Genomic DNA, 230,686 nt, shown 5'->3' with positions numbered 1-230,686 from the left:
GCGCAGGCGGATGTCTTTCACAAGCCGCCGACCACGCTGGCGACCTTGGTGGCAAAACGCAGCTGGCTGGGCCAGATTTATCTGGACTGGTCGCAGTTCCCGATCGTAAACGAGACGGTTACAGGTCCTGACGGCCTTACGGCGGTGACGTTTCGGGATCTCCGCTTCATCTACGACCCTCCGGTGCTGGGACGAGACCAGATTCCACTGTCGGCCGTGGTGATGGTCAATGACGACCGCCGGGTAGACAGGATGGAGATGGATGGACACGTTCAACGCTAGGTTTTACATTCTTCAGGGAAAAATTCAGCTAAAATTGGCAGACTGAGGTTCCTTATGGCCGCCTATTTTGCACTTATCGTCGCTGTTCTAAGCCGCATCCTGCCGCATACGTTTGGGACCACCAGTGTTGGTTTCACGGCCGTTGGTGGCGGGCTGCTTTACTTCGGTGCGCGTCGTGGGCGCTGGCAGGGCATCTTCGCTGTCCTCGCGTTGATGGCGACGGACTTTTATCTGACGACCTACGTCTACAACTACCCCTTCCACGTGAGCGCTTATGTCGTGACCTGGCTCTGGTATGCGGGGGTATGCCTCTTCGGCCATCAGGTGCTCGCCAGCAAGCCTTCCGCTCTGCGCGTCGCGGGAGCCGTGCTCGCAACGTCCACCTCGTTCTTCGTTCTGAGCAACCTGGTTGTGTGGGCGGGAAGCTCGATGTATCCGCATACGGCTCCTGGCCTGGCAGCCTGCTACGTCGCGGCGATTCCGTTCTATGCCAATGACGTTATGTCGACCGCGATCACGGCGGGTGCGTTCTTCGGGCTTCCGGCCCTGGCTCGCAATATTGCTGCCAGCGTACGCGACGGCCTGCACAGCCAGCGTCCCGCGTAAATTGCGGCTCACGCAGAAAATAGAAGGGCTGCGAGATCTCGCAGCCCTTCTATTTTTTGTCCTCCAACCCAAAATGGCTTTAAGGCGCAGGAAGATGGAGTCTGCCTGTGCTCCGTAAACTCTGCCCGACGAAGATGGTGCTTCATGAGCCTTTCGTAGCAGAGACGAAAAGGCCGGGAATTCGTTCTTCCGGATTCGTTCCAGGTCGAGGTTGAGACAGCGGTCACGACCTACTCAGACGTGCTCCCAGCCTCGTCTTCTACGGGAAGGCTCTCTCCCTTGCGTCGGTCAAAGATCATTCGGGTGACCCAGATTGCAAGGAGGACAATGAGTGCGAAAGCGATGGCGAGCACATATCCCAGGTGCTCTTTGATGGCGACGCTAAGGGTGGCGACGATCGTCGGGCCGTAGAGAATGGTAATGACGGCCCAGGTCATAAATCGGATGAACTTGCCCAGCAGGATTGCTCCGAAGAAGGAGATGGTCCGCATCTCGAAGACCCCAGCGGCGAATTCGAACAGCTTCACCGGCATCGGAGGCGGCATCATTGCGGGAATCATGATGGCCAGAAACTCCTGACGCTCGAAGCGGTCGCGAAGCTGCTCGTACCGCTTGCGGTTGATGCGCTTCAGCAGAAACAGCTCTCCGCCGGCGCGCCCCAGGTAAAACGGCAGCAGGCTGCCGATGGCCGAGCCAAGGGCAGCCATGAAGCAATAGAGCACGAACCGGGAATGGTCGTGCACGACGAATTCGATGACCATGGCATCGATGGGGACGGGGATCGCCGCCGAATCCATGATCGCGAGCGCGCCGATGCCCCAGGCGCCATAAGGGAGCAGCGCGGCCATCATGGCAGCGTTCCATTTATGAATGAGAGAAGCAGGAGAGATCTTCACGAGATTCCCCTATTTTACCTTTGGCGTATTCCGAGGGTCTGTGTCGTGCTCGGTACGTCCGCGCAGCAGCTCAAGCGCATGAGGAAGCAGGGGCAGGATGGCCTGGAGCGAGTTCTCTGCGCCTCCCGGATTTCCGGGGAGATTGATGATCAGGGCGCCTTTCAAGGTACCGCAGACGGCGCGGCTCAGCGCGGCGAAGGGGGTTTGCCTGGCCCCTTCCGACCGCATCCGTTCCGCCAGCCCTTCCACGAGGCGTTCGCAGACCATCCTGGTTGCTTCCGGGGTGACGTCGCGGGCTGCAAGTCCTGTTCCTCCAGTCGTAACAACGAGGTCTGCTGTCTCAACCCCGCGCCGCAGGGCCTCCGCGATGACCTCTACTTCATCCGGGACGATCTGCCGGGCGACAGTCGCTAACCCTACCTGGTTCAGCAGATGGGCGATGGCAGGGCCCGAGAGGTCGTTCTTTTTGCCGAGGAAACAGCTGTCGCTCACGGTCAAGACCAGCCCCCGCAGGCTCGGTGCGAATCCAGTACTCATCTGGCCAGTCTACGATTGTTGACGGGATGTGGGCGCAATGGAATCGCTCAGAGAGATGGAAAGGATGAGAAAATAAAAAGGGCGACGCTGTTCCCTGCCTGCCGAATGCGGGTTAAGCATCTGTTTAGTAACAGCAACTTTAGTGCTCGTCAGCCGTCTGACCTAGATATCCGATGCCTTCTCTAGAGACCCCACCCAGCTCCGCACCGCCCACGCCCCCGAACAGGTTGCGGACGAATCGCTATGGCGATCTCGAAGAGCATGAGCTGATTCATCTGCTCGACGCGCTGGACGACGAGCGGGCGCGGGCCCGCTTTCGCGAGGCGGTCTACATCTCGATCATCATCTGGCTGGCGATCGGATGGTTTGTGCTCTACGGGCCGCAGGTGATCTTCCATCAGCCTCGGCTGATCAATCCCTCCGACGTTCTGCGCGACCGCGACAAGGAGTTGACCTATCTCGATATGCCGAAGGATATCGGCAAAGAGCTTCCGAAGAAGCCAAGCAAGGTAATGAGCGACAAGGATCGTGTGCAGCAGACGGCGAAGCCGACGATCGATCGCAAGACTCTTGAGCAGCTGCAGGCAATGCGCAAGGCGGGAGCTCCCGGGGCTATGACAGCGCCTCCTGCACCGCAGCCACAGGCTGCTGCGCCCCAGCCTCAGCAGCAGCCGCCGGCTCCTCAGCCGTTGCCGCAGCATCCTCCGCAGCAGCAGGCAATCGTGGAGGCGCCGCGTCCGGCTCCTACAAAGCCGAACTTCGGAAACCAGAATCTGTCTGCCGGCGATGCGATTCGCCAAGCCGCGGAACAGGCGGCGCAGAACCGTGGCCAGGGCGGGGATTACGGAGCGAATGTTCCTGTCGAGCACCAGGGCATGAATACCGGTGTCGATATTCTGTCGGATACGATGGGGGTGGACTTCAACCCCTACCTCCGCAAGATCCTGCGCGAGATCTACAACACGTGGCTCCCGCTGATTCCGGAGGAGGCGCGCCCGCCGCTGAATAAGCAGGGTGAGACGCTGATTCGCTTTTCCATTCTTTCTGACGGACGAATCGGCGCGATGCACCTGGATGGCTCGACGCAGGATCAGGCGCTGGACCGCGCGGCCTGGGGCTCGATTACCGGGGTAGGGCAGTTTCCTCCGCTCCCGAAAGAGTTCCACGGGCCTAATCTCGAGCTGCGAATCCACTATCTCGTCAACAAGAGGCCGGAGTAACTTCGGCCGATGGCGGTATCTCTTCCTGAACGGCTTCGCCGGGAACGTCGACGTCAGCTTCGTGGGCTGATGTTGCTTGTGTTCGCGGTACTGTTCTTCAGCGTTCTGCGCGCCGGGGTGAGTCACGTCTTTTCAGCGGGATGGTGGAGACTGTGGTGAGCACCGGCAACTGGCCGATGATTGTGCTCGCTGGGCCGACGGCGAGTGGAAAGACCGCACTGGCGATCCGGCTGGCGGAATGTTTCGGCGGCGAGATCGTCTCCTGCGATTCCGTCGCGGTCTATCGCGAGATGGAGATTGGAACGGCCAAGCCGACGGTCGAGGAACGGGCGATGGTTCCTCATCACATGATCGACGTCGCATGGCCGGACGAGCAAGTCACCGCAGGTGACTACAGCAGGATGGCGCGCGAGTCACTGCGTGGTATCCGGGAACGCGGAGCGGTACCGATCGTCGCAGGCGGGACAGGACTCTACCTGCGCGCTCTGATCGACGGGCTGTTTCCCGCGCCGCCTGCCAGGCCGGAGCTGCGCGATCGCTTGCGCGAACGCGCAGAAGCGCGGGGCACCGGGCATCTTCATCGTGTTCTCACGCGGCTCGATGCCACGGCTGCGAGAGCGATCCATCCCAACGATGTTCCCAAGATGATCCGCGCCATTGAGGTTTCGCTGGCGTCGGGAGTCGCGGGCAGAGGGGAGCGAGGGCCGATGACGGAACAGTGGAAGCAGGGGCGCGACCGTCTGACGGGTTATCGCATCCTTCGACTGGGGCTAAATCCGCCGCGCGACAGGCTGTATGAACGTATTAACAAACGCGCGGCAGCGATGTTCGATCGCGGGCTTATCGAGGAGACTTCGAAACTGATTGAGCGTTATGGTCGCGAGTGCAGGGCGCTCGGCTCTCTGGGCTACGCGCAGGCTGCAGCGGTGCTTGCCGGAGAGATCACGCGCGAAGAGGCGGTGGCGCAGGCGCAGCAGGGGCATCGCAACTATGCCAAGCGGCAGCTTACCTGGTTTCGGCGCGATGAGGAGATGCAGTGGCTCGCGGGCCTTGGAGGGGAGCAGGATGTGATGGACGAGACTATCCGTCTTAGCGAACGCTTTCTGAAGAGCGAAGAGGCTAGCCTTCTACAATAAAAGCCATGACTTACTTTGAGGTATTCGAACTTCCTGAAAAGCTTGTAATGGATACAGCGGCACTCGAGAAGCAGTTCTACACACTCAGCCGGAAGCTTCATCCAGACCGCTTCGCCTCACGACCCGCAGCGGAGCAGGAGCAGGCTCTCACGCAGTCCTCGCTGTTGAACGATGCTTATCGGACCTTGAAGGATCCAATCCTGCGAACACAGTATCTGCTGAAGCTCCAGGGGGTGGAGCTCGAAGAACAATCCAAGGCGGCGACCGATGCTGCGCGGGAGACTGGAGGACAGAAGAAGCAGATTGTTCCTCCTGAGCTGCTGGAAGAGGTGTTCGAGTTGAATATGCAGCTGCAGGAGATGCGGATGGCAAAGCAGATGGGCGAGGACGAGCCCGAGCTGCGGCGCGATCTGATGACGGCGAAAGACACCTTTGACGCGAGGATGGTGGAGACGCAGGCGGAGCTTGAAGGGCTATGGGCCCGATGGGATCACGCGGTGAATACTGGGGATGATTCGGGGAAGGCCTCTGTGCGCGATGCGATGGTGACGTTGCTCAACAAGAGAAGCTACCTGCGAAACCTAGTTCGGGACGTGAACGAGGCGCTCGAGTAAGCGGATGGAAAAGTCTTCCTGCTTGATGGAGCTTTCTCTTCGCGAAGAAGAAGCAGCTGTTCGCTTAGTGCATCAGAGGCTACCAATCTTGCTGTTCAAGGGCTCTGTTCCGCCCCTTTAGACTCGAGGTGCTATGGTCGTACCGGATGACCCCGTGGAATGTATGTTGCCAGCCTCATCGCGTTCGCGTTGCTGTCGCTGACAGGAAGCGCGGCTACTGGTGACGGTCGTCAATGCAGGTACGCCGGGAGATAGCGCAATCGTCCGCCGAGAGAACGTGTGCGCGCGGTGAATGCTGTTCTCGGGAACATCTCTCGATGCGACCATCTACCCATCGCGGATTTTCACTCTGCTTTGGGCGATAAGCCGACACTTACTCGCTTTGCCTTAGGAGGCAGGACAGACCTTTGGCTGTGTTACTCTTATTTTTGTATGTGCCTCATCCATATCCACCTAACGCTTTGTTGTTGTTGACCATCTCTGTGGTCCGGCAAGAACTGTGCGCGATTTAATTCTTCTCTCATTCATCTAGATAAATAGCTCGTGTGTAGCGCTGCTGCGCCCGTACACGTTGCGCGCAGGGATGTTACTGCGTCCTTGCGACACGTGCCGTTAGAGAGGCTTTATGTTTTCCAGGCTATCCATTCTGTTTGCGAATCTTTTTCTGTCTTCTTTACTTACTGTTTCTGCAATTGCCCAGAGCTCCGGAAGTGGAACCCTCAGCGGAACCGTCACGGATACTTCGGGTGCTGTGATTTCTAATGCAGATGTCACGGTTCTGCAGAGTGCGACGGGCCTTGAGCGTTCCACCAAGACAAACTCGAATGGTTTTTACTCGCTGCCCGCACTCCGTGCAGGAGACTATGTCGTCCGAGCGCAGGCACCAGGCTTCGGGCGCGTGGAGCAGCTGGGCGTTGTTCTGCAATCGGACACGACACGCACGATCAACCTTCAGCTTGTAGTAGGCGGGGCTTCAGATACGACGACCGTAACGGCCGATGCTCCTGCGATCGAAACCTCGGAAGGATCTCTGAACACGATCATTACGGGAACACAGCTTCGTGAGCTAGCGACGAATGGCCGCAATTTCACACAGTTTCTTTCTTTGGGTACTGGTGTCAGCAGTTCACAGACCGGTCAGCGCATGGGAGTGGGACAGGAAGGCAACCCGCTCACGTCAGTGAACGGTGGCCGCATCAACTCGAATGCGTTCACTTATGACGGCATTTTAGCTATGGATACGGGCGGCAATCGCGGCCTCAATCTATTTCCTCCTATGGAAGCAATTCAGGAGATCCAGGTTCACAAGAGTAACTACACGGCGGACATTGGATCTTTTGGCTATAGCCAGGTGAATATCGTGACGCGCTCCGGCGGGGAGAAGTATCACGGCGATCTGTACGAGGTGTTTTCGAATGACGCACTTAATGCTCGCAACTACTTCAACACTGTGAAGCCGCCGCTTCACGACAACAACTTTGGGTATGACTTTGGCGGTCATCTGCTCCCTGGTGCGAAGGGAAGCTTTGCGCGCAACCTCTTCTTCTTCTGGTCACAGGCTTTTGATCGTCGCTCCGGCCCGGAACTTACTAGCTTCACCTCAGCACCACAGAGCACTTTCACTGCAACGACACCTACTGCTGCGCAGAGAGCCGGAAACTTCGCTGGCTCCGCGCCGATTACCAATCCTGATACCGGACTACCTTATGCGGGCAACCAGATTACAAATATTGATCCAAATGCGACACTTCTGTTGAACGCATACTTTCCATTGCCCAACAGCAACAGCTCCTCGAACTACGTCATAAGTCCTAAGAGCCAGACGAGCTGGCGCGAAGAGTTGATTCGTATCGACGCTACGCTTTCGCCTAGCGATACGGTTACTCTGCGCTATGCACACGATGCATGGAGTCAGCAACAAGCAATCCTGAAACCTTCGAACCAATCTTTCGCGACTATCGGTGGTTCCTTCTCGAAGCCGGGACAAAACGGTGTAGCGCAGTGGACACACATCTTCTCGCCGACACTGCTGAACCAGGCGACGATTGGCTATTCGCGCAATCAGATTACGCAGTCACCAGATAGCAATGGCCAGCGTCCCGCCGGACTAGCAATTCCAAGCTTGTATAACGCGAATATCTATAATTTGATTCCTACGATTACGATAAGCGGATTCTCGTCTATCGGTGCGCAGGGTCTGACAAATAACACTAACAATGTTTACACCTGGCGCGATGATGTAACGAAGCAATTACATAATCACTCCCTCAAGACAGGTTTCAACATTCTTCGCATTCAGAAGTTCGACAGCTTTCCCTATGGCGGGCAAGCTGGATCGTTTAGTTTCACAGGTTCGGCCACTGGCAATGCGCTGGCAGACTTTCTTACTGGTCATGCCTTCAGCTACGTGGAGCAGAGCAATGTGCCCAACGTCTATCTCTTCTCGAATATGTTCGAAGCTTATGTGCAGGACGATTGGAAGGTCACTCGCAATCTCACACTGAATCTTGGCGTACGTGACACCATCTTCCAAGGTGCGCCCAATGGCTACGACAAATACGACCGCATCTCGGATTTTGTGCCAAGCCTGTACTCTGCTGCAAACGCGCCTACAGTAACTTCGACGGGAGCACTCGTAGCCGGGACGGGCGATCCACTCAACGGCATCATCACGCCGGCCAATCAGAAAGGTCTTGATCTTCCTCGTTCTCTCACAGGTGCGCGGAATAACATTGGACCGCGCCTTGGTTTTGCGTGGTCGCCCTTCGGTTCCTCGACTACATCGATTCGCGGCGGTTACGGACTCTTCTATCACTGGGATAATGACAACCACGAGAGTCTGAGCGCCAATCCTCCGTTTGCCCAATCCGCAACTATCTACAACACAACCCTTACAGGCTTTGCCTCTGGATCCCAGACACTCTTTCCTCCGACGCTCGCTGCCTTCGATACGCGCAAGCTCTATCCGATGGTCACGCAGTATTCACTCACAATGGAGAAGCAACTTCCGGGTTCCACCGTTCTCTCGGTGAGCTATGTAGGCAACAGCGCCCGCCATCTGGACCAGACACCGAACATCAATCAGCCACAACCTAACGCTGCAGTCGCAGCAGGGACGGTGAACGCGAATACGGTTCGACCCTATAAAGGCTATGCCGCAATCAACTACGACGTGCGATCTGCTTCTGCGAGCTATAACTCGCTGCAGATCGATGCACGCCGTCGATTCAAGAACGGGTTTCTCTTCGAAGCGGCTTATACCTACTCACGTTCGCTTGGATCGCAGGTAGGACAGAACCAATTTGTGAATGAAAAGGGGCCAACGGCTTACGATCGTCCGCAGAGCTTCACCCTCAACTATGTCTATGATCTGCCGTTCTTCCGTGGCCGCCGAGATCTTACAGCGTACGCGCTTGGCGGTTGGGAGGTAAGCGGAGTTTCCACCTTCCAGGGGGGCACGCCTGTGACCGTAACCATCGCCGCGGATCGCGCGGGTGTTGGCAATACCGGACAGCGTCCCAACGCAACGGGTCCCGTGACGTATCAGCACGGGAACATCAACAGCTACTTCTCAACGGGGAACTTTACTCAACCAGCATTAGGAACCTTCGGCAACCTTGGACTTAATACCATCCGCCAGCCGGGCCTGAACAGCACGCAGTTCAACCTCTCCAAAAAGGCAACGTTCCGGCTCGTTGGGGATACGCCGATTACAGCGAAGTTTGAAGGCGAGTTCTTCAATCTCTTCAATCATCCCGCCTTCAATGGGTTGGGCACAACCGTTGGTACGGCAACGTTCGGCAAGATCACTTCTGCTCTTGACCCGCGCAATGTCGTCTTCAGGTTGAAGTTCTCTTTCTAAGCAACGTATTACTCGATGAAAGGATTTTATGTCGGACGTGAATGAGCTGAATAACAAAGTATCGGTTGCGGGACGAGGTGAGGTGAGCAGGCGCGACTTCCTGCAAGGGTCTCTCGCCGTCGCGGGCGCAGCGGCAGTCTCCGCCGTAGTGGCACCTCCGTACGCAGAAGCGCAAACGAAGCAAAAGCGTCCAAACCTCGTCTTCTTCCTGGGCGAAGGACAGCGGGCCGATGCACTCTCGATTGCGGGGCATCCGCTCCTTAAGACACCAAATCATGATCGTATCGGTCGCGAAGGCGTTCGTTTTACAAATGCGTTCTGCACGAATGCACTTTGCGCTCCCGCGCGAGCAACAGCTCTTACTGGAATGTACTCGCGTTCGACAGGAGCACTCGATAATAAGAACGGCAATATCCCGCTTGCTTCTGACATCCCGCTCTTCACCGAGATTCTTCAGAAGGAGGGCTACGAAGTCGCAGTACTTGGTAAGGTGCACACACGCAATGGTGTCGAAGAGCGCAACTGGGACTACTATTTCGGTCACAACAATCCAGGCAATGATTACGCGAACCCTCTCTTTAAAGAAGGACGTAAAGGAAAAGTTGGACCACAAAAACGCTACGAAGGCGTCTATCCAGATGATCTCACCACGGATCGCGCGATCTCATGGATCGACGAAGACCGCGGCGATAAGCCCTTCTGCGTTCTGATCTGGTTCGTTGCGCCACATGAGCCGTTCTTCCGCGCACGTCGTCATGCCGATCTATACAACGGAACACCAATCGCCAAGCCAGCCACCTTTGATGACGATCTCAAAGGGTATCCCGGGAAACCGAAGAGCTTTGTTGACGCCGAAAACAAGCTCGGCACCACGTCGACTCATGTCGCATGTGGATCGCTGGAAGGTGTTGCTAAGGATTACTACGCAGGCCTGGTTGCGGTGGATGAGAACATCGGTCGCGTTTTGAACCATCTTGAGAGTAAGAAGATTCTCGATGACACGGCCATCCTTCACACCTCTGACCACGGATACTTCCTGGGCGAATGGCGACTTTTTGATAAACGTCTTATGCACGAGCCTTCTATCCGTGTGCCTTTCCAGGTGCGGTATCCCAAGCGAATTCCGTCCGCCACGGTTCGAGAAGAGATGATTCTGGATACCGATATTGCGCCTACACTTCTAGACCTCGCAGGGGTACCCGTTCCGGAACACATGCAGGGCAAGAGTATTTTGCCCCTTGCAAAGAAGAACAACCCAGACTTCCGCAAGGAATGGTATTACGAATATTACGAGTGGCCTAATCCGGAAAAAGTAGCGCCGCATCGTGGCATTCGTACAGAGCAGTACAAGCTGATTCAATACGTTCTCGATCCGTCTGAGGGCGAGTTGTATGACCTGAAGGCGGATCCCGGTGAGCGAAACAATCTCTACGGAAAGCCTGAACAGGCTGTGTTGCAATCGCATCTTACCGAACGACTCAATGTTCTACGTGCAAAAGTTCCTGAACGGAAGGAAGCAGGCCAAGTGTAAGCGTACTCTGTCCCTGCAGCTGGTCGTTTTGGTGACGACCAGCTGCAGGACTAGTCAGTTCGTCGTGGCTCTTGCACTAGTAGGTGAAGGCTGCAACTGTGGTTTCTTCCAGGTGCCGCTGAGCACGGTGTCTCCGGGCAGGTAGACGCGGAAGACGCAGTAGAACGGGCCGTCTGGCGCGGGCAGCCAGTTCGGCTGCTTTGCGGGGCCCGGATTGTCGTGCGAGATGGAAAGCGTCAGCGAGCCGTCGGGGCCATACTTGTACGACTTCAACATGGTGGAGTTGAGCAGGTAGCGTTTCAGCGGGTTTGCTACGAGGAGCTGCGTCTTGCCGTCGTACATGGTCAGCGACCAGAAGGCCTTGGTCGGTGGCAGATCGCCCTTCGGGAAATGGAGCTCGTAGTTCGACTTCGATGCATCGAGCGGCTGATGGTTGGCGTCGACGAAGTAGCCGAAGTAAAGAGCATCCTGCCTGGAGTTACCGTAGAGTCCGAGCTTGGCACCGGCGTAGCGATAGAGGTAGTTGTCTCTGAGGAAGTCGCGGGCTCCGAACATCTCCCCGCTCGAGATCTCATCGGTGTTGATCTTCTTCATCACCCCGGTAAGGTCGGCATCCGAATCCTTGATGCCGTCGTTAATGGCCTGTTGGATCTCCGGCGAAAACTTGTTTATGTCGAAGGTCTGCCCGGGGCCGATGTTGATCTTCGCGAATCGTGCGAGCAGTGCTGTCTCAGAAGGACTCGGCGGGCAGAACTGGAATAGGAAGTTGACGATGGGGAAGATGCCGGATGAGGGCGTGGAGTAAAGTTGCTGAGAGGCTCAGCGTGATATCCGGCCTGGATCTTATTCACCTTCGGCAAATCGGCCACGTTGAAGAGTTGCGTGCGGAAGATGATGTACGCGAACTGAGTCTCGGAGCGGATGACTGCCTTCACCCCGGCGGGGGTTGCGCCGTTCCATCCCGGGCCAGCGATCAGGAACGTGCCGCCGTCGTTGCCGAACGCGCGCGTGCCAAGGTAGGCGAAGTTGTAAGTGTACAGGTCGACCATCTGCCCGGTGTAGTAGCGGTTGGGCTCGATCTTTGGCACGGTGACGACGAGTGTGAGATCGCTGACGACATCCCATTTCCCGTTACCGATGGGTGGTGGCCATGAACCATGGAAATGCCCAAAAGTAGCCAGGTAAAATCGTGCCTCTTCCGCCCTAGACTTCGAGGCCTAACACTTCATACAGGCCGACAGTTGGCACAGTAATGGTGACAATATTTCCATTCTGCGTGAACTTTGCAGACTCGCCCTTGTAAAGCAGGGAAGCTTTGCGGATTCTCGCTCCGTTGGGCAACACCACACGAACCTGCTGTTCCGTCAGCGTTGCGGGTTTGCGCATGTGACCGCGATAGGCGTTCGCGCCGGTGTAGTTCAACATGTGGACGGCGAACCCCGACTCCGTCTCCCACGCAATGACTTCTATCAAGCCGTCTCCGCTGACATCGACGGCGTTGCTGTCCTTGAGAATCCAGCGAACAGCATTTGCGATCTGGCGTCCCAGGTCTGGGTGATCCAGCCTCCAGAATGAGCTGTCCATATCGCCTGCCATGTACACCAGCCGCGAGCTACCAGCCTCCCGCGCAACGATCGACGGCAGATCACTTGGCACCTCACGCTGGTAGACAGCCTCCGGCGGATACACCGGATAGGGCTTGATGAAAGTCATGTCGGCATCCGCAGAAGGAGCAATCGGTTGCCTCCACACAGGACCGGCAATCCATGTGGTCTCTTCAAATCCCTCGCTCAATGGCCCGCGCTTGCGAATGGATTGCAGATGAATCGCCCCGATGGGATCGGTCTTTTGCGAGGAGGATCGGACAGGCTCTCCTGCCTTCTGGATTCCGAAGAGCTTGCCAAGTGCAAAATCGGAGCGTGGCGTGCCGTGCTCATCAAAGAGTCCGGTTTGAAAGGTTGCGAGCAACGATCCGCCCGTTTGCACGTATTGTTCCAGCGCTTGCGTCTGAGCATCTGACAGCAACGCGACGTTGGGAAGGATCAAGGCTGAATAACCTGCAAGGCGCTTAGCATTCAGGTCCTCATCATGCACGAAGTCGAACGGGATGCGCGCTTCGACGAGCGCGGCGTACATGCCTTCCAGATGGTCGGTGCGGTCTTCGGGGTAAGGCGCTTTGTACGCCGTGACGGAACGAGAGGACGCAACGATTGCGACCTTCGAAAGCGAGCGCTTGTTATGAAAGTGTGCGTCGTTCTTTGCGTGCCAGGAGAGAAAGTCGCGCCCTGGCGCCTGCCAGCGTCGATCTTCCTGAAAGCCCTGTTCGAGCCCCAGCCAGTGGTACCAGACGATGCCACCCGCGGCGGCCGTCTGAGCCATGCGGCAGGTTGGCTCTGCGGTCGTATCTGTCACCTGACGCCACATGATCTGTCCGGCGCGACCATAACTCGCCGTGACCGCCGCAACCGGGCGGTCGCCCATGAGCGCGCGCGCAAACTTGACCTGCTGAGCGTCCTGCCAAATCGGCGCGACGACGCCTGAACGGGATTGATTGTCTGCCGTGTACCAGAGAGCGTCGCGCGTCAGACGCCACTGTTCCAGGCCGGACTCCTTCAAACCTCCGCCCAGATTGCAGGAGTAGAAGTTATCTGGGCTCTTCTCCAGAACGGTAGCCTTGTACAGGTTGATCAGTTCCTCCACTCGGTTCATGAGCATTGCTCTGTAGGCCGCGGAGTGTGGATCGCCGATCTCCTTGCAGTTGTCGCAGTAGCAAACCTGGATCGTCGGCCAGCCGTTCATGTACACGCCATCGATATCGTAGTTCGCATTGAGTTCGTGGATGATCGCCGGCTGCTGCTTTGAATAATGCTCACTCATGGTGCAGGTAAAAGCGATGTTCGGAGCCGACGACTGCAAACTGCCGTCCTGGTTGTGGCGGAACCACAGAGGATGTGTCTCCAGCAGTTGGGGATCGGTCCACTGAATGTCGGGGCTCATTCGTGCGTAGACACGAATCCCGCGCTTCTTCGCTGCGTGGACGCACTCACCAAAAAGATCACGACCTTCCAGATATGGACTGTGATGGAAGAAGGGAACCTTTGAGGGATAGAATGCAACGGGGCCAGAGACAGACAATGCTACGGCCTGCACTCTTGCAGATGCCCAGTAGTCAGCCCAGACGTCGACCTTATTCGACTTCGCATCCATCTCATTGAAGTTTGTTTGACCAATTCGCTTGATGGTCCGGTACCAGGGTTGAGAGGAGCCATGCGCTTGCTGCGCATCTGCCGAGCGGGCTTCAGGGATCGTTCTTGCAAGCGGTTGTGCCTCTGCCGTGGTTGCCATCCAGATCCCCGCTCCTAATCGTGCAAAGTCCCGTCGGGTCATGCTCATGCTCAAAGCTCCTTTAGGCCCATACTGGCCGCTCCGAAATCGACAGATCAGATTGGAAGAGTTATGGAAGGTCGGCTTAGCAGTTCTATACGACCCAATTGGATCAGCTTGTTATCCAACACCTCATACTATGCGATGAAGTAAATGACTGCCTAGGAAGGGTGTAAAGGGTGCAGAGGAGAGCGGGTTCGATCTCTGACGCGAGGCAAAATCAAATGCCTTTTTCTACCATCTGGAGGAGACGTTGCGAGATTGCCTGAACCTCCTTGTCAGACGCGCTGCCGAGCGGACCTTCGATGATAAGAAAAGCCAGACCATGGACCGAGGACCAAGCAAGGTATTCCGCTCCGGGTCTACGCTCACGTGGAAGGATGCCTGCCTCTGTCAACAGGTCCAGAGCTGAAGTGAGTAATTGAAATGGGTTGAGGCCACTCTTGCCTGTCTTGGCGGCGTCGAGATCGTCCTCTACCTTGTCCGGGACTGAGAACGCCGTTCGAAAGAGTCCCGTCTCAGTGAGGGCGAATCTCAAGTAGCCGGTTCCCACGGCGCGCAGCGTGGCCCGGGCCACATCTCCCTTGTTCTTTGTGGGTCGTATCTCGGCGATCTCGTTTTCGATGGCCATGGCGAGTGATGACAGTGCGCTTGCCCTCACTGCCTGCAAGAGATCACTATGACTGGAGAAATGGCGATAGGCCGCATTAGGGGCAACCCCCGCGCGCCGCGTTGCCTCTCGGAGCACGACCGCATTTGGGCCGCCGTCACGTGCCAATGCGACACCTGCTTCCAGCAGGGCTCTTCTTAAATCACCATGACGAAACGTCTTCCGAACTGGAGGACGAGTTGTTTTTTTCGATTTCATGTCGGGTTGTGGACAGTGTACATTTTCCTCTGATATCTTGTCGTGAACGGTGCACGCAAAGATCGAAACCGGCTGGTTCCGGTGGAGGTAACACGAAGATGAGCACAACAGCCCAACAAGAATTGACAACCCAAGCACGCGCCAAGAGCGGCGATTTCGTTTGGCACGAACTTAGAACGACGGACGCAAAAGCAGCTGCAGCCTTTTACTCTCACGTCATCGGATGGCAGACGAAAAGTTCCGGTGATCCGGGGGGCATGCCCTACACGCTTTTTTCAGCCGGGGATATGGACGTTGCGGGTCTTATGGAACTCACACCTGAGATGCTTCGAGGCGGCATGAAACCAACATGGGCGGGCTTTGTGGGCGTCGATGACGTGGATTCTTACGCTCAGCGTGTGGAGCAGGCTGGGGGCAAACTTCATTTTCCACCCCAGGATATTCCTGGAATTGGCCGCTTTGCTTCAGTGGAGGATCCGCAGGGCGCGGCATTTCTTCTTTTCAAAGGGTCGCTCGAATATGCTCCGCCACGTCCTCCTGCAGGATCCGTTGAAACTGTTGGCTGGAACGAGCTTTCTGCGAACAACGGTGATACAGCATGGTCTTTTTATTCGAGCCTTTTTGGCTGGACAGAAGATAGCACTATGGACATGGGACCCATGGGGACATACAGGATCTTCAACAACGGCGGCGCGCGAATTGGTGGCATGATGACCCGTGATCCGAGTAAGGCTCCGCTGCCTTTCTGGCTCTTCTACTTCACTGTGGGCGATATTGATGCCGCCACTGCACGAATTAGAGAAAAGAATGGCCAAGTGCTCATGGAGCCGCAGGAGGTTCCAGGGCCGATGTGGATCGTGTTGGCCACGGATCCGCAAGGTGTCCTATTCGCTGTTGTCGGTACCAGAAATTAGTAATGCTTTCATAGGGAGTGCTGCGTACACTCTTGAGGGTGCGCAGCACTCGTTTGGTTCTAGCTTCTCTGGAGGGCAAAGACATGAGCCGGGTAAGATTGCTTGTCGGAACTCGCAAAGGCGCATTCATCCTTACGTCGGACGGGACGCGCAAAGACTGGTCAGTCTCAGGTCCACACTTCGCCGGATGGGAAATTTACCATCTAAAGGGATCGCCCGCTGACCCCGATCGCATCTACGCCTCGCAGACCTCCGGTTGGTTCGGTCAGGTGGTGCAGCGCTCCGACGATGGTGGCCTTACCTGGAACGCTGTGGGCAACAAATTTCTCTATGAAGGCGAAGCTGGGACGCACCAGTGGTACGACGGTACGCCACATCCCTGGGAGTTCAAACGTGTCTGGCACTTCGAGCCTTCGCTTACCTGCCCAGACACTCTCTACGCCGGGGCAGAAGATGCGGCATTGTTCCATTCCAAAGATGGAGGAAATTCGTGGTTGGAGTTGTCCGGGCTTCGCAAGCACGGCACGGGCCCTGCATGGCAACCTGGCGCCGGTGGCATGTGCCTCCACAGCATTCTTCTCGACCCGACGAATCCCCAGCGAATCTTCATCGCTATCTCTGCGGCCGGAGCTTTTCGAACAGACGATGGAGGTCAGACATGGAAGCCAATCAACCGCGGCCTTCGTTCGGAACACATTCCCGATCCGACGGCGGAGGTCGGTCATTGTGTTCATCACATCGCCATGCATCCATCTCGTCCGGACAGGCTTTTTATGCAGAAGCATTGGGACGTGATGCGCTCGGATGATGCTGGCGATTCCTGGAGAGAGATCAGCGGCAACCTGCCGACAGACTTTGGTTTTGCGATCGATGTTCACGCGCACGAGCCTGAAACTCTCTACGTCGTTCCTATCAAAAGTGACTCTGAACATTTCCCGGTTGATGGTCAGCTCCGGGTATATAGGAGCCGGTCGGGCGGAGACGAGTGGGAGCCTCTGACCAAGGGACTTCCACAGAGCAACTGTTACGTAAATGTGCTGCGGGACGCGATGGCAGTCGACTCGCTTGATTCCTGTGGTGTCTACTTCGGCACGACAGGCGGACAGGTTTACGCCTCAAACGATTCGGGGAACAACTGGCAGGCCATTGTTCACGATCTCCCTGCGGTTCTCTCGGTCGAGGTTCAGACACTTTCGTGAAAGCAACCATTCGTATCGAACTGCCTGCCCACCTCTCTAAGCTGGCCGGAGCGTCACGTGAGGTGCAGGTTTCGGTTGAGGGCCCGGTGACGCAGAGATCAGTCCTCGACGCGCTTGAGATTGCTTATCCGATGCTTGAGGGGACGATTCGAGACCACACAAGCAAGCTTCGCCGTCCTTTCATTCGTTTTTTCGCTTGCGAAGAAGACTTGTCCCACATCGCTTCTGATGAGCCGTTGCCTGACGTGGTAGTCAAGGGGGTAGAACCACTCCTCATCGTCGGTGCCATCGCCGGCGGTTGATGGCTTCTGGCGGTACACGCAATCTGGTTATGGCTATTTTGGCGGTTGTATAGCTTGCTGAGCGGTTATGTGCAGCCACGACTCAGAGTATCCCCACTTGATATAGAGCTCAGTTTTATTGTCGGGGTATTCTCGAAATCGATTACGAGTTGTTCAATCGGGCCATCGGTGTCATTGGTGTTTAGGAGCGTACGACCCAAGTCTTGACTCTGATCGTATTCAGCACCCGATTGGCCCGTTTGCTTGTTGATGATGAGCTGATAGCCCTTCTTCGTGACAATGCTATACATCGAATAGGTTCCTGCCGGAACATATAAGTCCCTAATCTTGAGGTCGATTGGCGTCGTGAGTGTTGTGGCTGCGTTATCCCCGGTGCGCCAGACTGTTCCTACCGGAATTAACTCCCCGAGGATTTTTCTGCCACGAAGTGAAGGGGCACTGTAGTCGACCGTTACCTTCTGGCCGTTGAGCATGGCGCTACTCTCTAGCAGGGGGCTTGATGTCTCACTGATGGGTGAAAACGTCGTTTGAGCTCCTGCGGTGAGCGATGCGTACAAAAACACTCCCACCGCCCATGTGTTTGCCTTGCTGAGCATATTTCCTCCGGTGTCTATGCTTCCTTGAATACAGCCGGATCGCTGATGCTGGGCTTTCCGTTTTCAACGTGTCCGGCAAAGCATGGCGCCAAATCCTGGGTGATCGAAATATCGAACCAGCCGGAACTGGACGCAAGCATCCAACGATCTTCAATGACCTTGCCTGGAGCGATCGTGTGATGTCGCACATCTTTGGCATCGTAGGAGTTGGTGACCTTCAAGGTGCATGATGTCGAGCTGCTGTTGTGAGCTGACGAACGGACTCTTCAGTTAAAAGAAAGGACGATCACCTCCGTGTTTGTGGCGGAAAACCAGACATGCTAAGAGGCAGGCGTCTTGGCTATTCTTCTGGGTGCGATCTCCATAGCCTGCGAGAGGAGGAAGGAACGAAAGGTAGCCATGATCCCTGTAGGCGCCGGACCGGCTGCATATGCCATCGAGAATCGCCTCGATAGCTTCAGTCCTTGTATTCTTGCTACCTTCAAGGTTCCAAGTGAGAGCTGATTCCGAACGGCCCACCGCGATACGAAGGTCACTCCAAGCCCTGCCTCAACGGCGCTCAATAGACCTTCGGTCGAGTCGAGTTCCATACTGAGGATGAGGTCCTTTGTCTTTATCCCTGCCTTCGAGAGGGCCTGTTCGACGACCCGCCTGGAACCCGACCCAAATTCTCGTACCAGCAAAGGTTCGCTCTTCAGGTCTTCCAGACTGACTTCATGATTGGCCCAGCCGTGAGTTGCCGGAACGACAAGCACCATGTGATCTTCCATGAAGGGTTCGATGTGGACGTCTTTGCGCCGTTCCGGCCCTTCGATGAGCGCCAGGTGGATCTGTCTTGCAAGGAGAGCTTCGATCATCTCGTCCGTATTCCCGCTTCGAGCCGTCACCTTGATCTTCGGGTTTGTTCTCCGAAACCCAGCAACGAACGTCGGTAAGAGATACTGGCCGATGGTTTGAGAGGCGCCCAAAGAGAGTTCGCCTGCCTGTTGCCCAAACGCCTCTGCGACCGCGCCAATTGCTTCATCAGAAAGGTTCTTTATCCTCTCGGCAAAAGGGAGGAGTGCCTTTCCGCCGACGGTTAGCGTGATATGGCCGCCGCCTCGATCGAACAGGGGGACACCGAACTCATCTTCAAGCGCCTTGATCTGCTGCGTGACGGCTGGTTGGGTGAGCAGTAACTCTTCCGCTGCACGGCTGAAGTTCAGATGGTGTGCAACGGCTCTGAACACTCGAATCCGGAAGTTCTCGATCATGACTCGATCTGTCTCCTTTTTGTTGCATTCTAAACGGGCTGCAACTGCTGGATGAGCTTTCGTCCCCTTTCATTGCGTAGGCTCGGGGCTGGCTATGGCATATAAGGATTCATCCGAGAGAGCGCGGGCGATCCACGAAGTAACCAGACTACATGGCAGAATGATCGGCAAAAGATGCCACTGCCCGGTCAGCTCTACTGCCATCATAGCCCGCCATGAAAGGAGCACATGTCACAGCCGCCATGAGTTGACCCGTGCCGTATATGGCGAGCACAACCGGATGCTGAGTGTGCAGCAGGTGACCTGCCACGAAGCCGAAGGAAGCGCCGGTGAAGAGTGTCGGTGTAAACACCCCGCCAACAGTGCCGTCCCCACGCAAATGCTAGTGGCGATCAGACGACAAAGAAGCACGATAGCGACTTTGTCTCCTGAGCTGCACCTTCTGCTGGCTCATCTTTCTGCTTCAGGCGACGGGCGAGCGTTGCCGCTAGTTGCACAGCCTGTTGACGAATGTCAGGAACGGCGATGGATTCAAGAAGATCGCCAAGCCGTCCTGGGCCAAGGTTGAAGATGATCTCCGAAGCCTTACCGTTCTCGTCGATGACGGCGCCGTCACGCGAACAGTGGAATCCAGTTCCTAAAGGCCCTGACGTGACAAGCCCTCTCTTGAACAGGTTCTGGAGAAGAACTGAAGGAATGCGGCGATAGGTCATGTTCGGGCCGGTGCAATTGATGACGCGATCAACGGAGAAACTATCGTCTCCATCATGTGTCCGAATAGTTATAAAAGCGCCCGCATCGGTGGCATCGACCGCCTTCAGATGACCTTCGCGGATCTCCAAGGTGCCAATTCGTATCTCAGACGCGATGATGTCTGCAACAGATGGTGCCATGCGATGGCGTACGACCTCCCATCTCCGTTGCAGGTGCCGACGAAAGCGGCGCTGCTCTTCTACAGGGAGACGGAGCCATAGTTTGTTCGTAGTCTGGCGGAGACTATCTATTGCAGCTCTCCACTCCGCTCCCGCTCGTATTGTAGAGCGCAGGGCACGAAGATACGCGAGAGAGGTAGCTGGTGCGTCTGGAGGAATTGCGCTGAAGCTCAAGGGAGTGTAGTCGTCATGCCGATTTGGAAAGATGCCATGACGTGACACGGCGATGATCTTGCCGCGATGACCAAGTTCACGCAATCTCAGCACGACATCGACAGAGGTCAAACCCGTCCCGATCAGAGTAACCGGGGCATCGTGATCCAGTCCTTCGTAGGCTGCTGGCGACCATGCGTCGTGTTGATACAGCCCCGAATCGGTGGCGGCTTTCGTGATGCCCGGAAGAGGAGCAGGATCGAAGTTTCCGGTTGCCAGAACGATCTGGTTAGCCGGGAGCTCTCGCCCGTCATGGAAGGTCAGTATTGCTCCGGAACCGTGCAAGCGGATGTCTACGACCGTTGCGATCTCCTGCTGAAGCCCATTCGTCGATGCCAACAGAGATTGGATGTAGCGGCCAAATACCGCACGCGGAGCGAAAGTCTTTGCTGTCGCGGCCGGATCATGGTGCCTGCGAAGCCAGTCGAGAAAGTGATCCGGTTGATCGGGCAGCGCGCTGATGCTTCCAGCGGGAACATTCAGGAGGTGGCGAAGACTGGGCGTGGAATACGCCAGGCCAAGTCCAAAGTCCGGACGATGGTCGATGAGGATCACACGCGTAGCTGTTCTCTCCCGAACGAGATGAAATGCTGTGAGGGTTCCGCTTACCCCTCCTCCGATGATCGCCATTGTCTGGACCACTTCGTTGGGTGTCGTCATGCTTCGACATTAGCCGGAAGCATCCGTCTACGGAATTCGTAAATTCTTATGCGGTATAAGTGACTTTCTGATCGATCACCAGGACAACGGCGAAGCCGAAGGCGTCAGTGCCGGTGGTCCGCTCCGACTACCTCAAGCGAATGGAGCGCGAGATAGAACTCAGCCGCGGCAGCTTCAATCTCGCGACCGAGGCGTCGGCTGCGGATGAACTCCCGACCGCGTTCGTGTCCGAAGTCGAAGGCCGCGGAGAGCGTCAGAGTCTGCATGGTCGCCAGGTCTGCGGAGACCTGTTGCCGGAGTGTGCCGAGAGACGCCAGGGTTGAGGCTGCAAATACGGCGTCACGACTGGTGGCAATACGATCGCGGATCTGTCGAAGTGCCTGCGATGGACGGAGAGGCCAAAGCTGATCGAAGACAAGCCACATGGCAGCGATGCCGAGGGCGACGCCTATCACACGGTCCCGTGCAGGAGCTATCGTGGCCGAGGCGGAGAAGCCTGTGAGCGAGGTCAGAAAGAATGCAAAAGTAATCTGCACGCCAACGGAGCCGATGGAGGGGCTGCGCGAGACCCACGCTGAAAGCAGTGCTACAGCGCCAGCGAGAAGAACAAGCGACGTGATGGAGTCCATGTTCGGGAAGAAGACAGACTCGGAAAAGAGGGCGATTGCCCCGCCGATGCATGTACCACTCAAGCGAAAGATCTGCCTCTGCTTCATGGCTCCGGTCGTCGACAGTCCGGTGAACAACACGGTTACAACGCAAGTCAGAATGCCTGGCCAGGCAATGGCGTTATAGAGGGTGTAACAGATCATAGCGCTGAGCGTGAGTTTGAGCGCGTACATGCTAGCCGCGGTGTTGCGAAAGGCGTCGGGGCGAAAAAGAGCGAAGGACGTTGCCGGTTCGACCCTCGCCTGCGGAGCTGGTGCGGTTACCTGAGCACCCGTTGCGTATTGGCTGAGCCTGAGATAGAGCGACCGCGCGGCAATGGAAGCGTGCGGCGGCAATGGAAGCGGCTTGGCCGAACCTCCGAGAAGCGTCTCGCAGATACTGGCGAGTGCTGCTGCTGATGGGGCATCGTGTTCCTCAAAAGGAAGCACCGCTGCAGTATTCATCGACCGGGCCAAGAGACCGATCCGGAAGTGCAGACCTGGTTCGAGTTCGGCCCCATAAGACTTCGCCTCTTCGTAAAGCTGGTTCAGCGGAGCGTCCCCGGCCGCGGCGAGTTGCAGCAGCTTGTGGTGCAGCGCAGAGAAGGCCTGGCGGTGTGATGTTGCCGATGCGAGCGCTTGGAAGACCTCGCATAGAAGCTGCAACCGTTTGTGCAGTTCCTCATGGAGAGCCTCGGCCGGATGGCGGTTTGCGAAGAAGAAGTTGACCACTACGGCCGTGCCCAGAGCGAGGCAGAGCGAAGCGAGTTGGTAGAGCGAAGTCGTAACAATAGCGCTCGCGGAGCGATGAGTATCCCACGACGAGAGAAAAACGAAGCCGTAGAAGCCGAACATGGTGCAGACGAGCGGGAAACGAGAGGCCGCCATTCCGAAGCCGGCGGTAAAGACGAGAAGCGCGACGCCGAGGAAGCGCATGACCTCAACGCCATCAGTAGCCTGCACCCATAGGAGCACGCCGGCAAGTCCCAGAGCCGCTCCTCCAGCGATTTCCAGAGCGGTGCGAAAGGTCACGCCGGCGCTCTCGCGCTGCAGAAGGAGGATGAGCGCGAGTGCGAGGGAGATTCCGGGCAACTGCAGCACCATGGCTGCAATCATCGCCAACACGATGGCGAGCGCATCGCGAAATGTACCGAGAGTACGGCCAGGGTACGGTTTCAGTTCGTCGTGGATGGCAGTAATGAGGCGGTTCCAGCGGGTGGGCACGGGCTTCTCCTACCGCACTACGGTGATGGCGGTTGCGCCGATGCGGAACGCCTCTGCATCCGGGTTTGTTATGCGGATGCGCACCGGGAAGCGTGCCGAAAGGTGCACCCAGTTCAACGTGCGATCAACCTGCGGCAGCCCGGCGGCGACGGCACCATCTTCAGGAAAGACACCGCGCCCGACACTGTCCACTACGCCGTCAAAGCGACGGTGCGGGTTGTCCATTAGATAGACATCCACATGCGAGCCAGGGCGAATGTGTTTCAGTTTGGATTCGCGATAACTGGCAAGCACCCACCAACGACTTGTGTCGATAAGGGTGAACATGGGCGTGCCCACGTGAGCATACGCGCCCTGCGAGATGTTCATGTCGGTGACGAAGCCGTTGAAGGGCGCACGCACGGATGTCCATGCCAGATTGAGCTTAGCCTGCAGAACCTTCGCATCTTTCGAAGGGCGCTGCGCCATGAGTGTCTCAAGTGTGTCGACGGTGTGTTCTGCCTCATTGAGTTTGGATTGCGACGCCAGCAGATTGGCGTTTGCAGCCTGCTGCGCTGCAAACGCCATACGCTCCTGCGCCTGTGACTGTAGCAGTTGCGACGTTGCAGCGTGCGCGGCTTCCTCGGCTACATGAAGCGAAGTAGCCGTCTGATCTACCTGCTGCACGGTGACGAAGTGTTTCTTGAGTAGCGGCTCAATACGGTTATAGTCGTTCTGCGCGAAGCGGAGCTGTGCCTCTGCGGATATTTGCGCAGCACGAGCGCGCTCGACCGCAGCCTGCGCAGCAAGGTGGGCTCCCTCCGATGCGCTGATGTTGCTCTGCGATCCGGAGACACCAGCCGTGGCTGCACCGACGGCGGAGCGTTCTGCCGCGATGCGACGGCGTTCGTCCTCGATTTGACCTTCGAGGGTGGCACGTTCCGCCCGTGCCTGCTGCAATGCGTACTCGTACGGCCGGGGATCAATCTGGAAGAGCAGGTCTCCTTTGTGAATCGGTTGATTGTCCTGTACGTAGAGGTGCTCGAGCCGGCCTTCCACCTCTGGAGCAAACGCGATGGTGTTAGCGCGGACGGTCGCGTCGTCGGTGCGTGGTTGGCGATCGACCAGAAGGGCCGAGGCGGTGAGCACGAGGATGGCGAGGGCAACGATTACGTATCCAAGCTGGCGATAGGAGATGGGTCCTCGAGATGTCATAAGAGGAGTCCTTTCAGGCGAAGAGGCAGAGCCACAGAATGCAGGTGAAGAGAACGAGCATCGCGGGATAGATCAATGCGGGATGGCCGATGGCGTGATGCGCATGGCGGCGGCGAAGCAGGGTGTGCGCGACCGCGGTCAGGGCGACGCCCAGTACGAGACAGATCATCCAGCCGGGAAAGTAGCTGCCGAGGATCTCGAGATTCGGATTGCGGGAGCAGCCGGCGAGGCAAAGAGCGAGTGGCAGAAGAACGAAGCGTCGAGCGATCATGATTGCGTTCATGGTTGAACTCCAGCACCGGTAGCGAAGGTAAGCGCAGCGGCGCTTAGAGAGAGTTGCGCTTCCGCGTCAACTGAGGCGAGTCGGGCCTGTGCGAGCTGTCGTTCGGCCTGTACGACGTCGACAAGCGAGCGAACGCCATACTGATAGGCCTCAAGGGATGAGTCATACGAGGTCTGTGTCGAATCAAGAAAGGCCTTCGCGGCGCGCTGCTGCTCAAACGCTGTTTGTAGATCGACGTACGCCTGCCAGACCTCGCGTGTGACACGGTCCTGTTGGGCGCGCTGTTCTTCAGAGGCAGAGCGTGCTTCCGCACGAGCGGCAGCAACTTCATGGCTTCGCGCACCGTTGAATATCTCCCAGCGGAGGTTCACCGCGGCGGACCACGTGGAGACATTCGCGTAGCCGAGCTGACCCCAATCGGCCGAAGGCCAGGTGGCAGTCTGTCCTCCAGTGGCGGCGAGCTTGACGGCAGGAAGATAGGCGGCGTGTGCTGACTCGATATTCGCCTGTGCACTTTTCAGATCGTCGGCCCTTGCAAGCAGATCGGGTCGCTGCTTCCATGCGGCATGAATTAGATCATCAACCTTAGGTGCAAGCTCGTCCTCAGGTGTGAACTGATGCTGCGCAGCGAGAAGAATGTCCGTAGTCGGTTCCACACCGAGCGCCTCAGTGAGTGCAAGGCGGGATTTCTTTGCCGAGCCCTCGGCGCTGACCAGGGCGAAGCGGGCTTCGGCTACGCCCGCCTGCGCGTTTTGCAGATCGGGCAGTGTGGTGCGTCCATTGTCGAATTGGGACTGCGCATTCTCGGCGAGCGTCTCCGCGGTATGGAGGATTGTCTTTGCGGCCTCCAGGCGGCCGTTCTCAAGCTGGGCCTTCGCAAAGAGCGTCGCAGTGTTATACGCGACTTGCTGGTGCGTGCGTCCGAGACGAAGAGTCGAGGCAAGGGCGGCGTCCCGACTAGCGTCAAACCTAGCTCCGCGACGAAAGTCGAGAAGCGCGTATTCCAATTCCAGTTGCGCCTTTGCGATCGGCTGTTCCACCGTGACATAGCCGCGCGGAGCAATGGGTTGCGGGAATGGAACGATGGCGCGCACGTCACTGCCCTGTGCGGCGAAGGCCAGTACCGGCAGATAGGCGGCGCGTTCCACACCGGCGCGCTCAAGTTGCGCACGCGCCGCCGCCCAGGCAATCCGCGTCTCAGGGTTGGCATTCTCGGCTAGATCGATCAGCTCAGGCAATGAGTAGACATGATCCGGCAGCAGCTCCGGTGTCTTATCCGGTATGGACGCCGTGCATCGCTGTGCGTCACGCATCGTGAGGATACGGGTGCAGGTCGTCTGCTGGGCTGCAGCAAATGAGGAAAGCATCAGTAGGATTGGAAGGCCGGACTTCACGTTTACACCGTATACATAAGATGATGCGAAATTCTGTTAGATTCAGTTTACACTGTAAACAGCTTCGCTGTAAGGTGAGGGAGTGAAGAAGAATATGCTATCCGAAGAGATAAGCGTAAAGCAGCGGCTGGTGACAGCGACGGCACGCATCTTTGCGGAGGAGGGCTACGAGGCGGTGTCGATGCGTCGCGTCGCCGCCGAGGCTGGATACTCGCAAATGGCAGCGTATCGCCATTTCGAAAGCAAGGAAGCCTTGATTCAGCATGTCTGCGCAGACCTTTATCAACAGTTCGCCACGCGCATGATGGCAGAGATGGCGAAGACGGATGATCCATGGAAGAAGATCCATCTGTTCGCTGCGGCCCTGCTTCGATTTGCCCTGCAATATCCGGATCATTACAGCTTGATCTTCCTGGTCCGCCATCCCGACCCCAAGGTGATCGAGACTCGGGAGAGCTTGGCGCGGGGATTTTTGGCAGGCGTGCGGGAGACAGTAAGCGTGCTGCTACCGCCAGAGACGCGACCGGCTGACGTCGACGCGGCGCTGCGGCGCATGATGGCCAGTGCACATGGCACGATGGCGCTGCTTTTGGCACACCCTCAGCCCTATGCGCTCAACCGAACTAACGCACTTCGAGACTTGGAGACAACGTTTGGCCTCCTACTCGGTCGAGGGCAGGCCGGCTCGCGGAGCTAAGGCTTTCTATGTCACGGTTGCCCTTGCAATGAAGCTCTATAACCTTGGTGTTATGGAAGGTCAAAGCGGCAAGACGCTAAAAATGAATCACATCCCCCGAAAATCGTTCTTCCGGCGCATCCGTGAAGCTGACCCATGAACTATTGCGGCATTCTTCGCCGGTAATGACTCTGGGGCGTATGCAAAATCCAGTAACGGCAGACAAGCAACAGGCGCAAAATGCAACCGTTGCCAATGTTTGTTGAAGAGACAGGGACCAGATCAGCGGCCAGGTATAGCGAAAAAAATCGCTATTGTTTCTTTCCGTTCCTTGAGTTCTTCCCAACTCTCTTTGTCCATCACTAAATGATTGAAGGTAAATGGTCGCCCAGAGAGACGATTTTCTAACTACCGCTTGTGAGGCTTGTGATGCCCTTGGGTGATCCTTCGCGGCGCGTATTTGCGCCGACGTCTTACCTGATGGTTGATCCCGGAGCCCGATTCTATAGTTAGTCCGCAGGTCACCGCCGTATTATCACAGGATCATGGCGGATCTGGACCGTCGAATCGCGGTGAGTACCGCGCCAGCGAACATGAGGCGGGGGGAGTACTGGTAGCGAGCACCGAAGCCTTCGCATTCGGCCATGATCCTATTGAGAAGTGACGCGGTCCGAGAGCCGGAGTGATCAGGATGTTGGTTGGTGTGAAGCATGACGCACCTCCGTCGATCTCGAATTTCGAGGTAGTTAATTCCACAGGGGAGAGGCAGCCGGCCGATGGGAGAACCCATGGCCGGCTGTCAGGGTTAGCGTAGCGGCTCGTTCAAAGCGAGCTCTGTCGTCGTAGGTGCGGGGGTATTTGCCGCGCGAATTGCTTCCTTCTCCGCATGGCCCTTCGGAAGCTCGAAACCGTCCGACTGACCTGGCGACCACACCTGGTAGAGGAAGTACTTGCTTCCGTAGCGGTGGAATACCAGCTTGCCGCGGTCGGACGGCTTGAGCGTTAGAGTACCTCTGGCGATCAGGAGCTGCGACCTGTTCTGGGTTGTTCCGCGCAGGACCAGAACATGGCTGGACAACGCCTTGATTTCGTACTTCCCGGCGGGCATCATCTCGGAGCCGCTACGAAAGTCGAACGGGATATCGGCCACGACGTGGAGGGTGGTCTGAGCGCTGGCACGGGATGCTGGTGCAAACAAGCCGAGCGTGAGAGCACAGGCGAGGACTGAGGGGGTGAGCACGGATTTGAGAGAGATGAAGTTCATGATCGTGTCTCCTTTAGGACAGTGGTTGTGACTCCATCTGTCTACTCGTTAATGCGAAGGCCAGAAGAAATCGCGCCACGGGCACAGAGAGTTTCTTATTCCAGCGCAGACGAATGAGCAGCCAGTCTGAAAGTGCGGAAGGAGTACACTCTTTCCAAACTTGAAAGATTGGACCTCCGCCGATGCCCATGAGCAGAGATGTCCCTGAACATGATGTGACGGTGCTTTTGCAGCGGATGAGGGTAGGGGATTCCGACGCCGCGTCTGATCTCGTGCCACTCATCTACAAGGAACTCCACGCTATCGCTGCGAAACACATGCGGCATGAGCGGCCGAATCACACGCTTCAGTCCACTGTTTTGGTGCATGAGGCGTTTCTTCAACTGGCAGGCACGAGCAAGGTGGACTGGCAGAGCCGTGCGCATTTTTTTGCACTGGCATCGCGGGTGATGCGCAGGGTGCTTGTCGATCACGCCAGGGCTGCGAACGCGGATAAGCGTCCCGGCGCTCACCAGCAAGTTGAGCTTGAGTCCGGACTTGGAACTCCTGAGAAGGTAGTCGATCTCCTGGCGCTGAACGAGGCACTGGAGCGGCTTGCGACCTGGGACCAGCGTCAGTGCCAGATTGTAGAGATGCGTTTCTTTGCGGGACTCGACTTTGAGGAGATCGCCGAGGTGATGGGAATCTCCGAGCGGACGGCGAAGCGGGACTGGACGATGGCGCGGGCGTGGCTTCATACAGAGCTTACGAAGGATCCGCATGGTGCCCCATGAATGCCGAACGGTGGCGCGAGATCAAAAGTATTTTTGACGCCGCGGCGGATCTGCAGGCACAGGAGCAGGCAGCCTTTGTGCACAGTTCGGCAGGTGAAGATAGGGAACTTGAAGCCGAAGTGCTGCGACTTCTGCGAGCGAACGCCAGCACGGACGGATTCATGGAGAAGCCCGCCGCCGATTTACATACCTATATCGAACCTGTTCGCGATGAGCCTGTTCTAGAGACAGGAAGCATCTATGCGAGACGATTTGAGATCCTGAGATTCCTTAGCCGTGGCGGAATGGGCGAGGTCTACGAGGCGTGGGATACAGAGTTAGACGAGGCGGTCGCGCTTAAAACGATCCGCCTGCAGATCGCTTCGAACGTCGAGGTGATTGAGCGCTTCAAGCAAGAGGTAAAACAGGCGCGGGAGGTCTCTCACCCGAATATCTGTCGCGTACACGAGTTGTTCAGTCATTCCCTGGAAGATGGACAGCTGGTCTGGTTTCTCAGTATGGAACTGTTGCGGGGAGAGACTGTTCTGGAATGGATTCGGACCCGTGGCCCTCTTCGCCCCGCCCTTGCGCTGAGCGTGTGCCGGCAGATGGTCGATGGACTCGGCGCGGCTCATGCGGCCGGCCTTGTGCACCGCGACTTCAAGAGCAGCAATGTCATCCTCATTCCGGGAGTCACCGGGAAGATGCGGGCGGTGATCACCGATTTTGGGCTGTCCTTGAAGATGCTGAGAGCGGCCGGCGGACTGGCCGAACCGGGAGGAATCGGAACGCGCGGCTATATGGCTCCCGAGCAGGAGGAGAACGGGGAGGTGGGACCGCTCGCAGACCAGTATTCGTTGGGCGTCGTCATGTGCGAGATGGTGACGGGTTCGCTTCCTGAGTGGTCCACGCCCAAACCTCAGTCGGAAAAGGAAACCCTGAAGCTGCCGGAGAAAGAGTTTCCGGCTCGATGGGAAGGTGTGATCCGAAGATGTCTGCAGCGAGAGTCCAAGGATCGCTATCCCGCGATCGAGAATGTGGCCGCTGCATTGGCTCCGCCCGGGATCTTTGGCACTCCACGGCGCATCGTCGCGGCAGTGCTGTTGATGGGGGTCATGGCCGGTGGAGGCGTTCTCTGGTTGAGAGCCAGGAACAAGTGCCGGATCTGTGAGATTGTCCAATTGACTCCGGACACCGATGAATCGGAAAGTCCCAGCCTGTCGAGAGATGGCCACGTGATCGTCTATTCGTCCGATCGCTCCGATACCGGAAATCTGGACATCTTTCTCCAACAACTTCCGGGTGGGCGACCCTCTCGGTTAACGAGCGTCTCTGCGCGAGATGTCAGCCCGAGCATATCGCCAGACGGAAGTGCAGTAGCCTTTCGTTCCGAGCGGGACGGAGGGGGGATCTATCTGAAAGACGTTCACGCGGGAAAGGAAGTCCTGCTCGTTCCACGCGGCCGAAATCCCCTGATCTCGCCCGACGGTAAGAGCCTGGTGTACTGGACCGGCGATCCCGACCCAAGCGTTGCATCCGGTAAGGCCTTCCTGCTCCCTTTGCGAGGAGGCCAGCCTGTCCAGATTGCGAAGAGCTTTCAGGATTCGCGTCTTCCAGTCTGGAGCCCCGATGGACAAAGAATTATGTTCTCGGGATGCGAGAAAGCAGACAAGGCCTTGTCAGGATGCTCGGAGTGGTGGATTACAAGTCGGGATGGACGCAGGATCGTGAATACCCACGTCATGAGACGTCTCCGGAGTGATGGCCTCATCATGTCGCAACCTGCCGAAATATTCTGGGGTAACAGTGGGCTTGTGTTCGGCTGTGGGCCCAGTGGATTACAGGTCAACCTCTGGACGATCAAGCTGGATCCGCAGACATGGACGTCTGTAGGTGCGCCCAGGCAGCTCCTCAAGGAAAACGCCAGGGACCTCAATCCCTCCATCGCGAACAACGGAGCGATCGCGTTCACGCGCAAGTCAGGCGCACTTCATATATGGCGAATCGATCGGGCACCGCATCCGGGTGAGGTCACCCTGTCGAAGATTACGGAGGATGCGCAGATCGACAGCTCTCCCTTCGTTTCAGAGGGGGGAAGATGGCTCGTCTTCACGAGAGGAAGGGGGAGCAGGCGAAGCATCTGGATCAGGGATAACCTCGAGGTCTCCGAATCTCTGCTGGTAAATCCCGGCATGCCCACGCGATCGCCGATCGTCGATAAGACAGGCCAACTGCTGGCCTATGAACAGACCGATTTAACGAACGAAGTCACCTCCATCAACATCAGGGTGGGAGAGGGTCCGGTGCGGCGCCTCTGTCGCGGATGTGGAGCGCCGACGGCATGGTTCGATACTGATCGTGCTTTCTTCTATCGAGAGGGCATGCCTTCCGTGATCAAGATGGCGGATCCGCGCACGGGCCATTCATGGGTTGTACTGCAGGAGGATGGCGCTGATCTGAGCGATTCCAGTTGGTCCCCCGCAAACGAGATGATGCTCTTTACCGAGACAAAAGGTGATCGTAAGCAAATTTTTGCAGTGCATCTTCCCCGATCTACCGCGAAGGTAGAAGGAAAGTGGATCCCGATTCCGGATACAGGTGTTTCGCCGGAACATCCACGTTGGTCTGGCGATGGTCACACCATCTTTTACTTCTCAAACAAGGATGGCTTTTCCTGTATCTACGGGCAGGCATTTTCCCCTGAGATAGCTGAATCGGCAGGCACTTCGTTTGCTGTAGCTCATTTTCACAACCAGCGGGCATCGATCGACAACGTGTTGACGACAGCACGGAATCTTTCCGTCGACGGGGATTCGATTTACTTCAACCTGGGGGAGCAGAGTTCGACGATCTGGCTTGGATCGCTTGTGAACCGATAAAAAAAATCATGATAGTGCAGCACGCGAATCTTTCCTGGACTAGAATAGCCAAACCCTGGGGATCCAAAAAATTCTACTTCTGGAGTGGAATGATGGCGGATTACACAAAGGAACCGTTCCTATTGATCAAAGTGCCCGTGGATAAAGCAACACCAGAAGATGTTGGCGCCGCAGTGACAGCTGCGCTGAAATTAGAAGTTAATCCGTTTTTTTGGTACAACGACCCTCCCTCTGGCAGCAATGGCAATGATATACATGCGCTATCGTCGGGGTCGGGGCCGATTCCTTCTGGCAAGGGCCTGACGGTGATATTTAAAACAGAAGGCTAGTAGAGATCTGAGTACACGGGCTCCGTCGTCGACGAGGGCGAGCCATGCATTGTTGTCTGATTACTGCTCCGACTGTCACGGAGTTTCGAAGCCAAGGAGAGCTGCTAAGCGAGGCGGTGCAGTTAGCCGCTTCGCTGCCGCAGCTTGGCATTTTGAGCGTCGCCGCAGTCCTCGAGAGCTGCGGAGACATCCCTCACCTTATCGACGCAAATACAGCCTATCTGGAGTATGCCGCGATGCCGGGCGGGCTACACGCCGACACGTTTGCGGAGTATCTTGCGGAGATCGCCGTTCGCTCAAACGCCGATCTGTACGGGTTCAGTTCCATCTGCAGCACCTATCCCTTAAGCATCCGCGTGGCCCGCGCGGTGAAGAACCTCCGCCCCTACGCGATGATTTTGTTTGGCGGACCGCAGGCTTCTGTTGTGGATGCTGCCACCCTCGCTGCCTTTCCTTGTGTGGACTTCATCCTCCGCGGCGAGGTGGAGCAGACCCTGCCCTCCCTGTTCCAGGAACTTCACCGGGATTATAACTTCTCGCAAGTCCGCGGACTTACCTACCGCGACGGAACCGGGGTAAGACGGAATCCCAATGCGCCGGTGATCGAGGACCTCGATGATCTTCCACCGCCGGCATATCACCTGTCGAAGTATCTTGCCAAGTCCACGTCAGCTTCCATCGAACTCGGCAGAGGATGCCCGTTCTCCTGCACTTTTTGCTCCACCAACGATTTCTTCAGGCGGAAGTTCCGGCTTCGATCTCCTGCAAGGGTGCTAAAGGAGATGAGAGAGATTGCAGAAGTCTACGGTATCCACCACTTCAAACTGGTACACGATATGTTTACGGTCGACAGAAAGCGTGTCGTCGCATTCTGCGAGGCGATGCTCGCCTGCGATGAGGGGTTTACATGGGAGTGCAGCGCCCGTACGGATTGCGTCGACAGGGAACTGCTGGAACTCATGGCTCGAAGCGGTTGCCGGAGCATCTTTTTTGGAATCGAGACAGGCTCCCAGAAGATGCAACGGGTGATCGATAAAGATCTCGATCTGGAGCGTGCAAGGGAGATGCTCGACATAGCCGAGCAGGTTGGGATGAAGACAACGGCGGCGCTCATCACCGGCTTTCCCGAGGAGGATTGGGAGGATCTTCGCGGCACGCTGCGAATCTTCACGTATGCGGCGCGACATGCGCGGTCGCATCCTCAGTTGAACATACTGGCTCCTCTGGCAGGAACGCCGATTCACGCGGACCACAAAAACGAGATGGTGCTGGAAGAGTTGTGTTCCGATATGTCGCATCAGGGACTTACCCAGAGCCGGCAGGACCTTGCCTTGATTCGGAGTTACCCTGATATCTTTCCGAACTTCTACATGATCCCGGTGAAGGGATTAGATCGCGATGTGCTCTTCGAGTTGCGCGAGTTCCTCAGCATGACGGTCGAGTGCTTCCGCTGGCTGCTGTGTTCGATCGACCAGGCGACAGATCTGCTTTGCTTTCACGAAGAGTGGCGCACCTGGCGGGTGAAACTTCGTGGGGACCTGATCGGGTCTGATCTCCGTCGATACTATGTCGGAAGCCTCTTTCGCGGGGACTTCCTGCGCTTCCTGAGCGAGCATCGCCTCCTGGAGAATCCTGCCGTCCGTGCTTTGGTACGCGCGGAAGAAATGCTAACCGCTGCTGGAGAAGCACAGGAGAATGCTTGTGCCGAGCATGTTGCCATTGCTGTAGGCGAGCCGCTGCAGCCGGCGGACGTTCCCCGTGCCAGAGGCACGACTCGAACATTGAAGCTTGAATACAAGTTGGAGGAGATCGTCACTTCGATTGCGGCCCGAACGGAACCTGAGCAGCGGGGGGAAGTCTTCTATGCCACGCGGGTCGATGACAAGGGCACCCTTCGGTTAGTTGAGATCTCGACTTCACTGGCTGCTGTTATCAAGGTGTGCGACGGCAGCCAGACAGTTGCCAAGGTCCTCGATAGACTAGCGGACGATCTTCCGCAGTTGGAGGAAGAGGCGAGGAGCTATGTATCCAGAAGACTACTAAGCGGGGCACACGCGGCTGGCTTCGTGGATATATACCGGACTCCTGGAGGTATCCCCACATAGTTCGGCAAAAAAGTCCAATTGGATAAATGGTCGGGGTCTGCGGACAATCTTCGAACTTTCGGCCAAACAGGAATACGAGAGACTGGCCATTTCGAAACAGGGACTGGGACAAGCGGCATCAGCTCCAGTCACTAACTTCATTTGTGAAACGTGTTTAGGTGGTCCCAAACCTAGCCCGTGGAGCCACTTTTTTAGGTAGATACTCCGACTGCTTAGGCTTAGCAACCTTAGAAGTAGACGAGACGACAAGATGGAAGCCATTGAACTTCCTCCGGGCTGCCAACTCCGTCGGTCAACTCCTCTCCATTCTTGTAAGGGCGTGTAGAAAATTCCGCAAGTCCTCCATGTGCTCAACTTCGGTAGCAGGTTTGCAATTGTTGCGGTGCGGGGCGTATATTTCGACGCCGAGTGACGGCTTTCTTCGTTTGAAGTGTGAGCGTAGCTGTGAAAATTTGTCTTTCTTGCCGCAAGCGCCGCGTCCCAGTTCCCGACACGCAGCTACTGGGGTACGGCGTCTAGCTTGTCTCTTCTCTAAAGCGCCTTGAGACTTGAATCGTGTAAGGAGCTAGCCATGAGAGTGCTTGATCCCGTGTCTTTCGTTTTACGCAAGAAGGGTTGTGACATATGGTTCGTACCCTCCGATGCGACAGTCTATTCCGCCATGCAGATGATGGCCGATAAGGATGTGGGTGCGCTGTTGGTGATCGATCAAGGCCAACTCGTGGGTCTCGTTTCGGAGAGAGACTACGCCCGAAAGGTCATCCTTCTGGGACGAGGCTCGAAAGATACTCCGGTGAGCGAGATCATGGTTGAGTCGCCGATTACCATTGCGCCAGAGTGTTCCGTTGACGAAGCCATGCGGCTGATCACAACCAACCGGATTCGCCATCTTCCTGTGGTTTGCGACGGGAAGATTCTGGGAATGATCTCCATCGGAGACCTTGTGAACTGGATCGCTTTCGCCCAGGATCACACGATCGAACAGCTAGAGCACTATATCGAGGGAAAATACCCTTGTTAGGCCGGGTTATAGATCATCCGAGATCGCGGGTGACAGCCAGGATGACATCCCAAAGTGGTGCCGGGTAGACGCCCAGCAGCAATATGAGAGCGGTAAGAGCTGTGAGCGCCAGGGTAGCTGGGAGAGACAGTTGCTGTGTGGATGACTCTCCCTCGAGGCCAGGGCCTCCCGGTTGGGAGTACATAGCGACGATGATGCGCAAATAGTAGAACAGACCGATGGTGCTGCTGACGACCAGGGTGAAGAGAAGTAGCCATCGGGATTGTGAAGCGCCGGCCGCAATGACGTAGAACTTACCGAGGAATCCCGCAGTGAGTGGAATCCCTGCAAGTGAAAGAAGCGTTGTGGTGAAGGCACCTGCAAGAAGCGGTCTCTTCCAGAAGAGTCCACGGTAGTCGTCGATAGAGGCGGCTTCGCATCGCGTCCCGGACACCACGGTCATCAGGCCGAAGGTGCCGAGAATCGTCGCTGCATAGGCGATCAGGTAGTAGGTGGCTGCCGGGGCACCGAGTGGTCCTCCAGCGAGCAACGCGACCAGCAGATAACCCATATGAGCAATCGATGAAAATGCAAGAATCCTCTTGACGTTGGTCTGCAAAAGCGCAAGAAGGTTTCCCGCCAGCATGGAAGCGATCGCAATGATCGTGAGGACGAGGCCCAGCGCTCCCGATAACCCCCCATCATGCACATGGAACCAACGCAATAGAAACGCAAACATTCCAGCCTTCGATACGGTGGCAATGAACGCCGTAACCGGCAAGGGCGCGCCTTCGTAGACATCCGGCGTCCAGAGTTGAAATGGAACGACCGCCAGCTTGAACCCGACGCCTGTTAGAACAAGCATCAGGCCCGTCATAAGAGAAACGGTGTTTGCAGACCCTGTAGGGCGGATCATCGCCGCAGCGAACTGAGAGAGATCCATCGACCCCGAATCCGCATAAATCAGCGCGAGACCAAACAGCAGGATGGATGATGATGACGCAGCAAGAACCAGATACTTGATTCCTGCTTCGATAGACGCGCTCTCGGTTCGTACGTATGCGATCAGGCTGTAAAGTGCTACGCTCAGCAGCTCCAATCCAAGGAAGAACGACACAAAATTGAGGCTGACGACAAGCACCATTGCGCCTGTCGTTGCCAGCAGTACAAGCAGATAAAACTCCTCCGGACGTTCCTGGCGGCGCTTCAGGTAGTCATAGCCGAACAGGAATACAAATGCTGCCGCACCAAGAAGAATCGCCATGTAGAGACGTGAATAGGAATCGAGAACTAAAAGGCTGGTGATCTGCCGCGGTTCTGCGGATGCAGTGAGCGAAAGGCTCGCCGCGGCCACCGCCACGCCGATCAGCGAAATTATGACGGCAACTTTGTGATTGCGCCGGATTGCGATCGCGATCATCAAAACGACTGCGGTCGCCGAAATCGTAAGTAGCGGCAGCAACGCAATAAAATCAGCGGCATTCATTTCTTATCTCCTAGCGAGCTCTTGCGGGAACGCACTTTGCTGCACGGCAGCCAGGCTGGGACGCAGTGTGTTCAAGATTGGTTGCGGGTAGAGGCCGATCCAAAGGAGGCAAAGGATCATTGAACCCAGGATCGTCGATTCGCGAAGGCGCATGTCCGGCAGACTCCAATGATGCAGGTTCGGGCCATGGAACGCGCCCTGAGCGAACCTCAACCCATAGAGCGTGGCCGCGAGAAGGCCCAGGGTCGCTACAACCGTGAGACTGATGTTGGCTCGATACGCCCCAAGCAGAACGAGAAATTCACCTACGAAATCGCCGAGTCCTGGAAGTCCGAGCGAGGCCATGGCAAACAGGAGCCCCGCCCCGCTGAGCGCAGGCATGGTCTCCCAAAGGCCACCCATCTGTGATATCTCGCGGGTGTGCATCCTCTCCTGAAGCAGGCCGGCAAGAACGAACAACGCGCCCGTACTGATTCCATGGCTAATCATCTGGATCACGGCTCCTTCGAGCGCAATTTCATTTCCCGCGAAGATTCCGAGGAGCACGAATCCCATGTGGCTGACGCTGGTGTAGGCTACGAGCCGTTTAAGATCGGTTTGACCGACCGCAAGTACTGCTCCGTAAAGAATTCCGATCACGCCGACTGTCATCATGAGGGGAGCCAATTCGCGCGACGGGCCTGGAAAGAGAGGCAGCACGAAACGGATCAGCCCATACGCGCCCGTCTTCAGTAGAAGTCCAGCCAGGATGACGCTACCGGCGGTGGGAGCTTCGGTATGTGCATCCGGGAGCCAGGTGTGAAAGGGAAATGCGGGTAGTTTCACCGCAAACGCGACAAAGAACCCGAGCATCAAAAGACGTGCTGAACGGGGAGACAACGTTGTATTGAGCAACTGTTCATAGTCGAAGGTGAAAACGCCGGTTGCGTGCTGGTGGAGAACAGCCAGCGAAATGATCGCGATCAGCATCAACAGACCGCTCAGTTGCGTGAAAAGAAAGAACTTCGTTGCTGCATAGATCCGCCGTTCGTGGCCCCATATGCCGATCAGAAAGTACATTGGCACGAGCATCAACTCCCAGAACAGGTAGAAGACGAACAGGTCCGCAGCCAGGAACACACCGGTTATGCCTGCCAGTACCCAAAGCAGGTTGAAGTGAAAGAAACCAACTCGCTGCCGGATCTCCGTCCAAGAGGAAAGAATGGCCACGATGCCTAGAAAGTAGGTCAGGAGCAGCAACGCCAGGCTAAGGCCATCGAGTGCCAGATGGAAACGGATACCAAACTGCGAAATCCAATTGAAATTGCATTCTTCCAACCAGCGTTGCGTCGCGGGCTGCGACCGTCCAGTGTTGGCAATCCATACACCGATGGTGACCGCCAGATCCGCTCCCACGCTTGCGACAGCAATCCAACGTGCCACTGTTACGTGCCAACGAGCGACGATCCACGATGAGATACCACCGACGAGAAGAATCAGAATCAGGCTGAGCAGGATCATCACAATACCTCATCGGGCAAAGAATGCGATCGCAAGGATCGCGGCAGTTCCCATAGCAAGTCCCATTGCGTACCAACGCACATGTCCGGTCTGTATCCGCCGCAAAGTCCGATACCCAAGCACCGTAATCTCGCCCAACCCACGGATCGGCACGTCCACAATGTCGCTCTTGCTCTTTCGTGTCAGCCATTGGAACGGGCGAACGAACAGCTGGTCATATATCCGGTCGAAGCCCCAGCCTGAGAGCCAGAGCCTCGGCAGGAAACCCTGGGCGGGCAGCCGCGAACGGTGTGGTCCATAGAGAAGGTACGCCAGCACGAGGCCGAGTCCGAACGACAGACTGGCACAGAGGGCCGTGATGGTTTCAGTAATCGGACCTACGTGAACCTCTTCGAGCGGAGGCAAAGCGCTGCTTAGAAAGTTTGAGAGTGCGGGGACGCCGCCAAAGTGTGGAGGAGTATCCACATACCCACCCAGTAGCGACAAAACACAAAGTGCGACCAGCGCGATGCGAACAGAGAGGCCGCTTTCTGCTTTCACGTGTGCCTGCTGTGGGCCGTAGAAGGTCAGAGAGATCAGTCTGAAGGTGTAGAGCGAGGTAAGCATGGCTCCCGTCATGCCCGCGATCCAGAACAATACATTTCCATTCGGACCTGCCCAGGATTGCCATAGGATGAGGTCCTTACTGAAAAAACCAGCGGTTATCAGTGGCAGGCCGGCCAGTGCCGATCCGCCGATCACGAACGACCAGAATGCGAGTCGCAGTTCGAAGCGGAGCCCGCCCATGCGGTAGAGGTCCTGCTCATGTACGGCATGAATGACGACTCCCGCAGCCAGAAAGAGCAGCGCCTTAAAGAAAGCGTGCGTCATAAGGTGAAACAGGGCAGCCGACCAGGCACCCAGTCCGAGCGCGAGGAACATGTAACCGATCTGACTGATGGTGGAGTACGCCAGCACTCGTTTCATATCACGCTGGGCAAGTGCGCTGAAGGCGGCCAAAAGCATCGTGGCGGTGCCAATGATCGCTACGGCAAGCTGGACAGGAGGAGCCAATGTGAAGAGCACGTGCGTGCGTGCAATCAGATAAACTCCCGCGGTGACCATGGTCGCCGCGTGAATGAGTGCGCTGGTGGGCGTGGGGCCGGCCATCGCGTCCGGCAACCAGGTCTGGAGCGGCAGTTGCGCGGATTTACCAACTGCCCCGCCGAGTAAAAGCGCTGCTGCCGCCACAGCGACCCCACTGCCCGAACTCCACTGCGCTGAGGCGCGATGCATCAACTCCTGGATGTCCAGCGTCCCCAGCCGCGTAAACAGGAGGAATAACCCTACGGCGAAAGCGGTATCGCCCACCCGGGTCACGATAAAGGCTTTGCTCGCTGCGCGAACGGTCGCTGGATCCCGATACCAGAAACCGATCAGCAGAAAGCTGCAGAGCCCGACACCTTCCCACCCCAGGTACAGCAAGAGCAGATTGTTCGCTAGCACAAGCGTGATCATCGACGCTGCAAAAAGGTTCATATAGGCGAAGAATCGCGCGTACCCTTCATCGTCACGCATGTACTCAACGGAATAGAGATGAATCAGGAAGCCGACAAACGTGACGACCAGAAGCATGAGAAGCGCAACAGAATCGAGATAGAGTGCGACCTCGGGTCTAAATCCACCGCTATTCATCCACGTCCACAGGTGCTGCACATAAGCGTTGCCGGCAGGTGGCGATGTTACGAACTCTGCGCCAATCAACAAAGTAAGTGCCGCGGAGAACCCGATGGAGCCGGCACCCGAGATCGCGATGATTTTGCGGGGCAACCGGGAACCGAACAGCGCAAGTACTGCAGCACTTGCAAGCGGAACAGCCGCAACAAGCCACAATAGTTGGAACATGTTCAACCTCTCAACCTGCTGGCGGCGTCCACATCCAATGCGGCTTGTCGCTTGTGGAACAGGAGTACGAAGCCCAGCCCGACAGAAACTTCGGCGGCTGCCACGGCGAGAATAAACAGAAACATTACCTGACCGTCCGGTTGCCCCCAGCGGGAACCAGCCGCGACAAAGGCCAGGCCGCTCGCATTGAGCATGATCTCAATGCACATGAGCGTGAAGATCAGGTTCCGCCTCGTCAGAAGCCCGGCGAGACCCAGCGCGAACAAAATCGCCGCCAGAATCAGCGCGTGTTGTATCGGCACCTGTTGCATGTCGTTCCTCCTCTCTTGTGATTGCACGGTGTCCCAGATGACATGCTCCGACTAACCCCGCCATCAACAACAGAGACACTAGTTCGACTCCGATCCAGTAAATCCTGAATAACGCCACGCCGACTTGCTTTGGACTTACTGCGTTAGCCAGCGAAGGCGTGCTGCCGAATGTAAAAGCGCAGTAGGCCAGCTCTGCCAATAGGATCAGAGCGAGAACGGAAGGCCCATACCAGTTTCGAGGTCTCAGCCACTCGCGCTCCACTTCCATAGCGTGCTCGGCGACGTTGAGCATCATCACGACGAACACAAAGAGCACCATGATGGCACCCGCATAAATCATGACTTCAAGCGCTGCCACAAAAGCCGCCCCCAAAGCATAGAAATCCACGGCGATGGCGAGCAGCGACACGACCAGATAGAGCAGTGCGTGGACCGCGTGGCGTCGGGTGATGGCGAGCAGCGTAGCAATGACGGCAACAATACCCGCGAGATAGAAAAGTGTGGTCATGGCTCATCCTCAAGGCATCAGGCTGTGAGTGTCGACGGGTGCAGTTTCGTTCTCAGCTTCTCCTTTGTCTTTGCCACCAATTGCGACTCCGGCCACGCGCCAGAAGTTGTAATCTGGATACTTTCCCGGGCCTTCAATTTGCAGGTCAGCTTTCTCGTAGACGAGATTCTGCCGTTTGTACTCACCCATCTCGAAATCTGGTGTTAGCTGAATCGCATACGTGGGACACGCTTCTTCGCAATAGCCGCAGAAAATGCAGCGGGAAAAATTGATCCGGAAGAACTCCGGGTATCTCCGACCGTGCTCATCCTCCGTTGCCTGCAGAGAGATGCAATCCACCGGACAGGCGACGGCGCAGAGATTGCAGGCGACGCAGCGTTCTCCTCCGTCGGGGTCCTTCGTAAGGACAATGCGACCCCGATACCGAGGCGCGAGATAGGGCTTTTCCTCCGGGTATTGAACGGTCACGCGCCGCGCAAAAGTGTGCAGGAAAACCTCCCACAAAGAGCGCACGAGGCTGAGCACGAAGGGCCTCCTTTATGTCCGGGCCAGCACAACAGCCCCGGTTACCAACAAATTCACTAGTGCCAGGGGCAGCATCACCTTCCAGCCCCAGGACATCATCTGATCAAATCGCGGCCTGGGAAGCGCCGCGCGAAACAGGATGAATAGACAGATGAAGAACATCGTCTTCGCTGCAAACCAGACCGGGCCCGGCAACACGGGCCCTAACCAGCCACCGAAGAATAACAACGCAATGGTCGCCGAGATCAGGATTACGCCGATGTATTCCCCAACGAAGAACATGCCGAACTTCATTCCGGAATACTCTGAGTGAAAGCCCGCTATCAGTTCGCTCTCCGCTTCCGCAAGATCGAATGGCAGCCGACGCGTCTCCGCCACGCCCGCGATCAGGAACAGAACGAAGCCGAGGAATTGAGGCACCACGAACCACAGCCCGCGCTGCGCTTCGACAATATGCGAGATCCGGAATGAGCCAGCCAGGATGACCACGCCCAACAGGGACAGACCCATGAAGACCTCGTAACTGAGCATCTGTGCGGCAGCGCGGATGCCACCGAGCAGCGAGTACTTGTTGTTCGACGCCCAGCCTGCCAGAACAACGCTATAAACGCCCAGGGACGACATCGCCAGGAGAAACAGGACCCCAATGTCGAGATCGGCAACGACAAATCCCGAAGCAAAAGGCACGACCGCAAATGAGAGCAGCGCGGTAACAACAATAATGGCAGGCGCGAGGACAAAAACCGGTTTGTCCGCAAAGGGTGGAACCCAGTCTTCTTTGGTGAACATCTTCACCGAGTCGGCTACCACCTGTCCTAACCCAAATGGGCCGACACGGTTGGGGCCATACCGGTCTTGCCACAAGGCAAGCAGACGGCGCTCCACCCAAATCAATCCGGCTGATAGATTGAGCACCACAAACAGAACCACCGCGATGATGACGAGGGGAAAGAGGTTCCACGTCATAAAGCACCTGTGGATGGCTCAGCCAGGATTGGTGCAAGCCTGCAAAAAGCTGGCAGAAGTATACCCCCGGCTGGCGACAGTCCGGCGGGCAAGCCGGCTACACCGCGAGGCAGGTCGGCTCGCAACATGACCTCTAGTTCGAATAGAGACCCCTCAATTGACACCTTGATCCGCTCGCCGGCGTTCACCCCACTCTGCGAAGCCTCCGCTGGGTTCAATGCCACATAGGGAAGGGGGACCAGTTGAGCGATGCCTTGCGCGTGGCGGCTGAGTTCCTCTGACCCGAAGATGTGAAATATCGAGACGACCACCCACACGTCCGGCTGCTGTTGAAATGCTGCGGGAACCGTAGAGCAATACTGCCAGCCCGGCTCCAGTGACGGCTCAATCAGACGGACTCCGGGATCACCGCCGCGTAATGGGCCGCCCACCTCGCTTTGAAATTTATTGGCCGCTTGAATGGAGTTCCAACCGGGTGCCCAGAAAAAAGGAATCAACGAAGGCGGAGCCGATTCGGGACCGGACTCCATCGAGAACGCGAGGGCAGAATCGGGATCGTCAGGCGGTTTGGGCTCATGCACGCTGATATTGGCTAGCATCGCAGTGCGACCGCTGTATCGGTTCGGTTCGCGTGCGATCTTCCCACCAGCTTTCCGCGGAGGAGCAACTTGCGGAATCGATTCAAATGCAGCCATTTCTGCGGCCATGGCCGTCGTGAGATCGTCGAGGCTCTGCCACTGCGCCTCGTTCTCAGAATCCGCCGCAATCGCCCCTTCGCGTAACCATCGCCAGCTTTCCTGCACATCGGTACTGGGATCAAAAACCTGGAAGAATCGCTGGGCGCGCCCTTCGTTGTTCACGATCGTTCCATCAGATTCGGCATAGGTGCCTGCGGGCAATACAAGTTCGGCTGCGTCTGTTGTGGCGTTATCCAGATGATCGAGAACGACAAGGTGGCGGGCACCTTTCAGCAAGGATGACACTGCGTCTGCAGGACCACGGCGAAACAGATCATTCTCAAGAACAATCAGCGTGTTTGTTGGTTCGCTCTTGATCGCAGAGACGACTTCAGAGAGTGGACGAGGTTCCATCAACGCAAGACCAAGACTGTTACACTCCGGCACCGTGAAGCTGAGAGCCGCATGGCGTCCCACCTTGCACAGAGCCCATGCAACCTGCGCCGCCGCTTCTATGACACTTTGGCTACCACAGCCTGTACCGGAAACAACCAATGGATGCTGCCCGCCAAGCAACGCAAAAGCTATGTCCGCCGCCATCTTCTCCAGGTCCGGCACAAGCCCCGTCACAACGGGAGCACCGGGATCGATCGCGTGGGCGACAGCGAAACCCAGCCGTGCCAGATCATCTGGCGCGGCGTAATAGGTGGCCGTCGCGATGTCATCCAGCTTCGTCGCGTAAGGAGAAGCAATGTAGAGGGGACCCTTCTCATCCTGCACAGCCTCGCGCACCGAATGGTCGAGCCACTCCGGGATGTGCAGTTTCTCCGCGATCCGCATGGGGGCCTGACGCACAGCTTGACGTAGTCGCAAAGCCATGATCGGCGCGACATTCGTGACATCCTCCCCAAGCACGAACACTGCATCCGAGTGCTCCATCTCATGAAGGGAAGGTGATCGCGCCGGGCCTTCGCGCAGGATGCGGAGCATGGTCGAAAGGAGCTGCAACTCATGGTCGGAAATTCCAGCGAAGAAACGATCGGGACCAACCAGTGTGCGTAGTGCGAAGTTGCCCTCCAGGGAGGCCCGTGGTGACCCGATGCCGAACACCTTGCCATCGCGCAAGATGGCGCCGAATCGTTCCAATGCCTCAATTTTCGTTGCTGCTTTGCCGTTCAGCAGTGGATGGCGAATTCTCTGATTGCTCTCCACAAACTCATAGCCAAACCGTCCACGATCGCAAAGAAAGTACCCGTTCACCTCGTGGTTATAACGGTTCACGATGCGGCGCAGTGTGCCATACCGTTCGCCAACAGTGGTATTGCAACCCAGCCCGCAATGAGCGCAGATCGACGGCGCCATCTGTAGGTCCCACTTGCGCGCGTAGTGGCGCTTGAGTGTTGCATCGGTAAATACACCCGTCGGGCAGATTTCAACCAGGTTGCCGCTGAACTCGTTTTCCAGAACGCCGTCTTCGTGTCGCCCAAAGTAGATCGTGTCGCGCAGATGAAACGCGTTCAGGTCGTCACCACCTGCGTATTCGCGATAAAAGCGCACACATCGCTGACATTGAATGCAGCGGTTCATCTCATGATTCACCAGCGGACCGAGATACTGATTGCGAAACGTTCTTTTGCCAAAACTGTAAACGCGTGACCGGTGTCCGGTCATGACCGTCATGTCCTGGAGGTGACATTCGCCGCCTTCGTCGCATACAGGACAATCGTGCGGATGGTTCTGCATCAAGCCCTGGATAACAGCGGCGCGAAAGGCCACGGCTTCAGGATCGACGATGGAGATGCGTGTGCCGTCGGCAGCTGGTGTCATGCAGGACATGATGAGCTTGCCTGAAGTGTCTTGCTCGTCGCGGAATTGCTTAACTGCGCACTGGCGACATGCGCCCACCGAGCCCAATGCCGGATGCCAGCAGAAATACGGAAGATCATAACCCAGTGAAAGACAGGCGTGTAGCAGATTCTGCTTCGGATTCGCCTGTCTGGGCTTGTCGTCGATGTAAATGGTCGCCACGGTCATCTCCAGGGACACCGTTGTTCGTCGATGTGCCGACGAAAATCTCCAGCGAAATATTTCAACGCACTCTGCAGTGGCTCGACTGCCCCAGGCGCAAAGGCACAGAAGGTGTTGCCCGGAGCAAGAAACTTGGTCTGGAACATCAGCGTATCGAGATCTCGAGCGGTTCCTCTGCCTTGCTCCATTGCGAACAGAATCTTTTCCGTCCACGCCAGTCCGCTCCAGCACGGTGTGCACCAGCCGCACGATTCCTGTGCAAAGAAGTGTTCGAGATTCCAGACCATGCCGACAGGGCAAGTCTGATCGTCAAGCACCACCATAGTTCCCGTGCCCAGTCGGCTTCCCGCTTTCTGTACATTTCCGTAGTCCATAGGCGTGTCCAGATGTTCCTCAACCAGGAAGTCTGTCGACGCTCCGCCAGGCAGCAATCCGCGAAAATGCAAGCCATCGCGCATTCCTCCGGCATGTTCCTCGAGGATTTCACGCAGAGGCGTGCCCATCGGAAGTTCCCATAGTCCCGGCCTCCGGACTTTGCCACTGACCCCAAACAGCTTTGTGCCTCCGTCTTCAGTTCGGCTCAGGCCTCGGAACCAATCAGGCCCCTTGTCTACGATGTGATGCACATTGCAAAGTGTTTCCACATTCTGAACGATCGTCGGTTTTCCCCAGAGCCCGCAAACCTGGGGGAAGGGTGGCTTCGCTCTCGGGTGCGCTCGCTTTCCTTCAAGTGCATTGAGCAGAGCCGTCTCTTCGCCACAGATGTAACGGCCAGCGCTGGCGTGAAGATGAATTTCTAGACTGTAGCCCGATCCGAGAATGTTGCGGCCGAGATAGTTGCTTGCTTTTGCTTCGGCGATCGCTCTGGAAAGGCGCTGGTTGGAGCACTCGTACTCGCCTCGCAAAAATATGTAACCGATATCGGCCTCAATCGCGTATGCGGATACGATCAATCCTTCAATCAACTGGTGCGGGTCCCTCTCCATCAATGCGCGGTCCTTGAATGTTCCCGGCTCCATCTCGTCGGCGTTCGCAACGAGGTACTTCGGATGCGGAGCTTCCTTTCCCATGGGCACGAAACTCCACTTCGTGCCGGTCGGAAAACCCGCCCCTCCCCGTCCGCGAAGATTCGATCTCTTTATCAATTCCGTGACTTCAGCCGGCTCCATAGCGAGTGCCTTGCGAAGCCCTTGGTATCCACCGGCACGCTCGTACTCCGGAAGGCTCACCGCAGTTTTGTCAGGTCGAAAATTGCCTGTAAGAGGTTTTTCCATAGAGAATGCCTATGTGTACTGCGCCAATATCTCCTCGATCTTCCGTTCGTTTAGATCCTCATGTAACGTGCCGTCAATCATCATGGCTGGAGCGTGATCACACGCTCCCAGGCAAACGATGGGCAACAAAGTAAACTGCCCGTCGGAAGTTGTGCCGCCTACCGATGTACCCAGCCTGTCGCAGAGGCGATCCCGCATCCGTTCAGAGCCCATGATCCAACACGAGACGCTGTCGCAAATAAGTGCGACGTGCCGTCCCACCGGCCTCCGGCGGATCAGGTTGTAAAACGTCGCTACGCCGTCCAGGTTGGCAACGGAAAGCCGCAGGAGGTCTGAGAGATCGTGCAGTTTTTCATCCGATACCCATCCCTGGTGCCGTTGAACGATCAGCATCGCTTCGATAGCGACGGCCTGGGTGTTCGGATAGTCGGCAAGTTTCGATTCGATCTCCTCACGTTCCTCCGCAGTCAGCATCGCTTCCTCCTCCTCATGCTTTCTTCACCGGTCTATGTCCGCGAGCACATAATCAAGACTTCCCAGAATCGCCAGGAGGTCCGGGATCATCAATCCCCGGCACAGCAGCGGCAGCATCTGCATGTGTGCAAACGATGGGGCGCGAATACGAGTCCGATAGGAACCAGTGCCTCCATCGCTTATCAGGTAGTAGCCGTTGTTGCCCTTGGTTCCTTCGATTGCCGCCATGGCTTCGCCGGCCGGAATCACGGGACCCCAGCTCACGCCAAGGAAATGATGGATGAGCGTTTCGATATCGTGCATGGTTCGCGGCTTTGGCGGCGGGGTGGCCAGCGGATGGTCCGCGTTGCATGGGCCGCCCGGCATTTCATCGACGCATTGCTGGATAATCCTGAGGCTTTGGCGAATCTCCTCGACGTGTACGGTCGCGCGATCGTAACAATCTCCCGAGCGGCCAACAGGTATATCGAATTTGAGCTGGTCGTAGCAGGCATAGGGTTGTTTCTTGCGAAAATCCCAATCGAGACCGCACGCGCGCAGGTTCGGACCTGTCATTCCCCACTCAATTGCTTCCTCTACCGTGCAGCTTCCAATACCCTGCGTGCGCGCCTTGAACAGACGGTTGCGCATGACAGTGCGATCGTATTCGTCGAGCCTGGCCGGCAGGTAGTTCAGGAAGTCTCGGAACAGGCGGTCCCATCCGTTTGGCAGGTCCTGAGCCACACCACCAATGCGGAACCAGTTGGGGTGCATGCGGGCACCGCAGACCGCTTCGACGATGCCGAACGCTCGTTCGCGGTCGTTGAACATATAAAACACGGGTGACATCTGGCCAAGATCCTGTGCGAATGTGCCGTACCACACCAGATGGCTGATGATACGGAAGAGCTCCGCCATCATGACCCGAATCATATTTCCGCGCGGAGGCACGGTGATGCCCGCCAATTTCTCGACCGCTATCAGGTACGCAAAGTTGTTCATCACCCCGCCCAGATAATCCACGCGGTCGGTGTACGGGATATAGGTATGCCATGTCTGGCGCTCGCCCATCTTCTCGGCGCCGCGGTGATGAAAGCCTATGTCGGGGATAGCATCGACAATCTCCTCGCCATCTAACTGCAGAATGATGCGCAGAACGCCGTGCGTGCCGGGGTGCTGCGGACCAACATTCAGAAAAATGAAATCGGAATCCTCGTCTTGTCGCGACATGCCCCATTCTTCTGGGCGGAACTGCAATGCTTCCTGCTCGGCGTCCTGCTTTTCGTCAGGCAGAGTAAAGGGGCCCATCTCCGTGGCTCGTGCCGGATGGTCCTTACGCAAGGGATGTCCCGACCACGTCCTTGGCATGAGAATGCGCGTCAGATGCGGATGTTGGTCGAAGACGATACCAAACATGTCCCACACCTCCCGCTCATACCAGTTGGCCGCAGGACAGATGTCAGTGATCGTGGGGAGTGAGAGTTGATTCTGGTTGAGCGCGACCTTCAACCGAACATACTCGTTCCGTTCAAGAGAGTAGAGGTGGTAAACGACGGTGAAGTCACTCGGCGGCTGGCCGTCGCGGTGCGTGCGGCCGCGTTCGTCAATTGCCGTAACGTCATAAAACATTCTGTACGGTTCTGGAATACTCGAATGGAGCGAGCGAATGGCCTCATGGATGTCGGTCTTCGAAACCCAGAACGTCGGAACTGCGTCGCAGACAGGCTGGGGTGCAGCCGTAGGACCGAGTTCATTCCGTAGTTCCTGATCGACGAGAAGGCTGCACATCATTCACACCGCCGGTACGGCTAAACGTTATCGGGGGGCCGGAGCACAGTAAGCGATTGCCGCTGTGCCCATTTCGTATCACGCATCGAAGGCATATCAGGCCGCTGCACTCCTTGCGGCCCGATGACCCAACTGAGGGGCCGCTTCTCTTTTCCTATCGCATCGCGCAATAACAGAACGCCTTCGAGAAACGCGTCGGGCCGAGGCGGACATCCGGGGACATAGACATCTACCGGGAGGATTTTATCTACGCCCTGCACCACGCTGTAGATGTCGTACATGCCGCCGGAATTAGCGCATGACCCCATGGAAATGACCCAACGCGGCTCCATCATCTGTTCATAGAGGCGCTTGATGACCGGTGCCATCTTGATAAATGGCGTACCCGCGATCACCATAAGATCCGCTTCCCGTGGCGTACCACGGATCACTTCAGCACCGAACCGGGAGATGTCATATTTGCTTGTGATGCTTGTGGCCATCTCCACGAAACAGCAGGAGAGGCCGAAGTTGAACGGCCAGACAGAGTTCTTGCGGCTCCACGCCACAAGATCGTCCACTCGGGACAGAACGAGAGTGCGGCGGATCGCCTCCTCAAGGTTCCCATCGGCCTTCTCAGCCTGCAGAGCATCAGCAGGCCGACTGATCGACCAGCGCATGGCACACCGCCTGTTGCTAACTCACCATCCGTCTGCTTCCTTGTCTCCAATCAAGAGCGCCGACGCGCCACAAATAGAGGAGCGTCGCGAGCAGTACCGTGATGAACAGCAGTGCCTCGGCGTAACCAGCCCATCCGGTTTCTCGGACAGCGATCGCCCAGGCAAATAAAAACACCGCTTCAAGATCGAAAATAACGAAGAACATCGCGATCAGATAGAACTTTGCCGAGAACCGCACTCGCGCAGAACCTTCTGAGAGGATGCCAGATTCATACGGGGAACCGGTGGCCCGATCATGGTGCCGTTGACCCAGGACAAAGGACAGGCTCAACATGGCCATAACAAGCATGCCGACGATGACGACGTAGACTGCCAGTGGCCAAAAGTTCATGGTCCTGCCTCGATGCAACCCGCCTGCGCTGCACTGACGCGCGAGTATAGATTAGACGAGGGGAGGGTGGCAAGATGTGTCGACGTATGTCGTAAACGCACCGGTTGTCCGACGCAATCGCCGATGATCTTCAGGGCGGACTCCTTGCCAGTTCGCACGGCTACTGAATATATTTCGCGTGACCAGGTCTATTTCCGACGCGAAGGGCACCCCCATATGGGATCTTCTGCAAGCAACTCAACCGACCATTCAGACGATTAAGGAACGACGCGACTTGCTAAATAAATAGCAATCCATCGCAAATCAGAGGTTTGCAAGCCGGATTTCCGCGGTTAATCCTTGATAACAATCGAAATAAAGAGGATTGGCTGGCCAACGTCCGCAGCCCAAATGACGGGACGTCTTTCAGTTTTCAAGTTCCGACGATCGCTCTGGTGTGTTTCTTTTCCATTCCGAGTGTGGCTGTTATCGCGTCATGCGAGGAGCGCCGTTGCATCGTACCGGCGGCCCGCATCCTTTGAGTGGATCTAGTTAGAAATGACTTTCGAAGGTTGTCTGCATAGCAGATTTGCATCTGGGCTATCCACGCGTAGCGCCTTTCCTCCCCAAATGGGGCGCTGATTGCAAGAGGTGCAGGAAAATATGTCCGCAGCAGAGTGAAACACGGAAGTAGATACAAAGGTTCTTAACGACCTAGGGCACTCCGGATTCTCGAATGTTCTGAGGTCCGGGAGCTTTCCGTTTTGGATCGTGTTTACTTTCTCTCTGAGATATGCGGAGTCATTCTTTGCCAAGGATTTCCTTGCCGAAATAGAGGCCACTGAGGACGGCGACCATGCCAGCCCATCCCTTGCCAGCTAGTTCTTGAGCATACTTGAACGACTCAAAGCAGGCAGGTTTGCCAAAGTGCCTATAGAGGAAAATGTACTCGATAAAAAACCATGCAGGTGGGAGCAAAACCCATAAACCGAGAAGCCAGTTTTTCGCTGTACGTCTGTCAGGTGCCTCTTTTTGGTCACGTTTGCAATCCGCTTCCTCGCGGAGCCATTCAAATCCCTTGGACAAAGAGTAAATGGCACCTACCAGGCCTACACCTGTGACAGCAAGTGCCATCCATCCATGAGAGTTGAATGTGCCCACCATGCATTCGGCAGGAACGCCCTCAGCCAGCAAAGCAATCATCGCCGTTCCTCATGGGAGACATTCTACAGAGCGCGACGGGAGAAACGATAAAGCGCTGTTGATCGGCATCACCGATTTCTGAATCAGATTGAAAATCACAAACACGGCTTTTGGATGGCTCGGGATATTTATAGTTGGAATTGTGTTGGCTTCCTCGAATCGAGACAAGCCACCGTTGCCACCCACTATCTTGCCCTCTGACAGTGAATCATCTGAGAAAAACTTTCTCAATATGGCTGCACAGATTCAGCGAGTGAGGTGTCCAATTTCTCATACGGGATCGCTTCGGACCTTTCGCTGCTGCGTTCCTTGAGCCCTTAGACGCGCCGTGTTCCGCTGGTAACTCTATTGCAATAACCCGGGATTTCTGTGAGGACGACGCAGGAACTCATGCGTTACGCCTCACCCAGGCGTAACTCTGAGCTAAAACCCGGGCGTTTCAAGCACAGACATTTCTAGTACCCGGCTGTCTTCCTCAACCTGCTTCCATGTGCTGTCAATTTGATCTTGTCCGATGCCTCCCACGATCTCGCTGGATTGCGGGCCAAGATCCTTTTCTTGGATGACACCATCCTGGGTGACGACAAAGGTCATGACGCCGCTGGAGCGATACTGGGCCCGGGTAAGCGAGAAACGCAAACCCTCCCGGGTTCTTGAGCATGCGGTAGTAATAGCCATGGTAAGGAGTTTTGTTTCCGGAGGTATCGTAGCCTTCTCGGCTTGCCTGGGCGAGCATGGCTCCGGCCGGACTTGTCGGTTCGCCCGACTTCGTCTCCCAGTAGAGACCATTCTGCTTCCCTGCATCACTGACAACGCGCTCCGCATAAATCCCTGCCGAATGTCCGTCGTGTGAGGATGCGGCATAGTCGCGTTGAACGGCAACGACTCCCTTGCAAACTTCGATCGCGGATAATTCGTTACTGCCGATCCTGCGGTAAACGATCTCCTGCTGACCAGCCGCACCGTCGAAGTACCATTTGCCCGCATTGTCAACGAGTGGAATCGGCAGCGGCCAATCGTCAGCTCCAACATTGAGTGTGAACTGATGCGATCCGGATTCTACGAGAGCGTGCTTAGCGTCATATTTGGCAAGAAAACGGTCACGCGCCGCCTCATCTGCGACGCTGTCCGGACGAGATAATGGCATCGCTTCCAGCGCCCAGCGGAGAGCACTACGTACGCCTGTCCAGGACTCAGGTTTCGCGGGTGGCATGAAGCGATTAACGGCCCGAAGTGGGAGCCCCATAAGGAATACCTTTGAAGACCTAAATACCCTTATGCTCAAAACCACGCACTTTACCAGCGCTTGTCTCCGCCACTGTTGAGCTATCGGACGCCGTCACAGGCCGCAATCTCTTCGATACCGGCGCCTCCTGTGCTGGACATGCCAGCGACGTAGCAAATCCCGCGGTGGCGCCTGCAAGGCCTCCGATGAAGGCACGCCTTCCCGGCAAAAAATTCTCTGAGTTGGCGAATCCGTCGTCTCGCGAGTTCATCGTTCAAAATCTCCTATCGACGCAATGGTTTCGAAATTGAACCGCGGCTATTTCTTTCGCTGAGCCGTTGCGACATGCCGTGGAGTTCCCCAGTAAATAAAGCTTCCGAATCGCGTAGACGTCACAATATCGATTGCACCATCGTGATTGAGATCGACTGCCAGCACATCCGATCCGACACCGCTATGTGTATCGATCAGCTGTGGAATGAGCTCCGCTCCACCCGGTTCCTGACGGTTTCGAACCGTCTTATACCAATAGAGAACGGGTGCGCCTCGTGGGTCCGGGTCGAGATTCGTGTCGAGATGAGAGAAATAACGTTTGCCGACAATAAAGTCCGGGATCCCATCACCATCGACATCGGCAAAGCCTGTGCCATGAAGCTCTGAGAATGTGACGCCGCCGGCGTTCTTTGTTGAGAAGTCATCCATTACCATATGTTCGACAAAGGTAATCTTGCCCTGCGGATCCCGCTTTTGCTCATACCAGGCGAGCCCCCAGCCGTGTGCGTTAAGCGAGGTGACAACGTCATTGAGCCCGTCTCCGTTCACGTCGTAGACAGCCATAACACTGCCCCCCATCATCCCTCGTCCGAAATGGGCAAAGGCAGCTGGATGATAGGTCCACGTTCCTGAATCAGCTCCTACTGCTGGCTGTTCCCACCATCCATATGGATTGACAATATCCATGCGGCCGTCGCCGTTTACATCGCCAACGCCTATACCGTGACTCGCTCCATAGCCGTTTTCCGAGATGTTGTGTACTGTCCACTTATCTGTAGGATTGGAGGCATCGGGTTTGGCATATCGCACGCGCCCATCTCCGGAATAAACCAATTCCGGCCTTCCATCGCCATCGATGTCCCGCAGAACCGCAATCTCGCTCTGAACGCCAGTGCCCACTTCAAACTTTTGCCAGCGCCGATTCTCACCCTTTGGATTGATGTAGAGCTGCACTCCGGGGCCACCGCCAAACATAACTGTGATTACATCAGGCCATCCATCTCCATTGAAATCTGCCGCGAACTCCATCGTGGAGTTGGTTGCAAATTCAGTTGTCGGGTTGGAACTGAGGGCGTAATAAATCTCACGGGACTTTCGGTAATCAGGGCCGTAATAGATGTATGGCCCGGAAATAACATCGAGCACGCCGTCGTGGTTGAAATCGGCAGCCGCCGTACCCCACGAATAATAGAAGTCGTTGAGTCGCTGCTTCCGAAAGCCTGACCCGAGCTTCTCTTCATCGCGCACTTTCAGCGACATGTCCATGTAAGCAGTCCCGCGAAAATGCACTGCACCTTTGCCGCCCGCATATAGCGCAATAGGTCCATAGCCGCCGTCTTCGGCGATTGCGCCTTGCTGATGTCCATTATTGAGAAACGACCTGACTGTATTGGCGTCGAAGAATATCTCTACACTGTTCCATTCGTGGGGACGAAGCGAGGTGTCTGCAGCTTTTAGCGGAAGATCGACATTCGATGTCGGTGGCCTTGGCCTGTTATCACCCTGCGATTGCGAGGGCGGGGGCGTCACGCGAGCCAGCAGACCGCCGCGCGCCAGTTTGTCGCGCTTTTCGATCTCTCCGCCAGGCCCGATCGTTACAGAGTATGTAGTCAACGACGAATCGCTCAGTGAGACATAGAAGCCTTTCATGCCTCCATCCGGCGTCTTTTCAGCACGCAAAAGAACGCCCGCCTCGCAGCCTTCCTCACAGCGGAACTCCGTGTAAAGGCTGATGTCCTGGTAGGACTTGTCGAGCACCAGCCATCCGCTGCCACCATCGCTCGGTGTTCCCGTGATAGTTCCTGCATCGGCACTCCACGTCGCATGGCCAAGCGTATGCCAGCCTTTGGTCGTGGACCCGGTAAATTTGACATCAGGCATGAAGGAAGGGCCGGATGAAAAAGCGACGGCCGTTGCGAACAATACTGTGAGCAAAGGCAACAGATTCTTCTTCATGAATATTCCTCACACTCATTACATCTCAGAATCCAAAAACACCGTAGGAACGCTTTCGCGGTTTATCGGGCCACTTTTGGATTAATTAAATATTGCGTATGGTGCACGATATGATGCTTATTGTGCGACGGCAAGTATAAGACGGAGCTAGGGATATGGTCAAACGCAATTGAAATGTCTGTTCTTCGACGGAACTATATGACTAGTGCGTTCCAGCAAAGCGTTTTGTGGAGTACACAGTGAGAATCGCCAGGATTGTCGAAATCTGATTCGCCGTATTGACAGTTTCAAGATCGCCATTCTCGGCGCTGCCCTGTTGGTTGGGCACCTACACGCGCAGGTAGAGTACGTTGATCCGACCATTGGCAATGCAGGTATCCTCCTTGTTTCAACTCGCCCGGCAGTTTTATTTTGCGAACAGAATGGTGAGGATGTATCCCAGACGGACCGATGGAGTGGACGATCAAATTCGCTCGGGTTCACGAAGCAGCTGATGTCGTAGTAAGCCGTCAGCGTCCTTTGATCGCCGGGCTTATTGCCGTTGCAGATGCGGTTAGGCCGAAGGAATGTGCCGGTGTTGAGCGAGGCGTTGGAGGCCATAGAGACGGAGAACGGAGCACCACTCTGCAGTGTCACGATGCCAGTCAGGTCCCAGCCGCCGATCAGACCGTCGACAAACCCATTCACGCTTCCACCATATTGCCGTCCGCGGCCGAATGGAAGTTGGTAGACAGGACTGAGGGTAAAACGGTGGCGATGGTCGAAGTCCGACAGACCATAGTCAGCGGCCAGGTTGCGAGGGTTCTGGATGTTGATGCGCGATTCACTGGACGATGAATTGCCACCAGAGCCCTGATCGATGCTGCGGCTCCAGGTATATGCGGCGAGGTACTGCAGCCCATGCCATGCGCGTTGCTCAGCAGAGAGCTGGAGAGCGTTGTAGCTGGAAACGCCACGATTTTCCCAGGACTGGATCGTCGAGTAAGCAGGATAGGGCGAATTGGTCTGGACGTTTCCAGGTCCGGGGATCGGCACATTCTCATTAATAGCTATGCCGAGGTGAGTTCCCTTCGAACCGACGTACGAACCGCGTACAACAAGAGAGTTCGTAACCTGATGCTCGAGGGTGAGGTTCCACTGATTGACGTAAGGAGTTGGGTTTTGCAGTGGAAAGTAGACGACGACCGGCACGTTGCTCGCTGAAGGCGACAGCGGAATGCCGGTGGATGTGCTGAGGCAGGTAACGGTCGATGAGCAGGTTGTGCTAAACGTCTGGGCGAACGGATAGTTCAAGAAGAGACGTGCGGAAGATCCGGTTCCCTGTTCGTCGAAGAAGTAAGCGCCAAAGGCACTGCGTAGAACTGTTTTGGTCCCGAGTTTGTACGCGAGGCTGACGCGCGGGGTGAAGTTAAGCTTGCGCGTCTGAATGATCGCGCGGCTGTATCCTCCCTGGTCGGCAAGCACCACCTTTCCCGTGCCGCCAGCAACCTGCGAGATCGTGCCTCCGTCAGGCACAAAGTTCGAGATGCGATTCTTGCGATCGATGGGAGAGGTGAAGAGATCGTAGCGCAGGCCGAGCACCAACGTGAGGCGTTGTGTGAGGCGCCATGTGTCCTGACCATACGCGCCGAAGTCGGTATAGCTGACATAAGGCATGCCCTGCGGGAGGATTGACTTGGTCGAACTCACAGGAACGCCGAGAAGAAAGTCGGCAAAGCCCGAGCCACCTGCAGAGGAACCATTATTTGTATAGGCTCCACTAAAGCTCAAAGCACCAGAGGGGGCCGAGAGCTGATTGAATCCGAAGTTGTTATGCACTCCGCTGAAACCGAAACGGAAGGTATGAGCCCCGTAGTTGAGCATGACATTGTCGGAGATCTGGATCGTATTCTGAGGAACAATTTCGGGTTGAAAGCTCGCGCTGTAGCCAGTGAAACCAGAGATGGTCAGGCTCGACATGCCGGAGCCGTCCGTGTTCGAAGCTGTATTGGCGCCCTGGAGACCGAGTGCCTGTGCCGTGTTGTATCCCTGGTCCAGCGGGTTTACGCGCAGATCGAACCGTGTATATCCCACGGCCAGTTCATTCACCAGCGCTGAGGAGAATACATGTGTCTCCTGCAATGTCGCCTGCAGGCTTGGCGCATGGTTAATGCGGTTCGCCCCGACCCCAGCGCCGGAGGCAAAGGCCAGCGGATTGAAGACACCGTTAATCTTCACCGGAGTTTTGGGAAAGGTCACGTCGGCGGTCCCGCTCGTAAACTGAGCAAACATGCTGTCCTTCGGCGAGATTACGTAGTCAACACGGACGTCATATTGGTTCTGCTTATTGACCAGCAGGTTATTGAAGCGGAAGTTGTTCGCATTGCCCGGCAGATTTGGCAGAGGCAATATCTGCAGTAGGTTCACCGCGACCGGATCGAATCGTGATGGATTGATCTGGTTGTTCGCAAACTGTGTGCGGGTCTTGGTTGTCGCGTTATACGTCGCGGGGTCGTAGATCGTTGCAAAGCCCTGGAAGTTTCCCGATCGCATTGCCGTGGTGGGCACACTGGCAATGCCAGTTGGCGCGGTGTGGGTGATCAGTCCTTGATAGTCGCCGAAGAAGAAGAGCTTGTCGCGCTTGATTGGACCGCCGAGCGACCCGCCAAACTGATTCTGCTGAAAGATTGGCTTGGCGGCATCGAAATAGCCACGTGCATCGAGCGCGGAGTTGCGAAAGAACTCAAATGCAGATCCATGGAATTTGTTCTCTCCGGAGCGGGTGATGATATTGACAACCGCTCCGCCTGCGGCAAACTGTGCGTCGGAGTTGCCGATCTGCACTTTGAACTCCTGAATGTCTTCTAGGTTTGGAAAGACCTTCGCGGTACCGACGGATTGATCGACGTTCTGGATGCCGTTGATCATGTAGAGATTGAAGCTGCCGCGTGCACCGTTGGCGGTGATCGAGGTTCCGGCACGCTGGGTCTCGTTGCCGCCTCCAGAGGCGCGGACGCCACCGACTGAACCCGAGTTAACGCCGGGGACCAGGAGGGCGAGCTGAGAGAAGTTGCGGCCGTTGAGCGGCAGCTGAATCACGGGCTCGTGAGAGATGACGTTGCCAAGTTCGCCGGATTCGGTATTGAGAAGAGGAGCACCGGTTGAGACGTTGACGGTTTCGGTGACCTGACCTACCTTGAGCGTAAAGTCCTGGTTTAGCACCTGGCCTACCTGCAGGGTTAGACCGCTGCTAAGCGCACTATCAAAGCCGGTGGCGCTGATCTTGATGGAGTAGGTGCCCGGCTTGAGGAAGCCGGCGGAGTAGAAGCCCGAGTTGCTAGTCGTGAGCTTCGTTTCAACGTTGGTCAGCTGCTCCACAATGGAGACCGCTGCGCCGTTGAGGACATCTCCTTGCGAATCGGTGACGCGGCCTGAGATAGTTCCAGTGGAATTAACCTGAGCCGAGACGAGGACGGTGCTGATGACGATGAGCGCCAGCGTGTAGACCGCCTTGCAGCAGACTTTCCAGTTGAATTCACGTAGGTTGGAGACCTTATCTAGCGTTGTCGCACCGACTCGTAGATTATTCATAGACGTTCCCTCTTGCATCGCTGCGGCCGCGTCAGCTCTGAAATTTACCGCCCACGCGGACACGGAGTTGTTTCGCACGAAACTATACGCATCTGCATATTTCTTGTCTACATATCGGATACAAAATATGCGATCGCCTCTCAGGTTTTTGATAGAGAGTGGTAAAGCAATAGTATTTTCGGTCAGTATCCATCCTTTATAAATAACTGTAACTTATTGCTACAAGTGTACTTAGTTGCGTATCTCGCTAGGCAGGTCGAAGATTAAATACTTGCAGAATATCTGCTCATAGCGGTGTAGACATATTGCATACACAATGCAGCTTGGAGAGGTTGAAGGGTGATTGAAAATTCTGTGTATGCTGCTCGTGTACAGGAAAGTCGATATTCTGGAACTTCATGAGAACCAAGACGAAGGCTAGACCGAGCAAATCGAATTACACCATTCGCGAGAAGGCATATCAGTACATTCAAAGCCGCATTGCCTCAGGTGATCTTCCGTCGGGCGGCGCTATCTCGGAGCTTTTGCTTGCCAAAGAGCTTGGGAGCAGCCGTACCCCGGTCCGCGAGGCGATTAGTCAGCTCGTATCTGAAGGCTTACTAGAGCAGGCGCCGAACCGCGGCACGGTAGTGGTGCGGTTAACGCGCGAGGACATCGTGGACCTGTACGAGCTGCGCGAGGCGTTGGAAGTCTACGTAATTGCGAAGGTCACGCGCGAGCAGCTTCCTGGTGAAGATATCAAGCGACTTGAGCAGCTGTCGGACGGCATCCTGTCGCTTGTGGATGAGCTCGAGGCCACAGGTGAGCCCTATCTCAATACGGAGCAGATGCAGCGTTTCGTTGCGGCAGACCGCGGATTTCATACCCTCCTGATGGCGTTTTCGTTCAACCCGCGCATACGCAAGATTGTGGACGAGACCAGGCTGCTGATTCGCATCTTTGCAATGCGGCGTTTGGGTTATGGCGCGGAGAAGCTACGTAAGATTCACGGGCAGCACGCGGCGATTATTGAGGCGATTGTGAGCAAAGACCCGGAGCTGGCGATGCATCGTCTTGCAGAGCATATTCAGATATCGCGGCAGGAGAGGCTGGATGAGTTCGACCGCAATCGGCGGGCAAGCGCGATCGAGCGAAGCTATTCGGACCTAAATCTCTGAGGTGTCAGCTGCGGGCCATAGAGGCGTCACTGTATCTATAGGGTCGCGCGTACCACGGAGTCGTCGTGAGGCGACCAGCGTGAGCAGGCCAATAACGAGATAGATCGCGGCAGTGGCACTGATACACGCGCTCATGCCAACCTTTGCCGATCCGAGGGCGATGATAATGGGTGCGAGGCCACCGCCGAGCCATCCGAGCGAGTTGGCAATACCTGCAGCAGTGCCACGATTTTGAATGGCAACAATGTCGTAGATGCCGGCGATAATGTTGGCGTCGTAGAGGCCCTTGAAGTAACCAAAGCCAATCATGGCAAGAACAAGCACGGGGATGGAAAGCGTCCATCCGGTAAGGAAAAGAAACGGAGCGCCAAGTAAAAGACCGATGGCCTGAGTAAGCTGCCTGCCTCCGCCGTGATGGCGCGAGAAGCGGTCGGCCAGGTAGCCGCCGCAGAGCACACCGAGAAACGACGCGGCCTGCAGGTAAAGGCTGGCGTTGAGGCCTGCCATTGAGAGGCTCATGTGGAATTTTTTGTAGAGGAAGGTGGGCAGCCAGGTGAGGAAGACGACCGCCACAAAGTTCGCTCCCATAAAGATGCCGATGAGTAGCAGCACCATACGATTGCCAAGGATCTCGCGAAGGGCCTGCGCGGTGGATGTCTTGAGTGGCTGGCGATCAGCGGCAAGTTCGGACTGTCCGCGCCGGGGTTCGCGCAGTAAGAACATGAGGATAATGCCCAGCGCAATGCCGCAGCCGCCAAAGAAGATGAAGCTCGAGCGCCAGCCGCTGTATTGGCCGACGAGTGCGGAGATGGAACCCCCAGCGATGCTGCCGGCATAAACGGCGGTCTGATGCAGCGACATCGCGCGCGAACGCGTGGAAGGGCCGTGGTAATCGCTGATCATGGACATGGCGGCTGGGAAGTAGAAGGCCTCGCCGAGACCGCCGAGTGCGCGGCACCAGACCATGCTTTGATATGTGTGTGCAATGGCGGTCGCTCCAGTCACGGCCGACCAAAAGATAAGGCTGCCGAGGATCAGCCATTTGCGCGAGAACCGGTCGGTTATCCATCCGGTGAAAGGACCGCACAGAGCGTACATCCACATAAAGCAGGAGCCGAGGATGCCGAGCTGGACATCAGTGAGATGCATCTCCGTCTTGATTAGGGGGAAGACGGAGAAGATAGCCTGCCGATCAGCGTAGTTGAACAGGAAGACGAACCATAGAAGTCCGATAGTGATCCACTTAGTGCGCGTGTTGGACGACGCTGATTTCGGCACGGCTTCTCCTGTAATTGTGGCCCTGGCTGTACGGCTCCGGAGGTTCGGCAAGCACAATCGTTATAGACGATCGAATGCTTTTATGTCGACATTTATCAGGATTATCCCTTATTGACGATTAGCGCCATCGACGTAATCGAGCTACCGAGAGTAGAACCTACACATGTAAGTTATTGCAAAATAACGGTATATTTCTGATTGCGGAATAGTTCGCGTGACGAACACAGGCTAAAATTCTGTATTCGCGCTGTCGACATAGTGGTTGATTTATGTGTATAGTTACATCTGCTGGGCAGCGGAAAGCGCTGTCTGAGATGATTTGCACTAGTTAGAGTCTTCGGTTGATGCGCTCAGGTTCGGCCTGTCCTGCTGTTTTGTGTAAGGTGAATCCTTTGACTTCTTTTCGTGGTGTGTACGCTGCTTTACTCTCTCCGCGAGCCAGCGATGGCGAGCTCGACACGACCTCGTTTCGGCAGCAGGTCATCGAACTGAACAGGTTTAGCCTTCGCGGTTATGCGATCAACGGAGCGACGGGCGAGTTTACGATCGTCTCGGATGCGGATGTCGATGAGCTGGTGCGCGTGGCCCGGCAGGAGGCGCAGGATGCGGAGATACTGTGCGGTATCGGCGCTGGCGATCTGCGTCTTACAGTGAGACGCGCACGCGTTGCGCAGCTTGCAGGTGCGCATGCCACGTTGCTTCCCATGCCAAACTTCTTTCCTTACCGCGAAGATGATCTGGCGGCGTACATCTCGGCGGTAGCGTCTTCAGTTGAGTTACCGATTCTGCTGTACAACCTTCCGCAATTCACCTCAGGCCTGCATGTCGACACAGTTCTTTCGCTCTTCGCGAAACACTCCAACATTGTGGGCATTAAGGACTCTTCGGGTTCATTGGATATCGTGCGCGCCATGACTGCGGCTGGCCTGACGCATGCGCGTTTGATTGGCAACGACTCTGCGCTGTCGGCAGCGCTTGTGGAGAGTGTTTGCGATGGCGTGGTCTCGGGAGTGGCCTGCACACTGCCGGAGCTGATGTCTTCGCTGTTTGCAACGGGTGGACATGGCAATGCGTTTGAGACAAAGAGCCATCTGCTGAACGAGTTCATTGATCATCTGGGGCCGTTGCCTACTCCGTGGGGACTTAAGGTGACTTCGGCGGTACGTCACTTTACACGCGAGAGCTACCCGTTTCCGCTAAGCACAACGCGTGAGGTTGAGGTGACTGAGCTTCGCGAATGGTTCAGAGGATGGTACAAACAAACTCACACGTAAATCTGTGTCTGAGCAGCTGCGGTGAGTGATACAGGTGCTCAGACAGATCATCTCATCAGGCAGGCGAGACGCCGCAGAGCGAGACCTCCATGCCCATGGCACGGAAGCACTCTGCTTTCGCCATCATGGCCTCGTCAGCGGTGGCTGCATCGTTAGCGTATGCAACGTGGATGTGGTTTGCCTTGTGCTGCGCCATCATCTGGTTGCGTGAGACGCCGTGCAGCACGGCACTCATCATCGGCCACTGCCGCGTGGTGATGGACCAGCGTCGCTCGGTCTCCTGCTCAGGTAAACGGACGACGGTCCCGCGACCGAGATCGGCCTTCAGCCTGTCGTTTTCGATAAAAACGCGACTCCATACGATCTCGCCGGGATGGCTGTTGCCCGTAAGAGTTCCGCCGCCAAGACGGAAGTACATGGGCGGTTGGCGTTCGCTGCTTGCGTCGGCATATCCATTGGCGAAGTGCGCCGCAGGCACGGCTCCCGAGATCTCAAGCACCCAGACGAAACTACCGTCGAAGTCTTCTCCAAAGCGGAGGTCGTGCAGTGTGTTCTCGGGCGGAAGACCAAGCGTGTTCCATATTCTGTGCGTGACGAGAGCGTCGATGCCTGCACATTCGTCGACCTCGTTGAAGTGAGGAAGCGCTGTGCCGGCAAAGAGCTCACGCTTTCCATCAGCGGAGAAGACAGGTGGACGCTCCGTGTTGTTGAGCAGGCCTTCGGCGAGATCAGAGGCGGGAAGCACATCTTTCAATCCCTGCTGATACTGAATGCCTATGGCGGCGCAGCCGAAGTTATCGGCGATGCGTACGGCGGCGATGTACATCTTGAGCTGCAGCAGCACCTGGGAGCGTGTGAGCTCGGTTGCTTCGTCGGTGCCAAAGGCGAAGCGCATGCCGCGATGCTGGAGCCATTGGAAGGTGGCCTCTACCTCGACATCGCTTACCTGCGTGGCGGCGTAGGCGAGCGAGCTCTGGCTGAGCCGCTCCTTGAAGATGCCTGTCCGGTGCAGTAGATGGTCTGGCACAATGGCGTTGAACATTCCCATGCAGCCTTCGTCAAAAACGCCGATGATGGCCTTCTCTTTTTTGAGACGAGCGGCTTCTGCTTCTCCAATCTGTGATGCGCGGCCAGTTGCCCCCTGAAAGGCATGGACGTGCGAGCGATCGTGCGTGACGGTTCCTGTGCGCATCCACTCCTGGAGTCCGTTCAGGAAAAACTCGTCGGCAAAGTCGACGCTCCAGAGGGAAGAGTAGGCGATGCCTGCCTTGGTGAGCGACCCATTGAGGTTGAGCAGACCGACGAGGCCGGGCCACTGTCCACTCCAGTTGGCGACAGTGAGGATAGGGCCTGTATGCGTGGTCAGGCCTGGAAGCACATGATGGCTATACTGCCAGACGGCCTCCGCCACAATGAGAGGAGCGTCTTCGGGGATGCTCTTAAAGACGTCCATTCCATAACGTTGCGAATCGAGAAATCCGTGCTTCTTGTCTGGCACGTAGGGGTGAGCACGAACAACCTTTCCGCTGAGACGTTCTACGGATTGAGCCAGGGCTTGTTCCATTGCCGCCTGCGCGGGCCAACAGACTTGGTTGGCGTCGAGGCGAAGGTCGCCGCTGGCTACCAGGTAAATGATCCTATCGTCTTTCATTTGGGAGTTCGACTACCTTTCTATCAACGCGACGGGGTCATCATACGGCATGGGCGCTTCCATTCACTTGAACAACAGTCCCTGGGATGAAACCCGATCCTGTAACGGAAATGGTGACTGGCGCAGCCCCTACAAGAAAACTGGTCGGTGAAAAACCTGCAATGACAGGAACTGGATTATCGACTTCAAGGCTGATCGTTGAGCTGCACTGGCGCTACTGCTGGATCCATTGAGTACAGCCACCTGGAGCATAGCTCCGGTAGCGAGGGAACTTGCGGGTACCACCGCAGTCAACTGTGTCGCTCTGACATAGGTTGTTGGGACGGACACACCATTTATCTGAACAGCACTCGTACTCTGAAACCCACTACCGTTCACCGCGAGCGTCTGGGCTGCAGCTCCCGCCGGAACAGATGTCGGCGAAATTGAAGTAACGGCGAGAGGAAGCGTCGCTGGCGACTGCGGGGTTCCACCATTTGAAACAGCAGGATTCGAGCTGCCGCAACCAGCGATTGCGATGGCTATCGAGAGACATGCCATGGCAGAAAAAAGAGTGCAAAATGAACAGGATTTCATGGTCGAGAGCAAGTATATCCACAACCCCTTGGGTTGCATGTTTTCGCAACTGATTGAAGGAAGAATTGTCCCTAAGATAAGAAGGAAAGCTATATAAGGACATCAGGCTTTTGCCCTCAGCCTAACCGAGGCGATGAGCAATCTCAAGTTCGAATCTACCAACGGTTGCCGCTCGTAAGCTTATAAATAGAAAAGCTAAAATAATGGTCGGCCCTAGTAGACGATTTTCGAACTTTCAGGGGCCAACAATAAATTCTGGAGCCCGCGTTATGCCGTTGGGAATCCGAAGTATGACCTTCCATGCCATTCAATACAACATCAACAGAATGATCGACATGCAGGTGAATCAAGCGGACCGATAAGGCACGTTGGGAGCACTTCTGACATCTCTGTACCAATCGGCTCCCCGATGAGTAACTCGGCCAAGTATGCGTTCATCGAGACCCCAAGGGCCCAAGATTGCTCTGGATTAGCCATCGCGCTCACGAGCCTCTTCATGTGTGATCACCGTTATGCTTGCGAGTGCCATCCTGAGCTGCTCGTTCTTGAGAACAAGCTCACAGATCAGCGCTTGTAGATTCCGAAATCTCTCTTGCCACTCCACTTCGAAGCGTTCGGCTGGGCGGTTGAAATAGTTCACCGTGAACCTCCTTTTGGACCTTAGCTGATTGTTGATCAACCGAACGTAAAGTCGAAAGCCTCCAATGCCGCGGAACAATCGGACGAAGGTATGGAGTTGGCGATACCTTCGTATTGGTTTAAGGCTGTTGCGGGGCCGCAATTCCCTCGGCTGCAAACCGGCCGAATAAGACAGATCAGTTGCCATGCAGTCGCTTCCATTAGGCCGGAGGCGAGAGGACGAGTCTACCGGACGAACGTATCGATCAATACCAAAGTATGGGTTGGACACCAGGCCCAAAGGTGATGCATTCTTACCCAAGCTGCGAAAGCCGTGGACGGTTGGATTTCTATGAGAAATCCCTTCTTGAGAATTAGAGGTTGCGATCGGGACTTAACTGGCGGAGGACTCTGCCTGACGCTAGCTCTGGTTTTGGCTTGTTGTCTTGCGCTCAACGGGTGTCACACCCAGAGAACCGACGCCACCCCAACGATCGAATTTACGAAAATTCCGCCAGCAGCTGAGGGCGGGCGCGAACGAATGGGCACCATTGCGGGACGCATCTCAGGAGCACGGCCTGGACAACAGATTGTCCTCTACGTGCGAAGCGGACCTTGGTGGGTCCAGCCTCGCGTCGAAACTCCGTTTACCCCGATTCAGCATGACTCAACATGGAGCGCGGAAATCCATCTGGGATACGAATACGCTGCACTACTCGTCGACCCGGATTACCACCCGCCGGCTACCATGGATGTGTATCCCGCCTCGGGCGGATCTGTCATCGCGGTCAAAACAGTGAAGGGTGAGGGATCCCTCCCGCCCCTACCCACCAAAACGCTACATTTCAGTGGATACGACTGGAATGTCCGGATGACCTCCGCAGCCCGCGGCGGAGTGGACAATTTGTATGACGCGGACAACGCATGGGTCGACTCGCACGGAGCCTTGCATTTACGTGTTACTAAGAAAGATGGCAAGTGGACGTGCGCCTTTGTCGCGCAAACCCGCAGTCTCGGCTATGGAACCTACGTGTTCACTGTGCACGATGTTTCGCAGCTTGAGCCCGCAGTGGTTCTGAGCGCTCACACGTACGATCTATCGGGAGGAGAGCAGCACTACCGCGAACTAGACGTTGAAATGGGCCGCTGGGGCAATGCTGGAAATCCAGCCAATCTTCGTTATACCATCGTGCCACTGTACGTTCCCGGAAACACGGTGAGTTTTTCTGAGCCTCCGGGCGTGTTTACGCACTCGATGCTCTGGGAGCCGGGTCGGGTCACCTTTAAGACTTTCCGGGGCTCTTCGGCTGGGCGTTCGGTGGCTCGTCCATTCCGCGAACATGTTTTCACATCCGGAGTGCCGTCCCCTGGACAAGAATTATTCACTTTCATGTTCTACGTGGTACCCAGCGACAAGAGCCCTGTTACTAGAGACAATGAACTGGTCGTCGATAAGTTCGCCTATCTGCCCTGAGGTGGCGCAGAAAAGCCATTGGCCATTGGTGTGCATTGCACTTGCACTTTTCGCAGTACTAGGTCCAGTCTCATCAGGGCAACGCCTAAACCCTAACCACGCCGTGTCGCAATACGCGCGGGAGACCTGGGGAGAGAAGCAAGGATTCCCTGACGACGAGGTCACGGCGTTCGCGCAAACTTCAGATGGCTATCTCTGGATTGGTACAAAGAAAGCCTTGATTCGTTTCGACGGGTTGGACTTTAAGGTTTTCCGACAAGCAGTTCCAGGAACCCTTCAAATCGGTGCAGTCCAAGCATTGAAGACAGATTCACGCGGAGACTTGTGGATACTGCTGGAAAGCTCGCAGATATTGCGGCTACACAATGGCAGATTCGAGTTGGGCCGTGAGGGGGCGCAATTTGCGGTTTCGGCGATAGGGACCCGAAGAGACGGCACCACACTTTTCGCCTCACTCACTGGGCTCGGCATTCTTACCTTCGACGGAGAAAAGTACGAAGTTCTGGCTTCGCAAGCGAACAACCTTCCGACGCGAAACTCGATGATCGCTGTGCAAGGCGATGACGACCTTTTTGCACGGTTCAATTGGGCCACCGGTGTGGCCCAGGACCGAGTGGCCGACTCGGCCGTTGTCGCAATCGCAGAAGCCAGCGACAGAAAGATCTGGATGGCCACCCCAGATCACGGCTTCTCGTATTTGTTTGATGGTCGCCTTTCAAGAGTAGCAAAAGGAACAATCGGCGGTAAGACGACCTCTTTGCTTCCCCTCGACAACGGTGAGATGTGGATAGGAACGGACAAAGGTGTTCTGCGATGGGACGGCGCCAAACTCACGCAGATGGGTATTCCGGCCAGCCTGCGTCGAGCCGATGTTCATGCCCTTCTTCGCGGCCACGACTCAAGCATCTGGGTGGGCACCGCCAAAGGACTGATTCACGCGAACCGAGATGAGATTTTGTTTGATGCGAAACTCCCGGGAGATTCCGGGCCAGTTACAGCGCTCTTTGAAGATCGTGAAGGCAATCTTTGGGTCGGAAGGTCAAACGGTATCGAGCGGTTGCGCAGTAGTCTTTTCGCCACCTATCCGGTCGAGGACGGTCGGTCTGAGAGCGGCGGACCTGTTTACGTTGACGAAGATGGACGGGCTTGGTTCGCGCCACTGCAGGGCAGCCTGCACTGGCTCAAAGGGGCAGAGACGGGCACAATCGAGAACAATTCGCTATCCCAAGATGTGGTCTACTCGATTGCCGGAAAGAAGAATGAAGTATGGATTGGAAGGCAGCATGGGGGCCTGACGCGTTTGGCCTTCGGTCCGAAGGAGATAAGTACGCGGGCCTACACTGTGACCGATGGACTTGCGCAAAACAGCGTCTATGCAGTTTATGTCAGTCAGGATGGCGCGGTGTGGTCCGGTACGCTGAATAGCGGTGTCAGTAAACTCAAAGACGATCACTTTACCAACTACACCAAAAACGACGGTCTCATCTCCGATACCGTCTCCTCAATTGCCGAGGGTACGGACGGAAGCATGTGGTTTGGCACCCCAGAGGGTCTTAGCCAGCTCTCAAAGAACGGCTGGCGAAACTATGCTGTCCGCGACGGCCTGACTTCCCCCGATGTCACCTGCCTCCTAGAGGATTCCACCGGTGTTTTGTGGATAGGCACGAGCGGAGGTCTCTCCTTTCTTCGAGAGGGTAGTATTCAAACTCCTCGAGGCACGCAAGAGTGGCTGCGCGAACCAGTTTTCGGAATGGCGCAGGATAGCAATGGGGGGCTTTGGATAGCAACCAGAAACAGGGTGCTGCGAGCGATGCTAAACCGTTTGACAAGTGGGCAGGCGCTCAATGACTCTGCTTTTCGGTTCTATGGGCAGGACGATGGCTTGCGAGGAACAGAGGGAGTGAAGCGCTTTCGTTCTGTCGTGAAAGACGCTGAGGGAAATGTGTGGTTTTCTACAAGCCGTGGCCTCTCAGTTGTGAATCCATATCGAAGCGCCGCCAGTCCTCTACCGGCGTTGCTGCACATCGAAGCGGCTCGGATTGACGGCAGGGAAGTCAATCTGGGACAGTCGATCCGGGTTACACCTGACGAGCGGAGAATCGTGTTTGATTACGTGGGATTGAGTCTCGCGAGTCCCGAAAGAATCCGTTATCGCTATCGGCTCGAGGGATTCGATCGTGGATGGAGTGAAACGGTCAGCACTCGGGAAGCCACCTTCGACAATCTGAGCCCCGGTACGTATCGATTCCGAGTCATATGCAGCAACAGCGATGGTATTTGGAATAGCGAAGACGCTTCGATTGAATTCTCAGTCCTGCCGGCGTTTTATCAGACGAATTGGTTCCGTCTGGCGTGCATCGCCGGATTTCTGGCGCTGCTGTGGGGCGTTTATCAAATGCGGGTTCACCACTTGCAGGAGCAGGAGAGGAAATTCCGCGACACAGTAGAAACCATGCCGGCCCTGGCTTTCGTTGTCGACCGCAGGGGCAATCGCACGTTCTTCAACAGGGGATGGCTTGAATACACCGGCTTGAGCTCGGAACAGGCCTCAGGTTCAGGATGGGAGGTGGCGGTTCACCCCGACGATCTCAAGCGCGTCACCGAACGATGGCGCGAGTCGCAGATGACTGGCGAACCGCTGGATTATGAAGCGCGGCTTCGGGGCGGATCGGACGGAGTCTATCGCTGGTTCCAGACACGCGCCCGGCCTCTGCGCGATAACCGAGGCAAGATCGTGAAGTGGTGTGCAGTGGCGAACGACATTGAAGATCGCAGACATGCGGAAGAGCTACAGGCAGAACTTGCACACACCAATCGGGTCAGCACACTCGGAGAACTGGCGGCCTCAATCTCTCACGAGTTAAAGCAACCGATTTGCGCGGCCGTGACCTATGCGCAGACCAGCTTGCGATGGCTGAACCGCGACCAGCCGGACCTGGACGAGGCGCGCCGGGCAACAGCAGAGAGCGTGAAGGACGGGGTGCGTGCAGCCAACATCATCGATCGTTTGGGGTCGTTGTTTAAGAAGACTCCTCCACAGCGAGAATCGGTCGACGTGGACGAAATCATCGGCGAAATAGTCCTGCTGCTGCGGGGCGAAGCCAACCGGTATGACGTTTCGATTCGTACGGACCTTGCCGCCGATCTTCCCAAAATCACGGCGGACCGGGTGCAACTGCAGCAGGTACTGATGAACCTCATGCTCAATGGTATCCAGGCAATGAAGGAGACCGGCGGAGTGCTCACGGTCAAGACGGGACCAGGCGAGGGCGGTCAAGTGCTGATCTCAGTCAGCGACACCGGAGTAGGATTGCCGGCCGGAAGAGCGGACGAGATCTTCAATGCCTTCTTCACCACTAAAACTCAAGGCACCGGCATGGGGCTGGCGATCAGCCGTTCAATCGTGGAATCGCATGGTGGCCGTTTGTGGGCCACATCCCACGACGGACGAGGCGCAACGTTTCATTTCACTCTGCCAACCGCAGTCGTGGAAGTGTCTGCGGCAATATGATTCCGAGTATCGGGGTAAGCGCTTGGTCCGGGCGGTTGTTGTGAGTGTGTTGGTGGAGGAGAGTGTCTCAAATAGGTGTCCACCTAATTTAGGTGGACACCTATTTATGCTTGAGTCGTGATCGTAGGCGTGTTGATGGTGACGTTCCATGGCAACAACTCAGCGATCCGTGTGATGGGATGGTCGGCGAGGAGACCGACAATCCGCCCGCAAGCACTGCTTCAGCCATGAACACATCATCGCGGAGCCAATCGACGATGTACACCCGGCCAACACCCCACGCTTACCATAAAGGGGTGTGGAGAGAACGTCTGAGAGCGCGAACCGGGCTCTTTTGGCAATGACGATTCATCCTTCTTTAACCTCTGCGTTCAGAACCGACCTTCCGAGATCCAGCGGCCCACTTCATCAGCCACCGAGAAGGGCCGAGAGTGATTCCTCCCGTACAGTTCGCCAAGTGCGTAGGCGTTTCGCTCTAGGGGTATCTCGAAGTAGCCGCCTCCGCTTAAGAAGCCCCGGAGATAAAGATCGGCAAACTTAGGGATTCCCAATTGACGGTATTGCTCCACGTGCACAAGTTCATGAAAGAGCAACTCGTCTGTGCAATATCCATGAGAGACCACACAGTCGGCGAATGTCACCGCCGCCATTGTCGCTTGGTCGGGCAGATTGTCGAAACCCATGCGTTGCAACATCGGATAGAAATCAGGATTGTCTACTCGCTCTTCATTGAGTACAAGCAGTCGCGTTTCATCCAGAAGCTGCGACGAGAAGAACCCTGCCATCGCAGTTCTCTGGTTGATAGACAGGGGAAGGGCGACATGGATGTATCTATTGCGTTGAGTCGTAATGTAGGCAGCTACCAGTCCGGAAACATGAGAGATTAGGTCATCGGAAAGAATCGGTATCGTCATTGGGGGCGCTTATCCAGAGGTAAGCAAATCTTAGGAGGATCCAACGAACTTCAAGCGTGTCGAGTGATCAGTGTAACGGCAGATTAGATAGCCATCAATTCACATGCTTCCGGTTCCGACGCAAGGATTTGCAGGTCACGCAGGTCGCTGTCGGCTGCACAATTCAAGTGCACCGTTGCTAAGAAGCTCCTCGCTGAGGAGCTTCTTAGCGGTCATCTACCTATTCACCTTGCGGATCATCTTGTAATCCGAGTTCACGTAGAGCGCCTTTGATTTCTTCCAAATTCTGGGTTGAAACTCCCCCTTGAGGTGCGATCTCGACACTCAGGCCAATCTTCAGGCCGGGCAGTTTCTGGTTCGGCCAGCTCCACAGAGTGCTTTGCGGCTCACGGTTGACCATACCGTTCCGTTTCGTCTTGCAGACGCTGGAACCGAGCTTGAAAGGAAATCTCTTGGCAAGTTATCAAAGTCTACCCCAGCAGCTTGACTATGGCGTCCCCTGTAGGAGCAGCGGTTGCGTCACACCGCGAGACAGGAATGTCCAGTTCGTCCAGAGCACGAGTCAAGAATCAACTCAGCACCCCACTTACTTCCGCTGTCAAGCCCAGAAGCGCCGGTGGAAACCTCACTTGAAATTGATGAAGCCGGTAACCTCCGTGAGGAGGTCAAGAAGGGGATGCGTGAGAAGGCATCGCAGGGTATCTACCCCGAGCGTTGCTGGCGAAGCGCTCGAGTCCCATTACTTATTAGCGACATATGCGATGACGATAGACCACCGGGAAGGAAAAGATCTCCTGGTAGATCTGATCGTCGGTGGCGTTAGGGTCTGTGACATCCAACGCGAATGTCTCGACGTCGTGGCCTTTAGCAAACCACTGTCGAGCGACCCGGTCGTAAGTTACCTCTACGACTAAGTCGGGGAAGTAGTGAACTTCGGTGCATCCATCATCGCGGTGCACTATGAGGTAGGTGTCGTCGCGGTGATCTTCATATTCCGTAGGAGTCGCAGAGCGACCGTCCTGCCACAGCACGGAATGTGGTTCATCAACAGTTGCATCATGATTTCTGGTCCAATGGGCGGTAAGGTTCATCGTCGTTCTCATTCCTCTTGCCTCAGCCCTTGTGAGCCGAGTGCAGTAATCTGATATCAGAGATAGAGTTTATAGCTCTATACAGATAATATATCCATACAGAGATTCAATGTCAATTGAAAACCCGCCCGAACTGTTCATTGCCGATTGGAAGTCTGTTGGCCGGAGGATCCGGGAACTGAGGGGCTTCGACACCAATCAGTCGGAACTCGCTCAGGCCATCGGAGTCGCTCAGAGTCATATCTCCGCTGCAGAACGCGGGCAGAAGGAGATTGGCGTAGTGTCGCTCTTCCGGATCGCGAGACTCTACGGAAAGTCAGTCGAGTGGCTGCTGACTGGTAGCGATCGTAAAGCCAAATGAACGATCACCGATCGCGGCTCCTCTATATGAGGAGCGGTGTCCAATCCAATAGGTTGCGGTAGTCATTTCCTTCTTCGGATTGATCGTGGGTGCCCGACGTGCCAGAAGCCCGGCTGATAGGGGCATGGATATTCGAGCCATGATTAGTGTCTTCGAACTGTTGCAAAATTGGGAGAGTTCGCGCTGACAATCACTTCGAATCTAAATTGTCTGTCGATCTAAATGAAGATGCCCACATTCAAACTGGAGAAACAGAAACAATGACAGAAGCTGTTCTTTACACCCGCGTGTCTAGCCGTGAGCAGCAGCAAGAAGGGTTTTCTTTAGGTGCGCAATCCAAGTTCTTGCACGAGTATTCCGATCGCCAAGGTTTCCAGATCGTCAAAGCGTTCGAGGATGTCGAAACGGCAAAGACATCGGGGAGAAAGCAGTTCTCCGAGATGGTGACTTGGTTCAAGCGGCATAGATCATGCCGCGTCCTTATCGTCGAAAAGACAGACCGCCTTTACCGCAACTTTCGTGATGCTGTCACTCTCGAGGACTTGGACATCGAGATCCACTTTGTAAAGGAAGGCTCGGCAGTCTCGAAAGAATCCAAATCTCAGACCCGGTTGATCCAGGGAATTCACCTCGTAATGGCGCGTAACTACTCGGAGAATCTTCGCGAAGAAGTAAAGAAGGGAATGCGCGAAAAGGCGGCTCAGGGTACCTTCCCTGGCCTCGCACCCTTTGGTTACCGGAACAACAAGGCCGAACGCTCGATCGAGGTCGATCCAGTTGATTCAATCACGGTGAAGCGGATGTTCGAACTTTACGCCAGGGGCTCTCATTCACTGACTACACTTGCCAAGACAATACACGTCGAGACTGGCAAGAAGATCAGCCGGGGCAACGTTTATTTGATACTAAAGAACCGGTTCTACGTGGGCACTTTCGAATGGGGTGGGCAAACTTATCAGGGTACCCATCCTCGCTTCCTGGACCCCGTGCTGTTCGAGGAAGTGCAGTCGGCCCTCGCCGGACACAACCGGCCCAAGTACTCGAAACGAGAGATTGCCTTCCGTGGCCTAATGAACTGCGCCTACGACGGCTGCACTCTCACTGGGGACGTCCAGAAACAAAAGTACGTCTACTATCGGTGCACTGGTCATCGTGGCAAGTGTGAACTTCCCCGTTTCAGGGAAGAAGACCTTGCCAGTCGGTTGGGGGAGCCGCTCAAGGGACTGCAGGTTCCGGAGGAGGTTGTGTCGCAGATCGTCACGACACTACGTAAGGATCAACAGCACGCGGAGAGCAAAGTCGATGCTGAGCGTTCGCGTCTAGAGGCCCGGCTCGCGGGCATCCATAACCGGATGGACGGGGCATACACAGACAAGCTGGACGGCAAAATCCCTGAGGACTTCTGGGAGCGCAAGATGAACGCCTGGAGGACTGAAGAGCAGCAGATCAAAGTGGCCATCCAAGGGCTCAATAACGGTGGAGCAGGAGACAAGGCCCTAGACGCGCAAAAAATCTTCGAACTCGCGAATAAGGCCTATTCACTGTATGTTTCGCAGAATCCAGTCGAAAAGGCCAAACTGCTCAAAATGCTATTTTCGAACTGCTCTGTGGACGACGTAAGTGTAACGCCGACATACAGAAAGCCCTTTGACATGATCTTCAAAAGGGCTCATTTGGAAGAATGGTCGGGACGACTAGATTCGAACTAGCGACCTCACCCACCCCAAGGGTGCGCTCTACCAGGCTGAGCCACGTCCCGACTTATTGCCTGCCGTCCAGGAGGATAGCAGCGGGGTTATTGAATTAAGTGTACACGAGTGGAATTACTTGGTGGGAGCAACGTATTCCTTGGGAAGCTCTCCGCCTTCGCCAAAGAAGAACTCGTTCATCTGCTCTACCAGGAACTCCTGGGCTTCTCGGGTCCAGGGCTGCAGCCGGTATTCATTCAACAGCATCTTCTGCCGTTCAACCCATTCTCCCCAAGCCTTCTTCGACACGTTCTTATAGATCTTCTGACCGAAGTCGGAATCGAATGGGGGCTCGTCCAGCCCTTCCATCTCCGCCTTGAATTTTGTGCAAAACACCATGTGAGCCATGCGTTTTCCTAAACTCCTTTTGCTCTTTCATTCTACGATGCTCCGGCCTGTTGCGCTGAGCCACGACCCTCTAACGTCAGGGTTTGTATTTATCGGCGAGGCTTGCCCTTCGCCTTCCGATTGCGCTGCCGTTTCGCTGCCTTCGTCCTGGGTTTCGGCTTCCCGGATCGATTGGGGCTAAGATTTTCCTCGTTCGAAGATCGTGTTTTGGGACGTCGTAAAGAGCGCGGCGCACTCTCCTCTTCCGAAGGTATCAGCGCGAACTGCAGCCGTCGCTGCTGACGATCGATCCGGTCCAGCAGCACATGAACATGCTGGCCGATCTTGAACACGCGTCCATTGCGTGCTCCTACGATGGTCCGATCGGTATCCCGAAAGAAATACCGGTCGTCCTGAAGGCTGGCGAGCGGGACGATGCCCTCGATGAAGAGTTCGTCGAGCTCGACGAAGAAACCGTACTTCGTGCAGGAAAGAATGATGCCGGAGAAGTCTTCGCCCACGCGGTCCTGCATAAAGCGGATCTTCTTCCACTCAATCAGCTCGCGTTCGGCGTCGTCCGCACGTCGTTCGGCCTGGCTCGATTCAGCAGCCATCGCGTTCAGCTCGTCTTCCGGAAGCGGACCTTCCTGTTGCCGTGTTTTCTTCTGTGAGGGCTTACCTTTGGAGTCCTGTTTTTCTCCCCATGGCTGCGGCTCATTGCTCAGAATCGGAAAGCCGTTTGGGCTGGCTCCGCTCTGAAGAAGGTAACGAAGCAGGCGGTGAACGATCAAATCCGGGTAACGACGAATGGGCGACGTGAAATGCGTATAGCTGGGTGAGGCGAGTGCAAAGTGGCCTGCGTTTTTCTCACTGTAGCGGGCCTGTTTCAAGGAGCGCAGCATCAGGTAGGAGAGGATGCGCTCCTCCGGCTTACCCTGAATCTTTGCAGTCAGGCGCTGGTACATCTGCGGCGTGACCGGAATCGCATCGGGAATCTCGTGGGTCTGTGCGCTGCGTCCGGAGCCTCGTGCATCGCGGCGATCTCCTCGGGTCTGCACCCGCTTTACCGGCAGATTGCTGAAACCGAGCGTATAGCCGAACTGCGCGGCAGTGTCTTCAAACTCCACGATGCGCTTCGGATCGGGAGTTTCATGGATGCGGTAGATTCCGGGGATTCCGGTGGCCTCGATCCAGTGGGCGACGCACTCGTTGGCCGCGAGCATGAACTCCTCGATCAGGCGATGCGACCAGCCGCGCTCCGAGCGAACGATAGCCTGCATGTTCCCATCCGGATCAAACTGCACGACAGGCTCCGGCAGATCGAAGTCGATGGATCCGCGCCGCTTGCGTTTGCCATTGAGGCGAAGGGCGAGCTGATGCATCTGCTCGAACTCCGGGACAAGGTCGGTGAACTCGAGACGCACGACGGAATCGCCGTCGAGGATCGCCTGCACCTGGGTATAGGTCATGCGGCGCGCGCTGCGGATGATGCCTTCGCAGACTTCGAAGTGGACCACTTCACCCTTCGCGTCGATCTCCATCAGGCAGCTCTGGACCAGCCGATCTTCATCCGGGCGCAGGCTGCACATTCCGCTCGAGAGATCGTTCGGCAACATCGGAATGGCGCGGTCGGGAAAGTAGACCGAGGTTCCACGCAGACGTGCCTCGAGATCGAGCGAGGTGCCGGGCCGGACGTAGTGGCTGACGTCGGCGATGTGAACCTGCAGCTGCCAGTTGCCATTCGCAAGCGGTTTTACATGGACGGCATCGTCAAAGTCCCTTGCGGTCTCGCCGTCGATGGTGACGATCGGGAGCCCGCGGAAGTCGCGCCGTCCTGCAAGCTCGTCAGGGGCGAGCATATCGACGGTCTGTGTCGCCGAGGCTGAGGCTTCGGCAAGTACGTTGGCCGGAAAGATCCGGGGCAGATGGTGCTTGCGGATGACGATCTCGACGTCGACTCCGAAGGCGTCTGGCGGGCCGAGTACTTCAATCACGCGTCCCCGCGCCGGTCTGCCGGGGGTAGGGAAGCCTGTGATCTCCACGTCGACTGCCAGCCCTTCCAGAGGAGTGAGCGGATTCTCCGCCGCGGTCCAGAGGCGTCTCTGCTCCTGCGCCTCTTCGCCCAGCACTCGATGCGGGGCGGCAGAAGATTCACTGACGATCTCATCGCCTTCGAGGATGAGGATCGGTTGCGTCATGCGTTCGTCGAAGGGAGTTACATAGTTTCCCTTCGCCAGCGGCAGGTCCTCCCATGGGCTGCGGCGCTGAGATCGCGCATAGTGGAAGATTCCTACGACGGTTGGGTTTCGGCGCGTGAGAACGCGGGCTACGCGTCCGGAGCGGCGGCCCTCTCGATCTCGAGGCGCCTCGTCGACGAGGACCTCGTCGCCCTGCATGGCTCCGTTGAGCTCGTTCGGCGGGATGAACAGGTCGTCTTCGCGATTCGAGCTTCCATTGGGACGCACGAAGGCATATCCATCGCGGTGCAGGTCGATGCGTCCGGCGACGAGGCGTTCGCGAGTCGGGTGCGGCTCGAGGGGTGCGTTGCCGGCCCTGGAGGCTCGTGCGGTCTTGGCCGGAACCGCAGAGGGGGGGCTCCAATGATCCTCGTCGATCTTAACCAACGCTCCACGGGCAGTGATGCGGGCGAGCTGCTCGAGGAGAAGGCGGCGTTCCCGCCCGCCTCCGATACCGAGCTCGCGGACCAGCTGCTTGTAGCCGGCGCGCTGCCCGGCCGAGCGTTCGATGCGGTTGATCAGTTCGCGGTCGGTGTACTTATAAGGATGGCCGGACATTTTCCAAGGATAGCCTGCAGAGCCGGTTGCGCGAGCCGCGGTACGAATCAGCGCCTGGCTGAGAGCGAAGCCGGTTCACTGTGAAGGAGACTGGCCGCCTGCTCGAGAGTGATGGCGGGCGGCGAGGGGCGGAAATCGGTTTTGACCTCATCCTCCTGCTCGTTGATGGTCTTGAAGAGCAGAATGTGGCCCTGGATGTGGACGTGCGACTCGGTGATCTGCCAGACCTTCGGCGCGAGGGCGCGGCGCTCGACGTGGAAGGTTCCACCCTGTTGCATGCGTCCGAAGAGACCAAAACCGAAGGTCACATCGCGGATCAGCTTGCCCGAGATGCGCTGGATGCGGTGTTCGGGCTTCGAGACGAGAATCTCTCCGGCCATGGCTGCGAAGACGCGCGCCTCCATGGAGGATGGATTGAAGCCGGGGGCGGGCACGAAGGAGAAGGTCGTTCCTTCAGGAGCATCGGACCTGAGGGTCCAGAGAAAGGCATCGGGAAGCAGGCGGAGCATGTCCTCGGCCCGCTTGTCGTCCTGCTGGCTGTCCTTTTGTTTTTTGGCCTGCTGCGAGGGATCGTGAACGAAGGAGTCAATGCGTTGATTCTCCTTCTCCAGCTCGGCAGGATTGAGGAACTGGCCATTCTTCTGGATCAACTTCTTTACCGAACCATGAGTTGTCTCCACGACCTCATAGACAAACTCGCCGTCGGCCCGGCGAACAGTCGACCTGTATCTCCAACGGGACTGATCGGCGCGGTCCGCTGCGAGCTCGGTGTCGACAGCGACTTTGACGAGCTGCTGTGCGTTCGGGGCCAGATGTGCCTGGGCCGAAGAGTTTGAGGCCAGCAGACCTGCCGAGAGAACCGAGACAGCAAACGTGAAACCAAGCGAGCAGGATTTCATTCCCTTTAGGACCCTCTTCCTTCAATCTTGGATGCCGATTGAGGCTTTCCTGTCGTCACCAAGGTACCCCCAAAGGGACTGTTTTTGCGCAAAATATTCATTCAAAACGAGATAACCTTGAACCTCCATGGCAAGTTCTTCAACAGAAATGACTTACGGGGCAAATTCATGATTCCAAATCAATAGCCCGGCTTATCTGCCGGGCTAATCGGTAAGCCTTGTTCGAATCATTAAAGTATAGCGATTCTCATGAATCTAATCGGCATCGTTTATCTTCACTGTTTTCAGTGGATTACGGAGTTTACGCGCTTGACAGACTTCCTGGCGTCCCCAGGGAAGATCGGGCGCGATCATGCGGTTACGGTTTCATGCGTTCTGGCCGGCTGGTAATTTCCAGGGACAGTGCGGCTGGAGATGGCTAGCCGGTTCCAGGCGTTGATGGTGATGACGGCGAAGGTGAGATCGGAGATCTCTTTCTCGCTGAGATTGGCGCTGACCTCGGCGTAGGCTTCGTCGGATGCATGGCCCTGAGTGATGAGGGTGAGAGCTTCAGCCCAGGCCAGTGCCGAACGCTCGCGGTCGGTGTAGTAGGGGCACTCGCGCCAGGCGTCGAGGGAGTAGAGGCGCTGTTCGCCTTCGCCGATGGCGCGTAGATCTTTCCAGTGCATGTCGAGGCAGAAGGCGCAGCCGTTGATCTGAGAGACGCGCAGCTTGACCAGGTGGAGCAGGCCCTCCTCGAGGCCGCACTGGGTGAGGTATTTCTCAAGACCAAGCATGGCGTGATACGCGCCGGGGGAGAGTTTGGCGTAGTTGAAGCGTGGTTGCATTTTAGTTCTCCTTCTTGTCTGTGGGTTGGTTCGCCGGTGGAGCAGACAGGCCGGTCGAAATGTTTGCGGGGTTCAGGCGAAATACTGCGATTCTTCGCTGCGCTCAGAATGACGAGCTGACTTTGGAAGAGATGACGGGCTGAAGTTGGAAGGACAGCCAGGAGAAGAGCACAGGTTGAGGCGATGGGGATCGGGTTCATGAGCGTGGTTTTTCCTGGGCAGCAGGAACAGTGAGCGGCGTCGCGTGGTCGCAGATAAAGGTGGCGAGAAAGGTTGTGGGCTCGGTCTGGCTGGCGTTGGCGGAGATGAGGTGCTTCCCGTTGGGAGCCTCATAGAAGCTGTCGCCGGCGTGATACACCGTCACCGGACCCGGCTGGGCAGAGGCGGGATCGTGGACCTGCATGCGCACCGTACCCTCGAGAACGTAGCCGATGACGGGGCAGGGGTGGCTGTGGGGCTGAGACGATTCGCCCGGACCGTAGTGGACCTGAACGACCTGGAAATTGAGGTTGTCGCCTTTGAGCGGGGGAAGGCGCTGCGAGATGACGGTGCGGGTACGCGCGGCAGGCTCGTGCTGCGTGGCAGGAGCCTGCTGCGGAGGGGATGTGGATGGCAGCGGTGCGTAGCAGATGACGGCGAGTACGTAGGCCCAGCGTTCGATGAGGCTCATGTCTGAACTCTCGTTTCCTCCCGCTCGTACGGTGGAGCGGAAATCTGTTGCTGAGATGAGACTAAGGAAAAGAAGACCAGTAAAACAGAGCCATTTACGGTAGTCTTGCTGTACCAATTTCGAGGAAACAGATGCCGAGGCGATCGGGATTGACGGAGATTCTGCTGGGCGAGCGTGGAGAGGGTGAATCTGCCTATCGGTGGCTGTACGCCGCGTTGCGGCGGGAGATCCTCGAAGGCCGTCTGCGGCCCGGAACACGGCTTCCGGCGACGAGGGATCTGGCCGCGGAGTACGGGCTTTCTCGCGGAACTATCGTGACCGCATTCGAGGAGCTGAAAGCCGAGGGATACATTGAAGGCAGCGTGGGCTCGGGCACGTACGTGAGCAAGGTTCTGCCGGAGGAGCTGCTGGAGGTGAGGCGGAACGGCGCCCGGAAAGAGCCGCCGGCGAAGCCGCAACGGAAGCTGGCGAAGTACGGCGAAGGTGTTCGGTTGTTTCCAAACTTTTCGAGCAGGGCCTCGCGCGCGTTTCGTCCAAACCTGCCGGCGCTCGATGAGTTTCCCGTAACGCTATGGGCGCAGATTGCGAATCGAAAGCTCAGGCGCGCCTCCATGTCGATGCTGACGGGATGCGAGCCGGTGGGCTATGGCCCGTTGCGCGAGGCGATCGCGGCCTACGTGTCACGGTCGCGCGGAGTAGTGTGTACGGCGGCGCAGGTAGTGGTGGTTTCGGGGGTGCAGGAGGCGCTGGACATCACGGCCCGGCTCTTTGTCGATGCGGGGGACAGAGTCCTCGTGGAGGACCCTGGGTATATCGGTGCGGCGCGAGTGTTCGAGGCCATGGGCGCGAAGATGATCTCGTTGGGGATCGATGGGCAGGGCGCGAAGCTGCCGGGGGCCCGGCAGACGGCAAAGCTGGTGTACATAACGCCAGCACATCAAGCTCCGCTGGGCGTAACGATGAGCCTGGCGAGAAGGCTGGAGATGCTGGAGTGGGCGAGGCGTGCCGGGGCGCTGATATTCGAGGACGACTATGACGGGGAGTACCGCTACTCGGGCCGGCCGGTTCCGGCGCTACAGGGCCTGGACCGCAACGGCCTGGTGCTGTTCGCGGGGAGCTTCAGCAAGGTGCTGTTTCCGGCGCTGAGGCTGGGGTACCTGATCGTGCCGGAAGACCTGGTGGACAAGTTTGCGGCGGCGAAGTCGATCCTGAACCGGCACGCTCCGCTGCTGGAGCAGACGGTGCTGTGTGAGTTCATCGAGGCGGGTCACTTTGGGAGACATCTGCGCAGGATGCGGGAGGTGTACTCGGAACGGCTGGGAGTGCTGCTGGAGGAGGGCAGAAAGCAGCTGAAGGGTGTGGTGGAGATCTCGGAGATTGAGGCGGGACTGCAGACAGTGGGCTGGCTGGCGCCGGGGATTGACGCGAGGGCAGTGGCGAAGGCGGGCTCGGCGCGCGGGGTAGATACGATTCCGCTGGCGGGTTTCTATCGCAGTGCGCAGGAGCTGGAGCAGAGGGAGCGCGACGGGCTGCAGATGGGATTCGCCACGGTGGCACCGAGGGAGATACGGCGAGGCGTGGAGGAGTTGGCGCGCGCGCTGGAGGGAGTGGTGCGGAGCGCGGGATAGCGCAGGTGGATGAGGGTCAGGCCTTCGTGTCGACGGCTGCGGTGGAGTCGAGAGTGGCTTCGATGCCGGAGTTGACCTCGGCATGGGCGAACTCTGCGGCGACACGGATGCCGTTCATGATGGCCTTCTCGTTGGAGGAGCCGTGGCCCACGATGCAGACCCCGCGTACACCCAGCAGTGGCGCTCCACCATACTCGGAGTAGTCGAGACGCTTTTTGAAGTCGTCGAAGGCCCGGCGAGAGAGCAGGGCTCCGACCTGTGAGGTGACGGTGGACTTGAGGGACTCGCGGAGAGAGGTGGTAACCAGCTTGACGATCCCTTCGGAGGTCTTGAGGGCGACGTTGCCGACGAAGCCGTCACAGACCGTCACATCACAGTTGCCGTTGAATAGGTCGCGGCCTTCGACGTTGCCGATGAAGTTGATTCCTGGAAGGGCACGGAGCAGGGGAAGGGTGTCGCGGGTGAGGGCGTTGCCCTTGGAGTCCTCTTCGCCGATGGAGAGCAGGCCGACACGCGGGTTCGAGATCTTGAGCACGTTCTGGGCGTAGATGTGGCCCATGACGGCGAACTGCACGAGATTGTCGGGGTCGGAGTCGACGTTGGCTCCGACATCGAGCAGAAGCGAGGGGGTTCCGCGGGTGGTGGGAACGATGGTGGCGAGAGCGGGCCGGTCGACTCCCGAGAGCATGCCAAGAACCATCTTGGCCGTGGCCATGGCGGCTCCGGTGTTTCCAGCGGTGAAGAAGCCGGCGGCTTTTCCGGGCCCTGAGGCGGAATGAGGGTGGCCAGCCTGCGAGGAGGCGCGAGAGGCGAGGCCTTCGCGGACCATCTTAAGGCCGACGCGCATGGTGGAGTCGCGCTTGGTGCGGACGGCCTGCGCGGCCTTGTCGCCCATGGTGATCCACTCGGAGGCCGGTGTGATGAAGACGGGAAGGTGCTTCTGATGGCGGACGTGCTGGCGCAGGATAGGGCGCAGGATATCTTCGGGCCCGACCAGGTGGACGCGGACGTCGTAATGACGTGCAGCAAGGACGGCCCCGCGGATCTCAGGATCGGGGGCCTTGTCGGAGCCCATTGCGTCAACCACGATGTCAATCGGCATCAGGAAACGATATCAGGGTTTCTATTGCAGGAAAGATACTTAGCTTGCTTCTTTGACCGTAAGGACGTCGCGGCCCTTGTAAGTTCCGCACTTGCGGCAGGCACGGTGCGGCAGCTTGCGCTCGTGGCAGTTGGGGCACTCGGAGAGTCCGGCGGGGGTGAGGAAGTCATGGCTGCGGCGCTTGGCGGTGCGCTGCTTGGAGTGGCGCCGTTTTGGATTAGGCATTGCAGTATCCCTTTCGATCGCCCGGAGCCGGCACGAGTGCGGGCGACGAGGCAGAAACTTTGATTAGTGCTTAACCTCGATTTTGTCAGCCAGACCCGCCAGCGCATTCCAACGCGGATCAGACGGAGTCTGTTCGCAGGAGCAGATTGCGTGGTTCTGGTTCTGACCGCAACGAGGGCAGAGGCCCTTGCAGTCCGGCTTGCAGAGGGTTCGGGGTGGCAGGGATAGTAACACCTGCTCGCGCACGACATCCTCGAGCAAAAGACCGCTCTCCTCATAATACCCGATTTCGGTCTCGTCGGGGGTAATTGCGTGCTCGCCCATCTCGGCGTCGGCCTCGGCGGGACGGAAGATGAGGTCAAACTCACCGGAGAGGGTCTGGGGAACGGGGTCGACGCAGCGGGCGCAGAGGATCTCGAAGTCGCCCTCGTAGGAGGCGCGGAGGCGGATGTCGTTTACCTGGGAGCGAGAGCCGCGCTCTTCGCTGCGGTGCTCGACGAGGAGATCGGCCTGGCCCTTTACGGGCAGAGGAGCGACCTGTCGGATGTCAGGGCCGTATTCGAGTGCATCGGGGGCGATGATTTCGTCGATCTCGAGGGGTTCGTCGAAGAGTTGGACCGGGGTAATGAGCACGTATTTAAGCGTAGGACTTTGGTGGGGCGGGGTCAATGGGCCTTAGGTGTCGCCCTGGGAACTTAAGCCGAGGCAGGCAAACTACTGGGATTCTTCCTTTCAGTCAGAATGACGATTGTGACCACCAAAAGCAAAGGAGAAAATATTTCTCATTTGGTACAGACAGGCATGGGGTGGGTGCTTTAATGTGGTGCGAATGAAATCGACACACCCTGTGTGCATGTGCGGTTAGGGACTTGTTGAGGTGGGGAAGAATGCTTAAGCGAAGTTTCGTCGCAGCCATCGCGGTGATTGGACTCAGCGCCGGTCTGCAAGCGAAGGCAGAGACGCTGCTGGCGAATGACTTTGGCGCGAAGGGCGATGGCGCTGCCGTGGACACGGCTGCGATTCAGCGTGCTTTGGATAAAGGCGCGGGAAAACATGCGACGATTACGTTCCGCCCCGGTACGTATCGCATCGGCTCGATCTTCGTGAAGAGCGGAGAGACGCTGGAGATCCCCAAAGGCGTCAAGCTGCTCGGCATTCAGGAGCTGTCGGCGTATCCGCTGATGCCGACGCGCGTGGCCGGGATCGAGATGACCTGGCCGGCGGCGCTGGTGAACGTCTACAAGCAGACCGATGTGAAGATCACGGGTGAAGGAACGATCGACGGCGACGGTTCTTATTGGTGGAAGAGCTACTGGGATCTGAGGAAAGAGTATGAGCCGAAGGGGCTGCGCTGGGCCTCGGACTATGACGCCAAGCGACCGCGGCTGATCCAGATCTTCGATTCGTCGCAGGTGACGCTGGATGGGCCCCAGCTCGAGCGGTCGGGCTTCTGGACGGTGCATATCTGTTACTCGCACGACGTGACAGTGGATCACGTGACGATTCGCAACAACATCGGCGGACACGGCCCTTCGACCGATGGCATCGATATCGACAGCTCGCGAAAGATTCTGGTGCAGCATGCGGACATCGAAGTGAACGACGATGCGTTGTGCCTGAAGGCCGGGCGCGATGCCGACGGTCTGCGCGTGAATCGGCCTACGGAAGACGTGGTGATTCGCGACAGTGTGATTCGGCATGGGGCCGCTGCGGTGACCTTCGGCAGCGAGACCTCGGGAGGCTTCCGCAACATCGAGGCCTACAACCTGACCGCATATGAGGGAGTTGGCAGCGGTGTGTTGTTGAAGAGTGCGAAGGTGCGCGGAGGTGGAGGCGAGAATCTCCGTATCCATGATCTGCACCTGACAAACGTTCGTACGCCGATCCAGGTGAACCTGAACTGGAACCCAAGCTACAGCTATGCGGAGATGCCGAAGGACGTAAAGAATCCTCCGGCCTACTGGAAGGTTCTGACTGAGAAGGTTCCTGAAGAGAAGGGGCTGCCTCACTTTCGCGATGTTCATATCTGGAATATCGAGGCGACGGGAGCGAAGACGGCGATTGCGATTGCGGCGTATCCGAATGCAAAGCTCGAGAACTTCCGCATCGATCACGTGAAGATCGCAGCCGCAGATGCGGGCAGCATCGCCGATACTGACCATCTTGTGCTGGATGACGTCAGCCTGACCGTTCCTCAGGGAAGCCGGTTGAAGGCAGACGGCAATGTGGATTTGAAGGGTTTGGATGAAGTGAAGTACCGGTGAATGCAGGTATAGGGAAAGACAGAGTGATGAAGGAGCGCATGATGAGGTTTCTGATGAAGTCGGGAATCGCTGGTGTCTTGCTGGCCGGATGCCTTGGGGCTATTGCACAGACGGCGATGCCTCCGAAGACGTGGGTGGATCGCGATACGGGGCACCGTATCTTTCGCGTGACGGACGAGCCGGGATCTTCGGGCTTCTACTTCAATGTGAATGCCTATTCGCCTGACGGAGGCATCATGGTCTACACGGCTCCGGATGGAATCCACACGATGGAGCTGTCCAGCCGTAAGACGCGGTTGCTGATTCCGAATCCGGCGGCTGCATTAAGAGTCTCGGAGCAGGACCGCATGGGTTCCGGCAATCGTGCGATTGTCGTGGGCCGAAAGACGAACAGCATCTTCTTTTCGAGAATGGATGCGACGACACACCTGCAGACGATCTTCAAGGCGGATCTGGTCTCCGGCAAGGTTACGCAGCTGGCGACTCTGCCGGCCCGCGCAACGATCTCGACGGTGAATGCCGATGAGACTCTTGGGGCAGGCGTGTATACGGAGACGGAGGCTGGAGCGGCCCAGGAGTATGGAAGGAATTCGCCGAGGTCCGGCCCGCTGGTGCAGCCCGAGGGGAAGGGCGCAATGATGGAGCGTCGCCTCGCCGCTCGTATCCCGGTGGTGCTGTTTACGGTCGACCTGAATACGGGAAAGGTGAAGGAGCTTCTGCACTCGACCGACTGGATTGGGCACCTGCTCTTTTCTCCGATCGATCCTACGCTATTGATGTACTGCCACGAAGGCCCATGGCACAAGGTCGACCGCATCTGGACCATTCGCATCGACGGAACCCAGAACGAGCTGCGGCACAAGCGAACGATGCTGATGGAGATCGCCGGGCACGAGTTCTGGGGCCAGGACGGTCAGACGGTCTGGTATGACTGGCAACCTCCCAAGGGTGAAGACTTCTGGTTGGCGGCGTTCGATGTCTCGACCAACAAGCGGGTGGCGTATCACCTGCAACGCGATGAGTGGTCGATTCACTTCAACGTGAACAAGGGCGCTACGTTGTTCTGCGGCGATGGCGGCGACCCGGGGCAGGTGGCGCACTCGCAGGTGGGGGAATGGATCAATCTCTTCCATCCCGAGTGGCGGAAGAACGACGACAGTCTGGTCGAACCGACGTTCTGGAAGCCCGGTGTCTTCGAGCGTGAGAAGCTGGTGAACATGGCTCACCACAACTACAGGCTGGAGCCGAACGTCCGGTTTTCTCCGGACAGCAAGCTGATCTTTTTCACATCGAATATGTTTGGGCCGAGCTACGTCTTCGCCGTGGAAGTGGCGAAGGCACAGTCCGGCGCGAGCGATCTTCAATCCACGCCTGAGCTGGCTGCGAAGTTTGCGCCGACTCCTTCAGCAACCCCAGCCGATAAGTAGGAGTGAGAGATTCATGCGTCGATACGCACAGGTAATTCAGTTACGACCCGAGTTCAAGGACGAGTACATTCGCTACCACGAGAAGGTGTGGCCAGGCGTGCTGGCCACGATTGAGGCGTGCAATATCCGCAACTACTCGATTTTTCTGCATGGGTCGCTGCTGGTGGCATATCTGGAGTACCACGGCGAGGACTTTGAGGCAGATATGAGGCGCATGGCAGCCGATCCCGAGACGCAGCGGTGGTGGTCGATCATGGATCCGATGCAGGAACCCGTGGCGGAAGCTCCAGCGGGAACGCGATGGCTGGAGCTCCCGGAGGTCTTTCACTTCGATGGCGCGCCGATCGGGTCCGATTCGTAGTGCCGGATCTCCGATTCGTAGTGCCGGATCTCCGATTCGTAGTGCCGGATCTCCGATTCGTAGTGCTGAATCTCCGATCGATGGATAACCTGTAGGGGTGAAATCCATGAGACAGCTTTTCGCCGGCGTGGCCGTAACGGTTACGCTGGCGGCGGGGGCGATGGCGCAGCGCGGAGGCGTGGCGAGGCCGGACCTGAACGGCGTGTGGCGGTTGAATGCTGCCGAGAGCGACTTCGGCCAGGTTCCGCCTCCGGTAAAGCAGAGCGAGGAGATCACGCAGGCCGGTGAGGAGATGGCGATCGCGGTCTCGATCGAGCGGCCGGAGACGAAGCAGAATTACACGCTGCGTCTTCGGGTTGGCGGTGGCGAGACTCCCATGGAAATGCTGTTTCCTGCCGGCACTCCCTTCCGGATCCTGAGCGTAAGAGGAGAGTGGAAGGGCGCGGTCCTGGTGGTGACCGAGCGGGTCGAGTTTCAGGGAACCGCGGGGACTCTCGAAGCGAGATATCAACTGGCGGCGGCCGGAAAGAAGCTGAAGAAGACGACGCATGTGGCGATGCCGGACGGGACGCTGGATACGATGACGGTGTACGACAGGGAGTAGAGTTGTCCTTTCGAATGACGATTTCCGATGGAGGATTGAAAAATGAGCGTGAAGCTGAAGGATCTGTTTCTGGAGACGTTGAATCGCGAAGAGGCAGGGACCCGGAAGGCGCTGGAGCGGGTTCCAGAGGGCGAAAACGACTGGGCTCCCCATGAGAAGTCGATGAAGCTGGGTTACCTGGCATCGCTCGTCGCATCGATGCCGAAGTGGATCGACCTGATGATCAACCAGGACGAGCTGGACTTCGCTCCTGTGGGCGAAAACAAGAACAAACCGTTCGAGTGGACGAATACCCCTGAGCTGTTGGCGATCCTCGACGAGAGCATGAAGAAGGCTCGCGCAGCTTTGGAGTCGACCACTGACGAGCATCTGTTGACGACCTGGAAGCTGAAGGCGGCGGGACACCTGATTACCGAGGATCCGCGCTATGTCAATATTCAGCAGGGAGTGCTGATGCATTGGGCCCATCATCGTGGCCAGCTGACGGTGTACTTGCGCTTAAAGGAGGCTGCGGTTCCGGCGATCTATGGGCCTTCGGCGGATGAGAGGTTCTAGACTGGAGACCCTCCCCCCTCTAACGCGGGTAAAATCACTATTTTCAATGGTTTAGCTGACGGCTATCGCTGCAAAATATTGATTCCAGGCGATTTTATCGCTAAAATATTGCAAAATAAGGTTTTAGGTGGAAAAGAGAATGGCCTCGGAGATATTCCGGGGCCATTCTCTGTCTCTGGTTCTATTTTAGCGATGCGGGGGAACTGACGGCCACTTTCGGGGCATTTATTTTCCGGCATAACTGGTTGTTTTTGTTCGGTTTGCGAGAATCATCGCTGGAGCCGGGGCTTGACAGGGTTTTTCGCGCTCCGGATCAGTGGGGGTTCTCGAGCCGCTGGATGTTGGCGAGGGTGTCGGGGTCGTTGGGATGAAGCTCGAGGACCTTGCGGTAGAGCGCGAGCGCTTGGTCGGGGTGGCCGGACTCCTGGTAGAGGATCGCCAGGTTGAAGTACGGCGTCGGGTCGGTGGAGTTGCGGTCGATGGCGCTCTGGAACATGCGCGCGGCCTCGTTGGCGTGTCCCTGCTCGTAGAGAAGGACGCCGAGGTCGGTGTAGGCGTCGGAGTTGTTGGGAGCGAGCGCGATGGCATGGCGGAACTCGCGTTCGGCCTCGACGTTATGTCCGGACTGATGGAGGACAACGGCGAGGTTGAGGGTGGTTCCGGCGTCGGCGGGATTGAGGGAGAGGGCCTGCTGGAAGGCCTCGCGGGCCTCTTCCAGGCGCCCCATGCGGGTGTAGGTTTCGCCCAGGCTTGCGTAAGCACGCTGGTATCGCGGGCTGAGCCGAATGGCGTTCTGGTAGGCGGTGACGGCCTCGGAGAGATTGCCCGCTTCGCGGAGGGTGAAGCCGAGATTGAAGAGCAGCGCCGAGCTGTTCGGGGTCGCCTCCAGGGAGTCGCGGTAGAGCTTGACGGGGGAGCCCCAGTCGGAGAGACGGGTCTCCAGTCGATAGATTCCCCACATGGCCCAGAGCACGACGGCTCCCAGGACGAAGGGGCGTAGCCGTGACCGGACGACGGAGCAGAGAGAGACGATGGCGATGGCTACGCCGATGGAGGCGATGTAGGCGAAGCGTTCCGCCATGCCCTGATACAGAAAGACAAGGCCGCAGAAGGGGGCCAGGGCGAGGAGCAGCCAGGTGAGGCCGAAGGCGGCCGGGGGGATTCGTCGCCACAGGTACGCGGTGAGGGCGATGAGGGCCAGCAACGCTGCCCAGGCGAGTGCAGCGGCAACGGAGAGCGTGTTGGGCGGTGTGGAGGTCGAGCGCTCGACGCTCATGTGGATGGGAAGAAAGACCCAGCCAAGGTATCTCCAGAGAGTGATGGCGAAGGCTGTAAAGGCCGCAGGACCGTCGGCGCCGTGTACGCCGACGGCAACGCGGAGAGCGAAGAAGACGCCGAATGCGGCAAGGTCTGCCGCCAGAAGAGTAAGCGCCGGCCGGGTCTTGAGGGATTGAAAGTTGTCGCGAGAGGAGAGCGCGATGACGAGGGCTGCGAATGGAAGGATGAGGACGCCGGATTCGTGAGAGAGAAGTGCGGCGACCGCAGCCGTGAACGCGCCCACGAGGTTGATCGGCCCGAGACCTTCAAGATAACGGACGGTTGCGAGGAGGCTGAGGAGAAGGAAGAAGAGGCAGAGCAGGTAGGCGCGGGCGCTGATCCAGGCTACGGCCTCGGAGTTGATGGGGAGGCTCAGCCAGAGGAGAGCGGCGGCGGTCGCGACAAAGGTGGCGAGGCGAAGGCGCCGGAGGAGAGAGAAGAGCAGGACTCCGTTGAAGAGATGAAGGAGGAGGTTGGTGAGATGAAAGCCGACGGGACGGAGTTCCCAGAGCTGCCGGTCGAGCGCGAGCGAAAGCCAGAAGAGAGGACGGTAGGAGGCGCCACTGCTGCCGCCGGTGGAGCGGAACTCGGAGGCGAAGGCGACGGGGGCAGTCAGAAAACGGGTGAAGACGGAGTGCCAGGAGGCGAGGTTGGGATTGCGGACGATCTGATCGAGGTCGTCGTAGACGAAGGGTGCCTGAAGCACGCGGCTGTAGAGCAGGATGGACCACGAGGCGATGACGAGAATCCAGACCCAGGTGGGGAGAGTTTCGATCCAATTAGGCGGATTGTAGCGGCGCTTCGAGGCTCTGGGCTGGGCCATGTGTCGATGATAGTGCGTCGATGAGAGTGCGACGGGTTAACGCTTCTGCGCGAATGCCCTTATGCGGTCGCATACGAAGGGACGCCGCGGCCGACTTGGATGGCCCAGCCGGACTGCCGCGTTACCTTTCCTGAGTTCCCCGGTCCCAATTTATTTCGAAGGCAATTCTCCTGAAGGCGGCTCCATGATTTCCTTTATGATGCGGAGGCATATGCGATCAATCGCTTGGGCCGCGCTGACTTTTGTCGCCGCAGGAATTATGCAAGGGGAGCAAGGCAACTCACCACCGGATCTTTACATTAGTAAGGGTGCATGCCCGTTTGAGTGTTGTACCTATCGCGAGTGGATTGCCAATCGAGATCTGACCGTAATGGATAAACCAAACGGAAAACCGATAGCTCAGTTGCGAAATCACGAGCACGTGTCTGCCATTACAGGAGAGATCGAAACTCATCCACTGCGCTTTCAAATAAGACAAAAGGGCCCGGACAAGGACGCTGTCTCCATTCCCGTGGGTTCGCCTGTTTACCTTTTGCATCCCGTAGGTGAAGGGTTTTGGTTGGTCTGGTTCCGAGGCAAGGTGATTCAGATGGACCCTCAATACGTCGGGCCTGGTCCCCGATACCAGTGGTGGGCAAGAATAAAGATCCATTCTGGTCAAGTTGGCTGGGTTCGCATGAACGTCAATGACCTCCCGTTCGATCAAGTTGACAGCTGCGCTTGACGCTAATTCCTCAGAAGTGCCGCTTGCCAGGATCGAGCCGAGCTCAAACCCCTGATCTCTCTTAAGTCAGCGCTTATGGGGCCGCGCCCCTGGTCTTTCTTAGCGGGGCGGGCGCTGTGCCTTGGGATGACGGCGGCGTGGCATGCCTTTGCCGGGTTCCTGGCGCGGTATGTGGCTCCTTACGTCTGAGGTGGGGAGTCGGTTCGGGCGGTGACACTCGCTGGAGACGGATCTCTGTGCCGCTTCGGGCAAACTACCGGGATTCTTCGCCTACGGCTCAGAATGACGGAGAGTTATTTGTGGAAGAGGCGGATTCCAGCGATGCCTTTGGCTCCGGCGGCGAGGCACTGCGGAGCGTTCTCTTCGGTGATGCCGCCGAGGGCGTAGACGGGAATGGGGTCGGCGGCGAGGCAGGCTTCGTGCAGGGCTTCGAGGCCGGCGGCGGGCGTGACGAGCTGGCCGGAGATGGATTTTCCGAAGACAGGGGCGAAGAGGACGGCATCGGCGCGGTTGCGGCGGGCGATCTGAATTTCAGCGAGGGTGTGGCAGGAGACGGTGACGATGGGGGCCGGAAGTCCGAGGCTCGCATAGCGGCGGCGCACGTGGCCGGGGAGCAGGGGAGAGTGGGCGGGAAGGTGGACGCCGTGAGCCCGACTCTCAACGGCGGCCTGGAGACTGCGGTTGATGAGCAGGCGAGTGGGAGAGGACTCGGCGGCAATGGCGGCGAGGATGCCGTTGGCGAGATCGGCAAGATCAGCGGCGAGGAGATCTTTTTCGCGGAGCTGGATAAGGTCGATGCCTCGCCGCGCCCACAGGGTGGCCTGTTGGACGAGGGCCGCGTGTCTTTGGGACTCGTCGCCGGGAAACAGGGTGCGGTCGGTGATGGCGCAGCGGAACACGTCGATAAGTTTAGTAGCAGGAGCGAGATGATGGGGCTCGGAGGGGGAGAGACGGGGAGCGGCGGGGGGCCGCGGAGGGGCCGTGTGGTAGTTTTTAGGCAGCGAGTGTGTTCTGAAGGGTCGCCGGAAGGCCGGTAACTCTGAGCATGGAGAGGCACATAGGAAGGGACGGGTCCTCGGGCGGCAGTGTTTGCGCCCATCGCTGCAGAGCGGGCGAAGAGGGGCTAATCGCTAACTGAACCGGCGACGACAGACGTCGCAAAGAGTTTGGAGTATATGGGTAGTGTGTACGATCTGATCGTTATCGGGTCCGGCCCGGCTGGGCAGCGCGCAGCGATTTATGCGGCCAAGCTAGGCAAGAAGGTTGCGCTCGTCGAGATGCGCGAGGTGGTCGGCGGCGTCTCCATCAACACCGGGACCATTCCTTCGAAGACGATGCGCGAGGCTGTGCTGCATCTGTCGGGCTACAACTACAAGTCGATCTATGGCATGAACTACCGGGTGAAGGAGCGGATAACGATGGCCGACCTGGCCTTCCGGGTTCAGCACGTCATCAAGACCGAGATCGATGTAACCGAGGCCCAGCTTTCGCGAAATAATGTGGAGATGTTGTCGGGGGTTGCGAGCTTTGTGGATCCGACCCATGTGCAGGTGACGAACTCGCGCGGACCGACGGTGTATGAGACCAAGAGCACGCTGATTGGGACGGGGACGAAGCCGGCGAGCTCGGTGCTGGTTCCGATCAACGGCAACACCATCATCAACAGCGACCAGGTGCTGGAGCTGACGAACCTGCCGAAGACGATGATTGTGGTGGGCGGCGGCGTGATCGGGGTGGAGTACACCTGTATGTTCGCCGCGCTCGGTGTGCGGGTGACGCTGATCGAGCGGCGGCCAAGGCTGCTGGAGTTTGCCGACCAGGAGATCGTGGAGGCCCTGAGCTATCACCTTCGGGATGCGCGTGTGACGATGCGGCTGAACGAAGAGGTGGAGTCGGTCGAAGAGATGCCGGACGGTGGCGTGGTCGCCAACCTCGAGAGCAAGAAGAAGGTTCAGGGCGATGCTCTGCTGTACGCGGTCGGACGCCAGGGCAATGTCGATGAGCTGAACCTGGCGGCGGTGGGCGTCGAAGCCGACAAGCGCGGCCGTATCCCGGTGGACAAAGACTTCAGGACGAAGTGCCAGAACATCTTTGCGGTAGGGGACGTCATCGGGTTTCCGTCGCTGGCATCGGTGTCGATGGAGCAGGGACGGATTGGGGCGGCAAGGGCGTTTGGGGACGAGTCGATCGTCTCGAATCCGAGTTTTTACCCGTATGGAATTTATACGATTCCCGAGATCAGCTTTATCGGCAAGACCGAGGAGCAGCTGACCGAGGAGGATGTGCCGTACGAGGTGGGCGTGGCGTACTATCGCGAGATCGCGCGCGGCCAGATTCGCGGCGATACGACGGGAAGGCTGAAGCTGATCTTTCACCGCGAGAGCCACTCGATCCTGGGCGTGCACATTATCGGTGAGGGCGCCAGCGAGCTGCTGCACATCGGGCAGGCGGTAATGGCGCTGGGTGGAACGATCGAATATTTCGTGGACACGGTCTTCAACTATCCAACTCTCGCGGAATGTTATAAAGTGGCGGCTTTCAACGGATTGAATCGCGTGAGTAAGTTCGACTAAGGAACGCGGGTCCGTACGAGAGTCTTGCACGAGGTAGAGGAAGCAATGGCGAAGTCGGTTGGTGTGACGTTATCGGAACAGATCTTCACGGGACTGGTGGTGGACCATGCGCTGGTGGGCGATCTGCGGCGCTTCCCGGAGGATGAGAGCGAGTACGGTGCGCTGATAGAGATGCCGACCGAGGCGCTGGTCGACACCATCTGCAAGCAGGTGCTTGCGGTTGCCGGGGAAGGCGCGAAGCTGGATGCCGTGGGGGTCGCAGTGCCGGGGCTGGTGAAGAACGGGGTGGTGGAAGAGGCTCCGAACCTGCCACAACTCAAGGGCGCACGTCTGCGCGATCAGATTGGCGCAAAGCTCAAGCAGCATGGTATCGAGACCCCGGTGACGATTCTGAATGACGCCGATGGTGTGGCGGCGGGACTGGCGGCGGGACACGGCAAGCTGGACAGCATGATCCGTGTATGGACGCTGGGGATGGGAATCGGGTTTGGGCGTTATCCGTTTGCGGCGGGCGTGTGGGAGGGCGGCCACACCATCGTGACGCTGGACGACAAGGAGAGCTACTGCGGCTGCGGGGGCAGGGGGCATCTCGAAGGTGTGATGGGCCACCGTGCGATGCGGCTGCGGTTTCTCGACATGGAGCCGGAGGAGGTCTTCGAAGCGGCGAAGAAGGGCGATGCGCGGTGCGTGGAGTTCAAGAGGCTCTATCACAAGGCCCTGGCGGCGGCGACGGCCAGCTCGGTTCACATGGCTGGTCCGGGAAAGTTCTTTCTGACAGGGACTTATGTGAGCTTTGTGGATCTGCCCATGTTGAAGGACTACACGCACCAGATGGTGAAGATGAGTCCGCTGCAGGGGTACTCGCTGGAGATCGTGCAGGAAAGCGCCGAGAGCAGGATCATCGGGTCTGCAGTAAGTGCGGAACAGGCTGCCGGTATTTTAGCGCGCCAGAGCCCGCTCGAAGAGGATTTGCGGCAGTAGGTAGTGGACCAGGTTGAATTGCGGGGCAATCAAAGTTACCTATAATCCCGGGCGGTCTCAACCGGTCGATGCAACACTGGCTTGAAGTTTACTCGCCGGGGTTTCAAAGGCCAAGGTCTTCGGGGGCGTTGATTTAGGCGCAGAGCTACCTTGTTGAGATCGGCTTGAGAGTAACCGGATAAGTCGGTTTTCTTAGGGAAGTATTGTCTCAGTAGGCCGTTGGTATTTTCATTGGTGCCGCGCTGCCAGGGGCTCTGCGGATCACAGAAGTAGACTTTCACATTCGTGTCCACCGTGAAGCTCTTGTGTTTTGCCATCTCGTGCCCCCGGTCCCAGGTCAAGGAGCGCCGCAGGGACGCGGGCAGTTTACGCACGTGCTTGCTCAGCGCGGCGACGACCGTCGCTGTATCTTTGCTGGGAACTTTGACCAGCATGGTAAAACGCGAATGTCGTTCCACCAGGGTTGCGACATGACTATTGCTGCTGCCGCTAAGCAGGTCGCCTCCCAATGACCGGGAATAGCGCGGTCTTCAACCTCCGCAGGCCTTTCCCGAATAGAGATGGCATCGACGATCTGACCTCGAGACTGTCCGTCAGCCCGCGAGTGCCGTGAGCGACGTATCAGCCGCTTGGACCTGAGGTGCTGAATCAGCTCTTTTTTCAGCACTCCCCGGGCCTGGATGAATAAGCTGCGGTAGATGGTTTCGTGGGACACGCGCATGCTCTCGTTGCTGGGATAGTGGACCTTAAGCCATTTCGAAACCTGTTCCGGCGACCAGTCCTGGATCAGTTTACTGGCCACGATCGTCCGCAGCTTCTCGTCGATGGCAAGAAGGCACACCTTGGGCCGCAGAGCCGACTCCCAGGCCTGATGATCTGCTTCATTGGCTCGATAGAGTGGACCCCGCCATGACGCGCCACCTCCCGGCTCACTGTCGACACAGCCCGTTGCAACCCGTTGGCTATCTCACGAATCGACAAACCGGAAGCAATTCCTCGTGAGATTTCTTCCCGCTCGGCCAGCGTCAGCGTTCCCAGCGAGCGTCGACGAGCATCAGGAACTATCCCGCCGCGCTGCGTCAACAAGAACCGAATAGAACCATGGCCTTTACCGAAGGCGCGGCCAATCTCATGCAACGACTCGCCCGACTTCCAACGGCGCCACATGTCGATCCGCTGCTCGGTGGAAAGCCTGTCCCGTTTTCCTTGTGCCATAAACACCACCTTTAGAATATGAATTCATATCAGATGGTGTTGCATCGACCGGTTGAGACCGCCCGTTTTTTCAATCACGACGGCCCCGGAGTTGAGATTGCTGCGGCGGGTAATGTCCGGATGGCCGACAATCCACCCGGTGCTTGCAATACGACCTCCATCTCGGCTGGATGAGCGCATTGCCCTATAAGCCTTCCAACGCAGTGACAACTGATCGGAACCAACCTCACGCCCCTAACGGTGCCACATTATACGCACGTGCCAGATCGTTGATGTTGTTCCGAAGGGTTGCCCACAGTTTAGCCACGTCGCTCCCGTACTTCCCTCTGGCGACAACTTGGTTGATCCTGCGACCGTCGTCGACCACACGTTCGACCTGAGCCTTCGTTTCTATCCATTTCTCGGTGGCGTCGAACTTGCGTCGTAGCCTGTTTGTGGAACTGTTCAGATCGCCTAGGGCATCGTCCAGCTCGTCCTTGCCAGCTTGAGCCGTGGCCGTTCTTGCTTCGGTATTTGCCGTACCTCTGCGACCAGACGCACGGCCGCTCTGTTGGGCTGTCGAGGATGCATTTCTCGCGTTGTCACCACGACGTTCCAGGTACTTCCTGAACTCGTCCACGCCGTCCTCCACCCGTCGGATCTTTTCCGCGACAACCGCCTTGGTCATCGTCTGCGCGGCGATGGGGATCGAAACCGCAAAGATTGCACAACAACACAGCGCAGTTACGCCGATTTTCCTGAGGTTCATATTCGGCTCCATGTTGATTCGAATTTCCATGTCATCTTACCTCGGTATTGCCGGCTCAGCGCCTAGTCTTTTTCGTCCGCGACATCGACGTCAAAGTGCTTCAGTGGAAGGTTTTTTCGTTGCCTGCCGAACGGCTTGCTTAGACGGTGGTTCCGGTGCGTATCTTCGTTTGATTAACCGTGTGGTCGCAAGGGTTACCGAGGCTCGAGGGTAATTTCCGGATAACGGGCAAACCGGAAGTAACCCACATGGACGTAAACTAGCTTCTCGGGGGTGACACCTAACCTCCGGCAAAGTGACGTTTTCGGAACTTCAGTCATTTACCCCAAACTGACCCACTAACCGGTAGTAAATTCCTTTTGAGCCTTCTGGAGTTTCGATTGTCCTCTCTTTCGTGGATCGCACAGGTTGCTGTCTTCGCGTCGCTGACCATGGGCGCCGCCCTTGCGCAGGATGCGACACCCAAACAAGCCACTGCTCTTCCTGCGCCGCTTGCCCCTCCTGCAGGAAAACCAAAGGTCTATGAAGTCCATCGCACACCGTCGGCGATCCATCTTGATGGAAGGCTGGACGACAAGGCGTGGGCGAATGCCGCATGGACAGAGGACTTCGTGGATATCGAAGGCTCGATTAAGCCCAGGCCTCGCTTTCGTACGCGGGCGAAGATGCTGTGGGATGACCAGTTTCTCTACATTGCCGCTGAGCTCGAAGAGCCCGACGTCAAGGCGTCCATTACAAAGCACGATGCCGTCATCTTTCACGACAATGACTTTGAAGTCTTCCTGAAACCTCTTGCCGATCAGGAAGGCTACTTCGAGTTTGAGATGAACGCGCTGAATACCGGGTGGGATCTCTATCTGAACAAGCCTTATCGCATGGGAGGCAAGGCGGATAACAGCTGGGAGATGGAAGGGCTGAAGACCGCCGTCGCTATCGACGGTACGCTCAACAACCCGGCGGACAAAGATCAGGGCTGGACGCTGGAGATTGCGATTCCGTGGACGGCCTTCCGCTCCCGCCAGCCGGTGCCCAAACCTGTGGTCGGTACGGAGTGGCGAATCAACTTCAGCCGCGTGGAGTGGAAGGCCGGCCAGCCCAAGGAAGACAACTGGGTCTGGTCGCCTCAGGGAGTAATCAACATGCACGTGCCCGAGCGTTGGGGTTATGTATATTTCAAGAAGTAGGTCGTTATACCCTATGCGAAAGCTTATTGCTCTGATCTGCCCGATCGTTCTCACTCTTGCTCCACTCGCCCATGCGCAGGCGCCGATCACGGCAGCCGATGCAATTCAAAAGATTCAGCGACGCTACGCTCCCGCGCCTCCTGCGAAGACGGTCGACACGATCAAGGCCGGCGATCCAGGGACACCCGTTACGGGAATCGCCACTACCTTTCTCGACACGATGGATGTTCTTCGTGAGGCAGCGCGGCGCAACGAGAACCTGATCATCACGCACGAGCCGACCTTCTACAACCATCTCGATGACACGTCGTTCTTCAAAGACGACCCCGTCTACAAGGAGAAGCTGGCGTTCATCGGACAACACCACATGGTGGTCTTTCGTCTTCACGATGAGATTCACATGGCTCGTCCCGACCCGTTCGGCATGGCGCTGGTGGAGGCTTTGGGGGCTACAGAGTATCTCGACGATCCGAGTAATCCCGGCCTTCTCACCATTCCGACGATGTCGCTTCGGGAGGTGGTCAGCGAGATTCAATCGCGACTGCATGCGCAGACGATGCGCATCGTCGGCGATCCTGAGATGCCGGTGACGCACATCGCTCTTCGGCCCGGAGCTTCGGGACTGCAAGCCCAGGTGAGTGCGCTTCGCCAGGCGAATGTCGACGTTCTGATTGCGGGAGAGGCCTCTGAGTGGGAGACGGTCGAATACGCGAGGGATGCAACGGCTCAGGGGCGTAAGAAGGCGCTCGTCCTGATAGGTCACGAGCCTTCGGAAGAGCCCGGCATGGAGCAGGCCGCAAAAGATATCCGCGCGCTGTTTCCGGGTGTGAAGGTGGATCACATTCTCGCGAACCAATCGATGTGGAGCCCCGGCCACGCGCCCGCAAAGTGATGGGAACAGCACTGAGTCCGCATGGCGAGCGGAAGCGAATTCTATTTCACGCGGTTTCAACCGGCAGGCTCGCAGCCTCCCAGGCGGAGATGCCACCGGCCAGCTCGATGAGATTCGTGATGCCACGCTGATCCAGGACGCTGGCTGCGATGGACGATCGATATCCCCCGGCGCAGTGGAGAGCGACTCTGCGGCCGTGGGGAACCTCTTCGAGGCGTTGCTGCAGTTGGCTGAGCGGAATGTTGACGCTGCCCGGGATGTGATTCGCGCTCCACTCGCTGGGTGTGCGGACGTCAACGATCCAAGGCGGATTGGAAGACTGTAGCTCTTCTGCGAGCATGGGAGCGCTTACGCGCTCGGTGGTCTGGACAAGATCCTGCCGCTTTGCCAGTGCGGCCATTCCATCTTTCAGATAGCCGTGAACGCGATCGAAGCCGATTCTTCCCAGGCGCATGGCGGCCTCCTGTTCGCGTCCCGGCTCGGCGAGGATGACGATGGGGCGTGCGGTGTCGAGGAAAGTCCCGGCCCAGGTGGCGTACTGTCCCGCGAGACCGATGTTGATACTGCCAGCCATATGCCCCTTGGCGTAGTCCGCAGCGTCACGCACATCGAGCAGCTGGACCTCAGCGGGGTTCAAGGCGAGGACATCGTCGAGACTCAGCGGACGGAGCGCGTGTTTGAGGGAGTCTTCGAGCGTGGATCTCTCGCGGGTGTTCAGGATGGCGTCGTAGGTGAAGTAGGCGGGAGCGTCGGGCTGATCGGCGGTGACCAGCTTGATGAACTCGTCCTTGGCCATGGGCTTGAGGGCGTAGTTGAACTGTCGCTGCTGGCCGAGGGTGGAGACGGTGTCCGACGAGAGATTCTTTCCGCAGAGGGAACCCGCGCCATGAGCGGGGTAGACAAGGGTTTCGTCAGGTAGCTTCATCAGCTTGTCGTGCAGGGAGTCGTAGAGATGGCTGCCGAGCTCCTGCGCGGTCCAGCCGAGCGAGGCGCGAAGGTCGGGACGGCCGACATCGCCGATGAAGAGCGTATCTCCGGTCAATACGGCGTGGGGTATATCAGGATTCTTCGTTCGATCGAAGACGAGAATCGAGATCGATTCGATGGTGTGGCCAGGGGTTTCGAGGATCTGAAGGCGCAGGCCGGGAAGATCGAGGGTGTCGCCGTCCTCCATGGGGACGAAGCTGTACTCCGCTTCCGCACGTGCGCCAAGGCGGATCTCGGCACCGCAGCGGTCGCGCAGCTCGAGATGTCCGGCGAGGAAGTCGGCATGAAAATGCGTGAGGAAGACGTAGCGAATCTTTACGCCGAGCTCTTCTGCGTCATCGAGATATTGCTGGATGTCCCGCTGCGGATCGATCACGATGGCCGTGGCGCTTGCCTCGTCGGCGATGAGGTAAGAGGCGTGGGCCAGGCAGCCGAGATAGTACTGCTTGAGGAACATGTGCCATTAGAGCACCGCAGCATCATCTCTGGCAGGTGGGGCAGAAGTGGGTACTGCGGCCACCGACGACGATGCGCTCGATGGGAGTGGAGCAGGTGCGGCAGGGCTGGCCGGTGCGGGAGTAGACGCGGTGGTGGAGCTGGAAGAAGCCGGCGACTCCTTCAGCGTCCACGTAGTCGGAGACCGAGGAGCCGCCTAGCTTGATGGCGTGCTTCAGCACCTTGATGAGCGCGGCGCGGAGACGCGTGAGCTCGTCGCGGGTGAGCCGGCCTGCCTGGCGGCGGGGACGGATTCCGGCGTGGAACAGCGCCTCATCGGCGTAGATGTTGCCGACGCCGTGAAGAAGCGACTGGTTTAAAAGCGCTGCTTTGATGGCTGTCTTGCGGTTGCGGAAGAGCGCGATGAAGTCTTCAGGCGAGATGGTGAGGGGCTCGCGTCCGGGACCGGTGTAGGAGCTAGCCGACACGGAGAGACGACCGAAGCGACGCGCGTCGACGAAGCGGAGCTCTTTGCCTCCGCTCAGCGTGAGGATGGCGTGAGTATGGGGCGGGACCTCGGTCTCAGGGGAGGAGACAAGGAGGCGCCCGGTCATTCCGAGATGGATCAGGAACTGTGCGGGCATCTCTGCCGCAGTCGATTTTTTTCGAGAGGCGCGAGTGACGTCCGCGACGATCGTCTTGCCGACTCGGTGAACGCGGTCGATGCGGGAGCCGGTGAGGACGTCTGCGATCTCGGTTGGCGAAGATTTGAAGGTCTGGGGCTTGTTGCTGGTCCAGACCGAGAGGATGGTCTGGCCGTGGACGCGTTGGTGGACGCCGTTGGCGATGGTTTCGACTTCAGGAAGCTCGGGCATGGACTGATTCAAGTATAGGGCGGTGAATTGTGTTTTTTGGCGTAGCGAAATTTTTCGGCTGACGGGGCTGCTTGCCTCTCTCTATACTTGCGAGCGCTATGAAAAGACAGAATGTTTGGGGCTTTCTCGTGTGCGGCGCGGCTATCTGCGCGTCGACTGTGGCTGCGCGGTCGGAGACACTGCTGGTGGCGAACCAGAAGGACGCCAATCTGGCGCTAATCGATACGGGTTCGGCCAAGGTGGTGGCAACGATCCCCGTGGGCGGTGTTACGGGCCATGAGCTTGCCGTCTCGCCGGATGGAAAGACGGCCTACGTTCCGATCTACGGGAACGCCGGTGTAGGACGCGCGGGGACGGATGGCAGCGAGATGTCCGTGATCGATCTCGGCAGCCGTAAGATCGTGGGCAAGGTGGACTTCGGCCATGGTGTGCGCCCGCACTGCGCAATCTACGACAGGAACAGCGGGATGCTGTTCGTCACGACGGAGCTCGACAAGAGCGTCAGCATCATCGATCCGAAGACGCTGAAGATTGTCGGCTCGGTTCCGACCGGGCAGGAGCAGTCGCACATGCTGGTGCTTTCAAAGGACGGCAAGCGCGGTTATACGGCGAACGTAGGGCCGGGTACGGTCTCGGTGCTGGACATGGTGGGCCGCAAGACGCTGGCGGTGATTCCGATCTCGGGGAACACGCAGCGCATCTCGATCTCGCGCGACGGCAGCATGGTCTTTACGGCGGACCAGAAGAAGCCGCAGCTTGCGGTGATCGACACGGCGACGAACAAGGTAAAGACCTGGGTGGAGCTGCCGGCCGTAGGCTATGGGACGGCGACTACTCCGGACGGACGATGGCTGCTGGTGGCGATGAGGGGAGCCAAGCAGGTGGCGGTGGTCGATCTGAAGACCTTGAAGACGGAGCGGACAATCGATGTGGGCGATGGCCCCTCGGAGATTCTGGTGAGTCCGGACGGAAAGCACGCGTACGTGGCGTGTAATATGTCGAACCAGGTTTCCGTGATCGATTTAGGCCACGATGCTGGCCAGTGGAAGGTTGCTCAGACGATCGATGCCGGCAAGTACGCCGATGGTATGGCGATGGTGAAGTAGCGCAGGGATCGCTTGTTTTGCTCAGTGGCCTCCTGTCTGAAGGATGGGCAGGAGGCTCGAGTAATCGTCGGTCCAGAGGCGCAGGTGGGGCTTGACGTAGATCTGGTCGGCGAGTGTTGCGATCTCGGGCTGGGCGAAGAAGGTGGGGTCTGCGGTCATAAGGACCCATTCGGCGCGGAACTCTGCGCGAGCTTCGTTGGACCCGGTAATCACGTTCCGTACCTGCAGGTGAGAGGCTTCGGCGAGCAGCGCGAGTTCGGGAGGGAGATCAAGGTACTGGTTGGAGACGTGAAAGACGAGAATGCCGTTTGGCGTCATGTGCCTGAGATAGAGCTGGATGGCCTGGGTGGTGAGCAGGTGCAGCGGAATGGCGTCGCCGGAGAAGGCATCGATGGCCAGGATGTCGAAGTGCTGTGGCGGCTCTGAGGTGAGCGAGGTCCGGGCGTCGCCGGGGACAACGGTGATGGCGGCCGGTGAGTCGCGAAGATACGTGAAGAGATTGCGCGTTATGGGCTCGACCTGGGGATTGATCTCGTAGAAGCGGATGCGATCGCCGGGCTGGCCGTATGCGGCGACAGTCCCGGTTCCCAGGCCAATGACGCCGATGTTGCGTGGATGCGCGGCGTCGTGATTGCGGCCGCTGCAGCAGAAGCGCAGGGCAAGGCCAATGCCGGAGTCGGCTGCGTAGTAGGTGGTGGGGCGGTGGCTGAACTCCGGGGAGAAGATCTGGGTGCCGTGCTGAATGACGCCGTGAAGAAGTGTGCGGAGGGGCGCCTGTTGTATGGCGGCGTAGGTTTGGGTGACCCGGAGGCTGCCGTAGAAGTTTCGCATCGAGGCGAGTGAGTTATTGGAGTAGCTCACATGAAGAGCGAGGGTGAGGGCAAAGAGTAATGCGCTTGCGGTGGCCCAGAGCAGGCGCTGGGGCCAGCCGTCGCGCCAGGTTGCGGCCAGGGCGAGCAGCGCGGTGGCGAAGAAGGCGAGCGCGAGATCGTAGTTGGCGGAGAAGAGGAGCGGGAAGGCGATTCCGACGAGGAAGGTTCCTGTGGCTCCGCCCCCGGCGATGAGGAGGTAGAAGAGGGTGGCCTCGGAGGCTCGGCGCGGTCGCAGGGCATACGTTTCGCCGTGGCAGAAGAGGCAGGCGATGAAGCATTCGATGAGGAAGAAGAGGATGGTGAGGGTGATGGGAAGGGAGAAGTCCGTCTTCGAGAGCGCGTAGCCGAGGCTGGCGAGCATCACGACGAGCACACGCACGACCAGGGGACGCCGGTAGAGCGCGGGCCGGTCGAAGGCCAGGATGAAGGTAATGAGGTAGACGGCGAGCGGAAGCACCCAGAGCAGAGGGATCGCGGCGATGTTGCTGGTCAGGTGAGCGGTAACGGAGCTGAGCTGCATCGCCGCGGCCATGGGAAGCAGGAACCAGAGCCAACGATGGGTCAGTGGAGCGGTCGGGGCTTCGTCATCCGAATTGAGTGGGGTTGAAAGGGATGAGAGGCTCAGCTGCGAAGTGAGCGCGAAGGCGAGAATCGCAAAGAGCAGGAAACCTGCCGACCAGAAGGTGCGCTGCGCGCGCAGGGTGAGGTTCGGCTCGAAGAGCGTGGGATAGGCAAGGAGTGCCAGAAGCGAACCCGTGTTGGAGAGCGCGAAGAGTCGGAACCAGACGGCTGCCGGCTTGCCATTGTGGTCGGCTTCGCGCTGGGAGAGCCACGACTGCAGCAAAGGGCTGGTGGAGGCGAGCAGGAGGAAGGGAAGCCCGATAGTGCGGGTGAGGGTCCAGAAGACGGTCTCGACCGGATGGGCAGTGCTGCTGAACGATGGGGGAAGAAACCAGCTGAGAGTAAGAGAGAGGAGAGCCGCGACGACGGCGGCGATGTGGATTCGGCGCTGACGGGTTGTGTCGGAAAGGCCGCTCAGCCAATGGGCGTACAGGTAGCCGAGAAGGAGCGTGGTCTGGAAGAAGACCAGGCAGGTGAGCCAGACCGCGGAGGAGCCTCCGAGAAGAGGGAGGATCTGTTTCGCGGCAAGGGGCTCAATGAGAAAGAGGAGAAAGGCCGAGAGGAAGGCGGTGGTTCCGTAGAGAAGGCGCGTGGATGGCATGAGTTGAGTGCAGCAAGGATACCCGAGGCTGGGTGGAGCGTCGCCGGGCTCGTCCAGATACAGGAGCGCCCCCGGCGTTTACTCCCCGCAGCACTGCCAGCTGGTGATGAAGGAGTCAGGTTCTTGGCGCATTTTGCGCGGCTTCGGCGAACCTCACATCAGAAGGTGTTGATGTCGGCGATCTCGAGGACGGGCTTCGGGTACCCGCTGCGGGCGACTGCGATCATGGCGCGGCCCACCTGCTCGGTGGTGTTCATGTAGTTCTTCAGGGGCTTCTTCAGGAGGGGCATCAGCGGGCCTAAGAGATCGTAGACGAGCTGGTACAGGCGGGTCTTGGAGCGGATGCCGTGAAGCGGCTGGATGAAGCCCGGTCGGAACATGTAGGCGGCTTTGAAGCCGAGATGGAGCAGGGTATTTTCGGTGCGGCCTTTGACTCGCGCCCACATCGTACGGCCCTTTTCCGTCGAATCGGTTCCCGCTCCCGAGACGTAGACGAAGGTCATCGCGGTGTTCAGGGGAAGCAGGGTCCGGGCGAAGGAGACGGTGAGGTCGCAGGTCACCTGCGTGTACTGCTCTTCCGACATGCCGACCGAGGAGACCCCGGCACAGAAGAAGCAGGCGTCGAATCCCGAGAGCTGCGCTTCATGGCCGGAGAGATTGGCAAGATCGGGAACGATCAGCTCGCGGAGCTTCGGGCTGTTCGGATGGACGGAGCTTCGGCCGATGGCGAGGATCTCGGTAACACCGGGATCGAGCAGGCATTCGCGAAGAACGCCCTGGCCGACCATCCCGGTTGCTCCGGTAAGGATGACGCGCATGGGGCGATCTTACAGGGACACGATATGATGGGTGAGGCGCGTCTCGTCCCGATCCCATCCGGGTACTGTGCGTACATTCGAAAACTACCCTTCGGGGCCGGCCAGAAATGGCCATTCTTTTGGAGAAGATATCCATCGTGAGTCAACCGAGATCTGCGGTCATTTTGGGTGCCCAGTGGGGCGATGAGGGCAAGGGCAAGATTGTGGACGTGCTGTCGGAGAGGTTCTCCGTGGTGGCGCGTTACGCGGGCGGGCATAACGCCGGACACACGGTCATCATCAAGGGGAAGAAGTTTGTCCTGCAGCTGATTCCCTGCGGCGTTCTACGTCCTGAGTGCAAGGGCGTGATCGGCAACGGCGTGGTGCTGGACCCGATGGCCTTTCTGAACGAGGTGAAGAAGCTTCGGGACGCCGGTCTGCCAGTCGATAAGCAGTTGTTTGTCTCCAACCGGGCGCAGGTCATCCTTCCCTATCACCGGATGATCGAGCTGGCGGCGGAGAATGCTCCGGGACGGACGAAGATCGGAACCACGAGCCGCGGCATTGGCCCGGCCTACGAGGACAAGATGCACCGCAGCGGTCTGCGGGTGATCGATCTGCTCAATCCTGCGCTGCTGCGTACGCACATCGAGAACGCTTGCCACGAGAAGAACACGATCGCGCACGCGCTGTTCGGAACCGAGCCGCTGGACCCGAAGACGATGTATGAGGAGTATTCGCGGGCGGCCGAGCAGGTGGCTCCCTTTGTGACGGACACGGCTGTTCTGCTGAACGAGGAGTTGGATCGCGGCGGCAACGTGATGTTCGAAGGAGCGCAGGGCGCGCTGCTGGATATCGATCACGGGACGTATCCGTTTGTTACGTCCTCATCGGCAACGGCGGGCGGAGCGGTGACAGGTACTGGAGTGGGTCCGACGAGAATCAATACGGTCATCGGAGTGACCAAGGCATACGTTACGCGTGTGGGCGAAGGTCCATTCCCGACCGAGATCCACGACGACACCGCAGACCTGCTGCGGGCGCGGGGACAGGAGTACGGTGCTGTGACCGGGCGTCCGCGCCGGTGTGGCTGGCTCGATCTGCCGCTGCTGCGTTACAGCAACATGATCAACAGCACGGAGTGGCTGGTGGTAACCAAGCTCGATGTGATGGATGCCTGCGAAGAGATTCCGGTGTGCACCGGCTACAAGATCGACGGCAAGGTGACCGATGTGATTCCGGCGGATATGCGCGGATTCGATTCGATCCAGCCGATCTATACGACGCTGAAGGGCTGGAACGAATCCACCGAAGGAATTACGGAGTGGGAGAAGCTGCCGCAGCTGGCGCAGGACTATCTGCGCTTCCTCGAAAAAGAGTCGAAGGCCAAGATCGGAATGGTTTCAACCGGGCCCGATCGCGATCAGACCATTACGCTGCCTGAATTTGACGCGGCACTGAAGGGGTAGAGGAGCCGAGAATGGTGAGTTTTACAGTACGGATGCGTTTTGAGCCAGGCGATCACGACGAGATAGCCGGAATCCTCCGCAAGCTGACGGAAGCATCGCGTCAGGAGCCCGGATGCGTGAGTTATATTCCTCACTTTGTGGAGGGGGAACCGGCGACGGTGGTCATCTACGAGCAGTATGCCGATGACGCGGCGCTCGACTTCCACCGCAATACACCCCACTTTCAACAGTATGCCGTGGGTGGACTGTTCCAGAAGATGCTGGAGCGGCAGTTGGAGAATTTAACCGCAGTCTGCTGAAGAACCGCCGGCGGGATGAAACGCATCCCGCTGGCTCTCGACCTGACTGCGTTAGTGGAGTATTTTTTTGACTCCGGGCTGTATCTCGGTCTACTATCCGGTACGCTCATGGTCCGCCCGGCCCCATTTCGCAAAGGCTCAACATCTTCCACGGTGCTGATGGCGTTGGTTTTGCTCTCCTGTTTTATCGCATGTGCACATGCTCAACAGGAGCAGAAACACCATAAGAAGCATGACGCCAGGAAGCAGGTGGAGGCCCTGGAGGAGAAGTGGCGCACCGCTCAGCTGGCTGGCGACGTAGCGACCATGGATCGCATGCTCTCCGACGACTTTATTGGCATCTCGATGTCGGGCCAGGTAAATACGAAGGCCCAGCAACTGGATCGGATCCGGAATCACCAGCTGGTCCTTACAAGGGTCGAGCTGGATGATATGAAGGTGAAATTGCTTGACTCTGTTGCGATTGTGACCAGCCGGGCCGAGGTAGAGGGAACGAGCGAAGGAACCGCGGTGAAGGGAACGTACCGCTATACCCGCGTCTATCGACAGCTGCCTTCGGGAGAATGGAAGATCACAAGCTTTGAAGCGACTCGAATCCAGCCGTCGAAGTCAGCGCGGGAGAAGCCTGGACAGCCTGGGCCCGCGGCTCACGCCGTGATTCTCGAGCCAAGATTCGGTTGAACTTCTGAAAGCGGAAGGGATCAGGCATAAAGAAAGGGACGCTGCTGAGCAGGGTCCCTTTAATTTGATAGGTCGAATGGCTTGGGCCACGTGTGGGCCTCAGGCGATCTTTCCCATTCGGGATGGAATGATTTTGGCCGAAACCGCTCCGCTCGCAGCGACCGGAAGGTTGAGCGCCAGCAGCCTGCGGAAGAGGGAGCGCGTCTCACCAGTCAGGCGAGCGTCTTCGGATTCATGGGGAAAAAGGGGAAGAATCGGCTTGGCAGGGTATCTGTTTCCGGTGCCAACGAAATAAGGGCGAGACTCGGCAGAACGCGCCCCCATGCTGGGAGGCATTCGGGAACCGGGCCGAACGGAGGAGGGAGGGATTTTCGAGAGTGGATTCATGTGAAGCCCTCGACGAGACAGAAATTCCCGAAACCTTACAGGGGACTATGTTCCTTTCGATGTATTCCCGGGTTAAGGAGTTGCACTGTTCTTCAACGCATCCCGCAGTCTTTTCCAGGTAGTGTCGAGGGCTTCGGGAAGAACGCGAGTCTCAGCGGTAACGGTCATGAAATTGGTATCACCAATCCAGCGGGGAAGCACATGCATGTGGATGTGACCGGCCACTCCTGCGCCGGCAGCATCCCCCAGATTCATGCCGAGATTGATGCCATCGGGCCGGTAGGTTGAGCGGAGGGCCCTCTCCGTGCGCTGCGCGAGCTCGATCATCTCGTGTACCGCATCCGGTGGCGCAGCAGCCAGGGAGTCGGTATGGAGATAGGGCAGAATCAGCACATGTCCTGTTGCATAGGGGTATGCATTCAGGCAAAGGAAACAGTATTGTCCGCGATAAATGATGTGCGAGGCTCGTTCGGCGATCTCCAGCGGCATTCCGTGGGCAATGGCGTAGTCGGTGGCAGCGATCATGTTGCAGAAGACGCAGTGCTTGTCTTCGGCTGCCGGCCAGTCTGCTAATTCAGGTGCAACGCCGGTACGGGCCTGGGGATCGCTGCGGGTGATGTAGGCATACCGCCAGGGGGTCCATAAGTGGTCCATATGATTGCCGAGTATAGCGGCTGGGGATGACAGAATCTCCGGTTCTGGCGGGGGGGCGCGCTTCGGAAGTAATAAAGGTGTAAAAAGCGCAGACTCTGGCTGCCCGGTTCGGTTGACGTATGGATGGTGAGGTTCTATCGTTAAGTACGAGCCTCTGCGTGTGGGACCCAAGTGCAGCCGCTCCTTCTAGCAAGATGAAAAATTCGTTCCTGCCTGCGCGCTCGATCAGGAATGGAAGTTCAGTCCCTCAAAGTTGGCTGAACGTTCCCGAGAGAAAGTCGCCCGCGATGGAACGGACGCTTGGGTCCCGGAGTCCGCAATCATCATGGTAGATAACCATCATTCCGATCGAACCGAGAGCAAACCCCTGACCACCGAACTGGAAGTCCTAGCGCCCGAAGCGACAGCCGGGAACACCGACCTGTCTTCCGAATCCACCCCTAACCAGCAGCATGAGACCGCCCAGAGCGAGCCCGTGGAGCACCCAGTAGCCGTTGCGACCGAGATTGAGGCCGCTGGGGGACCTGAGCCCGACTACGACTCCGCCGACTTTGCAGAGGCGTTGGCGAACTTCGACCGCGAACAAGCGGCGGATGCCGCAGCCGCGCAGAGCCTGACCACCGAAGAGGTGATCGTCACCGGCACTGTCGTCAAGATTACGGACAAGCATGTTGTTGTCGACATCGGGCTCAAGTCTGAAGGTCTCATTCCGCTGGAGCAGGTGCTGGATATCAACGGCACTCCCAAGTTCCAGGCTGGCGACCAGGTTGAAGTGGTCGTCGAGCGCGAAGAGTCCGAGGGCGGCTATCTGGTCAGCTACGAGAAGGCCCTGCGCCATAAGGTGTGGGACAAGCTCGAGGCTGCGGCCAACGAAAAGACTCCGGTCAAGGGTATGGTCCTCAGCCGGGTGAAGGGTGGCCTGACCGTCGATATCGGCATCAAGGCATTCCTTCCCGGATCGCAGGTTGAGATTCGCCCGGTGCGCAATCTTGACGGCTATATCGGTACGGAGATCGAAGTCCGCGTCATCAAGCTGAACAAGAAGCGCGGAAACGTAGTCATCAGCCGCAAGGAACTGCTGGAAGAAGAGCAGAATTCAAAGAAGTCGGTGACGCTGGCTACCCTTGAAGAAGGCACCATTCTTACGGGAACTGTGAAGAACCTCACCGACTACGGCGCGTTCGTCGATCTGGGCGGCCTCGATGGCCTGCTCCACATTACCGATATGAGCTGGGGTCGCCTCACGCATCCCCGTGATCTGGTCAATGTTGGTGACGAGATCCAGGTGAAGGTGCTGAAGTTCGACAAGGACAAGCAGCGCGTTTCGCTGGGCTTCAAGCAGCTGACGCCTGATCCGTGGCTGGATGCGACGGAACGCTACCCGATCGGTGCACAGGTTCGCGGCCGCGTTCTCTCCGTCACCGACTACGGCGCGTTCGTCGAGCTCGAGCAGGGCATCGAGGGTCTGGTTCACGTCTCGGAGATGACCTGGTCCAAGCGCATGAAGCACCCTTCGAAGCTGGTGAAGCCGGGCGATGAGGTGGACACGATCATTCTGAGCGTCAATCCGAATGACCGCCGCATCTCGCTGGGAATGAAGCAGCTCCAGGAGAATCCGTGGGAGCAGCTTGAGGACAAGTACCCCACCGGTGCCGTGATCGAGGGCCGGGTACGCAACCTGACCGACTTCGGAGCCTTCATCGAGATTGAAGACGGCATCGACGGTCTCGTTCACGTCTCGAACCTGAGCTGGACGAAGCGCATCAAGCATCCTTCCGAGGTCCTGAAGAAGGGCGAAAAGGTCAAGGCTGTGGTTCTGGGCGTCGAGCCTGAGAATCGCCGGTTGTCCCTTGGCGTCAAGCAGCTTCAGCCCGATGTTTGGGATACGTTCTTTGCTCAGCACCGTGTTGGCGACGTCATCAAGGGCAAGACTCTGCGCACAGCGCAGTTCGGAGCCTTTGTTGAGATCGCTGAAGGCGTTGAGGGTCTCTGCCATGTCTCTGAGGCAGTCGACGAGCACAACGTTCCGGTCAAGCTCGAAGTTGGCGACGAGCACGAGTTCCGGATCGTGAAGATGAACCAGGAGGAGAAGAAGGTTGGCCTGAGCATCCGCGCAGTGGGTGAAGAGGCAAGCCGCGCAGAAGTCGAGAGCTACAAGGAGCGCGATCACAAGGGATCCTCCTCCTCCTCGTCCTCGAGCAGCGGTACAACTCTTGGCGATCTGATCAACTGGAAGCGTTCTGAGTTTGGCGAGTAAGCCTTCTCACAATTCGTAAAACTAGAAGGGCCGCCCGAGGGCGGCCCTTCCTATTGCCTGTATTTCTCAATCGTTCAGCGTATCCGCAAGGCCAGCTGAAAGCTTAGGCCGGAATGGAGCGCATGATTGCGGATCCTGAGGCCGGAGCAGAAACGGAATCGACCAGCTCTGGCACCATCTTGGCCGAAGCACGCCGCATCACCTCAAGCTCTGCAGGAGCGAAAAGCTCGGGCGGAATGCCGCCGACCGCCACATAACCCGGATTGTCGCCTAGAGCCATAGAGATCTGGTTCCAGCGAAGGAAGGGCGATGTCGTCGGAAGAACGATGAGACGGCGCTTTGGTTCAGGGAACGCAAAGTACGCAGACCATACAAGCAGGGTCAGGCAGATCGTGAGCCCGCTGATGGTATTCACCGTTGAGTACATCTTCGTGCTGTGAGACAACCATGCGGAACGTACAAGTTCTGTAGTCGCGAGAAAGCCAAGTCCGAAGCTGACACCGAAGATCCTGCTGCGATGCGAGAGTCCCATCGGCACGATGGCGAAGCAGACGAAGAGTAAAAGGCACAGCGTAAGGATGCTGGACGTCTGCTGAAGCTGAGTGACCATCGCGACCATAAACTTGAGGCCGGTCAGGTGAGGTGTGAATGCAACCCCAATTGACACAGCGATAGATATAGCCGCGACCCAACGGAAGACGAGCATACCCAAGGTTTGCAAACCCTTCAGGGGAGCCATCGCAAGCTTGAAGATGCTGTAAATCACGAGAAGCGAGAGGATGGCCTCAAGCGCATAGCTCGTCCAGTAAACGTAAAAATAAATTTGATAGGCCATATGCTTCTCTATCGCGTGCTGCGGAGCGAAGTAAAGCACAGGCAGGCAGATAGCAGAAGATATGATCTTCACGCTGAGTAGGCCGACCAGGAAGATAAAGTTTCTAGCTTCTTTGCTGCGCAACAAAAGAGTTAAAACCATTGCGCACAAAATCGGCTCGAGATAGGAAAGCAGACCAACGAACGCGTCTTGAGTCATCATACGTCCCCTAAAGACTTTATCAGCCTAGCTCAAGACGGGGACGGACACAATAATCTTTATTCGGTAAACTGCATTTTTTTGCAGCATCTACTTCGCGATTCCACAAGCATTTCGGGTCATCAGGAGCACATGAGTTAGCGTCCGCGAGTGATTCCACAGGCATCCGGGTCATCAGGAGCGCACATGGGGGTCGGGAGGGCGCTGTTGCGGGCGACGCTAACCTTTGCAGCGGTGGAGGCGGAGGAGATCTGGGTAGAGGCAAAAGCCCCGGTGAAGACGAGAACGGCGACGGCGGTACGGACAGCAAGTTTCATGGCAGACATGTCCCTTATTTTCAGAGTTTTAGAAGTTTTTGTTGGATTGAGTTAGCGTCCGCGAGTGATTCCACAGGCATTCGGGTCATCAGGAGCGCACATGGGGGTCGGGAGGGCGCTGTTGCGGGCGACGCTAACCTTTGCAGCGGTGGAGGCGGAGGAGATCTGGGTAGAGGCAAAAGCCCCGGTGAAGACGAGAACGGCGACGGCGGTACGGACAGCAAGTTTCATGGCAGATATGTCCCTTATTTTCAGAGTTTTAGAAGTTTTTGTTGGATTGAGTTAGCGTCCGCGAGTGATTCCACAGGCATCCGGGTCATCAGGAGCGCACATGGGGGTCGGGAGGGCGCTGTTGCGGGCGACGCTAACCTTTGCAGCGGTGGAGGCGGAGGAGATCTGGGTAGAGGCAAAAGCCCCGGTGAAGACGAGAACGGCGACGGCGGTACGGACAGCAAGTTTCATGGCAGATATGTCCCTTATTTTCAGAGTTTTAGAAGTTTTTGTTGGATTGAGTTAGCGTCCGCGAGTGATTCCACAGGCATCCGGGTCATCAGGAGCGCACATGGGGGTCGGGAGGGCGCTGTTGCGGGCGACGCTAACCTTTGCAGCGGTGGAGGCGGAGGAGATCTGGGTAGAGGCAAAAGCCCCGGTGAAGACGAGAACGGCGACGGCGGTACGGACAGCAAGTTTCATGGCAGACATGTCCCTTATTTTCAGAGTTTTAGAAGTTTTTGTTGGATTGAGTTAGCGTCCGCGAGTGATTCCACAGGCATTCGGGTCATCAGGAGCGCACATGGGGGTCGGGAGGGCGCTGTTGCGGGCGACGCTAACCTTTGCAGCGGTGGAGGCCGATGAGATCTGGGTGGAGGCACAAGCACCGGTGATGACGAGGGCGGCGACGGCAGTACGAACGATAAGCTTCATGTTGATTACCTCAAGAGATTTACTAACCTTGCAAAATTTTTCGCTGGACAGATCAGCTGAGGTAAACATATGATGGGTTCGTATATAAGTCCAATGTTATGAGGTATATATAACAATATTTATGGGCTCGAGTTACTGACGTAACAGAACGAAAAACGCCTAATAACAACTTCTGAGTGTATGTTTTGGCGAGGTTTGGAATGTAAATTGCCTATTCAGTCCCGCGAGCACAGGACTCCCTGCGCTATACCCCTAATGCTCCGGGATTTAGCGGGAAAGGATCAGCCGGCGAAGTCAGCATTAGCTGTTGCGGCACAGCCGCAGGAACGCCATCTCATGACGTGGAGGCAGCCACGCGGGATTCAAGAGAGAATCGATTTTAACTGATTTTGGGGAATTGGGAGGAGCGTAGCCTCGGAATTGAGGCTACGCTCTTGAAATCAGGCCTGTGCGCCGGTGTTTGCGGCAGACGGCTCGGTTTTCACTGGTGCCGTGGTGGGTTTTTTGAGAACCGGTTCGCTCTTTTTGGAAGGTGCCAGGATCGCATGGAGGGTCGTACCTTCCATACGAGGCATAAACTCAACGATGCCGGCGTCTCCGATATCCATAATGAGGCGGTTGATGATCTTGTAACCAAGGTCCCGATGAGCCATCTGCCGGCCTTTGAAGCGCAGCGAGGCTTTCACCTTATCCCCTTCGTTCAAAAACCTGGTGGTCTGATTCTTCTTCGTCTGGTAATCATGTTCGTCCACGGTGACGGAGAACTTGACCTCCTTGACAACGATGACCTTCTGCTTTTTGCGTGCAGCCCGATCGCTCTTGTCCTTCTCATAGAGGAACTTACCGTAATCCTGAATCTTGCAGACGGGAGGAACGGCGTTGGGAGAGATCTCAACCAGGTCTAAAGAGCGCTCGCGGGCCATCTTCAGCGCCTCAAAGGGAGGCATTACCCCGAGCTGCTCGCCGTTCTCGTCGATGACGCGGACTTCGCGGGCGCGGATTCGTTCGTTCGTGCGGATGAAAGACTTGGCGGAGCGTTTATCGATAGGTGGAATAGGTCGCCTCCACAGCAGGCCACCAGGCTTGCCATGCGTATCTGAAATGGATTTGCGGGCGTATCAAAGCAACGCCGCACACTGAAGTATAACACCCTCTTAGGATGCATATTCGGGGTCAGATGATGTGCGAAGCGGCCAACGGGAATCTCGCCGTCCGGCATCGTACGCAGGGTTCGGTTCAGTTTTGTCCGTGCGTCCCCTCTCTGCAATGGGATTGGTTTGTGTATTGTGTAGAGACGGAAAACATCCCGGGCTGAATTCCTTGTACCGATTGAAGACCTCAATCGGAAAGAAGCGAGGAGAGAAAGAGAAAGATGAAGAAGCGGATTTTGCTGGTGGATGATGAGGTTGCGGTACTGCTCACGCTCAAGGCCGTGCTCGAGATCAATGGCTTCGAAGTGGATACTGCGGCTTCGGGGCGCGAGGGAAAGCTGAAGCTGCGTTCGAACGAGTACCACATGGTGATCAGCGATATGCGCATGGAGAGCGACCAGGCTGGCGCGGCCGTGATTGCAGCAGCACGATCAGCGCCCTATGAACCCGTGGTGGCCCTTCTGACCGCTTACCCGCTCGCCGAGGAAGACTGGCAGGAGATGGGAGCCGACAGGATGCTGGTAAAACCGATGCACACCCGGCTTCTGCTGGAGCAGATCGATCGACTGATGCAGGCCCATGCTGCTCGTCGCACCGGCAACGGGACTGCGTTGGCTGCGGCAAAGGCCCCGGGTTCCGTGAAGAAAGCCACCAGGCCACCTGCAGCAAAGAAGAAGGTCGCTTCTAAAAAGACTGCTTCTAAAAAGAGTGTTTCTAAGAAGGCTGTTTCGAAAAAGACTGCCGCGAAGAAAGCCATTGCAAAGAAGCCGGTAAAGCTTGCGGCGAAGAAGGCCGTGAAGCGAGCTGCCCGCCCGGCTTGATTTGTTGTCTCGATGAAGGCCCAATCCTCTGGGCGATCTATGGCTGCGTGTGAGACTTGATGTAGTCGCGCAACGACAGATTGATATCCATTGCTTTGTGGACTCCGTTATCCATCATGCGCAGCCATTCCGAGCCAGGCTCCTTCAGGCCCACCGTCCCGAGCAGATAGCTGGTCTGAACGATAATCTCAAGCGCATTGCTGAGTTCGTGAGCCAGCTTGCGGATCTCGACGGCAAGGTCGGCAGGAATGGTCTCTGAGGCATTGAGATCAGGCTGGGACGGCTTCTTTTGCGGTTGTTCCATGACGTTGTGAGAGGCTCCTCGCAGGATCAGTCTAGACCATCGGTTGAATTGACACGTGAGCCGGGCTTTGCGACACTAAAGACTCGCGGTTGCGGTGTTCGGCCTCCCACAGGCAGGGCGTATACGACCGTTGCCGTAGTGGCGGAATTGGCAGACGCGCATGGTTCAGGTCCATGTACTCGCAAGGGTGTGGGGGTTCGAGTCCCCCCTTCGGCACCAGGATTCACCTCACAGGCAATGAGAGAAAAAAGAGAAGCGCAATGCGCTTCTCTTTTCATTTAAGCCGAGCGATCTGCTGCTTTCTACTAACTCGTAAAATAGAAGCTATGCCAACACGACTCGACGACATTCTTGCCAACACGTCCTCGGAGGTCAGCGAGCGGAAGGCCTCTGCAGACCTCGGATCGATTGAGCGAAGAGCTTCGATGCACACTCCGCGAGGATTTGCAGCGCGACTGCGTACCGTAAGCCTCGAGCGCCCTGCCATCATCTCCGAGATCAAGAAGGCATCGCCCTCGAAAGGGTTAATCCGCGAGGACTTCGATCCACCGGTTCTCGCAAAAGGATTCGAGGCTGGCGGAGCGGCAGCTCTCTCCATCCTTACCGACGAAAAATTCTTTCAGGGATCGCTCGATTTTCTTGAGGCGGCTTCGCGGGTCGTCAACATTCCATGTCTGCGCAAGGACTTCATTGTTGACCCGTTTCAGATCGTAGAGGCGCGTGCCGCGGGTGCGGATGCCATTCTGCTGATTGTCGCAGCCCACGCGGATCAAGAGCTGAATCACCTTCGCAACGAGGCTCGCAGCCTTGCGCTCGATGTGTTGTGCGAGGTCCATTCGGCAGAAGAGCTGAAGCGCGCGATCGCGCTGGGATTCGATGTCATCGGCGTCAACAGCCGCGACCTTCGCACCTTCGAGATGCATCCGGAGCTCTTGTTCGAGCTCGTTTCATCGATGCCGGCCGATACGGTCAAGGTGGCCGAGAGCGGCCTGCGAAACGCCGGAGATATCTCCCGCTTGCGGGATGTGGGATACGACGCCTTCCTGATGGGAGAGACGCTGATGCGTCAGTCCGATCCTGGAGCGGCGTTGGCCTCGCTCCTCGATCACCAGTATTCAGAACGAGTGCTGCGATGACATGGGTCAAGATCTGCGGCAACACCAGCCTTGAAGATGCGCAGCTCGCCGTAGAGCTGGGCGCCGATGCTCTGGGGTTCGTCTTCGCGGAGAGCAAGCGTCGCGTATCCTCCGCGCAGGTTGCCGCCATTACGCCGCATCTTCCAAAGCACGTAGAGTGCGTCGGAGTGGTGTACAGCCGCGATGCCGCGGAGATCGCCGCAATCGTTCACGAAGCCGGCCTCACCGCGGTGCAGCTTCATGGAGGCGTTGACCTGCCCCTCCTTCATCGGCTGCGGGAGCGTCTCGGCGATACCATCGGCATCATCCAGACACTGCACTGGGTGGTAGGCACCGACAGCCGTGAGCGTCTGAGTGCGGAGTTGCGAGAGATCGGCGAGCTGGCCAAAGTAAATCGTGTTCTGGTGGATTCGCGAGTGGGCAATGCAGGAGGCGGAACGGGAGTCTCGTTTGACTGGAAGGCTGCTCGCTCCGTCTTTCAGGATGCCGCGAAGACTCTACAGATCATCGTCGCGGGAGGTCTGCGTCCGGAGAATGTCGGCGAGGCGATCCGCGAGCTCGATCCCTGGGGCGTTGACGTAGCCAGTGGAGTAGAAGCGTCGCCCGGCCGCAAGGACCCCGCAAAACTGGCAGCGTTTCTGCGCATCGCCAAAGCCGCGCAATGAAGACGAAAGGCCCCCGGCAGCCGGGAGCCTTCAATACAACAACCAGAGAGGACCTACAGAATCGTTAGCGCTGATGTGGCCGCGAGTCGCGTACCCGTACCCTCGGCGTGCGATCGCGAACCGTCTGTGTCCGCGTGCGTACCGTTATAGGTTTTGGCTGCGCCACTGCGAAAGCGGGGCAGAGCGCCAACGATAGCAGGATCAAACCCTTTATCTTTGTCATCATCATTCCACTCCGAATATTCGACGTTGCCGGGTGGGGTGACGATGCAAAAATGGTTTGTGGTTCGCGCTATGCTGCACGATTCGCGCAACATAGCGCATGAGACGGAATCAGGCGTGCGACTGTATCTCAAGCTGCTGTGACAGAAACGTAAACTGATCCACGATCAATTCCACGCGCTTGGTTAGAGGCATACCTCCGCCATGTCCGGCACGCGTCTCCACGCGGATGAGAATGGGATTCGGACCGGCCTGCGCGGCCTGCATCGCTGCGGCGAATTTGAAGCTGTGTGCCGGAAACACACGGTCGTCGTGGTCCGCCGTCGTGATCAGCGTCGGCGGATAGGCCGTACCCGGCTTGAGATTGTGCAGCGGCGAATATCGAAAGATCGTCTGGAACTCGGCCTCATCCTCGCTGGGAGAACCGTAGTCCGTCTTCCACGCCCAGCCGATCGTGAACTTGTCGAAGCGCAGCATATCCATCACTCCCACTGCGGCCATCGCTGCGCCGAACAGCTCCGGGCGCTGCATCTCGCACACGGCCACCAGCAGGCCGCCATTGCTTCCGCCGGAGATCGCCAGTTTGGGCGCTGACGTGTACTTGCTCGCAATCAGCCATTCCGCCGCCGCGATGAAGTCGTCGAAGACGTTCTGCTTGGTAAGCTTTGTGCCAGCCTGATGCCATGCCTCGCCGTATTCGCCGCCGCCGCGAAGACTCGGCTGCGCGTAGACGCCGCCCATCTCCATCCACAGAAGATTGGCGGACGAAAACTCGGGGCGCAGGGAGATGTTGAAGCCGCCATAGCCGTAAAGCAACGTCGGGTTCGTTCCATCCAACTCCAGCCCCTTCCTGTGACTCACGAACATGGGAATGCGCGTGCCATCTTTGCTGGTGTAGAAGATCTGTTGCGTCTCGTACTGTGCTGGATCGAACTTCAACTTTGGCTGGCGATAGATGGTCGAGCGCCGCGTCTTCATGTCGAGCCGGTAGATCGTCGCCGGCGTGGTGAAGTTCGTGAACTGGTAGAAGGTCTCCGTCTCGCTCCGTTTGCCCACAAAGCCCGCGGCCGTACCGATGGCCGGAAGTTGCAGCCGCTCGATCAGATCGCCCTCGCGCGTATGCAGCTCAATCATGCTCTGCGCATCGGCGAGATAGTTTGCGATCAGCGTATCGTCGATCATGCTGACGCTGTCCAGATGATTCGCGCTCTCGGAGAGAATCGTCTTCCAGTGCTCGCGATCCGGATGTTCGAGGTCGACCTCGACGACGCAGCCGTTCGGTGCATTGAAGGTGGTATGAATCCAGAATCGCGTGCCGTCGTTGTCGATGGGGGAGTAGACCGCATCGGCTGCATCGGCGATCTTCACCGCGGGAGCATCCGGTCGTTCAAGATCTTTGATCGAGAGCTGGTTGTTGGGGCTCGATCCCTTCGTCTCGAAGATAATCAGGTAGCGGCCATCGTCCGTCACCGCGGCGCCGACGTTCATCTCCCTGTCGTCGGGCCGATCGAAGACCAGCCGATCCTCGCTCTGCGGCGTTCCTAATTTGTGGAAGTAGATTTTGTGGAAGTAGTTTGCCTCCTTGAGCGCCTCGCCCTGCGGAGGATCGTAGCCTTCGTAGAAGAAGCCGGAGCCGTCCTTGAGCCACGACGCGGAGCTGAACTTCGACCACGCCACTGCATCGGGAAGATCCTCTCCCGTGGCGACCTCGCGAACATGCCACCTCTCCCAATCCGAGCCGGCATCGGCGATCGAGTAGGCTGCAAGCAGGCCATCGTCCGAGATGCTGAGTCCGCTGATGGCAACCGTGCCATCAGCCGACAACGTGTTGGGATCGAGCAGGACCTTCGGTTCGCCCTCCAGCCCCTCCGTCCAGTAGAGGACGTTCTGATTCTGCAAGCCCGTATTGTGCCAGTAGAAGTAGCGCGTTCCTCGGCGTACAGGAGCCGTGTAACGCTCGAAGTTGATCAGGTCCATCAGCCGCTGCTGCATGGCTTCGCGCCCCGGAACGTTGTCGAGGATGCTGCGGGTCAGGCGATTCTCCCGCTCGATCCAGTCCGTCACCTCGGGGGAGTCGACGTCTTCCATCCATCGATAGGGATCGCTGACCCGGGTGCCGAAGTAGTCGTCTACCTGGTCGACGGCGTGGGCCGTCGGGTAGGAGATCGTACGAGAGACAGGCTCGGAGGACAGGGCAACATCGGCAAGCTTCATCGGCGCTCATTCTTGCGAGGGCCCCGCGGTGCGAGGCGCGCAGGTTAGTCTGGAACCGATATTTCTTACTGGACCGGTATCAACGATCCTTCGGCTCTGAAACAATTCTATTTGGAAAGGGAAGCGGCCAAGGAAGATACGCTTCCACATATCTCTCTTCGGAGTCTCATGGCAACTCGACCTGGTCTAAAGTTATGGGCTCTTACTCGCATGCGATCCTCCGCATATGCCGTCCTCGTCTGGCTCGTCCTCTTCTCCACGGCCACGGCCCAGCAACCCGGCAACACGCCGCCGCCCCAGCAGCCACCGGCACAGACACCGGCACAGCCAGACAGCGCATACACCCTCAAAACTCAGGCCAATGTCGTCCTGGTCCCTGCCACCGTGCGGACCAAGCAGGGCGAGATCATCTATGCGCTTCGTGCCGATCAGTTCGTGGTCGAAGACAACGGTGTGGCCCAGGCCATCCACCTCGATGAGGACACCGATTCGCTCGGCCTGACGCTCGTCGTGCTGATGCAGTGCAGCCGGGCTGCCGTGATGGAGTACGCGAAGCTCTCCGGTCTGGCAACCATGCTCGATGACCTCGCAGGAGGAGCGCCAAGGCAGATCGCGATTGCGAGCTACGGCAAGGAGCCCACGTTGCTCGGAGACTTCTCGCCCGACCCGAAGGCCACCTTCGACGCACTGGGGCAATTGCAGCCCTGCGATGACGCCGAGGCAGCAACCTTCGATGCCGTAGCCTGGGCCAGCAGCCTGCTCGACGAGCACAAGGATCGCAACCGTCACGCCATCCTGCTGATCAGCGAGACCCGTGACCACGGCAGCCACAAGAAGCCCGCCGACGTCATCGCATCGCTCGGCCAGACCAACACTGTCGTCGATTCCGTCTCCTTCTCGCCCGGGAAGACCGAGGTCCTCAACGATCTGAGATTCGGTGGCGGGTCCGGTCCCTTTGGCCTACTCGTGATGGCGGTGAATGCCGCGAAAAAGAACGCGCCCCGCACACTTGCCGAGCTCTCCGGCGGAGAGTACATCAACTTCACCACCCAGAAGGGCTTCGACAACGGGCTGCACCAGCTCTCGAACCGGATACACAACTACTATCTGCTAAGTTTTCAGCCGCAGGCTGGACCCAACGGCTCTCCCGCAGAGGGGCTTCACAGCATCCGTGTGCGTGTTCCGGACTATCCGGACGCAAAGATCGGTTCGCGCGAAAGCTACTTCAGCGGATCGCTCGACAGCCTTCCAGCCGATCTTCGCTAACGCGCGGAGAAGTGAAAGTGAAGTGAAAGGAAAAGGCCCGGCACAATCGCCGGGCCTCTCCTCCATTCCCTTTTGACGCCACAGTTCTATTTGTCATGTTTGTCATGTCCGTAGGCGTGTCCATTGCCATGGTGGCCGTGTCCTTGCCAGCCGCCTTCGCGATAACGCCAGCCCTGGCCCTGGTGCTCCCATCGTGGGCTGTTCCATGCTGCTCCCCGGTATGGGGGGCGCGACCACCGGCCGGAATACCACTCATAGCGTCCGTGTACGGGAGCCCAATATCCCGGCGCCCATACGTAACCGGGTTGTGGCATCGGAGGAGCGACCTCATAACGTATCGGCGGCGGAGGAGTTCCAATCATGATGGAGACCTGTCCAAATGCCGGCGCCGCCAGAACTGAGGCTGCGAGGATACCACCGAGATACCATTTCACGTTCATGTTGCTCCTTCTCTGTTCGGTCCCGGGCGTTGGCGCAGACGCATGTGCCCCCGGGGACGTTATTTTGGGCCCGCGATGTGGGAAAGAAATTCCAGGTGAGATACCCAAACTTTCCTTCTTCCGCGACGCAAAGCGCCAAATGCACGTCTGCACCCAATCAAGGTGCAAGTCATTGGCCAACACCAGTTACCGGAACCAAAAAGGAAAAGCCGCGAAACCGTCCAGGACGGTCGCGGCTCCTCGCTTCGTTCTTTGGTTTAGTTCAAAGCTTTTGTTCTTTGGTTTAGTTCAGGACCGGAACATTAATCTGCTGCCCTGCCTGGATGCGGTCGGGGTTCTCGATCCCGTTCGCCTTGGCGATCTCCGTGTACTTGTTGGGCGAACCGTAGAAGAGCTTGCTGATCTTCGACAGGTTGTCGCCGGATTTAATCGTGTACGGCTGGCTGTCTCCACCCGCGGTGCCGATCTCATGCTTCAGGTCGGAGTAACTCGGATCGACCAGCTTGATTGCATCCCACACACGGTTCGCCACCACCTTCGAAGGGACCGTTGCCTTGATGTGCAACTGCTCGCCGGCCAGGTCGACCGCCTCTACCTTCGCGCCAAATTCGGCGAAGCTGTTGATCGCCAAGATCACGGGATTATATTTCTGTCTCAACTGCTCAAGATTGGCCATGCTGTCTCTCCTTGTCGCCGGAATTCACCGGCGTTTGTTGCTCTGCGCCTCGCAGATCGAGTTCAAAAATCTGTTAAGCGCAAAAACCCTGTTTCCTTCGCTCGTCGCGGAACTCAGGCTTCAGGTACGAGGTCTTCCATCGTACTTAGAAAAGTTTGCCGAGCACCTGCTGCGCAAGCCCGCTGAGGGAGCCCGTTTCCTCCGATTGCCCCTCCGATTGCCCCTTGGTAGCAAAGTGCTGGATCACCATCGGAAGCACGATCGCCAGAGCAGAAGTCACCACGGACGAAGATACGCCCGCGCTCTCCGCCGTCTTTTCGATCAGCCCGGTGGAGCCGAGGCCCTGCTCAATCTGCTCGGGAGTCGCGGTCTGTGCCTGCCCCGTGGCCCACGCTCCAACGTGATCGGCCATACCGTTAGCCTTCAGGCTGTTCAGCACGCCCGCAATGCCCTCGGGGTGCGCTGCCAGCGCTTCGATAAAACCGCCTGCAATCTTGGCCTGATCGCCCTGAGCAGCCGCACCTGCCTGCCCTGCCAACTGCTGAATGGAATCGAGAATTCCCATGCTTGTCTCCGTTTTTTAGTTTTTAGCGAAATCATGGCCCGCCGGAATCATAGTCCTGCGCAAAGGGCCCGGAGGTGAGAGGAGATGAAATTTTCCGCAGGGACGCGACGCCATCTCATGAGAGAGAGCGCAGGGCAATTGGGTTGGCCGCAAACACTTGCACAGGCGCGGGTTGTGGCGTGTCTGCGCGGCGGAAGGATAAACTGGCCTTCTATGAGCGAAAAGAAGATTGCCCTGTCTACCTCCGCCGCCCCCGCAGCCATCGGCCCCTATTCCCAGGCAGTCCGTGTAGGCGATACCCTCTACGCCTCCGGACAGGTCGGCCTCGACCCGGCGACCGGGCAGCTTGTAGAAGGTGGTGTGGCCGAGCAGACCGTCCGTGTACTGGAAAACATCAAGGCAGTGCTGGCCGAGGCGGGTCTCACCTTTGCCCATGTGGTCAAGACCACGGTCTTTCTCAAGAGCATGGGCGACTTCGCCGCCATGAACGCAATCTACGAGCGCTATCTCGCCCCTGAAGGCGTTGTTCCGCCAGCACGCTCCACCGTCGCTGTCGCCGCGCTGCCCAAGGATGCGCTGGTGGAGATCGAGGTCCTCGCCCGAGGTCTTTAGCCGCCCGCCGTGTGACGGACCCACGTCGGAAGCATCCAAATAGAGAAGAAAGGAATACTGCGATGCCTGAGTCTGTGAAGCAGGAAAAAGTTCGTAAGACCGAGGCCGAGTGGCGCGAGCTGCTCACCCCGGAGCAGTTTCACGTCATGCGCGAGAAGGGAACCGAACGGCCCTTCACCGGCGCGCTGCTGAGCAATCATGAGACCGGAGTCTACCAATGCGGAGCCTGCAATGCCCCGCTCTTTATGTCGGACAAAAAATTCGAGTCGGGAAGCGGATGGCCCAGCTTCTGGCTGCCCGTCTCCCCCAACGCCATCGACGCCCACGAGGACGACTCCCACGGAATGCGGCGGATCGAGGTGACCTGCGCCAACTGCGGAGCTCACCTCGGACACCTCTTTCCCGATGGTCCAAAGCCTACGGGAATGCGGTACTGCATCAACAGCGCCTCATTGAACTTCGAAAAGCAGTAAAGAAAAATAAGCCAAAAACCAGTGTCGGACTTTCAGATGAATCCAGGCACAGGAAAAACAGGAAAAGCCCCAGCCCGCGAATCATGCGGCTGGGGCGTTTCTTTTTATCGATCCGATCAGAAGGCCCAGAGTATTCAGAAGGTCCAGACCGACTGCGGCCGGTTAGCCCTTTACGATCTTGCCCGTCTTGATGCAGCTGGTGCACGCACGAATGCGCTTGCTGGTGCCCTCGACAACTGCCTTCACGGACTGCAGATTCACGTTCCAGCGACGCCGGGTGGTGTTGTGGGCGTGAGAGATATTGTTGCCGAACTGCGGGCCCTTCCCGCAGAGATCACATTTTTGCGCCATAACTTACTCCAATCTCTAAGTCGCAGATCCTTCCACGCAGGCCATTCGTCTCCCGGTCGGGGGCGAATCCTTCCTGTATTCCGGGCGTTTCTCGCGTTCCGGCTGCGGAGGTGATCGACTCGAACGGATAAAAAGCCGTTGGCCGACCGTCAATCTGCTTATCGAACAAATTCAGGTGCTTCCAGGAAGCCGACGGCTCCCGAAGACGCTGCTCCTGATTATAGCAAAGAACCGCGAACCGGAACCTCCGCCAGGATTGGAAAACTCTCCACGCGCCTTCCCCGCCTCGGCGCAGGGAGCCCTGGATTGCATCCTACGGCTATGGAGGTGCACCGATGAGAGGTCTTCCGTGGCTATTGGCAGGAACGGCAATCGGCGCCGGGGTAGCAATGCTGGTCTTGAACGAATGGGAGCAGGAGTACGACACCGGCTATGACTCTGTGGATAGAGCAGCAAGAAAGACATTTGGGTGGGGAACCCGGCAGCGGGCCGAAGGCAAGATCGGCTCCGTCATCGGGAGCGTGAAGGAAGGAGTGGGCCGGTTTACCGGCGACCCCGACCTGGCCGCCGAAGGTACGTTGGACAAGGTTGCCGGCAGGGCGAAGGATACGGCTGGGGAGTTCGGCCAGGCCGCCGCACAGACCATCCACGACCTGAACCGGTAATCACTGTTTCCAGTGCGTGAACGCACAAAAAAGCGAGGCCGGACCCCGTGCGGTCCGGCCTCGCTCTGTCTTGCATCCAGTCAGATCAATAGGAACGCGATGCCGGTAAAGGCGCACCCGTGTACTGATTGAACTGCGTCCCATGTCCCGGTACTCGCAGGAGCATCGGCATGGGTTGTCCCTTCGGACCAACCGCCTGCCACCATAATTTGAGCGACTTGAAGGAGAAGACCTCGTCGAAGTCCATCGCGATCGAGCCGGCATCCATCGGCTGGGTACCCGGGCGATTCTGGAACCACTTCATCCACGCGGTCGATCCAGGCGCCGGCGAGCAGATGTTGGATCCGTTCGGATCCGGTTTGCCGTTGTCTCCGCACAATTGGAATCCCGGAGGATTCGCCGTCGCAAACGACGGCAGAAGGAAGGAATTCATCTTGTGCTGCTGTACATTCCACTCCGCCGTGCTGTGACAGCTCATGCAGCTCGAGTCCGGTTCGTTGACCAGCACCTTGCCGTTGACCGCGATGTTATTGCGTCCTCCATCGTTTGGTCCCGAAAGCCTTCCGCCCCAGCCCAGTGTCTGGGTGGAGTAGAGAGGCGCCTTGGGATTGTTCCAGTTCTCCACCAGCGGCTGTCCCGCCGCCGTCGCCTGCGGGTCGTTGCCCCACTGCGCTCCCAGCGGAACCATCTTGTCCCAGAAATCCCCGGGCGCGGATTTGTCGTAGACCAGGGTCATGAAGACCCATCCCGTCTTCGGCGACGACTGCGTATCCTTCACGATGATGTCGAACTGCGCCACATAGCCGGACCACACCTGGGGCGGAGGTGGAGGATCCTGCGAGAGAGGCCCGACACCGACATAGAGCGGCCACACCTGCGCGCCGTTCATCGCATCCCACCAGTTCAGCTGCTTCGATTTGTCCTCCGAAGCGAACACCGCAGCCTTCACCACCACTGAGCCCTCATCGAACTGGCTGTTCGGTGTCTGAATCCTCGGCGACAGCGCCGAGGTGCCCCAGAACTTGTAGAGAGAATAAGCCGCGCGTTCGTCGTAGTAGGTCAGCACATGCGTGTTGAACGTTGCGCGCAGACCCGTGCCCGGAAAGATCCCCGGTCCGAACTCTCCTGCCGCATAGGTTCCGTGAATGGCCTCGCGCTGGCTGCCCAGCCATGGCTCCGTATACCAGTGCGCATTGCCCGCATTCCATGCCGGATAGTTCATGAGCAGGGTGCGCGCATTCCTGCTGACGTAGGCCTTCAGAGCGGCGGCGTATGCCGGAGCGTTCTGAACCGTAATCTTGCCGTTGTGGATCGCAGCCTGCCAAGGAGCATTTTTGAGCGGCGGAAGCGGCTTCTCCGGCCAGGCATGGCTGGTCGTGAACAGCGGACCGGAGTACTGGTTGGGCGGCGGAATACTCCCGTTATTGTTCTGGAAAGGCGTGGCCGTCTCAAGGCTCTTCGCATCGACCGCAATCTTCGGCCGATGAGTTGTCTGGGACCACGCATCAGGGGTTTTCAGCAGAGAAGCAGGCAGAATCAGAACCACTGCAATAAGAGATCGTTTGAAGCTCAACATGGTATCTCCTTGAAGGTGAAAACTACAGGTTGTCAATGAACGACGGATCGTCTGAACTTCACAGACGCCCACCGTGCCCCGGTCATCCGGGTGTCTTTACGGATCGCTCCTCGTCACTGCAGCAGGACGCGCTGCAGTCGAAGATTTGTTTGTTCACGAGTTCTGAACAGACGGCACTGCCGGCTGAAAACCGATCGCATGCCGCACTCGATTCACCCGATGAGGGCAAACCCATGTAGCGCGATCCCTGGGGAAGTGAATAAGTTACAAGGATTTCAGCGCAGGACGTCCTGAAAAGAGGAACATACGCCAAACCTCCTCGTCAATGGAAACAAAGGCTTCGAAGAGAGTCAGTTCCATTTCCGGAAATCGGCTGGATCGTTATCGGCTGTTCCGATAAGGCAGAGCCAGCAGCTCCTGTACCAGGGACGAGAGCTTTTTGAGATCACCCGATGCCTGCTCTACTAGCGCCCGGGCGCCCAGCTCTTCGGGGCGCTCCTGCGCCAGATACAGCACGTTGGTAAGGCTCTGCAGCGGATTGTTGATCTTGTGCGCCAGATCGTTCGCCATCGCGGCTGCGGCTGCGGCGCTCGCCTGCTCCGTCAGCCTCTTTTGCAGTCCTTGCTGCCTGATGCCCATCGCGGCGAAGTCGGCAAGGACCTCCATCATCCGGCAGTCGTTTTTATCGAAGGCCTCGTCTCGTCCATGGGCCATGATGAAGATGGTTCCGCGGGTCTCGTCTGCCTGCCACGGCAAAAGAATTCCGTCGGTGATCAGCGGCGCTGTAACGCCCAGCAGGTCGAAGAACCGCTGTCCCACGCGGAACAGCTGAGGCCTGCCACGCTCAAGGCATACGCCGCATGCGCTGGGATAGCGCGGCAGCACTGCGTCCAGAAAGCCCGAATACTCGCCCGCGGTCGCAACCCAATGGTAGAAATCCTGGTCGGGGTGGTCCGGACGCTCGATGCTTATGCCTGCGCTATCGGCCTGGCAAAGCTCCACCGCGGCATTGACCAACTCCTGAAGTACAGTCTCCGGACGCTCGACGAAGGCATGAGCGATCCGGCGCATCCCCTCCATCTGTGTCGCCATATCGCGGACATGGATCCGTCGTGCGGTGTATTCAGAACTGTCCTTGATATCGATGACTTCGAGGCCGGTCTCCCCACAGGTCGGATCGAGTGTCTTCATAACTTCCTTCTGCAGCTGCCAAACCGCTTTGTTGAATCCGAGAGCTCGGCGATCTACCGCTCTTCATCGCCGAAGAATGGGGTCTAATTCTAAAGCTCCCGTACCCCTCACTCTAAGACTTTAAATGATATTTTCGCAGGATCTTCAAAGGCCTTGTCGCTGGAAGCAAACGGAAGCTCGGAGCAGGCTGTAAAATTCGCGCAGGAGAAATGACTGAGTGAGCCGTACGACAGCTGGCAGAAACCTTAAGAGATATTCCTTTGCGACCTCCCTTCTTATTTCAACCGTCCTCGGCGCAGGGCCGCTGGCCGTCGCCCAGGCCGGCTCTCCGCAGGCGAAGCTGTCGGTCCACTGGGAAGAGCTGACCGGCCCCGACTTCGTCAAAGCCATCAAGGCAGCCCAGGGAACCTGCTTGCTGCCCATCGGGATTCTGGAGAAGCATGGACCCCACCTGCCGCTCGGCTCTGATCTTCTGAACGCCCGTTATGTGGCGGAGCACGCCGCGCAGCAGCAATACACCGTCGTCTTTCCCGCCTACTACTTCGGGCAGATCGCCGAGGCGCGCCAGGAGCCCGGTACCGTCTCCTACAGCCGCGAGATGCAGCTTGCCATGCTGCAGGCGACCACCGACGAGATGGGGCGCAATGGCTGCAAAAAGATCCTGATCATCAACGGCCACGGCGGAAACAATCACCTCCTGCCCTACTTCGCGCAGACCCAGTTGGATAAGCCCCACGACTACGTCGTCTACGTCTTCGATCGGCGCACCCCCACCTCCGGAGGCCCGCAGAAGAAGACCACCAACGACCAGCATGCCGGCGAAAGCGAAACCTCAAAGCTGCTGATCGTACGTCCCGACCTCGTTCACCTGGATCGCGCAAACGAGGAATCAGGTGGCGACCAGCATCACCAGAGCCTGCCGGAGGGCGTCTACACCGGCATCTGGTGGTACGCCAGCTTTCCCGACCACTACGCCGGCGACGGCTCGGCCGCCACTCACGAGTTAGGCGAATACCAGATCAACTGGTGGGTCGACTCCGTCAGCAAGGTCCTCGCCGCCATCAAGGCCGACAACGTCAGCCTGAAGCTGCAGCAGGAGTTCTTCGACAAGACCACACACCCCATCGATACCCCACAGTAGCGGTGTGTAGCCGGATGCCCGGCAAACGTCCTAGCGGCTGGCGACAAGTATCGTAACGTCGCCAGCCGGCGTACGGGGAATCGCCGCCGCCACCCGGGCCTCCATGCCTAAGGAGATCGCGCTCTTCGGAATCGGGGTCGGGGGAGGCTTCGGCTGGGGCGGGGGATCGCAGCCCAGGCATGCGGCCAGGGAAGCCGAAGCGATAAAGCTCACTCGCAGGCTGTTCAAAGGACTAGATCCCCTTTCTTTTGATAGTCGTAGCGGCCATCTCCTCTCCCTGCCGCGACCCGGTGCCGGACTCGTCCGCGATACCTCCCGGAGTCGCGATAGGAGAGGCAGACACCCACGAAACCCTCTATAATAGAGGGTAGAAACCATGGCAGACGATCAGAATCCCCAGCTCCCGCTCGGTCCCAATTCAGACAACCCAAACGGCTCAGACAGCACCATCAAGGGCCCCGGTGCGGCGCTGCTTCTCCCCATCAATATTGAAGATGAGATGCGCCGGTCGTATCTCGACTACTCGATGTCCGTGATCATCGGCCGCGCCCTGCCCGACGTTCGCGACGGCCTCAAGCCCGTGCATCGCCGCATCCTCTACGGAATGCAGGAGATGGGCCTCCAGTACAACAAAAAGTACACCAAGTCGGCCAAGGTCGTCGGTCACGTCATGGGTAACTACCATCCCCACGGCGACTCCGCCATCTACGACACCATGGTCCGCCTCGCGCAGCCCTTCTCGCTCCGCTACATCCTCGTAGACGGCCAGGGCAACTTCGGCTCCATCGACGGCGACCCACCCGCCGCCATGCGTTACACCGAATCCCGCCTCACCCGCATCGCCGGTGAGATGCTCGCCGACATCGACTCCGACACCGTCGACTTCGCCCCCAACTACGACGAGTCCACCCTCGAGCCCACCGTCCTCCCGGCGCGCGTCCCCAACCTCATCGTGAACGGTGGCGGCGGTATCGCCGTCGGCATGGCGACCAACATCCCGCCGCACAACCTCACCGAGGTCGTGAACGCCTGCATCGCGCTCCTCAATAAGGAGAAGGGCGACAACCGCCCCGACATCGCCATCGCTCTCGAGCATGTCAAAGGACCCGACTTCCCCACCGGCGGCTATCTCTACGGCCGCGACGGCATCGCCCAGACCTACAACACCGGCCGCGGACGCTTCATCATGCGCTCCAAGGTCGCCACCGAGAACATCACCGGCGGCCGCCAGGCGATCATCGTCACCGAGATCCCCTACCAGGTCAACAAGTCCAACCTCATCAAGCGCATCGCCCAGCTCGCCAACGAAAAGATCATCGACGACATCTCCGACGTCCGCGACGAGTCCGACCGCGACGGCATGCGCATCGTCATCGAGCTCAAGCGCGGCGCCGAGCACCAGATCGTCCTCAACCAGCTCTTCAAGCACACCCCCATGCAGGAGAGCTTCTCCATGATCTTCCTCGCCGTCCACAACGGCCAGCCGAAGGTCCTCCCGCTCGACCACGCCATCCGCTACTTCCTCGAGCACCGCATCGAGGTCGTACGCCGCCGCACCGCCTTCCTCCTCAACAAGGCCCGCGACCGCGAACACCTTCTGCTCGGATTCCAGATCGCGCTCGACCACCTCGACAACGTCATCAAGATCATCCGCCAGTCGGGCTCCCGTGCCGAGGCCCGCGAGAACCTCTTCGCCTACTTCTCCAACAAACGCATCAACCTGCGCGGCACCGAGCTCGCCGGAGTCTCCCTCGACGCTGCCAAATATGGCGTCGATCTGACCTTCTCGACCACCGGCACCCTCATCCTCAGCTACCGCCAGGTCGACGCTATCCTCGAGCTGCAGCTCTACCGCCTCACCCAGCTCTCCATCGACGAGACGCTCAAAGAGCTCGCCCAGGTCCGCGACACCATCGCCGAGCTCGAGTCCATCCTCGCCTCCGAGAAGAAGCTCCGCCGCGTCATCGTCAAGGAGCTCGAAGAGGTCCGCGACAGGTACGGCGACGCCCGCCGCACCCAGATCGTCGACGAGACCACCGAGATCCAGCTCGAAGACCTCATCGCCGACGAACAGGTCGCCGTCACCATCTCCAACACCGGCTACCTCAAGCGCACGCCTATCTCCACTTACCGCCAGCAGCGCCGCGGTGGGACCGGACGCCTCGGCATGAAGACCCGCGAAGAGGACTTCGTCGCCCAGCTCATCGTCGACTCCACCCACGCCTTCCTGCTCTGCTTCACCAACACCGGCCGCGTCTTCTGGCTCAAGATCTACGAGATCCCAGACGTCGGAGCCGCAGGCAAGGGCAAGGCCATGGCCTCGCTCCTCGCCCTCCAGCCCGGCGAAAAGGTCGTCACCATCCTCGGCATCCGCGACCTCACCGAAGAGGGCAAGTTCATCTTCTTCGCCACCCGCAACGGCACCGTCAAGAAGACTCCGCTGCCCGACTTCTCGAACGTCATGGCGCGCGGCATCATCGCCATCTCCATCGACAAGGACGACGAGCTCATCGCCGCCCGCACCACCACCGGCGACGACGTCATCTTCCTCGCCACCCACGAAGGCATGGCCATCCGCTTCTCCGAGGCCTACGACGCCGACAAGGGAATCACCGGCGGCCTGCGTCCCATGGGACGCAGCGCCGGCGGAAACAAGGGAATCTCCCTCAAGAAGAACGACTACGTCATCGGCGTCGCCGTCACCCCCTCCGCCGAGTACCGCGCCAAGCGCCAGGTCGAGCTCCAGGCCGAAGGCAAGGACATCACCCCCTGCCTCATCCTGTCTGTCTCCGAGAACGGCTTCGGCAAGCGTACCGATGTCGAGGAGTACCGCCTCCAGACCCGCGGCGGCTCCGGAGTCATCAACATGAAGACCACGCCCAAGATCGGCAAGGTCTCCAGCATCCAGCTCGTCGACGAGACCAGCGAGTTGATGGTCATCAGCCAGTTCGGAAAGATCATCCGCATCGACACCAAGGGCATCCGCGCCGCCGGCCGCTCCACCAGCGGAGTCAAACTCCTCGACCTCGACACCGACGACAAGGTAGGCGCAGCAGTAGTCATCCCACCGGATGAATCCAAATCAGAACCAGAGACCGGGACGTTGTTGCAATAACGCTAAAGTGATTTGGGGGCGATACCGATAGACTTGCTATCATCTTGATCTCACGTGCAATATCAGTATTGCCGTGGAGAATTTATCCCGCTCCAATAAAGATACCTCTAGCTGGCCGGTTGAAGGATCTGCGTCAGGGTGTCTTCCATGATCGCGTATCCCAGGGTATTGGGGTGGAGACCATCCTTCAGGTAGGTGGCGTCTTTCCCCGCCATCGGAGTGTAGTAATCGACCAGAATAAGGTGCTGGCTAGTCGCGTAGTCCTTTATCATGGCATTCAACGTCCGGACCTGAGTGTCGCAGCACGTGATGGGTGTAAGCTCGCAAAGGATCACGTCTATGCCTGCCGCCCTTCCCTGCGCCACCATCTTCTCGATGTTCGCTATAATCCCTGAGTAATCGGGACTGGGAACCCGGACGTCATTGGCTCCGGTGAGGATGATGACCTGAGGCAATCCACTCTGGACGACGGCCGTCTGGAATCTTGCCTCGTTCTGCGCAGTCCTCTGTCCAGGAATACCTAAGTTGTGCTTAGGCAGCTTCCAAAAGTAGGTGATTGAGTCCCCTATGAACACTGTCTTATCGTTGATTGATGCGGGCAATGGTGCAGCTGCCCCTTGCCCACATCCCACCCCTACCAACAGGAACAAGAGACACGCGAGCACCTTGTAGAACTTAGTTCCGCATCCTCCCCACTCGAAGAAAACGAGTTTGAACCAGCTGATCATCTCTCCCGCCGAACATTGCGATGTCTATACGCTTGCTGACTGCAATGCAAATACTTCGCGACGGTAACGGAGGATGGGTTTCTCATAATAGAACCAGCTTAGCGTGGAGTACGACAGCACGGCAATGATCGCCAGGGGCCTGCTCGGGATCAGGCTAAGAGCCAGCAGGTGCATCAGATAAATCGAATAGCTGATGGTCCCGACGTACCGTAAGGGAGCCCATGCCAGCACTTTCGAAGATGCCCCCAGCGCATAAGCGAACAGCCCAAAGGCTATCAGCAGAGTGCACTCATAGACGAGCGTGTTTCCCGGGCGAGTGTTTGCGTAGGTGGTCACATGGAAGTAGGAGAGAGCCATGAGTCCGCCTATGCCCACAGCGACTGCCCAAGCGTAAAGCTTTCTTGGAACCTGCGTCCCTAAGATTGCGATCAGCGCTCCCGCCGCCAGTGTATCCATGCGGAAAGGGAGCAGCATGTAGATAGCCCAATGCGCCTTGAAGAGAGGGGTGCAGAGGAAGCGCAGGATGGGAGCCAGAACTAACAGCCCGCTCGCCAGCCATGTAAGGTGCTTCCTCCCCATCCAAAAGACCACTAGGGGCCAGATCAAGTAGAATTGCTCTTCGACGGCCAAAGACCAGAGAGGGAGTACGTCCGACTGGTGGATTCCCAGCGGCTGCATGAAGTTCATCGCACCGATGTAATAGGGCCAGAAGTGCGTCCAGCCATTCCTTACGACCACTCCTACAATTAGAAGAGCCATTAGGTAGGCGGGGAGAATACGGCGGACACGGTGAGCATAGAAGTTCCCGATGTACTTACCAAGAGGCTTCGCCTTCTCCTTCAGAAGAATCGAGGTGATCAGGAATCCCGACAGCACAAAGAAGACATCGACACCCATCCACAGCAGCTTGACGTGATAGGCGTGGTGGACCAACACCAGGAGAATCGCTAGGCCCCGAAGGCCATCTAGCTGCGGAACGCGCGTGGATGAGCTCATTATTTGCACACACTCTCAAATCTAGGCATTATCCTGGGTGCCCCATTCATCGCAGATGAGTGGGTAATTTTCGCGAAAGCGAAGATCCAATCTCTTGCGCCATCTATCTCTACGACACAGGCAAGAGAGAAATATCTTCCGAGACGTAGGCATGCAATGATTGTCCCTGCTTGATCTCCACGTTCTTGCCATGTTTGATCAGACCGATCGGCCCAAAGAGCACTGTAAGAACCACCGCGCCTGTAACGCCGCTCTCGCCCTCTTTGCCTTTGGTGCCGCGCAGCCTGATCTTCTCCTCCCTCACCTTCAGGTAGTTCAGTCGAATACTCAGCTCACCGGCCTTGCCCATCATTCCGGACTTTTCAGCCTTGCTCACCTCTCCGAGAGCCTTGCTTCCTGCCTTCGCCACCACAATGCCATTTACCTTGAGGTCGTCCACGAGCGTCAGAGCGACAGGGTCGCCCTCCGCAGCGGTCTTTGAGGATAGGTCCTGTGCGAATTGCAGACTTACATCCTCCCCTTCGAGCAGCTTGTACTTCCCGGTAGCGTCGGGTCCGGATGGTACAGGTGCAGTCGTCGTAGCCGGAGCAACCAAAGCAGCGACAGCTGGGGCGGGAGTAGCGGGTGTCTGTTGAGCGGGGAGTGATTCGGAGAAGGCGAGAAGACAAACCAACGTGCAGGCAGTAAACGGACGAATGATCACAGCATCCTTTTGCAATATTCAGATAGGGGAGCGTCTGAACTTTATGCTCTGCCATCTCCTTTCGCAATAACCATTTAGTGGAATAACGGCTGGCTGACAGCAAGTGAGTTGTGGCGTCGCCATTCACCTCTCATCCCGATGAACGTGCACACGCAGAACCCCAGCAAAACCGCGCCCCGGAGCCCCTTTTCCACACCCAAAACCTTGACACCCTCTGCTAGCCTTAAATCAGAGACACCACTCAAGCCCGGCCACCCGCCGGGCTTTCGACTTTAACCAGCCTGAGTCCACGAGGTCCGGACTCAGGTCTTTTGTTTTGAAGATTTTGCGCAAAAACAATACCCGGGGGAGGGAACCCATGATCACCGAACTGACCGACACCATCCATATACCCGAGCAGCCCACACCTGCCTCCCGCCGCTGCCGTCACCTCGGCTCCGAAGACCGCCGCTGCGGCAGCCCCGCCATGCGTGGCGAGCGCTTCTGCTACCACCACCACGAGACCAGCCCGCCCGTCGCCAACCTCCGCCAGCGCCGCGCCCGCCAGGCCTCCTTCTCCATTCCCGTCCCCAACTCCCGCGCCGAGATCCAGCACGCCATCGGAGACATCATGCTCCGTATCGCCAACAACGACATCGACCTCCGCCGCGCCGGCCTCCTCCTCTACGCCCTCCAGACCGCCAACTCCAACCTCACCGAGCACCAGCGCCAGAACGCCCAACCCAAACCCAGCCAAGCCGAACCCACCCAGGAGACGAAGTGTCATCCTGAGCGGAGCGAAGCGAAGTCGAAGGACCTGCGGTCCGCTCAGGACACCGAACCCACCGAACCCAATCCGCCTTACACCTACGGCTCCGGTCCCACACCCGACCTGCCCCGCCCCGGTGCCGAAACCCCCACACCATCAACTCCCGCAGACTTCACCCCTCCTCCCCCGCAGTGGCGCCGCCTCTCCAGACCAACCGCAGCAGCACTGCTCGAAGCCCTCGGCCGCCACTATGGAGCGGAACCCCTGCCCGGCTCCCCCGAAGACCGCGGCGACCTCAATCTTCCCGTCAGCAACGACCCCGACACAGTAGAATCATCCGCACCACCGCTGGGCCTCAAGCAAGACCAACACGAAGGCAACGCCCCATCGCCCGAGAACAGGGAGGCTTCCCATGACCAGCAAGAATCCATCCGCACCTGGTTTCAAGCAGAGGGCCAAGAATGAACTGAAAGACTTCGCCATCATCACCATCTACCTGGCCGTCCTCTTCTGCGCCATCGTCGCCTACACCGACCTCGTCTCGAGGAGATATGGCGCCGATCCCATGAACTACACCTTCGCCATCATCAATGCCCTGGTCATCGCAAAGGTCATCCTCATCGGACAGATGGTCCGCATCGGTCGCCACACGGAAACCAGACCGCTCTACCAGTCCGTCCTCCTGAAGTCCCTCATCTTCGGAATGCTGGTCTTCCTCTTCCACCTCCTTGAGGAGTTCGTGAAACGCCTCTATCACCACCTACCCGCCGGAACCGTCCTGCGCGAAATGGACTATGAAGTCCTCCTCGCCCGCTCGATCATCGTCCTCTGCGCCTTCATCCCCCTCTTCGCCTTCCGAGAACTCCGCCGCGTCCTCGGCGAGGAGAAACTCCACACCCTCTTCTTCACCCGAGCCCACGTGGACGATCCCATCCCCTCGACCCAAATCAAGAACCCTGTCTCTTAGCCTCCGCAACCCGCAGACAGTCCTCCACAACCTTGCCCGCGCGCTTCTCCCGCGCCTCAGGACTCTGGTAATAAAAGACGCCGAGAAGATGGCCGCGACGCTGCACCTCCGTCAAAGCCTCCCAACCCCTCCGCGCCGAAGGATGCCTCCGAAACGCCACGTCAAGAATGGGCGGCAGCACCTTCTCCCCCTCCATAGCGAGGAGCATCCGCTCAGCCATCTGCTCGACGCGCCGCTGGCGAGCCTCCGAACTCTTCACCTCCGCAATCGTCCTCGCAATATCCCGCCTGATCGCATCGCTGAGCTTCGAGTACCACTTCGCCAGCGCCTTCTCCTTCTTGAAAAGCTTCTCGAGCTCCGCAGGAGCCTCTATCTCGCGCTCCTCAAGATCAGGCTCGACAGCAAGGTCGATCATTCCACCCAGCCGAACGCCGGCCGCCTTCTGCATCTTCTTATTCACCAGAACGAAGTGACCACCGTGCGTGGAATCCGAGAAGAGCGAGGTGCGAAAGATCTCGCCGCCGACCTCGACCTTGACGCGCAGTCGCACCATCTTCTTCCACGCCTTCGCGACATCGAACGGAATCCGCGCTATGATCCATCCCAATCCACCCGGTAACGGCTCGAGCACCGCGCGAAACCGCTTTACTTGTCCTGCCATGCAAGCACCTCCAGAAAAATCTACACTGGACCCATTGCGACTACGTCCAACCCGACGCTGTTTCTTTCCGCTGGTGAGGCTTCAGGCGACCACTATGGCGCGCAGATCATCGCCGAGCTGACACGGCGCCATCCTTCCGCGACCTTCTTCGGCCTTGGCGGCCGCGAGATGGAGGCAGCCGGGCAGAAACGCATCGTCCGCGCCGAAGACGTTGCTCACATGGGCATCACGGAGGTGCTTCGTCACGCTCCCAAGGTCTACGGCTCATACCGAAAACTTGTCGCATCTATTAAAGAGCGCAAGCCGCAAGCTGCTGTGCTTATCGATTTTCCCGACGTTAACTTCCGGCTGGCGCGGGAGTTGAGGGCGCTCAGTATCGCGGTGGTCTATTTCGTCAGTCCCCAGCTCTGGGCGTGGAAGCGGAGACGGCTGCGCTGGGTGCAGGAGCGTGTGGACCGGATGATGGTCATCTTTCCCTTCGAGGAGTCCTTTTATCGCAACCGCGGAGTCAACGCCACGTTCACCGGTCATCCGCTGGCAGAACTTCCAGTGCCTGCGGGTTCGCGAGACGCCTATGCGGAGCGCAACGGACTCGATCCGGCAAAACAATGGATAGCCCTGCTGCCGGGTTCCCGATCCAGGGAGGTAAAGCTGAATCTCCCCACGATGCTCGGGGCCGTTGCGAGGTTCGGAGATGAGTATGAATACATCCTGCCGATCGCCTCGACTCTCGATCGGTCATGGGTAAAGCAGCAGGCCGAATCCTCAGGCGTCGCAGGAGGAGTTGTCGCAGGTCTCCGCCTTGTCTCCGATGCCCGCGAGGCTCTCTTTCACGCTCGAGCTTCGGTAGTGGCCAGCGGGACTGCGACGGTGCAGGCCGCCGTCATCGGCAATCCTTTCGTCGTCGTCTACAGGGTCTCGCCTCTCACGTTCAAACTTGCAAAACGCCTGGTCAGGTATCCTCCCGAGGTCTGGCCTTCCGGGGCCACGGATCGCCACGGCAACCTGCCCATCGCCATGGTGAACCTGATCGCCGGGCGGACGATCGTTCCGGAGCTGATCCAGGAACAGTTCACCCCGGCGAACGTTGCTGTCTCTCTTCGTCGGCTGCTGGACGACACTTCGGAACGAGCCAGGATGATCGTTGACCTCGCGAAGGTTCGGTCCAGGCTTCTCCCGGCTGCAGGGGCTGGTTCCATCAGCCAGGTGGCGAATGCGGTCGATTCTCTCCTCGATCCTTCTTTCGTTGAACGGGGCCGAATCCCGGCCGCGAGCGTCTAAGACAAAGACGCCTGCCCCCGGCAGGTAGAACGGCAGTACCATGTTGTTGAGGAATTTCCCCTTCATGCGTGCTTTTGCTCGAAAATTTCGCTCTTCGCCTGCCTTCCTGATCCCTTTCCTCTTTATCGCGAGCGCCGCATGGGCGGCTCCAGCGCGGCCGCAGCTCGATGTCACCGGTTACGTGATTAATGCAGATCTTTTCCCTGCGGACAACAAGATTGCAGCCACTGCGGTAGTCACTTTTACCGCGCTGGAGGATTTGACCGCGCCCGTCTTCGAGTTGAACAACGGTCTCCAGCTCACAAAGGTTACGGATGCCGCTCAAAAGCCTCTCGACGCTGAGCGTGTCACGACCAACTCCACGGTCCGGTTCAACCTGGCGACCCCGATTCCCAAGGGGACCTCGACCACCTGGACCTTCGAGTATGGGGGCGTCCTCCGGGGTTCGGAGACCAGTCCGGTCGAAGGGATCAACTTCGCATCGGTGCAGGACCCCATCAGCATTCTGCTCTACCCGGGTCGCTGGTTTCCGATGGCCGGCCTTTATACCGATCGCTTCACCGCAGAGATGCATATACGGGTTCCTGGCGATGAGCGCGTGATCGGCTCCGGATCTGGCGTGGCCGCTCCGAAGAGCCTTCCTGGCAACCGCACCGAGTACACCTTCAAGTGGACCAGACCGGGTTTTCCCGGAACCATTATCGCGGGGAAGTTCCTCGAGCCCATTACGGCGCCGGGTATCAATAATATCCATGTCTATGTGACCGAGCCCCGCAAGGCTGTCGCCGTTCCCTTTGCGCAGGATGCCGCCAAGCAGTTCGAGTTCATGTCGACGACCTTCGGTCGGCCGGAGAGTGGACAGATCAATCTTGTTGAGATGCCCGACGACGCGGTGTCCGCTACGTGGGCTCCTGAGATTGCTGCGATCTCAGGGGCGCGTGTTGCTGGAAAGACTTATTCTCGCCTGCTGGCCAACACTCTCGCTCACCAGTGGTGGGGCTCGGAGATCTCGCCGGCCACCCTCAACGATGCGTGGATTACCAACGGGATGTCGCGCTATGGAGAGCTGATGTATGTCGAGGACTCCGCCGGCAAGAGTGCCTTCGAGTCTGCGGTGACTGACGTTCAGGCCGGCGCGCTGGCCTACGACACGGAACCGCTCTCCAGTGTGGGACGCCTTGACCCGTTTTCGCCGCAGTTCCAGTCCATGACGCTCGAGAAAGGCGCCATGGTCTTCCATATGCTTCGGTGGGAGATGGGAGACGAGGCCTTTCTGAAGTTCCTGCGAGGGCTGCTCTCTCAATACACGGACAAGTCTGTTCGGTCTTCGAACGTCCAGACCGTGGCCGAGGCCCAGTCGCAGTTGCAGCTCACATCCTTCTTTGCGCAATGGTGCGATGGGACGGGAGCTCCTACCTTTACCAATAAGTACACGGTCTTTCGCCTGGGAAGTAACAAGGGATTTCGAACGGTTGGCTCGATCGCCCAGGACCTGGACCTGTTCAACATGCCTGTAGAGCTGCGGATCGAGACGGACGGCAAAACGGAGGTTCGCCGGGTCGACGTCTCGGGCACGGAGAGTAACTTTTCGGTGGAGACCTTCGGCCGTCCGCGACGGATCTCGATCGATCCCCAGAACTGGGTGCTCAAGAGCACCCCCGACCTTGCAGTTCGTGTAGCTGTTCTCCGTGGTCAGCAGCAGGTGGCGCAGGGTGATCTGACGGCCGGGCTGATCGAATACCAGAAGGCCCTGGATGCGAACCGCAACAGCTCCCTGGCAAACTATCGCATCGGCGAGGTGTTCTTTATGCAGCGCAATTATCAGTCTGCCGCCAATTCCTTTCGGGATGCGTTGCGTGGGGATGGGGAGCCAAAGTGGGTGGAGGTTTGGAGTCACATCGAGCTTGGCCGCATCTTCGATGTGACCGGACAGCGCGATCGCGCTGTCAACGAGTATCGCCTCGCTGTACAGACCAACGACAATACGCAGGGCGCGATCAACGAGGCTCGGGCCCTAATGCAGAAGCCGTATAAACGTGAGAGTGCGAGCAATTAGGTAGTTCTGCCCTGTGCGATTCTGTCTGGTAACGCTTTGATCTGCGACTTTGTATCGCCACGAATAAACTGTTCGATATTCAGAACTTAGGCAAGATAGATGGCTTTTAAGCCAAATTGTGGAGTACGGTGATTTGGCGATGAATATGGTTTTCTGTATTCGTTAGTCAATTTGATGATAAGAAAACATAAACGTATCAATCTAATGATACAATGGCGCATTCTCTAAGAGTGTGAAACACAAGACCTTGGATCAATTGTGACGGGTTGCCAGAAATGGCCCGTGAAATGCCTTATAGCTCCACGAACAGCCTTCCAGCACTCATGCGTTTACCTGCTATGACAGGGGTAAGGAGCGATCGGTGACTGTGCAGGCGTACGAGGAGTTTTAATGAAAAAAATATTTGGACTTTTGCTGGTGCTGATCTCGATGTCGGCTCTGGGTTTCGGGCAGGTCATTTCACAGACGGGTGGAGCCATTCAAGGCTCGATCACGGATTCGAGCGGCGCTGTAGTGCCAAACGCGGCTGTAACGATTAAGGGCACCGACACAGGATTCACCCGCTCGCTTAGGACGGACGCCGCTGGTTTTTACAGCGTGGGTCCACTGACTCCGGGCAACTATCAGGTGACGATTGTAGCCTCGGGTTTTCAAACCCTGTCGGTCAATACGGTGGTTCGTACTGGAACGGCAACCAGCGGTAACTTCAAGCTGTCGATCGGTGAATCGAATGTTACCGTCGAGGTGAACGCGGGCGCTCTGCAGATTAATACGGAGCAGGCCGGTGTCAGTGACGTTATCACCAAGGCGCAGATCGATTCGCTGCCGGTGAATGGACGCAACTTCCTCGATCTGGCTCAGATTGAGCCGGGGGTCATTTTGCAGAGTGGTGAGTCCTTCGACCCTACCAAGGCAGGTTATTCAGCGCTCTCGATTAGTGGCGTCTCGGGCCGTACCACCCGGATTCTTCTTGACGGCCAGGACATCACGGACGAGACCGTCGGAACGACCATCTTTAACGTCTCCCAGGGCTCGATCGGTGATTTCCAGCTCAACCGCTCCACACAGGACGTCTCAGGCGATGTGACGTCGACCGGTCAGGTTCTGGTCTCAACCGCCTCTGGTACGAATTCCTTCCACGGGCAGGCCTTCTACAACTTCCAGGACTATCGCGCTCTCTTCGCGAGAACCGCCGGCGGTATCCAGACACCGTTCCAGCGCAATCAGTTTGGTGGAAGCATCGGCGGTCCAATCATCAAGGACAAGCTGTTCTTCTTTGCGAACTCCGAGCGCATCAAGCAGGAGTCGCCCGTTTCGATCACGATGTCCCCGACCTTTGGAGCGATTCAGTCAGCCTTCCCGTCGATTCCTTCTCCTTATCGGGAGACGTATTCGACGGCTCGCCTGGACTATAACGGCTGGCTTGGTGGACATTACTTCGTTCGCGGAAACTATAACGTCAACAGCTCAAGCTCGAATTTTGGCGCTGGCTATTCCATTTATAACAACCGGGACAACACGCCGGGAATCGCCGGCGGTGCCGATTTTTCCTTTGGACACTTCACTCACTCTTTCCGTGGCAGCTATGAGAAGTTTCATAATCTACTGGTCGACGGGACAAGCGGGAATGACAATGTCTACAATGGATTTCCTGGGCTGAACTTCCGACTTACGACGGCGGGTCTTTTCTCGGGGCCGAACGTCAACTCTCCGCAGAATACCTACCAGTCGGACAAGCAGGCTCGGTATGACGGCAGCTGGACGAAGGGCACCCACAACATCCGTTACGGCTACAGCCTGAACCACATTCTGGGCGGAGGCTTCGCGAGCTTCTTCGGCCTGGCGCCACGAGCCAATCTCGCTGCGTCAACGTTGTTGGCAAATTGCGGCGGCGTTCCCGGTGCGGCTCCTTGCCCCTCTGATCCGCTGAATGGCTATTTCGCTAACCAGGTACGTTTCGGTAACGGGCAGGGATATTTCACTGAAATTCCTCAATTTAAACTGCCCGGCGGCGGAACCTGGGATTGGCGCCAAGGTGCTTATGTCTCGGACAACTGGAAAGTAACCCCAAGCTTCACTTTGACTGCTGGCGTTCGTTGGAGTGTGGATACGGGCCGTGCGAATCAGGATCTTGCCACGCCACTGTGCTCTGACGTAAACACAGCCCTGGTGGCTGCTCCGTGCACAGGTAGCGCACCCCTTCTCGATCAATTCGCGCCAGGCTACGGCCAGAAGGTCCATCAGCCATATTCCAACTTCGGTCCTCAGATCGGTTTCGCCTACAGCCCCGGCGATCACAAGACTGTCATTCGCGCTGGTTTCGGTATCTTCTACGAGAGCGTCGTGTTCAATAACACGACGAATGCTCGTTCGTTCCTGCTCAAAACGGGTCTGTTCAACGATAACAGTCAACTCATCTGTGGAGGTTCGAACACACTGGCTTTGCCAAATGGCACAGTCCTCACAGGCGATGGAGGCGTTTCGATCGCCACTCTCTGCTCTCAGCCCTTGAGCCAGGCTGGTCAGCACTTTATCAATCTTCAGAATCAGTATCAGGCGGCAACGCAAGCTGTAGGACCGGCGGGTAATGGAACCTATGTTGGTAATACTCTGACTGTAGGAGGAGCCTATGCTGCTCCTTATCGCACTCCCTATTCTGAACAGTGGAATGCCGGAATTCAGCGCGAGATCTTTAGGGGATCCATTCTCACGGTCGATTACGTGCATAACTCGACCTTGAAGATTTCTCAACAGGTCGATGTAAACCATGTAGGCGCGGCGCGCACTTTGAATAGAGCCAATGCTGCGGCTGCAATCTCGGCTACAGCAGATTCCTATACCCCGTGCGCTGGAAGGGCGGGATCGGATGCAATCAACTGTGTCATTGACAACGGCGGAACGATTACAGATTTTGCATCGAACGGACTGGACTCTGGACAGGCCTTCCTTGGTGGCTTCCCTGCGTCTCGTCAGCATTTGCCGGGAGCGGCGTTCCCTGGAGTCAATCCTGCACTTGGCCAGGGTCTCTTCCTACTGCCAGTTGGCCGTTCCGGTTATGATGCGTTACAGGTGGTCTTCAAACAGCAGGCGGCACACCCTCTCCCGGGAGTTATGAGTTCGAATCTGCAGATTTCGTACTCGCTTTCAAAGATTGTCAGCACCGCAAATCCAGCCAACAACGTCGGCAATACAGGCGTAGGTGACCAGTTCTTCGCTTCGCCTTCGTATGACTATGACAATCCCACCCAGTACATGGGACGGAACGGTCTGGATCACACGCATCAGATAAATATTGGTGGCTCAGCAACCCTGAAGTATGGTCCGCAGATTAGCCTTATCGGCCACTTCTACTCAGCGGCCGCCAATGATCTCAATCTCGACATCGGTGGAATCAGTGGAAGTGAAACCGGGGCCATCTTCTCGTCGGATGTTACCGGTGACGGAACCGTGGGAGACATAGTTCCTGGAACCAACCCTGGTTACTTCATGCACGAGTACAAGGGCAAAAACCTCAACAAGCTGATCGATCAGTACAACGCTACTCGTGCGGGGCAGTTGACACCGGCAGGTCAGGCGCTGGTTTCGTCAGGTCTCTTTACTCAAGGGCAGTTGAGCGCTCTGCAGGCCACCCAGCAGCCGATTGCCCGGCTCCAGGAAGCTCACGGACCTGACAATGCCTTTTACCGGAACATCGATATGAGCTTCGGATATCCTATCCGGCTCAACCGCCTGCGGGAGGGGATGTCCCTGGTTCCGGTGATTGCGTTCTATAACATCGGGAACTTCTCCAACTTCAAAAACTACATCAACGGTACTCTGGCGAACACGACCACTGCGGCTGGTGGACCTTCTGCGATAAGCGGCCTTCTGAATGGTCCGAATAGCTTTGCGGACCACGATATCAACCGTTATCAGCGTGGTTCGGGAACATCGAACATTGGTGGGGCTCGCAGCACGGAGTTCCAGTTGAAGCTCAACTTCTAACCTGTATTCCTCTCAATGGAGGAACGGCGGAGAGCATAATGCTCTCCGCCGCTTTGTTTTGCGCACCGGTGTTGATTTGCCGATCGCTGCGTTGGTTACGCTACTCCGTCTGCGCGTGTTCCAGCTCGCGACTTCTTCACCGGCTTCGCGTCCCTCGAGCGAGCGGTACATGGCGTGCTCGAGCATCGGTTCCCACTGCGGTGCATGACGCGCCGCGGCGAGAAACGGAAGGGAAGTGGGTTTCTATCCCTGCCGTTCGGGCAGAAGAAGGAAGTTTTACTGAGGGAATTGCGAGAACAGTGCGGCTCGGTAACAGTCGAAGTAACTGTGCTCTTCACCACTCCGTAAGTTGGATTGCTATAGCTAGCGTAGGAGACACTGAAGGGTTACAGCCAGGGTAGATCGAGTGCCCGGCGATCACCCATGACGAACTGAATCGTCTGTGGCGACCTACGCATCGTGTTATGCGATGTTACTTTCATCGGGCTAACTCCTACGCTTAGCCTACATTGGCATGGGTTCGAATAATTGCAAAACTACTTTCAAAGTGATGAGCAATTCTGTGACTAATCCTTGCACAGCAGGCGTCGAAAACCTCTCCCTTTTGAACTGAGACGATTCCTAAGAGATCAGCAGAGCGCGATGTGTGCGAATAGCGCCATTTTTAAAAAGTTTCTATCTAAGACCTTTTTTGTCGTATATTTTTATTGATATCGGACTCATCTTGTCTTATATTTCAAGCATCGGCAAATGGATCAAAAGATTTCGAGGAGTTCGCAGGTTAGGCTCAGGAAATCCAGCAGCGGTGAAGTGAAGTGGAAGAGCAGATCCCCGCGGGTTTTATCTCTTGGCGGAGACCGCGAGGATCTGTGGATCTATCTGTCAGAGGACAGAAGATTGTTGTGATTATAGGAGCGCGGTTGATTGCTATCAACGCAGCTCCTGTCCATTTCCTTCCATTGCTTTAGTCAGTAGTCACCGCTTCGCGCAGATGGCCCGAAGACGGTGTGAGCGGTTGTTGCCCCTTTGTGCGTTTTTTTTGTCGCGGAGCGGGCCAGCAAGGGAGAAGGAAAGATGAAAAACGACGCAAGAAGAAGAAACCTGAGGCGGTTTGCGGGGTCGAAGAGCTGGCTGGCGGTAGGAACTCTGGCAGCGTATACGGTGATGGGGACGAGCCACTCCGCGCAGGCGGCCGTCAAGTCGAGCGAGAGCGGTGCTGCCGCTGCCGTGCCTCCAGCGTCGAATGCCCCGGTGAAGCGGCTGAATATCGCCGCAGGCAGTCTCGAGGACGGGATCAAGGCCTACGAGCAGCAGACCGGCATGCATATTCGGGTGGATCTTCCGCAGGGGACGCTGGCAGGATTTCAGACCAAGGGCGTGTCGGGTGCGTTTACCGATGAGGAAGGCCTGCGCCTGTTGCTGGCCGGGACCGGGCTGAGTGCGCACGTCGAGGATGAGTCGAACGCGGTGGTGGGGCTTCGAGCCAGCGAGTCGGTGGATGTTTCGACGTCGCCCAACTCGATCGGCCTGGCGCAGTTTACCGAGACGCTGACGAATACGCCACAGACCGTGAATGTGGTTCCGCAGTTCATCATGCAGGAGCAGGCGGCGACGACGATTCGCGATGGCCTGCGCAATGTTCCTGGAGTGAGCATCGCCGCAGGCGAAGGCGGAGCCCAGGGCGATAACCTGACGATTCGCGGATTTTCGGCGCGCAACGACATGTTCATCGACGGTATCCGTGACTTCGGTTCTTACTACCGCGATGCGTTCAATTACGAGGCGATCGAAGTGCTGCAGGGCCCGGCCAGTGTGGAGTTCGGCCGCGGATCGACGGGTGGTGTCGTCAACCAGGAGTCGAAGATGCCGGTGGACCACGAGATTATCCGTGGGACGCTGCAGCTTGGAACCAACCAGATGCGTCGCCTGACGGCCGATGTGAATGAGCCGCTGACGGACTTCATTCCCGGCGCGGCCTTCCGCATGAACGTGGTGGGCACACAGTCGAAGGTGGCGGAGCGCGACTATGCGGAGACGCGGCGATTCGGAATCGCGCCCGGCATCAGCTTCGGTCTGAATCGGCCGACGCACGGTGGAATCTTTTATCTCCACGAGAGCGAGGACAGCATTCCGGACTACGGTATTCCGTACCTCGGTGTTTCCGGCGCGAGGGTTGACCGCAGCACCTTCTATGGTTATGCGACGGACAGCCACCTGAACACGAATCCGGATATCGTGACGGGCCGGATCGAGCACGACTTCTCGAACGGGCTTGTGTTGCGGTCAACGTTGCGCTGGGGCAACTACCCCCGCGACGTACGGGTCGTCGAGCCGCAGATCAACACGAATCCCACACTCTCCGTGATCAATGGAGTGGCGACGGCGACCTGTTCGCCGACGGCCGCGACGCCCTGTTACAACGTGAATACGCCGCTGGCCAATGTGTTGGCGCGGCGAAACGTGATCACGCGCAACTCGACCGAAGACATTCTTTGGGAGCAGACGCAGATGATTGGGCGCCTGAAGATCAAGAGCATCGAGAACAACTTTGTCGTGACGGCTGAAGGTGGGCGGGAGCGCTCGCGGCCTCAGAGCATTTCGTACCCGGCAACCATCTTTACTCCGGTGATCAATCCGAATGCGCAGGATCCGCTGCCTGCTCCGACGGTGGGAGCGCGCACGTATGTCACGTCGAATGCGTACGGCGTCTCCGGTATGGATACTCTGAAGCTGACCCAGTGGCTGCAGCTCTCCGGCGGCGTTCGCTTCGACTACTTCTACACCTTCGTCGATCCGACGGCGACGTCTCCCCAGCTTTCGCAGCTGATTCAGCAGCCGACCTATCGCGCGGCCGTCGTGGTCAAGCCGGCTCGGAACGGAAGCATCTACTTCGACTATGGAACCTCGTTCAATCCGTCGGCCGAGTCGCTCTCGCTGAGCGCGAACAACGCCGTGCAGGACCCGCAGGAGAACGAGACCTATGAGGCCGGCACGAAGTGGGACCTGCTGAACGACAGGCTGAATGTGAGCGGAGCGTACTTCAGGACGAACAAGACGAACGTGTACGAGACGAATCCGCAGGACACAACGCAGGTGTTGAACGTCGGTAGTCAGCGCGTCCAGGGCTTTCAGATAGGTGCGCTCGGTCACATGGCATCGCACTTCGACGTCATTTTGGGCTACGCGTATTTGAATGGCGTTGTGACGCAGAGTGTGTTGAACGCATCGCCGTTCGGATCGCTGTACAAGCCGAACGATCCGATCTACGGTATCTTCCCGTACTTCATTTCGCCGAACAACTTCCCGCTGGCGAACGTACCGAGGAACTCGGGGAACCTCTGGGTGACGCATAATCTTCCATGGCGGTTCGTGGGCGGATTCGGCGGCAACTTCCTGGGGCCGCGCCGCGCAAGCTCGACGGCCCTGGTGGCGGTGCCCCTGTCAAATCTCGCGCCGGTTTCTCAGACCCCGATGGCGTTCAAGTCGATCAATGGCTACTGGATTTTCAACATGATGCTTCGCAGGCCCATCAACGACCGGCTGGACTTCCAGGCGAACCTCATCAACCTAACCAACAAGTTTTACATCGACCAACCGCACCCGAACCACCTGATTCCCGGCGAGGGATTCAACGCTCAGTTCGGATTCAACATGCACTTTTAGGCGGGGGGACGAGACGTGGCGGCGGAGGGAATGTCTCCTCTCTCCGCCGCCACCTGTTTTTGTGTAAGAGTTCTTATATAGAGGGAACGGTTTTTATGCTGATTACGATTCCGGACATCCTGAATGCGGCGGAAGTGGCACAGATGCGGGCGAAGCTCGATGCCGCGGATTGGGTGGATGGCAAGGTTACGGCGGGCTACCAGGCGCAGCGCGTGAAGGACAATGAGCAGCTGCCGGAGGCATCTCCGCTGGCGCTGGAGCTGGGCGATGTCGTGCTCAAGGGACTGGCACGGTCGACGGTGTTCATGTCCGCGGCTCTGCCGTTTCGCGTGTTTCCGCCGATGTTCAACCGCTATCGTGGCGGTGCACGATTCGGAACCCATGTGGATACGGCGATCCGGTCTGTGGTTCCATCAGGACAACGGATTCGCACCGATGTGTCCGCGACACTGTTTCTGACTCCGCCCGAAGAGTATGACGGCGGTGAACTGATCGTGGAAGACACATACGGTACCCATAGCGTGAAGCTGCCGCCAGGGCATCTGGTTTTATATCCGGCGACGAGCCTGCACAAGGTGGAGCCGGTAACGCGTGGGGCGAGGGTATCGAGCTTCTTCTGGATTCAAAGCATGATTCGCAGCGATGGGGACCGGACGATGCTGTTTGACCTCGACCAGACGATTCAAAAGCTCGCAATCGAGCTTCCGGGTAGCCCACTGGGTGTGAACTTGACGGGGGTCTATCACAACCTGCTGCGCCGCTGGGCGGAGATGTAAGTGCCTTGTGCGAACGGGAAGACTCTGCTTTAAGATGGCGTAACCTGTGAGATCGATGAGAGAGCAGACGCGACGTGGTTTTGTGTTTGGAGGTGTCTTTCTCCTGCTTGTGGTCTTCGCGCTTGAGGTGGTGACGACAGTTCGTCAGGAATCGCTGACGTGGGACGAGGGCGACCATATCTTCTCCGGATACATGTCGTGGAAGACGCACGACTATGGCTATAACCCAGAGCATCCGCCGCTGGTGAAGATGCTGGCTACGATTCCGTTGCTGGGGTTACCGCTGTATGTTCCTCCTGACCAGCACCGATACTTCAAGACAGAGGCATATCTGGATGGGCGTGACATGCTCTTTGGCAACGGGCCAAAGTACAGCGCCGAGTCACTCACGTTTCGCGTGCGTATGTTCTCGGGAGTCATCTCGCTGGTGCTGGCGTTGCTGGTATTTTCAGTGGCCGCTGAGATGTTCGGCGTGGCTGCAGGTTTTCTCGCGCTAACGCTGCTGGTCTTCGAGCCGAACGTACTGGCACACAGTGCCCTGGTCACGACGGACGCAGCAGCTTCGTGTTTTTTTCTGGCTGCGATCTATGCGTTCTATCGCTATTGCCGGCACGCTTCGATGGCTCGGCTCCTCGTTGCCGGTTTCGCGGCAGGCCTGGCATTGACGGCGAAACACTCCACCGTTCTGTTGCTACCGATGCTGGCGTTGCTGGCTGGCTGTGAGGTGGCGTTCAGGTTCAATGGAGAAGCAAGAGAAAAGCGGGCGCTGCGCATGGTGGGAGCGCTGGCGGGAATAACGGTTGTGGCGTTGGTTGTGCTGTGGGCCTTTTATGGCTTTCGTTACAACGCCCGTCCCGATGGTTTGCGGCTCGATCCGTCGCTCACCGAATATGTGTTGCCGCTGCGGCCGATTGAGGCAAGAGGAATTCTGTTCCTTGCCCAGTGGCAAATTCTTCCGGAGTCGTATCTGTATGGCTTGGCGGACGTCCGTTCAATGGCCAACGGCATGCCGAGTTACTTCTTCGGCAAGGTGTATGCGCACGGCATCTGGTATTACTTCCCGGCTGTGATTGCAATCAAGTCGACGATCGCGTTCATGGCCTTACTGGCGATAGCTGTCGCGGCTATCGTTGTGGGACGGTTTCGCCGGTGGCGCGAGATTCTCTTTCTGACAATTCCCCCCGGGTTTTACCTGTTGGTCGCGATGACGTCACATCTGAATATCGGCGCGAGGCACATCTTGCCGGTCTGGGTGTTTCTAAGTGTCTTCGTTGCCGGCGGGGCGTGGGCATGGATACAACCCGCTGTAGATGCGCGGGAATGGAATCGCAGATGGAGTTATGCAGTCGGCGGTCTCCTCCTGCTGCATATCGTCTCTTCGGTGAGCGTCTATCCGAACTACATGGCTTACGCGAATGAGCTGTGGGGAGGTCCTTCGCAGACTTACAAATACCTGACGGACTCGAACACTGACTGGGCACAGCAGTTGATCGCAGTGAAGCGATATACGGATCGCAAGGGGATTAAAGACTGCTGGTTCGCCTATTTTGCAGACCCGTTTCTGCGCGCGGAAGACTATGGGATTCCCTGCAAGCCGCTGCCCACACCGGATTCCTTCGCAGCCAACGTGCCGCGTCCAGTTGCGGTCGAGATTACGGGGCCAGTCTTGATCAGTGCGGGAACGTTGAACGGCTTTGAATATGGTTCGAGCGTGCTGAATCCCTATCGTGAGTTTGAAAAATTGAAGCCGGACGCTTCGATCGCAGATGGGGTACTGGTGTTTGAAGGGACGTTTCGGATTCCGCTGGCTTCTGCATTAAGCCATGTGCAGCGATCCACCGACTTACTGGAGCAGAAGAGGCCGGACGCGGCGCTGCTCGAGGCGCGAGAGGCTGTGGCCATCGAGCCCGAAGCTGTGCGAACGCAGGAGGCTTTAGGGAATGCTTTGAAGGCTCTGGAGCGCAACGAAGAGGCACGAACTGCCTACACGCATGCATTGACAGTTATCGCGACGATGGAGCCTGATGCCAGGGAGACATGGGAGGCTCGCATCAAAAGCAAGATTCCGGGAGGACCTGCATCCTGAATTCAGCCTTCCGATGTTTCAAGTGGCTGCTGAACTTCCTCAAAACAAGGAAGGAACAGCGCGAAGACCGTACCGTGATGAACCGGATGATCGGTGCTGCGTAGAGTGAGCTTGCCCTGATGACGATCGACGATGCCTGAGGAGATCCATAGACCGAGACCGGTACCGTTGAGCTCCTTGGTCGTATAAAAGGGCTCGAAGAGTCGCGCTCGAACTGCAGGCGACATGCCATGTCCCGTGTCGGCGATGGAGATCCGGATTCCTTTTCTCGAATGATCCTCGGCGGAATGATCGGTCGCTTCATGGGCACGGACGACAAGCCGTCCTCCCTGACGCATGGCATCGATGGCGTTGGCAATCAGGTTGTTGAGCACCTGTCGAATATCGTTTTCGAAGCAAAGGATCGGGTGTGAGGTTGTAAAGTCGGTCTCGACCTGGATGCCTGAGTTGAGCAGGCGTCCGTGATAGAGGTTAAGGACCGCGTCAACCAGATCTTTGGCGGTGACGCGGGTCGCGCTTACGGCCTGACGATGGAAACGAAGCGTTTGCGTCGCGATCTGGCAGACTCGCGAGAGTTCGCCCTGGGCAATGCGGACATATTGGGCGACTTCAGGAGGTAATCCTTCCGAGGTGTCGATGAGGTAAAAGAGGTTTGTGATCGCTTCGAGAGGATTGTTGATCTCGTGTGAGATAGAACTGGCCAGACGCCCCACGGCGGCGAGTTTCTCGCTTTGAATGAGAGCCAGTTCCGCCTTCTTCTGATTGGTGACTTCCTGGATGACAGCAGCGATGGCCTCGACTTTGCCTTCGGGACTGAATAGGGGAGCGTAGTTGACATTCCAGAAGCGGTGTTCACCGGGGCGCGTAGGCAGCTCGCCTTCGAAGATGTGATTGCGAATGGTCTTGCCGGCTGCGACCTGTCGAAAGATCTCCTCGATTCCCTTTAGAGGGGCGAGCTCGATAATGCGACGGCCTAGAACTTTTTCGACGGGCAGGCCGAGTGTTTCGGCCTGCCTGTCATTGACGCGCAGATACCGGAACTCGACGGGATCGAAGAGGGCAAGGCCGATGGGAGCGGTTCGATAGATGATCTCAAGCTCAGAGCGTTGTCGTTCTGTCTCTTCCTGCCGTTGTTTCAGAATCTCGGAGGCTCTCTTCCGATCGGTGATGTCGATGCAGAGGCCACGAAGGCGAGTCGCGACGCCGTCCACAATCACTCCCTGGCAGCGGCATTCAATCCAAAGTAGAGAGCCGTTTGCCGCCCGGATAGGGAAGTCCGTGACGATCATCTCGCCGGTCTGGCGTGTCTCAAGCAGAAGGTCGTCAATGATCGGGAGATACTCGGACGGGACATACGCGCGGAACGCCCGCAGATCGGGAAGCTCCTCGAAGGAGTGGCCGAAGACGGGGTAAGAGCCGGTTCCGAAGGTGATTCTTCCGGTGGAGAGATCGACATCCCATGTGGCGACGCGTGCGGCTTGTTGTACGACAGAGAGCAGATCCCCCTGTCGTCGAAGGGCGAGATCGGAGTCCCGGCGCTCAGTGATATCGCGGAAGAAGATGACCGCACCTTCGTCGGAAGGGCGAATCTGAATGGAGAGCCAGAGGTTCAGCGGCTCGGGGTAAAAATCCTCGAACTCGCCAGCGACGCCCTCGTTCATCGCACGCGAGAAGTGGTATTTGTATTGGCCGTGTTCCCTGACAAAGGGAAACTCCCTCCAGATGTTCTTGCCGAGAAGATCTCCTTTGACCGCAAGTAACTGGCGCGCGCGTCGATTGAGAAAGGTCAAATCGCCGTCACGGTTGACACTGACAACGCCATCGTTTGTAGCTTCGAGTACCTGCAGCAGCTGCCGGGAGGCCGAATCGCGAAGAAGTTCCGCGCCCTTGCGATCCGTGATGTCCCGCACGATAACGGCGATCCCTTCTGTCATCGGAAGAACATGCAGATCGAGCCACAGGTCGCAGCGAGCACTGAAGTGTTCCAGATGCCAGGGGAGGCCGGTCTCCATTACGGAGCGGTACTGAGATTCGAGCTCCGTGTCGACCATCGCCGGACGTGTCTCCCAGATGGAGAGGGTTTCGAGGTGACGAGGGTCGATCTGAAAGATTCTGATGGCTTCAGGATTCGCGAAGGTGATTCGCCAGTCGCGGCCGATGCAGAGGATTCCATCAGGAATCTGGAGGAGAAGACGCGAGTGCTGCTCGTTGCGCGCATCCTCCTGCCGTCGTGGGAGACTTCGCCGGTCGGGAGGAACGCCGCTCAGGATCGCGCGCATGTTCGACATAGAATCTCACGGATACTCGATCATCATCACAGAGGATCGACCGAAGCGGGGATGGATCATGTGCCGGACTCGAGATTCGCGACTCGCTCCTGGAGTGCGGCAAGACTTTCAGCGAGATTGGCAAGTTGTGACTCCAGGTGAGCGATGCGGTCGATCTGCAAGGCTTCTGAAGCAGGAACGCTGGGGCGATTCCCTTGAGGAGAAATGGTTTCGGGAGTGCCCGAGAGAAGATGTGCATAACGGGACTCGCGTGAACCAGGCTGGCGTGGAAGCACTGTGACAACAGGCCCTGTGTCTACGGCACTGTTCGTGGAATCATCTCGAGAAGCGAGCCGATCGAGGGTCGATTGCACGGAGGAGATGTCGTCGAAGGCATAAAGCCGTTCTGTGCGGCCACGAAGCTCACCCGGCGTTTGCGGTCCGCGCAACATCAACACACAGAGCACGGCTGTTTCGTCGCGGCGCAGGTTCAGCACGGTCCGGATGCGATGCTCATACTTGGGAACACGAGAATCATGCGCGGTAGTGATCAGGTCGTGGTCTTCAAGCGAGTGAAGTGCCTGGCGGACCTCATCGTCGGTGAGGTCGAGTACGGGGTCGCGGCTCGAGCGCTGGTTACAGGCATTGACGAGAGCATTCAGCGAAAGAGGATAAAGTTCGGGGGTAGTGATCTCTTTTTCGATAAGAGATCCCAGGACCCGGATCTGAATGGGGTCAAGTTCCATATGGTCCAGTCTACATGCTGGCTGCTGGCCGATTAAGTTGAAGATTCAAGGGGTTTTATCCGAAATATCACTAAAGCAGGAACGATGTTGCACAGTGTCCGCTCAAGGATAGTCCGGGTTCTGTAAACTGGGATAAGGTAAATGGCGAACGGTGAATCGCATTTGCGATTGTCATTTTCTATAAAGCAAATTCTTTCCCAGGGGTGCGAATGCGGACAGCAATCAGGTTCGGATTTACTGCTGCTTTGACAGCGACAATTCTGATTGGGCTAACCGGAATCGCGTGTGCAAGAGATGCCGAAGCGAATGGCGGTACTGACCGTGAGTACCATCTGCGACTGCACCATCTGCACACCGGAGAGGATATCGACGTGGTGTACCGGATCGGCGAAACGTACCTTCCGGATGCCATTGCGAAGCTCGACTACTTTCTCCGCGATCATCGAACCCAGGCAGAGAGCCACTACGATCCGAAGGAGTTCGATGTCCTTCATGCGTTGATGATGAAGCTGGGCCGACCGGACGGCGAGATCGACATTGTTTGCGGCTATCGTACGCCCTGGAGCAACAGCCTGTTGCGGTCGCGTTCCGCGAACTCGGGAGTGGCGGAACATAGTCAACACATGCTGGCCAAGGCGATCGACATTCGCGTCCCCGGCGTAGCCACGACGACACTGCGAGACACGGCGCTGAGTCTGCACGCCGGTGGGGTGGGATACTATCCCGTAAACCAGTTTGTGCATGTGGACGTAGGACCGGTGCGGGAGTGGACCTATGGTCACGCTGCACGTCGTCGCGTGAAGACGCGTTCTGTCGCGAGGGCGACGAGACGCCCGCCGCACCACGCAGCGGCTGCGGTCTCGGGCGAGTAAGGCCTCATCGATTCGGTCATGCTGAAAGGTCGCGGTTATCGCGGCCTTTTCCTTTAGGTTCGCTGGAGCCGACTGCGGTAAACTGCGATCACGACAGCTATGAGCCGCGAATACTTTTCCAGCAATCCTGCAGCGCCGTTTTCCGATGCCGTCCTGGTGGATGGCAAGACGCTTTATCTCTCAGGCCGGATCGGCCTTATCCCCGGAACGACCAAGGTTCCCGACACAGCAGAAGAAGAGGCGCATCTTGTGATGCAGGACTTCCAACGCGTGCTGGCGATGGCGGGCATGACGATGGACAACCTGGTGTCGGTGCAGATCTTCGCCAGCGATGTCTCGTTGTGGGAGCGTTTCAACGTGGTGTATCGCACCTACTTCAAAGACAAGCTTCCGGCGCGGGCGTTTCTGGGCTCGGGAACGCTGCTGTTTGGAGCACGGTTCGAACTGCAGGGGATCGCAGCAAAGGACTAGCAGCTTCTCTGGAGATAATGCGGTGAATAGCCTGGCACGGTCACTCAGCGAAGGTCGATGGGGACTGGAGCGGGCGCGCGAGATTGCGCGTGATGTGGTGTCACGGCGCAGCGCGGTAAAGGCCCTTGTCAGCGCGATGTTCGGCGAGGAGCCGGAGCTACGCAAGAGGGCCTCTGATGTTGCGCACCGGGTGACGGACATCGACGTGGCGCTGCTGCGACCCTATGCGGACGAGCTCGCTGGCCTTCTGGCGGAGACGCAGCCGGAGGAATCCCGGACGCTCTGGCACCTGGGGCTGGTGGTTTCGCGGACGGCGCATACGCGCGAGCAACGGCTGCGAGCTGCCAGGATGATGCAGGTACAGCTCGAGAATGAGAGCAACGTTGCCCGCTGCTCTGCCGTGGAAGGGCTCGGTTTGCTGGCGAGTGAGGAGCCGGAGCTTTACGATATAGCCTCCGAACTTATCGAAAAGGCGCTGAGGGACGGAACGCTTGCAATGAAGGCTCGGGCGCGGCACGCGAAGCGGCGGCTGGAAGACGCACGGAAGCGGGCTGGGGATTTGGGATGAATGGCTGCGTCTGAGGGAGGAATCTGGGCTAGACTCGCCCCATGCCAAAGTGGCCTGTCCCTGTCGGTCGCGCTCTTCTTTAGCGGTATTGCGTTCATGCTTGCGGCATTACCTTGGGCCGCCGCCGAGAACGATATGACATACCAAGGCGGGCTGAGCGCCTCAGCGTCATGGGGTAGAAAAGGTGCCTCCCTTTCAAAAGATGGGGAAACGGTGTATCGTACTGGGCGCATAGGGTTCATGGGGAGATTCACATCTGTAGGGCTTTGTAAGGAGAGTTTCTCCCCAAGGAGCAGGTCGTGTGAGGACAGCATCCATGAGCGGGAAAGCTACCCCCAGGGCAATGCACCTCCTCCGCTCGCTAGAGTGGATATTGCTGACTTCAGGCGTGATTTTGGTTTGCAGCTACGCTGCAATGCGCCTATATAGCTTTGTGGCTGCGCATGTCGTCATGGCAGCGTTCCAGCAGGGATCCGCGAGTCTCTTCTCCGCACATTCCGATAGTGATATGGCTGGGGGAGCCGCAGGTATCAATACCAGCCTCTGGAGCGACAAGCGAATTCACGCCTACAACGCGAGTCTGAGCCATGCTTTCGGCACACCCCTGGCTTTGCTGAGCATTCCTAAGATTCATCTGGAGGTGCCTGTATTTGATGGCACCGACGACCTTACGCTGGACCGCGGCGTGGGACGCATCGTTGGGACGGCCCATCCTGGCCAGCCTGGAAACCTCGGAATCGCGGGCCATCGGGACGGCTTCTTTCGTGGCCTGAAGGACGTCGCGCCAGGCGACGAGATCAAGCTCGTCTTTCCCGATGCGGAAGCGACGTACGTAGTCGATCAAATAACAGTAGTAACCCCCCAGGATGTCTCTGTCCTTCAACCCGGGCCTATCTCCTCAATCACTCTGGTGACTTGTTTCCCGTTTTATTTTGTCGGGAGCGCGCCGGAGCGATACATCGTCTCTGCCTCTTTACGAGCAGATGCGCAGCCAGCCGTACGCGGATTTGTGCGGCCTAACCCCTAAGGAGGAACTATGGCAATCGCACATTGGAATATCAGAAGCAAATGGATCGTTCGCGCAGCGCTGTGCACGTTTGGCTGCGCCATGTTGTCTTCGAGTGTCAGGGCTCAAGATATGAGCTCGACGACAACGCAGAAAGGACCAGCGCAGTATGAGAGCGCAGTGAAAGGCGGCACAGTGGTCTATGTATCCGGCAATGACGTTGTGGTGAAGATGGACGGCACCGGAGAGGTGAAGCACTTCTCTGTACCTGACAGCCAGACGTTCACGGAGAATGGCAAGCAGATGAACGTTCACCAACTCAAGGTTGGCACCCACTTAACACAAACGGTCACGACGAAGACGGTTCCCACCACGGTGAAGACGGTACGGACGATCGACGGGAAGGTATGGTATGTCAACCCGCCGAGTATGGTGATTCTCACGCTGCCGGATGGAACGAACAAGCAGTACAAGGTTCCAAAGGGCCAGATGTTCAACATCGATGGCACGCAGCAGTCGGTCTTCCATCTGAAGAAGGGGATGAGTGTAAGTGCGACCGTAGTGACGGAAGAGCCGACAACGGTGGTTACGCAGAACAAGTTGGTCGCAGGGGTTGCGCCCCCGGCGCCACCTCGTCCTGCGCAACCGATGCCGGACTCAGTGGAGGTGCTGCTGATCGAGACGTCGACCCCGGCGCCTCAGCCAACGCAGACTGCTTCGGCTGAGCCGGCTCCCACCGCGCTTCCAAAAACGGGCAGCGAGTGGCCGCTGGTTGGGCTGCTCGGGCTCGGCAGTCTGGGAGCGGGGATGTTGACACGCAGGATTCGGATGGCGTGGAAGTAGTTCCATCTCGCACGTTCAACAGCCAAAAAGAAGAAAGGCCGCCATCGCTGGCGGCCTTTCTTGCTGATTCGATTCGTGATTAATCGCCTGCGACAGTCTCTTCGGACTCGACCTTCGCGGGGGCTGCCTTGATCTCGCCGAGCGAGATGAAGCCGGGCTGCTCCGCTTCCTTGAGGACTTCCTTGCGGTAGAGCTTGGCCATCTTTGCGTTGTCGGCGTCCTGCTTGATCTTCGCGTCGCGCGCCCGGATCTTCTCCTCGCGGGCGTTCTTGGCGATGCCGGACTTCTCGAAGGTATCGTTCGCGGCGGAGTCGACGTGGGCCTGGTTCAGCACCAGGTCGTACTTCTCCTGTTTCTCGATACCGACCTTCTTGCCGCCGGCGAAGATCTCATGACGGCCGTGCTCCTCGTACCACTTGGTGAGGGTGGCGGTCATGTGCATCTTCTCGATGATGTTGCGCCAGCCCACGCCGGTGTTGTAGGCGCAGAAGCTGATCTCGCCCTCCTGCGTGGCGTAGGGGATGATGCACTGCTCGGTGCGGCGGAAGTCGTAGTTGAACAGGTCCTGGAACCACATGCCGGCGATGAAGAGGAAGTTCCAGCGGTCGCCGCGGCGCTTCTCGATGTCGGCCATGGTGCGGTCGGCGGTCACCTTTCCGTAGTTGCGGCCGGTGGCGCCGAAGCACTTGTCGAACTTCTGCAGCAGGTCGACGATCTTGAAGTGCGTGGGAGCCTTCGTGGGATCGTAGTTGCGCAAGAGCGCGAGCGAGACGCCGACGATGGAGAGGAACTTGCCGCGGGCGGCGTCGTTGACGCGGGCGACGTCCTTGGCGAGCTGCACGGCATCGAGGAACGCGGTGACGGGAACAGCTTCCTTTGTCTCCTTGTCGATCATCAGCGCCATGCCGATGCCGCAGTTCGGGTGGCATCCGCAGGAGAGCTGACCCCAGTCGTGGTCCGGTCCGTGTACGAGGTCGGCCCAGTCGGAGAAGGTGGACATGAAGGAGATCGGGAACCAGTCGCGCGTCGATTCGCCGAGGCCGGTCTGGTTGCGGATGTCGTGCGCGAGGTGCGACAGCGTGTAGCGCTGTGCTGTACGGCGCTCGTCCGAGACCTCTTCGTCGCGGCCTGTGAAGGAAACGGGCTGGAAGGAGAGGAAGTTGATCTTCTTCGGGTTGTCGAGCGCGAACTCGATGATGCGGCCGACCTGCTCGTTGTTGATGCCGTTGACGATGGTCGTGACCGGGACGATATCGACGCCGGCCTCGTGCAGATTGTGGATAGCCTGGAGCTTCACGTCGAACGCGTTGCCGACCTTGCGGTGGGAGTTGGCTGCGTTGCCGATACCGTCGAACTGCAGGTAAGCGTAGCGCAGGCCAGCCTCAGCGGCGGCCTTGGCGAACTCCTTGGACTTCGCGAACTCGATGCCGTTGGTTGCGGCCTGCACGGAGTTGTAGCCAACCTTGCGGGAGTAAGCGACGGCGTCGAGGAAGTAGGGGCTCAGCGTGGGTTCGCCACCGGAGAACTGAACGCTCATCTGACGACGCGGCTTGATGGTGATCGCGTTGTCGAGCATGGTCTTGATCTCGTCCCAGGTGAGCTCGTGGACGAACCCGACCTGGTTGGCGTCCATGAAGCAGGGGTCACACATCATGTTGCAGCGGTTGGTCAAGTCAATGGTGAGCACGGACCCTCGTCCGTGCGTAACGGTGGAAGTCCCGTGGTTGTGGAGCTTCTCATCGTTGTGGGCGCGGATGTCGCGGCCCGGGAAGACGTCTTCGAGGTGCTTCATCATCGGCGGGTCGATGGACATGACGTCCTCGAAGTGGCCGTGGATGGGGCAGTCCTTGACCATCAGGATCTGGCCGTCGCGCTCGATGATCTGAGCCTTGATCTCGCCGACCTTCTCGTTGAGAAGGATCTCGTGGGGCAGCTTGCCGTCGACGATCTGCTGGCGGATCTCAGGGACGCACCTGGGGCAGAGCGAGTCGGTTGTGCGGGGCCAGCCTAGAGGGGGCTTCTCTTTCTGGTAGGACTTAAGGAGGGGCTTGTCGCTCCATCTGGGTGTGAAGCTTGCGTTGGGCGAGATCGAGTTCAGTTTGTCGAACACGGCCCAAGCGGCCTTTGCTCCATACGTGAGGGCCTTTTCGGCCAGCTTCGCGGACTTTGCCATATGCGTTTCTTTTCTCCTGATTCCGTCTTGAATCTTGTGAAGCCTGAACAGCTACTCTTGAAGCTTATCCGGCCACGGGTGTCATCGGAAGTGAACACCCTGATTCAACCCCCGTTATCTTCTACCGATAAGTGAAAGAAAGACAAGGGCTTTAACATCGTCAAGACTACTCAGGCGAGGGGTCGGATCGAAGTCTAGGGAATCGAACGGCGAGATTCTGCATTGAATGGCATGGAAGGTGGGGTGAGCGGAAAGACAGAAAAGGGTGCAAAATTTGGTTCCGCCGCGACTTTTCGTCACATCGGGCCACTCCCTGAGACGGCGAGGTTGTTAAAAATCTGCTGGACGAAGATGATGCGGACGTGAACACGCTTCGCGACATCGGGTAGAAACTCATTCACCAGGTTATTGACAGGATCGAGAGCGAGGCCAATCACGATGCGTTCCGCGGTGGAGGCTCCATCGCTCTGGATACCGGGAACGTAGAGGTTGCTGAACTCGGCGAGGATCGGGTATGTGGCGAAGACACCATAATTCGGGATGGTTTTGCCGTCGTCGCTCCGAGAGACATAGCTGCGGGTAATGGAGTAGAGGATGCGCTTGCCAAGCGGCTTGTTCGGCATCCGGTAATAGCGAGGATCCTGGTGGGTGAGAGCGGGGACGGCGAAGGTACCGAAGAACTGGGCGGTGGCGTTCTGCAGCAGGCTCACTCCGGCAAGCTCACCGAAGCCCTTCAATCCGGGACCGTAGGCTGTGTGCGAGTTGGCGGCGATACTGATGGCGGAGATTCCGACGATCGTGCCGAGGCTGGCGGGGTCAGTGGTGTAGTGAGCGGCGAGATAGCCCTTCTGCTTCCAATTGAGCGGGATCGCTATGTTTGTGCTCAGGAAGCGCTCGTAGGGGTAGACCAGTTCGCTGCAGCGTGGCCTCGGTTGATCGACCTTGCTGGGGTCGAAGTAGATCGCCCCGAAGGCGCGGATAAAGGTGCATGGAGCCTGCTCCTTTCCGCTGTTATGCAACGATCGTTCTACGACAGAGACGACATCCTCTTGGTGGGACTGCGCTGCGCTCGGCGCGTCAGGAAGATCGTTGGGAGTGACCGCTACGGAGCTGATCCCCGGCTCATGTGCAGGCGGCGCCGATTCGTTTGAAGACGAAGGTGCCTCCGCGGAGATCGGTGGATCGACGGAGAGTGGGCCGTCGATCTGGGCTACGGCTGGTACCGCAGAAAGCAACACTCCTAATATCAACGCCCTGTACATTTTCACCAGATTCAACTCTGCCTGAGCGCTCAAACCCAGGACCAGGAGGATTACTCGCCCTTGCTGATACGAAGCCATTGAATAGCCTCGCCGCCAAACTCGCTGACAAGAGAACCAAAAGCGGACCCACCAAGCGATGTGATCCAGGTTCGAGCGAACTGAGTGCCAGTCACATTGCGCTCAGGATAATAAGTTTGTGTAAGTGCCGCGGCTCCGCCTGTCCCCAGAATGAAGGCATAGTTGGGAATGGTCCTTCCGCTATCGGTTCTGCCGATGACGGGGCGGGTTACAGCGTAAACGGCTCGATTGATCAGCTTATGACTACGGCCACGCTGGTAGTAACGAGGGTCCTGGTGGAACGCGGTCGCCAGAATCCCGTCGCTGAAGATTTCCTTGCTGCTATTCAGAGCCGCCGCGGCTCCAAGGCGTTGCGCAAAGGCCTCGCTGTTGACCCCATAGTTTGGGCTGCCGTTGATAAGGTGAGACCAGCCTGCAGAGAGAGGCCATCCCAGCATGGCGTAGGGAGTCACGGATTCGCGCAGACCCAGTTCGATCTTGTCCCGCGCCCTCTGCGGCGGGGCTTGCTGACTCGAGCCCACCAACTTGATACGCGGGAGCACCATCCGCTTTTTTGTACTGTTTGTACTGTTTGTACTGTTCGTACTGGTGGTTGCGCCCTGCCCACCAGAATCGGGCATCCCGGAGTCGTCCATCGAACTGCTGAACCCTTCCGCAGCGGCCAGCAGAGCCCCAGGCGAATCGGGAAGAGAAGAGGGCGTTTCTATTTTCACTGGCTCCGAGGGGCGAGCCTGCGCCGATTGCACGGCAACCAGGGGACAGAGACAGATGAGCGGTAGGGCCAACGAGCAAGATAGGTGAGACAGTGGCAGAGTCAAAGACGATAACCTCGTAAAAACTTCTGGTCTCGCATCTCTCGGAAAAGGCAGCGAATACCTGAGCTTGACGCTCTTTTGAATGGACGTCCTTGTTGGAAGGACGCTTGCGGGCAATGGTACGTTGTATGGGCCGGCTCGTGCGCGTGGTGATTCCGACGACGTTACCACCTCGGCACCGAGGATGGAATAGAGAGCTGAAGCGATTGACCCCCGGATTTCCTCATTTTGATAATGGAAGGTGGAGAAGTGTAGGTATGGCCAACGGGAGTCCAAAGCGTCCCTGGGAAGAGCGTCTGCACGGGGCCGGTGCTCGCATGGAGGAGGATGTTCGCGAAGTTATTCGTTACTTCAACGATGAGATTGTTTCCGATCTGCGGAAGAATGGCTCGGAGGCTCTTCGAGCTGCTGCCCGCGAGCTGAACCGGATGGCGCAGCGAATGGACGAGCGGGCTGGTCGGGCCCCGACCTCCGGCACGAAGGATACGAAGGATACTTCGAAGCCGTGATTCGTGCACGCCTCAGGTCCGCCGTATTACTGCCGGCGCTGACGCTGGCCATAGCGGGTTGCCACAAGAAGCCACCGCGAGCGTACCGTCCTCCCCCTCCCCCCGCGGCAGGTTCGAACAAAGGAACGTACGCCGGAAGAGACACGACCTCTTCAACGAGGGGAAACCAGTCTGCGGGAACGGCGCAGCCCCTGCCTCCTGCTCCCCCGGATGTTCACGGAAAACCCGCACTGGTCGAAACCGGGGTCGCGAGCTGGTATGGCCCGCCTTATGCCGGCCGCAAGGGGGCCGATGGAAAGGTCTACGACCAGAACGCGATGACCGCCGCCCACCGAACCCTTCCCCTGGGTTCGATTGTGCGCGTGACCAACCTGACCACCAATCAGGCGGCGGTGGTGAAGATTACGGACCGGGGTCCCTTTGTCCAAGGTCGCATTATCGACCTCTCCCTTGCGGCTGCGAAGGCTACCGGACTGTACCGCATGGGCGTGGCGAAGGTGCGGGTGGAGGCCTGGACCCCGGGGCCGAGTACCGGCCCGAACTCCATCCCCGGTGGCCGTTGGTGCGTCCAGGTGGGAGCCTTCGAAAGCGAGAAGGATGCGCTCAAGCTGAAGAACGAGCTGATGCGTCGATATGCAACCGCCAAGGTGATCGAGTTTCCCGGACCCACCGGGCATTGGGTCCGGATCAATCCCGCGCGTCCAGACAAGACTCATGCCGATGAAGTGGCCGGGAGTCTTCACGTCTCTGGAGACGTCGCGCCCTACCTGGTTCGTACCGATTGAATCGCTAGCGAAGCACGCGCTTTCCCGTGCGTCGCTCCAGCTCCTTGCGGAACTGCTCCGATCCGCTGTGATTCCAGGTATGCGTCATGCTGACCCGGTTGTCTCCCAGCACCCGCGTCATCCGCCCTGCGCCGATCATCTGCGCGCTCATGACTTCGTCGTAGCGCATGGATTTCTCTTTGCGTAACCAGAAGCGCTGCACCAGCCCGGTTGGAGTGAAGACGATGGTTCCGGGCAACTGGTAGAGCACAAGTGCGAGCAGCGCGAGAAACATCAAAGGCAGCCAGAAGGGAATGTGCTGATGGGTCTTCCAGAGCGGCCATACAAGCAGGGCAAAGTAGACGGGAAGCACGAGGCCGCGGCTCCAGAGAACAAGCGGCTTCAAAGAAAAGGCGAGGCCTTCCGCAGTCTCCTTCGGCGAGCCCTTGGAGAGGCGGCCAGCATAGATCAGGGCAAATAGAGCAACCAATGTCAGCAGCTGCAGAGTTTTCGGATCAAACGCCATCGGCTCTTTTCCTTATGTTGTTCAAGCTTACTTCGCTGAAGGTGGGGGCGGATAGTAGGGCAGCTTCTGCTGTTCCTCGGTGGCGCGTTTTACCTCGATATCCCCAAACAGCAGGCTGGGCACGATGGTCGTCTGTGGCAGTGTCCCAAGCGAATCGTTGACGTAAGGGTCATCGCCCACCGCACGAATCTCGGAACGCAGGCTGCGATTGTCCAGCTCGTCGAAGACCGCGCCGCGAACAAGCTGGCGACTGCCGTCCGGATGCACGAGATACAGCAACCGCGGAGCCTCGCCTCCCATGGTCTCTACGGCATAGACATTGCGTTTCTGCTCCTTCGCCATACCGAGCAGCTGTTTGTTCAGCTCGGAGGGAGAGACCGGATGACTCGACTTGAAGATCATCACACCGCTGCGCGAGTGCGCCGGCGCGCCGGGTGCGGCCCGCCCATGGCCGTTTGAAGATGGAAAGTCCTTGATCGGCTCGCGGCCGATCAGGTAGTTGTCGAGCCTGCCGTTCGTAACGATATCGACGGCCTGAGCTGGCACGCCATCATCGTCGACCTGGTAAGCGCCGAGCAGGGAGCGGCCCTGGAACTTCGACTCCAGCGGATTGTCGACGACGCTCATGAACTCTGGCAGAACACGAGCCTTGAAACTGGAGGCATAGGCGCCCCGGGTCCGCGCATTGGTGCCGAGCTCGGGACGGTCCGCCTCGACATTGGATACAAAGAGCCGGTTCATTACGTCCGAGGCCGCGTCGCCGGAGAAGAGCACCGGCCCATGGTAATCCTCGGCATCGACCAAAGGAGCCTTGCTCAAAGCGTCGAGGCTCTTCAGGTCATCGATCACCTGCTTCCGAAAGGCAGGCCAGCTTTCGAGGTCATTGGCTGAGACCGCGACTGACCCGTTGTCGCGCGCCAGCCGCATGCCGTCCGGTGCCTGACCGCCTAGGCTGATGGCGTTGTTATACCCGCTGAGGCCGTAGCGCAGAACCGTTCCCTCGGTGTTGACGAGATATCGGTTCAGGACCATGGCGCGGACGTTTGCGGTCGAGTATTGCACCTGGTCTGCGAAGGTGCGAACCTCTGGTGCGGTTACATAAAGACCGCTGGCATCGATGATGCGCTTCTCCCACTCCTTGCGGTCGATCTCAAGCTTGCGGAGAGACTCGATGTGGACGACGGGTTTTTCCTGGGACAGATCTTTCTCAACGCGGCTCGACTGGAACTGTTGCAGCGCCGCGAGTTTCGCTGAGTAAGCGCGAAGCGCATTCTTGTAGGCTTCGTCCGTGGCGGTCCAGAGCGCGTAGCGCAGGGCGACCGGATCATCGTCCTCTGGCGCAAGCTGCGCGACGCCGTCTCCGCGGCCGGTACTGGAGTCCAATGCGTAATCCCCCACGCGCACGGTGACACGCACAACACGCTGGTGGCCCTCCTCCTCACGAGTGAGAGCACCATAGTTGGCGACCGCCTCGAAGCTGGAGAAGTCATCCAGCCGATACTCGATAAAGTAGGGACGCTGCATGCCCGGGAGAAGGAGTTGCGCCTTTTCGCGTTCCAGCTCCGCCTGCATCGCCTTCAACATGGGATCGTCGGTCTGGGTCTGGGTCTGGGTCTGGGCGATGGAGAAGTGTGCCGCGAACATTGTCGTCAGCAGCGCGGCTGAGCAGACGGATGCCGTCATCGATCTTCGAAGGAGGATCTTCATCGTTTGTCCTCCTTTCCGCCCTCGTTGACAGGCGGCGGCGGAAGGATCGGGGGACGCGTTGTACCCTGCGCCTGTCGCTGCGTCTCGATCTCGCTGACCAGCATCGCGGGTGCGACGGCGCTGACGGGGATGCTGCCTGACTCCGCTCCGCAGATTCCGTTGAAGATGTCCTGCTTGGTTCCGGTCGCGACAATGCGATTCAGTGCGGCCTGCGGCGTGCCTACGATCGAGACGCCACGTACAAGCTCATCGGGGCGGCCATCGACATAGACTCGATAGACGACCAGCGGAATCACCTGGAAGGCCTGCGGCGATCGCCGCGTGGTGACAGCGAAGCCGGAAGAGATGTCCTCGAAGTAGAGACCATAGGGCTTGCCCTGCCGTTTCGCCTCATCGAGCAGCATCTGGCGGAGTTCTTTATCACCCACGGTTTTGGTGGAGCTGACGATAAGATTGCCCTGCCGTCCCGTCGGCATGCGGCCTGTCTCCGCGCGACCGTGCCCATTGGAGTTTGAGAAGCTGGCGATGGGAAGTCGCGACATGAGAAAGGTCTCGAGGACGCCATCTTTGATCAGATCCACCCTTCGCGCGGGCTGGCCTTCGTCGTCGTAGTTGTAGTGGCCGCTCAATGAGTCGCCATCGAAGGCCTTCAATGTTGGATCGTCCGTGACACTAATAAAGGTGGGAAGAATCTGCTTTCCCAGCAGCTTGGTGAAGGTCTGGCCCTCATTGTCGCCTCGCTGGCGCTGTCCCTCGAGGCGGTGGCCAAGCACCTCGTGAAAGAAGACTGCCGAGGCGCGCCCGCTGAGAATTGCGGGGCCGTTGTACGGTTCAGTAACGGGAGCCGTGCGCAGGGCAACGAGGTTCTTCGCCATCGCATTGATTTTGTCTACGAGCGTCTTCTGATCGGGGAGGTGCGCGAGCGAGTCGGCCTCGAAGGTCTCGGCGCGAAACAGGTCCATTCCGTCTGCCGCTCGAGTGCGCGCTACGACAACCAGTCTCGCCACCTGATTCGGAGTGGCGACCCTGGTGCCTTCCGAGGAGACGAAGTATACGGTCTCGGAGGTGGCCTGTACGGAGACGTTATTGAAGAAGATCTCTGGATAGTCGCGGAAGAGGCCGGAGAGATCCCGCAGTCGTTTCTCCCACGCCGAGGTATCAACCGAAAGCGGAGTGGACGCCGCAAGCACCGCGTTTGCCGGCTTTTCGGCAGAGAAGTCAGCGGAGCTGTCCTCTTCCTTGGCGCGCACCTGCTGCTCGGTCTGCACCTTCAGATAGCTGTCGAGAGCCTTGGCGTAGCCGCGATTGGTCGCGAACCACAGGCTGCGCTCGATGGCGGCGCGATCGTCGGTAAGAGGCAGCGGGATTGTCGTCAAGGCACTGGACCGATGATCTCCGTGGGTGTTGTCCTGCTCGGCATTCCCAATCCGAATCTGAACGTCGGCGCTGCGGCGACGGCTCTCGCGGGAGAGAGCAATGGCTCCAAACTGCGCCGTCATATTGAAGCTGTCCGAGTCGCTCACCGCATAACTGACGAAGTAGGGTTTGGGCTGCTTTGCTGCATCCGCACCCGGGCTCCCCAGCGAGGCCATGGCTCGATGCAGCTCGGCGCCCATGGCGTCCAGGAGAAGCGTATTGGCCTGCTTCGACGGAGCGTCTGCAGCATGAAGCAAGGGAGCGCAGAGAACCAGGGAAACTGCGGTCAAACCGCATGAAAGTGCTGCTTGAAATCTCATCATCGGGACGGACTCATTTCGTCGTTAGGAAAACCGCCTGAAGCAGAAGTGTATCGGAAGTACATAAAATGGGACGTTCCGGGATCAGAACGGTCTCAGGCCGACCGCATTGTGGGTGTGCTTCGACTCTCTATATTTCGACCTCCGACGCCGAGCCAGTTGAGGATCGGTGTGGTCATCATCGTTGTGATCAGCGCCATAACCACCAGCATCGTGAAGAGGGTAGGTGAAAAAACGTGGGCTTTGTAGGCGATATTCAGGACAATGAGCTCCACGAGGCCGCGTGTATTCAACAGGGCTCCCAGGGCCCAGGAGTATCTCCAGGGCTGGCCTGTCCATCGGGACGCCAGGACCGCGCCCCCCATCTTCCCGACAACCGCGACGAGGAGCACCAGCGCCGTCCAGAGCCAGATGGTTGTGCCCGAAAGCAGGTCCAGCCTGGTTCTCATTCCCGTGAGAGCAAAGAAAAGCGGCAGCAGGAGGACCGAGACAACTACGTCGAGCCGGGTGCGGAGAGTGCTCTGCCAACCCTTGACCCGGGGAAGGCATAGACCCGCGAGGAAGGCCCCAAAGAGCGGGTGTACGCCGATCGCCTCGGTCGCCGCCGCCGAAGCGAGAACCACCGCGAGAATCACCGAAAACACCCCGTAAGAGAGCGCAGGCGACGTCCATCGCCTCGCCAGCCATCTCCCGAGCGGACGAACGAGGCACACCATTCCAACAATGTAGGCGACCAGCCAGAGCAGACGATGTGAGATCGTCATCGTGCTGCCCTCAGGCTGGATGAGAGCGAGGGCAACGGCAAGCAGAGACCAGGCGCACACGTCGTCGACTGCGGCGCACATCAGGGCCGTCGCTCCCAGCGACGTCGACTGCAGCCCACGTTCTTCGAGGATGCGCGCCAAGACGGGAAAGGCCGTAATGCTCAGCGAGATGCCCAGGAAGAGCGTGAAGGGAAGGGCGCCAACTCCCTCGGGAGCGAAGCGAGAACGGAGAGAGGGGGCTACGAGGATTGCCAGCGCAAAGGGCAACAGAATGCTCATCATGCTTGTGAGCGTCGCCGTTATCTTCTGTTCATGAAGATGTTCGTAATCCAGTTCCGCTCCGATCAGGAACAAAAAGAGGATGAGGCCGATATTGCTCAGTACCTCGAAAGAACCGAAGGATTGTTGAGGGAACAAAACGGATGAGAGATGAGGAGCGAAGCGGCCGAACACCGAAGGTCCGAGCAGGATGCCGCCGACGATCTCACCGATCACGCTTGCCTGTCCGAGCCTGCGGGCAAGGGAACCGCAGACAAGAGCGGTGAGCACCACGATTGCCATCTGCAGCAGCAGTAAGGTCATCCCGTCTTCTCTCCATCCCGAGGCCTATTGCGTTTTGCATAGAAGACAATCACCGCCTCTGTGATGAGTAGCAGAAGGCCAGGGAGGAGCATGCGAGTCCCGATCATGGCCGGCCACACGAATCTGAAGTCGGCCTGCCAATCCACAATGGTCAGGATCAGTCCCCCGAAGAAGAGCGTCGACCCGAGCCAGCGTCTGAAGCGAGGGGAGAGATCGCTGTCGCCCTTATAGCTGCTGCCTTTGAACTCCCGGATGGGTTTGCCGACGAAACCGCGATGGTCATAGATCCGACAGCGCAGATCCGGCCTCTTTGTGACCTGTTCTTTCGCGTAGGTTTCCGCCTCCGGAAGGCTGCCAAAGATAGTGCAGCAGGGGGATGTTTCGGGACAACTTTCAAAATTCGAGTAATGCACGGCATACTCGCCGGCCGTCATCCGCTCGTTCCAGCAAGACGGGGACGCATGTTCCTCGAAGAGCGGCAATGTGCGCGAACCGCCCATTCGAGAAGTTTAGCAATTCCGCCAGCCCGTTCGTACCTCGCCCGCGCGCAGTGCAGGAAAGATTGCGGGAAAGGCCGCGATCATGCAAACTAACTCCATTTAAGGAGCAGAATCGGAGTATGCACCTCCGGACCCTCGCTTTATCCCTGTTCTTGTTTTGCACGGCGGCTATGCCGATCGCTCTGCCGGCACAAACATCCGCTCCGCCGCCTTCACAAGTGCAGGTGCAGCCCTCGCCCAATCCTCAGAACCAGCCTGCGTATTCGCTGCCGCCGGAAAAGCTCGCAAAGGCGATTACGTACTCACGCATTCGCGTGATTCTGGACTTTGTTGGAAGCGGCTGGGGCATCTTGCAATTAGTGCTTCTGTTGGGACTCGGCGTTGTCGCAAAGATGCGCAATATGGCCGTCAATCTCAGCAGAAATCGGTGGGTCCAGGGATTTGCCTTCACCTTACTGCTGATGGCTATAACGACGGTGCTCGATCTTCCTCTCGATCTTTACGGACAACATGCCGCCCGCGTCTACGGGCAGTCGGTGCAGGGCTGGGGGAGCTGGACCTGGGATGCGACGAAGGGCTTCCTCCTCACATTTATCTTTGGTGGCCTGCTCGTGATGTTGCTCTTTTGGGTCATCCGCAAGTCGCCTGATCGATGGTGGTTCTGGTTCTGGATCCCGGCCATGATCGTGGTTCTGCTCGGCGTCTTTGTCGCACCCGTAATTATTGACCCTCTGTTTAACAAATTTGAGCCGCTTGCGAAGACCAATCCTGCTCTGGTGGACCGTCTTGAACAAGTGGTCGTCCGTGGCGGAATCGAGATTCCCCCCGATCGCATGTTCCTGATGAAGGCGAGCGAGAAGGTGACAACCCTGAACGCCTATGTCACCGGCTATGGGGCGTCGAAACGGGTCGTGGTGTGGGATAACTCGATCACGAAGGCCACTCCGGACGAGATCAGCTTTATCTTCGGCCACGAAATGGGACACTATGTGCTGAACCATATTCCGGCGACACTGGTGTTTCTGGGTGTGCTGTTATTGCTGGAGTTCTACATCGGCTACCGCAGCGTCGGGTGGCTGATCGCCCGTTACGGCGCCCGATGGAAAGTTACCTCGCAGACCGATTGGGGTGCGCTCCCAGTGCTGCTGCTCGTTCTTGCCGTCCTGTCATTCCTGAGCGAACCGATCGTAAACGGCTACAGCCGCATGCACGAGCACGAAGCCGACGTCTACGGACAGGAGGCCGTTCACGGCATTGTGGCAGATCCGCAAAAGACCGCGCAGAGCACCTTCCAGCTGCTTGGGGAGATGTCACTGACCGATCCAAATCCGAATCCCTTCGTGGAATTCTGGAGCTTCAGTCACCCCTCTGTCTCGAGCCGCGCCGCCTTTGCCGAAACGTACAACCCGTGGATTGAGGGAAGGCATCCCAAGTACTTCGTAAAATAATATTTCGATACGTATCTAATCGATAAAGAGACCATGAAGATGAATGCTGATTGTTTATTCTGCAAGATTCTCGCCGGTGAAATCCCTGCAAACCGCATCTACGAGGACGAGTTCTGCATCGGTTTTCCCGACATCAACCCCCAGGCTCCGACCCATCTACTCCTGGTCCCGAAAGAACACATCGCCTCTCAGGCAAAGGCACTGGCCGAGCACAAGCCACTGCTTGGACACCTGATGGCTACGGCCGCCGACCTGGCGCGGACCCAGAAGCTCGACAAGGGATACCGGGTGGTCGTCAATACCGGGGATGACGGCGGACAGACCGTACATCACCTGCATCTGCATCTACTGGGCGGTCGTCCCATGGGGTGGCCTCCAGGCTAGGCGAACGCACGCGGAGCTATGACGATGATCTCGTCGATTGGCCGCGTCTGTGCCAGTACGCTGTCGAGTGTCTCCCAAAGGAAGTCTCCCGTATTGCAGGCAGAGACAACAATACTTATCGTGAGCGGAATTCGTTCCCCTGTCGTCGACTGCCTTCGTTCCTATTCTGAAGGTGAACTGCAGGAGAGGTAGAGCCCGGTTTCCCGCTACTGATTGTAGTTGTTGTCGTCCTCCTCAGCGATGCCGTAACGGCGCAGCAGATTCGGAAGGTTCTGAGAGAAGGCCGCGCGCGGCATCACGGTATCGCAACCGGCCTCTGTGGCCTTCGCCTTCAGGTCGCCCTGCAGATGCGAGAGGAAGCCGATGATCGAGGTTCCGCGCTTGAGCTTTGCCTTAAGCTTGGGAATCAGCGTAAGCGGCTTGGCGTTGGCATTGTTCAGGTCGAAGACGATCAGGCCGGGCCGGGCTTCTTCGGTCGTTTTTGTCAGCTGAGCGATCACGTCCTTGTCGTTCTTGACGAAGGCGACCTTCACCCCGAGCTTCCGGGAAGTTTCCTGGATCTTCGCGAGGAAGAAAAGATCTTCAATGAAAAAGAAGATCTTCGTTGGCGCGTCTTCAGGGATAGGAATCGGACGACCCTGCGAATAATCGATCGGCTGCGAGTCGCCCGCGTAGGGGCGGCCGCCGCTACCATTCGACCGCCGGAAATTTCCGGTTTCGATGGTCGAGGGCGGAGAATCTGCAAAGTTGCCGTTTACCTCACGATAGCTGTGATCCATCGGGCCAACGAAGCTGCGAGGGCCACGCTGCTGCTTGCCTCCCTTGGAGCGCTTGAACGCATTGTTGCCCGGCTGGTGAGTGTCCCGAAAACCACCATTCCCATTGGACTCGGCCGTATTTCCTGGGTTCTGGGAGCTGCGTGGACGGTCTCGGTCACGGAACTTCTTCTTCCAGCGCTTGGCGCCGCCGGGGCCCTGCTGCTGGCCTCCATTCTGGAATGGCTGGCCGGAGGTTTGTTGCGGCTGCACCGAGGAAGCCTGCATCGCCGGGATCGGTCCGGACTGTTCGCCAGAAGCCGGAGCTGAGGGGCCTTCGACCTTGTTCTTTCGCTTGCGTCGGCGTCGCCGGCTGCTTTTGGACTGACCCATGCCGGGCGCGACCGATCCGCTGATATATTGCGACTCCCCATCTTGAACGGGTGTCGCCGAGGAACCCTGATGCGACTGCACCTCGGGTACATTCTGCTCTGAAGTCATGCTTCCACTTCCTGTTGCGCCAAAGCGCAATTAGCGGTTCACTCCCACGACAACGGAGTCTTCCTGCTTCGTCGGCGAGACGAAGGAAGGATCAAACCCGTGCAGCGTCGGAGAAAACGGTCTCAAATTTGTACTCAAAACGGACGTCTATCTTGCCGCTACTTCCGCGGGCCGGCGACCTGCCAGCTCAGACGGACGGAACGCCTCAATCGGCCGTTCCTTTCACCCTTTCATCCTTTGAAACGTTGCCCGGCAGCGCCGGTGCACTCTATCGAATGCCTCCATCACTTCAGAACTGCTTCGTCGGTACACAGGATCGGAACCCACGGCCGGTTCATTGAGGCAGACACAGGGTACGCGCAAAACCTCATGTTTTGCAAGCACCCTTTTACGGATACTGTTCTATTTTATCCGGAAAGGTCCGATAAGTCCATCCGGTAAGTCAATCCAGGAGTCGCCGGGAGCAGTTGTACGGGGGAAGAACGAAGAAGCTGCCTCCTTCTGGAGGCAGCTTCTTCTGATATGGCCAGTCACTGGCCTCCCAAAATGGGCTCTGCGAGCCCTAAGCCCTTCGGTCGCCGGCCATACCAACTTTTGGGTATGGCGTCTTATTGCGAACATCGGCTGTGTTTCCACGGCCTCAGCTCCTGAAAGGGCTTCCGGACGTGAACACATCATGGGTAAAAGCAATTCTTCTTCCAAAGGGAGAGTCCGTTTTTTTCAGGGTTTTCTGCCGCTGGGAAAGGTAGGCGGTCCCAAAAATAGTGCATTCTCGTCCGAGCCCTCCCAATTTCTGGATTCATCCCGTTTCGTCGGCAGTTTCGTTTGACCGGCCCGAAGGGCGGTCCTATAATCGACCTGTTCTGGCAGCCCTCTCGCTCCCTGCTGGCGGTTCTTACGTCGGATGGTCGAGGCACAGGTGATACGCGCATAATAACGAGCGCGCCTCATCGAGCGGATGCAGTGCCATTAGTCCGAAGGTAGCGACTCTGCCTGAGGCCGAATGATTTCTCAAGGGGTCCCCGAAGGAGCACTAAACACCGCATGAATCGCAACCTTCCTTTTGCCTCCGCCTTTGCTGCGGTCTTTATGGCTGCCGTCAGCCCGGCGCAGGTCCCTGCAACCTCGGCGGCACCCGCGACCCCCGCACCTGCAGCCGCAGCACCGGCTACACCCCAGGCAATTCCTGCAAAGATCGCTGTCATCGAGTACGAACAGGTTGCGGCCGCGACCAACGAAGGCCAGCGTAGCCTTCAGGAGCTTCAAGCGAAGTACCAGCCCAGAAAAGCTCAGCTCGACGCCCTTGCTGCCGAGATCGATACGCTGCAGAAGCAGATGCAGTCAGCTCCAGCCTCGATGCCGGACGATGAACGTGCATCGCGCGCACGCGCCATCGACGTAAAGCAGAAGCAGTATCAGCGTGATGGGGAAGACGCCACCAACTCCTACAACGCCGACGTCCAGGAGGCGATTGGCAAGGTCGCGCAAAAGCTGGGGCCTGTTGTGATGAAATACGTGCAGCAGAATGGGTACACGATGCTGCTTGATAATAACGCCCAGCAGCAGGGTGGCCTGACCTTGATGTGGGCTCCTGGCACCGACATCTCGAAGGAAGTGGTGGATGCGTATAACGCAGCATCCGGAGTGTCGGCTCCCGCTCCGTCTGCACCCTCTGCAGCTCGTCCTCCATCGTCCTCGGCTCCCGCAACCCGGCCCCGGACGTCCAAATAACTACACCTCCACTTTTGCAGTATCCGAACGTAGCTTTCGCACAGCCGGACCATTTTGAACGACCCCGAAGGAGCATCAAATACCGCATGAATCGTAACCTCGTTCTTGTCTCCGCTCTCAGTGCGGGACTCTCCGCCTCCGCTGCAATGGCGCAGGCGCCTGCAACTCCCGCCCCGGCTACGGCCCCCGCTCCCACAACAACTGCGCCCGCTCGCCCCGCCCCCCCTCAGGCGATTCCCGCCAAGATTGCTTTAATCGCTTTTGAGCAGGCTGTATTTGCCACCAACGAGGGCCAGCAGGCCGTTCAGGATATGCAGAAGAAGTACGAGCCAAAGAAAGCCCAGATCGACACGCTCGCCAAAGAGGTCGATTCTTTGAAGAAGCAGCTTCAAAGTGCGCCGGCAACTCTCAGCGATGAGGAACGCGCGACCCGCCTCAAAAATATCGATTCCAAAGAGAAGGCACTCAACCGCGACAGTGAGGATGCCAATAACGCCTACCAGGCCGACCTGCAGGAGGCTTATGGCAAAGTGGCCCGCAAGGTTTCGGCGACCGTGCAGAATTACGTCGCGCAGAACGGTTACACGCTGCTGCTTGATGTCAGCAACCAGCAAAATAGCAATGTTATGTGGGCAAGCCAGAATCCCAACATCGACATCACCCTGGCGGTTGTAGAGGCATATAACACATCCTCTGGAGTAGCTGCCCCTCCTCCGGCGGCACCGTCCGCAGGGGCTCCCGCAGCGCGTCCGCGAACGACCACCCCGGCCACACCGCGACCATCCACCACCAGGTAAAGAAGAACGGAACCTCTGCTTACGGGAGGCCAGCCGGCCTCCCGTAAGCTTTTAAAGCACCTTTTTCAGAAAAGTGATTTTCTGTGGAAATCCTGTGCATCGCCGGAGGGGGTCATAACGAAAAGGCGGAGGATCCGGCGGTCACCGTTAAGAGGATTTCGAGGCTGGCAAAATACAACTTTAGTAGGATCTGTAACTTATAGGCACAATATCAATAACGGCCAAAAGATTCAGCCGTATCAATGGAAGAAGGAGATGAATTAGGGGTTTCCACAGACTAAAGTTACTGGAATGTTACTAGCGCCAATTTAGCAGATCTCAATCGGGAACTTACGCAAAATATTGCATAATTAAATCACTCTTCCCCAACCTTCAAAACGGCTAAAAAGGCCTCTTGCGGAATGTCTACCTTGCCGATCCGCTTCATGCGTTTCTTACCCTCTTTCTGCTTATCCAGCAGCTTTCTTTTTCGGCTGATGTCACCGCCATAACACTTGGCGATCACATTCTTTCGGATGGCAGTGACAGTAGAGCGCGCAATGATCTTGGAACCGATGGCGGCCTGGATGGCGACTTCGAACATCTGGCGCGGGATCAGCTCGCGCATCTTTTCGACCAGGACCTTGCCCCGCTCGTAGGCGGAATCGCGGTGGACGATCAACGACAGTGCATCGACGGGGTCTCCGCCGATAAGAATGTCCATCTTGACCATGGGTGATACCCATGCGCCTGCGAGGTGATAATCGAGCGAGGCGTACCCCCGCGAGACCGATTTGAGGCGATCGTAGAAGTCCAGAACGATCTCGTTGAGCGGCAGCTCGTAGGTGAGCATGACCCTGGTCTCGGAGACGTATTCGAAGTTCTGTTGCCTGCCACGCTTGTCTTCGACCAGCTTGAGGATTCCGCCTACGTACTCCTCGTTGGTGAGGATCTTCGCCGTAATCACGGGCTCTTCGATCTGCTCGATCTCGCTGGGATCGGGCCAGCGAGACGGATTGTCGACCTCGACCATGGAGCCGTCGGTCAGGGTGATCTTGTAACGGACCCCCGGTGCTGTGGTAATCAGGTCGAGATTGTACTCACGCTCGAGCCGCTCCTGGATGATCTCGAGGTGCAGCAGGCCAAGGAAGCCACAGCGGAAGCCAAAGCCCAGGGCTACCGAAGACTCGGGCTCGAAGTTGAAGGAGCTGTCATTGAGGCGAAGCTTCTCGAGCGCGTCACGCAGCAGACTGTGTTCATGCGAATCGACGGTGTAGAGGCCGGCGAAGACCATGCTCTTGATGTCTTCAAAGCCTGGCAGAGCTTCGGAACACGGACGGTCAACGTCGGTGATGGTATCGCCGACCTTTGTGTCGGCGACATTCTTGATGGTGGCTACGAAAAAACCGACCTCGCCCGCAGAGAGCTCGTTGAGCTCAACGGGCTTCGGCGTCATAACGCCCATGCTCTCGATGTCGAAGATCCTGTTGTTCGACATCAGCTTGATGCGCTGTCCCTTGCGCATGCGGCCATTGATCACGCGCGCGAGCACGATGACGCCGCGGTAGGCGTCGAACCATGAATCGAAGATGAGCGCCTGCAGCGGAGCGTCGGCGTCGCCCTTCGGGTGAGGCAGAAGATGAACAACCGCTTCGAGGATCTCTTCGACATTTTGTCCAGTCTTGGCCGAGACTGGAATCGCATCGTCGGCAGGAAGCCCAACCGATTTCTCGATCATCTCCTTGGTCCGGTCGATATCGGCGCTGGGCAGATCGATCTTGTTGATGATCGGGATGATCTCGAGGCCGTTCGAGATGGCCAGATAGGCGTTGGCGAGGGTCTGGGCCTCTACGCCTTGCGAGGCGTCCACGACAAGGAGAGCGCCTTCGCAGGAGGCAAGCGAGCGCGAAACCTCGTAGCTGAAATCCACGTGGCCGGGCGTGTCGATCAGGTTCAGCTGGTAGGTCTCGCCATCCTTTGCTTTGTAGACCATGCGGACGGTGTGGGCCTTGATCGTGATGCCGCGTTCGCGCTCCAGATCCATTGCGTCCAGCACCTGCGCCTGCATCTCGCGCGAAGTCAGCGAGCCGGTCAGCTCAAGCAGACGGTCCGACAGCGTGGACTTGCCATGGTCGATGTGCGCGATGATCGCGAAATTTCGGATGTGACTGGGATCCATACGGTGTGACGTAATGCCTCAATTTATCGATGATATCAGCGTGCACGGCTGTCGCGCCGGGCAGTCTCGATTGCGAATGGAGGGCTGCCGGTGTTTTCTGACTTCGCGGACGTCATACAATGAGCAGGAACAATGCATCGATTAGAAAGAGACAATCTGGTGCGGCGGTTGGGGCTGATGGCGGCGTGTCTACCGCTGATGCTGCTTGCCGGATGCCCGCAGGACAAAACGACCCAGGCGGGCGCGCCCGGCAAGATTCCCGCGCAGGGGACGGCTCCTGCGGTGGCGGGTGCGCCTTCGGCAAATGGCGCGCAGGCGGCGCCGCATACGACAGCGCAGAGCGTCGAGGACTCCGCGAAGGCCTATAAAGCCCAGCAGCTTATCGCTCGCGTGGAGCAGACCTACAGAAGCGGAGTGAGCAACTACCGCGACGGGCATCTCGAAGCCGCGCGTGCCGACTTTGATTCGGCGGTCGACCAGATGTTGACCAGCGGATTGGACCTCAAGAGCGATCCACAGTTGAACGACGAATTCGAACATCTGCTCGATTCAGTCAACTCGCTCGAAATTGCTGCTCTCAAGCAGGGCAATGGACTTTCGCCCGCTATCGAAGCAGCTCCCCTGGATGCAGCCAATGAAGTGACATTTCCCCCGAACGCCGCCCTGACCGCGCAGCTCGCCGCGGAGCTCAAAACGACGCGGTCGGACTTTCCTCTTGTCGTCAACGATTACGTCGCCGGCTTCATCAGTTACTTTTCCAACTCGTCTTCAGGACACGCTCATCTGCTTCGCTCGCTTGAGCGCGCCGGCAAGTACAAGGACATGATCTCGAAGAATCTTCGGGACGAAGGGGTGCCGCAGGATCTCATCTATCTGGCCGTCGCGGAGTCCGGCTTTCAGCCGCAGGCGCTCAATGCTCGCACGGGGGCTGGAGGCATGTGGCAGTTCATGCCCTTTGCGAACGCATATGGCCTCGCGAGAAATGGATGGGTGGACGAGCGGTTCGACCCGGAGAAGTCGTCGAAGGCGTATGCGCGTTACATGAAGATGCTTTACAACCAGTTCGGCGACTGGTATCTGGCGATGGCCGCCTACGATTGGGGTCCGGGAAACGTGCAGCGCGCGGTCATGCGCACCGGCTATGCGGACTTCTGGGAGCTTTACCGCCGCGGCGTGCTGCCCGGGGAGACCAAGAACTATGTGCCGGGCATTATTGCGGCGATCATCATGGCCAAGAATCCAACCCAATACGGTCTCGATAAGCTGGTTCCCGACCCTCCCGTGATCTCCGACACGGTGACCGTCGACTACACCATCGATCTTCCGTTAGTTGCCGATCTTACCGACGCTTCCCTGCAGGAGGTCGTCGCGTTGAACCCGAGCCTGTTGCGCATGAGCACGCCGCAGGATATGCCTTTCGATCTTCATATTCCCACCGGCACGCTGGGGGCGTTTCAGACGCGTGTGAAACAGATTCCTGTCGACAAGCGCTCCAGTTGGCGCTTCCACGTAGTAAAGGCCGGAGAGTCGCTCGATTCGGTTGCGGCGCTGCTGCACGCGCGTGCGGCGGACATCGCTGAGACCAACAGCCTCGCAAAAGGCGATATTCTCGACGAGGGTGATGAGCTGGTAGTGCCCGTAACGTTGGCCACCAAAGCGCATGCGCAGCACTACAAGGTGCGTGGAGGAGATACCCTGATCACTGTGGCAGACCGCTTCGGAGTGTCGGTCGAAGATCTTCGCCGATGGAATCATCTTTCTTCCAATGCGGTGAAGACGGGTCGCACGCTGACGGTTGCGGAGCCTGTAAAACTTGCGCCCCGCATGCGGGCTCGCACGAAAAGCCCGCTCCGCAACACTGCACATCGCCCCTCTGTCTCCGCGAAAAAGCCGGTTCATGTCTCTTCAAAAACATCGAGTACGAAGTCGAAGTCCTCTTCAAAAACATCGAGCACGAAGTCGACGTCCTCTTCCAAAACGAAATCGAAAGCTGCACGATAAGCTTCCTTACCAAAAAGAGTGCTTGCCATTGCTGGCGCACAGAGGCATCCTGTTGCTAGAATCTCGTGCCAGGATCGAAGGTAAGATTTAAGTTTGTATCGAACGGGATGAAACGATATCAAACACGATGCAATCGATTGAAGCAGGAAGTCAAAGCAGCCAGGGGATAAGAGATCATGATGTTCGAAGACGAGACGATCAGGTTCCACGCAGCGGCCGCGGACGATAATGAGTTTGAAGACGACGACGAGCTCGGCCGCGGGTTTCGTGAAGACGAAGAGGAGGAAGAGGTGCTGATCTCTTCCGACGATGACGACGACGACACTCTTGACCGGGAAGAGCGCAACGAGATCTTCGGAAGGGAAGAGACCGAAGGGCAGGATCGTTCCGAAGATGCTCGTATCTTCACTCCTCCACCCACCGGCTCAGAGCCTTATACGCCTGCCAATCGAGAGTCCGTGCGTCCCGAGAGTGAGCCGGCGGCTGCACCCGCGAAGAAGGTGGCCGCAAAGAAAGCTCCAGTGAAGAAGGCGGCTCAAAAGAAGAGTGTCGCCAGCAAGTCTGCTTCGAAGAAGTCTGCTCCGAAGAAAGCTTCGAAGACCGCTGCTAAAAAGAGTTCAGCGAAGAAAATTACGCCGAAGAAGGTGGCTGCGAAGAAAGCAGTCAAAAAAGGCTCAAAGAAGCCTGTTCCTTCCGCAACAAGATCTGCCGCGAAGAAAGCCGGGACCCAGCGCGGCGGGAAGGTCGCCCCGAAAAAGGCGGTCAGCAAGAAGGTCACGGCAATCATCAAAAAATCCATGAAGAAGAGAGGTACTAACACTTTGGCAACGAAGAAAGCAGCAAAGAAGGCCGTCAAGAAGGCCGTCAAGAAGGCTCCGGCAAAGAAGGCAGCCAAGAAGGCCGTCAAGAAGGCAGTGAAGAAGGCTCCGGCAAAGAAGGCAGCCAAGAAGGCAACCGCCAAGAAGACGGCAGCCAAGAAGTAAGCACGATCTACTAAAGGCAAGCAAAAAGGCCCGGTCTGCTCTCCATGAGCGCCCGGGCCTTTTTGCGTCTGCTTGAATCTTCTTACTTCTTGTTGGCAGCAATCTCCGCCAACACCTCTTCGCTGTGCACCTGAACGTCGACCTTCGGCCATACCTTGACGACCTTGCCCTGCGGCGAGATCAGGAAGGTCTGCCGGCTGGCGAACTTCATATCGCCGTGTGCCATAACGGGAACGCCGTAGGCATCCACGACCTTGTGATCCGGGTCGGCGAGAAGCTTGAAGCTGAAGGTGTCTTTTGCGCACCAGGCCTTGTGACCCTCGACCGTATCAAGACTCACGCCCAGCACGACGGCGTTCGCGGCGTCATACTTCGCCATGTCGCGCTGGAAGTTGTGCGCCTCAATCGTGCATCCCGTCGTCTGGTCCTTCGGGTAGAAGTACAGGACGACCCACTTGCCTTTGTAGTCGGTCAGGCTTACCGGCTTGTCCTCCTGTGACGGCAGGGTAAAGTTGGGGGCAGTTGAGCCAGCCTGCACCTCATCCGCGGCAGCATGCGCCTTCATGCCAAACCCACAAGCTGCAACGACACCAAAAACCACTGCGATCCACATTGCTTTGCGCATCATCGTTCCCCTTTTGTAGAGCATCTCTTAGTAGACGGATATCAGCCCGGCAAGACGCGCGCGGGCATCCGCGCATGCAAATTTTACTCCGTGGAGACAATTCATCGTCGCCGCGTTAACCGGCCTATTCCGCGACGATTGCGATTCCCGCCTCGTCGGCCGCAGTGACGATCGCGGAGGGATCGAACATCAGCGTCTTTCCGGCCTCCAGCGCGAGGCAGGTAGCTCCCGCCTGCTGCATGGTGCGGATCGTCGGAACGCCAACGACAGGAACGTCGAAGCGCATGTCCTGGTTGGGTTTGGCGACCTTTACGACAGTAAGGGAACGCCGCAAGGTCGTACGCTCGCTGCCGTCGCCTCTGACGGCATCTTCGGCTTCAAGGGTACGGAAGAGAGCGCCGGCCCTGTCGATGGTAGCGTCTGTCCCCTCCATAGCCTCGACGGCAACGCAGGCTTGTCCAGCCACCACGACCGTCTGCCCGAGGTCATACCCTGCGATGGCACGCGCGACGGTGCGTCCATAGGCGATATCTTTCCGCTCCTCGTCATCGGGTGCCCGCCGCGTCAGCACGCCGGGCTTCGCGAGAAGAGGCTCCAGAAACTGCGTCGAAGAGATCAGCTCGATGCCTTCGTCACCAAGCACCTTGGCAACCGCGCCCAACAGCATATCCGTCGAGCGCGTCCGCAGGCTCAGCAGCAGCTTCGCCAGGCGCCAGTCGGGCCGGATGCTCGAAAAGATCTGCTTATGCTTCACTTGGCCCGCCATCACGGCTCGGCTGACGCCTTCGGAGTGAAAGGTTTCGATCAGACGGGACAGCTCGCCGAGCGACATCCAGTGAACCCGAACGTTAGGATCCGCCGCGGCTCGCACATTCATGGAGGGGTCCGTCTCCTCCTTGATCGCAGCGACAATTACCGTAAGCCCGTGGGCGCGCGCTGCGTCCAGCAGCAGGAAAGGAAAGCGTCCGTTGCCGGCAATCAGGCCAAGTTTGGATTGGTTCGTCATTGCGATCGCATGACCGTGATCGTCAGGGTTGAATTCGTCGAGACCTGGGTCGGCTTGCCATTCTGTATCGGAGGTTCGAACAGCCATTGCCCGATCTGACTGGCCAGCTTCTTCTTCAGGCCCTCCGACGCGATATCTTTTACGTCGACCGCCTCCACGGTTCCATCGGCGCGCACCGTAAAGCTCACCGGCACCGGGATCCTTCCTTCCAGCTTCTCGTCGACATAAATCGGGTCAATGCCGCACAGGATGCAGTTCAGCACACTTGCAGCAGAAGGAGCCGCATTCAGGGGCTTGGGAACCTGCTCGGTGGGTCGAGGTCCCCCCGGCGTGGATGTGTCTTTTGCCTCCGTCGTGGCGGCGCAGTTCAACGCAGAGCCTACCGTGCAGATATGCCCGTCGATAGCGGCCCATTTCGAGGTCAAGCTCCCTCTGGGGATCGTGATGGACCTGGTTGTCGCTCCATAAAAATTCACGATGAGCGAGTCGGAGGCAAGGCAGCCTGATGCCGTGCAGGCGCCGCAATTTTGCGCCTGGCACTCGTGAACGTCGTTGGCTGTGTGCTGCCATTGCAGGCCATCCGCAGAGTGCATCGCAAGCGCAACCCCACGGCCTCCGCCAGGCTTATCCTTGTCCACCACCTCGTGGCCGGAGGCCCAGTAGCTCCCGTCTGCTCGCACGAAGCTGGCGATGCCGGTGTTTGGAGGATCGTGAAAGCTCCACGTCTTGCCGCCGTCGATGGTGGTTAGAAACCCGGCCTCCGAGCCCGGCCCTTGCGAAAGAAGAATCGCCATCTTCTCCGGCGCAAGAGCCACAAGCGAGGCTGTATATGGAAAACGTTGAAGCACGTCTGCGGGTTCGTGAATCGCATGCAGCGTCCCGTCGCCATTCAGATACGATAGCGCTGCTTGGGTGCGGATAAGTCCGTGACCCGCATCCGCAAAAGACGCCTGGAGGATAGTATCGGTCCCAAACTTCTGCGGCGACCATGTGCTTCCACCATCGGTCGTCGTCAACACTGTACCTGAGGTGCCATAGGCGTACCCGAAGGTATCCGAGGTGAATCCCATCCCAAGCAGGAGCGCTCCACCACTGTCGACATGATGCTTTACCTGCCAGTGCTGGGCATCTGTTGAGCTAGCAATACCTTCACCGACACCGCATGTCCACAGAGCAGCCCGCGTCGCCGTGACATTTACGGGACGAAAACCAGGATCAGCCACCGACCAGGATGAACTTTCCTGTCCAAGGGCAGAACAAACGATAGCTATCACGAACGAGCCGAGGATCAAGGTAAAACGCATGCCGCTGATTCTCCCGCAAGAGGTTCGGTTTTATTTGATGACGCCACGCTCGCTGCGGGCGATAAAGTCGGCGAGATAGGCGACCTTATCGCCGAACTCGCCAGCGGCGATCTTTTCGCGAATGGCGGCCACGGCCTCCGAGGTGTTGAGCTTGGAGGCTTGTAGCAGCTTGTAGGCGGCGCGCAGCTGCTTGATCTCTGTGGAGGTGAAGCCTTTCCGTTCAAGGCCGATCTTATTGATCCCGTAGGCACGATTGTTGCGCTCGATGCTGGTCAGCGAGTAGGGAAGCACGTCCTGCGTGATCGTCGTTCCACCGCCAGTGTACGCATGCGTTCCGATCGTGCAGAACTGGTGCACCGGGTTCAGCGCGCCGACTACCGCATGGTCCTCAACCGTTACGTGGCCGGCCAGGGTCGCTCCATTGGCCAGGATACAGTGGTTGCCGATAATCGAGTCGTGTCCGATGTGGGTATAGGCCATGATCAGGCAGCTCGATCCGATGCGGGTGACGCCGCCGCCGCCCGCGGTCCCGCGAGAGATCGTGACGTACTCGCGAATATTGTTTTTATCGCCGATGACAAGCTGTGTAGGTTCGCCCTTGTACTTCAGGTCCTGCGGCGAGATTCCGAGGCAGGCAAACGAAAAGATGCGATTGTCGGAGCCCATCGTCAGATGGCCGTCCAGCACGACGTGAGAAACCAGTTCGCAGCGCTCACCTAGCACAACGTTCGCACCCACGGTACAGTAGGGCCCGACGGTACAGCTCTCGGGAATTCGGGCTCCTTCAGCAACGATCGCTGTGGGGTGGATACTCACTCGGGCTTAGCCTCGGTCTTCTTTGCTGGCCGTGGCACAAGGGCGCACATCACGATCGCCTCGCAGACAACCTTGCCGTCAACCGTTGCCGTACCCTGCATCCGCACCGCCGCCGAGCGCCAGTTCAACACCTTCACCTCGATGCGAACCTGATCGCCAGGCACCACCGGTTTGCGGAACTTCGCGCTGTCGATTCCAGTGAAGACCATCAGCTTGTTCCCGCGATCCGGAATCTCGGTCAGCAGCAGCGCTCCTCCTGCCTGCGCGATGGCTTCAACCATCAGAACCCCCGGCATGATGGGATAGTCGGGAAAATGCCCCTGAAACTGCGGTTCATTGAAGGACACATTCTTGATGGCGACGATACGCTGCCGCCGCTCGATCTCAACGACACGGTCGATCAGCAGAAACGGGTACCGATGCGGCAGGATGGACATGATCTCGAGGATGTCCATGGTCTGCTTTGCCTCCGGCGTCTCGGTCGCCGCGGGCGGAACGTCAGGCTTTTCAGTCGATTCAGTCATGGCAGACCTGAGTATAAACCGCTGGGCTTAAGGCTTCAGCCGCGGGAACCATCCTTTCAAAGTGTGCCGACTACTTCTTCTTCAGCAGGTTGTCCGGATTAAACAGGTCGGGAGACAGTCCCTGGGCGTAGATCACCTTCGTGAGGAAGCGTTGATTGAGCATGTCTCCATTGCGGTAGCGGGTGATGTTGTAAGCCGTAGGAAGCCCCTGGACTGTGTGATAGTCGGCGTAGGTCTCCGCCTCTTCGTCAAAGTCTCCGAATTTCTCGTTTCTCCACTTGAACGTTCGTCGCAGCGGTAGATGGGTAGTGGCATCGAGTTCGATGGTGACGGCATCGTTGTTGGCGCTCAGTACGGTCACCTTGTCGGCCATGCGCCGCTCCACCATCGTCGAGCCTTCGGCGAGCACCATGACGCCGGGCGCTTTGATCCATTGCTGCACCACGCTCTCGATGGAGTGATCCTGCCGCCGGTAATAATCCGCTACCTGATCCTTCGGCAGCGTCGTCCGGCCCTTGAAGGTCACCTCGTATCCATTGCCGTCTGTCCACACCTGCACCACGTCGATCTTCTTTCCTGGCAGGATCATGCTTTTATCGGAGAGGAAGCCGATGCGCTCGGCTCCCGCCTGGTTTGCATCCGGAAATCTTCGCCATCCGGTGTACTCGATGACGGTGCCGTTGGGAGCTCCACGATAAAATGCCGCCGTTCGCCCTGAGACCTGCAGGTCTTTTCGGTTGAACCATGCCTCTCCCCCCAGCGCCTCAACCATCTCATCCAGCAGTTTTTTTCCCAGCTCCTCCTGGGTCGTACCCTTCAGTTCGGCTGGAGCGGCACTTGGAATGGCGCTAGCCTGTGCCAGCGTGCGGGCAGGTAAAACCAATCCGGGTACAAGAAACAAGGCAAGAAAGAACTTCATCATCGCTCCAGTCATCCAACCAGTACAGCACCGCCATTGACGTTGAAGATCTCGCCCGAGACAAAACCCGCCAGGGGCGTGCAAAGAAACAGTATCGGTCCGGCGATCTCTTCGACGCGCGCCGGACGCCCCAGAGGAATCGTCGCCAGCACCTTCTTGGACGTCTCCGGGTGCGTCAGGGCAGCGGAAGACATCTCTGTATCCACCCAGCCCGGAGCAACGCAATTGCAATAGATGCCTTCACTTGCCAGCTCGCTCGACAGGCTCTTGGTCAGGCTGATCAGAGCACCTTTGCTGGCGGCATAGTCGGCATGAAAGGCCTCACCCCTCTGGGCAGCGGTAGAGGCGACCAGCACGATATGGCCCCGCACACCGTCCAGCGGCTCCTGCCGTTGCATCTGGGCCACCGCAGCTCGCACCAGTCCAAAAGTGCTGTCGAGATTGATTCCCAGCGTCGAACGCCACTGCGCGTCGCTCATCGATCCGATAGGCGCGTCGTGGGGTGGCCACACGCCGTGATTCACCACCAGGCAGTCCAGCCTTCCGAACGCCTCGGTCGCGGCGCCTACAAGTGCCGCACCATCCGCCGGCGTCGCCAGTTCCTGCCTGGCCGCCCGGCACATCTCTTCGCCCCCACATGCAACTGCCAATTCCTGCGCCTGCCGATCCGCCGAGCGATAGTTGAAGAACACCCGCGCTCCAGCCAGCCGAAACATGCGTACCGCCGCCGCCCCTATGCCACGCGAACCCCCTGTAACCAATGCGGTTCTACCCGTGAGCGATAGCGCAACGCCTTTTCCCATCACATTTTCCATATCCTGACGCTACCCAATCCACTATGATGGTGCAACCTTCAACGGAACCTCGCACGTAGCTCAGTTCATCCTCAAGGAGAATTGCTCGTGAAGATAGCCGTCCTCATCGCCCGCATCCTGCTCGGTCTTCTGTTCACCGTATTTGGGTTGAACACCTTCCTTCACTTCATCCCCATGACGCCACCTCCGGGAGACGCCGGAGTCTTCCTCGGGCTGCTGTTTAAATATGGCTGGTTCGTCTTTTTCGGAATTCTTTATATCGTCGCCGGTGTGCTGCTTCTCATCGGACGCTACGTAGGAGTCGCGCTAACCATTCTCGGACCCATCATCGTGGTCATCCTCCTGTTTCACATCACGATGGAACCGCAGGGCATCGGCATGGCGTTGTTTGTCGCGCTACTGGAAGTCTTTCTGATCTACGCGCACTGGCACCACTTCGGCTCGGTCTTGCGCGGGAGTCGCCACCACCCCAACAATGACCAGATCCCCAGCTGACCTCAGCATCTTCAGCGCTTCTTGACGGCGCGGCCAGCCAGTACGGCTTTGCGCTCTGAGATCAGGCGTCTCTGTTCGCGGAGGGGCATCGCCAGAACATCTCGAGTCCGTTTGGCAAGCTTTGCCGCCACGAGAGCGTGCGCCGCCGCTAACTCACTCTTCCACTCCGCTGCTCGAAAAACGTCCCACCTCTCCACCGCCACCCAGTGCGCCCTCGCCAGGTAGGGGGCTGGGATCACTCCTTCTAGCTCCAGAAGCTCGGCGTATCGCTCCGGCCCCGCGCAGTAGGAGAGCACTGCCCGGCCGTCTCCATCCAGATTGGCCAGAGCAAACATCTTTCCGCCAATCGCCTTGTCTCCCACCCAGAAGACGAGGTTCGCGCCCCACTGCATGGTCTCAACGACATGCGGCATCTGCAGCGCCACTTGCCGAATCTGCTCCGCGTCCATGCGTCAGAGTATAGGCCCGGGTAGCCAGCTATTTTGTGGCCTTTGGATTTGGTCTGCCCTGCTTCGCGAGCTTTGAGGCCGCCGCTGCCTTTTGGGTGGCCCGGCGCGTCGCCTTGCTGTGGGCTCCCGGTACAGGCTTACAGCTCCCTTTTGTTCCAGGTCGCTTCCCAGGAGTGGGCTCGAATCCAGGCCAGCACCGATTACTCTTCTTCGCGGTAGTTCGTTTTCTCGGTCCGCTCGCTGTCGCCATTGTTATGAGAAGCAGATCGCCACTCCCAGGTTTTACGGCAACCGCAGACGAATGGGCCCCTTCGCCTTAACCGAGTCAACGACCTTATCCTTCTGAGTCACCACAATCCTGCCTGCCTTCGTCAACTTCCGGGCGGCCTCTCGCGCAGGCTCCATCAGCGACTCCCAGTCATGTCTGGCCGCAGTCCCTCCAACCCGCTTCGCCGCCTCCGACGGGCAAATCGTCTTTCCCTTCTCCCTCTCTCCCAAAAGCTCAAGGATCGCCGCTTCCAGCGCTTCCGCTTTCGCTTCAGGCAGATATCCACTGCACCGCCGACCGCAGTACTTCGCAATATCCCAGTCCCGGGTGCGTTTCTCCGTCCAGGAGAAGGCTTGCCCACAGGCTTTGCAGATCTTGTCCTTGGGTAGCGTGATTCGTTCCGGCTTGCGTCTTCGGTCGGGCATTACGGCGTCGCGGACCCTCCGGCCTCTTTATACTGAAAAACGACCATGTCGACATTTCCATCCGTTGAAGACCAGCTCGATCTCATCACCAAAGGTGCCGCCGAGATCATCCCCGTCGAGGCTCTCAAAGAGCGTATCCAGCAGTCCATTGCATCCGGCAAGCCGATGCGGATCAAGGCGGGCTTCGATCCCACCGCTCCCGATCTTCACCTTGGCCACACCGTTCTGATCCGCAAGCTGCGCCACTTCCAGCAGCTCGGTCACACGGTCATCTTCCTCATCGGTGACTCCACCGCGCTCATCGGCGACCCCACCGGACGCAACGTCACGCGCAAGCCTCTGACGCCCGAGCAGATCGCAGCCAACGCCGAGACCTACAAGGAGCAGGTCTTTAAGATCCTCGATCCCGAAAAGACCGAGGTCCGTTACAACTCCGAATGGCTCGACAAGCTCAGCTACTACGATCTCGTCAAGCTCATGGCTCAATTCACTCTCTCGCAGATGCTCGAGCGCGAGGAGTTCCACAAGCGCTTCAACCAGGAGCAGCCCATTGGCGTCCACGAGATGATTTACCCCATCGCCCAGGGATACGACTCCGTCGCGCTCCACAACGACGTCGAGCTCGGTGGCACCGATCAGAAATTCAACCTCATGCGCGGCCGCGACCTGCAGCGGCACTTCGGTCAGCCTCAGCAGATCATCCTGATGACGCCTATCCTCGAGGGCCTCGACGGTGTGCAGAAGATGTCGAAGTCCCTGAACAACGCCATCGGCATCCACGAGGTTCCGTTCGAGATGTACAGCAAGCTGATGTCGATCTCTGACGACCTGATGTGGAAGTACTGGACGCTCCTCACCGACCTGCGCGGCTCCGAGATCGCATCCATGCAGGCCGAGGTCGCAGAGGGAAAACTTCATCCCATGCAGGCCAAGAAGAACCTGGCCCACACCATCACCCGCGACTTCCACTCGCAGGCCGCGGCCGATGCCGCCGCCGAAGGCTGGGCCACGCAGTTCCAGCAGCGCGCCGTAAGCGAAGATGTTCCGGTGATTCAGATCGCAAGAGACTCCGACGGACTTGTCGTCGCGGAAAGCAACGCCTTGCGTGTCCCGAAGCTGCTGCAGCTTACAGGCCTGGCTGCATCGGCCGGCGAAGCGACGCGAAAGCTCAGCGAGAACGCGGTCAGCATCAACGGAGCAAAGTTTACCGATCGGACCATCCCGGTGGACGAGCTTGGGCCCAGTCCCGTGCTTCGTCTGGGGAAACGCGCCGTCCGTGTTGCGTGGACCTAGCGTCCTCCGGTATCTGAGGACACGCGGACAGATAAAAACTTCTGACGTGGATGAGATAAATTTGCGACGCCCTTCGATCTCGTGCGTCCAAACCTCAACCTATGAGTGGCACGTGGAAGGCTGAGCACATTCCGAACCTGTCAGGCAGGCGGTTCCTGATCACCGGCGCCAACAGCGGCATCGGCTATTGCGCCGCACTGAAGCTTGCTCGCAGAGATGCCGAGCTGATTCTCGCCTGCCGCGACCTCACGAAAGGCGAGGCCGCGCTGGCACGGCTTCGCGAAGAAGCTCCAGGCTTACGCGCCGAAGTGGCCTCGCTCGATCTCGCCTCGCTCGCCTCCGTCCGCGACTTCGCCGCAAAGGAACTTGCACGCCAGCGCCCGCTGCACGTTCTCATCAACAATGCGGGGGTGATGGCGATTCCTCGCCGCACCGTAACCCCCGACGGCTTCGAGATGCAGTTCGGAACCAACGTGCTCGGCCACTTCGCTCTCACAGGATTGTTGTGGCCCGCTCTCGAACAGGCTGCCGCAAGCTCCTCTGAGCCTCCTCGCGTCGTCACGATCGCTTCGATCGCTCACAAGCGCACCCATCTCAAACTCGAAGATCTGCAGTCGGAGAGAGCGTACTCCCCGCTTCGCGCCTACCAGCACTCCAAGCTCGCGAATCTTATGCTCGCTCTGCAGATGAGCCGACGCCTTCGAGCGAAGGGCTCGCCGATCCGCAGCATCGCTGCACATCCCGGTGTAGCCTCGACAGCGCTCTTTCGCACCGACGAACGCTCCTCCATGGCCAGAATGCTTCGTATCGTCATCGGCCACGGGATCAGCATCTTCCTCAACGATGAGGCGGAGGGGGCCCTGCCCACGCTGTACGCCGCGACCTCTCCGGATGCGGAGAATGGCGGCTACTACGGTCCCCAGCTGCTCGGAGAGATGAAAGGTGAGATCGTCGGCCCGGCAAAGATCGCCGATCACGCCCGCAGCGAGACGCTCGCAGCCCAGCTATGGGACAGGTGCAGCGAAATGACAGAAGTCGAATTCGCTTGAGGATTTTTCAGCGCAGGGAAGGCGCTAAGAGTCGACTCCCTGCAACTTCAGCAAAGGCCAGAGACCCGGTTCCACGAAGAGCAGGGCTAGCGGGTTCAGGTATAGGCGGGGCAGCTCGCATCACTACTCTCGGCTCTCACTCAGCTGCAGGCGGTTTTGATCTCTTTCGACATGGTGTCAATTGCTAGACACCTTCTTCCTGCCAAGCAACTCCCAAGGCATGCAGGATGATACGATCTTCAAGGCATAATTCGTTGGCGAATAAGGCCGCCCGATGTGCATAACGAACGTTAGCGTTTTCTGTGATACACCAGGATTCGTGACGGATGACACCGTCACAGTGAGTGCAGGCTGAGTCCGCACTGTATTTATTGCTGTGATTTAACGGCCGTTGTTTCTGTGCAGACATTGATTACTCCTGCGGCCATGGAAACGGCCGGATCGGCCGAGATCGCGGCTTTCGACCGCGGATAAGCTGGTCGCCCCAGAACCGCCGCGGGCATTATGTTTGCCACGATGCCTCGCGACGATATCGGCCCTGGTCAAGTCGATCTCGATCCTGACATTTTCATTTGCACTTTTAGAGCCAATGTTGATCTTCGGCGCGGAGTATCTATCAGGTTCATTAGGAAACCATTTATACGTTCTGGCTTCCGAAGAGTAGATCGAGAGCGCGAAGTACCCGTGTCGACATTTCGACAGTTAGCGGAAGTTGACGCATTAGGACGTAACAGCGATGGAGGCGCCTCGCCTGAACCCGACTTCTTTGAAGTAAAGTGTTCTGCTGTGAAAGCGAGCTTACTGACAGTAGGGAGTGGTCGGAAGCTGAAACCGAGTTGTGAATTCGCAGGCCTGCAGTTCGAATGGATCCGCGTATGAATATCCAATCGATCGTTCGGCCCCTCTCGAACAACGAATGGGGAGGCGTCGTTCGGACAGGCTCCTTCGAGGCCGTACTGCACCGTGAAAATAGTCCGGCTCAGTATGCATCGAGATGATCGGCCGACTACCAAAGGCAACACAGCAAACATGACGAAGGAGCCAAACTCGCTGTAAATGCCTGATTTTTTGGTCGGGGCGGAGGGATTCGAACCCCCGACCCTCTGCTCCCAAAGCAGATGCGCTACCAGACTGCGCTACGCCCCGACTCTCCCTAGTCTATCGCACCAGGACTCCGAAGCATGACTAAAGCCACGCGGGAAAGTGAACCTCAACGCCGAAAAGGCTATGCATCAAACCGTTCGCAAGCCATGCCAGCAACAGCATCGGGATCATCGTCAGCACGAACAGGACCATACACATCACGCCAAGAAAGATCCAGCTCTCGATGGTGTGCTTTCGCGGCTCGTAGAGGCTCCCCGTCAGCAGCGCATAATTGCGGCGGTTTGCGCGCCATGCAATGTCGAAGGCATCCCCCAGCAGGGGAATCGCGCCCACAACAACCTCGATCATCACGTTAGCCACCATGCGGGCAAGCGTTACATAGGGAACTCCGCGAATCCACGCCGCGATGATGATGATGCACGATGCAATTCCGCCGAGAATATCGCCGATGCCCGGAATCAGGCCCACGATGCCATCGAGTCCAAACCGGATCGAGGTCCCGGGAATCTTGATGAAGTCGTCCAGCACGTGCGACAGGATGTCCAGATTTTCGTCGTCGAACATCCCGCGGCCCTTGCCGCTGCGGGGGGAGAGGATCTCGGGCTGGCTGGGCGGCTTCATGGAAGCTCCAACTGGCGAAGAATATCCCCGTCGCCAGCATCTGAATGCTACAATTGAAAGTGATACGGCGGCTATAGTTCAGTGGCAGAACGCCGCTCTGTGGCAGCGGATGTCGTGGGTTCGAAACCCACTAGCCGCCCCAAATTCCCTTCGAACGTCCGGGCATTTTGAGGGTATCACCCGTATCGCAACTCTTTTCTACGCCGTGGCCCGACTCCCACAAGCGCCGCCGCCCTCCAGCGAAATCGCCGCCACTGCGGCCGCTGCCCGCGTCTTTGCCGGAACCTCCGGCTGGGCCTATCCCACCTGGAAACCGGATTTCTACCCCGACCGCACTCCTGCGAAGCGATTCCTCGAGTTCTACTCCAGAAAGCTCAGCTCGGTTGAGGTCAATTACACCTTCCGCGCCTTTCCCACTGCTGCGATGCTCGAAGGTTGGCTCGCCTCCACACCCGATTTTTTCCGCTTCAGTTTCAAAGCTCCCCAGCGAATCACACATATCAAGCGGCTCGCAAACTGCGAATCCGACGTCGCCTACTTCGTCTCCGTGCTTGAACCCGCGCGCCAGGCAGGCAAGCTCGGCCTTCTCCTCTTCCAGCTTCCTCCAAACCTCAAGGCAGACGCCGCGCGACTTGAAAGCTTCCTTTCGGCCCCAGCCCTCCGTGGTCCGGGGGCGCTCTCCATCGCGTTTGAGTTCCGCCACGAATCCTGGTTCAACGACGAGATCTACGCCATTCTCCGCTCCCATAACGCTGCCCTCTGCATCGCCGAGAGCGACGACCTCGCGACTCCCGAAGTCCACACCGCGCCCGCCTTCACCAGCTTTCGTCTGCGCCGCACCGGCGCCTATACCCCCGCTGAGCTCGACGCCTTCGTCGAACGCTTCGCAACCCTCGCAGCCAACCGCGACGTCTACGTCTACTTCAAGCACGAGGACGAACCCAGCGGCGCACTCAACGCGGTTGCCTTCCTCGAAGGCATTGCCGCCAGGAAGGCGAAGCAGTAATGGCGACGGCACTCGAGACCCTTGCGCAGCGCGTCGCTCACGCCGCTGAGTTCGCGCCGCGACGTTTCTTTTCCAACGGACATCTGCAAACCATCCTGGGAAACTTCCTCCGACGTATGCACTCACTTCCTCCGGCTGAAACCATCCTCGTGGAGGTTGCGCCCGCTGTAGGTTCTGAGATCTCGAGCCGCATCCGTTGCGACTGCCATTGGCAGCCCACCGAAGTCCGCGCCCAGCGCCCGACAGCCATCATCGTGCACGGTCTCGAAGGCTCCTCCCACTCGCAATACGTCGTCGGCAACGCGGACAAGCTATGGCAGGCCGGCGCAAACATCATCCGCATGAACATGCGCAACTGCGGCGGAACGGAGGCGCTCAGCTCAACCCTCTATCATTCCGGCCTCTCCGGCGACGTCGGTGCCGTCATGCGCCACTTCACCGATCTCTATGGACTCACCTCGATCTCTCTCATCGGCTATTCGATGGGAGGCAACCTCGTCCTCAAACTCGCCGGCGATCTCGCCGCCTCGGCTCCTCGATCCCTGCGTTCCGTCATCGGCGTCTCACCCGCAATCGACCTCGGCCCCTCCGCCGACTCCCTGCACGAACCCCAGAATCGCATCTACGAGATCAAGTTTCTCTACGCTCTTCTCGCGCGTTACCGGCGCAAGGCTGCGCTGTTTCCTCGCGCCTACGATCCCCGCCGTGCAGACGGCATCCGCTCCATCCGTGCCTTCGACGAACGCATCACAGCCTTCTACTCCGGCTTTACGGGTGCGGACGACTACTACTACCGTGCCGCCAGCGCGCGCGTGCTCGATCGCATCGCCGTACCCATACTCATTCTCAACTCCGCCGACGATCCCTTCATTCGCCTGCTGCCCGACAGCCGCCAGAAGATCGCCGCAAATCCCAACATCACCTTCCTTGAAAGCACTCGCGGCGGACACTGCGCCTTTCTCGCTGCGCCCGATCCGTCTACCAGCTACGACGGCTACTGGGCCGAGCACACCCTGATGGCTTTTCTGCTGGATCACGCCTGACCATCTCTTTACTGCCGCTAAGATAGAAAGATGCTCTCCGAGTGGTCCGTCGAATGCGGCGCAGACGATCCCGTCCTCGTCGTTCCCTGGGCCGATCCCGACGATCCTTCGCGTCACTTCATCGATCTTCGCGAGAACCCGTACGATCTCGACTGGCTCGAAGAGGCCGCGCAGCATCCCCCGCTGATGCATGCCCTGCGTGCACTCAATGCCACGCGTTCGCCCGTCTTCACTGCCAAATGCGATGTATGGAGCCTCGCTCCCGACGAGCTCGAGCCGCTGCGGCATGAACTCGACCTCATCCTCGAAGATGCCCCCACAGGCATCGCCAGCTACATCGACCTCGTCTGGCGCGAACGCTCCGTCTTCGTCTCCTTCCACCAGCACGAGCAGCTCCTGCACCGCATCACGCGCCTCGCAACTTCGCTCGAGCATCCTTATGCCGCACTCGAGTGCACCTTGCGGCCTGCGCTGATCGACCTGACCGGGCCGCAGGAGGGCTTCACCGTCAGCCTCTACCTCAAGGCCCTCGGCCATGATGAACAAGCTGCCGAAGACCGCTGGGGTGCAGCGCTGGCCGACGTCTCTACACTTCTGCGCGGACGCGCCTTCGCGACGTCATAACTGTCGCCAGTTATAGAGCCATTCCACCGTCCATCAGCAACTCGCTGCCCACTGTGAAGGGAGCCTCATCGGAGGCAAGAAAGACCACAGCTTTTGCGACTTCAATTGGCTCTCCGAATCGCTTCGACGGTACCTGATTCTGGATCGCAGCCGCCACGTTTTTCAGGTCCGCCTCTGGAAATCCGAGCTTGCTGTAGAGGGGAGTCGCAATCGGTCCCGGACTGATCGAATTCACGCGAATGCCGCGCGAAACCAGCTCTCCCGACAACGTCCGCGCCAGCGAAGCGAGTGCCGCTTTCGTCGCGCCGTAGACACTCGTATTCGGCATCCCGATATGCGCATTCACTGACGCCATCAACACGATCGACGCCGGATTTGCAAACAACGGCAACAGCTCCTGGATCAGGAAGAATGGCCCCTTGAAGTTGATCCCGAACGAGCGATCAAAGGTCGCCTCGTCCCACTGCCCGATTGGCCGCATTTCCACGATGCCCGCGTTCGGCACCAGAACATCCAGTTGACCAAAAGTCTCTCCGATTCGCTGCGCCAGGGCCCTCTGAGCCGTCACATCCGCGGCATCGGACTCAATCACCAGAACATCGCTATCGAGCGCCTTCTTCGCAGCTTCCAGTGTCGTCGGATTTCTCCCCGTGATGGCGACGCGCGCCCCCTCGATCAGAAACTGTTTCGCCGTCTCAAGACCGATCCCGGTAGTACCGCCGGTGATAAGCGCACGTTTTCCTTTAAGCCTGTCCATGTTTTGATCTCCTGTCTGTCGCAGACCTAGTAGACACTCCGGCGCCATGTTTTGCATCGCTCTTTTTTAAGGAAGTTTCACCACCCCGTTTACAATGAGAGAGAAGCAGGATTCTCATCTAAGATCGGCTTCAGGACGCGCGAGCGAGTAGCTCAATCGGATAGAGCACGAGCCTTCTAAGCTCGGGGTTGCAGGTTCGATCCCTGCCTCGCTCACCACACCTCCGCGCTCAATAACTTACGAAAACTTACAGCGGTTTCCTCCGAACTCTGACCCCGAGACTGGAGAGAAATCCTGTGACCCCGAGACTAGAGCGTTTCGAGTCTTTTATTCGTGAGCGCCAATACCTCACAAACATCTCACCCAACACAATCGAGTGGTATCGCCGGTGCGAGAAATGGCTGCCGTGTGAATCACCCACACAAGACGAACTCAAGGCTCTTGTCGTGCGGATGCGCGAGAAGGGACTGAAAGAAACGGCAGCGAACGCGGTCTTTCGTTGTCTCAACGCCTACCTTCATTGGGCGGGTGGCTCTGAGAGGCGATGCGGGGCCGGTTGCACCCATCCGCGTATACATCGCCTCCGTGAACCGCAGCTTGTGATGCCCACGTTCACCGACCCTCAAATAAAGCGCCTAGTCGCGTGGAAGCCCAAAGCAAAGAACTACCATCAGCGTCGGTTGCATCTATTCGTGCTGTTTCTTCTGGACACTGGCGCACGTAGCGCGGAAATCCTTGGTCTGAGGCTCAAAGAGATTGACCTCGACAATTTGCTCGTCACACTGGACGGCAAGGGCAGGAAACAGCGAGTCGTCCCATTTAGCTTCGAGCTGAGGAAAGCCCTCTACCGATACCTGAAGGAGTTCGGCTGTAAGTCGGACGCCCTGCTGTTCGCTTGCAGGACCGGGACTCTCTGGAGTCGGCGGAACGCTTTGCGCGAGGTGAGACAGCTATGCAGAGACCTCGGCTTTGATCCACCACTCCGCACCGTTCACGCTTTCCGGCATACGTTTGCGGTGAACTACCTCCGACGCGGCGGGTCCGTGTTCCACCTTCAGAAGGTTCTCGGGCATAGTTCGCTTGAGATGACCCGGCGATATGCCAACCTTGTGACGACCGATCTACAGGCCGTCCACGAGCGCGTTAGCTTGCTTTCGAACCGTAACTGAATGGCTAATTAGCGTAGGAGCCTGATGGCCGAGACATGAGGATTACAGATTCTGGAGGTAGAGGTGTGTTTTCGACAACGATCAGTCTTCCATCGCTCATCAATAGGTCGTAAGCGAATCCCGTCTGGTGGTGCCGCTGACTGTTTTTATAAGTGTAGTCGATGCATCCCACAACTGAGGTCGGTGCTAAACCGACGTCTTTTCGTAGAAAATCTATGTATGCTTGTTTGGGGACCATCAGGCCCTCCGGGTCGGCATAGTGGTCGCCGGGGAACAGCGTGTATCCGGGACCCAATACCGCGTGCCCAGAACCTTCACATATCTGTTTCTGCACTTCGGTCAAGTCAGCTCCCATCATCCCCGGCACGAGCCCCGCTTTTATCTGTATGTTTTGCGCGGGGGATTGTCCGATGTTTATGGGAATGAAATTCATTGATGCGTGAAGCCCAGTTTCATCAAACGTAATCGGAGATGTGAAACTAATGATCATTTTCAGCCAAGGACGGCCGGTCACTTCTAGCTGGACTGTAGCCGTATCCGCCGAACGTTCAGCAGCAAGACCGACCTCTTGCGTCGCTTTGGCCTGTGTGCCTAACTGCCCGACAGCATCGGCGATGCCGTGATTTATAGCTTGGGCGCTGGCAGCAAAATTGTTAGCCGCTAGAACATTGGCATTTGCGGCTTGGGCGCTGATCTTGGCTGCTGTGATCAATTGGTTCGTTTGTTGGGAGGTGCTTTCATTGTTGCTTATGGTAGTTTTCCATTGGATCAGAGCGAAAAAGGCAATCGCCGTTGCCAAAACCAGCTCGATCCATCGATCAAGTTTTATATCTTTTGCTTGGCTCTTTGTCGAGTTTAGGAACCGGAAGAAACGGCTCCGTTTTACTTTCCCCTGGCCATAGAACGCCTGAGCCCAGGGTAGAAGCTTTCCTTTTTTGTCCTTGGTTTTGTTGCCGTTTTGTTCGTTCATTGACCGCTTGCTCTGTATCTGTTCATTATCAACTTCGCCTTAGCCAGATGTCGCTTCTTTTCTTTGGCGTGGAAAACTAAGTCGCCGGGACGATTGACGATGAACCTACCCGGTGGGGTGGGGTCAAATCTTGGGCTTTCACACATAAAAGCCCTCCGCAGCTCCAAATTTACATACACAACTAATTCTGAGAAAAGTGGACCATTTTGGTCTGATATTTGGGGTTTATTCTTCGGTATGTAGATTTGTGTGCGACAGAGGGCTCTATTGGGCCTTCCTAGATTTGAGCCACCCTAACCCTGCCATCACCGTCTATGGCTGCGACTGAAGCTTTGGGATGACGGCCAGTATCTTGTAGGTTTCTGATTCAGTCTTCTTGCCATCCAGACTGACAACCCAAAATAACTTGGCACTGTTTCCTTTGAACTCGGCTTGAACGTCGTCCATAAGTGGGATTCGACAGCTTCGCCTGTTTCCCGCTCGCCCTGCGAATCGTTCCTGGAATTTGCTTTCACAATTCACGACAGCCATTCGACCATCTTGCAATAGCAACGTGAATGTCGCCCCCGTGAGATGCATAAGGACGTCGTGTGGCGCCGTGACGGTTGTGTTAGTAATTCCAGAGCCACTGCAATGTGCGCTATTCCCCGAACTGTAGCAGCTTGCACTGTCGTTGGTCTGCGAAGAAGCATGACCGGGAACTTGGTAGGTATAGTCCGTTTCGTTGTTTTGGCGGTTGGCGATTTTGACGTCAACTCGCGGGTTCTCAAATGCGTGGAGCGACGCGCAGAGCCCGAGCGAGGCCAGCGCATAGAAGCTAAATTTTCGCATGGGAAACGATAGCATCTGCCCCGGAGGTAATGCCATCCGATTTTTAGATGAACGTTCCGGCGACTGATTACCGTCATCATTGTTGTCGTTTATAAAAATTCAAAATCCAGACCACGTCAGCCGACGATGATCCCCAACGGAATCGACGGCGGACGGGGATGGCGCGTCGGCTATCTCGGCATCTCTTATATGGGGACGCCATCAGACAGCCGCCTAACTCCGACGCATTGATAATGAGAAAATGCACGCATTCGGCCTAAGATTCGCTGTCGAAGTCATAGCCACCCTGATTGATGTTTGATAGGCACTGCCATCCTTGCACGCAAGGACTTCAGAGTGTGGAAGCGAGGACGAAAGCGGTAAGCGGTGGGCCGTTCACGAGCGCGTAAGCCTGCTTGCAAAACCGTAGCTAGGGGTAATAGCCAAGGGTGTTTAGCGGTGCCTATACGGCCCGCTAAATGCGAATGATGCGCTGCTTAGTTACCAACGTGAGAAGATGGCACAATGAACGACGAGCGGTTAGTGTGGCACCCAGCGGGCATATATCGAGGTTTGTTCGACGGTTTTGTAATGACCTCGAACAGGCATCTAGGCGAAAACGGGAAGACTGCATGGCACGTTCGGAGCTACAGAAATTCGGGAGATTCCGGGCATAGGGACTATTGGGTGGTGGACGGTGAGTTCAGCCAGACTCTTCGACATAGTGTCGACAATGTCATCGTGACTGGAGGCGTCATCGCGGTAGAAGATGAGGCGGAGCGAGACGCGATACTCACAGCCATCGCAGAGTGGTCGAGACGCAAACCGGACTCATTTGATTGAGTAGTTGAGCCGTTAGGCTTAACGCAATATGCGACCAAATTGATCCACTTTCTCAGAATTGTTTGTGTATGTAAGTTTGTGAGCTGCGGAGGGCTTTTATGGGTGAAAGCTCAAGATTTGGACCGCCCCCGTCGCAACAAAGCGGACCATCACCCATTTCCATATACTTAGCCTTACTGATCGGACTATCGTGTGCGCTACCTACTTTAGCCTTCAATTAGCTGTACACACCGTCAGGCGCGTTATTTACGAGGGGCCATGCTTCGGGTTGATTGCTATTACTTTTATGCGTTGGCAGTAAAAATACATCCCCTTACCGATCTAAGAGTTAGTTCTCCATTGGCTGAAGAATGGGTAGTTCTCCATGAAGCCCGTCAAGAACTTTTCCAGTTCTTTAGTTTGTTTCCTCTCAGGACTACGAGAACTCCCGCAAACACTTTAGTCCAGGCAATAAACAGAGTTGTCCCACTCGAGCTTTCGGAGATGAGATTCAACCTAGATAATGGCGAGAAAGTTATCGTTCCGTATTTTGAGGGCCACGCTATCCGTGAAGCAGCGGTCGAATTTGAGAGTGTCCTGAAAGCCGAGCTTGTGGGTTGGGACGCATTCTTTGTTTCTCAGAAAGGTGCCTTCAGCACAACGGAACTGATGCAACAGGCTGAGACCATGGTTCCCGAACCCGGTAGATCGTACTTAACTAAAAAAGCAACAGCGGACTTTCGGCAGGCAGGTATGTGTTTAGCCTTCAACCTTGGAACCGCTGCATGCTTCCATGTTGCAAGAGCAACGGAAGAGATTATCCGCGAATACTATCGAGCGGTTGTAGGCGCGCTTCCCGATATAAAGCAGAGAAATTGGGGTGCATACCATCGGAATCTAAGCAGATGCTCAACGGCTGAAAGCAAGGTTTTGGGGTGGCTAAAGCATATCACTGAGGAATACAGAAACCCCGTCCTGCATCCAGATGAAATATTGTCTGTCGATGACGCCACGGAATTTATCAATGCCTGCATTGCGCTCATCTCTTCAATGGGAAAAGCACTAATCAAGCTGGGGTATAAAAGCGAAGCTGAAAGAGAGGCCGAATTGCTATCCAACAACGAAGACGGTCAAATCGCTCTACAGCCGTTACTCGCAGAAAGTGGCGAGATGGGAGAAGGTACTCTCGGCTTTTAAACCCCCGAAACGTGCCGCGTCAGTGTCGTTTAATGACTGAACTCAACCCTTGTCTAAATTCAAGGCCAAACCCGATCCCTGTCCCACTGTCAGACGACCTACGGGAGTCGGACTGGGGGACGGGGGTTGGGGGCGTGGGTGGTGTCTTGTATCTTGTATCTCTTATATGGACGGACAACCGACAGAAGATGCGTAAATACAGGGTGCAATGGTCAATGCCTAAACCTTGTCAGCCCGAGTTTGCTGTTCGATGTATTGCGCCCGATCTTTGAGACTTTGGCAGGCGGTCAATATGGTTCGTTTCACTTGGTAGGAGCCAAGCAATATTGTCGAGCGTTGTACTTCCGGTTACTACGTTGACGGTTGTCAATCCCTCTAATTAGGTCAGGCTTTGGACGCTGATTTGCTGGAAACTAGAATTTATGCGATTGATATTACTGGCTATTTGTGTAATTTTTGCCTCGGTTATGCCCGCCCACTCTCAAGGCCGCGAGTCGGCAGCCACGGAAGCCATTGTCTGCGGTGATCCCGTCAACACACCCGACTGCAAGATGTACGTCTCAGGGTTTGCCGATATCGTGCAAATGATCTTCGCCGTCGCCGACCCAAAGAAGACCGTCTGCAACGATCTTTCGAACTTCCTTTATGAGTTCATCCATGAGGTTCAAACAAACCCCGAGGCTCGCAAGAAAGACACTCAGCACGTTCTCTACGATCTGCTCACCAGGGACGCGACCTGCGATGAAGTCAAGGTCCGCGACCTTACCGCTGGACACTTTATAGATACCTGCCTCGCCGGAGACATCGGGTTCGATCTGTGCTCCGGCTATCGAATGGGGGCGACCGATGCACTCTTCTTATTGGACGAGGGAAAGGATCATGCCCTCTGCGGGGATAAGAATCTAGCCTTCAATGTGATTCCGCAGATGAAATTGAAATTGGAAGCTGACTATAAGCTCCGCGCTCGGCCCGCTTCGGAGGTAATTACGAGGGTGCTGTTTTCCCTCATGCCTTGCCCTAAAGATTCTCATTGACAGGATCTCAAGGCCGAAGGCTATTGAAGAACTGTATGACCGTCTGCCTGAAGCGAAACGCGAGGCCATTGAGAAGCGAGACATGAAGAAAGCGGAAACGTCCGCATAATCCTTGCTCGAAATACCCCAAGACTGTACTATTCTGAGTACAGAGAAAACCACTGTAAGTATCTGATTTTATTGCGCGCTAAGGTCTTCGGATCAAGGTGAGCCTTCTAAGCTCGGGGTTGCAGGTTCGATCCCTGCCTCGCTCACCACACCTCCGCGCTCTTGCCTGTTCTCTCTTTTGAAGAAGGCCTCAGGCCTCCATCAGTTCGTCTTCCCGCGCCGGATGGCAGCGATCTTCGTCCGTCGAGCGCCGCCCCAGCGCATGGCGCAGCGCCGCCAGCCCGATCAAACTCACTGCCAGCCCGCAAACACCGTTCCATCTCCAGTGAACCCAGGCAATCGTCGAGAGCGCCGAACCTGCCGCGGCGCCCGTGAAATACACCGTCATATAAACCGTGTTCAGACGGCTTCGCGCGGAAGGCACCAGTCCGAAGATTCGCGTCTGGTTGGCCACCTGGCACATCTGGGCTCCTACATCGAGCACAATCACTCCGAACGCCAGCGCAACCATGTGGAGCATCGTAGACAGGTGGACCCGCTCCTGTACCCATAACGCGAGATAGGAGAAGGCCAGCAGCGCCATTCCCATCGAGATCACCCAGCGCGAGCCGTGCTTGTCCGCCAGTCTGCCGGCCAGGGGCGCAACCAGCGCGCCCGCCGCTCCCACCAGCCCAAACGTACCGGCGACCCCGGCTCCCAGGTGATAGTGGCTCTCCAGCAGAAACGCCAGCGTCGTCCAGAAGCAGCTGAACGATGCGAAGATCAGTGCCCCTACCGCTGCTGATTCGCGCAGCAGCGGCTGTGTGCGATACAGCGTCCACAACGAGCGCATCGCGTCGCCATAGCTCAGCTTCTGCTTCGGCGGCAACTTCGGCATCACTCGCCACAACAACGGTACAAAGGCTGCGTTCATCACCGCGGCTACGCCGAACACCCATCGCCAACCCCCCAGATGACTCACCCATCCCGCAAACGTGCGGGCCAGCAGGATTCCCAGCAGCAGACCCGTCATCACGATTCCGATGGCGCGTCCCCGCTGCTCATGGCTCACCAGGTCCGGGGCGATCGGAAGAACGATATGCGTTACCGAGGCCAGAAGGCCAATCACAACCGAGCCCACCATCAGCCATGTCAGCGTCGGAGCCAGCGCGACCAGCAGCAGACCCACAGCAACCGCAGCGTACATGCGCATCATCAGCGCGCGGCGCTCCAGCACGTCGCCCAGTGGAACAAAGCAAAGCAGCCCTGCCGCGTATCCTACCTGCGTCGCTACCGCAATAAATCCCGTCCGTGCTGCGGTCGCTCCGTAGGTGCGGCCAATCTCCTCCAGCAGCGGCTGGTTGTAGTACATCGTCGAAACTCCCACCGCGCAGGCTATGCCCAGGAAGGGGAGTGGAGTTCGCGGTGTCGGGTTCGATTTCGTCGTCATCGGCAAAACACCTGAATTACCAGTGTAAAACTTTTCGCACAGCCTCCGCCGGCGACGAATCTCCACGCCTACTTGTTTTAGCGATACGAGCCACCTCTTCTACCGATAACGGGCCAATCCCTCATTGAAATCTCTCTCATCTATTGCTGGGAGCTCGATCTTCACAACCGGCTTTTCTATCGCTAAGATGGGCCATTCGGGCGATCCTCGAACCACGAGGATCGAGCCGGTAACATCGCCTGCCTTAGCTTTGCCACCCGTCGCTTCCCATCCTCCAGAAAAGTGATTAAACTCACCTTCTTTGTACTTGCAGTCACATCGAGGTTGATCTCATGGTCCAGTCGCACGCCGCAACGTCCGCCACTCCCACGGCACTTACACAACTGAGCGAAGACGAGCGCATGTTCCGCGACACCGTACGCAAATTCGCCGCTGCCGAGATCGCTCCCCTCGTACGATCCATGGACGAGTCCCAGCAGATGGACCCGCGCCTGCTGCGTCAGCTCTTCGCGCTCGGCTTGATGGGTATTGAGATTCCCGAACAGTACGGCGGCTCGGCTGGGACCTTCTTCGAGGCCATCCTCGCCGTCGAAGAGATCTCTGCCGTCGATCCTTCAGTCGGCGTCCTGGTCGACGTGCAGAATACGCTCTGCATCAACGCTCTCGTTCGCTGGGCCACCGAAGACCAGAAGCAGCGCTATCTCACCCGCCTCGCCGTGGACACCATCGGAGCCTACGCGCTCAGCGAGGCGGCCTCGGGCTCCGACGCCTTCGCGCTCGAGACTCGCGCAACCTCGCAGGGTGACAGCTATGTCCTCAACGGCCAGAAGCTCTGGATCACCAACGCAAAGGAAGCCGGCCTCTTTATCGTCTTCGCCACCATCGATCGCGCCGCCGGCTACAAGGGCATCACCGCCTTCCTCGTGGAAAAGGACACACCCGGATTCACCCTCGGCAAAAAAGAGGACAAGCTCGGCATCCGCGCCTCCAGCACCTGCGAGCTGATCTTCCGAGACTGCCGCGTCCCTGCCTCCAACGTCCTCGGCGCTCCCGGCAAGGGCTACAAGATCGCCATCGAGACTCTCAACGAAGGGCGCATCGGCATCGGAGCCCAGATGCTCGGCCTCGCCCAGGGCGCCTGGCAACATGCCGTTCGCTGGGCCAAGGAGCGCAAACAGTTCGGCAAGCCCATCGTCGAGTTCCAGGCCATGCAATTCCAGCTCGCCCAGATGGCCACCGATATCGAGGCCGCGCGTCTCTTGGTCTACAACGCCGCCCGGCTGAAGGACGGGGGCCACGAGTTCCTCAAGGAGGCTGCCATGGCCAAATACTTCGCCTCCCAGGTCGCGGAAAAAGTGGCCTCCCTCGCGGTCGAAGTCTACGGAGGCTCCGGCTTCGTGAAAGACTACCCCGTCGAAAAACTCTACCGAGACGCCAAGATCGGCAAAATCTACGAAGGCACCTCGTTCATGCAGCTAGCCACCATCGCCAAACTCACCCTCTAAGACGACATCGAAGGCAACCATTATGTCGGTCAAATACTGCATCCCCGTCATTCCCAGCGCCGACCTTGAGAAGAGTCTTCGCTTGTGGGTCGATGGCCTCGGCTTCTCGACGAATTCAGAGATGCACAAAGACGGCAAGCTCATCTTCTGCATGCTTCGCAAAGGCGATTTATGGTTCATGCTGAACGAGCGCGCCGGAACTCCGGTCAAGCCGGAAGACTACGAGAGCATTCGACTCTACTGGACGCCGACCGACATCCACCAAAGCAGAGAGCGATTGAAGAGTCTCGGTTACGCCGTCTCAGAACTCGACGATCGAGACTACGGGCAGACCGAGTTCTTCCTCACCGACGACGACGGCTATGCGCATTGTTTCGGCGTCCCTACACAAAAATAGACATCTCTAGGCAACAAAGTCGAACTTCAAACCACGCGGGGAACCAGTGGTGGATCAGTTTGAATTGTTTCGGAGGAATAGCCAAGAATTGATCATGACGAAGAAGAGTCCAGACACCGCCCAAAGCAATTTCGCCGAAGTCGATCCGGGCACTAAGTAGAAAGCCAAAATAATTCCGGCGAGAATACCGAGTTGCGCCGCAACGATGAACGTTGCGCTATACCTCTTCTTCTTCCCCATATCGCCATGCTCTCAGGCTCTTCGGCGGCGGGCAAGGCCGGTGCCCCATTCATGCGGCTTCATCGCATGAGTGGGTTCATTCGCGCCAAGCTCGAACCGCCTCTGGGTACGCCAAGCCTTCAGGCTTGGCCCTCTAAACGCCGCGCCGAAGGCGTCACCGCACTGCCGAAGGCCGGAGCGAAGTCCGAAGGACGAAGCGACCCACACGCCCCGAGACCATAAAATCCTGTCAAGTCCCAAACGACACAACTCAATGAATCCAAACGAAATATAAAGTGCCGATTAGTTACCATCCAATCGCTATCCTTAAAAGAGAGCGAGATCGGAAGGAATCCTTGATTCAGACACTGGCCGTTCTAATCTGCAGCGCCGTCCTGTTAGGAGCTTCGGCTGAACCGGGCAAGAAGGATGCCGCAAAAGGAACGCAGGAGGTCACCTACGAGAATTTCGGCGTGAGTACCGGCGCGCCGTTGATGATACTTCTTCACGGGGCGAGCGGTCCAAGCGGCTTTAACAGGCAACAGTCAAAATTCTTCGCTGAACACGGCTTCCGGGTAGTATTGCCGCATTACCTGGAGGCGACGCACAACAGCTCAGCGGGAACCGATGAAAACTATGCCGCCTGGGTGACTGTAGTCCGGAACCTGATGAACAAGTTGAGTGCCGGCCGAAGCGAAGGAGTCGTTCTCGTTGGCTTCTCCCTGGGTGCCTCCGTCGCGCTGGCGGTGGGCAGCCAGGGGCAAGGCCCAGACGCGATAGCGGAATGGTACGGAAGCCTTCCAGACAAGTTCTTTCGAGACCTGAAAGGGATGCCACCATTGCTTATCCTTCACGGTGAGCGCGATACGAACATTCCTGTGATGAATGCTAGGCAACTTTCAAAGTTATGCCTGCTGGTCAACCTGACATGCGAAACCCACATTTACCCCGATCAGGAGCATGGGTTCGATTCGGAGACCGTTCAGGATGCTGATCGTAGAACTCTTCAGTTTCTTTCTAAGTATTTACCCGCAAAGAGAAGTGTTATAAGTCCCACGGCAGCAGGGCGTGTCGTCGATCTCAACAGGAGTCGTCCACATAGCGCGTCAGGCGCGCCGGGCACGCCAAGGCCCTCCGGCTCGGCCCTCTATACAAGCCACGCCAAAGGCACAACCGCTTTGCCGAAGACCGGAGCGAAGCGACCCCAACCCCGCAGCCCCACAAAAATCTGTCAAGCCCAAAAACCACCTAACTCTATGAATCCAAAAGAAATATAAAGTGCCGATTAATTACCATCCATTCGCTACACTTAATAAAGAGTCAGAAAAGGCCCCGGGCAACCATCCGGGGGTTTTCCCTTTTAGAATCAATATTTTGACACTTAACCCGTCTGGAATCTATATTTTATCCTGTTTAAATCGCGTAAGCGATTGAAACTAAACGACAAAATTAAAACAAGAGGGGAGGGGTCACCCAGCGCGGACCAGTCGCCCGCGTCGGCTCACGATGGACAGCTTCTCCGACTTCAGAATCTTCCTGGCCTGATCGCGTGCATGGTTCCCCCACGGGCCGACCGGGTCCAGCCGTACATAGGTGAGCCAGTGGCGCAGGGCGCGCCGCTTATGTCCCTGTCGCTCATACGCGAGCGCGAGATTATAGTGAGCGTCCGCGTACTGCGGAACCAGCGCAACCGCCTTCTGGTAAGCGGCCGTCGCCTGATCGAGGTGCTGCATCTCGTCGAGCACGTTGCCAAGATCGAAGAACGCCAGCGCATACTCCGGATCTGCGACTGTGGCCCGCCGGTAGAGGCTCTCGGCACGCTCGAAGTTCCGCATGTTGTAGTAAATCGTTCCCAGGTTGATCAGCGCCGGCGCGTGCGTCGGCTGCGCAGCAAGGATCGCCTCATACAGCGTCGCCGCCTGGCTCACTGTCGCGGAGTTCTCTTCCAGCTGAACGGCGCGCAGGAACATCTCCTGCAACTCGGCTGCTCTCTGCGCCGGGTTTTGCGGGCGCATCTCGCCCGTGACCACTAGTCCCAGCCGCGATCCCGCAAAGGCGTCGAAGTCGAACGCAAGCTGCTGGGTCAGCGGATCGACGAGCGTTCCATCGATGCGAAAGGCCAGCCGCGACCCGCGCCGCACCGCCGAGCTCTCCAGCAGAGGGTTCCGCATCCCGGCCACGCGCTGCATCGCGTCGACTGAAGCCCGGATGCTCCGGGCCGAGATACGTGTGCGAGTCTTGGCCGCGTGAGCCTGCAGATCGCGCAGCGCGCGAAGCTGGCCCAGTTCTTCGAAGGAGTATTGTTCTTGGGGGGAGAGCAGTCCTGCCCGCTCCCACGACATCAACTGCCGTGTGTTCAGGTGCAGGATCCGAAGTACGTCTTGACGGCTATATCGGGTCACGATCGGTGTCTCGGTGGGCAACCGTCTTGCTGGAGCTAAAGCTTCTTGTTGGAGTATGCTTCGAAAACCTGCGCCCATCAAGAGCTTTGAGCTCTGCTACGTTAAATTTCCGTGGATAACGTGTACCAAATCGGATTCGTGGCTCGATGGGTTGCTCGCGCGGCGCCGATGGCCGAAGTCAGATGAGCTCTGAAATGAGCGTCACCGCAGCCCTAGGCCGAGATCGGAGCCTCGTTCGCTTTCCCGGTTCCTCCCGCGAGCCCGAAGGCAGCTCGCGCCGCTGCACGCGAGTCGCGGATAAGATCCGGCAGACCTACGCCACGGTAACCGTTGCCCAGAAGCCAAAGACCATTGAGACCGCGCAGCCGCTCGTCCAGCTCCGCGATGCGCTCCAGGTGCCCAACAGCATACTGCGGAAGCGAAAGCGGCAGACGACGGACTACCGTGACGCGAGGCTCAGGCAGCGGTCCGAGAATCCTTGCCAGCTCCATTCTCGCAATCGCAGCCGTCTCGTCGTTTCCGCAGCGCAGAACGCGCTCGGCTGCGCGTCCTCCAAAGAAGGCGCGCAGCAGGCGGCCACCCGCGGGAACGCGGTGAGAAAACTTTTGGTCCATGAAAGTGCAGGCAAGAAGCAGGCTATTGGAATCCGGTGGGACCAGGAAGCCGAATCCTGACGGGACAGGTGCCTTCGCTGCATCGTCAAAGCCGAAGCCGACGATCACGGCGGAGCTCGCATCCATCTGCATCAGCTCCACGGCGCGGTCATCAATGGGTGCCAGCAGCGCACGAGCAACGTGCAGCGGTGCCGCGATCATCACGACGTCGAACTGTTCCCGGCCCGCGCTCGTGCTTAAAGTCCAGCCCTCGATCTCGCGCTCTATCGCTGTCGTCTCCACGTTCAGGTGAACCCACTCGTGCGGAATCGCTGCAACCAGCCGGTCGATCAGCGTCCCCAGTCCGCTCCGAAGCGTGGTGAAGAGAGGAGTCTTCTTTTTTCCTGCCGTCGCTTCACGCGCCTTGAGGCCTGCGATCAAGCTGCCATGCTCGCGTTCCATCGCGACAAAGGGTGCCATCACGGCGCGAACGCTCAGCTGGGCTACATCGCCGCCGAAGACGCCACTGAGCAATGGCGCCCCGATCTTGTCGAGAACCTCATCTCCGAAATGTCGACGCACAAATGCCGCCACGCTTTCATCGTGGATGGGAGCCTGCTTCTTCAACTCTTCGGCTCTCCCGAGCTCCTGGTGGAATGCCTGCTTCGCCTCGGAGCTGAAGAGATCCGAGGCATCCAGCGCGGCAAGGTCAGCGGGAACCATCATGCGCATCCCACCCGGCATCGCCTTCAGGATGCCGTCGATGAGCACATAGGTTCGTCGTTCGTCGTCATTGGAGAAGATCAATTCTTCTTCCAGGCCAAGCTCGATGGCCAGCTCACGCGCCCACGGCTTCTCGCTTACCCAGCCGTCGGGACCGCCTTCAATGACGAATCCGCCCTCGCGAATCGTTTCGACGATACCGCCCAGCCGAGAGGATGCCTCATAGAGCGCTACATGGAGAGGCTCTTCGAGGCTCGAGAGCTTTGCCAGCTCGTAGGCCGCAGTGAGGCCGGCGATTCCGCCGCCGATGACTGCGATCCGTCGCGGCCGCGATCGAACCTGACTCATCAGCCTACCTTCGCCGGAGAAAGGCTGGTTGCCTCCACTGGTTCCTCACTCTTTGCGATGCCCACAAGAGCTTTCGTCAGAGTTGGAGAATCATTCAGGCTCTCCGCTCTCCAAAGCTTCAATCCCAGACCGGCGGCGAGTTCCTTGAAGGCGATGTCGATGTCGTAGAGAACCTCCACGTGATCGCAGACAAAGCCGATGGGCTGCATCACCACGCCCTTGTGTCCTTCTTCCTTGAGCGATTTGAGAGTGTCCTCGACGGTGGGCCCGATCCAGGGGCCTCCACTGACGCCCTGGCTCTGAAACGCAAAATACCAGCCGCGCTCCGTGAGCCCGGCGGTTCTCAGCCGCTCCGCAACGAGCGAGGCGGTTCTCTTCGCCTCCACCGGATACGGGTCCGGTGAATCCTGCATCGGTGTTCCGGGGCGCGCTCCGGCGATGGAAGCTTCGCCGGTCATGATGGTGCGGCAGGGAACACTGTGTGCAGTAAACAGCACCGGCACTGGCTTGCCCAGCTCCGCAGAGGCGTTGGACCAGACGGGTTGAAGCCTTTCGGCGAAGGCCTGGACAAGCAGCGGGTTCTCCGCCCATTCAGCGACGAACTCCACATCGATGCCTGTTGCCGCGGCCATAAGCGCCCGGCGATACAGTCCGACGCTTGTTCGCGAGTTCTGCGGAGCCAGGCAGACGGCGCGAATCTTCGTCACGCCATCGGACCGCATCTGCTCGACCACGTCTGCGATGTAAGGCGACCAATTTCGCATCGCGATGTAGACACATGTCCCGCCGAGCGCTTGCTCCAAGGCATGACCCTGGGCTAAGGTCCATTTGGTCAGCGGTGGCGGTTCCTGGCCGGGGGTCTCCCGTAGGCCGATCTGCGCATAGCGATGCTTCAACTCCTCGACGACCTCATCGGGCAATGCTCGGCCGCCTGTCACCTTGCTGAGGTACTCAGCCATCTCTCCCCGTACGTTGGGAGTTCCGTGGGCGAGCAGCAGCACAGCATGGCTCATCGCGCTCCGAACTCCTTCACCCATTCCACAGTTTTGATGACGTTCTCTACAGGAGTTCCCGGAACAATTCCATGTCCCAGGTTGAAGATATGTCCCGGGCGACCGGCCGCTGCGTCGAGCACCTCGCGCACGCGTGCGCGCAATACATCTTCCGGGGCGAACAGGGTGATGGGATCGAGATTGCCCTGCACGGCGCAACCTTCTCCCACAGCCTTCCATCCTTCCGCGAACGGGATTCGCCAGTCGAGGCCGATCACATCGGCTCCCGTCTCGCGCATGGTGGGAAGCAGCGAAGCGGTATCGACGCCGAAGTAGATGACTGGAACGCCCAGAGCTTGAACGCGACGGACAAGTTCGGTCGTTGGCGCAAGGCAATATTCGCGATAGTCCGTTACTCCCAGCGCGCCTGCCCAGCTATCGAAGATCTGAATGACGTCCGCACCAGCTTCCACCTGTTGTGCCGCATAGGCCGCGAGAACATCGATCAGCTTCTCCATCAGCAGCGGCCATGCGGTGCCGTCGCCGTACATCATGCGCTTGGTCTCAACGTAATTGCGCGAAGAACCGCCTTCGATCATGTAGCTGGCCAGCGTGAACGGCGCTCCACAGAACCCGATGATGCCTAGCTGGTCGCCATCGGCGCGTGGGGCAGAGAAATGGCGTGCAACCTGTTCGATCGCCTGAGCGACGTAGGTCAGGTCTTCTACGCGATCTGTGCGGAGAGCCCGAACCTGGTCGAGAGTTCTTATGGGAGTGTGTACGACCGGACCTTCGCCAGCAAGAAACTCAAAGTCAACGCCCATCGGCGTAAAAGGCAACAGCAGGTCGGCGAAGATAATTGCCGCGTCGACGCCCAGCCGTTCCGCGGCAGTAATCGTAACCTCGGCAGCAACTCCGGGAGTTCTGCAGATCTCCAGCAGCGAATGATGCTTCCGCACCGCCATATACTCCGGCATATACCGTCCGGCCTGCCGCAACAACCATACGGGCGTACGATCTACCGGCTGTCGCAGGCATGCTCTTACAAAACGGCTCGTTCCTAGCTCAGGCGTTACGACTGAGCTCTTTCCTAAGACTGCATCACTCAACGCTTTCTCCTTTATTGAGCGTAGCATTCGTGGTGAAGGGCCTTCCACTCAACGATACGAATGCGTTGCGATCTGCCCTCCCGGTTTCGCACCGGGGCCTCTGCATGAGATTCAGAAATGAAGAGTTCATCGGATTTTGCTGGCGATCCATCTCCAGGGAAAACGACGAGTGCAAGCGCTTTGTCTTCAGTCCTCTAAACGAAAACTGCACTCTTCGATTACGGGATTGGTCAGTACCTCGCGGGCGATCCTGCCTACCTCAGCTTCGGCCTCGGCATGTTCGAGCCCGTCATCGAGCGTCAGCACAAAATACTTTCCCTGCCGAACATCGGCCACTCCGCGATACTGCATCCTGTGCAGCGCATCCGCGACTGTCTGCCCCTGGGCATCCAGCACGGTTCGTTTCAGCGTGACATAGACATGAGCCTTCATCTTGTTTGATTATAGACATGATGCGGTCTTCGGCTTCGTCATCCGCAGGCAAACCCGCTACCAGATTCATTCACCGGCCATCGGCCCCAGCTGACCCTATCCATTTTCGCGAACAACGAGAAGAGAATCAATCCTATGCCAAACTACCTTGAGCTACCCGTGGGCCCAGACTCGCCCGAGGTAATCAACGCTGTCATCGAGATTCCCCTGGAGGGAATCAACAAGTACGAGTACGACAAGGAGCTTCACGTCTTTCGTCTCGACCGCAACCTCTACTCCCCCGTTCACTATCCGGGAGATTATGGGTTTATCCCCTCGACGCTGGGAGACGATGGCGATCCGCTCGATGTGCTGGTTCTGGTCGATGCGGGGAGTTTTCCAGGCTGCGTCATGGAGGTTCGTCCTATCGGCCTGCTCGAGATGCGGGACCAGGGAGTCGGTGACGAGAAGGTTCTGGCCGTGGGCAAGGGAAATCCACGTTATAAGGACGTCTGGAACTTCTCCGAGATCTATCCCCACATGCTGAAGGAGATTACCCACTTCTTCGCGATCTATAAGGACCTCGAAGGCAAGCGCGTCGAAGTGAAAGGTTGGCGCGACGCCTCTTTTGCCCGGGCTAAGGTTCTTGAGGCGCAACAGCGCTTCATCGACAACAAGGCCGCCGAGGCAAACGTCACAGTCAAGTAAAGGTCGAGCGTGGACGGAATCTCAAGTTCCGTTAAGTCTTGATCGAGAGCGAGGCGGAAGATGTCGGTCTGGCTGCACGCGGATTGGGTGTTCTTCAACCTCGCTCTTCGTGATCAGAGACACACTGCGGCTCCCTGATTCCTCGGGACAAAAGAAATCAATTCATCGTTTTGCGAGAGATTCTCCGACACACTTCGGGCGGCCACGGTATAATCACCTGAAAGCCCGAGCAAAGCAAGGGTTCGGAGAGTTGGCCGAGTGGCTGAAGGCGGCGGTTTGCTAAACCGTTATAGGGTCAAAAACTCTATCGGGGGTTCGAATCCCCCACTCTCCGCCAGAAATTTTACAAATCCTTCTACATCAATAGGTTATGAGCCACTCGGGCCCATCTGCTACCAGCAGTTGCTACCCGATTTGCAGACCAAGCCGATTCCATAATCACTGAACGCGACCTGGCGACGGTATTAGCCCGAGAGGCTAATGTGAAGTCACCCGTCCAGCTGTATCTTCGTGTCCGTCTTCCTGACGGAAGCTATCCCTACCTCAGGGCCGCCTTTGCAGCGAATGGCCGCCTACGCCCCCACCATGCCATCCACTCCGGCAGAGCCACCGAGTTCCCCGGCGCTTCCTACCACCTACGCTATCGCATCGGACAAAAGCGGGTTTGGGAGTCGGTCGGAAAGGACCCTACCCTGGCCCTAACCCGGGTCCAGCAGAAGGTGCGTGACCTTCAGCATGTCAACGATGATGGCGATGACATTGTCCCTCAGGTTGTCCCCGACGCCGCAGCCCGTACCCCTCTGACTGCTGAGCAGCCTAAACCGCCGCTGCTCCTCAACGATGCAATCAAGGAGTACCTGGCAGAGGTAAAGACACATAGGTCCGCGAAGACCTTCGCCGCCTACCGGACGACCCTCTTCTTGTTCAGCCCTGACGCCGCCAAGGAGGCTGCCAAGGACACCCAGGTAAAGATCGCTGGACACAAGCGGAAAAAGTCCACCGCCAAGCTCACCCGGCAGTTCGTGAACAAGCCACTTGCCGACATCACCCGCAAGGACATGCTCGACTACGTCGAGTTCCTTAAGAAGGTCCAGGGCAGTGTCCCTCGCACCGTCCGCAATCGCGTCGACTTTCTCCAGATCTTCCTGCACCACTACGGCCTCCCGTCGTTGCTAATTGGCAAGGACCTGCCTCAGTACACCGAGAAGAAGGTTCGCGCCTACAACCCCAGCCAGCTCGCCAAACTCTTCGCCGAGGCGACGCAGGATGAAGCAGATCTCCTTCACTTCTTCCTCTGCACCGGCGCGAGAGAGCAGGAGGCTCAGTTTGTTTGCTGGACCGATGTAGACCTCGAACTCAAAACCTATACCGTCACCGAACATCTCGATCTGGGATATCAACCCAAGGACAAGGAGGAAGGCTCCCTGCCGATCCCCGATGTTCTTGTGCGGGTCCTCAAGGCTCGGCGGGAACGGTACCCACAGGCGCGCCTGATATTTCCGGGCAAGGGCGGGAAGCCCAACGGTCACGCCCTCCGCGTCATCAAGCGGCTGGCCCTTCGTGCTGGAGTTAACTGTGGTCAGTGTCGCAACAAGGCAGGTAAATCCTGCGCCACCCACCCGGTCTGCCGACAGTTTGTGCTGCACAAACTGAGAAAGACGTTTGCGACAACCCTCCACCATAAAGGGCTCCCAGCGCAGACACTGCAACGGTACCTCCGTCACAGTGACCTCGACACTACCCTCAAGTACATCGCCGACGCGGACGATGCGACGATCCGGAAGACCATCAATAGCACCTTCCAGGGGTTCGAGAGTTATGCAGGGGGTACGCGATGAGACTCCTTCATCTCGCTAGGCGGCATACCGTTCTCGATGCGCTCGACTGCCAATCTGAAGCTACGCGCTATCATCTCTGAGCATGCCTGCTAGAGCGCACAAGATAGTTCCTGAACTTATTCCAGCCCCGCTTTGGGGTCGAAGTGCACATCGTATGCTGAAAGGTCGGGTCGCCTGGAAGAAGATTAGGGACGCAGCTCTTGTGGAGGCTGGGCACCGCTGCATTGTCTGCCGACAGCGCGGCAAGATTCTTTTTTGTCATGAGAAGTGGCGTTTCAGTGATCAGAGAACCACTGTAAAACTCTCGGGCTTCGAAATGGTTTGCGAGCGCTGCAACTCGGTCCTGCACGCAGGTCGATCCATACTTGCTGGTTATGTGGACGATGTAGTCGGACATCTCTGCCGAATAAATAAGTGCGATGAGATTGTGGCAGCAAAAATACTCAGCAAAGCTTTCGATAAATGGAATCTGCGCAGCCAAAAGAAACGCTGGAAAATAGAGGTTACACAAGCGTTGCTGAAGCGATACCCAGAACTCGTGGCGCTACCGAAATACCAGAGTTCACGCCAGGCTCGTCAAGCATGACCATAAGCAGACCTTTTGGTTATGAGAATAGAAGTGCCAGTAATATCAACGACTTACGCGCCGTAACTGGAAAAGTATTGGTGGGTAACGGGGGAGAGCGAGAAATTCTCACAGTGGGCCTATCGTGGGGTTGAAGCACGCGTTGCGACTATTAGCTTTGGGGCGGGCGTATCGGGTGGGAGGTCGGCTAGCCGCAATGCCTACTACAGGTCTCCGATCTCCCGCTTCGCATAGTGTGACAGCTGCTCATAAAGGCGCTGGATCCCCTCGTCATCGAGCTTTACATTCAGGCTCACGGACAGCGTGACAATCGAGTTCTCAGTGCTCGGAAAACACATCGGCCCAACAAGTCGAAGTGTGACCGCGTCAGTTTTCGGGTCCCGGAAAATTCGTATGTCAGTCGCAGCTTTACTCTTGAACGGCCAGCGCAATGGGTTTCCTTTTAGGCGATCAGGTCAGTCTGACTGGATTCGGCAGAGTTGCTTAAGAAAAAATCGGAACAAGCGAGGTCCGGCCTCGCATGACGTCTACTGCTGATAATAGGTTTGTAGTCTCTCTAAATATTCAACGATCATCTCGATCCTAATTCCGTCGGCGTCTCTATCAACAAGCTCTTGCACGGCGCTGGGACGCTCATCCAGAACCTGCACGAGTGTCATGGTATTCAGATTTAGCTTCTCCATGGTGTCGTACAGGACATTTAAGATTCCGTGGCGGAGTTCCTGGAGCGCCATCGAGGTATCCCTACATAGCTCATGGATCTTGGCGGCGTGCTCGCAGTCGGCGGCCTTGTCGGCTTCAGTCGCCACTGCGACCTCGCCCCGTCTGCTCTTGGGGAATGGGATGGGGCCCGAGGTCGGATTGCTAGTTGTTGAGTTCATCTTGAATCTCCTTCTTCGATTCCGACCACAGTTTCACGAGTGCATCGATCGAGTCTTTGTAGAAGATCCCCGCACGTGCAAACCTCTCCCACTCAGGGTCAAGTTCACTCCTATCTCCCTGACACTCCGGGGACTCTCCTGTTTCGTGCGGCCAAAAGCATCGTTCCAGCGGCCCACAGAAGCGAAACCAGTCCTCCAGCGCGTCCTCTTTAACTGCTTTGTTCTCTAAGTAAAGCCCCTTCGACAGCGGAACCATCGATTCCGGGGCAAAGCAGGCAAGCAGCTTGAACCCACCTCCCGGAACGCTACGATCCAATAACAGCGGGACACAGTAGCAGAGATTGTTGGGACGTTCGGTTGGGCCGTCGGGGTTCGAATAGCCCACTATTAGAAAACGTCGTGATCGCCTCTCGTTCGAGACGTAGATACCGGTAACCGGCAGGGATGTCCATTGATGCGCTCCGCAGCTTAAGTCTTTGATCCTCTGCGTGGCGGTCAGGAACTCTACACAGCGATCACAGTTTGGCTGGCCGAACGGGTGATCGTTTCTTAATAGCCTGCGAAGCGAATAAATCATTCTGGCGCGGGAATGATGCCGATCCATGTACCTGTCCTTTCGGTGGAGTGTTTTAAGTGTTACTTGCGGAACAAGAGGCGGGCGTCTGCTTTGTTGTTGCTGACGAGCCGGTCGTTCGGGCCACGAGTGTTGCCGAAGGTCCGGCTCGAGCGACCCAGGATACTGCCGCTCCGATCGCGGGCTACGGTGTCGCCGTCCAAGTACTGGGTGGTGTTGCCGAGAATGCGTCCCTGACCGTCGCGGACGGTGGATACTTTCATGCCCTGTCTCCCTGAGGGCTTACTTCGCCCTTCGGGTACAACCTACAGAGTCGGGACCACCGAAGTTGAAATTGGTACAAACTATTTTCAGGGGTTGACTGAGTGATCTTCCATGTCCGCGAACGAGTGGCAAGAACGAAGACTCGAGGTACGGCTAGGGCCTTAGAAGCCTTCCTGTGGGGATGTTGACCAATGCTTCGACGTTGCGCTCTCTCATGGGCCTGACGAAGAAGGGCGCGAGTAACAAGGTGGAGAACGTCGAGAAGGCCTACAGCTATCTCGACCAGGGGAAGTATCCCAACCTCGACACCGACGCCTGCGATGCCGTGCTGATGGCCATGATGGCCCGCTACAGCGCAGCCATCCTGCTTGGTCACCCCGAAGGCGTACCTCAGCGCTTCCTCATTGCGATGTGCAACGCGACGGAAGAGGTCGTGGGCAAAGGTCGCAACGCACGCACCCGCATCAAGGGCATCCTCCACCGCCGCGAGTACTGGGTTCGCTATGAACGCCGCAACTATGACGTGCTCTTGGCGAAATAAAGGAGCCGACATATTCAGGATCCTGATCCCGGGAACGGTATTAGCCCGAGTGGAGGTTTAACGACCCCGCGAATAAACCACTCGGAGAACAACGAAAGTGCCTCTTGAAGACTTCGCACCGAAGAACGTCGTCGTCCAGCCTGATCCTGGACCCACCTTAAGCCACTGTATTACTGCTGATCAGCTGATGATCTCCCCCAATGGTCTGAAGTACGTTGGAGAAATCTTTACTGAGACCGGCGTCGGCGCCACCTGTACAAACAAGAACACGCCGACTCGGTACCCGTTGTTCAATCGTCATGGCGCAGCCGAACATACCGAAACTTTAACCAACAACGGCTCCCGTTCCGTGTTCAGCGTCGTCACCCGGTCAGGGCTTGTCATCAAGGCCACCGCAAGCCAGAAGCTTCTTACCATCGACGAAGCCGGATGGTGGGTCTGGAAGAAGCTGTCAGACATCAGCCCCGGTCACCATTTGACGGTCAACCGTAGTTATGGATCGGGCATCGGGGTGGTCGCCGATCTGTCCTACGACGACCTTTATTTCGTCGGGGTAACGCTGGCCGACGGCCACCTTGGATGGAACCGCATTCTGCTCTGCAACGATGACCCCGTCGTCCAGAGCGCCATCGTCAACTATGGAACTGCACTCATCGGGAAGGAACCCAGGATCTACGCAAGGCCTGGGAAGACGAACTCCTTGGGGTACTATTTCAACTCGAAGGTCAACGTCGAGCGGCTCTATGAACTGCTCGGATGGAAGCGGTGCAATGCCGCAGGTAAGGTTCTGGGGCCGGTTCTGCGTCGTCTCAACCGTGACGGCATCCGTGCGGTCCTTCAGGGCTACTTCGACTGCGAGTGTTCGATCGATGGCTCTGTCATCGAGGTATCGTCGGCGTCGAAGAAGCTCCTCTCCGAAGTTAAGGTTGCATTGCTGGTCCACTTTGGAATTGTCAGCATCTTGAAGGAAAAGTGTGTTCCGAAGTACCCGGAAAAGGAATACTGGCGCCTGACGCTCTACGGTGCTGAGGCAGAATCATTCCTGTCCAACGTAGGGTTCCGCAGCGAGATCCGGAAGAAGGCCTGTGATGGGCTCCGGGGCAGGAAGCGGAACCCGAATCTTGACTCCATTCCCAACGTTGGCGGTCTTGTCACTGCGGTGTGCAACTCGTCCGAGGTCGATCGTGCACTTTACCGCAAGGTCCGGGACTACATGGATCGGAACACCGGTGATCGCACGCCCTTCGCCAAGCTCACGTATCAGCGTCTGGCAGAAATTCTTGCTGAAAGTTGGGCAGAGAGCCTTGCGCTCGAGCGGCTTCGGGAAATCTATGTGGCTGACTACTACTACGACGAAGTGATTTCAGTCAGCGCCATGCCTGCAGAACCCACTTTCGACTTCACGATGCCGTTGACCAATTCATATGTATTGAACGGCGTCGTCAGTCGCGGTGCCACCAACCGTTGATGAAGCTGATATGGCCCGGCACATGCTCCTTGAACACGTGCTGGGCTATTCCGCTTGTCTTGATGAAGTACACCCAAATTCACGGCATAGTCGAGAAGATGGAGGCCCTCATCGCGTAGAGTGGCTTCATGAGTTTGCTCGCATCGATCGCGCGATGGCAGGAAGAGTCCTTGGCGATTGCGCCGCCATCGGGTACCGACCGCCTACCGGCTGTGGGAGGACTCCCCGGCCCGGCATTCTTTCCCGAGGGTTTCGGCCTGAGTCATGTGGTTCGGAATGACCACCCCACGATCATTGCTATCGGGCACAACTTCGGTTGCCAGAAGTACCGCAACGAGATTCAGTCAGCGGGCCGTGAAGACGACAAAGCAACATGGCGTAACTTGGACGCTCTACTCCTTCAAGCCGGTTCCAATCCCGCTCAATGCTTTCGCACCAACTGGTTTGTTGGCCTTCTCCCCGGCAGCAAGCAGACCGGACGCTTCCTTCGAAAACCTGACCATGACTACGAGCAGGCATGCCTTTCGCTCTTGTTGAAGCAGATCCAGGAGATCAAGCCGACGGCGATACTACTACTCGGCCCCGAAGTCGCAGGCCGTGCCCACGGCCTAATACCTGCGCTTACGCCTTGGCGCGGGGCCAAGGGATGGATTGACATTGACCAGAGCACTGTCGGCCACTCTGCACACGACGTCGAGGTTCCTGCGGCAGGAGTACGAACCAACGTAGTCGCTCTCTTGCATCCGTCTTTCGGAGCTGCGAACCAAAGTCGCCGCATGAAGAACATGCGCGTTCCTGTGACCGAAGCTGAGATCATTCGGGCGGCAATGGCCTAGGAGATTACAAGCTAAAGTGGCCCCGAGGCATCCACCGTAGCCAGTCTGAGTGCTCTAATAAGAACGAGGTAAGCGCAATGCGAGGGTCCACGATGGCGAATGGGTACGGAGAAGCAGCACTCATGGCGACTCGGCAAGGGTCTTCTGCAAACATCAGCCCTGTCGCTCGATGGGAGAGCGCAATGGAGAAACTTTATCCCACTAGCCCGACGGCGCGAAAGAAGAGCTGCCCGCGGTGGAGCCTTTCTAGGTCTCTGTGAAGAGGGAATGGTTAAGGGGATTCCCGCAGGTCACTACACGGTTCGTATGAACAGGCTACTTTTCGCGATTCACTAGCCTAAGCTTCGGTACAGTTCAACACTTTTCCGGATAAGAATATCGATCCGTTTGTCTGAAACCTCGATGAGACGGTAGGAAGCGGGTGTTTTTCAGCCCGGACTTATGGGCGGACTCAGCTAAGATGTTTCCGGACGGAAACTAACGAGCTAATGGCAACAATTGATAGAAGACTCCTGCCGCTGATCGAAGCCTTGACATTTGCAAACGCGGATTGGCTCGCGTTTGAACTGCTGGAAGTTCTGAATCAGGGACGGGTTGCAGAAGAGACACGTGACGATCTGCAACATATGCAGCACGCAGTTCGTTCCACAGAGCAGCAGCCAGCGTGGAACCGGAAGGGCGAGCAAGGTCGCTTCCGGCGGAGCCAATTGTCGAAGACCAGCAGATCAATTGGACGGCCGACTATGTCGCCAATCGCATATCGGAAGTTGTGTTCACACTAGAAACGACTCTCGATCAACTTAACGAGATTCTGTCCAACGGAGTGCCTCTAGGCGGACCTGAGTCATCTACGGTAAGGATGGAAGAGGTCGCCCTAGTTCTTCAAGGTGAATACGAAGAACCGAGTATTCGCAGAAGCGAGGTTGCCCTATCCATTGCCGCGCTTCCGAAGCTTCAGAATGCGCTCCAATCATGGGTAGAATCAACACGAAGTCGGGGTGCCAACGAATGATCAGTGATGTGCAAGCAGCAGTTAACGCGATTCTCGGCGCCGTGCCCCAACTGCGCACTGCCAGTGGTGCAGGTCGGGTTTTCGAACTGTTCATCATGACCGGTGTGGCGACTAGACTGCAGAATCAGGGATTCGACGTTTGGTTGCAGCGGTCGGACGGCACTCGCGTTGGCTCAAGCGATTCTGACCTTCGATTCATTCAGCGCGATGGACCTCCGACTGGTGTGCCACGAGCGGCCTTGGGTCCCGGAAATGCAAGTGTCATCGGCTTCCGTCGGATTTCCAGCGGATCAGAGTGGGAAATTTGGAACGGCATTCAGTTCCAAGGACGGAGCGGAGCGGCTCACGAGATTGATATATCCGTGGTTCCACGAGCAGTTGGCATTGAGCTGAGGAAAACTGGTGGGCGACCGACAGGGAGGCCCCGGGTCGCGATAGAGTGCAAAGATGTTCGCCAAGCAGGAAACGTGGACGAGATGCGTGCCTTCGTCGCGCGTCTCTATGACGTCACGGTATTGGAAAGTCAGCAAAAATACGTGAACTTCCCGGCGCCGAGCCGAGCGATCTATCCTGGGACCTTCGGTGGAGACACATTTTATGCAGCCCAAGTGACCTACTGGGGGGAGAACCGTAACACCTTTAATGCAATCGCAAGGCGCTCCAGCTTTACCACTGGAGCGAAAGCGATGACCAAATATTATGGCGTTGAACCGCACGGCTTCATCACTGTCGGCAGTAGCGAAGCCGCCGCGCTTATGGATGCCGTCGCACAATGGATCGACGCCAAATGCCCATAGCTGCAAGCCGCCGGACCGCCAGATCGTCTAGTTCACCAGAACGATTCTGGGCTAACGCTGGCTCCGGTTGCGGTGGCCATCGAAGCGCAATGCTTCCTTCTGTCTGCGCTACACGCGCCACGCTCACCCCTGGCTGAAGCACCAACTCCACGATCCGGCGCTTCTCCGCCACACTCCGATGCACCCGCGTCCGCTTCGCCCCTACAACTTCCCCACGTTCCATCCCCGCATCATCACCCCGCAACTAACAACAAATCCAGTGGGGAAGATCACACGCTTATGCTGAAGCCCAGTTCCGACTTGTCCTCCTGAGTGACACCCACGAACTCCACCGCAGCATGGAGATTCCATATGGCGACATTCTGATCCATGCGGGCGACTTCACCATGTTTAGCAAGAGTGAAGTGATGATCAAGGACTTCAACGACTAGCTTGGCGAAGCATGCGCGATTGGAGCAATCCCCGGAGTACAAACCGATCCTGAGTATGTTCGGCTCGGATAGTCCCAGGAGGGGTGAAGCCGACTTTGCCGAAAACGCACATCTTCACTCACATTTTGCTCTCAAATCATCATTCGAACCCTAAACATTATCTTTCCAATGACCTGCAAGAGACTGGATTCGATGAAGAGCTAGGTTAATAAGGCTAGTGTATGATCGCGCCTCCGATGCGTATCAGGCTTCGAGAAGTCGGGTTCAGCCTAACAAGGCGCGTCGAGAGGCGGTCTCTCCATGGAAGAGCAGGACCTAAGGTCCCCCCGAAAACTTCTACGCGCAGCCCAATATGTCCGGATGTCCACCGAGCATCAGCAATACTCCACTGAGAATCAGTCCGAAGTTATCGCCCGCTACGCGAGGCAGCATGGCATGGAGATTGTGACAACGTACACCGATTCGGGAAAGAGTGGCCTCACCCTTGCAGGCAGGGAAGAGTTGCAGAAGTTACTCGCGGAAGCAGAATCCGGCCATGCCGACTTTAGCGCCGTGCTTGTCTACGATGTGAGCCGCTGGGGACGCTTCCAGGATGTTGACCAGAGTGCCTATCACGAGTACGTCTGCCGAAGAGCGGGCGTAAATGTTCATTACTGCGCAGAGCAGTTTCAGAACGACGGGAGTCCGATCTCTACCCTGATCAAAAGCGTGAAGCGGACTATGGCGGGGGAATATAGCCGGGAACTGTCGGTGAAAGTGTTTGCCGGGCAGTGCCGATTGATTGAGTTGGGATATCGGCAGGGCGGCCCGGCTGGATACGGCTTACGGCGACAACTGGTCGCCATGGATGGCACGCCGAAAGAACTCCTGTCTCGCGGTCAACAGAAGAGCATTCAGACGGATCGGGTGATACTCGTACTTGGTCCAGCCGAAGAAGTCAAAGTTGTCCGGGCAGCATTCGAGACGTTCACGCGTGGGGAGCGGACTGAAGCGCAGATTGCTCAGTCCCTCAACGATCGCGGACTCTTGACAGACTTCGGGAGAGCCTGGACGCGAGGAACGGTGCATCAACTGCTAACCAATCCAAAGTATGCGGGCATGAACGTCTACAATCGCAGATCCTTCAAGCTGAAAAAGAAGCGCATCGTAAACACTCCCGACATGTGGATCAGAAAAGAAGCCGCGTTCGACCCCGTCGTTCCACCCGAGCAGTTCCTCCGGGCCCAGCAAATCATCCAGGCTCGTTCAAGACACTTCACCAACGATGAGATGCTAGAGCGGCTCCGCAACCTGTTCAAACGTTACGGGACTCTCTCCGGGGTCCTAATCGACGAGACCGAGGAGATGCCTTCGAGCAGCGCCTATCGTTCCAGATTCAACACACTGCTGCGGGCATATACGCTGGTGGGCTTCACGCCCGACCGTGATTTCGCCTTCATCGAACTCAACCGAGCGCTCCGCCGTACTCATGCGGAGCACTGCGAGACGCTGTTGAGCAAGCTACGTGAGGACGGGGCGTTCGTGCGGCAAGATCCCATCACGGACCTCTTTATCGTGAACGAGGAGTTCTCGATGTCTCTGGTTATGGCTCGCTGCCAGGCCACTGCCAGCGGTAGCACGCGATGGAATCTTCGATTCGATGCATCTCTCCGGCCAGACGTCACGATTGCAGTTCGCCTTGAACCCGACAATCAAACCGTTCGGGACTACTATCTGTTTCCGGGCACTGATCTGTTCACCACTCGGCTTCGACTCAGCCGAGAAAACGGCATCTTGATTGATCTGTATAGATTCGACGACTTGAGGTTTCTGATCGGCATGGCTGAGCGCAGATCGATTGAGAGGGTCGCATGAGCGAAGAGGTCATTCAGATGATCGAGATTGCCCAGATACTCATCGCTAACCCTCGGCCTAGAAATCGAGTCAAGTTCCTGGAAATTGTGGCCAGCATAGAAGCAGTGGGACTCAAAAGGCCAATCCTTGTGAACCATCAGGTCCCCGCTGGCGGCGGATTCCAGTACGAGTTGGTGTGCGGCCAGGGAAGGCTGGAGGCATTCATGGCCCTCGGCAAAACTGTGATCCCGGCGATCGTCACTACAGTAACTCGTGAGCAGCTATACCTGATGAGCCTTGTTGAGAATGTCGCGAGGCGGCCACCTTCCAATCGCGCCCTATTGTTTGAGTTTCGGAGTTTGTTAGACAGAGGATACAAGACGGAACAAATTGCCGAGAAGCTTGGGGTGGAAAAGAGCCATGCCTACGGTATCGTCCAGCTTCTCAAGCACGGTGAGACCGTTCTACTCCAGGCCGTGGACGATGGAAGAATTCCGCTTCGAATTGCTATCGTCATTTCCAACGGAACCAACGAAGAGGTACAGGGTGCTCTGATTGAGGGTTATGAGACGGGCGATCTGCGAGGAGCGAAGTTGGAGATGGCGCGTCGTATCGTCGCGATGCGTCTGGCAAAGGATCGCATATCAGGACGAACAAGCCTCACTAAGCGAACGCTATCAGCGGGAGTGCTGATCGAAGAGTATGAGCAGCACGTCCAACAGCAGCGGTCTGCGGTGGCTCGCTTGAGCGCGGTTACTCATCGGCTGATGATTCTATCCACCTCGATGAAACGGCTTCTCCAGGATGAAAACTTCGTTACGCTCCTGCGAGCCGAATCCATCCAAGATATTCCGAGCCATCTTGCGGAGCGCATCGGATAGAAAGGATTCAGTGTGAACTCGTCTACCAACGTTGGCTTTGAGCTTAGGACCGTGCTGCTCCCGATCGCGTCTATCAGTACAAGGGGAACGCTCACAACGGAAGTACGGAAATCGAGGAAATATAAGCAGATCGCCGCCTCAATTGCATACCTGGGACTGGTGGAACCATTGGTGGTCTCTCCGATTGGTGACGGCAAGTTCCTGCTCCTCGATGGAGCGATTAGGCTAGATGTTCTGACGGAGCGCCAGGAAACGGAGGTTCGGTGCATCCTCTCTACCGACGACGAGGGGTATACCTACAACAAGCGGGTCAATCAGCTATCCAACATTGGCGAGCACTACATGATATTGAAAGCCCTGTCGAACGGAGTTAACGAACAGGATATTTCGGTATCGCTCTCCGTCGATGTAGAAACCATCCGTCGAAAGCGATCGATGTTGGATGGCATATGTAAAGAGGTTGTCGAGCTCCTCACCAATCGGAGGGTCGCCGTCCAGACTTATGGCGTCCTGCGCAAAATGAAGCCAATCGGTCAGATCCAAGCCGCTGAGCGAATGATTCACGCTAACGCATTCTCAACGAGAATGGCGAAGGCACTTCTGACGATTACAAAGCCTGAGTTGTTGGTGACCCCTGAGAAAGTGAGTCGATCTAGTCCTGGCAGCGGCGCTAAGCTCGAAGTCCTCCAACAGGAGTCCGAGGCGTTGCTCACCGACCTAAAGCAGGTGGAAGAGTCCTACGCTACCCAGGCGCTCGACCTGACTCTCGGCCTCGGATACGTCGAACGGTTGCTGGCTAACCCACGTATTGCGAAGTATCTGGCAAAGCACCATGCTGAGCTCTTGAATGAGTTCACCAAGCTGCTCGGGGAAAAAGCCGAAGAGATGTCGCGCACAATCACCCATCCAATTCAGAAAACTGCCAAAGCGGTGAGATCGGTCACGAAGAGGGCTGCAAACGTAGCCTGATAGGGGCTGCGCTTCGACGGCTCTCCTAGGGGTAGACCATAAAAATAACGTTCGACCCTTTTTGAGTTAATTCGGGGGTATGTCAATCTGGGGTATACCCCAAAGTTGCACGCCAGCTTGACATCTTTTTTGTCCATCTAGGGTAGCTTCATTATTTTATTGACATTTCCTGCGGATAGTCTAGAGTCTAACTGGACACTTTGAGGGGGATTGGATGATGTCAGCCAGGCGGCATGACAAGAGGGTCGGGTACCGCAGGGTCAGTGCCCTTGATCAAAATACTGAGCGCCAGCTTGAGGGCGTGGAGGTGGACAAGATGTTCACCGACAGAGCATCAGGAAAAGACACGGTGCGGCCACAGTTACAGGCTGCCCTCGATTACATCCGTGAAGGCGACTTGCTGTTGGTCCACAGTATGGACAGGCTCGCAAGAAATTTAGATGACCTGCGGAAGATTGTGATTGATCTCACAAGAAAGGGTGTTCACGTCCAGTTCGTCAAAGAGAGCCTGACCTTCACTGGCGAGGACTCGCCGATGTCTACCCTGCTGCTCTCATTGCTGGGCGCAGTGGCCGAATTTGAGCAATCGATGATACGAGAACGGCAGCGGGAGGGGATTGCGCTGGCGAAGAAAGCTGGCGTCTATAAAGGGAGGAAGCCTTCACTGACGGCTATGCAGGTCGCGGAGATTCGCAAACGAGTAGCGGCTGGGGAAAAGAAGGCGGGACTCGCCACTGAGTATAGGATATCGCGGCAGACCCTCTACTCTGCTCTGGGTTGAGTGGGCCATTGCACCAACCGGGGCGATCACTGAGGTCGCATTAGTGGTACCGAAGATGGCGGGGTTGGATCAATCGTCGAGTGGAAGTTCCGTATGGCGGGCTTTAGGACGAACTCACAGAGGGAGTTAGAACGAAGCGAAAGAAGTCGAGAAACCAAACTGACTAACACTGCCCCCAGCTCATCAAGTAAGGGTGCTGTCGCCCCGGTCCAGTGGGCGTGATAGTACGCCAATGGTGCAGTCAAACCAGAGTCCCGCAGCTCCAATTCCAAGAACTTCATCGCTCGGGCGAAAATCACAGGCTTGTTACACCAACGGCACAACCACCCGTCACGCTGGAAAATAGATAGCTGCACAGGTTTCGACAGCGCAGCTCGTCTAATTTGGTTCGGTTGTGGCATAGAGATTACTCCTGTTCGAACCGGAAAAGTCCATCGCCGAAACACTTACAATTTGCATCGGCGAACCGGGGCACCATCACGCAGAGTTCTAACGACGACCCCCTTGACCGTGTCGCCGACTTCGTCCACCTCGAACATCTGGCAGCCAAACTGAAAGTTTTTGCACCTCAGATGGTTTTCCTTGAGGCCTTCGAGCCCGCGTGGCGGAGATTCCAAGAACATTGGGTGTTTGATAGGAATAGCCTGCGCATCCCGAATTGTGAAGCGTACTCCATAAGCAGAACCTATTGCGGCGATGCTGCCTATCTGGGGTCTCACAGCCAGGTGCACGTTTGTGTTGTGTCGCTCCTTAAAGCCGACTCCACAGAGATAGAAGATTTCGCCCCTGCCGTCGAGTTCGTACTCGCCGTCGGCCATGGTGGGTCTGACGTTACGCTCATCACGTCCGACAAAGCACCTGCGACAGTGCGTGTAGGGCCTGAAGCCCACTATATGGTGTCCCCAGAGATGCCGGAAACGGGGGATTGTTGAGTCGAGTCCATCTACGATCAAGCGCATTGGCGGAACAGACTCCTTGTGGTGAGGAGCACCAGTGGCATGCTCCTCGGCAAGTGCTTCAGGATTTGACGCGGAGTGCGGACACTCCGAATGACTGGCTTTCGATGAGGTTGCATCGGCGACCGGTCTCTACTGTGTAGCGGTAAGATCCCGTAGGAACTCTGACGGCGGCCCGCCGCTGGTCACAAGCAGGCAGTCTCTGGCTCGGGTGCAGGCGACGTAAAGGAGTTGCCTCTCGGTGTTATAGACCTCTTCCACTTCCACAAGATCGCCAGCTGCTTCAATCCGCTCTTGCCGGGGAATGATCCCTTCATCGCAACACATGACCGTCACTGCCCGGAACTCAAGTCCCTTGGCAAGGTGCATGGTGCTAAGAGCAAGCGTCCCCTCGGTTGGCTCCATGTGAGTGTCCAACGCCTTGCACGGCAATCCCGCAAGCTTTGCTGCCTTTTCGGCGCGTGGCAACTCGGCAGCAGAGCGTACGAACACGACCATCTCGTCTGGCCGGTAGTTTTCTGCGGTGCGCCGTCTCAGCCAATCGGCAACGGTGCTCTGCTCCTCCTCCTTGGTTACAGCTTCAACGATCTCCGGAAGTGCTCCGTCGAAGACCGAGATTGTTCCTCTCCGCTCCTCAACGTTCCCGTCAACGTCCGAGATCTCACTGTCCAGCAGGCGGTCCGCATGAGTTCGGATTTGGTGAGAGGTCCTGTAATTGACCTTCAACGTCGAGGACTTTCCTCGGACATCAACCCCCATGGCCCTCCACGAAAACGGCTGCTGGAAGATCCGCTGGCCCGTGTCGCCTGCGAAGAAGAGGGAGTTGGGACGGCCTCCTCCAAGTGCCGCCAGGAAGCGCAGCTGTGTAACGCTGACGTCTTGGGCCTCGTCAATGACGGCGAAGTCGAAGGGAGGAGCTGCTCCATCGGCGTAGTGCTTCGCCAATCGTCCGAAGACGGTCGCTTCCGTGATCTTCTTGCCTTTCGCCAAACCGGCGTCGACCTGTTCGAAGATCGACCACAAGACCTTCCGTTCCGCCTCACGTAACCGGATCCTCCGGCCAAGTCGGGTGATGTCCCGGTATTGCTCCCAGGCCCCTAGCTGCCAGGCATCGACCACGTGGTTCCATTCGCTCCACAGGAACCGATCTGAGAATTTGTTTTCGCCTGACATCTTCGAAGCCTCTTCCAGTAGCTTGCGGATCTCCGTCGGGGTCGCTATCGTAGGCGCACCGAACTGAGACCTGTAAAGCCGCAAGCCCACTTCATGCATCGAGAGCACCTCTATCTGCTCACCGAGGCGTGGACGGCGACCAATCAGCAGTCGCAGCTTGGTCTGTAGCGCGTTCGCGAGCACATCGGAGAACGTGGCCAGCAGGACACGGGCGCTCGGATTATCGTCCGCTAGGTGGACCGCACGATGCAGTGCCACGATGGTCTTGCCGGTGCCCGCAGATCCAGCGACCTTAGCCGGTCCTTTGAAGTCTCGCTCGACCAACTGACGTTGGGCCGGGTGCAGGAAGACTGCCCACTTCTCCCAGGGCGAGTTCAACGCGATCTCCAATTCCTCGACGTTCTTGACAGCGCGGAAGCGGCGCTGAGCATCAGGATGAAGGAACGGATCGCTCACCGGTTCTGAAACCAGCGGCTTCGGAACTACTCCCGTCGCAAGATTCAGCAGCGCCTCGGCAGCCTCGACGGGCAAATGTCCGACGATATCGAGCAGCGTGTCTTCGGTCGCCCCACGCACGTCATCTATCCATTCCTTAGGAACGCCGTACTGGAGTAGCTGGGCCTCCGGAACGGTAGCGAACAGCGGTGCCTTCTCGACCATTGGTTCCGGGCTGGCTGGTGTCTCCACGTACTTCGGAACGGTGATCTCCTGCACGCGCTCGCGGATTTCGACCAGTTGCGCCGCCCCCGTCTTTGGGTGAGTCTCCAACTTGCGGCGCTCCGCCCATTGGTAGGCCGGATCGTGGTGGTCTACATAGCAGAGCAGCAAGCTTGCGCCGGTCCGATGGACTATAAGGCGAACATCACGACTGACGCGGATGGAGCAGAAGTTCTGGTCCTTAGCCTTGTCAAGCTTGTGGAACTGGAGGCTTGGGTGCGCCGGGTTTAACTGCAGATCGAACGCAGTCGTCTTGACCGCCTTCTGCTCCTCGCCGGTCAGCCGGGCGAGACTGGCCGTAAACGTGTCCGCGATCCGAAATTCCATCCGTTTATCCGCCCACCTTAAAAACCTTCATGACCTCGTCTCCCAGGTGGTTGATGACCTTGACCGCGATCCTGCCCGACTCGGGCTTTGGGAAGGGGCGTGAGGTGTCGCTGTGCAGGGTAGCCCAGGCTTCTTCGTTGATCTCCGCTTTCAGGGTAGTTTTGAGAGCCTTGTACGGATCGTTCGCGCCGAGGAAATACGCCTGGCGGACAAAGAAGCTCTCCTCGTTGTAGTCCGTGTCAACGAACCAGCAAGCGATGTCCTTCGCCTCAGAGCTATGTATTTCGCCGGTGCCGGGATGGAACACATCGACGCCGTTCACCCTCACTTGGATCTCGCCGTCAGCCGCATTCAGGATGGTGATGTCCGGCTCGCCGAAGATCACGAACAGGTTGCCCTTACCGGTGTTCTTTAGATCTGCGGCCATGTGCAGATCAGCGTTCATGCGAGCCTTCAGGACCGGGATGCGACCGAGTCGGTCGAAGTCGGAGGAGTGCGCGTCGTAGCTGAAGGCGCAGGCGATCACGATGTCGAAGGCAGCGTCGCCAGCCTCGCGGGCGGCGGAGACGAGGTCAGGGCGCGAGACGGTGCCGAACTCCGGACCTATGAGGATGGCAGCACGCTTCTCGTTGCCATCGCCGTCGAGGTACCGGCCATCGGAGCAGACATACCGGCCAGGCCACGGGGTGAGCGACGAGAAGACGATCTTCCTGCCCTTGTCCGCTTGTTGCACTCCGCTGGTCTTCAGGTTATCGAGGATGACTTGAACGAAGTTCGCCGCGTCGCGAGCGTCACCGTCGCTGTCCGATGCCTCCTCAAAGAATCTGTTGTTCTCATCGATCGCGAGCACACGGTGGGGCGACAGGCTCTCGACTGTGAACGGCCCTGCGACGCGAACCTTCTTGTTATCCTCGTAAGGTCTGTCGTAGAGAAATTCCGACTCTGCTTTGGCCGCGATGGATGCGTCGATTGCTTTCTGCCGAGCGATGCGCTCCTCCCACCAATCTGCGTGAAGCTGCTTCGCCCCTTTCGGCCACGCGTCGCCCGCTGCACGCGGGATTTCCCACTCTTGCCAGTTTTGTTTGAGTGCCTGATTTAGCCGTTCGCGGAGCGGCTCCAGTCTGTCTTGATACTCCTGCCAAATCACGTCTATCTCAGCGTTGTTGGCAATGGATTTCAGCGTGATGTGCGGAATGCGCTCGGACACAAATCCCTGTCTAACATTGCCATGCGTTGGGGATTCCGAAGGTATACGGCCAGTGAGATGAGCTTCCTTAACCTGCCCCTCGCGCGAGTCGGCCAGCAGGTAAAAGGGATAACGCGCTCCCATTACTCGGGCGCGTGCAAGCGCCAGTGCGACACGCGATGTATCGATCGTGATCCAACGGCGGCCCCACTGCTCCGAGACATAAGCAGTTGTGCCAGAACCACATGTCGGGTCTAAGACAAGATCGCCCGGATCTGTGCACATCAAGATGCATCTCTGCACCACTAGTGGAAGGGTTTCTACAACATAGTTCTTTTCGAGGGACGACCCGGAGATAACTGTGTCCGTCCAGATATGGTGGCGGCCCACAGCGGTGAAGTCTTTGAGCTTTCGAAGGTAATTCAAGCTATTCTTTGCCGGGGATAGGCGCCCCGCCTTCAAGAGTCGCGACATGCCCTGTTGGTTAGTCTTCCATCGGACCTTGATATTGGGCAGTATCTCTCGACCCTCAATGCTCACCGGAAACCAGGAAGCAGCGCCCTCACCCTTGTCACGCCCCACACTTTGAGACGTAATGTTGTCGAACCTAATGATCTCGCCCTTCTCAATCTCAGCCTTCGGCATCCCATTGAGAGGCATAATGGTGCCATCGGCATAAAGAACCTTGTTGTATGCCTCGAACGATCCCGTTCCAAGTTCCTTTGAGTAGAACGGCTCACGGAATTTGACAGAATCTTTGCTCTTTCGATACCAAAGCAGGTAATCGGCGACGTTCCCCAGGTAGTCAGAAGTGCTGCTGGATGTTTTGAGAAAAGTGATCTGATTCACGCAACACTCCGCCCCAAACACCTCATCAAGTAACGCGCGTACCCTATGGACGTTTTCGTCACCAATTTGCACAAATATTGAGCCTGACTCTGTCAGAAGATCACGTGCGACAGTGAACCTGTCTCGCAGGTAGGTGAGGTACGAATGAATCCCATCCCTCCATGTGTCGCGAAATGCCTTCACCTGTTCAGGCTCACGCGTGATGTGGTCCGCATTCCCATCTTTCACATCACGGGTGGTCGTCGACCACTGGAAGTTGGAGTTGAACTTGATTCCATAGGGCGGGTCGAAGTAGATGCACTGCACTTTCCCGCGTAGGCCTTCTCGCTCGGCCAGCGAAGCCATCACCTGAAGGCTATCGCCAAGAATCATTCGGTTCGACCAGTGCGCATCGTGCTGGTAGAACTCAGTCTTGGCGGCTTCACTTGGAAGGCCATTAAAATCAGCAAACAAGTCAGCCTGCCCGCTTGTTGACGAAGCTTGCCCGCGTTCAGTCTGGCGCTTCAGTTCGTCAATCAGCACCTTGGGCTGCACCTTCTCCTGAATGTAGAGCGGCGGTGCAGGCACAAGAAGGTCGGGATCGTCCTCGCCCTGGTCGGCGTCCGGGTACTTGCCGCGCCAGATCAGTTGAGGGTCTAGATCGCGGTTGCGCCGCTCGTAAGCCACACGAGTCGCCCGCTGCTCGTCCGTTCTCATGACCGACTGAAACTCCGCCGTTGGGATGTTCTTCCGCGACGCCTTGGTATGCGTGAGCATCGCGACGGTCTTTATCGTAGGTGCTTTTGCCATTGTTCCTAAGCCCCTTGTCCTTGCGGAGCCAGCACTTCGGGCTGCGCCTTCAGAACGTCCTCAATCATTCCGTTGAATAACCCTTCGACCCTCGATATGAACTCAGACTCGATGGCATAGACGGACGTGAACTCCGCAAATGCCCAGCGCCCGTAGTTGCCGCTGTTGTTGACGCCAGGGACCCAGTAAGTCTCCATCGCGTCCTTCTTGTCCTTGGCATCCTCACCCCGGTAACCTTTGATCTCGACAACCAGGTTCAATAGATCCTGGTCCCCATGACCATCGTCGATGCGCACGATGAAGTCGGGGCGATATCGCTTACTCTCCGACCCGCGCCGGTACGGCACCTCAAACCCGAGAGAATGGTTCTTCACATAAGCCCGCACCCGGGGATGCGTTTCAGCGACCCGGCAGAACTCCGCCTCCCAGTCGCTGTCGAGGATGACCCAGTTGATGTGACAACGCGGCGGGTTCGTCGCACCGCCCGTGTCCCAACGTTCAGTCTTCGTAGTGGCGAAATTGACGTGGCATGTCGATCCGATCTGGTTGAAGGGGTCGAGGATGATCTTGATCCGGGACCTGGGGATTGTGCCCCGCGTGATGGCTGCAGTGATCCGCTCGCAGGCGATGTCCTTCAGATTTCCTGTCATGATCTGCGCCTTCTGAGTGCCGCCGGTGCAGACCAGGCACTCGTCCAGCCAGCGCCGGGTGATGTTGTAGAGCTGGGGAAAGAGATGCGGCTCTGCCGGTTCGCCCGCTTCGCGCCAGCGACTGTAGAGCAGCCAGGACGTGAGCTGGAAGATCAAGGTCGAGTACCGGATGTTGCCCAGGTGCTCAACGGTGAGTTCAACCCCCTTGCCGACGATGCCTGAGTTTGTAGTTGCGGTCGGACCCACCAGGCTCGGAGTGAGAACCAGCTTGGACTCGTCCGTGAAGATGGCGTCTAGCTTGTCCTCCGGAGGTTCGACTCGATAGCCCTGCACACGTGGGAAGCTGATCTCCAGGTAGTCCCGATCCGGACGAACAGCCTTCACCTGAATAGTCTTCCGGGGCGCTACCGGCGGCGCAATGACGGGGCTGGCAGCGAAATCGAAGGGGATGCCGAGAATGTCGGCGTACTTGGCGTCGAACAGGCCTTCGGAGTTCAAGTCGTATGATTCGCGCCGCAGGGCTCTTCCAATCACCTGCTCGCAGAGCAGTTGCGTCCCAAA

210 protein-coding genes, 6 tRNA genes and 3 pseudogenes (2 of these 219 cut by a window edge) are annotated in these 230,686 nt (G+C 57.7%); 100 read left to right on the top strand and 119 right to left on the bottom strand.

What is annotated here, in order from left to right:
• Both BDD14_RS13360 and BDD14_RS13355 read left to right on the top strand, forming a co-directional pair.
• Positions 1-282, top strand: the end of a protein-coding gene (locus BDD14_RS13360; protein ID WP_130419237.1) for a metal-dependent hydrolase. It extends 786 nt beyond the left edge of the window; only the last 282 of its 1,068 coding nucleotides appear in the window; its start codon lies off the left edge, out of view; its stop codon occupies positions 280-282.
• Between the two features lie 54 nt (positions 283-336).
• Positions 337-888, top strand: a complete 552-nt coding sequence (locus BDD14_RS13355) for a DUF6580 family putative transport protein (protein ID WP_130419236.1) — start codon at positions 337-339, stop codon at positions 886-888.
• 230 nt (positions 889-1,118) lie between these two features.
• On the opposite strand, the gene BDD14_RS13350 is transcribed toward BDD14_RS13355, so the two are convergent.
• Together BDD14_RS13350 and BDD14_RS13345 are read right to left on the bottom strand one after the other, a co-directional pair.
• Entirely contained in the window at positions 1,119-1,784 is a 666-nt protein-coding gene (locus BDD14_RS13350; protein ID WP_130419235.1) for a YqaA family protein, read from the bottom strand.
• A gap of 9 nt (positions 1,785-1,793) precedes the next feature.
• Positions 1,794-2,321 carry a MogA/MoaB family molybdenum cofactor biosynthesis protein gene (locus tag BDD14_RS13345; RefSeq protein ID WP_130419234.1) on the bottom strand — a complete coding sequence of 176 codons (528 nt, stop codon included), beginning with the start codon at positions 2,319-2,321 and terminating at the stop codon, positions 1,794-1,796.
• Between the two features lie 173 nt (positions 2,322-2,494).
• On the opposite strand from BDD14_RS13345, the gene BDD14_RS13340 reads away from it, so the two are divergent.
• The 5 genes from BDD14_RS13340 (at position 2,495) to BDD14_RS13320 (ending at position 10,684) form a co-directional block, all read left to right on the top strand.
• Positions 2,495-3,541, top strand: a complete 1,047-nt coding sequence (locus BDD14_RS13340; protein WP_130419233.1) for a TonB family protein — start codon at positions 2,495-2,497, stop codon at positions 3,539-3,541.
• A gap of 152 nt (positions 3,542-3,693) precedes the next feature.
• On the top strand, positions 3,694-4,677 hold the full coding sequence (gene miaA / locus BDD14_RS13335) for a tRNA (adenosine(37)-N6)-dimethylallyltransferase MiaA (RefSeq protein WP_423201755.1): 984 nt from the start codon (positions 3,694-3,696) through the stop codon (positions 4,675-4,677).
• Positions 4,678-4,682: 5 nt separating this feature from the next.
• Complete coding sequence (gene hscB, locus BDD14_RS13330; RefSeq protein ID WP_130419231.1) at positions 4,683-5,291, top strand: Fe-S protein assembly co-chaperone HscB; 609 nt, start codon at positions 4,683-4,685, stop codon at positions 5,289-5,291.
• 625 nt (positions 5,292-5,916) lie between these two features.
• Positions 5,917-9,153 carry a TonB-dependent receptor gene (locus BDD14_RS13325; RefSeq protein ID WP_130419230.1) on the top strand — a complete coding sequence of 1,079 codons (3,237 nt, stop codon included), beginning with the start codon at positions 5,917-5,919 and terminating at the stop codon, positions 9,151-9,153.
• A 28-nt stretch (positions 9,154-9,181) separates the two neighbouring features.
• Positions 9,182-10,684, top strand: a complete 1,503-nt coding sequence (locus BDD14_RS13320) for a sulfatase family protein (RefSeq protein WP_130419229.1) — start codon at positions 9,182-9,184, stop codon at positions 10,682-10,684.
• A 54-nt stretch (positions 10,685-10,738) separates the two neighbouring features.
• Here BDD14_RS13320 and BDD14_RS13315 read toward each other — a convergent pair whose 3' ends face one another.
• The 4 genes from BDD14_RS13315 to BDD14_RS13300 form a co-directional block, all read right to left on the bottom strand.
• The gene (locus tag BDD14_RS13315; protein ID WP_130419228.1) at positions 10,739-11,278 is read right to left on the bottom strand and encodes a DUF1214 domain-containing protein; all 540 of its coding nucleotides are present in this window, start codon (positions 11,276-11,278) and stop codon (positions 10,739-10,741) included.
• Between the two features lie 74 nt (positions 11,279-11,352).
• Entirely contained in the window at positions 11,353-11,823 is a 471-nt protein-coding gene (locus BDD14_RS13310; RefSeq protein ID WP_278045524.1) for a DUF1254 domain-containing protein, read from the bottom strand.
• A 64-nt stretch (positions 11,824-11,887) separates the two neighbouring features.
• Positions 11,888-14,077, bottom strand: a complete 2,190-nt coding sequence (locus BDD14_RS13305) for an alpha-amylase family protein (RefSeq protein WP_130419226.1) — start codon at positions 14,075-14,077, stop codon at positions 11,888-11,890.
• A gap of 211 nt (positions 14,078-14,288) precedes the next feature.
• Entirely contained in the window at positions 14,289-14,936 is a 648-nt protein-coding gene (locus BDD14_RS13300) for a TetR/AcrR family transcriptional regulator (protein ID WP_130419225.1), read from the bottom strand.
• Positions 14,937-15,034: 98 nt separating this feature from the next.
• Here BDD14_RS13300 and BDD14_RS13295 point away from each other — a divergent pair, with 98 nt between their 5' ends.
• The 3 genes from BDD14_RS13295 (at position 15,035) to BDD14_RS13285 (ending at position 17,351) form a co-directional block, all read left to right on the top strand.
• Entirely contained in the window at positions 15,035-15,850 is an 816-nt protein-coding gene (locus tag BDD14_RS13295; protein WP_130419224.1) for a VOC family protein, read from the top strand.
• Positions 15,851-15,933: 83 nt separating this feature from the next.
• Positions 15,934-17,049, top strand: a complete 1,116-nt coding sequence (locus tag BDD14_RS13290) for a WD40/YVTN/BNR-like repeat-containing protein (protein WP_130419223.1) — start codon at positions 15,934-15,936, stop codon at positions 17,047-17,049.
• Positions 17,046-17,351 (top strand): MoaD/ThiS family protein, encoded by a 306-nt coding sequence (locus tag BDD14_RS13285; protein WP_130419222.1) that lies wholly within the window; start codon positions 17,046-17,048, stop codon positions 17,349-17,351. The genes BDD14_RS13290 and BDD14_RS13285 overlap by 4 nt, the downstream gene beginning before the upstream one ends.
• 65 nt (positions 17,352-17,416) lie before the next feature.
• Here BDD14_RS13285 and BDD14_RS13280 read toward each other — a convergent pair whose 3' ends face one another.
• The 9 genes and pseudogenes from BDD14_RS13280 to BDD14_RS13240 form a co-directional block, all read right to left on the bottom strand.
• Complete coding sequence (locus tag BDD14_RS13280) at positions 17,417-17,947, bottom strand: DUF2911 domain-containing protein (protein WP_130419221.1); 531 nt, start codon at positions 17,945-17,947, stop codon at positions 17,417-17,419.
• A gap of 14 nt (positions 17,948-17,961) precedes the next feature.
• Positions 17,962-18,198: pseudogene (locus tag BDD14_RS13275) on the bottom strand (phospholipase domain-containing protein); the annotation flags it as partial.
• Positions 18,199-18,267: 69 nt separating this feature from the next.
• On the bottom strand, positions 18,268-19,200 hold the full coding sequence (locus BDD14_RS13270; protein ID WP_130419219.1) for a LysR family transcriptional regulator: 933 nt from the start codon (positions 19,198-19,200) through the stop codon (positions 18,268-18,270).
• Positions 19,201-19,348: 148 nt separating this feature from the next.
• Positions 19,349-19,579: a chloride channel protein gene (locus BDD14_RS34485; protein WP_130419218.1), complete on the bottom strand. Its 231-nt coding sequence runs from the start codon at positions 19,577-19,579 to the stop codon at positions 19,349-19,351.
• A 13-nt stretch (positions 19,580-19,592) separates the two neighbouring features.
• Complete coding sequence (locus BDD14_RS13260) at positions 19,593-21,005, bottom strand: FAD/NAD(P)-binding protein (protein ID WP_130419217.1); 1,413 nt, start codon at positions 21,003-21,005, stop codon at positions 19,593-19,595.
• A gap of 104 nt (positions 21,006-21,109) precedes the next feature.
• On the bottom strand, positions 21,110-22,876 hold the full coding sequence (locus tag BDD14_RS13255; protein WP_130419216.1) for an FUSC family protein: 1,767 nt from the start codon (positions 22,874-22,876) through the stop codon (positions 21,110-21,112).
• Positions 22,877-22,885: 9 nt separating this feature from the next.
• Positions 22,886-24,070, bottom strand: coding sequence for an efflux RND transporter periplasmic adaptor subunit (locus BDD14_RS13250; protein ID WP_130419215.1), 1,185 nt, complete (start codon positions 24,068-24,070; stop codon positions 22,886-22,888).
• A 13-nt stretch (positions 24,071-24,083) separates the two neighbouring features.
• Positions 24,084-24,353 (bottom strand): YtcA family lipoprotein, encoded by a 270-nt coding sequence (locus BDD14_RS13245; protein WP_130419214.1) that lies wholly within the window; start codon positions 24,351-24,353, stop codon positions 24,084-24,086.
• Complete coding sequence (locus tag BDD14_RS13240; RefSeq protein ID WP_207231732.1) at positions 24,350-25,720, bottom strand: TolC family protein; 1,371 nt, start codon at positions 25,718-25,720, stop codon at positions 24,350-24,352. Before BDD14_RS13240 ends, BDD14_RS13245 begins: the two co-directional genes overlap by 4 nt.
• Positions 25,721-25,829: 109 nt before the next feature.
• On the opposite strand from BDD14_RS13240, the gene BDD14_RS13235 reads away from it, so the two are divergent.
• The gene (locus BDD14_RS13235) at positions 25,830-26,444 is read left to right on the top strand and encodes a TetR/AcrR family transcriptional regulator (RefSeq protein WP_130419212.1); all 615 of its coding nucleotides are present in this window, start codon (positions 25,830-25,832) and stop codon (positions 26,442-26,444) included.
• Between the two features lie 784 nt (positions 26,445-27,228).
• Here BDD14_RS13235 and BDD14_RS13230 read toward each other — a convergent pair.
• Positions 27,229-27,687 (bottom strand): hypothetical protein, encoded by a 459-nt coding sequence (locus BDD14_RS13230; protein WP_130419211.1) that lies wholly within the window; start codon positions 27,685-27,687, stop codon positions 27,229-27,231.
• Between the two features lie 188 nt (positions 27,688-27,875).
• Here BDD14_RS13230 and BDD14_RS13225 point away from each other — a divergent pair, with 188 nt between their 5' ends.
• From BDD14_RS13225 to BDD14_RS13205, 5 genes are all read left to right on the top strand, one after another.
• Complete coding sequence (locus tag BDD14_RS13225) at positions 27,876-28,460, top strand: sigma-70 family RNA polymerase sigma factor (RefSeq protein ID WP_130423086.1); 585 nt, start codon at positions 27,876-27,878, stop codon at positions 28,458-28,460.
• On the top strand, positions 28,457-31,318 hold the full coding sequence (locus tag BDD14_RS13220) for a protein kinase domain-containing protein (protein WP_130419210.1): 2,862 nt from the start codon (positions 28,457-28,459) through the stop codon (positions 31,316-31,318). The genes BDD14_RS13225 and BDD14_RS13220 overlap by 4 nt, the downstream gene beginning before the upstream one ends.
• A gap of 89 nt (positions 31,319-31,407) precedes the next feature.
• Positions 31,408-31,647 (top strand): hypothetical protein, encoded by a 240-nt coding sequence (locus BDD14_RS13215; RefSeq protein ID WP_130419209.1) that lies wholly within the window; start codon positions 31,408-31,410, stop codon positions 31,645-31,647.
• Between the two features lie 44 nt (positions 31,648-31,691).
• On the top strand, positions 31,692-33,752 hold the full coding sequence (locus BDD14_RS13210; protein WP_130419208.1) for a B12-binding domain-containing radical SAM protein: 2,061 nt from the start codon (positions 31,692-31,694) through the stop codon (positions 33,750-33,752).
• Between the two features lie 571 nt (positions 33,753-34,323).
• The gene (locus BDD14_RS13205) at positions 34,324-34,773 is read left to right on the top strand and encodes a CBS domain-containing protein (protein ID WP_130419207.1); all 450 of its coding nucleotides are present in this window, start codon (positions 34,324-34,326) and stop codon (positions 34,771-34,773) included.
• 13 nt (positions 34,774-34,786) lie between these two features.
• Here the strand turns inward: BDD14_RS13205 and BDD14_RS13200 are convergent, their stop codons facing one another.
• The 18 genes from BDD14_RS13200 to BDD14_RS13115 form a co-directional block, all read right to left on the bottom strand.
• The gene (locus tag BDD14_RS13200) at positions 34,787-36,238 is read right to left on the bottom strand and encodes an NADH-quinone oxidoreductase subunit N (protein ID WP_130419206.1); all 1,452 of its coding nucleotides are present in this window, start codon (positions 36,236-36,238) and stop codon (positions 34,787-34,789) included.
• Positions 36,239-36,241: 3 nt separating this feature from the next.
• The gene (gene nuoM / locus BDD14_RS13195; RefSeq protein ID WP_130423085.1) at positions 36,242-37,738 is read right to left on the bottom strand and encodes an NADH-quinone oxidoreductase subunit M; all 1,497 of its coding nucleotides are present in this window, start codon (positions 37,736-37,738) and stop codon (positions 36,242-36,244) included.
• Between the two features lie 9 nt (positions 37,739-37,747).
• A complete protein-coding gene (gene nuoL, locus BDD14_RS13190; RefSeq protein ID WP_130419205.1) occupies positions 37,748-39,622 on the bottom strand; it encodes an NADH-quinone oxidoreductase subunit L in 1,875 nt (624 codons plus the stop codon).
• A 2-nt stretch (positions 39,623-39,624) separates the two neighbouring features.
• The gene (gene nuoK, locus BDD14_RS13185; protein ID WP_130419204.1) at positions 39,625-39,933 is read right to left on the bottom strand and encodes an NADH-quinone oxidoreductase subunit NuoK; all 309 of its coding nucleotides are present in this window, start codon (positions 39,931-39,933) and stop codon (positions 39,625-39,627) included.
• Positions 39,821-40,441: an NADH-quinone oxidoreductase subunit J gene (gene nuoJ, locus BDD14_RS13180; RefSeq protein WP_130419203.1), complete on the bottom strand. Its 621-nt coding sequence runs from the start codon at positions 40,439-40,441 to the stop codon at positions 39,821-39,823. Before nuoJ ends, nuoK begins: the two co-directional genes overlap by 113 nt.
• A 9-nt stretch (positions 40,442-40,450) precedes the next feature.
• Positions 40,451-40,966 carry an NADH-quinone oxidoreductase subunit NuoI gene (gene nuoI, locus BDD14_RS13175; protein WP_130419202.1) on the bottom strand — a complete coding sequence of 172 codons (516 nt, stop codon included), beginning with the start codon at positions 40,964-40,966 and terminating at the stop codon, positions 40,451-40,453.
• A gap of 12 nt (positions 40,967-40,978) precedes the next feature.
• Positions 40,979-41,932 carry an NADH-quinone oxidoreductase subunit NuoH gene (nuoH, locus tag BDD14_RS13170; protein ID WP_130419201.1) on the bottom strand — a complete coding sequence of 318 codons (954 nt, stop codon included), beginning with the start codon at positions 41,930-41,932 and terminating at the stop codon, positions 40,979-40,981.
• Positions 41,929-44,643, bottom strand: coding sequence for an NADH-quinone oxidoreductase subunit NuoG (gene nuoG / locus BDD14_RS13165; protein ID WP_207231867.1), 2,715 nt, complete (start codon positions 44,641-44,643; stop codon positions 41,929-41,931). The genes nuoH and nuoG overlap by 4 nt, the downstream gene beginning before the upstream one ends.
• Positions 44,640-45,911, bottom strand: coding sequence for an NADH-quinone oxidoreductase subunit NuoF (nuoF, locus tag BDD14_RS13160; protein WP_130419199.1), 1,272 nt, complete (start codon positions 45,909-45,911; stop codon positions 44,640-44,642). The genes nuoG and nuoF overlap by 4 nt, the downstream gene beginning before the upstream one ends.
• Positions 45,912-45,920: 9 nt before the next feature.
• Positions 45,921-46,385: an NADH-quinone oxidoreductase subunit NuoE gene (nuoE, locus tag BDD14_RS13155; protein ID WP_130419198.1), complete on the bottom strand. Its 465-nt coding sequence runs from the start codon at positions 46,383-46,385 to the stop codon at positions 45,921-45,923.
• Positions 46,386-46,409: 24 nt separating this feature from the next.
• Positions 46,410-48,155 (bottom strand): NADH-quinone oxidoreductase subunit C/D, encoded by a 1,746-nt coding sequence (nuoC, locus tag BDD14_RS13150; RefSeq protein ID WP_130419197.1) that lies wholly within the window; start codon positions 48,153-48,155, stop codon positions 46,410-46,412.
• 17 nt (positions 48,156-48,172) lie between these two features.
• Complete coding sequence (locus tag BDD14_RS13145; RefSeq protein ID WP_130419196.1) at positions 48,173-48,811, bottom strand: NuoB/complex I 20 kDa subunit family protein; 639 nt, start codon at positions 48,809-48,811, stop codon at positions 48,173-48,175.
• A gap of 16 nt (positions 48,812-48,827) precedes the next feature.
• Positions 48,828-49,202: an NADH-quinone oxidoreductase subunit A gene (gene ndhC / locus BDD14_RS13140; RefSeq protein WP_130419195.1), complete on the bottom strand. Its 375-nt coding sequence runs from the start codon at positions 49,200-49,202 to the stop codon at positions 48,828-48,830.
• A gap of 780 nt (positions 49,203-49,982) precedes the next feature.
• The gene (locus BDD14_RS13135) at positions 49,983-50,384 is read right to left on the bottom strand and encodes a hypothetical protein (protein WP_130419194.1); all 402 of its coding nucleotides are present in this window, start codon (positions 50,382-50,384) and stop codon (positions 49,983-49,985) included.
• Between the two features lie 423 nt (positions 50,385-50,807).
• Positions 50,808-50,948 (bottom strand): hypothetical protein, encoded by a 141-nt coding sequence (locus tag BDD14_RS34480; RefSeq protein ID WP_423201795.1) that lies wholly within the window; start codon positions 50,946-50,948, stop codon positions 50,808-50,810.
• Positions 50,881-51,531, bottom strand: coding sequence for a DUF2950 family protein (locus BDD14_RS13125; protein WP_165420059.1), 651 nt, complete (start codon positions 51,529-51,531; stop codon positions 50,881-50,883). The genes BDD14_RS34480 and BDD14_RS13125 overlap by 68 nt, the downstream gene beginning before the upstream one ends.
• Before the next feature lie 396 nt (positions 51,532-51,927).
• A complete protein-coding gene (locus tag BDD14_RS13120; RefSeq protein WP_130419191.1) occupies positions 51,928-53,838 on the bottom strand; it encodes an FG-GAP-like repeat-containing protein in 1,911 nt (636 codons plus the stop codon).
• A 159-nt stretch (positions 53,839-53,997) separates the two neighbouring features.
• Complete coding sequence (locus BDD14_RS13115; RefSeq protein WP_165420058.1) at positions 53,998-57,408, bottom strand: TonB-dependent receptor; 3,411 nt, start codon at positions 57,406-57,408, stop codon at positions 53,998-54,000.
• 398 nt (positions 57,409-57,806) lie between these two features.
• Between BDD14_RS13115 and BDD14_RS13110 the strand changes: the two genes are divergently transcribed.
• The gene (locus BDD14_RS13110; protein ID WP_130419189.1) at positions 57,807-58,565 is read left to right on the top strand and encodes a GntR family transcriptional regulator; all 759 of its coding nucleotides are present in this window, start codon (positions 57,807-57,809) and stop codon (positions 58,563-58,565) included.
• On the opposite strand, the gene BDD14_RS13105 is transcribed toward BDD14_RS13110, so the two are convergent.
• A complete protein-coding gene (locus tag BDD14_RS13105; RefSeq protein WP_130419188.1) occupies positions 58,554-59,843 on the bottom strand; it encodes an MFS transporter in 1,290 nt (429 codons plus the stop codon). The two genes, BDD14_RS13110 and BDD14_RS13105, sit on opposite strands and share 12 nt — an antisense overlap.
• Positions 59,844-60,235: 392 nt before the next feature.
• On the opposite strand from BDD14_RS13105, the gene BDD14_RS13100 reads away from it, so the two are divergent.
• Positions 60,236-61,117, top strand: coding sequence for a dihydrodipicolinate synthase family protein (locus BDD14_RS13100; RefSeq protein WP_165420057.1), 882 nt, complete (start codon positions 60,236-60,238; stop codon positions 61,115-61,117).
• Positions 61,118-61,172: 55 nt separating this feature from the next.
• Here the strand turns inward: BDD14_RS13100 and BDD14_RS13095 are convergent, their stop codons facing one another.
• From BDD14_RS13095 to BDD14_RS31810, 3 genes are all read right to left on the bottom strand, one after another.
• Positions 61,173-62,768, bottom strand: coding sequence for a fucose isomerase (locus tag BDD14_RS13095; protein ID WP_130419186.1), 1,596 nt, complete (start codon positions 62,766-62,768; stop codon positions 61,173-61,175).
• Between the two features lie 129 nt (positions 62,769-62,897).
• The gene (locus BDD14_RS34475; RefSeq protein WP_423201754.1) at positions 62,898-63,308 is read right to left on the bottom strand and encodes an IPT/TIG domain-containing protein; all 411 of its coding nucleotides are present in this window, start codon (positions 63,306-63,308) and stop codon (positions 62,898-62,900) included.
• A 505-nt stretch (positions 63,309-63,813) separates the two neighbouring features.
• On the bottom strand, positions 63,814-63,984 hold the full coding sequence (locus tag BDD14_RS31810; RefSeq protein WP_165420056.1) for a hypothetical protein: 171 nt from the start codon (positions 63,982-63,984) through the stop codon (positions 63,814-63,816).
• A gap of 519 nt (positions 63,985-64,503) precedes the next feature.
• On the opposite strand from BDD14_RS31810, the gene BDD14_RS31805 reads away from it, so the two are divergent.
• From BDD14_RS31805 to BDD14_RS13090, 3 genes and pseudogenes are all read left to right on the top strand, one after another.
• A complete protein-coding gene (locus BDD14_RS31805) occupies positions 64,504-65,436 on the top strand; it encodes a LamG domain-containing protein (RefSeq protein WP_165420055.1) in 933 nt (310 codons plus the stop codon).
• A pseudogene (locus tag BDD14_RS34470) lies at positions 65,399-65,641 on the top strand (two-component regulator propeller domain-containing protein); the annotation flags it as partial. The gene BDD14_RS31805 and the pseudogene BDD14_RS34470, both read left to right, overlap by 38 nt.
• A 117-nt stretch (positions 65,642-65,758) precedes the next feature.
• A complete protein-coding gene (locus BDD14_RS13090) occupies positions 65,759-68,947 on the top strand; it encodes a two-component regulator propeller domain-containing protein (protein WP_242617928.1) in 3,189 nt (1,062 codons plus the stop codon).
• Between the two features lie 371 nt (positions 68,948-69,318).
• Here BDD14_RS13090 and BDD14_RS13085 read toward each other — a convergent pair whose 3' ends face one another.
• From BDD14_RS13085 to BDD14_RS13075, 3 genes are all read right to left on the bottom strand, one after another.
• Entirely contained in the window at positions 69,319-69,732 is a 414-nt protein-coding gene (locus BDD14_RS13085) for a hypothetical protein (RefSeq protein ID WP_130419184.1), read from the bottom strand.
• Between the two features lie 349 nt (positions 69,733-70,081).
• Positions 70,082-70,261 carry a hypothetical protein gene (locus tag BDD14_RS13080; protein WP_130419183.1) on the bottom strand — a complete coding sequence of 60 codons (180 nt, stop codon included), beginning with the start codon at positions 70,259-70,261 and terminating at the stop codon, positions 70,082-70,084.
• A 346-nt stretch (positions 70,262-70,607) separates the two neighbouring features.
• Positions 70,608-70,964 (bottom strand): hypothetical protein, encoded by a 357-nt coding sequence (locus tag BDD14_RS13075; RefSeq protein ID WP_207231730.1) that lies wholly within the window; start codon positions 70,962-70,964, stop codon positions 70,608-70,610.
• Positions 70,965-71,061: 97 nt separating this feature from the next.
• Here BDD14_RS13075 and BDD14_RS13070 point away from each other — a divergent pair, with 97 nt between their 5' ends.
• Positions 71,062-71,313, top strand: coding sequence for a helix-turn-helix domain-containing protein (locus BDD14_RS13070; RefSeq protein ID WP_130419181.1), 252 nt, complete (start codon positions 71,062-71,064; stop codon positions 71,311-71,313).
• A 260-nt stretch (positions 71,314-71,573) separates the two neighbouring features.
• Positions 71,574-73,022: a recombinase family protein gene (locus BDD14_RS13065; protein ID WP_130419180.1), complete on the top strand. Its 1,449-nt coding sequence runs from the start codon at positions 71,574-71,576 to the stop codon at positions 73,020-73,022.
• Here BDD14_RS13065 and BDD14_RS13060 read toward each other — a convergent pair.
• From BDD14_RS13060 to BDD14_RS13035, 6 genes are all read right to left on the bottom strand, one after another.
• A tRNA-Pro gene (locus BDD14_RS13060) sits at positions 72,996-73,072 on the bottom strand. The genes BDD14_RS13065 and BDD14_RS13060 overlap by 27 nt on opposite strands.
• 64 nt (positions 73,073-73,136) lie before the next feature.
• Positions 73,137-73,409, bottom strand: coding sequence for an oxidative damage protection protein (locus BDD14_RS13055; RefSeq protein ID WP_130419179.1), 273 nt, complete (start codon positions 73,407-73,409; stop codon positions 73,137-73,139).
• 89 nt (positions 73,410-73,498) lie between these two features.
• The gene (locus BDD14_RS13050; protein WP_130419178.1) at positions 73,499-76,183 is read right to left on the bottom strand and encodes a ribonuclease R family protein; all 2,685 of its coding nucleotides are present in this window, start codon (positions 76,181-76,183) and stop codon (positions 73,499-73,501) included.
• A gap of 47 nt (positions 76,184-76,230) precedes the next feature.
• Positions 76,231-77,082 (bottom strand): hypothetical protein, encoded by an 852-nt coding sequence (locus tag BDD14_RS13045; RefSeq protein ID WP_130419177.1) that lies wholly within the window; start codon positions 77,080-77,082, stop codon positions 76,231-76,233.
• A 350-nt stretch (positions 77,083-77,432) separates the two neighbouring features.
• A complete protein-coding gene (locus tag BDD14_RS13040) occupies positions 77,433-77,909 on the bottom strand; it encodes a carboxymuconolactone decarboxylase family protein (RefSeq protein ID WP_130419176.1) in 477 nt (158 codons plus the stop codon).
• A 196-nt stretch (positions 77,910-78,105) separates the two neighbouring features.
• Positions 78,106-78,579 (bottom strand): cupin domain-containing protein, encoded by a 474-nt coding sequence (locus tag BDD14_RS13035; RefSeq protein WP_130419175.1) that lies wholly within the window; start codon positions 78,577-78,579, stop codon positions 78,106-78,108.
• A gap of 131 nt (positions 78,580-78,710) precedes the next feature.
• On the opposite strand from BDD14_RS13035, the gene pdxR reads away from it, so the two are divergent.
• Entirely contained in the window at positions 78,711-80,207 is a 1,497-nt protein-coding gene (gene pdxR, locus BDD14_RS13030) for a MocR-like pyridoxine biosynthesis transcription factor PdxR (protein ID WP_130419174.1), read from the top strand.
• Between the two features lie 16 nt (positions 80,208-80,223).
• Here pdxR and plsX read toward each other — a convergent pair whose 3' ends face one another.
• From plsX to BDD14_RS13015, 3 genes are all read right to left on the bottom strand, one after another.
• Positions 80,224-81,309: a phosphate acyltransferase PlsX gene (plsX, locus tag BDD14_RS13025; protein ID WP_130419173.1), complete on the bottom strand. Its 1,086-nt coding sequence runs from the start codon at positions 81,307-81,309 to the stop codon at positions 80,224-80,226.
• A 39-nt stretch (positions 81,310-81,348) separates the two neighbouring features.
• A complete protein-coding gene (rpmF, locus tag BDD14_RS13020; RefSeq protein ID WP_035358991.1) occupies positions 81,349-81,534 on the bottom strand; it encodes a 50S ribosomal protein L32 in 186 nt (61 codons plus the stop codon).
• 63 nt (positions 81,535-81,597) lie between these two features.
• On the bottom strand, positions 81,598-82,203 hold the full coding sequence (locus BDD14_RS13015; protein ID WP_242617927.1) for a YceD family protein: 606 nt from the start codon (positions 82,201-82,203) through the stop codon (positions 81,598-81,600).
• Between the two features lie 218 nt (positions 82,204-82,421).
• On the opposite strand from BDD14_RS13015, the gene BDD14_RS13010 reads away from it, so the two are divergent.
• The 5 genes from BDD14_RS13010 (at position 82,422) to BDD14_RS12990 (ending at position 86,745) form a co-directional block, all read left to right on the top strand.
• Entirely contained in the window at positions 82,422-83,798 is a 1,377-nt protein-coding gene (locus BDD14_RS13010; RefSeq protein ID WP_130419171.1) for a glycoside hydrolase family 28 protein, read from the top strand.
• Between the two features lie 38 nt (positions 83,799-83,836).
• Positions 83,837-85,225 (top strand): oligogalacturonate lyase family protein, encoded by a 1,389-nt coding sequence (locus BDD14_RS13005; protein ID WP_242617926.1) that lies wholly within the window; start codon positions 83,837-83,839, stop codon positions 85,223-85,225.
• Between the two features lie 13 nt (positions 85,226-85,238).
• Entirely contained in the window at positions 85,239-85,586 is a 348-nt protein-coding gene (locus tag BDD14_RS13000) for an L-rhamnose mutarotase (RefSeq protein ID WP_130419170.1), read from the top strand.
• 106 nt (positions 85,587-85,692) lie between these two features.
• On the top strand, positions 85,693-86,190 hold the full coding sequence (locus tag BDD14_RS12995) for a hypothetical protein (RefSeq protein WP_130419169.1): 498 nt from the start codon (positions 85,693-85,695) through the stop codon (positions 86,188-86,190).
• 42 nt (positions 86,191-86,232) lie between these two features.
• The gene (locus tag BDD14_RS12990) at positions 86,233-86,745 is read left to right on the top strand and encodes a DinB family protein (RefSeq protein WP_242617925.1); all 513 of its coding nucleotides are present in this window, start codon (positions 86,233-86,235) and stop codon (positions 86,743-86,745) included.
• A gap of 313 nt (positions 86,746-87,058) precedes the next feature.
• On the opposite strand, the gene BDD14_RS12985 is transcribed toward BDD14_RS12990, so the two are convergent.
• Positions 87,059-88,885 (bottom strand): tetratricopeptide repeat protein, encoded by a 1,827-nt coding sequence (locus BDD14_RS12985; RefSeq protein WP_130419168.1) that lies wholly within the window; start codon positions 88,883-88,885, stop codon positions 87,059-87,061.
• A 184-nt stretch (positions 88,886-89,069) separates the two neighbouring features.
• Here BDD14_RS12985 and BDD14_RS12980 point away from each other — a divergent pair, with 184 nt between their 5' ends.
• The gene (locus BDD14_RS12980) at positions 89,070-89,609 is read left to right on the top strand and encodes a hypothetical protein (protein ID WP_130419167.1); all 540 of its coding nucleotides are present in this window, start codon (positions 89,070-89,072) and stop codon (positions 89,607-89,609) included.
• Positions 89,610-89,902: 293 nt separating this feature from the next.
• On the opposite strand, the gene BDD14_RS12975 is transcribed toward BDD14_RS12980, so the two are convergent.
• Positions 89,903-90,508 carry a thiamine phosphate synthase gene (locus BDD14_RS12975; protein WP_165420053.1) on the bottom strand — a complete coding sequence of 202 codons (606 nt, stop codon included), beginning with the start codon at positions 90,506-90,508 and terminating at the stop codon, positions 89,903-89,905.
• Between the two features lie 276 nt (positions 90,509-90,784).
• On the opposite strand from BDD14_RS12975, the gene sthA reads away from it, so the two are divergent.
• The gene (gene sthA / locus BDD14_RS12970) at positions 90,785-92,182 is read left to right on the top strand and encodes a Si-specific NAD(P)(+) transhydrogenase (RefSeq protein ID WP_130419165.1); all 1,398 of its coding nucleotides are present in this window, start codon (positions 90,785-90,787) and stop codon (positions 92,180-92,182) included.
• Between the two features lie 45 nt (positions 92,183-92,227).
• Positions 92,228-93,163: an ROK family protein gene (locus BDD14_RS12965; protein ID WP_130419164.1), complete on the top strand. Its 936-nt coding sequence runs from the start codon at positions 92,228-92,230 to the stop codon at positions 93,161-93,163.
• A 57-nt stretch (positions 93,164-93,220) separates the two neighbouring features.
• On the opposite strand, the pseudogene BDD14_RS12960 reads toward BDD14_RS12965, so the two are convergent.
• Positions 93,221-94,378, bottom strand: a pseudogene (locus BDD14_RS12960) (IS30 family transposase).
• A 226-nt stretch (positions 94,379-94,604) separates the two neighbouring features.
• On the bottom strand, positions 94,605-95,126 hold the full coding sequence (locus BDD14_RS12955) for a hypothetical protein (RefSeq protein ID WP_130419163.1): 522 nt from the start codon (positions 95,124-95,126) through the stop codon (positions 94,605-94,607).
• A 380-nt stretch (positions 95,127-95,506) separates the two neighbouring features.
• Here BDD14_RS12955 and BDD14_RS12950 point away from each other — a divergent pair, with 380 nt between their 5' ends.
• A complete protein-coding gene (locus BDD14_RS12950; RefSeq protein ID WP_242617924.1) occupies positions 95,507-96,310 on the top strand; it encodes a carbohydrate-binding family 9-like protein in 804 nt (267 codons plus the stop codon).
• A gap of 13 nt (positions 96,311-96,323) precedes the next feature.
• The gene (locus BDD14_RS12945; RefSeq protein WP_130419162.1) at positions 96,324-97,202 is read left to right on the top strand and encodes a Nif3-like dinuclear metal center hexameric protein; all 879 of its coding nucleotides are present in this window, start codon (positions 96,324-96,326) and stop codon (positions 97,200-97,202) included.
• A 46-nt stretch (positions 97,203-97,248) separates the two neighbouring features.
• Here BDD14_RS12945 and BDD14_RS12940 read toward each other — a convergent pair whose 3' ends face one another.
• Together BDD14_RS12940 and mutM are read right to left on the bottom strand one after the other, a co-directional pair.
• Positions 97,249-98,646, bottom strand: coding sequence for an MBL fold metallo-hydrolase (locus BDD14_RS12940; protein ID WP_130419161.1), 1,398 nt, complete (start codon positions 98,644-98,646; stop codon positions 97,249-97,251).
• 22 nt (positions 98,647-98,668) lie between these two features.
• Entirely contained in the window at positions 98,669-99,499 is an 831-nt protein-coding gene (mutM, locus tag BDD14_RS12935) for a bifunctional DNA-formamidopyrimidine glycosylase/DNA-(apurinic or apyrimidinic site) lyase (RefSeq protein ID WP_130419160.1), read from the bottom strand.
• A gap of 98 nt (positions 99,500-99,597) precedes the next feature.
• Between mutM and BDD14_RS12930 the strand changes: the two genes are divergently transcribed.
• Positions 99,598-100,605 (top strand): cytochrome D1 domain-containing protein, encoded by a 1,008-nt coding sequence (locus BDD14_RS12930; RefSeq protein WP_130419159.1) that lies wholly within the window; start codon positions 99,598-99,600, stop codon positions 100,603-100,605.
• A gap of 21 nt (positions 100,606-100,626) precedes the next feature.
• Here BDD14_RS12930 and BDD14_RS12925 read toward each other — a convergent pair whose 3' ends face one another.
• Positions 100,627-102,699: a spermidine synthase gene (locus tag BDD14_RS12925; protein WP_130419158.1), complete on the bottom strand. Its 2,073-nt coding sequence runs from the start codon at positions 102,697-102,699 to the stop codon at positions 100,627-100,629.
• 158 nt (positions 102,700-102,857) lie between these two features.
• Positions 102,858-103,517, bottom strand: coding sequence for an NAD-dependent epimerase/dehydratase family protein (locus BDD14_RS12920; RefSeq protein ID WP_130419157.1), 660 nt, complete (start codon positions 103,515-103,517; stop codon positions 102,858-102,860).
• Between the two features lie 107 nt (positions 103,518-103,624).
• On the opposite strand from BDD14_RS12920, the gene BDD14_RS12915 reads away from it, so the two are divergent.
• Genes BDD14_RS12915 through BDD14_RS12905 form a run of 3 tightly spaced genes read left to right on the top strand, consistent with a single transcriptional unit; the run spans position 103,625 to position 105,945 of the window.
• A complete protein-coding gene (locus tag BDD14_RS12915; protein ID WP_130419156.1) occupies positions 103,625-104,965 on the top strand; it encodes an adenylosuccinate synthase in 1,341 nt (446 codons plus the stop codon).
• A gap of 11 nt (positions 104,966-104,976) precedes the next feature.
• Complete coding sequence (locus BDD14_RS12910; protein ID WP_130419155.1) at positions 104,977-105,264, top strand: putative quinol monooxygenase; 288 nt, start codon at positions 104,977-104,979, stop codon at positions 105,262-105,264.
• Between the two features lie 15 nt (positions 105,265-105,279).
• Positions 105,280-105,945 (top strand): nuclear transport factor 2 family protein, encoded by a 666-nt coding sequence (locus BDD14_RS12905; protein ID WP_242617922.1) that lies wholly within the window; start codon positions 105,280-105,282, stop codon positions 105,943-105,945.
• Positions 105,946-106,044: 99 nt separating this feature from the next.
• On the opposite strand, the gene BDD14_RS31800 is transcribed toward BDD14_RS12905, so the two are convergent.
• Both BDD14_RS31800 and BDD14_RS12900 read right to left on the bottom strand, forming a co-directional pair.
• Positions 106,045-106,332 (bottom strand): hypothetical protein, encoded by a 288-nt coding sequence (locus BDD14_RS31800; protein ID WP_165420052.1) that lies wholly within the window; start codon positions 106,330-106,332, stop codon positions 106,045-106,047.
• A 72-nt stretch (positions 106,333-106,404) separates the two neighbouring features.
• Positions 106,405-106,986, bottom strand: coding sequence for an HIT family protein (locus BDD14_RS12900; RefSeq protein ID WP_130419154.1), 582 nt, complete (start codon positions 106,984-106,986; stop codon positions 106,405-106,407).
• Between the two features lie 325 nt (positions 106,987-107,311).
• On the opposite strand from BDD14_RS12900, the gene BDD14_RS12895 reads away from it, so the two are divergent.
• On the top strand, positions 107,312-109,243 hold the full coding sequence (locus BDD14_RS12895; RefSeq protein ID WP_130423075.1) for a 30S ribosomal protein S1: 1,932 nt from the start codon (positions 107,312-107,314) through the stop codon (positions 109,241-109,243).
• 103 nt (positions 109,244-109,346) lie between these two features.
• Here the strand turns inward: BDD14_RS12895 and BDD14_RS12890 are convergent, their stop codons facing one another.
• The 7 genes from BDD14_RS12890 to infC all read right to left on the bottom strand — a co-directional run bounded on the left by BDD14_RS12890 (position 109,347) and on the right by infC (position 112,536).
• Positions 109,347-110,279, bottom strand: coding sequence for a hypothetical protein (locus BDD14_RS12890; protein WP_207231729.1), 933 nt, complete (start codon positions 110,277-110,279; stop codon positions 109,347-109,349).
• A 134-nt stretch (positions 110,280-110,413) separates the two neighbouring features.
• A complete protein-coding gene (locus tag BDD14_RS12885) occupies positions 110,414-110,593 on the bottom strand; it encodes a hypothetical protein (protein ID WP_130419152.1) in 180 nt (59 codons plus the stop codon).
• Between the two features lie 51 nt (positions 110,594-110,644).
• Positions 110,645-110,824 (bottom strand): hypothetical protein, encoded by a 180-nt coding sequence (locus tag BDD14_RS12880; RefSeq protein WP_130419153.1) that lies wholly within the window; start codon positions 110,822-110,824, stop codon positions 110,645-110,647.
• Positions 110,825-110,875: 51 nt separating this feature from the next.
• On the bottom strand, positions 110,876-111,055 hold the full coding sequence (locus BDD14_RS12875; protein WP_130419152.1) for a hypothetical protein: 180 nt from the start codon (positions 111,053-111,055) through the stop codon (positions 110,876-110,878).
• Between the two features lie 51 nt (positions 111,056-111,106).
• A complete protein-coding gene (locus tag BDD14_RS12870; protein ID WP_130419152.1) occupies positions 111,107-111,286 on the bottom strand; it encodes a hypothetical protein in 180 nt (59 codons plus the stop codon).
• 51 nt (positions 111,287-111,337) lie between these two features.
• Positions 111,338-111,517, bottom strand: coding sequence for a hypothetical protein (locus BDD14_RS12865; RefSeq protein ID WP_130419151.1), 180 nt, complete (start codon positions 111,515-111,517; stop codon positions 111,338-111,340).
• A gap of 440 nt (positions 111,518-111,957) precedes the next feature.
• A complete protein-coding gene (gene infC, locus BDD14_RS12860; RefSeq protein ID WP_278045523.1) occupies positions 111,958-112,536 on the bottom strand; it encodes a translation initiation factor IF-3 in 579 nt (192 codons plus the stop codon).
• A gap of 353 nt (positions 112,537-112,889) precedes the next feature.
• Here infC and BDD14_RS12855 point away from each other — a divergent pair, with 353 nt between their 5' ends.
• Positions 112,890-113,489, top strand: coding sequence for a response regulator (locus BDD14_RS12855; RefSeq protein ID WP_130419150.1), 600 nt, complete (start codon positions 112,890-112,892; stop codon positions 113,487-113,489).
• A 37-nt stretch (positions 113,490-113,526) separates the two neighbouring features.
• On the opposite strand, the gene BDD14_RS12850 is transcribed toward BDD14_RS12855, so the two are convergent.
• Positions 113,527-113,793, bottom strand: coding sequence for a hypothetical protein (locus BDD14_RS12850; protein WP_130419149.1), 267 nt, complete (start codon positions 113,791-113,793; stop codon positions 113,527-113,529).
• A gap of 132 nt (positions 113,794-113,925) precedes the next feature.
• On the opposite strand from BDD14_RS12850, the gene BDD14_RS12845 reads away from it, so the two are divergent.
• From BDD14_RS12845 to BDD14_RS12835, 3 genes are all read left to right on the top strand, one after another.
• Positions 113,926-114,012: transfer RNA gene (locus BDD14_RS12845), tRNA-Leu, on the top strand.
• A gap of 107 nt (positions 114,013-114,119) precedes the next feature.
• A complete protein-coding gene (trpC, locus tag BDD14_RS12840; RefSeq protein WP_130419148.1) occupies positions 114,120-114,929 on the top strand; it encodes an indole-3-glycerol phosphate synthase TrpC in 810 nt (269 codons plus the stop codon).
• Entirely contained in the window at positions 114,926-115,594 is a 669-nt protein-coding gene (locus tag BDD14_RS12835) for a phosphoribosylanthranilate isomerase (RefSeq protein ID WP_130419147.1), read from the top strand. The genes trpC and BDD14_RS12835 overlap by 4 nt, the downstream gene beginning before the upstream one ends.
• 333 nt (positions 115,595-115,927) lie before the next feature.
• Here BDD14_RS12835 and BDD14_RS12830 read toward each other — a convergent pair whose 3' ends face one another.
• On the bottom strand, positions 115,928-118,030 hold the full coding sequence (locus BDD14_RS12830) for a prolyl oligopeptidase family serine peptidase (RefSeq protein ID WP_130419146.1): 2,103 nt from the start codon (positions 118,028-118,030) through the stop codon (positions 115,928-115,930).
• Positions 118,031-118,198: 168 nt separating this feature from the next.
• On the opposite strand from BDD14_RS12830, the gene BDD14_RS12825 reads away from it, so the two are divergent.
• Positions 118,199-119,296 (top strand): VWA domain-containing protein, encoded by a 1,098-nt coding sequence (locus BDD14_RS12825; RefSeq protein ID WP_242617921.1) that lies wholly within the window; start codon positions 118,199-118,201, stop codon positions 119,294-119,296.
• Positions 119,297-119,382: 86 nt separating this feature from the next.
• On the opposite strand, the gene BDD14_RS12820 is transcribed toward BDD14_RS12825, so the two are convergent.
• The 3 genes from BDD14_RS12820 to BDD14_RS12810 form a co-directional block, all read right to left on the bottom strand.
• Positions 119,383-119,736, bottom strand: coding sequence for a YXWGXW repeat-containing protein (locus BDD14_RS12820; RefSeq protein ID WP_130419145.1), 354 nt, complete (start codon positions 119,734-119,736; stop codon positions 119,383-119,385).
• A 283-nt stretch (positions 119,737-120,019) separates the two neighbouring features.
• On the bottom strand, positions 120,020-120,412 hold the full coding sequence (locus BDD14_RS12815; protein ID WP_130419144.1) for a LysM peptidoglycan-binding domain-containing protein: 393 nt from the start codon (positions 120,410-120,412) through the stop codon (positions 120,020-120,022).
• A gap of 145 nt (positions 120,413-120,557) precedes the next feature.
• A complete protein-coding gene (locus BDD14_RS12810) occupies positions 120,558-120,977 on the bottom strand; it encodes a YidB family protein (RefSeq protein WP_130419143.1) in 420 nt (139 codons plus the stop codon).
• Between the two features lie 213 nt (positions 120,978-121,190).
• On the opposite strand from BDD14_RS12810, the gene BDD14_RS12805 reads away from it, so the two are divergent.
• Positions 121,191-121,589: a RidA family protein gene (locus tag BDD14_RS12805; protein WP_130419142.1), complete on the top strand. Its 399-nt coding sequence runs from the start codon at positions 121,191-121,193 to the stop codon at positions 121,587-121,589.
• Positions 121,590-121,651: 62 nt separating this feature from the next.
• On the top strand, positions 121,652-122,062 hold the full coding sequence (msrB, locus tag BDD14_RS12800) for a peptide-methionine (R)-S-oxide reductase MsrB (protein ID WP_130419141.1): 411 nt from the start codon (positions 121,652-121,654) through the stop codon (positions 122,060-122,062).
• Positions 122,063-122,224: 162 nt separating this feature from the next.
• Here msrB and rpmB read toward each other — a convergent pair whose 3' ends face one another.
• Entirely contained in the window at positions 122,225-122,413 is a 189-nt protein-coding gene (rpmB, locus tag BDD14_RS12795) for a 50S ribosomal protein L28 (RefSeq protein ID WP_130419140.1), read from the bottom strand.
• Between the two features lie 335 nt (positions 122,414-122,748).
• Here rpmB and BDD14_RS12790 point away from each other — a divergent pair, with 335 nt between their 5' ends.
• The gene (locus BDD14_RS12790; RefSeq protein ID WP_207231728.1) at positions 122,749-123,078 is read left to right on the top strand and encodes a CsbD family protein; all 330 of its coding nucleotides are present in this window, start codon (positions 122,749-122,751) and stop codon (positions 123,076-123,078) included.
• Positions 123,079-123,163: 85 nt separating this feature from the next.
• On the opposite strand, the gene BDD14_RS12785 is transcribed toward BDD14_RS12790, so the two are convergent.
• Both BDD14_RS12785 and BDD14_RS12780 read right to left on the bottom strand, forming a co-directional pair.
• Positions 123,164-124,654, bottom strand: a complete 1,491-nt coding sequence (locus BDD14_RS12785) for a hypothetical protein (RefSeq protein WP_130419139.1) — start codon at positions 124,652-124,654, stop codon at positions 123,164-123,166.
• Positions 124,655-125,035: 381 nt separating this feature from the next.
• Positions 125,036-125,845 (bottom strand): GAF domain-containing protein, encoded by an 810-nt coding sequence (locus BDD14_RS12780; protein WP_130419138.1) that lies wholly within the window; start codon positions 125,843-125,845, stop codon positions 125,036-125,038.
• A gap of 217 nt (positions 125,846-126,062) precedes the next feature.
• Here BDD14_RS12780 and BDD14_RS12775 point away from each other — a divergent pair, with 217 nt between their 5' ends.
• Entirely contained in the window at positions 126,063-126,986 is a 924-nt protein-coding gene (locus BDD14_RS12775; protein ID WP_242617920.1) for a creatininase family protein, read from the top strand.
• Positions 126,987-127,016: 30 nt separating this feature from the next.
• Here BDD14_RS12775 and BDD14_RS12770 read toward each other — a convergent pair whose 3' ends face one another.
• Positions 127,017-127,214, bottom strand: coding sequence for a hypothetical protein (locus BDD14_RS12770; RefSeq protein ID WP_130419137.1), 198 nt, complete (start codon positions 127,212-127,214; stop codon positions 127,017-127,019).
• A 148-nt stretch (positions 127,215-127,362) separates the two neighbouring features.
• Between BDD14_RS12770 and gyrA the strand changes: the two genes are divergently transcribed.
• Positions 127,363-130,101, top strand: a complete 2,739-nt coding sequence (gene gyrA, locus BDD14_RS12765) for a DNA gyrase subunit A (RefSeq protein ID WP_130419136.1) — start codon at positions 127,363-127,365, stop codon at positions 130,099-130,101.
• A 107-nt stretch (positions 130,102-130,208) separates the two neighbouring features.
• Here the strand turns inward: gyrA and BDD14_RS12760 are convergent, their stop codons facing one another.
• From BDD14_RS12760 to BDD14_RS12750, 3 genes are all read right to left on the bottom strand, one after another.
• Entirely contained in the window at positions 130,209-130,829 is a 621-nt protein-coding gene (locus BDD14_RS12760) for a GDSL-type esterase/lipase family protein (RefSeq protein ID WP_130419135.1), read from the bottom strand.
• A 24-nt stretch (positions 130,830-130,853) separates the two neighbouring features.
• Complete coding sequence (locus BDD14_RS12755) at positions 130,854-131,825, bottom strand: acyltransferase family protein (RefSeq protein ID WP_130419134.1); 972 nt, start codon at positions 131,823-131,825, stop codon at positions 130,854-130,856.
• A 109-nt stretch (positions 131,826-131,934) separates the two neighbouring features.
• Positions 131,935-132,528, bottom strand: coding sequence for a hypothetical protein (locus BDD14_RS12750; protein WP_242617919.1), 594 nt, complete (start codon positions 132,526-132,528; stop codon positions 131,935-131,937).
• Positions 132,529-132,886: 358 nt separating this feature from the next.
• Between BDD14_RS12750 and BDD14_RS12745 the strand changes: the two genes are divergently transcribed.
• Both BDD14_RS12745 and BDD14_RS12740 read left to right on the top strand, forming a co-directional pair.
• Positions 132,887-133,741 carry a hypothetical protein gene (locus tag BDD14_RS12745; RefSeq protein ID WP_130419133.1) on the top strand — a complete coding sequence of 285 codons (855 nt, stop codon included), beginning with the start codon at positions 132,887-132,889 and terminating at the stop codon, positions 133,739-133,741.
• Positions 133,689-134,243 (top strand): hypothetical protein, encoded by a 555-nt coding sequence (locus tag BDD14_RS12740; RefSeq protein ID WP_130419132.1) that lies wholly within the window; start codon positions 133,689-133,691, stop codon positions 134,241-134,243. Before BDD14_RS12745 ends, BDD14_RS12740 begins: the two co-directional genes overlap by 53 nt.
• Here BDD14_RS12740 and BDD14_RS12735 read toward each other — a convergent pair.
• Positions 134,224-134,904, bottom strand: coding sequence for a YdeI/OmpD-associated family protein (locus tag BDD14_RS12735; RefSeq protein WP_130419131.1), 681 nt, complete (start codon positions 134,902-134,904; stop codon positions 134,224-134,226). The two genes, BDD14_RS12740 and BDD14_RS12735, sit on opposite strands and share 20 nt — an antisense overlap.
• Between BDD14_RS12735 and lpxB the strand changes: the two genes are divergently transcribed.
• The 6 genes from lpxB to BDD14_RS12705 all read left to right on the top strand — a co-directional run bounded on the left by lpxB (position 134,893) and on the right by BDD14_RS12705 (position 148,750).
• A complete protein-coding gene (lpxB, locus tag BDD14_RS12730; protein ID WP_242617918.1) occupies positions 134,893-136,185 on the top strand; it encodes a lipid-A-disaccharide synthase in 1,293 nt (430 codons plus the stop codon). The two genes, BDD14_RS12735 and lpxB, sit on opposite strands and share 12 nt — an antisense overlap.
• A gap of 64 nt (positions 136,186-136,249) precedes the next feature.
• Positions 136,250-138,241 carry a M1 family aminopeptidase gene (locus BDD14_RS12725; RefSeq protein ID WP_130419130.1) on the top strand — a complete coding sequence of 664 codons (1,992 nt, stop codon included), beginning with the start codon at positions 136,250-136,252 and terminating at the stop codon, positions 138,239-138,241.
• Between the two features lie 390 nt (positions 138,242-138,631).
• A complete protein-coding gene (locus BDD14_RS12720; protein ID WP_130419129.1) occupies positions 138,632-142,225 on the top strand; it encodes a TonB-dependent receptor in 3,594 nt (1,197 codons plus the stop codon).
• A 1,074-nt stretch (positions 142,226-143,299) separates the two neighbouring features.
• The gene (locus BDD14_RS12715; RefSeq protein ID WP_130419128.1) at positions 143,300-145,888 is read left to right on the top strand and encodes a TonB-dependent siderophore receptor; all 2,589 of its coding nucleotides are present in this window, start codon (positions 143,300-143,302) and stop codon (positions 145,886-145,888) included.
• Positions 145,889-145,983: 95 nt separating this feature from the next.
• Positions 145,984-146,664 (top strand): Fe2+-dependent dioxygenase, encoded by a 681-nt coding sequence (locus BDD14_RS12710; protein WP_130419127.1) that lies wholly within the window; start codon positions 145,984-145,986, stop codon positions 146,662-146,664.
• Between the two features lie 55 nt (positions 146,665-146,719).
• Positions 146,720-148,750 (top strand): ArnT family glycosyltransferase, encoded by a 2,031-nt coding sequence (locus tag BDD14_RS12705; RefSeq protein WP_165420051.1) that lies wholly within the window; start codon positions 146,720-146,722, stop codon positions 148,748-148,750.
• A gap of 2 nt (positions 148,751-148,752) precedes the next feature.
• Here the strand turns inward: BDD14_RS12705 and BDD14_RS12700 are convergent, their stop codons facing one another.
• Both BDD14_RS12700 and BDD14_RS12695 read right to left on the bottom strand, forming a co-directional pair.
• Complete coding sequence (locus BDD14_RS12700; RefSeq protein ID WP_130419125.1) at positions 148,753-151,038, bottom strand: PAS domain-containing protein; 2,286 nt, start codon at positions 151,036-151,038, stop codon at positions 148,753-148,755.
• A 56-nt stretch (positions 151,039-151,094) separates the two neighbouring features.
• Positions 151,095-151,763, bottom strand: coding sequence for a YceH family protein (locus tag BDD14_RS12695; RefSeq protein WP_130419124.1), 669 nt, complete (start codon positions 151,761-151,763; stop codon positions 151,095-151,097).
• Between the two features lie 209 nt (positions 151,764-151,972).
• Here BDD14_RS12695 and BDD14_RS12690 point away from each other — a divergent pair, with 209 nt between their 5' ends.
• The 5 genes from BDD14_RS12690 (at position 151,973) to BDD14_RS12670 (ending at position 155,523) form a co-directional block, all read left to right on the top strand.
• Positions 151,973-152,635 (top strand): peptidoglycan L,D-endopeptidase MepK, encoded by a 663-nt coding sequence (locus BDD14_RS12690; protein ID WP_130419123.1) that lies wholly within the window; start codon positions 151,973-151,975, stop codon positions 152,633-152,635.
• A 99-nt stretch (positions 152,636-152,734) separates the two neighbouring features.
• Positions 152,735-153,106: a RidA family protein gene (locus BDD14_RS12685; protein WP_130419122.1), complete on the top strand. Its 372-nt coding sequence runs from the start codon at positions 152,735-152,737 to the stop codon at positions 153,104-153,106.
• Positions 153,107-153,128: 22 nt separating this feature from the next.
• Positions 153,129-153,674, top strand: a complete 546-nt coding sequence (locus BDD14_RS12680; protein ID WP_130419121.1) for a hypothetical protein — start codon at positions 153,129-153,131, stop codon at positions 153,672-153,674.
• Between the two features lie 316 nt (positions 153,675-153,990).
• On the top strand, positions 153,991-154,701 hold the full coding sequence (locus tag BDD14_RS12675; protein ID WP_130419120.1) for a class D sortase: 711 nt from the start codon (positions 153,991-153,993) through the stop codon (positions 154,699-154,701).
• Positions 154,702-154,710: 9 nt separating this feature from the next.
• Entirely contained in the window at positions 154,711-155,523 is an 813-nt protein-coding gene (locus tag BDD14_RS12670) for an LPXTG cell wall anchor domain-containing protein (protein ID WP_130419119.1), read from the top strand.
• 79 nt (positions 155,524-155,602) lie between these two features.
• Here BDD14_RS12670 and BDD14_RS12665 read toward each other — a convergent pair whose 3' ends face one another.
• The 3 genes from BDD14_RS12665 to BDD14_RS12655 all read right to left on the bottom strand — a co-directional run bounded on the left by BDD14_RS12665 (position 155,603) and on the right by BDD14_RS12655 (position 159,749).
• A complete protein-coding gene (locus BDD14_RS12665) occupies positions 155,603-157,696 on the bottom strand; it encodes a radical SAM protein (RefSeq protein ID WP_130419118.1) in 2,094 nt (697 codons plus the stop codon).
• Positions 157,697-157,992: 296 nt separating this feature from the next.
• Positions 157,993-158,931 carry a hypothetical protein gene (locus BDD14_RS12660; RefSeq protein WP_130419117.1) on the bottom strand — a complete coding sequence of 313 codons (939 nt, stop codon included), beginning with the start codon at positions 158,929-158,931 and terminating at the stop codon, positions 157,993-157,995.
• A gap of 77 nt (positions 158,932-159,008) precedes the next feature.
• Positions 159,009-159,749, bottom strand: a complete 741-nt coding sequence (locus tag BDD14_RS12655; protein WP_130419116.1) for a hypothetical protein — start codon at positions 159,747-159,749, stop codon at positions 159,009-159,011.
• Between the two features lie 359 nt (positions 159,750-160,108).
• Here BDD14_RS12655 and BDD14_RS12650 point away from each other — a divergent pair, with 359 nt between their 5' ends.
• Together BDD14_RS12650 and BDD14_RS12645 are read left to right on the top strand one after the other, a co-directional pair.
• Positions 160,109-160,360, top strand: coding sequence for a hypothetical protein (locus BDD14_RS12650; RefSeq protein ID WP_130419115.1), 252 nt, complete (start codon positions 160,109-160,111; stop codon positions 160,358-160,360).
• Positions 160,357-161,145, top strand: a complete 789-nt coding sequence (locus BDD14_RS12645) for a septal ring lytic transglycosylase RlpA family protein (protein ID WP_242617917.1) — start codon at positions 160,357-160,359, stop codon at positions 161,143-161,145. The genes BDD14_RS12650 and BDD14_RS12645 overlap by 4 nt, the downstream gene beginning before the upstream one ends.
• Before the next feature lie 4 nt (positions 161,146-161,149).
• On the opposite strand, the gene BDD14_RS12640 is transcribed toward BDD14_RS12645, so the two are convergent.
• The 5 genes from BDD14_RS12640 to BDD14_RS12620 form a co-directional block, all read right to left on the bottom strand.
• A complete protein-coding gene (locus tag BDD14_RS12640; protein WP_130419114.1) occupies positions 161,150-161,650 on the bottom strand; it encodes a hypothetical protein in 501 nt (166 codons plus the stop codon).
• 27 nt (positions 161,651-161,677) lie between these two features.
• Entirely contained in the window at positions 161,678-163,357 is a 1,680-nt protein-coding gene (locus tag BDD14_RS12635; RefSeq protein WP_130419113.1) for a metallopeptidase TldD-related protein, read from the bottom strand.
• Positions 163,354-165,096 carry a TldD/PmbA family protein gene (locus tag BDD14_RS12630; RefSeq protein ID WP_242617916.1) on the bottom strand — a complete coding sequence of 581 codons (1,743 nt, stop codon included), beginning with the start codon at positions 165,094-165,096 and terminating at the stop codon, positions 163,354-163,356. The genes BDD14_RS12635 and BDD14_RS12630 overlap by 4 nt, the downstream gene beginning before the upstream one ends.
• A gap of 92 nt (positions 165,097-165,188) precedes the next feature.
• The gene (locus tag BDD14_RS12625) at positions 165,189-166,439 is read right to left on the bottom strand and encodes a cation:proton antiporter domain-containing protein (RefSeq protein ID WP_130419112.1); all 1,251 of its coding nucleotides are present in this window, start codon (positions 166,437-166,439) and stop codon (positions 165,189-165,191) included.
• Complete coding sequence (locus tag BDD14_RS12620; RefSeq protein ID WP_130419111.1) at positions 166,436-166,873, bottom strand: hypothetical protein; 438 nt, start codon at positions 166,871-166,873, stop codon at positions 166,436-166,438. The genes BDD14_RS12625 and BDD14_RS12620 overlap by 4 nt, the downstream gene beginning before the upstream one ends.
• Before the next feature lie 185 nt (positions 166,874-167,058).
• On the opposite strand from BDD14_RS12620, the gene BDD14_RS12615 reads away from it, so the two are divergent.
• Complete coding sequence (locus BDD14_RS12615; RefSeq protein ID WP_130419110.1) at positions 167,059-168,387, top strand: M48 family metallopeptidase; 1,329 nt, start codon at positions 167,059-167,061, stop codon at positions 168,385-168,387.
• Positions 168,388-168,420: 33 nt separating this feature from the next.
• Entirely contained in the window at positions 168,421-168,771 is a 351-nt protein-coding gene (locus BDD14_RS12610; protein WP_341273308.1) for a histidine triad nucleotide-binding protein, read from the top strand.
• On the opposite strand, the gene BDD14_RS34465 is transcribed toward BDD14_RS12610, so the two are convergent.
• Both BDD14_RS34465 and BDD14_RS12600 read right to left on the bottom strand, forming a co-directional pair.
• A complete protein-coding gene (locus BDD14_RS34465; RefSeq protein ID WP_423201793.1) occupies positions 168,768-168,884 on the bottom strand; it encodes a glycosyltransferase family A protein in 117 nt (38 codons plus the stop codon). The two genes, BDD14_RS12610 and BDD14_RS34465, sit on opposite strands and share 4 nt — an antisense overlap.
• Before the next feature lie 93 nt (positions 168,885-168,977).
• Entirely contained in the window at positions 168,978-170,027 is a 1,050-nt protein-coding gene (locus BDD14_RS12600; RefSeq protein WP_130419109.1) for a response regulator, read from the bottom strand.
• 1,044 nt (positions 170,028-171,071) lie between these two features.
• Between BDD14_RS12600 and BDD14_RS12595 the strand changes: the two genes are divergently transcribed.
• The gene (locus BDD14_RS12595; protein ID WP_130419108.1) at positions 171,072-171,758 is read left to right on the top strand and encodes an OmpH/Skp family outer membrane protein; all 687 of its coding nucleotides are present in this window, start codon (positions 171,072-171,074) and stop codon (positions 171,756-171,758) included.
• A gap of 86 nt (positions 171,759-171,844) precedes the next feature.
• Positions 171,845-172,555 (top strand): OmpH/Skp family outer membrane protein, encoded by a 711-nt coding sequence (locus BDD14_RS12590; RefSeq protein ID WP_130419107.1) that lies wholly within the window; start codon positions 171,845-171,847, stop codon positions 172,553-172,555.
• A 355-nt stretch (positions 172,556-172,910) separates the two neighbouring features.
• Here BDD14_RS12590 and lepA read toward each other — a convergent pair whose 3' ends face one another.
• Positions 172,911-174,713, bottom strand: coding sequence for a translation elongation factor 4 (gene lepA / locus BDD14_RS12585; RefSeq protein WP_130419106.1), 1,803 nt, complete (start codon positions 174,711-174,713; stop codon positions 172,911-172,913).
• A 132-nt stretch (positions 174,714-174,845) separates the two neighbouring features.
• Between lepA and BDD14_RS12580 the strand changes: the two genes are divergently transcribed.
• Both BDD14_RS12580 and BDD14_RS31795 read left to right on the top strand, forming a co-directional pair.
• On the top strand, positions 174,846-176,714 hold the full coding sequence (locus tag BDD14_RS12580) for a transglycosylase SLT domain-containing protein (protein ID WP_242617915.1): 1,869 nt from the start codon (positions 174,846-174,848) through the stop codon (positions 176,712-176,714).
• A gap of 176 nt (positions 176,715-176,890) precedes the next feature.
• Entirely contained in the window at positions 176,891-177,697 is an 807-nt protein-coding gene (locus tag BDD14_RS31795; protein ID WP_165420050.1) for a hypothetical protein, read from the top strand.
• 82 nt (positions 177,698-177,779) lie between these two features.
• On the opposite strand, the gene BDD14_RS12570 is transcribed toward BDD14_RS31795, so the two are convergent.
• The 7 genes from BDD14_RS12570 to BDD14_RS12540 form a co-directional block, all read right to left on the bottom strand.
• Positions 177,780-178,322, bottom strand: coding sequence for a peroxiredoxin (locus BDD14_RS12570; protein WP_130423054.1), 543 nt, complete (start codon positions 178,320-178,322; stop codon positions 177,780-177,782).
• A 124-nt stretch (positions 178,323-178,446) separates the two neighbouring features.
• Entirely contained in the window at positions 178,447-179,328 is an 882-nt protein-coding gene (locus BDD14_RS12565) for an LpxI family protein (RefSeq protein WP_130419105.1), read from the bottom strand.
• The gene (locus tag BDD14_RS12560; RefSeq protein ID WP_165420049.1) at positions 179,325-180,551 is read right to left on the bottom strand and encodes a hypothetical protein; all 1,227 of its coding nucleotides are present in this window, start codon (positions 180,549-180,551) and stop codon (positions 179,325-179,327) included. The genes BDD14_RS12565 and BDD14_RS12560 overlap by 4 nt, the downstream gene beginning before the upstream one ends.
• A 111-nt stretch (positions 180,552-180,662) precedes the next feature.
• The gene (gene lpxA / locus BDD14_RS12555) at positions 180,663-181,448 is read right to left on the bottom strand and encodes an acyl-ACP--UDP-N-acetylglucosamine O-acyltransferase (RefSeq protein WP_130419103.1); all 786 of its coding nucleotides are present in this window, start codon (positions 181,446-181,448) and stop codon (positions 180,663-180,665) included.
• Positions 181,445-181,972 carry a 3-hydroxyacyl-ACP dehydratase FabZ gene (fabZ, locus tag BDD14_RS12550; protein ID WP_130419102.1) on the bottom strand — a complete coding sequence of 176 codons (528 nt, stop codon included), beginning with the start codon at positions 181,970-181,972 and terminating at the stop codon, positions 181,445-181,447. Before fabZ ends, lpxA begins: the two co-directional genes overlap by 4 nt.
• Before the next feature lie 70 nt (positions 181,973-182,042).
• Positions 182,043-182,894, bottom strand: a complete 852-nt coding sequence (locus BDD14_RS12545) for a hypothetical protein (protein WP_130419101.1) — start codon at positions 182,892-182,894, stop codon at positions 182,043-182,045.
• A gap of 8 nt (positions 182,895-182,902) precedes the next feature.
• Positions 182,903-183,694: an SDR family NAD(P)-dependent oxidoreductase gene (locus BDD14_RS12540; protein ID WP_242617914.1), complete on the bottom strand. Its 792-nt coding sequence runs from the start codon at positions 183,692-183,694 to the stop codon at positions 182,903-182,905.
• 99 nt (positions 183,695-183,793) lie between these two features.
• Between BDD14_RS12540 and BDD14_RS12535 the strand changes: the two genes are divergently transcribed.
• Positions 183,794-184,201, top strand: a complete 408-nt coding sequence (locus BDD14_RS12535) for a DoxX family protein (protein ID WP_207231727.1) — start codon at positions 183,794-183,796, stop codon at positions 184,199-184,201.
• An 11-nt stretch (positions 184,202-184,212) separates the two neighbouring features.
• Here the strand turns inward: BDD14_RS12535 and BDD14_RS12530 are convergent, their stop codons facing one another.
• Together BDD14_RS12530 and BDD14_RS12525 are read right to left on the bottom strand one after the other, a co-directional pair.
• Positions 184,213-184,626 carry an MmcQ/YjbR family DNA-binding protein gene (locus BDD14_RS12530; RefSeq protein ID WP_341273306.1) on the bottom strand — a complete coding sequence of 138 codons (414 nt, stop codon included), beginning with the start codon at positions 184,624-184,626 and terminating at the stop codon, positions 184,213-184,215.
• 306 nt (positions 184,627-184,932) lie between these two features.
• Entirely contained in the window at positions 184,933-185,343 is a 411-nt protein-coding gene (locus BDD14_RS12525; protein ID WP_130419098.1) for a DUF3253 domain-containing protein, read from the bottom strand.
• 45 nt (positions 185,344-185,388) lie between these two features.
• Here BDD14_RS12525 and tyrS point away from each other — a divergent pair, with 45 nt between their 5' ends.
• Both tyrS and BDD14_RS12515 read left to right on the top strand, forming a co-directional pair.
• Complete coding sequence (gene tyrS / locus BDD14_RS12520; RefSeq protein WP_130419097.1) at positions 185,389-186,636, top strand: tyrosine--tRNA ligase; 1,248 nt, start codon at positions 185,389-185,391, stop codon at positions 186,634-186,636.
• Positions 186,637-186,737: 101 nt separating this feature from the next.
• A complete protein-coding gene (locus BDD14_RS12515) occupies positions 186,738-187,685 on the top strand; it encodes an oxidoreductase (protein ID WP_130419096.1) in 948 nt (315 codons plus the stop codon).
• A gap of 1,069 nt (positions 187,686-188,754) precedes the next feature.
• On the opposite strand, the gene BDD14_RS12510 is transcribed toward BDD14_RS12515, so the two are convergent.
• Both BDD14_RS12510 and BDD14_RS12505 read right to left on the bottom strand, forming a co-directional pair.
• A tRNA-Pro gene (locus BDD14_RS12510) sits at positions 188,755-188,831 on the bottom strand.
• 39 nt (positions 188,832-188,870) lie between these two features.
• A complete protein-coding gene (locus BDD14_RS12505) occupies positions 188,871-189,410 on the bottom strand; it encodes a DUF4112 domain-containing protein (protein ID WP_130419095.1) in 540 nt (179 codons plus the stop codon).
• Positions 189,411-189,477: 67 nt separating this feature from the next.
• On the opposite strand from BDD14_RS12505, the gene BDD14_RS12500 reads away from it, so the two are divergent.
• The 4 genes from BDD14_RS12500 to BDD14_RS12485 all read left to right on the top strand — a co-directional run bounded on the left by BDD14_RS12500 (position 189,478) and on the right by BDD14_RS12485 (position 192,083).
• Positions 189,478-189,552: transfer RNA gene (locus BDD14_RS12500), tRNA-His, on the top strand.
• A gap of 63 nt (positions 189,553-189,615) precedes the next feature.
• The gene (locus BDD14_RS12495; RefSeq protein WP_242617913.1) at positions 189,616-190,416 is read left to right on the top strand and encodes a DUF72 domain-containing protein; all 801 of its coding nucleotides are present in this window, start codon (positions 189,616-189,618) and stop codon (positions 190,414-190,416) included.
• Positions 190,416-191,459 (top strand): YheT family hydrolase, encoded by a 1,044-nt coding sequence (locus BDD14_RS12490; RefSeq protein WP_130419093.1) that lies wholly within the window; start codon positions 190,416-190,418, stop codon positions 191,457-191,459. Before BDD14_RS12495 ends, BDD14_RS12490 begins: the two co-directional genes overlap by 1 nt.
• 30 nt (positions 191,460-191,489) lie before the next feature.
• Entirely contained in the window at positions 191,490-192,083 is a 594-nt protein-coding gene (locus tag BDD14_RS12485; RefSeq protein ID WP_130419092.1) for a hypothetical protein, read from the top strand.
• Positions 192,084-192,093: 10 nt separating this feature from the next.
• Here the strand turns inward: BDD14_RS12485 and BDD14_RS12480 are convergent, their stop codons facing one another.
• The gene (locus tag BDD14_RS12480; RefSeq protein ID WP_130419091.1) at positions 192,094-192,840 is read right to left on the bottom strand and encodes an SDR family oxidoreductase; all 747 of its coding nucleotides are present in this window, start codon (positions 192,838-192,840) and stop codon (positions 192,094-192,096) included.
• Between the two features lie 141 nt (positions 192,841-192,981).
• Here BDD14_RS12480 and BDD14_RS12475 point away from each other — a divergent pair.
• Both BDD14_RS12475 and BDD14_RS12470 read left to right on the top strand, forming a co-directional pair.
• Positions 192,982-193,058, top strand: a tRNA-Arg gene (locus tag BDD14_RS12475).
• 78 nt (positions 193,059-193,136) lie between these two features.
• Positions 193,137-194,009: a tyrosine-type recombinase/integrase gene (locus BDD14_RS12470; RefSeq protein WP_130419090.1), complete on the top strand. Its 873-nt coding sequence runs from the start codon at positions 193,137-193,139 to the stop codon at positions 194,007-194,009.
• Positions 194,010-194,013: 4 nt separating this feature from the next.
• On the opposite strand, the gene BDD14_RS12465 is transcribed toward BDD14_RS12470, so the two are convergent.
• Positions 194,014-194,979 carry a hypothetical protein gene (locus tag BDD14_RS12465; RefSeq protein WP_130419089.1) on the bottom strand — a complete coding sequence of 322 codons (966 nt, stop codon included), beginning with the start codon at positions 194,977-194,979 and terminating at the stop codon, positions 194,014-194,016.
• A 1,401-nt stretch (positions 194,980-196,380) separates the two neighbouring features.
• Between BDD14_RS12465 and BDD14_RS12460 the strand changes: the two genes are divergently transcribed.
• The 3 genes from BDD14_RS12460 (at position 196,381) to BDD14_RS12450 (ending at position 198,842) form a co-directional block, all read left to right on the top strand.
• Positions 196,381-196,632, top strand: coding sequence for a hypothetical protein (locus BDD14_RS12460; protein WP_130419088.1), 252 nt, complete (start codon positions 196,381-196,383; stop codon positions 196,630-196,632).
• 258 nt (positions 196,633-196,890) lie between these two features.
• On the top strand, positions 196,891-197,808 hold the full coding sequence (locus tag BDD14_RS12455) for a hypothetical protein (RefSeq protein WP_130419087.1): 918 nt from the start codon (positions 196,891-196,893) through the stop codon (positions 197,806-197,808).
• Positions 197,809-198,230: 422 nt separating this feature from the next.
• Entirely contained in the window at positions 198,231-198,842 is a 612-nt protein-coding gene (locus tag BDD14_RS12450) for a hypothetical protein (protein ID WP_130419086.1), read from the top strand.
• Between the two features lie 298 nt (positions 198,843-199,140).
• Here BDD14_RS12450 and BDD14_RS12440 read toward each other — a convergent pair whose 3' ends face one another.
• Complete coding sequence (locus BDD14_RS12440; protein ID WP_130419085.1) at positions 199,141-200,379, bottom strand: MFS transporter; 1,239 nt, start codon at positions 200,377-200,379, stop codon at positions 199,141-199,143.
• Between the two features lie 332 nt (positions 200,380-200,711).
• Here BDD14_RS12440 and BDD14_RS12435 point away from each other — a divergent pair, with 332 nt between their 5' ends.
• The 4 genes from BDD14_RS12435 (at position 200,712) to BDD14_RS12420 (ending at position 203,777) form a co-directional block, all read left to right on the top strand.
• Entirely contained in the window at positions 200,712-201,884 is a 1,173-nt protein-coding gene (locus BDD14_RS12435) for an acyl-CoA dehydrogenase (protein WP_242617912.1), read from the top strand.
• A 22-nt stretch (positions 201,885-201,906) separates the two neighbouring features.
• Positions 201,907-202,281, top strand: coding sequence for a VOC family protein (locus BDD14_RS12430; protein ID WP_130419084.1), 375 nt, complete (start codon positions 201,907-201,909; stop codon positions 202,279-202,281).
• Between the two features lie 192 nt (positions 202,282-202,473).
• The gene (locus tag BDD14_RS12425; protein WP_130419083.1) at positions 202,474-202,743 is read left to right on the top strand and encodes a hypothetical protein; all 270 of its coding nucleotides are present in this window, start codon (positions 202,474-202,476) and stop codon (positions 202,741-202,743) included.
• 113 nt (positions 202,744-202,856) lie between these two features.
• Complete coding sequence (locus BDD14_RS12420) at positions 202,857-203,777, top strand: dienelactone hydrolase family protein (protein ID WP_130419082.1); 921 nt, start codon at positions 202,857-202,859, stop codon at positions 203,775-203,777.
• A gap of 192 nt (positions 203,778-203,969) precedes the next feature.
• Here BDD14_RS12420 and BDD14_RS12415 read toward each other — a convergent pair whose 3' ends face one another.
• From BDD14_RS12415 to purS, 5 genes are all read right to left on the bottom strand, one after another.
• Positions 203,970-204,902, bottom strand: a complete 933-nt coding sequence (locus tag BDD14_RS12415; RefSeq protein WP_242617911.1) for a tetratricopeptide repeat protein — start codon at positions 204,900-204,902, stop codon at positions 203,970-203,972.
• Between the two features lie 212 nt (positions 204,903-205,114).
• A complete protein-coding gene (gene hemG, locus BDD14_RS12410; protein WP_130419081.1) occupies positions 205,115-206,566 on the bottom strand; it encodes a protoporphyrinogen oxidase in 1,452 nt (483 codons plus the stop codon).
• A complete protein-coding gene (locus tag BDD14_RS12405) occupies positions 206,566-207,579 on the bottom strand; it encodes a ferrochelatase (RefSeq protein WP_130419080.1) in 1,014 nt (337 codons plus the stop codon). Before BDD14_RS12405 ends, hemG begins: the two co-directional genes overlap by 1 nt.
• The gene (gene hemE / locus BDD14_RS12400) at positions 207,576-208,667 is read right to left on the bottom strand and encodes a uroporphyrinogen decarboxylase (protein WP_242617910.1); all 1,092 of its coding nucleotides are present in this window, start codon (positions 208,665-208,667) and stop codon (positions 207,576-207,578) included. The genes BDD14_RS12405 and hemE overlap by 4 nt, the downstream gene beginning before the upstream one ends.
• Positions 208,668-208,853: 186 nt before the next feature.
• Positions 208,854-209,099, bottom strand: a complete 246-nt coding sequence (purS, locus tag BDD14_RS12395; protein ID WP_130419078.1) for a phosphoribosylformylglycinamidine synthase subunit PurS — start codon at positions 209,097-209,099, stop codon at positions 208,854-208,856.
• 135 nt (positions 209,100-209,234) lie between these two features.
• Here purS and BDD14_RS12390 point away from each other — a divergent pair, with 135 nt between their 5' ends.
• From BDD14_RS12390 to BDD14_RS12375, 4 genes are all read left to right on the top strand, one after another.
• Positions 209,235-209,786 (top strand): inorganic diphosphatase, encoded by a 552-nt coding sequence (locus tag BDD14_RS12390; protein WP_130419077.1) that lies wholly within the window; start codon positions 209,235-209,237, stop codon positions 209,784-209,786.
• 244 nt (positions 209,787-210,030) lie between these two features.
• Positions 210,031-210,123, top strand: a tRNA-Ser gene (locus tag BDD14_RS12385).
• Positions 210,124-210,268: 145 nt separating this feature from the next.
• On the top strand, positions 210,269-211,624 hold the full coding sequence (locus BDD14_RS12380; protein ID WP_130419076.1) for a tyrosine-type recombinase/integrase: 1,356 nt from the start codon (positions 210,269-210,271) through the stop codon (positions 211,622-211,624).
• A 154-nt stretch (positions 211,625-211,778) separates the two neighbouring features.
• A complete protein-coding gene (locus tag BDD14_RS12375; protein ID WP_130419075.1) occupies positions 211,779-212,210 on the top strand; it encodes a hypothetical protein in 432 nt (143 codons plus the stop codon).
• Positions 212,211-212,737: 527 nt separating this feature from the next.
• Here the strand turns inward: BDD14_RS12375 and BDD14_RS12370 are convergent.
• Genes BDD14_RS12370 through BDD14_RS12360 form a run of 3 tightly spaced genes read right to left on the bottom strand, consistent with a single transcriptional unit; the run spans position 212,738 to position 213,928 of the window.
• A complete protein-coding gene (locus tag BDD14_RS12370; protein WP_130419074.1) occupies positions 212,738-213,091 on the bottom strand; it encodes a hypothetical protein in 354 nt (117 codons plus the stop codon).
• A complete protein-coding gene (locus tag BDD14_RS12365) occupies positions 213,075-213,695 on the bottom strand; it encodes a hypothetical protein (protein WP_130419073.1) in 621 nt (206 codons plus the stop codon). The genes BDD14_RS12370 and BDD14_RS12365 overlap by 17 nt, the downstream gene beginning before the upstream one ends.
• A 32-nt stretch (positions 213,696-213,727) precedes the next feature.
• Positions 213,728-213,928: a hypothetical protein gene (locus tag BDD14_RS12360; protein ID WP_130419072.1), complete on the bottom strand. Its 201-nt coding sequence runs from the start codon at positions 213,926-213,928 to the stop codon at positions 213,728-213,730.
• Between the two features lie 176 nt (positions 213,929-214,104).
• Between BDD14_RS12360 and BDD14_RS12355 the strand changes: the two genes are divergently transcribed.
• The 10 genes from BDD14_RS12355 to BDD14_RS12315 all read left to right on the top strand — a co-directional run bounded on the left by BDD14_RS12355 (position 214,105) and on the right by BDD14_RS12315 (position 223,478).
• Positions 214,105-214,470, top strand: coding sequence for a hypothetical protein (locus tag BDD14_RS12355; RefSeq protein ID WP_130419071.1), 366 nt, complete (start codon positions 214,105-214,107; stop codon positions 214,468-214,470).
• A gap of 97 nt (positions 214,471-214,567) precedes the next feature.
• Entirely contained in the window at positions 214,568-215,938 is a 1,371-nt protein-coding gene (locus BDD14_RS12350) for an LAGLIDADG family homing endonuclease (RefSeq protein ID WP_130419070.1), read from the top strand.
• 128 nt (positions 215,939-216,066) lie between these two features.
• Positions 216,067-216,774 (top strand): uracil-DNA glycosylase family protein, encoded by a 708-nt coding sequence (locus BDD14_RS12345; protein ID WP_130419069.1) that lies wholly within the window; start codon positions 216,067-216,069, stop codon positions 216,772-216,774.
• Positions 216,775-216,851: 77 nt separating this feature from the next.
• Positions 216,852-217,034: a DUF6979 family protein gene (locus BDD14_RS34460; RefSeq protein ID WP_423201753.1), complete on the top strand. Its 183-nt coding sequence runs from the start codon at positions 216,852-216,854 to the stop codon at positions 217,032-217,034.
• A gap of 7 nt (positions 217,035-217,041) precedes the next feature.
• Entirely contained in the window at positions 217,042-217,110 is a 69-nt protein-coding gene (locus BDD14_RS34455) for a hypothetical protein (RefSeq protein ID WP_423201792.1), read from the top strand.
• A gap of 1,143 nt (positions 217,111-218,253) precedes the next feature.
• Positions 218,254-218,583: a hypothetical protein gene (locus BDD14_RS31790; protein ID WP_165420048.1), complete on the top strand. Its 330-nt coding sequence runs from the start codon at positions 218,254-218,256 to the stop codon at positions 218,581-218,583.
• 731 nt (positions 218,584-219,314) lie between these two features.
• Positions 219,315-220,868, top strand: a complete 1,554-nt coding sequence (locus BDD14_RS12330; RefSeq protein ID WP_130419067.1) for a recombinase family protein — start codon at positions 219,315-219,317, stop codon at positions 220,866-220,868.
• Entirely contained in the window at positions 220,865-221,728 is an 864-nt protein-coding gene (locus BDD14_RS12325; protein ID WP_130419066.1) for a ParB/RepB/Spo0J family partition protein, read from the top strand. The genes BDD14_RS12330 and BDD14_RS12325 overlap by 4 nt, the downstream gene beginning before the upstream one ends.
• A 12-nt stretch (positions 221,729-221,740) precedes the next feature.
• Positions 221,741-222,697, top strand: a complete 957-nt coding sequence (locus tag BDD14_RS12320) for a plasmid partitioning protein RepB C-terminal domain-containing protein (RefSeq protein ID WP_130419065.1) — start codon at positions 221,741-221,743, stop codon at positions 222,695-222,697.
• Positions 222,698-222,911: 214 nt separating this feature from the next.
• Positions 222,912-223,478: a recombinase family protein gene (locus BDD14_RS12315; protein WP_242617908.1), complete on the top strand. Its 567-nt coding sequence runs from the start codon at positions 222,912-222,914 to the stop codon at positions 223,476-223,478.
• A 446-nt stretch (positions 223,479-223,924) separates the two neighbouring features.
• Here the strand turns inward: BDD14_RS12315 and BDD14_RS31785 are convergent, their stop codons facing one another.
• The 4 genes from BDD14_RS31785 to BDD14_RS12300 all read right to left on the bottom strand — a co-directional run.
• Positions 223,925-224,296 carry a hypothetical protein gene (locus BDD14_RS31785; RefSeq protein ID WP_165420047.1) on the bottom strand — a complete coding sequence of 124 codons (372 nt, stop codon included), beginning with the start codon at positions 224,294-224,296 and terminating at the stop codon, positions 223,925-223,927.
• Positions 224,297-224,566: 270 nt separating this feature from the next.
• The gene (locus tag BDD14_RS12310) at positions 224,567-226,651 is read right to left on the bottom strand and encodes a 3'-5' exonuclease (protein WP_130419064.1); all 2,085 of its coding nucleotides are present in this window, start codon (positions 226,649-226,651) and stop codon (positions 224,567-224,569) included.
• 4 nt (positions 226,652-226,655) lie between these two features.
• The gene (locus tag BDD14_RS12305) at positions 226,656-229,475 is read right to left on the bottom strand and encodes a site-specific DNA-methyltransferase (RefSeq protein WP_130419063.1); all 2,820 of its coding nucleotides are present in this window, start codon (positions 229,473-229,475) and stop codon (positions 226,656-226,658) included.
• Positions 229,476-229,480: 5 nt separating this feature from the next.
• Positions 229,481-230,686, bottom strand: partial view of a BPTD_3080 family restriction endonuclease gene (locus tag BDD14_RS12300; protein ID WP_130419062.1) — the 3' portion only. It continues 1,887 nt past the right edge of the window; only the last 1,206 of its 3,093 coding nucleotides appear in the window; its start codon lies off the right edge, out of view — the gene reads right to left on this strand; its stop codon occupies positions 229,481-229,483.

It is taken from the genome of Edaphobacter modestus, assembly GCF_004217555.1.
Classification (GTDB): domain Bacteria; phylum Acidobacteriota; class Terriglobia; order Terriglobales; family Acidobacteriaceae; genus Edaphobacter; species Edaphobacter modestus.
This window is presented reverse-complemented; position numbering and strand designations above follow the sequence as displayed.

Bases quoted from the DNA above. Each gene is read 5' to 3' on its own strand.
- BDD14_RS13355 (WP_130419236.1), top strand. From the start codon at position 337: ATGGCCGCCTATTTTGCACTTATCGTCGCTGTTCTAAGCCGCATCCTG.
- BDD14_RS13345 (WP_130419234.1), bottom strand. From the start codon at position 2,321: ATGAGTACTGGATTCGCACCGAGCCTGCGGGGGCTGGTCTTGACCGTG.
- BDD14_RS13340 (WP_130419233.1), top strand. From the start codon at position 2,495: ATGCCTTCTCTAGAGACCCCACCCAGCTCCGCACCGCCCACGCCCCCG.
- hscB (WP_130419231.1), top strand. From the start codon at position 4,683: ATGACTTACTTTGAGGTATTCGAACTTCCTGAAAAGCTTGTAATGGAT.
- BDD14_RS13325 (WP_130419230.1), top strand. From the start codon at position 5,917: ATGTTTTCCAGGCTATCCATTCTGTTTGCGAATCTTTTTCTGTCTTCT.
- BDD14_RS13320 (WP_130419229.1), top strand. From the start codon at position 9,182: ATGTCGGACGTGAATGAGCTGAATAACAAAGTATCGGTTGCGGGACGA.
- BDD14_RS13315 (WP_130419228.1), bottom strand. From the start codon at position 11,278: ATGAAGAAGATCAACACCGATGAGATCTCGAGCGGGGAGATGTTCGGA.
- BDD14_RS13305 (WP_130419226.1), bottom strand. From the start codon at position 14,077: ATGAGCATGACCCGACGGGACTTTGCACGATTAGGAGCGGGGATCTGG.
- BDD14_RS13300 (WP_130419225.1), bottom strand. From the start codon at position 14,936: ATGAAATCGAAAAAAACAACTCGTCCTCCAGTTCGGAAGACGTTTCGT.
- BDD14_RS13295 (WP_130419224.1), top strand. From the start codon at position 15,035: ATGAGCACAACAGCCCAACAAGAATTGACAACCCAAGCACGCGCCAAG.
- BDD14_RS13290 (WP_130419223.1), top strand. From the start codon at position 15,934: ATGAGCCGGGTAAGATTGCTTGTCGGAACTCGCAAAGGCGCATTCATC.
- BDD14_RS13280 (WP_130419221.1), bottom strand. From the start codon at position 17,947: ATGCTCAGCAAGGCAAACACATGGGCGGTGGGAGTGTTTTTGTACGCA.
- BDD14_RS13270 (WP_130419219.1), bottom strand. From the start codon at position 19,200: ATGATCGAGAACTTCCGGATTCGAGTGTTCAGAGCCGTTGCACACCAT.
- BDD14_RS13260 (WP_130419217.1), bottom strand. From the start codon at position 21,005: ATGACGACACCCAACGAAGTGGTCCAGACAATGGCGATCATCGGAGGA.
- BDD14_RS13250 (WP_130419215.1), bottom strand. From the start codon at position 24,070: ATGACATCTCGAGGACCCATCTCCTATCGCCAGCTTGGATACGTAATC.
- BDD14_RS13245 (WP_130419214.1), bottom strand. From the start codon at position 24,353: ATGAACGCAATCATGATCGCTCGACGCTTCGTTCTTCTGCCACTCGCT.
- BDD14_RS13240 (WP_207231732.1), bottom strand. From the start codon at position 25,720: ATGCTTTCCTCATTTGCTGCAGCCCAGCAGACGACCTGCACCCGTATC.
- BDD14_RS13230 (WP_130419211.1), bottom strand. From the start codon at position 27,687: ATGAACTTCATCTCTCTCAAATCCGTGCTCACCCCCTCAGTCCTCGCC.
- BDD14_RS13225 (WP_130423086.1), top strand. From the start codon at position 27,876: ATGAGCAGAGATGTCCCTGAACATGATGTGACGGTGCTTTTGCAGCGG.
- BDD14_RS13220 (WP_130419210.1), top strand. From the start codon at position 28,457: ATGAATGCCGAACGGTGGCGCGAGATCAAAAGTATTTTTGACGCCGCG.
- BDD14_RS13215 (WP_130419209.1), top strand. From the start codon at position 31,408: ATGATGGCGGATTACACAAAGGAACCGTTCCTATTGATCAAAGTGCCC.
- BDD14_RS13210 (WP_130419208.1), top strand. From the start codon at position 31,692: ATGCATTGTTGTCTGATTACTGCTCCGACTGTCACGGAGTTTCGAAGC.
- BDD14_RS13205 (WP_130419207.1), top strand. From the start codon at position 34,324: ATGAGAGTGCTTGATCCCGTGTCTTTCGTTTTACGCAAGAAGGGTTGT.
- BDD14_RS13200 (WP_130419206.1), bottom strand. From the start codon at position 36,238: ATGAATGCCGCTGATTTTATTGCGTTGCTGCCGCTACTTACGATTTCG.
- nuoM (WP_130423085.1), bottom strand. From the start codon at position 37,738: ATGATCCTGCTCAGCCTGATTCTGATTCTTCTCGTCGGTGGTATCTCA.
- nuoL (WP_130419205.1), bottom strand. From the start codon at position 39,622: ATGTTCCAACTATTGTGGCTTGTTGCGGCTGTTCCGCTTGCAAGTGCT.
- nuoK (WP_130419204.1), bottom strand. From the start codon at position 39,933: ATGCAACAGGTGCCGATACAACACGCGCTGATTCTGGCGGCGATTTTG.
- nuoJ (WP_130419203.1), bottom strand. From the start codon at position 40,441: ATGACCACACTTTTCTATCTCGCGGGTATTGTTGCCGTCATTGCTACG.
- nuoH (WP_130419201.1), bottom strand. From the start codon at position 41,932: ATGACGTGGAACCTCTTTCCCCTCGTCATCATCGCGGTGGTTCTGTTT.
- nuoG (WP_207231867.1), bottom strand. From the start codon at position 44,643: ATGACCGTGGCGACCATTTACATCGACGACAAGCCCAGACAGGCGAAT.
- nuoF (WP_130419199.1), bottom strand. From the start codon at position 45,911: ATGGAAAAACCTCTTACAGGCAATTTTCGACCTGACAAAACTGCGGTG.
- nuoE (WP_130419198.1), bottom strand. From the start codon at position 46,385: ATGCTGACTGCGGAGGAACGTGAGGAGATCGAATCGAAACTTGCCGAC.
- nuoC (WP_130419197.1), bottom strand. From the start codon at position 48,155: ATGATGTGCAGCCTTCTCGTCGATCAGGAACTACGGAATGAACTCGGT.
- BDD14_RS13145 (WP_130419196.1), bottom strand. From the start codon at position 48,811: ATGCGCTGGTCGATCAGTCGGCCTGCTGATGCTCTGCAGGCTGAGAAG.
- ndhC (WP_130419195.1), bottom strand. From the start codon at position 49,202: ATGAACTTTTGGCCACTGGCAGTCTACGTCGTCATCGTCGGCATGCTT.
- BDD14_RS13135 (WP_130419194.1), bottom strand. From the start codon at position 50,384: ATGATTGCTTTGCTGGCTGAGGGCGTTCCTGCCGAATGCATGGTGGGC.
- BDD14_RS13125 (WP_165420059.1), bottom strand. From the start codon at position 51,531: ATGCCATTATCTCGTCCGGACAGCGTCGCAGATGAGGCGGCGCGTGAC.
- BDD14_RS13120 (WP_130419191.1), bottom strand. From the start codon at position 53,838: ATGAAGAAGAATCTGTTGCCTTTGCTCACAGTATTGTTCGCAACGGCC.
- BDD14_RS13115 (WP_165420058.1), bottom strand. From the start codon at position 57,408: ATGAATAATCTACGAGTCGGTGCGACAACGCTAGATAAGGTCTCCAAC.
- BDD14_RS13110 (WP_130419189.1), top strand. From the start codon at position 57,807: ATGAGAACCAAGACGAAGGCTAGACCGAGCAAATCGAATTACACCATT.
- BDD14_RS13095 (WP_130419186.1), bottom strand. From the start codon at position 62,768: ATGAAAGACGATAGGATCATTTACCTGGTAGCCAGCGGCGACCTTCGC.
- BDD14_RS34475 (WP_423201754.1), bottom strand. From the start codon at position 63,308: ATGGCATGTCTCTCGATAGCCATCGCAATCGCTGGTTGCGGCAGCTCG.
- BDD14_RS31805 (WP_165420055.1), top strand. From the start codon at position 64,504: ATGGGCACCATTGCGGGACGCATCTCAGGAGCACGGCCTGGACAACAG.
- BDD14_RS13085 (WP_130419184.1), bottom strand. From the start codon at position 69,732: ATGGCAGGGTTCTTCTCGTCGCAGCTTCTGGATGAAACGCGACTGCTT.
- BDD14_RS13080 (WP_130419183.1), bottom strand. From the start codon at position 70,261: ATGGTCAACCGTGAGCCGCAAAGCACTCTGTGGAGCTGGCCGAACCAG.
- BDD14_RS13075 (WP_207231730.1), bottom strand. From the start codon at position 70,964: ATGAGAACGACGATGAACCTTACCGCCCATTGGACCAGAAATCATGAT.
- BDD14_RS13070 (WP_130419181.1), top strand. From the start codon at position 71,062: ATGTCAATTGAAAACCCGCCCGAACTGTTCATTGCCGATTGGAAGTCT.
- BDD14_RS13065 (WP_130419180.1), top strand. From the start codon at position 71,574: ATGACAGAAGCTGTTCTTTACACCCGCGTGTCTAGCCGTGAGCAGCAG.
- BDD14_RS13055 (WP_130419179.1), bottom strand. From the start codon at position 73,409: ATGGCTCACATGGTGTTTTGCACAAAATTCAAGGCGGAGATGGAAGGG.
- BDD14_RS13050 (WP_130419178.1), bottom strand. From the start codon at position 76,183: ATGTCCGGCCATCCTTATAAGTACACCGACCGCGAACTGATCAACCGC.
- BDD14_RS13045 (WP_130419177.1), bottom strand. From the start codon at position 77,082: ATGAAATCCTGCTCGCTTGGTTTCACGTTTGCTGTCTCGGTTCTCTCG.
- BDD14_RS13040 (WP_130419176.1), bottom strand. From the start codon at position 77,909: ATGCAACCACGCTTCAACTACGCCAAACTCTCCCCCGGCGCGTATCAC.
- BDD14_RS13035 (WP_130419175.1), bottom strand. From the start codon at position 78,579: ATGAGCCTCATCGAACGCTGGGCCTACGTACTCGCCGTCATCTGCTAC.
- pdxR (WP_130419174.1), top strand. From the start codon at position 78,711: ATGCCGAGGCGATCGGGATTGACGGAGATTCTGCTGGGCGAGCGTGGA.
- plsX (WP_130419173.1), bottom strand. From the start codon at position 81,309: ATGCCGATTGACATCGTGGTTGACGCAATGGGCTCCGACAAGGCCCCC.
- rpmF (WP_035358991.1), bottom strand. From the start codon at position 81,534: ATGCCTAATCCAAAACGGCGCCACTCCAAGCAGCGCACCGCCAAGCGC.
- BDD14_RS13010 (WP_130419171.1), top strand. From the start codon at position 82,422: ATGCTTAAGCGAAGTTTCGTCGCAGCCATCGCGGTGATTGGACTCAGC.
- BDD14_RS13005 (WP_242617926.1), top strand. From the start codon at position 83,837: ATGATGAGGTTTCTGATGAAGTCGGGAATCGCTGGTGTCTTGCTGGCC.
- BDD14_RS13000 (WP_130419170.1), top strand. From the start codon at position 85,239: ATGCGTCGATACGCACAGGTAATTCAGTTACGACCCGAGTTCAAGGAC.
- BDD14_RS12995 (WP_130419169.1), top strand. From the start codon at position 85,693: ATGAGACAGCTTTTCGCCGGCGTGGCCGTAACGGTTACGCTGGCGGCG.
- BDD14_RS12990 (WP_242617925.1), top strand. From the start codon at position 86,233: ATGAGCGTGAAGCTGAAGGATCTGTTTCTGGAGACGTTGAATCGCGAA.
- BDD14_RS12985 (WP_130419168.1), bottom strand. From the start codon at position 88,885: ATGGCCCAGCCCAGAGCCTCGAAGCGCCGCTACAATCCGCCTAATTGG.
- BDD14_RS12980 (WP_130419167.1), top strand. From the start codon at position 89,070: ATGATTTCCTTTATGATGCGGAGGCATATGCGATCAATCGCTTGGGCC.
- sthA (WP_130419165.1), top strand. From the start codon at position 90,785: ATGGGTAGTGTGTACGATCTGATCGTTATCGGGTCCGGCCCGGCTGGG.
- BDD14_RS12965 (WP_130419164.1), top strand. From the start codon at position 92,228: ATGGCGAAGTCGGTTGGTGTGACGTTATCGGAACAGATCTTCACGGGA.
- BDD14_RS12955 (WP_130419163.1), bottom strand. From the start codon at position 95,126: ATGAACCTCAGGAAAATCGGCGTAACTGCGCTGTGTTGTTGTGCAATC.
- BDD14_RS12945 (WP_130419162.1), top strand. From the start codon at position 96,324: ATGCGAAAGCTTATTGCTCTGATCTGCCCGATCGTTCTCACTCTTGCT.
- BDD14_RS12940 (WP_130419161.1), bottom strand. From the start codon at position 98,646: ATGTTCCTCAAGCAGTACTATCTCGGCTGCCTGGCCCACGCCTCTTAC.
- mutM (WP_130419160.1), bottom strand. From the start codon at position 99,499: ATGCCCGAGCTTCCTGAAGTCGAAACCATCGCCAACGGCGTCCACCAA.
- BDD14_RS12930 (WP_130419159.1), top strand. From the start codon at position 99,598: ATGAAAAGACAGAATGTTTGGGGCTTTCTCGTGTGCGGCGCGGCTATC.
- BDD14_RS12925 (WP_130419158.1), bottom strand. From the start codon at position 102,699: ATGCCATCCACGCGCCTTCTCTACGGAACCACCGCCTTCCTCTCGGCC.
- BDD14_RS12920 (WP_130419157.1), bottom strand. From the start codon at position 103,517: ATGCGCGTCATCCTTACCGGAGCAACCGGGATGGTCGGCCAGGGCGTT.
- BDD14_RS12915 (WP_130419156.1), top strand. From the start codon at position 103,625: ATGGCCATTCTTTTGGAGAAGATATCCATCGTGAGTCAACCGAGATCT.
- BDD14_RS12910 (WP_130419155.1), top strand. From the start codon at position 104,977: ATGGTGAGTTTTACAGTACGGATGCGTTTTGAGCCAGGCGATCACGAC.
- BDD14_RS12905 (WP_242617922.1), top strand. From the start codon at position 105,280: ATGAAACGCATCCCGCTGGCTCTCGACCTGACTGCGTTAGTGGAGTAT.
- BDD14_RS31800 (WP_165420052.1), bottom strand. From the start codon at position 106,332: ATGAATCCACTCTCGAAAATCCCTCCCTCCTCCGTTCGGCCCGGTTCC.
- BDD14_RS12900 (WP_130419154.1), bottom strand. From the start codon at position 106,986: ATGGACCACTTATGGACCCCCTGGCGGTATGCCTACATCACCCGCAGC.
- BDD14_RS12895 (WP_130423075.1), top strand. From the start codon at position 107,312: ATGGTAGATAACCATCATTCCGATCGAACCGAGAGCAAACCCCTGACC.
- BDD14_RS12890 (WP_207231729.1), bottom strand. From the start codon at position 110,279: ATGATGACTCAAGACGCGTTCGTTGGTCTGCTTTCCTATCTCGAGCCG.
- BDD14_RS12885 (WP_130419152.1), bottom strand. From the start codon at position 110,593: ATGAAACTTGCTGTCCGTACCGCCGTCGCCGTTCTCGTCTTCACCGGG.
- BDD14_RS12880 (WP_130419153.1), bottom strand. From the start codon at position 110,824: ATGAAACTTGCTGTCCGTACCGCCGTCGCCGTTCTCGTCTTCACCGGG.
- BDD14_RS12875 (WP_130419152.1), bottom strand. From the start codon at position 111,055: ATGAAACTTGCTGTCCGTACCGCCGTCGCCGTTCTCGTCTTCACCGGG.
- BDD14_RS12870 (WP_130419152.1), bottom strand. From the start codon at position 111,286: ATGAAACTTGCTGTCCGTACCGCCGTCGCCGTTCTCGTCTTCACCGGG.
- BDD14_RS12865 (WP_130419151.1), bottom strand. From the start codon at position 111,517: ATGAAGCTTATCGTTCGTACTGCCGTCGCCGCCCTCGTCATCACCGGT.
- BDD14_RS12855 (WP_130419150.1), top strand. From the start codon at position 112,890: ATGAAGAAGCGGATTTTGCTGGTGGATGATGAGGTTGCGGTACTGCTC.
- BDD14_RS12850 (WP_130419149.1), bottom strand. From the start codon at position 113,793: ATGGAACAACCGCAAAAGAAGCCGTCCCAGCCTGATCTCAATGCCTCA.
- trpC (WP_130419148.1), top strand. From the start codon at position 114,120: ATGCCAACACGACTCGACGACATTCTTGCCAACACGTCCTCGGAGGTC.
- BDD14_RS12835 (WP_130419147.1), top strand. From the start codon at position 114,926: ATGACATGGGTCAAGATCTGCGGCAACACCAGCCTTGAAGATGCGCAG.
- BDD14_RS12830 (WP_130419146.1), bottom strand. From the start codon at position 118,030: ATGAAGCTTGCCGATGTTGCCCTGTCCTCCGAGCCTGTCTCTCGTACG.
- BDD14_RS12825 (WP_242617921.1), top strand. From the start codon at position 118,199: ATGGCAACTCGACCTGGTCTAAAGTTATGGGCTCTTACTCGCATGCGA.
- BDD14_RS12820 (WP_130419145.1), bottom strand. From the start codon at position 119,736: ATGAACGTGAAATGGTATCTCGGTGGTATCCTCGCAGCCTCAGTTCTG.
- BDD14_RS12815 (WP_130419144.1), bottom strand. From the start codon at position 120,412: ATGGCCAATCTTGAGCAGTTGAGACAGAAATATAATCCCGTGATCTTG.
- BDD14_RS12810 (WP_130419143.1), bottom strand. From the start codon at position 120,977: ATGGGAATTCTCGATTCCATTCAGCAGTTGGCAGGGCAGGCAGGTGCG.
- BDD14_RS12805 (WP_130419142.1), top strand. From the start codon at position 121,191: ATGAGCGAAAAGAAGATTGCCCTGTCTACCTCCGCCGCCCCCGCAGCC.
- msrB (WP_130419141.1), top strand. From the start codon at position 121,652: ATGCCTGAGTCTGTGAAGCAGGAAAAAGTTCGTAAGACCGAGGCCGAG.
- rpmB (WP_130419140.1), bottom strand. From the start codon at position 122,413: ATGGCGCAAAAATGTGATCTCTGCGGGAAGGGCCCGCAGTTCGGCAAC.
- BDD14_RS12790 (WP_207231728.1), top strand. From the start codon at position 122,749: ATGAGAGGTCTTCCGTGGCTATTGGCAGGAACGGCAATCGGCGCCGGG.
- BDD14_RS12785 (WP_130419139.1), bottom strand. From the start codon at position 124,654: ATGTTGAGCTTCAAACGATCTCTTATTGCAGTGGTTCTGATTCTGCCT.
- BDD14_RS12780 (WP_130419138.1), bottom strand. From the start codon at position 125,845: ATGAAGACACTCGATCCGACCTGTGGGGAGACCGGCCTCGAAGTCATC.
- gyrA (WP_130419136.1), top strand. From the start codon at position 127,363: ATGGCAGACGATCAGAATCCCCAGCTCCCGCTCGGTCCCAATTCAGAC.
- BDD14_RS12760 (WP_130419135.1), bottom strand. From the start codon at position 130,829: ATGATCAGCTGGTTCAAACTCGTTTTCTTCGAGTGGGGAGGATGCGGA.
- BDD14_RS12755 (WP_130419134.1), bottom strand. From the start codon at position 131,825: ATGAGCTCATCCACGCGCGTTCCGCAGCTAGATGGCCTTCGGGGCCTA.
- BDD14_RS12745 (WP_130419133.1), top strand. From the start codon at position 132,887: ATGATCACCGAACTGACCGACACCATCCATATACCCGAGCAGCCCACA.
- BDD14_RS12740 (WP_130419132.1), top strand. From the start codon at position 133,689: ATGACCAGCAAGAATCCATCCGCACCTGGTTTCAAGCAGAGGGCCAAG.
- BDD14_RS12735 (WP_130419131.1), bottom strand. From the start codon at position 134,904: ATGGCAGGACAAGTAAAGCGGTTTCGCGCGGTGCTCGAGCCGTTACCG.
- BDD14_RS12725 (WP_130419130.1), top strand. From the start codon at position 136,250: ATGCGTGCTTTTGCTCGAAAATTTCGCTCTTCGCCTGCCTTCCTGATC.
- BDD14_RS12720 (WP_130419129.1), top strand. From the start codon at position 138,632: ATGAAAAAAATATTTGGACTTTTGCTGGTGCTGATCTCGATGTCGGCT.
- BDD14_RS12715 (WP_130419128.1), top strand. From the start codon at position 143,300: ATGAAAAACGACGCAAGAAGAAGAAACCTGAGGCGGTTTGCGGGGTCG.
- BDD14_RS12710 (WP_130419127.1), top strand. From the start codon at position 145,984: ATGCTGATTACGATTCCGGACATCCTGAATGCGGCGGAAGTGGCACAG.
- BDD14_RS12705 (WP_165420051.1), top strand. From the start codon at position 146,720: ATGAGAGAGCAGACGCGACGTGGTTTTGTGTTTGGAGGTGTCTTTCTC.
- BDD14_RS12700 (WP_130419125.1), bottom strand. From the start codon at position 151,038: ATGTCGAACATGCGCGCGATCCTGAGCGGCGTTCCTCCCGACCGGCGA.
- BDD14_RS12695 (WP_130419124.1), bottom strand. From the start codon at position 151,763: ATGGAACTTGACCCCATTCAGATCCGGGTCCTGGGATCTCTTATCGAA.
- BDD14_RS12690 (WP_130419123.1), top strand. From the start codon at position 151,973: ATGCGGACAGCAATCAGGTTCGGATTTACTGCTGCTTTGACAGCGACA.
- BDD14_RS12685 (WP_130419122.1), top strand. From the start codon at position 152,735: ATGAGCCGCGAATACTTTTCCAGCAATCCTGCAGCGCCGTTTTCCGAT.
- BDD14_RS12675 (WP_130419120.1), top strand. From the start codon at position 153,991: ATGAGCGGGAAAGCTACCCCCAGGGCAATGCACCTCCTCCGCTCGCTA.
- BDD14_RS12670 (WP_130419119.1), top strand. From the start codon at position 154,711: ATGGCAATCGCACATTGGAATATCAGAAGCAAATGGATCGTTCGCGCA.
- BDD14_RS12665 (WP_130419118.1), bottom strand. From the start codon at position 157,696: ATGGCAAAGTCCGCGAAGCTGGCCGAAAAGGCCCTCACGTATGGAGCA.
- BDD14_RS12650 (WP_130419115.1), top strand. From the start codon at position 160,109: ATGGCCAACGGGAGTCCAAAGCGTCCCTGGGAAGAGCGTCTGCACGGG.
- BDD14_RS12640 (WP_130419114.1), bottom strand. From the start codon at position 161,650: ATGGCGTTTGATCCGAAAACTCTGCAGCTGCTGACATTGGTTGCTCTA.
- BDD14_RS12635 (WP_130419113.1), bottom strand. From the start codon at position 163,357: ATGAAGATCCTCCTTCGAAGATCGATGACGGCATCCGTCTGCTCAGCC.
- BDD14_RS12630 (WP_242617916.1), bottom strand. From the start codon at position 165,096: ATGATGAGATTTCAAGCAGCACTTTCATGCGGTTTGACCGCAGTTTCC.
- BDD14_RS12625 (WP_130419112.1), bottom strand. From the start codon at position 166,439: ATGACCTTACTGCTGCTGCAGATGGCAATCGTGGTGCTCACCGCTCTT.
- BDD14_RS12620 (WP_130419111.1), bottom strand. From the start codon at position 166,873: ATGACGGCCGGCGAGTATGCCGTGCATTACTCGAATTTTGAAAGTTGT.
- BDD14_RS12615 (WP_130419110.1), top strand. From the start codon at position 167,059: ATGCACCTCCGGACCCTCGCTTTATCCCTGTTCTTGTTTTGCACGGCG.
- BDD14_RS12610 (WP_341273308.1), top strand. From the start codon at position 168,421: ATGAAGATGAATGCTGATTGTTTATTCTGCAAGATTCTCGCCGGTGAA.
- BDD14_RS12600 (WP_130419109.1), bottom strand. From the start codon at position 170,027: ATGACTTCAGAGCAGAATGTACCCGAGGTGCAGTCGCATCAGGGTTCC.
- BDD14_RS12595 (WP_130419108.1), top strand. From the start codon at position 171,072: ATGAATCGCAACCTTCCTTTTGCCTCCGCCTTTGCTGCGGTCTTTATG.
- BDD14_RS12590 (WP_130419107.1), top strand. From the start codon at position 171,845: ATGAATCGTAACCTCGTTCTTGTCTCCGCTCTCAGTGCGGGACTCTCC.
- lepA (WP_130419106.1), bottom strand. From the start codon at position 174,713: ATGGATCCCAGTCACATCCGAAATTTCGCGATCATCGCGCACATCGAC.
- BDD14_RS12580 (WP_242617915.1), top strand. From the start codon at position 174,846: ATGCATCGATTAGAAAGAGACAATCTGGTGCGGCGGTTGGGGCTGATG.
- BDD14_RS31795 (WP_165420050.1), top strand. From the start codon at position 176,891: ATGATGTTCGAAGACGAGACGATCAGGTTCCACGCAGCGGCCGCGGAC.
- BDD14_RS12570 (WP_130423054.1), bottom strand. From the start codon at position 178,322: ATGCGCAAAGCAATGTGGATCGCAGTGGTTTTTGGTGTCGTTGCAGCT.
- BDD14_RS12565 (WP_130419105.1), bottom strand. From the start codon at position 179,328: ATGACGAACCAATCCAAACTTGGCCTGATTGCCGGCAACGGACGCTTT.
- fabZ (WP_130419102.1), bottom strand. From the start codon at position 181,972: ATGACTGAATCGACTGAAAAGCCTGACGTTCCGCCCGCGGCGACCGAG.
- BDD14_RS12545 (WP_130419101.1), bottom strand. From the start codon at position 182,894: ATGATGAAGTTCTTTCTTGCCTTGTTTCTTGTACCCGGATTGGTTTTA.
- BDD14_RS12540 (WP_242617914.1), bottom strand. From the start codon at position 183,694: ATGGGAAAAGGCGTTGCGCTATCGCTCACGGGTAGAACCGCATTGGTT.
- BDD14_RS12525 (WP_130419098.1), bottom strand. From the start codon at position 185,343: ATGCCCGACCGAAGACGCAAGCCGGAACGAATCACGCTACCCAAGGAC.
- tyrS (WP_130419097.1), top strand. From the start codon at position 185,389: ATGTCGACATTTCCATCCGTTGAAGACCAGCTCGATCTCATCACCAAA.
- BDD14_RS12515 (WP_130419096.1), top strand. From the start codon at position 186,738: ATGAGTGGCACGTGGAAGGCTGAGCACATTCCGAACCTGTCAGGCAGG.
- BDD14_RS12505 (WP_130419095.1), bottom strand. From the start codon at position 189,410: ATGAAGCCGCCCAGCCAGCCCGAGATCCTCTCCCCCCGCAGCGGCAAG.
- BDD14_RS12490 (WP_130419093.1), top strand. From the start codon at position 190,416: ATGGCGACGGCACTCGAGACCCTTGCGCAGCGCGTCGCTCACGCCGCT.
- BDD14_RS12485 (WP_130419092.1), top strand. From the start codon at position 191,490: ATGCTCTCCGAGTGGTCCGTCGAATGCGGCGCAGACGATCCCGTCCTC.
- BDD14_RS12480 (WP_130419091.1), bottom strand. From the start codon at position 192,840: ATGGACAGGCTTAAAGGAAAACGTGCGCTTATCACCGGCGGTACTACC.
- BDD14_RS12465 (WP_130419089.1), bottom strand. From the start codon at position 194,979: ATGAACGAACAAAACGGCAACAAAACCAAGGACAAAAAAGGAAAGCTT.
- BDD14_RS12460 (WP_130419088.1), top strand. From the start codon at position 196,381: ATGACCTCGAACAGGCATCTAGGCGAAAACGGGAAGACTGCATGGCAC.
- BDD14_RS12455 (WP_130419087.1), top strand. From the start codon at position 196,891: ATGCTTCGGGTTGATTGCTATTACTTTTATGCGTTGGCAGTAAAAATA.
- BDD14_RS12450 (WP_130419086.1), top strand. From the start codon at position 198,231: ATGCGATTGATATTACTGGCTATTTGTGTAATTTTTGCCTCGGTTATG.
- BDD14_RS12440 (WP_130419085.1), bottom strand. From the start codon at position 200,379: ATGACGACGAAATCGAACCCGACACCGCGAACTCCACTCCCCTTCCTG.
- BDD14_RS12435 (WP_242617912.1), top strand. From the start codon at position 200,712: ATGGTCCAGTCGCACGCCGCAACGTCCGCCACTCCCACGGCACTTACA.
- BDD14_RS12430 (WP_130419084.1), top strand. From the start codon at position 201,907: ATGTCGGTCAAATACTGCATCCCCGTCATTCCCAGCGCCGACCTTGAG.
- hemG (WP_130419081.1), bottom strand. From the start codon at position 206,566: ATGAGTCAGGTTCGATCGCGGCCGCGACGGATCGCAGTCATCGGCGGC.
- BDD14_RS12405 (WP_130419080.1), bottom strand. From the start codon at position 207,579: ATGAGCCATGCTGTGCTGCTGCTCGCCCACGGAACTCCCAACGTACGG.
- purS (WP_130419078.1), bottom strand. From the start codon at position 209,099: ATGAAGGCTCATGTCTATGTCACGCTGAAACGAACCGTGCTGGATGCC.
- BDD14_RS12390 (WP_130419077.1), top strand. From the start codon at position 209,235: ATGCCAAACTACCTTGAGCTACCCGTGGGCCCAGACTCGCCCGAGGTA.
- BDD14_RS12375 (WP_130419075.1), top strand. From the start codon at position 211,779: ATGCTGAAAGGTCGGGTCGCCTGGAAGAAGATTAGGGACGCAGCTCTT.
- BDD14_RS12370 (WP_130419074.1), bottom strand. From the start codon at position 213,091: ATGAACTCAACAACTAGCAATCCGACCTCGGGCCCCATCCCATTCCCC.
- BDD14_RS12365 (WP_130419073.1), bottom strand. From the start codon at position 213,695: ATGGATCGGCATCATTCCCGCGCCAGAATGATTTATTCGCTTCGCAGG.
- BDD14_RS12360 (WP_130419072.1), bottom strand. From the start codon at position 213,928: ATGAAAGTATCCACCGTCCGCGACGGTCAGGGACGCATTCTCGGCAAC.
- BDD14_RS12345 (WP_130419069.1), top strand. From the start codon at position 216,067: ATGAGTTTGCTCGCATCGATCGCGCGATGGCAGGAAGAGTCCTTGGCG.
- BDD14_RS34460 (WP_423201753.1), top strand. From the start codon at position 216,852: ATGCGAGGGTCCACGATGGCGAATGGGTACGGAGAAGCAGCACTCATG.
- BDD14_RS12330 (WP_130419067.1), top strand. From the start codon at position 219,315: ATGGAAGAGCAGGACCTAAGGTCCCCCCGAAAACTTCTACGCGCAGCC.
- BDD14_RS12325 (WP_130419066.1), top strand. From the start codon at position 220,865: ATGAGCGAAGAGGTCATTCAGATGATCGAGATTGCCCAGATACTCATC.
- BDD14_RS12315 (WP_242617908.1), top strand. From the start codon at position 222,912: ATGATGTCAGCCAGGCGGCATGACAAGAGGGTCGGGTACCGCAGGGTC.
- BDD14_RS31785 (WP_165420047.1), bottom strand. From the start codon at position 224,296: ATGGCCGACGGCGAGTACGAACTCGACGGCAGGGGCGAAATCTTCTAT.
- BDD14_RS12310 (WP_130419064.1), bottom strand. From the start codon at position 226,651: ATGGAATTTCGGATCGCGGACACGTTTACGGCCAGTCTCGCCCGGCTG.
- BDD14_RS12305 (WP_130419063.1), bottom strand. From the start codon at position 229,475: ATGGCAAAAGCACCTACGATAAAGACCGTCGCGATGCTCACGCATACC.